Origin of the sequence: Cupriavidus sp. AU9028 (genome assembly GCF_019795295.1) — a bacterium.
In the GTDB taxonomy this organism is placed as follows: Bacteria; Pseudomonadota; Gammaproteobacteria; order Burkholderiales; family Burkholderiaceae; genus Cupriavidus.
Map to the genome: position 1 here is coordinate 1 of NZ_JAIMCG010000012.1, position 164,915 is coordinate 164,915.

148 protein-coding genes, 2 tRNA genes and 1 riboswitch are annotated in these 164,915 nt (G+C 68.5%); of the genes, 72 read left to right on the plus strand and 78 right to left on the minus strand.

What is annotated here, in order from left to right:
• Positions 1-189: 189 nt before the first annotated feature.
• A complete protein-coding gene (ppc, locus tag K6V06_RS13905) occupies positions 190-3,156 on the minus strand; it encodes a phosphoenolpyruvate carboxylase (protein WP_222244328.1) in 2,967 nt (988 codons plus the stop codon).
• A 152-nt stretch (positions 3,157-3,308) separates the two neighbouring features.
• On the opposite strand from ppc, the gene hemC reads away from it, so the two are divergent.
• The 3 genes from hemC to K6V06_RS13920 are packed head-to-tail and all read left to right on the plus strand — an operon-like array spanning position 3,309 to position 7,672.
• Complete coding sequence (hemC, locus tag K6V06_RS13910) at positions 3,309-4,349, plus strand: hydroxymethylbilane synthase (RefSeq protein WP_222244329.1); 1,041 nt, start codon at positions 3,309-3,311, stop codon at positions 4,347-4,349.
• Positions 4,350-4,357: 8 nt separating this feature from the next.
• Entirely contained in the window at positions 4,358-6,472 is a 2,115-nt protein-coding gene (gene hemDX, locus K6V06_RS13915; protein WP_222244330.1) for a fused uroporphyrinogen-III synthase HemD/membrane protein HemX, read from the plus strand.
• Positions 6,473-6,475: 3 nt separating this feature from the next.
• The gene (locus tag K6V06_RS13920; protein WP_222244331.1) at positions 6,476-7,672 is read left to right on the plus strand and encodes a heme biosynthesis HemY N-terminal domain-containing protein; all 1,197 of its coding nucleotides are present in this window, start codon (positions 6,476-6,478) and stop codon (positions 7,670-7,672) included.
• A 21-nt stretch (positions 7,673-7,693) separates the two neighbouring features.
• On the opposite strand, the gene K6V06_RS13925 is transcribed toward K6V06_RS13920, so the two are convergent.
• Positions 7,694-9,283, minus strand: a complete 1,590-nt coding sequence (locus K6V06_RS13925; RefSeq protein ID WP_222244332.1) for a deoxyribodipyrimidine photo-lyase — start codon at positions 9,281-9,283, stop codon at positions 7,694-7,696.
• Between the two features lie 123 nt (positions 9,284-9,406).
• Here K6V06_RS13925 and K6V06_RS13930 point away from each other — a divergent pair, with 123 nt between their 5' ends.
• From K6V06_RS13930 to K6V06_RS13960, 7 genes are all read left to right on the plus strand, one after another.
• Positions 9,407-10,129 (plus strand): pseudouridine synthase, encoded by a 723-nt coding sequence (locus tag K6V06_RS13930; protein WP_222244333.1) that lies wholly within the window; start codon positions 9,407-9,409, stop codon positions 10,127-10,129.
• Positions 10,130-10,275: 146 nt separating this feature from the next.
• The gene (locus K6V06_RS13935; RefSeq protein WP_222244334.1) at positions 10,276-10,848 is read left to right on the plus strand and encodes a YqgE/AlgH family protein; all 573 of its coding nucleotides are present in this window, start codon (positions 10,276-10,278) and stop codon (positions 10,846-10,848) included.
• Positions 10,841-11,293 (plus strand): Holliday junction resolvase RuvX, encoded by a 453-nt coding sequence (gene ruvX, locus K6V06_RS13940; protein WP_222244335.1) that lies wholly within the window; start codon positions 10,841-10,843, stop codon positions 11,291-11,293. Before K6V06_RS13935 ends, ruvX begins: the two co-directional genes overlap by 8 nt.
• Positions 11,290-11,841: a bifunctional pyr operon transcriptional regulator/uracil phosphoribosyltransferase PyrR gene (gene pyrR, locus K6V06_RS13945; RefSeq protein ID WP_222244336.1), complete on the plus strand. Its 552-nt coding sequence runs from the start codon at positions 11,290-11,292 to the stop codon at positions 11,839-11,841. Before ruvX ends, pyrR begins: the two co-directional genes overlap by 4 nt.
• Positions 11,842-11,961: 120 nt before the next feature.
• Positions 11,962-12,933, plus strand: coding sequence for an aspartate carbamoyltransferase catalytic subunit (locus K6V06_RS13950; RefSeq protein WP_222244338.1), 972 nt, complete (start codon positions 11,962-11,964; stop codon positions 12,931-12,933).
• 58 nt (positions 12,934-12,991) lie between these two features.
• A complete protein-coding gene (locus K6V06_RS13955; protein ID WP_222244339.1) occupies positions 12,992-14,266 on the plus strand; it encodes a dihydroorotase in 1,275 nt (424 codons plus the stop codon).
• A 50-nt stretch (positions 14,267-14,316) separates the two neighbouring features.
• The gene (locus K6V06_RS13960; protein ID WP_222244340.1) at positions 14,317-15,168 is read left to right on the plus strand and encodes a 1-acyl-sn-glycerol-3-phosphate acyltransferase; all 852 of its coding nucleotides are present in this window, start codon (positions 14,317-14,319) and stop codon (positions 15,166-15,168) included.
• 15 nt (positions 15,169-15,183) lie between these two features.
• On the opposite strand, the gene K6V06_RS13965 is transcribed toward K6V06_RS13960, so the two are convergent.
• Positions 15,184-16,029 carry a symmetrical bis(5'-nucleosyl)-tetraphosphatase gene (locus tag K6V06_RS13965; protein ID WP_222244341.1) on the minus strand — a complete coding sequence of 282 codons (846 nt, stop codon included), beginning with the start codon at positions 16,027-16,029 and terminating at the stop codon, positions 15,184-15,186.
• A 231-nt stretch (positions 16,030-16,260) separates the two neighbouring features.
• Between K6V06_RS13965 and rfbB the strand changes: the two genes are divergently transcribed.
• The 20 genes from rfbB to K6V06_RS14065 all read left to right on the plus strand — a co-directional run bounded on the left by rfbB (position 16,261) and on the right by K6V06_RS14065 (position 39,157).
• On the plus strand, positions 16,261-17,325 hold the full coding sequence (gene rfbB, locus K6V06_RS13970) for a dTDP-glucose 4,6-dehydratase (RefSeq protein ID WP_222244342.1): 1,065 nt from the start codon (positions 16,261-16,263) through the stop codon (positions 17,323-17,325).
• Complete coding sequence (gene rfbD / locus K6V06_RS13975; RefSeq protein ID WP_222244343.1) at positions 17,315-18,256, plus strand: dTDP-4-dehydrorhamnose reductase; 942 nt, start codon at positions 17,315-17,317, stop codon at positions 18,254-18,256. The genes rfbB and rfbD overlap by 11 nt, the downstream gene beginning before the upstream one ends.
• Positions 18,241-19,119: a glucose-1-phosphate thymidylyltransferase RfbA gene (gene rfbA / locus K6V06_RS13980; protein ID WP_222244344.1), complete on the plus strand. Its 879-nt coding sequence runs from the start codon at positions 18,241-18,243 to the stop codon at positions 19,117-19,119. The genes rfbD and rfbA overlap by 16 nt, the downstream gene beginning before the upstream one ends.
• Before the next feature lie 5 nt (positions 19,120-19,124).
• Positions 19,125-19,697 carry a dTDP-4-dehydrorhamnose 3,5-epimerase gene (gene rfbC, locus K6V06_RS13985; protein ID WP_222244554.1) on the plus strand — a complete coding sequence of 191 codons (573 nt, stop codon included), beginning with the start codon at positions 19,125-19,127 and terminating at the stop codon, positions 19,695-19,697.
• Positions 19,694-20,500 (plus strand): glycosyltransferase, encoded by an 807-nt coding sequence (locus K6V06_RS13990; protein WP_255581853.1) that lies wholly within the window; start codon positions 19,694-19,696, stop codon positions 20,498-20,500. The genes rfbC and K6V06_RS13990 overlap by 4 nt, the downstream gene beginning before the upstream one ends.
• Before the next feature lie 2 nt (positions 20,501-20,502).
• Positions 20,503-21,597 carry an MraY family glycosyltransferase gene (locus K6V06_RS13995; RefSeq protein WP_370637470.1) on the plus strand — a complete coding sequence of 365 codons (1,095 nt, stop codon included), beginning with the start codon at positions 20,503-20,505 and terminating at the stop codon, positions 21,595-21,597.
• A 115-nt stretch (positions 21,598-21,712) separates the two neighbouring features.
• Complete coding sequence (locus K6V06_RS14000; protein WP_222244560.1) at positions 21,713-22,465, plus strand: ABC transporter permease; 753 nt, start codon at positions 21,713-21,715, stop codon at positions 22,463-22,465.
• Positions 22,455-23,819, plus strand: coding sequence for an ABC transporter ATP-binding protein (locus K6V06_RS14005; protein ID WP_222244345.1), 1,365 nt, complete (start codon positions 22,455-22,457; stop codon positions 23,817-23,819). Before K6V06_RS14000 ends, K6V06_RS14005 begins: the two co-directional genes overlap by 11 nt.
• Positions 23,812-25,026, plus strand: a complete 1,215-nt coding sequence (locus K6V06_RS14010; RefSeq protein ID WP_222244346.1) for a bifunctional 2-polyprenyl-6-hydroxyphenol methylase/3-demethylubiquinol 3-O-methyltransferase UbiG — start codon at positions 23,812-23,814, stop codon at positions 25,024-25,026. Before K6V06_RS14005 ends, K6V06_RS14010 begins: the two co-directional genes overlap by 8 nt.
• Positions 25,023-26,984 (plus strand): glycosyltransferase, encoded by a 1,962-nt coding sequence (locus tag K6V06_RS14015; RefSeq protein ID WP_222244348.1) that lies wholly within the window; start codon positions 25,023-25,025, stop codon positions 26,982-26,984. The genes K6V06_RS14010 and K6V06_RS14015 overlap by 4 nt, the downstream gene beginning before the upstream one ends.
• Positions 26,981-27,484, plus strand: a complete 504-nt coding sequence (locus K6V06_RS14020; RefSeq protein ID WP_222244350.1) for a GtrA family protein — start codon at positions 26,981-26,983, stop codon at positions 27,482-27,484. The genes K6V06_RS14015 and K6V06_RS14020 overlap by 4 nt, the downstream gene beginning before the upstream one ends.
• A 20-nt stretch (positions 27,485-27,504) precedes the next feature.
• Positions 27,505-28,308 carry a glycosyltransferase family 2 protein gene (locus tag K6V06_RS14025; RefSeq protein WP_222244352.1) on the plus strand — a complete coding sequence of 268 codons (804 nt, stop codon included), beginning with the start codon at positions 27,505-27,507 and terminating at the stop codon, positions 28,306-28,308.
• Complete coding sequence (locus tag K6V06_RS14030; protein ID WP_255581860.1) at positions 28,308-29,333, plus strand: lysylphosphatidylglycerol synthase domain-containing protein; 1,026 nt, start codon at positions 28,308-28,310, stop codon at positions 29,331-29,333. The genes K6V06_RS14025 and K6V06_RS14030 overlap by 1 nt, the downstream gene beginning before the upstream one ends.
• On the plus strand, positions 29,330-30,793 hold the full coding sequence (locus K6V06_RS14035) for a capsular biosynthesis protein (protein ID WP_222244355.1): 1,464 nt from the start codon (positions 29,330-29,332) through the stop codon (positions 30,791-30,793). The genes K6V06_RS14030 and K6V06_RS14035 overlap by 4 nt, the downstream gene beginning before the upstream one ends.
• A 23-nt stretch (positions 30,794-30,816) precedes the next feature.
• Positions 30,817-31,218: a capsular biosynthesis protein gene (locus K6V06_RS14040; RefSeq protein ID WP_222244356.1), complete on the plus strand. Its 402-nt coding sequence runs from the start codon at positions 30,817-30,819 to the stop codon at positions 31,216-31,218.
• 23 nt (positions 31,219-31,241) lie between these two features.
• Positions 31,242-32,003, plus strand: a complete 762-nt coding sequence (locus tag K6V06_RS14045; protein WP_222244357.1) for a glycosyltransferase family 2 protein — start codon at positions 31,242-31,244, stop codon at positions 32,001-32,003.
• Positions 32,004-32,057: 54 nt separating this feature from the next.
• Entirely contained in the window at positions 32,058-34,964 is a 2,907-nt protein-coding gene (locus K6V06_RS14050; protein WP_222244358.1) for a hypothetical protein, read from the plus strand.
• Positions 34,965-34,976: 12 nt separating this feature from the next.
• The gene (locus tag K6V06_RS14055) at positions 34,977-36,998 is read left to right on the plus strand and encodes a hypothetical protein (protein WP_222244359.1); all 2,022 of its coding nucleotides are present in this window, start codon (positions 34,977-34,979) and stop codon (positions 36,996-36,998) included.
• Between the two features lie 33 nt (positions 36,999-37,031).
• Positions 37,032-38,240, plus strand: coding sequence for a glycosyltransferase (locus K6V06_RS14060; protein ID WP_222244360.1), 1,209 nt, complete (start codon positions 37,032-37,034; stop codon positions 38,238-38,240).
• Complete coding sequence (locus K6V06_RS14065) at positions 38,237-39,157, plus strand: glycosyltransferase family 2 protein (protein WP_222244361.1); 921 nt, start codon at positions 38,237-38,239, stop codon at positions 39,155-39,157. Before K6V06_RS14060 ends, K6V06_RS14065 begins: the two co-directional genes overlap by 4 nt.
• On the opposite strand, the gene K6V06_RS14070 is transcribed toward K6V06_RS14065, so the two are convergent.
• The 5 genes from K6V06_RS14070 to K6V06_RS14090 are packed head-to-tail and all read right to left on the minus strand — an operon-like array spanning position 39,139 to position 45,276.
• Positions 39,139-40,278 carry a glycosyltransferase family 4 protein gene (locus tag K6V06_RS14070; RefSeq protein WP_222244362.1) on the minus strand — a complete coding sequence of 380 codons (1,140 nt, stop codon included), beginning with the start codon at positions 40,276-40,278 and terminating at the stop codon, positions 39,139-39,141. The two genes, K6V06_RS14065 and K6V06_RS14070, sit on opposite strands and share 19 nt — an antisense overlap.
• 10 nt (positions 40,279-40,288) lie before the next feature.
• Entirely contained in the window at positions 40,289-41,551 is a 1,263-nt protein-coding gene (locus K6V06_RS14075) for a lipopolysaccharide biosynthesis protein (protein WP_222244364.1), read from the minus strand.
• Positions 41,551-42,750: a glycosyltransferase gene (locus tag K6V06_RS14080; RefSeq protein WP_370637471.1), complete on the minus strand. Its 1,200-nt coding sequence runs from the start codon at positions 42,748-42,750 to the stop codon at positions 41,551-41,553. Before K6V06_RS14080 ends, K6V06_RS14075 begins: the two co-directional genes overlap by 1 nt.
• A complete protein-coding gene (locus K6V06_RS14085) occupies positions 42,747-44,093 on the minus strand; it encodes an exopolysaccharide biosynthesis polyprenyl glycosylphosphotransferase (RefSeq protein ID WP_222244366.1) in 1,347 nt (448 codons plus the stop codon). The genes K6V06_RS14080 and K6V06_RS14085 overlap by 4 nt, the downstream gene beginning before the upstream one ends.
• Before the next feature lie 16 nt (positions 44,094-44,109).
• Positions 44,110-45,276: a glycosyltransferase family 4 protein gene (locus K6V06_RS14090; protein WP_222244368.1), complete on the minus strand. Its 1,167-nt coding sequence runs from the start codon at positions 45,274-45,276 to the stop codon at positions 44,110-44,112.
• Between the two features lie 349 nt (positions 45,277-45,625).
• On the opposite strand from K6V06_RS14090, the gene K6V06_RS14095 reads away from it, so the two are divergent.
• From K6V06_RS14095 to K6V06_RS14110, 4 genes are all read left to right on the plus strand, one after another.
• Complete coding sequence (locus tag K6V06_RS14095) at positions 45,626-47,011, plus strand: phosphomannomutase/phosphoglucomutase (RefSeq protein WP_222244370.1); 1,386 nt, start codon at positions 45,626-45,628, stop codon at positions 47,009-47,011.
• A 79-nt stretch (positions 47,012-47,090) separates the two neighbouring features.
• Positions 47,091-48,107 carry a lipopolysaccharide heptosyltransferase I gene (gene waaC / locus K6V06_RS14100; RefSeq protein WP_222244564.1) on the plus strand — a complete coding sequence of 339 codons (1,017 nt, stop codon included), beginning with the start codon at positions 47,091-47,093 and terminating at the stop codon, positions 48,105-48,107.
• A gap of 59 nt (positions 48,108-48,166) precedes the next feature.
• Positions 48,167-49,540 carry a lipid IV(A) 3-deoxy-D-manno-octulosonic acid transferase gene (gene waaA / locus K6V06_RS14105; protein WP_222244566.1) on the plus strand — a complete coding sequence of 458 codons (1,374 nt, stop codon included), beginning with the start codon at positions 48,167-48,169 and terminating at the stop codon, positions 49,538-49,540.
• A 90-nt stretch (positions 49,541-49,630) separates the two neighbouring features.
• On the plus strand, positions 49,631-50,506 hold the full coding sequence (locus K6V06_RS14110; protein ID WP_222244372.1) for an META domain-containing protein: 876 nt from the start codon (positions 49,631-49,633) through the stop codon (positions 50,504-50,506).
• A gap of 1 nt (position 50,507) precedes the next feature.
• Here the strand turns inward: K6V06_RS14110 and K6V06_RS14115 are convergent, their stop codons facing one another.
• From K6V06_RS14115 to K6V06_RS14145, 7 genes are all read right to left on the minus strand, one after another.
• A complete protein-coding gene (locus K6V06_RS14115) occupies positions 50,508-51,677 on the minus strand; it encodes an AAA family ATPase (RefSeq protein ID WP_222244374.1) in 1,170 nt (389 codons plus the stop codon).
• An 84-nt stretch (positions 51,678-51,761) separates the two neighbouring features.
• Entirely contained in the window at positions 51,762-53,207 is a 1,446-nt protein-coding gene (locus K6V06_RS14120) for a TolC family outer membrane protein (protein WP_222244376.1), read from the minus strand.
• A gap of 57 nt (positions 53,208-53,264) precedes the next feature.
• Positions 53,265-53,606: a rhodanese-like domain-containing protein gene (locus tag K6V06_RS14125; RefSeq protein WP_222244378.1), complete on the minus strand. Its 342-nt coding sequence runs from the start codon at positions 53,604-53,606 to the stop codon at positions 53,265-53,267.
• A gap of 12 nt (positions 53,607-53,618) precedes the next feature.
• Complete coding sequence (locus K6V06_RS14130; protein ID WP_222244380.1) at positions 53,619-54,272, minus strand: protein-L-isoaspartate O-methyltransferase; 654 nt, start codon at positions 54,270-54,272, stop codon at positions 53,619-53,621.
• 464 nt (positions 54,273-54,736) lie between these two features.
• Entirely contained in the window at positions 54,737-57,952 is a 3,216-nt protein-coding gene (locus K6V06_RS14135; RefSeq protein ID WP_222244383.1) for an efflux RND transporter permease subunit, read from the minus strand.
• 16 nt (positions 57,953-57,968) lie between these two features.
• Complete coding sequence (locus K6V06_RS14140; protein ID WP_255581854.1) at positions 57,969-59,108, minus strand: efflux RND transporter periplasmic adaptor subunit; 1,140 nt, start codon at positions 59,106-59,108, stop codon at positions 57,969-57,971.
• Positions 59,105-59,947 carry a TetR/AcrR family transcriptional regulator gene (locus K6V06_RS14145; RefSeq protein ID WP_222244570.1) on the minus strand — a complete coding sequence of 281 codons (843 nt, stop codon included), beginning with the start codon at positions 59,945-59,947 and terminating at the stop codon, positions 59,105-59,107. The genes K6V06_RS14140 and K6V06_RS14145 overlap by 4 nt, the downstream gene beginning before the upstream one ends.
• Before the next feature lie 435 nt (positions 59,948-60,382).
• Between K6V06_RS14145 and K6V06_RS14150 the strand changes: the two genes are divergently transcribed.
• From K6V06_RS14150 to K6V06_RS14160, 3 genes are all read left to right on the plus strand, one after another.
• Entirely contained in the window at positions 60,383-60,661 is a 279-nt protein-coding gene (locus tag K6V06_RS14150) for a YkgJ family cysteine cluster protein (protein ID WP_222244385.1), read from the plus strand.
• Between the two features lie 58 nt (positions 60,662-60,719).
• The gene (locus K6V06_RS14155) at positions 60,720-61,292 is read left to right on the plus strand and encodes a DUF1439 domain-containing protein (protein WP_222244387.1); all 573 of its coding nucleotides are present in this window, start codon (positions 60,720-60,722) and stop codon (positions 61,290-61,292) included.
• A gap of 163 nt (positions 61,293-61,455) precedes the next feature.
• Entirely contained in the window at positions 61,456-62,337 is an 882-nt protein-coding gene (locus K6V06_RS14160; RefSeq protein ID WP_222244389.1) for an undecaprenyl-diphosphate phosphatase, read from the plus strand.
• A gap of 163 nt (positions 62,338-62,500) precedes the next feature.
• Here the strand turns inward: K6V06_RS14160 and trmB are convergent, their stop codons facing one another.
• The 3 genes from trmB to K6V06_RS14175 form a co-directional block, all read right to left on the minus strand.
• Positions 62,501-63,295 (minus strand): tRNA (guanosine(46)-N7)-methyltransferase TrmB, encoded by a 795-nt coding sequence (gene trmB / locus K6V06_RS14165; protein WP_222244391.1) that lies wholly within the window; start codon positions 63,293-63,295, stop codon positions 62,501-62,503.
• A 237-nt stretch (positions 63,296-63,532) separates the two neighbouring features.
• Positions 63,533-63,979 carry an SRPBCC family protein gene (locus K6V06_RS14170; RefSeq protein WP_222244393.1) on the minus strand — a complete coding sequence of 149 codons (447 nt, stop codon included), beginning with the start codon at positions 63,977-63,979 and terminating at the stop codon, positions 63,533-63,535.
• A 10-nt stretch (positions 63,980-63,989) separates the two neighbouring features.
• On the minus strand, positions 63,990-64,424 hold the full coding sequence (locus tag K6V06_RS14175) for a VOC family protein (RefSeq protein ID WP_222244395.1): 435 nt from the start codon (positions 64,422-64,424) through the stop codon (positions 63,990-63,992).
• A gap of 209 nt (positions 64,425-64,633) precedes the next feature.
• Here K6V06_RS14175 and K6V06_RS14180 point away from each other — a divergent pair, with 209 nt between their 5' ends.
• Positions 64,634-65,272 carry a LysE family translocator gene (locus K6V06_RS14180; protein ID WP_370637472.1) on the plus strand — a complete coding sequence of 213 codons (639 nt, stop codon included), beginning with the start codon at positions 64,634-64,636 and terminating at the stop codon, positions 65,270-65,272.
• Positions 65,273-65,299: 27 nt separating this feature from the next.
• Here the strand turns inward: K6V06_RS14180 and K6V06_RS14185 are convergent.
• The 5 genes from K6V06_RS14185 to ubiD form a co-directional block, all read right to left on the minus strand.
• Positions 65,300-65,374 (minus strand) — tRNA-Gly (locus tag K6V06_RS14185).
• Positions 65,375-65,432: 58 nt separating this feature from the next.
• Complete coding sequence (locus tag K6V06_RS14190; protein ID WP_222244399.1) at positions 65,433-66,389, minus strand: aldose epimerase; 957 nt, start codon at positions 66,387-66,389, stop codon at positions 65,433-65,435.
• A 176-nt stretch (positions 66,390-66,565) separates the two neighbouring features.
• The gene (locus K6V06_RS14195) at positions 66,566-68,590 is read right to left on the minus strand and encodes an acetoacetate--CoA ligase (protein ID WP_222244401.1); all 2,025 of its coding nucleotides are present in this window, start codon (positions 68,588-68,590) and stop codon (positions 66,566-66,568) included.
• Between the two features lie 87 nt (positions 68,591-68,677).
• Entirely contained in the window at positions 68,678-70,159 is a 1,482-nt protein-coding gene (locus K6V06_RS14200) for an NAD-dependent succinate-semialdehyde dehydrogenase (RefSeq protein ID WP_222244403.1), read from the minus strand.
• Positions 70,160-70,283: 124 nt separating this feature from the next.
• Positions 70,284-71,813: a 4-hydroxy-3-polyprenylbenzoate decarboxylase gene (gene ubiD, locus K6V06_RS14205; RefSeq protein WP_222244405.1), complete on the minus strand. Its 1,530-nt coding sequence runs from the start codon at positions 71,811-71,813 to the stop codon at positions 70,284-70,286.
• 638 nt (positions 71,814-72,451) lie between these two features.
• Between ubiD and K6V06_RS14210 the strand changes: the two genes are divergently transcribed.
• On the plus strand, positions 72,452-73,594 hold the full coding sequence (locus tag K6V06_RS14210) for a lytic transglycosylase domain-containing protein (protein ID WP_222244407.1): 1,143 nt from the start codon (positions 72,452-72,454) through the stop codon (positions 73,592-73,594).
• An 85-nt stretch (positions 73,595-73,679) separates the two neighbouring features.
• On the opposite strand, the gene K6V06_RS14215 is transcribed toward K6V06_RS14210, so the two are convergent.
• The 13 genes from K6V06_RS14215 to glyA all read right to left on the minus strand — a co-directional run bounded on the left by K6V06_RS14215 (position 73,680) and on the right by glyA (position 84,542).
• The gene (locus tag K6V06_RS14215; protein ID WP_222244409.1) at positions 73,680-74,864 is read right to left on the minus strand and encodes a pyridoxal phosphate-dependent aminotransferase; all 1,185 of its coding nucleotides are present in this window, start codon (positions 74,862-74,864) and stop codon (positions 73,680-73,682) included.
• 124 nt (positions 74,865-74,988) lie between these two features.
• Positions 74,989-75,486 (minus strand): transcription antitermination factor NusB, encoded by a 498-nt coding sequence (gene nusB, locus K6V06_RS14220; RefSeq protein WP_222244411.1) that lies wholly within the window; start codon positions 75,484-75,486, stop codon positions 74,989-74,991.
• Positions 75,479-75,982 (minus strand): 6,7-dimethyl-8-ribityllumazine synthase, encoded by a 504-nt coding sequence (gene ribH, locus K6V06_RS14225; protein WP_222244413.1) that lies wholly within the window; start codon positions 75,980-75,982, stop codon positions 75,479-75,481. Before ribH ends, nusB begins: the two co-directional genes overlap by 8 nt.
• Positions 75,983-76,144: 162 nt before the next feature.
• Positions 76,145-77,254: a bifunctional 3,4-dihydroxy-2-butanone-4-phosphate synthase/GTP cyclohydrolase II gene (gene ribBA, locus K6V06_RS14230; RefSeq protein WP_222244415.1), complete on the minus strand. Its 1,110-nt coding sequence runs from the start codon at positions 77,252-77,254 to the stop codon at positions 76,145-76,147.
• A gap of 224 nt (positions 77,255-77,478) precedes the next feature.
• Positions 77,479-78,111: a riboflavin synthase gene (locus K6V06_RS14235; RefSeq protein WP_222244418.1), complete on the minus strand. Its 633-nt coding sequence runs from the start codon at positions 78,109-78,111 to the stop codon at positions 77,479-77,481.
• A 79-nt stretch (positions 78,112-78,190) separates the two neighbouring features.
• Positions 78,191-79,327 (minus strand): bifunctional diaminohydroxyphosphoribosylaminopyrimidine deaminase/5-amino-6-(5-phosphoribosylamino)uracil reductase RibD, encoded by a 1,137-nt coding sequence (ribD, locus tag K6V06_RS14240; protein WP_222244420.1) that lies wholly within the window; start codon positions 79,325-79,327, stop codon positions 78,191-78,193.
• Between the two features lie 50 nt (positions 79,328-79,377).
• A complete protein-coding gene (locus K6V06_RS14245) occupies positions 79,378-79,926 on the minus strand; it encodes a Tfp pilus assembly protein FimT/FimU (protein WP_222244422.1) in 549 nt (182 codons plus the stop codon).
• Positions 79,920-80,396 carry a type IV pilin protein gene (locus K6V06_RS14250; protein ID WP_222244425.1) on the minus strand — a complete coding sequence of 159 codons (477 nt, stop codon included), beginning with the start codon at positions 80,394-80,396 and terminating at the stop codon, positions 79,920-79,922. The genes K6V06_RS14245 and K6V06_RS14250 overlap by 7 nt, the downstream gene beginning before the upstream one ends.
• On the minus strand, positions 80,393-81,034 hold the full coding sequence (locus tag K6V06_RS14255; protein WP_222244427.1) for a pilus assembly protein: 642 nt from the start codon (positions 81,032-81,034) through the stop codon (positions 80,393-80,395). The genes K6V06_RS14250 and K6V06_RS14255 overlap by 4 nt, the downstream gene beginning before the upstream one ends.
• A gap of 71 nt (positions 81,035-81,105) precedes the next feature.
• Positions 81,106-82,023 (minus strand): PilW family protein, encoded by a 918-nt coding sequence (locus K6V06_RS14260; RefSeq protein ID WP_222244429.1) that lies wholly within the window; start codon positions 82,021-82,023, stop codon positions 81,106-81,108.
• Positions 82,020-82,553: a hypothetical protein gene (locus tag K6V06_RS14265; RefSeq protein ID WP_222244431.1), complete on the minus strand. Its 534-nt coding sequence runs from the start codon at positions 82,551-82,553 to the stop codon at positions 82,020-82,022. The genes K6V06_RS14260 and K6V06_RS14265 overlap by 4 nt, the downstream gene beginning before the upstream one ends.
• A gap of 138 nt (positions 82,554-82,691) precedes the next feature.
• Positions 82,692-83,156: a transcriptional regulator NrdR gene (gene nrdR / locus K6V06_RS14270; protein WP_222244433.1), complete on the minus strand. Its 465-nt coding sequence runs from the start codon at positions 83,154-83,156 to the stop codon at positions 82,692-82,694.
• A 138-nt stretch (positions 83,157-83,294) separates the two neighbouring features.
• Entirely contained in the window at positions 83,295-84,542 is a 1,248-nt protein-coding gene (glyA, locus tag K6V06_RS14275; protein ID WP_222244435.1) for a serine hydroxymethyltransferase, read from the minus strand.
• A 164-nt stretch (positions 84,543-84,706) separates the two neighbouring features.
• A riboswitch (ZMP/ZTP riboswitch) is annotated at positions 84,707-84,851 on the minus strand.
• Positions 84,852-85,012: 161 nt separating this feature from the next.
• Between glyA and ybgC the strand changes: the two genes are divergently transcribed.
• The 10 genes from ybgC (at position 85,013) to K6V06_RS14325 (ending at position 92,607) form a co-directional block, all read left to right on the plus strand.
• Positions 85,013-85,417, plus strand: a complete 405-nt coding sequence (gene ybgC / locus K6V06_RS14280) for a tol-pal system-associated acyl-CoA thioesterase (RefSeq protein ID WP_222244437.1) — start codon at positions 85,013-85,015, stop codon at positions 85,415-85,417.
• Entirely contained in the window at positions 85,414-86,097 is a 684-nt protein-coding gene (tolQ, locus tag K6V06_RS14285; RefSeq protein ID WP_222244439.1) for a protein TolQ, read from the plus strand. The genes ybgC and tolQ overlap by 4 nt, the downstream gene beginning before the upstream one ends.
• Positions 86,098-86,124: 27 nt before the next feature.
• Positions 86,125-86,562 (plus strand): protein TolR, encoded by a 438-nt coding sequence (gene tolR, locus K6V06_RS14290; protein ID WP_222244441.1) that lies wholly within the window; start codon positions 86,125-86,127, stop codon positions 86,560-86,562.
• Positions 86,563-86,593: 31 nt separating this feature from the next.
• On the plus strand, positions 86,594-87,640 hold the full coding sequence (gene tolA, locus K6V06_RS14295; protein ID WP_255581856.1) for a cell envelope integrity protein TolA: 1,047 nt from the start codon (positions 86,594-86,596) through the stop codon (positions 87,638-87,640).
• A 193-nt stretch (positions 87,641-87,833) separates the two neighbouring features.
• Entirely contained in the window at positions 87,834-89,168 is a 1,335-nt protein-coding gene (gene tolB / locus K6V06_RS14300) for a Tol-Pal system beta propeller repeat protein TolB (RefSeq protein ID WP_222244443.1), read from the plus strand.
• A 21-nt stretch (positions 89,169-89,189) separates the two neighbouring features.
• Entirely contained in the window at positions 89,190-89,708 is a 519-nt protein-coding gene (gene pal, locus K6V06_RS14305) for a peptidoglycan-associated lipoprotein Pal (protein ID WP_222244445.1), read from the plus strand.
• A 21-nt stretch (positions 89,709-89,729) separates the two neighbouring features.
• Entirely contained in the window at positions 89,730-90,488 is a 759-nt protein-coding gene (gene ybgF, locus K6V06_RS14310; RefSeq protein WP_222244447.1) for a tol-pal system protein YbgF, read from the plus strand.
• A 135-nt stretch (positions 90,489-90,623) separates the two neighbouring features.
• Positions 90,624-91,301, plus strand: a complete 678-nt coding sequence (gene queC / locus K6V06_RS14315; protein WP_222244449.1) for a 7-cyano-7-deazaguanine synthase QueC — start codon at positions 90,624-90,626, stop codon at positions 91,299-91,301.
• Positions 91,302-91,356: 55 nt separating this feature from the next.
• Positions 91,357-92,472, plus strand: coding sequence for a YeeE/YedE family protein (locus K6V06_RS14320; RefSeq protein ID WP_222244451.1), 1,116 nt, complete (start codon positions 91,357-91,359; stop codon positions 92,470-92,472).
• A 59-nt stretch (positions 92,473-92,531) separates the two neighbouring features.
• Positions 92,532-92,607 (plus strand) — tRNA-Lys (locus tag K6V06_RS14325).
• A 68-nt stretch (positions 92,608-92,675) separates the two neighbouring features.
• Here the strand turns inward: K6V06_RS14325 and K6V06_RS14330 are convergent.
• The 4 genes from K6V06_RS14330 to K6V06_RS14345 form a co-directional block, all read right to left on the minus strand.
• Positions 92,676-93,722 carry an AI-2E family transporter gene (locus K6V06_RS14330; protein WP_222244453.1) on the minus strand — a complete coding sequence of 349 codons (1,047 nt, stop codon included), beginning with the start codon at positions 93,720-93,722 and terminating at the stop codon, positions 92,676-92,678.
• A 145-nt stretch (positions 93,723-93,867) separates the two neighbouring features.
• Entirely contained in the window at positions 93,868-94,452 is a 585-nt protein-coding gene (locus tag K6V06_RS14335) for a DUF3318 domain-containing protein (protein ID WP_222244454.1), read from the minus strand.
• On the minus strand, positions 94,449-94,829 hold the full coding sequence (locus K6V06_RS14340) for a phage holin family protein (RefSeq protein ID WP_222244455.1): 381 nt from the start codon (positions 94,827-94,829) through the stop codon (positions 94,449-94,451). The genes K6V06_RS14335 and K6V06_RS14340 overlap by 4 nt, the downstream gene beginning before the upstream one ends.
• A gap of 233 nt (positions 94,830-95,062) precedes the next feature.
• A complete protein-coding gene (locus tag K6V06_RS14345) occupies positions 95,063-95,380 on the minus strand; it encodes a YqjD family protein (protein ID WP_370637473.1) in 318 nt (105 codons plus the stop codon).
• Positions 95,381-95,734: 354 nt separating this feature from the next.
• Here K6V06_RS14345 and K6V06_RS14350 point away from each other — a divergent pair, with 354 nt between their 5' ends.
• Positions 95,735-96,373 (plus strand): peroxiredoxin, encoded by a 639-nt coding sequence (locus K6V06_RS14350; RefSeq protein ID WP_222244456.1) that lies wholly within the window; start codon positions 95,735-95,737, stop codon positions 96,371-96,373.
• Between the two features lie 97 nt (positions 96,374-96,470).
• Here K6V06_RS14350 and K6V06_RS14355 read toward each other — a convergent pair whose 3' ends face one another.
• Positions 96,471-97,664, minus strand: coding sequence for an acyl-CoA dehydrogenase (locus tag K6V06_RS14355; protein ID WP_222244457.1), 1,194 nt, complete (start codon positions 97,662-97,664; stop codon positions 96,471-96,473).
• A 235-nt stretch (positions 97,665-97,899) separates the two neighbouring features.
• On the opposite strand from K6V06_RS14355, the gene K6V06_RS14360 reads away from it, so the two are divergent.
• Positions 97,900-98,694: an IclR family transcriptional regulator gene (locus K6V06_RS14360; RefSeq protein ID WP_222244458.1), complete on the plus strand. Its 795-nt coding sequence runs from the start codon at positions 97,900-97,902 to the stop codon at positions 98,692-98,694.
• 23 nt (positions 98,695-98,717) lie between these two features.
• On the opposite strand, the gene kynA is transcribed toward K6V06_RS14360, so the two are convergent.
• Genes kynA through kynB form a run of 3 tightly spaced genes read right to left on the minus strand, consistent with a single transcriptional unit; the run spans position 98,718 to position 101,643 of the window.
• Positions 98,718-99,614 carry a tryptophan 2,3-dioxygenase gene (gene kynA, locus K6V06_RS14365; RefSeq protein ID WP_222244459.1) on the minus strand — a complete coding sequence of 299 codons (897 nt, stop codon included), beginning with the start codon at positions 99,612-99,614 and terminating at the stop codon, positions 98,718-98,720.
• A 52-nt stretch (positions 99,615-99,666) separates the two neighbouring features.
• Positions 99,667-100,923 (minus strand): kynureninase, encoded by a 1,257-nt coding sequence (kynU, locus tag K6V06_RS14370; RefSeq protein WP_222244460.1) that lies wholly within the window; start codon positions 100,921-100,923, stop codon positions 99,667-99,669.
• A 48-nt stretch (positions 100,924-100,971) separates the two neighbouring features.
• Entirely contained in the window at positions 100,972-101,643 is a 672-nt protein-coding gene (kynB, locus tag K6V06_RS14375) for an arylformamidase (protein WP_222244462.1), read from the minus strand.
• Positions 101,644-101,786: 143 nt separating this feature from the next.
• On the opposite strand from kynB, the gene K6V06_RS14380 reads away from it, so the two are divergent.
• Positions 101,787-102,284 (plus strand): Lrp/AsnC family transcriptional regulator, encoded by a 498-nt coding sequence (locus K6V06_RS14380; RefSeq protein ID WP_222244464.1) that lies wholly within the window; start codon positions 101,787-101,789, stop codon positions 102,282-102,284.
• 24 nt (positions 102,285-102,308) lie between these two features.
• Here the strand turns inward: K6V06_RS14380 and K6V06_RS14385 are convergent, their stop codons facing one another.
• Both K6V06_RS14385 and K6V06_RS14390 read right to left on the minus strand, forming a co-directional pair.
• Positions 102,309-102,746 (minus strand): MarR family winged helix-turn-helix transcriptional regulator, encoded by a 438-nt coding sequence (locus K6V06_RS14385; RefSeq protein WP_222244466.1) that lies wholly within the window; start codon positions 102,744-102,746, stop codon positions 102,309-102,311.
• A gap of 40 nt (positions 102,747-102,786) precedes the next feature.
• Positions 102,787-103,341, minus strand: a complete 555-nt coding sequence (locus K6V06_RS14390; RefSeq protein ID WP_222244576.1) for a flavin reductase family protein — start codon at positions 103,339-103,341, stop codon at positions 102,787-102,789.
• A 180-nt stretch (positions 103,342-103,521) separates the two neighbouring features.
• Between K6V06_RS14390 and K6V06_RS14395 the strand changes: the two genes are divergently transcribed.
• From K6V06_RS14395 to msrA, 5 genes are all read left to right on the plus strand, one after another.
• Complete coding sequence (locus K6V06_RS14395) at positions 103,522-104,598, plus strand: peptidase M29 (RefSeq protein WP_222244468.1); 1,077 nt, start codon at positions 103,522-103,524, stop codon at positions 104,596-104,598.
• A gap of 37 nt (positions 104,599-104,635) precedes the next feature.
• Positions 104,636-105,472: an alpha/beta fold hydrolase gene (locus tag K6V06_RS14400; protein WP_222244470.1), complete on the plus strand. Its 837-nt coding sequence runs from the start codon at positions 104,636-104,638 to the stop codon at positions 105,470-105,472.
• A gap of 60 nt (positions 105,473-105,532) precedes the next feature.
• The gene (locus K6V06_RS14405; protein ID WP_222244472.1) at positions 105,533-106,777 is read left to right on the plus strand and encodes an acyl-CoA dehydrogenase family protein; all 1,245 of its coding nucleotides are present in this window, start codon (positions 105,533-105,535) and stop codon (positions 106,775-106,777) included.
• A 2-nt stretch (positions 106,778-106,779) separates the two neighbouring features.
• Entirely contained in the window at positions 106,780-108,474 is a 1,695-nt protein-coding gene (locus K6V06_RS14410; RefSeq protein WP_222244474.1) for a class I adenylate-forming enzyme family protein, read from the plus strand.
• 87 nt (positions 108,475-108,561) lie between these two features.
• The gene (msrA, locus tag K6V06_RS14415) at positions 108,562-109,134 is read left to right on the plus strand and encodes a peptide-methionine (S)-S-oxide reductase MsrA (protein WP_222244476.1); all 573 of its coding nucleotides are present in this window, start codon (positions 108,562-108,564) and stop codon (positions 109,132-109,134) included.
• A 16-nt stretch (positions 109,135-109,150) separates the two neighbouring features.
• On the opposite strand, the gene K6V06_RS14420 is transcribed toward msrA, so the two are convergent.
• From K6V06_RS14420 to K6V06_RS14440, 5 genes are all read right to left on the minus strand, one after another.
• A complete protein-coding gene (locus K6V06_RS14420; RefSeq protein WP_255581858.1) occupies positions 109,151-110,191 on the minus strand; it encodes a DUF72 domain-containing protein in 1,041 nt (346 codons plus the stop codon).
• A 22-nt stretch (positions 110,192-110,213) separates the two neighbouring features.
• Entirely contained in the window at positions 110,214-111,446 is a 1,233-nt protein-coding gene (locus K6V06_RS14425; RefSeq protein ID WP_222244478.1) for a cyclopropane-fatty-acyl-phospholipid synthase family protein, read from the minus strand.
• Between the two features lie 160 nt (positions 111,447-111,606).
• On the minus strand, positions 111,607-112,245 hold the full coding sequence (pdxH, locus tag K6V06_RS14430) for a pyridoxamine 5'-phosphate oxidase (protein ID WP_222244480.1): 639 nt from the start codon (positions 112,243-112,245) through the stop codon (positions 111,607-111,609).
• Positions 112,246-112,379: 134 nt separating this feature from the next.
• Positions 112,380-113,570, minus strand: coding sequence for an MFS transporter (locus K6V06_RS14435; RefSeq protein ID WP_222244481.1), 1,191 nt, complete (start codon positions 113,568-113,570; stop codon positions 112,380-112,382).
• Positions 113,571-113,827: 257 nt separating this feature from the next.
• Positions 113,828-116,128, minus strand: coding sequence for an AsmA family protein (locus tag K6V06_RS14440; protein WP_222244580.1), 2,301 nt, complete (start codon positions 116,126-116,128; stop codon positions 113,828-113,830).
• A gap of 269 nt (positions 116,129-116,397) precedes the next feature.
• On the opposite strand from K6V06_RS14440, the gene K6V06_RS14445 reads away from it, so the two are divergent.
• Together K6V06_RS14445 and K6V06_RS14450 are read left to right on the plus strand one after the other, a co-directional pair.
• The gene (locus tag K6V06_RS14445; RefSeq protein ID WP_222244582.1) at positions 116,398-117,240 is read left to right on the plus strand and encodes a ThiF family adenylyltransferase; all 843 of its coding nucleotides are present in this window, start codon (positions 116,398-116,400) and stop codon (positions 117,238-117,240) included.
• A gap of 8 nt (positions 117,241-117,248) precedes the next feature.
• Positions 117,249-117,716: a hemerythrin domain-containing protein gene (locus K6V06_RS14450; protein ID WP_222244483.1), complete on the plus strand. Its 468-nt coding sequence runs from the start codon at positions 117,249-117,251 to the stop codon at positions 117,714-117,716.
• Between the two features lie 42 nt (positions 117,717-117,758).
• Here the strand turns inward: K6V06_RS14450 and trxA are convergent, their stop codons facing one another.
• The gene (gene trxA / locus K6V06_RS14455; protein WP_222244485.1) at positions 117,759-118,601 is read right to left on the minus strand and encodes a thioredoxin; all 843 of its coding nucleotides are present in this window, start codon (positions 118,599-118,601) and stop codon (positions 117,759-117,761) included.
• Between the two features lie 267 nt (positions 118,602-118,868).
• On the opposite strand from trxA, the gene K6V06_RS14460 reads away from it, so the two are divergent.
• A complete protein-coding gene (locus tag K6V06_RS14460; RefSeq protein WP_222244487.1) occupies positions 118,869-120,566 on the plus strand; it encodes a long-chain fatty acid--CoA ligase in 1,698 nt (565 codons plus the stop codon).
• A 32-nt stretch (positions 120,567-120,598) separates the two neighbouring features.
• Here K6V06_RS14460 and K6V06_RS14465 read toward each other — a convergent pair whose 3' ends face one another.
• Positions 120,599-121,402, minus strand: a complete 804-nt coding sequence (locus K6V06_RS14465) for an ankyrin repeat domain-containing protein (RefSeq protein WP_222244489.1) — start codon at positions 121,400-121,402, stop codon at positions 120,599-120,601.
• A gap of 14 nt (positions 121,403-121,416) precedes the next feature.
• Positions 121,417-122,223 carry a gamma-glutamylcyclotransferase gene (locus tag K6V06_RS14470; protein WP_222244491.1) on the minus strand — a complete coding sequence of 269 codons (807 nt, stop codon included), beginning with the start codon at positions 122,221-122,223 and terminating at the stop codon, positions 121,417-121,419.
• A 176-nt stretch (positions 122,224-122,399) separates the two neighbouring features.
• Here K6V06_RS14470 and K6V06_RS14475 point away from each other — a divergent pair, with 176 nt between their 5' ends.
• Positions 122,400-122,720, plus strand: a complete 321-nt coding sequence (locus tag K6V06_RS14475) for a hypothetical protein (protein WP_222244492.1) — start codon at positions 122,400-122,402, stop codon at positions 122,718-122,720.
• A gap of 11 nt (positions 122,721-122,731) precedes the next feature.
• On the opposite strand, the gene K6V06_RS14480 is transcribed toward K6V06_RS14475, so the two are convergent.
• The 6 genes from K6V06_RS14480 to K6V06_RS14505 form a co-directional block, all read right to left on the minus strand.
• A complete protein-coding gene (locus tag K6V06_RS14480) occupies positions 122,732-123,079 on the minus strand; it encodes an FKBP-type peptidyl-prolyl cis-trans isomerase (protein ID WP_222244494.1) in 348 nt (115 codons plus the stop codon).
• 118 nt (positions 123,080-123,197) lie between these two features.
• On the minus strand, positions 123,198-123,743 hold the full coding sequence (locus K6V06_RS14485) for a YaeQ family protein (RefSeq protein ID WP_222244496.1): 546 nt from the start codon (positions 123,741-123,743) through the stop codon (positions 123,198-123,200).
• 127 nt (positions 123,744-123,870) lie between these two features.
• Entirely contained in the window at positions 123,871-124,194 is a 324-nt protein-coding gene (locus K6V06_RS14490; protein ID WP_222244497.1) for a hypothetical protein, read from the minus strand.
• Between the two features lie 139 nt (positions 124,195-124,333).
• Positions 124,334-124,720 (minus strand): MAPEG family protein, encoded by a 387-nt coding sequence (locus tag K6V06_RS14495; protein ID WP_222244499.1) that lies wholly within the window; start codon positions 124,718-124,720, stop codon positions 124,334-124,336.
• Between the two features lie 54 nt (positions 124,721-124,774).
• Positions 124,775-124,993, minus strand: a complete 219-nt coding sequence (locus K6V06_RS14500) for an RNA-binding S4 domain-containing protein (RefSeq protein WP_222244501.1) — start codon at positions 124,991-124,993, stop codon at positions 124,775-124,777.
• Positions 124,994-125,061: 68 nt separating this feature from the next.
• On the minus strand, positions 125,062-126,819 hold the full coding sequence (locus K6V06_RS14505) for a glutamine--tRNA ligase/YqeY domain fusion protein (protein WP_222244503.1): 1,758 nt from the start codon (positions 126,817-126,819) through the stop codon (positions 125,062-125,064).
• Positions 126,820-126,968: 149 nt separating this feature from the next.
• Between K6V06_RS14505 and K6V06_RS14510 the strand changes: the two genes are divergently transcribed.
• A complete protein-coding gene (locus K6V06_RS14510; protein ID WP_222244505.1) occupies positions 126,969-128,381 on the plus strand; it encodes a CoA transferase in 1,413 nt (470 codons plus the stop codon).
• Between the two features lies 1 nt (position 128,382).
• Here K6V06_RS14510 and K6V06_RS14515 read toward each other — a convergent pair whose 3' ends face one another.
• From K6V06_RS14515 to K6V06_RS14530, 4 genes are all read right to left on the minus strand, one after another.
• Entirely contained in the window at positions 128,383-129,000 is a 618-nt protein-coding gene (locus tag K6V06_RS14515; protein ID WP_222244507.1) for a pyridoxamine 5'-phosphate oxidase family protein, read from the minus strand.
• Between the two features lie 113 nt (positions 129,001-129,113).
• On the minus strand, positions 129,114-129,974 hold the full coding sequence (locus tag K6V06_RS14520) for a PhzF family phenazine biosynthesis protein (RefSeq protein WP_222244509.1): 861 nt from the start codon (positions 129,972-129,974) through the stop codon (positions 129,114-129,116).
• A gap of 190 nt (positions 129,975-130,164) precedes the next feature.
• Entirely contained in the window at positions 130,165-131,790 is a 1,626-nt protein-coding gene (ggt, locus tag K6V06_RS14525) for a gamma-glutamyltransferase (protein ID WP_222244512.1), read from the minus strand.
• Between the two features lie 56 nt (positions 131,791-131,846).
• Positions 131,847-132,824, minus strand: a complete 978-nt coding sequence (locus K6V06_RS14530; RefSeq protein ID WP_222244514.1) for a tripartite tricarboxylate transporter substrate binding protein — start codon at positions 132,822-132,824, stop codon at positions 131,847-131,849.
• A 155-nt stretch (positions 132,825-132,979) separates the two neighbouring features.
• Between K6V06_RS14530 and K6V06_RS14535 the strand changes: the two genes are divergently transcribed.
• A complete protein-coding gene (locus K6V06_RS14535) occupies positions 132,980-133,885 on the plus strand; it encodes a LysR substrate-binding domain-containing protein (RefSeq protein ID WP_222244516.1) in 906 nt (301 codons plus the stop codon).
• A 114-nt stretch (positions 133,886-133,999) separates the two neighbouring features.
• Here the strand turns inward: K6V06_RS14535 and K6V06_RS14540 are convergent, their stop codons facing one another.
• Both K6V06_RS14540 and K6V06_RS14545 read right to left on the minus strand, forming a co-directional pair.
• Positions 134,000-135,502: a tripartite tricarboxylate transporter permease gene (locus tag K6V06_RS14540; protein WP_222244518.1), complete on the minus strand. Its 1,503-nt coding sequence runs from the start codon at positions 135,500-135,502 to the stop codon at positions 134,000-134,002.
• A gap of 10 nt (positions 135,503-135,512) precedes the next feature.
• Positions 135,513-135,974, minus strand: a complete 462-nt coding sequence (locus K6V06_RS14545) for a tripartite tricarboxylate transporter TctB family protein (RefSeq protein ID WP_222244520.1) — start codon at positions 135,972-135,974, stop codon at positions 135,513-135,515.
• A gap of 387 nt (positions 135,975-136,361) precedes the next feature.
• On the opposite strand from K6V06_RS14545, the gene K6V06_RS14550 reads away from it, so the two are divergent.
• On the plus strand, positions 136,362-138,098 hold the full coding sequence (locus tag K6V06_RS14550; protein WP_222244522.1) for a potassium/proton antiporter: 1,737 nt from the start codon (positions 136,362-136,364) through the stop codon (positions 138,096-138,098).
• A 21-nt stretch (positions 138,099-138,119) separates the two neighbouring features.
• Here K6V06_RS14550 and K6V06_RS14555 read toward each other — a convergent pair whose 3' ends face one another.
• The 4 genes from K6V06_RS14555 to K6V06_RS14570 form a co-directional block, all read right to left on the minus strand.
• Positions 138,120-140,819: a hypothetical protein gene (locus tag K6V06_RS14555; protein WP_222244524.1), complete on the minus strand. Its 2,700-nt coding sequence runs from the start codon at positions 140,817-140,819 to the stop codon at positions 138,120-138,122.
• 205 nt (positions 140,820-141,024) lie between these two features.
• Positions 141,025-142,041: a tripartite tricarboxylate transporter substrate binding protein gene (locus K6V06_RS14560; protein ID WP_222244526.1), complete on the minus strand. Its 1,017-nt coding sequence runs from the start codon at positions 142,039-142,041 to the stop codon at positions 141,025-141,027.
• Positions 142,042-142,149: 108 nt separating this feature from the next.
• Complete coding sequence (locus K6V06_RS14565) at positions 142,150-142,608, minus strand: DUF2214 family protein (protein ID WP_222244528.1); 459 nt, start codon at positions 142,606-142,608, stop codon at positions 142,150-142,152.
• Between the two features lie 99 nt (positions 142,609-142,707).
• Positions 142,708-143,928, minus strand: a complete 1,221-nt coding sequence (locus K6V06_RS14570) for a CaiB/BaiF CoA-transferase family protein (protein WP_222244530.1) — start codon at positions 143,926-143,928, stop codon at positions 142,708-142,710.
• A gap of 208 nt (positions 143,929-144,136) precedes the next feature.
• Between K6V06_RS14570 and alaS the strand changes: the two genes are divergently transcribed.
• Positions 144,137-146,761 (plus strand): alanine--tRNA ligase, encoded by a 2,625-nt coding sequence (alaS, locus tag K6V06_RS14575; RefSeq protein WP_222244532.1) that lies wholly within the window; start codon positions 144,137-144,139, stop codon positions 146,759-146,761.
• Between the two features lie 93 nt (positions 146,762-146,854).
• On the opposite strand, the gene K6V06_RS14580 is transcribed toward alaS, so the two are convergent.
• The 3 genes from K6V06_RS14580 to K6V06_RS14590 all read right to left on the minus strand — a co-directional run bounded on the left by K6V06_RS14580 (position 146,855) and on the right by K6V06_RS14590 (position 150,845).
• The gene (locus K6V06_RS14580; RefSeq protein WP_222244534.1) at positions 146,855-148,375 is read right to left on the minus strand and encodes an ankyrin repeat domain-containing protein; all 1,521 of its coding nucleotides are present in this window, start codon (positions 148,373-148,375) and stop codon (positions 146,855-146,857) included.
• A 197-nt stretch (positions 148,376-148,572) separates the two neighbouring features.
• Positions 148,573-149,409, minus strand: a complete 837-nt coding sequence (locus K6V06_RS14585) for a slipin family protein (protein ID WP_222244536.1) — start codon at positions 149,407-149,409, stop codon at positions 148,573-148,575.
• The gene (locus tag K6V06_RS14590; protein ID WP_222244538.1) at positions 149,406-150,845 is read right to left on the minus strand and encodes a nodulation protein NfeD; all 1,440 of its coding nucleotides are present in this window, start codon (positions 150,843-150,845) and stop codon (positions 149,406-149,408) included. The genes K6V06_RS14585 and K6V06_RS14590 overlap by 4 nt, the downstream gene beginning before the upstream one ends.
• Before the next feature lie 261 nt (positions 150,846-151,106).
• On the opposite strand from K6V06_RS14590, the gene K6V06_RS14595 reads away from it, so the two are divergent.
• The 5 genes from K6V06_RS14595 (at position 151,107) to K6V06_RS14615 (ending at position 154,581) form a co-directional block, all read left to right on the plus strand.
• Positions 151,107-152,309, plus strand: a complete 1,203-nt coding sequence (locus K6V06_RS14595) for a YbfB/YjiJ family MFS transporter (protein ID WP_222244584.1) — start codon at positions 151,107-151,109, stop codon at positions 152,307-152,309.
• 114 nt (positions 152,310-152,423) lie between these two features.
• Positions 152,424-152,612, plus strand: coding sequence for a 4-oxalocrotonate tautomerase (locus tag K6V06_RS14600; RefSeq protein WP_222244540.1), 189 nt, complete (start codon positions 152,424-152,426; stop codon positions 152,610-152,612).
• Between the two features lie 8 nt (positions 152,613-152,620).
• Positions 152,621-153,652 (plus strand): low specificity L-threonine aldolase, encoded by a 1,032-nt coding sequence (locus K6V06_RS14605; protein ID WP_222244542.1) that lies wholly within the window; start codon positions 152,621-152,623, stop codon positions 153,650-153,652.
• Between the two features lie 52 nt (positions 153,653-153,704).
• Entirely contained in the window at positions 153,705-154,280 is a 576-nt protein-coding gene (locus K6V06_RS14610; RefSeq protein WP_222244543.1) for an NUDIX domain-containing protein, read from the plus strand.
• A gap of 73 nt (positions 154,281-154,353) precedes the next feature.
• The gene (locus K6V06_RS14615; protein ID WP_222244544.1) at positions 154,354-154,581 is read left to right on the plus strand and encodes a sulfurtransferase TusA family protein; all 228 of its coding nucleotides are present in this window, start codon (positions 154,354-154,356) and stop codon (positions 154,579-154,581) included.
• Positions 154,582-154,818: 237 nt separating this feature from the next.
• Here K6V06_RS14615 and galU read toward each other — a convergent pair whose 3' ends face one another.
• Both galU and K6V06_RS14625 read right to left on the minus strand, forming a co-directional pair.
• Positions 154,819-155,691, minus strand: coding sequence for a UTP--glucose-1-phosphate uridylyltransferase GalU (gene galU, locus K6V06_RS14620; RefSeq protein WP_222244545.1), 873 nt, complete (start codon positions 155,689-155,691; stop codon positions 154,819-154,821).
• 141 nt (positions 155,692-155,832) lie between these two features.
• Positions 155,833-158,709 carry a valine--tRNA ligase gene (locus tag K6V06_RS14625; protein ID WP_222244546.1) on the minus strand — a complete coding sequence of 959 codons (2,877 nt, stop codon included), beginning with the start codon at positions 158,707-158,709 and terminating at the stop codon, positions 155,833-155,835.
• Positions 158,710-159,150: 441 nt separating this feature from the next.
• Between K6V06_RS14625 and K6V06_RS14630 the strand changes: the two genes are divergently transcribed.
• Positions 159,151-159,864, plus strand: a complete 714-nt coding sequence (locus K6V06_RS14630) for a TetR/AcrR family transcriptional regulator (RefSeq protein WP_222244547.1) — start codon at positions 159,151-159,153, stop codon at positions 159,862-159,864.
• A 102-nt stretch (positions 159,865-159,966) separates the two neighbouring features.
• Positions 159,967-162,321: a UvrD-helicase domain-containing protein gene (locus K6V06_RS14635; protein WP_222244548.1), complete on the plus strand. Its 2,355-nt coding sequence runs from the start codon at positions 159,967-159,969 to the stop codon at positions 162,319-162,321.
• A gap of 23 nt (positions 162,322-162,344) precedes the next feature.
• Here the strand turns inward: K6V06_RS14635 and K6V06_RS14640 are convergent, their stop codons facing one another.
• From K6V06_RS14640 to K6V06_RS14650, 3 genes are all read right to left on the minus strand, one after another.
• Positions 162,345-163,154: a BPSS1780 family membrane protein gene (locus tag K6V06_RS14640; RefSeq protein WP_222244549.1), complete on the minus strand. Its 810-nt coding sequence runs from the start codon at positions 163,152-163,154 to the stop codon at positions 162,345-162,347.
• Between the two features lie 5 nt (positions 163,155-163,159).
• A complete protein-coding gene (locus K6V06_RS14645; RefSeq protein WP_222244550.1) occupies positions 163,160-164,143 on the minus strand; it encodes a homoserine kinase in 984 nt (327 codons plus the stop codon).
• A 151-nt stretch (positions 164,144-164,294) separates the two neighbouring features.
• On the minus strand, positions 164,295-164,771 hold the full coding sequence (locus tag K6V06_RS14650; RefSeq protein WP_222244552.1) for a hypothetical protein: 477 nt from the start codon (positions 164,769-164,771) through the stop codon (positions 164,295-164,297).
• Positions 164,772-164,915 lie beyond the last annotated feature (144 nt).

The following is a 164,915-nucleotide window of genomic DNA, read 5'->3' on the forward strand; positions in this document are numbered from 1 at the left end:
TACATCGTTGGCTTCTATAACCCGGTACGGCTGCACTCCACACTGGACTACCAGTCACCACAGCACTACGAGGACAAGTTCCACCAGACCACCTAAACACCTGTCTGAAAAAACTTGACCACTACAGCTCCCTCTCCCGCCCTGCGGGAGAGGGGCCGGGGGAGAGGGCAATGCACCACCCCCTTCAAATCACCCCGTATTGCGCAACCCCGCCGCAATCCCGTTGATGGTCAGATGGATCCCCCGCCGTACCCGCACGTCGTCTCCCTCCTTGCCTGCCCGGTAGCGCTTGAGCAGTTCCACCTGCAGGTGATTGAGCGGATCGAGATAGGCAAAGCGGTTCTTGATGGAGCGCGCCAGCAGCGGGTTGTCGGCGAGCCGCTCCTGCTTGCCGCTGACCAGCGCCAGCATGTCGCAGGTCAGGTGCCATTCGGCGCTGATGCGGGCGAACACCGTGCGGCGCAGCGTGGCGTCCTCGCACAGCTGCGCATAGCGCGAGGCCACCGCCAGATCGGTCTTGGCCAGCACCATGTCCATGTTGGACAGCAGCGTGGAGAAGAATGGCCAGGTCTTGACCATGCGCCGCAGCGTGGCGACCAGCGCCTTGCGCGCCTTGTCGTCGCCGGCCTCGTCCAGCAGCGCGCGCACCGCGCTGCCGAAGCCGAACCAGCCGGGCAGCAACAGGCGGCATTGTCCCCACGAGAAGCCCCATGGAATCGCCCGCAGATCCTCGATGCGCCGCTGCGACTTGTCCATCAGCTTGCGCGAGGCCGGGCGGGAACCGATGTTCAGGTCGGCGATCTCGGTGATCGGCGTGGTGGCGAAGAAGTAATCGGCAAAGCCGGGCGTCTCGTAGACCAGATCGCGATAGGCGCGCAGCGCATGGTTGGACAGCCGGGTCATGATCGCCTCGAACGCCTCCAGGTCTCTGGGCGCGTTCTGCGTCGGCAGCAGCGAGGCTTCCAGCGTGGCGGCGATCACCGTCTCCAGATTGCGGCGGCCGATCTCGGCATTGCCGAACTTGCTGTTGATGATCTCGCCCTGCTCGGTCAGGCGGATCTGTCCGTTGACGGTGCCCGGCGGCTGGGACAGGATGGCCTGGTAGGTGGGCCCGCCCCCGCGCCCGACCGTGCCGCCCCGGCCATGGAACAGGCGCAGCCGCACGCGGCGGCGCTCGAACAGCCGTACCAGGGCCAGCTCGGCGTTGTACAGCTCCCAGTTCGAGGTCAGGAAGCCGCCGTCCTTGTTGGAGTCGGAATAGCCGAGCATCACTTCCTGCTCGCCGCCATGGTGCGCCAGTACCGCATCGAAGCCGGGCAGGTCCAGCAGCGCTTCCATGATGCCGGCGGCATTGCGCAAGTCCTCGATGGTCTCGAACAGCGGAATCACCATCAGCTCCATCCGCGCCGGATTGCGCGGATCGCCCAGCGCGCCGCGCAGCAGGCCCGCCTCCTTTTGCAGCAGCATCACCTCGACCAGATCCGACAGCGTCTCGGTATGCGAGATGATGTAGTTGCGCGTGACGCGATGGCCCAGGCGCGCGCGCAGCTCGCGCGCCGCGGCGAGGATGCGCAGCTCGCCCCGGGTCTGCTCGGAATACTCGTGGAAGGGCAGCGTCAGCAGACGCGGCTGGCGCAGTTCGTTCAGCAGCAGTTCCAGCTTGCCTTGCTCGGGCAGCGCCGCATAGTCGGCCTCGACCCCTGCGGCGGCGAACAGCTCGGCGATCACGGCCTCGTGGACATCCGACACCTGGCGCATGTCGATCGACGCGAGGTGAAAGCCGAAGATCTCGATGGCGCGGCGCAGCCCGTCGACGCGCGCCTGTGCCAGCGCTTCGCCGTGATGGGCGCGCAGCGAATCGACCACGACGCGGATGTCGGCGCCGAAGGATTCGGCATCCGGATACGGCGGCGCGTCCGCCACCGCGTGGCGCGTGGCGGCCTGACCCGTCAGCGCCTTGCAGGTGGCGGCGAGCCGCGCATAGACGCCGATCAGCGCGCGACGGTAGGGCTCGTCCTCGCGATGCTCGGATTTGTCGGGCGACCGCTCGGCCAGCGCCAGCAGCTCGGGGCTGGCCTGCACCATCAGCGAGGACATCGACAGCTCGGCCCCCAGCGCATGGACCTCGTCCAGATACCACTCCAGGATCAGCCGGGCCTGGCTGCAGGCGGCGTAATCCAGCGTCTGCGCGGTGACGTTGGGGTTGCCATCGCGGTCGCCGCCGATCCAGGTGCCCATCTGGAAGAACGGCGGCAGCGGCGCCCGCGTGGCGGTGCCGCGCCGGCCGGCGGGGAACACCGCCGCGATGTCCTCTTCCAGTTCGCGCATCAGCCGGGGAATGCCCTGCAGGAACGTGGTGCGATAGTAGGACAGCGCGTTCTCGATCTCGTCGACGACCATCAGCCGCTTGTTGCGCAGCATGCGGGTCTGCCACAGCGTGGTGACGCGGGCGCGCAGCTGCGCGGTGTTGTGCTCGCGCTCGCGCGGGGTCATCGGCTGGTCGCGCTCGGCGAGCAGCCGCGCGATCTCGCGCTGCGCATCGAGGATGCTCTTGCGCTGGACTTCGGTGGGGTGCGCCGTCAGCACCGGCATGATCAGTGCCTCGTCGAGGAACTTGCGCAGCGCCTTGCCGGTGACGCCGGCCGCGTCGATCGCTTCCAGCGCGCGCGCCAGGCTGCCCGGCTGCGGCGGCGAGCCGGCCAGCGCGTGGATGCGCCGGCGGCGGTTGTGATGCTGGTCCTCGGCGATATTGGCCAGATGCGAGAAGTAGCTGAACGCCCGCACCACCTGATTGGTCTGGTCGCGCGACAGGCGCTTGAGCAGCCGGTCCAGCTCGGCGGCCGCGGCGCGGTCGTTCTCGCGCCGGAAGCGCACCGCGGTCTGCCGGATCGTCTCGACCAGGTCGAACGCCGCCTGCCCTTCCTGCTCGCGCAGCACGTCGCCCAGCAGGCGGCCGAGGAAGCGGATGTCCTCGCGCAGCGGCAGGTCCTTGTCGGCGGCGCCACGCCGCGGCGGCTGGGCGGGCACCACTTCCAGATGGGAAGCGCGCCGCCGCTTGCCGGCGGTCGGCTCGGGGGCGGCCCCGGCGGTGGTGGCATCGTCCTTGGCGGCGGCGCGAGAGCGTCGGGCGCCGGAGGGGGCGTCGGGCGGGTTCATCGGTGCTCCTCTCTTTCTATGGTTCCAGTAATTCGATTGAATCTGGCTATTGCAGCCTCTGGGGGCGAACCGTGGCACTGCTGCTGTGCGCAAGGGCGGGCGGCCAGGCCTGGCAGCCGGGACGGACAGGGCTGCGTGCTACCATTCGCCGCATGCAAGCTTCCGTTTCGACCGCATCCCGGCTCGACGCCGGGTCGCCTTCCTCGCCGCAGGCGCCCCACCGTCTGGTGATCGCCTCCCGCGAAAGCCGGCTCGCTCTGTGGCAAGCCGAACATGTCCGTGCTGCGTTGCAACAGTACTACCCCGAATGCGATGTGTCCATTCTGGGAATGACCACCCGCGGCGACCAGATCCTGGACCGGACGCTGTCCAAGGTCGGCGGCAAGGGGCTCTTCGTCAAGGAGCTGGAAGTCGCGATGGAAGAGGGTCGGGCGGACCTCGCGGTGCATTCGCTCAAGGACGTGCCGATGGAGCTGCCGCCCGGCTTTGCGCTCACTGCGGTGATGGAGCGCGAGGACCCGCGCGACGCGCTGGTTTCCAATACCTTCGATTCGCTGGACGCCATGCCGCCAGGCACGGTGGTCGGCACCTCCAGCCTGCGGCGCGAGGCGGCGCTGCGCGCGCGCTATCCGCACCTGATCGTGCGCCCCCTGCGCGGCAATCTCGATACCCGTCTGGCCAAGCTGGATCGCGGCGAATACGGCGCGATCATTCTCGCTGCCGCCGGTCTGAAGCGACTGGGCCTGGGCGCACGCATCCGCGCCTTGCTCGATGTCGGCATTTCGCTGCCCGCCGCGGGGCAGGGCGCGCTGGGCATCGAGATCCGCAGCGCCCGTCCCGAGCTGGAAGCGTGGCTGGCGCCACTGAACCATGGCCCGACCCGCCTTGCCGTCAGCGCCGAGCGCGCGGTGTCGCGCCAGCTGGCCGGCTCCTGCCAGGTCCCGCTGGCCGCGCACGCACGCTGGGACGGCGCGACGCTGCGCCTGGAGGCCTTCGTCGCGCTGCCTGACGGCTCGCGCGCCGTGTACGGCGCCGCCGCTGCCGAGGTGACCGGCATTGCCCAGGCCGAGGCGCTGGGCCGGGCCGTGGCCACCCAGTTGCTCGACCAGGGCGCGGGCGAGGTGCTGGCCGCGCTGGCCGACGCGCAGGCCGTACCCGGCGCGGACGCCGAGGCAGCCCCGGGCGCCGGCTGAGGCACGCCATGCTGCGCCCGACCGTCGTTGTCACACGACCTGCCGGGCAGTCCCGGCAACTGATCGACGCCCTGCAGGCCGCCGGTCTGGACGTGCTCAGCTTTCCGCTGCTGGCAATCGGCCCGGCCACCGATGACGGGCCGCTGCGCGCCGCGCTCGGCGAGCTCGAGCGTTTCGCGCTGGTGGTCTTCGTCAGTCCCAACGCCATCGCCTATGCGCTGGACGCGCTCGCTTCCCAACAGGGCGTGCTCGATCCAGCCTGGCCCATCTCGGTGCCCGTCGCCGTGGTCGGACCGGCCAGCGTCGCCGCGCTCGCAGCGCGCGGCATTGCCGCGCCGACCCACCGGGTGATATCGCCGCTCGATCCCGCCGCCGCGCCCGCCGCCAATGACGTCGACCCTCGCTTCGATTCGGAGGCGCTCTGGGCCCGGCTCGATCCCGCCGAGCTGCGCGGCCGTTCGGTGCTGATCGTGCGCGGCAATGGCGGGCGCGACTGGCTGGCCGAGCGGTTGCGGGAGGCCGGCGCGACCGTGGTGGCGGTGCAGGCGTATCGCCGCGACCTGCCGGAACCTGGCGCCATGCAGTGGCAGGCCGTGCGCGAAAGCCTCGCCGACGGCGCGGCGCCGCATGCCTGGCTGCTGACCAGTTCCGAAGCGGTACGCAATCTCGACACGTTGGCCGGGCAACATCTTTCCCCGGACGAGGTGCAGCGGCTGCGGCAGGTGCAGTGCATCGCCGCCCATGCGAGAATCGCCGAGCAGGCCGACGCGCTCGGCTTCCGGCGCATTGGCGCGGCGTCGCCGGGCGACGACGGCCTGCTGCAGGCGTGCCTTGCGTGGGCGCGCGAACGAGGCTGGCAGCCTGCGGCGCCAACGCCTGCGGAGCCGGCGGCGCCCGCTGCCGCCGCGCAGGCGTCCCCGCCCGATCCATCCCATTCATCCACGTCAACGAAGGCCGATCGCGTGACGCAACAGAACTCCAATTCCACCGCCCCGCCGAACACCGCGCAAACCGATGCCCGCGCCCGGACCAATGGCGCTGCAACACCCGCTACCGCCACCGCGGGCAAGGGTCGCGGCGCGATCGCCTGGCTGCTGCTGGTCATCGTGTTGCTGGCGGGGGGCGCCGCATTCTGGTGGCTGCAGCAGCGGGTGGACCGGTTGACCGAGGAACTCGCCCGGCGCCAGCAGAGCAACGACTCGCTGGTGCAGGAGTCGCGCGTGCTGACGCGCGAGGCGCAGTCGACCATCAAGGAGATGCAGGCCAAGGTGGGCGCGCTGGAAGCGCGCATCGACGACACTCGCGACAAGCAGGCCACGCTGGAGCAGGTCTACCAGGACCTGATGCGCAACCGCGACGACTGGGAACTGGCCGAGATCCAGCAGCTGCTGACCAACGCCGGCCAGCAGCTGCAGCTGACGGGCAACGTACAGGTCGCGCTGTCTGCGCTGCAGAGCGCCGACGTGCGCCTGGCCCGCTCCGACAAGCCGGAGACCAACGAACTGCGCCGCGCCATCGCCCGCGATATCGCCAGCATGAAGGCCGTGCCCGAAATGGATCTGACCGGCGCGGCCATCAAGCTGGACGAAGCGATCAACCAGATCGATGCGCTGCCGCTGCTGTCCGGCGAACGGATGCTGGAGCGCGGCGATGCCGCAGCGCCGGCTTCGGCGGCCGCCGCTCCGGATGCCGCGGCGGCATCGGCGCCAGAGGCGGCACCGGGCGGCGGCTCGCGGATCGCGGCCGCCGGCGAGCGGCTGGCTCGCTGGGCAGAGGGGCTGTGGGCGACCGTGCGTGACGAGCTGGCGCAGGTGATCCGCGTGCGCCGCGTCGACAATACCGACGCGCTGCTGATGAGCGGCGACCAGGGCTGGTTCCTGCGCGAGAACATCAAGCTGCGCCTGCTCAATGCCCGCCTCGCGCTGCTTTCGCGTAACGAGACGGTGTTCCGCAACGATCTTGCCGGGGCGCAGGACATGATCGCCCGCTACTTCGACGGCAATTCGCGCCGCGTGCAGACCGTGCAGACGTTGCTGAAGCAGGCGCAGGCCGGTGCGGTGTCGGTCCAGCTGCCGACCATGGCCGAAAGCCTCGGTGCCTTGCGTGCCCTGAAGAAGGAGTAGGGCATGCGATTCCTGTTCTGGGTAGTGGTGCTGTGCGCCGGCGCCGTGGGGCTGGCGCTGTTTACGCAGTTCAATCAGAGCAACGTGGTGCTGTTCTATCCGCCGTACCGCGTGGAGCTATCGCTCAATCTGGCGCTGGCGCTGCTGTTGCTGCTGTTCTTCGTCGCCTGGACCGTGCTGTCCGCGATCCGCCATCTGTCGGAGATGCCCGGGCGTGCCGCCGCCTATCGCGAGCGCAACCGCATGCTGAAGGCCCAGGCCGCGCTGCGCGAATCGATCGAGAACCTGTTCGCCGGCCGCTTTGCCCGCGCCGAGCGCGCCGCCCGCGAAGCCCAGGCGTGGCGCGAGCAGGCGCAGACCGCGGCGCTGATCGGCGCGCGCGCCGCCGACCAGATGCAGGAGGCCGAACGGCGCGACGCGTGGCTTGCCCAGGTCGACGCACCGGAGCGCGAGCAGGCGCGGCTGGTGTCGCTGGCCGAAATGCAGGTCGATGCGCGCGATGCCGAAGGGGCGCTGGCCACCATCGCCCAGCTGCAATCGCAGGGCGCGCGCCAGATCCACGTGCAGCGCATCGCGCTGCGGGCCCAGCAGCATCTGAAGAACTGGAACGAAGTGCTGCGGCTGGCCCGCTCGCTCGAAAAGCGCAACGCGCTGCATCCTGTGCTGGCGCTGCGGCTCAAGCAGATGGCCTGCGAGGCGCTGCTGGAAGAGCGCCGCCACGATCCCGAGGCGCTGCAGGACTTCTGGCGCTCGTTGTCCGCCGATGAGCGCCGTGCCGCCCGCATCGCCGAACCGGCGGCGCGCTACTTCTCCCAGCTGGGCCGCCAGCAGGAGGCGCGCCGCATCGTCGAGGACGCGCTCAAGTCCAACTGGGACAGCCGGCTGGTGCTGCGCTATGCCGACTGCGCCGAGCCTGGGCGCGCGCTGCCGCAGATCCAGCAGGCCGAGCAATGGCTGGCGCAGCATCCGAACGACGCCGAGCTGCATTTCACGCTGGGCTCGCTGTGCCTGGGCGAACAGCTGTGGGGCAAGGCGCAGGCCAACTTCGAGCGCGCGCTCAAGTACGCCGATGGCGACGAAGCCGAGCAGCGCCGGCTGCGCGTGCGGGCGCATCTGGCGCTGGCCCGCCTCTACGAGCATACCGACCGCCCGCAGGATGCACAGCGCCACTACCGGGAGAGCGCGCTGCTGGCGGCGTAAGCGCGGGCGCGGGCCGGCGCGTCAGTCCGCCGGCTCGTCGTCAGGTCCGTCCTGCTCGTCCTGTCCGTCCCGCGCCTGCAGCGCGCGCAGCGCATTGCGGCTGTCGCGCACCGCCGCGTAGCGCGACAGCGTTTCCTGCCGCGCCACGTCGTGCTGTACCAGCGGCACTGGGTAGTCCCGTCCCAGCGCGATGCCCGCCTTCGCCAGCACGGCGGCCGGCGCGGTCCAGGGCGCGTGGATGTATTTGTCCGGCAGTCCCTGCAGCGCAGGCAGGTAGCGCCGGATGAAGCCGCCCTCGGCATCGAAGCGCTTCGACTGGGTGACCGGGTTGAAGATGCGGAACCATGGCTGCGCATCGCATCCGGTCGAGGCCGCCCACTGCCAGTTGCCATTGTTGGCGGCCAGGTCGTAGTCGTTGAGCCGGTCGGCGAACCATTGCTCGCCCCAGCGCCAGTCGACGCCCAGGTCCTTGACCAGGAAGCTGGCGCTGACCATGCGCAGCCGGTTGTGCATATAGCCGCTGGTGCGCAGCTGGATCATCGCGGCGTCGACCAGCGGGTAGCCGGTGCGCCCCTCGCACCAGGCATCGAAGTAGGCGCGTGCGGGTTCGCCCTGGAGAAAGCGCAGGCCGTCGAACGCGGGCTGCCAGGCATGCCCCTGCGCCGCGCGCGGATGGTGGTGCAGCACCATGAAGAAGAAATCGCGCCAGATCAGCTCGCCCAGCCAGGTTGCGGCCCCTTGCGCGCCAGTGCCGCCGGCCAGCATCGCCGCGTGCGCCGCGCGCGCCAGGGTGCGGACCGAGACGGTGCCGAAGCGCAGATGAACCGACAGATAGCTCGGGCCGCGCGCCGCCGGGAAGTCGCGCAGCCGTGCATAGTCGGGCAGGCGTTCAAGGAAATCGTCCAGCAGCGCCTGCCCGCCGTCGCTGCCGGTGGGCAAGGGCAGCGTCGGCAGATCGGTCGCGGCGAAGCCGAGCGCGTCCAGCGTCGGCAGGGGGCGTTGCCGCTCGGGCGGTATCGCCGCCAGGGCACCGAGGTAGGGCTGCACCGGGTAGGGCCGCAGATCGAAGGGCTCCAGCGTGCGCAGCCAGGCGGCCTTGTACGGCGAGAACACCGCGAAGGGCTTGCCCTGGCCGTTGAGGATCTCGTCGCGCTCGAAAATCACCTGGTCCTTGAAGCTGAGCCATAGCCGTGCATCGCCGGCCAGGGCCTGGGCGACCGCATCGTCGCGGGCAACCGCGGCCGGCTCGTAGTCATGATTGGCGAATACCGCTTCGACATCGAGCTCGCGCGCCAGCGCCGGCACCGCCTCGACCGCGCGGCCCTGCAGGACGATCAGGCCGCCGCCGGCGGCGCGCAACGCCGCATCGAGCGAGGCCAGCGAGCGCAGGATGAACTCGACTCGCCGGTCCGCGCGCAGTCCGCGCGCCAGCAGCGGATCGAGGATGTCCCGGTCGAATACGAACACGCACCAGACCTGCTCGCCGTGGCGCAGGGCATAATGCAGCGCCGCGTGATCGTCCAGGCGAAGATCACGGCGGAACCAGACCAGCGCCCTCGAAAAACGGCGGCCGATCCGATAGGGTTTGCGGAAGGACGGGGATGAAGGCATCGATGGCGCCGAAAGGACAAGGCATGGGCGGCGCGCCCGGCTGAGCCAGAAACGCCGCTACCGTACCATACGGTCCGCCGCCCGATCCCGGTCCGGCAGACCCCTCGCATCACAGCAATCGACATGAAAAGCAAGCTCCCCACCCTGCAACGCATCCTGCAAGCCGAAGGCTTCGGCACGCGCCGCTACTGCGGCGATCTCGTCGAGGCCGGCCTGGTCGAGGTGGAGGGCCAGCCGTGCGACGATCCGGATGCGACCTTCGTCCACCAGGGCCTGCGGCTGACCGTCGACGGCGAGCCGTGGGTCTGTCACGAGAAGGTCTATCTGATGCTGCACAAGCCGGTCGGCTACGAGTGCTCGCAGCGGCCGCTCCACCACCAGAGCGTGTATTCGTTGCTGCCGCACCAGTTGCGCGAGCGCGGCGTGCAGGCGGTCGGGCGGCTGGACCAGGACACCACCGGACTGCTGCTGCTGTCCGACGACGGGCAGTTCATCCATGCCCAGACCTCGCCACGGCGCAAGGTGCCGAAGATCTATGAGGTCACCACGGCAGACCCCGTCACCGAAGCGCAGGCGCAGGCGCTGCGCACCGGCGTGCAGCTGGATGACGAGCCGGCCCCGCTGGCCGCGGTCGCCTGCGAGATCACCGGCGAACGGGCCCTGCTGCTGACACTGGCCGAGGGGAAATACCATCAGGTCAAGCGGATGGTGGCGGCGGCCGGCAATCATGTCGCGGCCCTGCACCGCAGCCGCATCGGTGGGCTGCCGCTCGATCCCGAACTGGAACCGGGGGAGTGGAAGTGGCTGGAGGCACACGATCTGGAGGCGTTGAAGTCAGCCGCGTGAGGATCGCGCGCTGAATCGCACTCTCTCGCCTCGCAGACGCCCTTGATCGGCATATTGCGCGATCCATTCAACATCATGTATCGCTTCGTTCACTTTCTGCTGAATCTTTTCCGGAAAGCCCGGGCCGATTTGATAAAATGCAGCGCATGGCGACGCCCGCAGCTTCCATCAATCTGACGAATCAGTTCCTGATCGCCATGCCGGGCATGGCGGATCCGACCTTTGCGGGGGCGGTCGTCTATATCTGCGAGCACAACGAGCGCGGCGCGCTCGGGCTGGTGATCAACCGCCCGATCGATATCGACATGGCCACGCTGTTCGACAAGATCGATCTGAAGCTCGAAATCCAGCCCGTGGCCCAGCAGCCGGTGTACTTCGGCGGCCCGGTGCAGACCGAGCGCGGCTTCGTGCTGCACGATCCGGTCGGCGTCTATGTGTCGTCGCTGGCGGTGCCGGGCGGTCTGGAAATGACCACGTCCAAGGATGTGCTCGAGGCGGTCGCCAATGGCAGCGGGCCGCACCGCTTCCTGCTCACGCTCGGCTATGCCGGCTGGGGTGCGGGCCAGCTGGAGGAAGAGCTCAGCCGCAACGGCTGGCTCAATGTCCAGGCCGATCCCGAAATCGTCTTCAGCGTACCCCCGGAGGGGCGCTTCGCCGCGGCCGTCGGGCTGCTGGGCATCGACGTCGCCATGCTGTCCGGCGAGGCCGGACATGCCTGATCCTGGCGCGGCTTCGCCGCGCGAGCAGGGCCCGGCGACGGCAGCGCCCACCGACGGCACCGTGCTGGCCTTCGACTATGGCGAGCGCAAGATCGGCGTCGCGCTGGGCAACTTCGTCACCCGGCAGGCCCGGCCGCTGACCATCCTTCCCAATGTCACCGTGGACGGTCGCTTTCGCGACGTCGGCGCATTGATCGCCGAGTGGGCGCCGGTGCACCTGGTCGTCGGCCTGCCGCTGGACAAGGAGGGCGGTGAGCAGCCGGTCACCAGACTGGCGCGCCGCTTCAGCAATCAGCTCAACGGCCGCTTCGGCCTGCCCGTCACGCTGGTGGACGAGCGCTACAGTTCGCGCCTGGCGCAGATGGCCGGCGGCAAGCCCGGGCAACTCGATGACGAGGCCGCCCGCATCATCCTGCAACAGTTCTTCGACCAACTTCCGCTATGACCGTGACCGACCTTCCCGACGCCGAGGCGCTGTACGCCGCCCTGCGCCAGCATGTGCAACGGATGCTGCCCGCCCAGGGCGATCCGGCACGCGCGCAATGGTCGATCGCCGGCATCCATTCCGGCGGCGCCTGGATCGCCGAGCGCCTCGCCGCCGACCTGGGACTGCCCGAGCACGGCGTGGTCAATGTGGCGTTCCATCGCGACGACTATGCGAAAAAGGGTCTGCACAGCCAGGCCCAACCCACCACGCTGCCGTTTTCCGTGCAGGATCGCTGCGTGCTGCTGATCGACGACGTGCTGGCCACCGGGCGCACCATCCGCGCCGCGGTCAACGAACTGTTCGATTACGGCCGTCCGGCCCGTATCGCGCTGGCCACCCTGGTCGACCGCGGCGGCCGCGAACTGCCGGTGGCCGCCGATTTCGCCGCCGCCACCCTCGCGCTGCCGGCGGGCACCACGCTGGTGCTGTCGCGAGAGGGGGAGGGCGCGGCGACGCGCTTTGCCTTTTCGACCGAAGCCACGGCGATGCCGGCCACGACGCGCTGAGCGGGCATGGGCGCAGAAGGAATCCCCCCGGGGATGCCCGCGCCTCGTGCCTGCCCGCGAGCCAGTTACCAGACCAGACACTCCACGCAAACCCGCCTGACCGCCAAGCCGTACCCGCCCATGACCAAGACGTTCCGCAACCCGCAGCTCACCAGGAACGGCGAGCTCAAGCACCTGCTGTCGATCGAAGGCCTGTCGCGCGACATGATCACGCACATCCTCGATACCGCCAGCCAGTTCGTCTCGCTGTCCGATTCGGACCGCGACGTGAAGAAGGTGCCGCTGCTGCGCGGCAAGAGCGTGTTCAACCTGTTCTTCGAGAATTCCACGCGCACCCGCACGACCTTCGAGATCGCGGCCAAGCGGCTGTCGGCGGACGTGCTGAACCTGAACATCAACGCGTCGTCGACCAGCAAGGGCGAGTCGCTGCTGGACACCATCAACAACCTGTCGGCCATGTCGGCCGACATGTTCGTGGTGCGTCATGCCAGCTCGGGCGCGCCGTACCTGATCGCCGAGCACGTCGCGCCGCACGTGCACGTGATCAACGCCGGCGACGGCCGTCATGCCCACCCGACCCAGGGTCTGCTGGACATGTACACCATCCGGCATTTCAAGCGCGATTTCACCCAGCTGACGGTGGCCATCGTCGGCGACATCCTGCATTCGCGGGTGGCGCGCTCGGATATTCACGCGCTGACCACGCTCGGCGTGCCGGAGCTGCGCGCGATCGGCCCGCGCACGCTGCTGCCTTCGGGGCTCGAGCAGATGGGTGTCCGCGTCTTCCACAACATGGAAGAGGGCCTGAAGGGCGTGGACGTCATCATCATGCTGCGGTTGCAGAACGAGCGGATGAGCGGGGCGCTGCTGCCCTCGGCGCAGGAGTACTTCAAGGCGTTCGGCCTGACCCCGGAGCGCCTGGCGCTGGCCGCGCCAGACGCCATCGTGATGCACCCGGGGCCGATGAACCGTGGCGTCGAGATCGACTCCGCGGTCGCCGACGGCCCCCAGTCGGTGATCCTGAACCAGGTCACCTTCGGCATTGCGGTGCGCATGGCGGTGATGGGCATCGTCGCCGGCAACAACGACTGAGCATCGACCCAGCGCCGAGCCCACGAACACCAGGCGCACGAACACCAAGCGACACGATATGAAATTGCACATCCAGGGTGGCCGCCTGATCGATCCGGCCGCCAATCTCGACGCGACTCGTGACCTCTTCATCGCCGACGGCAAGGTGGCCGCGATCGGCGATGCCCCGGCCGGTTTCCAGGCCGACAAGGTCATCGACGCCAACGGGCTGGTGGTCTGCCCGGGCCTGGTCGAGCTGTCCGCGCGCCTGCGGGAGCCGGGCTACGAATACAAGGCGACGCTGGAGTCGGAACTGGCTGCCGCCAGCGCGGGCGGCGTCACCAGCCTGGCCTGTCCGCCGGACACCGACCCGGTGCTCGACGAGCCGGGGCTGGTCGAGATGCTGAAGTACCGCGCCCAGACGCTGAACCAGGCGCATGTCTATCCACTGGGCGCGTTGACGCTGGGCCTGAAGGGCGAGGTGCTGACCGAGATGTCGCAGCTGACCGAAGCCGGCTGCGTCGGCTTCTCCCAGGCGGAGCAGCCGATACGCGACACCAAGGTGCTGCTGCGCGCGATGCAATATGCGCAGACCTTCGGCTTCACCGTCTACCTGCGTCCCGAGGACCCGTTCCTGGGCGGCGGCGTCGCGGCCAGCGGCGCGGTGGCGTCGCGGCTGGGGCTGTCGGGCGTGTCGGTGATCGCCGAGACGGTGCGGCTGCACACCATCTTCGAATTGATTCGCTCCACCGGCGCGCGCGTGCATCTGTGCCGGCTCTCGTCCGCCGCGGGCATCGAACTGGTGCGGCAGGCGCGGCGCGAAGGGCTGCCGGTGACCTGTGACGTCAATATCCACCACGTCGCGCTGACCGACATGGACATCGGCTACTTCAACTCGCAGATGCGTTTCACGCCGCCGCTGCGCAGCGGACGCGACCGGGATGCCATCGTCGCCGGCCTGGCCGATGGCACCATCGACGCGCTGTGTTCGGACCATACCCCGGTGGACGAGGACGAGAAGCTGCTGCCGTTCGCGGAGGCGACCCCGGGCGCCACCGGGCTGGAGCTGCTGCTGCCGCTGACGCTGCGCTGGGCCACCGAACACAAGGTGCCGCTGGTCAAGGCGCTGGCGCGAATCACCAGCGAGCCGGCCCGCGTGCTCGGCCGCCCCGCGGGCACGCTGGCGGTCGGCGCGGCCGCCGACGTTTGCGTGTTCGATCCGTCGCAGGCGTGGAAGGTCGAGCCACGCACCCTCAAGAGCCAGGGCAAGAACTCGCCGTGGCTCGGCTACGAGATGCAGGGCAAGGTGCGCGCCACGCTGGTCGGCGGCAACCTGGTCTACCAGGCGCAGTGAACGCCGGCCCTGCATCCGGAGTGGCGCCGGCACGGCCACGCGGCACCGCCATGCTGCGGTGGCGCAAGCTGCTGCTCGTGCTGCACCTGTTGCGCGGCGTGCTCACCTGCGCCTTGCTCTTCCCGTGGCTCGGCGTTCCCGCCCGCAACACGCATATCCGGCGCTGGTCGCGCCGGCTTCTGCGGCTATGCGGCGTCGAGGTGCAGTGCATCGGCGAGCCGCCGGCGCAAGGGCAGGGGGTGATGCTGGTGGCCAACCACATCTCGTGGCTGGATATCTTCGTCATCCACAGCTGCCAGCCGGCCCGCTTCGTCGCCAAGTCCGAGATCCGGCGCTGGCCGGTGGTCGGCTGGCTGTGCGAGAAGACCGGCACGCTGTTCATCGAGCGCGGCCGCAAGCGCGACGCCCACCGGGTGCTGCACGACCTGGTCGCCTGCATGCGGCACGGCGACCAGGTCTGCGTGTTTCCCGAGGGCACCACCAGCGACGGCCTGACCGTGCTGCCGTTCCACGCCAACCTGATGCAGGCGCCGGTCGCCGGCGATCTGCCGGTGCTGCCGCTCGGCCTGCGGTATCGCGATGCCGCCAGCGGCGCAGTCACGGTTGCGCCGGCCTACATCGGCGAGATGAGCCTGCTCGACAGCCTGGACGTGATTCTCAAGGCGCCGCCGATTCGCGCGGAACTGGCCTTCGGGCCGCGCATCGATACGCGCGGTTTCGGTCGTCGGTCCCTGGCCGAGCTGGCGCGTGACACCGTGGTCTGCCTGTGCGAGGGCCGCGGCGACGAGGCCCGTCAGCTGGTCAACGACGCGCAGGCGCGCCAGCGCAGCGAACCGGTGGCCGAAGCGGCCGCAGCGGCCCCTGCCACGCCTTCCTCGCCGTCCAGCGTCGCCCCGGCCTGACGGGCCCACGCCAGGTCAGGCCGAGGGGTCCCGCCAGGCGGGGCACTCGACCTGGATCACCTCCCGCTCCGACAGCTGCGGCGCCAGCCGCGCGGCCGTCAGTTTGCCGCCCCAGACGCAGCCGGTATCGAGCGCCATCAGGTCCGGCCGCATCACCAGCCCCAGGGTCGACCAGTGCCCGCACACCACCGTGGTATCGGCGGTGCGCCGGCCGGGAACGTTGAACCATGGCATGAAGCCGGCCGGCGCGCTGCCCGCGCCCTCCTTGGTCTTGAAGTCCATCACTCCCTCGGCGGTGCAGAAGCGCAGCCGGGTCAGGGCGTTGACCACGACCCGGTGCCGCTCGATGCCGCGCAGTCCGTCGTGCCAGCGGTCGGCCTTGTTGCCGAAGACGTCGGCCAGGAACCCCTTCCATCCCGGTCCGCGCAGTTCTCGCTCCACTTCCGCGGCCAGTTCGAGGGTCTGGTCGACATCCCACTGCGGCAGCACCCCGGCATGGACGATCAGGAAGCCGTTCTCGACCAGCGCCAGCGGACGGTGCCTTAACCAATCGAGCAGATCGTCGCAATCAGCCGAATGGAGCAACGCATCGAGCGTGTCAGACTGGCCCGGATAGCGCACTTTGGCGGCAACGGCTAATAAATGAATATCGTGATTTCCAAGCACGGATTCGGCGCGCGCGCCCATTTCGCGGACGCGCCGCAGCGTCTGCGCGGAGGCCGGCCCGCGGTTAACCAGGTCGCCGACAAAGCGCAGACCGGCTGACGCCGGGATTTTGGCCGCGAGCTGCTCCAGGGAGGCGGCGCAGCCCTGGAGATCGCCAATTGCATAGGGGAGATGAGGAGTGACGGGTGCGCTCATGAATGGCGAGGCGTGCACGAAAAGGGGGCTTTGAAGTTTTTTAATAACTATTTTTACGCCGGTTACAACACGCTACAAAAAGTTCAAAGCCGGCCGTAGTGACGTGTACCGGGTCGGATAGAATACGGCCACTCCAACCTTTTGGAAACGTTCGCCCATGATCGGGAATCGACTGGGCCGGTAGAGTATTGTCCCGCACTTCAGGGCGAATAAGAGCAGGGGGAAGCTGATTTGTCGCAAATTATAGTTACCGGGGGCGCGGGTTTTATCGGCGCCAATTTCGTCATGGAATGGCTTAGCGACCCCAATGCCGATCCGGTAGTAAATGTCGACAAACTGACCTACGCGGGCAATCTGCGCAGCCTTGCCCCCTTGCAGGACGATCCGCGGCACCGCTTCGTGCGCGCCGACATTGCTGACGGCCAGGCCATGGCCGAGCTGCTCGCCCGGCACCGGCCGCGCGCCGTGGTGCACTTTGCCGCCGAAAGCCATGTCGACCGCTCGATCGACGGACCCGCCGCCTTCGTCCAGACCAACATCGTCGGCACGTTTGCGCTGCTCGAGGCGGTGCGGGCCTACTGGTCGGCGCTGGAGGGCGAGGCGCGCCAGGCCTTTCGCTTCCTGCATGTCTCTACCGACGAGGTGTACGGCACCCTCGGGCCGCAGGATCCCAAGTTCAGTGAAACCACGCCTTATGCACCCAACAGTCCGTATGCCGCCTCAAAGGCCGCCTCGGACCACCTGGTGCGTGCGTGGCACCACACCTACGGCCTGCCCACAGTCACGACCAACTGCTCGAACAACTACGGGCCCTGCCAGTTCCCCGAGAAGCTGATCCCGCTGATGATCCTGCGGGCGCTGGCAGGCGAGCCGCTGCCAGTCTACGGCGATGGCCTGAATGTGAGGGACTGGCTTTTCGTCCACGATCATTGTGCCGCCGTTCGCGAGGTGCTGGCCCGAGGCCGTATCGGCGAGACGTACAACGTCGGCGGCTGCAACGAGATGCGCAACATCGATGTGGTTCACGCCATCTGCGACCTGCTGGACGAGCTGCGTCCCCGGGCGCAGGGTTCGTATCGCGAGCAGATCCGCTTCGTCACCGACCGTCCCGGCCACGACCGGCGCTATGCCATCGACGCCGGCAAGATGGCCGGCGAACTGGGCTGGCAGCCCGCCGAGACCTTCGCCACCGGACTGCGCAAGACCGTGCGATGGTATCTGGACAACGCGGAATGGGTGCGCGAGGTGACCTCGGGGGAATATCGCAACTGGGTGAGCCGCCACTATGCCAGCTGATGCCGGCCTGACTCCCTCGATCCTGATTACCGGCGCCCGCGGACAGGTGGGCTTCGAGCTATGCCGCAGCCTGGCGCCGCTGGGCCGCGTCGTTGCGGTCGACCGGTCCCGCTGCGATCTGGCCCGGCCCGAGCAGGTCCGCCAGCTGGTGCGGGAGGTGCGTCCCGACGTCATTGTCAATGCGGCCGCCTATACGGCGGTGGATCGTGCGGAGGACGATGCGACGCTCGCCTTCGCCGTCAATCGGGACGGTCCGGCGCTGCTCGCGGAGGAAGCGGCCCGCGCCGGCATCCTGCTGGTGCACTATTCGACCGACTATGTGTTCGACGGCGCCAAGGACTCGCCTTATGTGGAGGAGGACCGGCCGGCGCCGCTGTCCGTCTACGGCCACAGCAAGCTGGCCGGCGAGCAGGCGGTGCTGGGCAGTGCCGCTTCGGCCCTGGTCCTGCGCACCAGCTGGGTTGCCGGCAGCCATGGCGGCAATTTCGCACGGACCATGCTGGCCCTGGCGCGGCAACGCGACACGCTGCGCGTGGTGGCGGACCAGATCGGCGCGCCGACCATGGCCGCGTTGCTGGCCGATGTCACCGCGCAGATCGTCGCGCGCCACTGGCTGCACGGCGACCGCGCGGCATTCGCCGGCGGCCTGTATCACGTGACCGCGGCGGGCGAAACCAGCTGGCACGGCTACGCCTGCGAGGTGCTGCGCCTGGCGGCGCAGCGCGGCGTGGCGCTGCAGGCCATGCCGGAGGCGGTCGAACCGATCCCGACATCGGCCTATCCGCGGCCCGCACGGCGGCCGGCGAATTCCCGGCTCGATACCGCGAAGCTGCGCCGGACCTTCGGCATCCACCTGCCCGACTGGCGCAGCGGTGTTGCGCAGTTGCTCGACCAGATTCTCGACGGGGAGCCGGCATGCGCAAAGGCATAATCCTGGCCGGCGGCTCCGGCACCCGGCTCTACCCGATCACGCGCTCGGTCTCGAAGCAGCTGCTGCCGGTCTACGACAAGCCGATGATCTATTACCCGCTGTCCACGCTGATGCTGGCGGGCATGCGGGACATCCTGATCATCTCGACGCCGCAGGACACCCCGCGCTTCGCCGAGATGCTGGGCGATGGCAGCCAGTGGGGCGTCAACCTGCAATACGCGGTACAGCCCTCGCCGGACGGGCTGGCGCAGGCGTTCATCATCGGGCGCGACTTCGTCGGCGGGCAGCCCAGCGCGCTGATTCTGGGCGACAACATCTTCCACGGCCACGATCTGGTCGGCATGCTCGAGCGGGCCAACGCCACCGAGAACTGCGCCACCGTGTTCGCCTATCACGTGCAGGATCCGGAGCGTTATGGCGTGGTCGAATTCGGCGACGACGGCCGTGCCGTGTCGCTGGAGGAGAAGCCGGCGCGCCCGCGGTCCAGCTATGCGGTGACCGGGCTCTATTTCTACGACCGTCAGGTCTGCGACATCGCGGCGCAAATGCGGCCGTCGCCTCGGGGCGAGCTGGAAATCACCGATGTCAACAACCGCTATCTGCAGCAGAAACAGCTGCGGGTCGAAGTGATGGGCCGCGGTTACGCGTGGCTCGATACCGGCACGCACGACTCCCTGCTCGAAGCGTCCAGCTTCATCGCCACGCTGCAGAAGCGGCAAGGGCTGATGGTGGCATGTCCGGAGGAGGTCGCCTTCCGCAACGGCTGGATCGACGCCCAGCAGGTCGAGGCGCTGGCGGCAGCCCTGCCGAACAACGGCTATGGGCGCTATCTGCATCGAATCCTGACCGAGGCCGTGCTATGACGAAGGTGCGTCTGCAGGTCACCCCCACCCGCCTGCCCGAGGTGCTGGTGCTGGAGCCCGCGGTGCATGAGGATGCGCGCGGGTTCTTCTTCGAGAGCTTCAACGCGCGCGACTTCGCCGAAGCGATCGGGCGGGACGTAACGTTCGTGCAGGACAACCACTCTCGCTCGATGCCCAATGTGCTGCGCGGCCTGCACTATCAGCTGCGGCATCCGCAGGGCAAGCTGGTGCGCGCCATTGCCGGAGAGATCTTCGACGTCGCGGTGGATCTGCGCCGCGCTTCGCCTCGCTTCGGCCAGTGGGCAGGCGTCCGACTGTCGGCGCAGAACCACCGGCAGTTGTGGGTGCCGGAAGGCTTCGCCCACGGCTTCCTGGTGGTGGGACAGCAGCCGGCGGAAGTCCTCTACAAGACCACCGACTTCTGGGTCGCGGGCGACGAGCGCGCCGTGGTCTGGGACGATGCGGATATCGGCGTGGCATGGCCGCTGGCCGGTCCCCCCTTGCTGTCCGACAAGGATGCCCGGGCGGTGGCGCTGCGCGACGCCCAGGTGTACGACGCGCCGACGGGAGGACGATGATGCAGATCCTGTCCGGTACCGCTGCGGCCTCGGCCGGCGAGCGCGACGCCATCACCGTGTCGATCGTCAGCCATGGACAGATGGCGCTGATGACGCCGCTGCTTGCGCAGCTGCAGCGCCTGTCGGCACGCATCCCGCTCCATCTGGTGGTGACGCTGAACCTGCCCGAAGCGGTGCCGGCGATCGAGCAGACACCGCGCTTCCGGCTGACCTGGTTGCGCAACGATCGACCGCTGGGCTTTGGCGCCAATCACAACCGTGCGTTTGCGCACTGTCGTACCGCCTGTTTCTGTGTGCTAAATCCCGACGTGAGGCTGGAGGCAGGCAGCCTGGCGATCCTCGCCGACGTGGTCGCCCGGCGCCCCGGCGTGGCGGGTCCGCGGGTCGTGTCGCCGCGCGGCACCGTGGAGGACAGCGCGCGTCATGTGCCGTCGGTGTGGCGCCTGCTGCGGCGATGGGCGAGTGGGCGTTTCGAGGCGGAATACCCGACCGACCAGTCCGAGCAGCAGGTGGACTGGATCGCCGGCATGTGCATGGTCTTCGACAGCGCAAGCTTTGCTCGCGTCGGCGGGTTCGACGAGACCTTCTGGTTGTATTGCGAGGATGTCGATCTCTGCCTGCGCATGCATCTGGCCGGCCTGCGGGTCACCTGGGTGCAGGACGCCGTCGTGGTACACGATGCCCAGCGCGCCAGCCGTCGCCGCTGGCGCTATCTGGCATGGCATGTGGAAAGCCTCATCAGGCTGCTTTGTTCGCCGACCTACTGGCGCTTCCGCATGAAGACAAGACAGGCGTGCCAGTAACCGTGCCCCCTCCCATGTTCGAGTATTTCTGGGTTCCTTCCCTCGCCTTCCTGCTCTGCCTGCTCGCGATCCTGGTATTGCGGCCGGTAGCGGAGGCGGCCGGCCTCGTCGATCGCCCCAACGCGCGCAAGCGGCACGACGGCGAGGTGCCGCTGGTCGGCGGCATCGCGGTGCTGTTCTCGGTCGCCATCACCGGGCTGCTGTTCGTCTATCTGCCCGGTACCTTCACGCCGCTGCTGGCAGGCCTCACGCTGCTGGCAACCATCGGCGTGATGGACGACATGGTGGACGTGTCGCCGATGACCAAGCTGGTGCTGCAGATCTTCGCCGCGATCCTGATGACCTCCTGGGGCGGCAACTACCTGACCACCCTGGGCGACCTGTTCGGGCATCGCGAGATCCTGCTGGCGAACTGGGGCATTCCGATCACGCTGTTCGCGGTCGTCGCGGTGGTCAACGCGATGAACATGTGCGACGGCATGGACGGCCTGGCCGGCGGGCTGGCGCTGGTCATCTTCGGCTGGTTCGCCTACGCCGCCAGCCTGATCGGCGACGTGCCGACGCAGCGGGTCTGCATGATCTTCTGCGGTGCCATCGCCGCCTTCCTGCTGTTCAACATGCGCAACCCGCTGCGAGGATGCAAGCGGGTGTTCCTCGGCGACGCCGGCAGCCTGATGCTCGGCTATGCCATCGTCTGGTTCGCCGTCGAGTTGACCCAGCCAGCACCGGGCCGTACCGAGCAGGTGCCGCCGGTGGTGATGCTGTGGGTGCTGGGCTTCGTGCTGATCGACCTGCTGGCAGTCGTGGTACGGCGCATGGCCAAGGGGAAGAATCCCTTTTCGGCCGACCGCACGCATCTGCACCACATCCTGCTGCGCCTGGACCTGAAGGCGGATGCGATCGTCTGGATCCTGCTGGCCAGCAACTTCGCCATGGGTCTGGTCGGCATTGCCGCGTGGCAGGCGGGCTTGTCGGAACAGACGCTGTTCCTGCTGTTCCTGGCGATTTCGCTGGCGCATGTGATGGCGACCCGCAATGCCTGGCGCTTTATTCGCTTCGGGCGCCGGCTGTTGAGCCGGCGGCAACCGAAGGCATGAACCGGTCCGGGCTGCCAGGCCCGGACGCATATCGATATTCGAGAGGCTTGTTGTCTTGACTGCAATTGCAACTGCGCTGTGGGGGTTGAAACGAAACCGCGGCCTGATCCTGCAGATGGTGAAACGGGAGGTACTGGGACGCTACCGCGGCTCCGTCATGGGGCTCGCCTGGTCGTTCTTCAATCCGTTGCTGCTGCTGGTCGTCTATACCTTCGTTTTCTCGGTGGTGTTCAAGGCCCGCTGGGGTACCGGCGATGGTCAGGCCAGCCATTCCGAATTTGCCGTGATCCTGTTCGTCGGCATGATGGTGCATGGGCTGTTCGCCGAGTGCGTCAACCGCGCGCCGACGCTGATCCTGAACAACGTCACCTACGTGAAGAAGGTGGTGTTTCCGCTCGAGGTGCTGCCGGTGGTGGCGCTGGGCTCTGCGCTGTTTCATCTCGCTGTCAGTTTCATCGTGCTGCTGCTGGCCGAGTACGTGATCATGGGCCGCATTCCCTGGACCATCGTCTATGTGCCGGTGGTGTTCCTGCCGCTGGTGCTGGCGACCATCGGCGTGGCCTGGTTCCTCGCCGCGCTGGGCGTCTACGTGCGCGACATCGCCCAGGCCACTGGCTTGTTCACCACCATCCTCGCGTTCGTGTCGCCGATCTTCTATCCGATGTCGGCGCTGCCCGAGCGCTTCCAGATCTGGATGAAACTCAATCCGCTTACCTATGTCATCGAGGAGGCCCGAAACACCGTGGTGTTCGGTCGCCATCCCAACTGGCAGGAGTGGGGGCTGTACTGCGCCGGCGGGCTGGTGATCGCGCTGCTCGGCCTGATGTGGTTCCAGAAGACGCGCAAGGGGTTTGCCGATGTCCTCTGACGACCTGGCCATCCACGTCGAGAATCTGGGCAAGTGCTACCAGATCTACGACCGCCCCCACGACCGGCTGAAGCAGTCCATCGTCCCGCGCCTGCGCCGCATGGTCGGGGCCACGCCGCGCAGCTACGCGCGCGAATTCTGGGCGCTGCGCGACGTCAGCTTCGATGTGCGGCGCGGCGAGACGGTCGGCATCATCGGCCGCAACGGCTCCGGCAAATCGACCCTGCTGCAGATGATCTGCGGCACGGTCACGCCGACCACGGGCGCCATCCGCACCAACGGGCGGGTGGCCGCGCTGCTCGAACTGGGCGCCGGCTTCAACCCCGAGTTCACCGGGCGGGAGAACGTCTACCTGAACGCCGCGCTGCTGGGCCTGACGCAGGACGAGGTGGAACAGCGCTTCGACCGCATCGCCGCCTTCGCCGACATCGGCAGCTTCATCGAATCGCCGGTGAAACAGTATTCGAGCGGGATGTTCGCCCGGCTGGCGTTCTCGGTGGCCATCCACGTCGATCCCGAGATCCTGATCGTCGACGAGATCCTGGCGGTCGGCGATGCGGCGTTCCAGCGCCGGTGCATGGCGAAGTTCTATGAAGTTCGCGAGCGGGGCTGTACCATCCTGTTCGTTTCGCACGACCAGTACCAGGTGAAGTCGATCTGCCAGCGGGCCTTGTATCTGGACAGCGGCCGCCAGGTCGCCTTCGGACCGGCCGGCCGGACCATCGATCTGTACATGATCGATATGGAAAAGTCCTTCGCCACATCTGAGGAGGCGAAGGCGCTGCCCGCGCCCGCGGCACAGGCCGATGGCGCGGAGCAGGCGCAGCCGGTTTCCGGAGAGGGGACCGGCGACGCCACGGCCGCCGAGCAGCCGCAGCCCGCGATCGCGGCGGTCGGCACGCTGGCGCAGCCGTTCGTGATTTCCAGGGTCGCGCTGCTCGATGCCGACGGAGGCGAGATCGAGGAAATCCAGTCGGGCGAGGAAGCGGTGATCGAGATGGACTTTCGCGCCATCGACCGCGGCTTCGCCGGCGGCATCAGCTTTGTCTTCAACCTGTACCGGCATGACGGCCTGTACATCTGCGGGTCCACCACCATCATGGATGGCCTGCAGCCTTACCCGTCCGGGCAGGGCGGCACCGTCAGGGTGCGCTTTCCCGATCTGCCGCTGCTGAGCGGCCGCTACAAGTGGCGGGTTGCCATCAATGACCACGGCGGTTTCTCCGTTCTGGCCGAGGCCAAGGACGTGTGTCAATTCACGGTCGTGGACAACTTCGATTCGGTCGGCCTCGTCAATCTGCAGAGAGAATGGCAGGTGAACATAGAACAGTGCGGAGTGAAAAATAATGATTGAGCGGTTGCATTTCGGGTCGGACGCTCCTTACAGCGGTCTGGAAGCGTCCATCCATCTGGCCCGCTACCAGCTTGCGCGCGACTATGCGCGCGGACGCCGGGTGCTCGACATCGCCTGCGGCGAAGGCTATGGCTCGGCATGGCTGCGCCAATGGGGCGCCACCGAAGTCGACGGCGTCGACGTGTCGGTCGATGCCGTGGAGCTGGCCAAGGCCAATTTCGGCATCGACGGCGTGCGCTTTCATGCCTATGATGCGCAGCGGGCGGTGGAGCTGTTCCCCGATCGCAAGTTCGATCTGATCGTCTCGCTGGAAACCATCGAGCACCTGCCCGATCCGAAGCGCTACCTGCTGAACCTGAAATCGCTGCTGGCCGAAGGCGGGATCCTGATCATCAGCTGCCCCAACGACTGGTGGTACTACCCGAGCGAGCAGGAGAGCAACCCTTACCACCTGCGCAAGTACCATTTCGACGAGTTCCGCGCGATGGCCTCCGAAGTGCTGGGCGAGGCGGACCGCTGGGGCATCGGTACCGCGCTGGCCGGGTTCGTCAATTTCGATCACCAGACCATCCCCAGGGCCAGCGGCAAGGACGACCAGCGGCTGATGATGGCATCGCAGCCCTGCGAGAACGCGTATATCGTTCCGGTAACGGCGGCGGACATGACGCGCCCGGAGAACAGCAGCTATTTCTTCGGCGTCTGGGGCACCTCGGACGTGACGGCAAGCGCCGCGGTGCTGCCGGTGCCGATGGACGTCTTCCGTAACGGCCTCTACGGCAGCCAGCCGGACGGCGAGCAGCTCGAGCAGGCGATGCGGGCCGTCAATGCGGCGGCGCTGGAGCGCGAGCGGGGCGATCACGACGCCTACGAGGCGCATCTGCGCGAAGCCCGCCTGCGCATGGCGGCGCTGGTGGCCGAGAACAAGGTGCTCAAGGCGAACATGGAGAAAGTCCGTTTCGCCGGACGAGAGGCGGAAAGTGCAGTGGGCTACTGGCGCTCCGAGTGGGACCAGTTGCTGGAAAAACACGAAGCGCTCCGGCGGGAAGCCGAGAGCGCCAACGAGTACTGGCGCTCCGAATGGAACCAGCTGCTCGAAAAATACGAGGCGCTTCGGCGCCAACAGGAAGCCGCGACACAGCGGTCGGTACGGGTCAACTTGGGTAGGGCAGCGACCAAACTAAGACAAGTACTGAAACGAGTTCGATGACCTTAGAGTTCAGCGCAACCGACATACAAACTCTCTACCTGACGGGCGACGGCAGCCCGGGACGAGTTCTCACCCTGCTCGATCCCGGCATGCCGGACGTTGGCTCGCCGATATGCCGGGCCCGAAACCTGTGCATCGTCATCAGCCAGCCGGTCGACATGACTGGATTGGATGGCGTGCTTGCGCGGGTGCAGGCCAGCATCCCGCGCTTTGCCGGCGAGTTCTGGTTCCGACCCTCTTCGCGCCAGGCCGTCGAAGCGATGATGGCGCGTGTGCGCGAGCTGCTGCCCGGCACCACCGTCAGGCCGCTGTCGGCGAGCACGCGCCCGCTGGGAGCGAACGAGAAGAACCACGTGCTCGCCGCGACGGCGGCGGACTGGCTGTTCTTCATCGATCCCGACCTGATGTTCACGCGGGACCTGTTCGTGACGGCGCTGAACGACCTGTGCGGCACCGGTGCGCACTTCCTCGTGCTGCCGGTGCGCAACCAGCATCAGAAGGCGGGCTGGTGGGAGGGCGTGGTCGGTACCGACGACAATGGCGACATCGTGCTGCAGGCGCGCCGGCTCTGGCGCGACAACACCTGGGAATGGTCGCCCAGCCATGATCTCGCGATCCTGGAGGACAGCGGCTTTCTGGCTCGCCGCACCAGCCTGGTCGCGGCCGGCGGTTTCCACGATGGGGACGATGGCGTCGCCATCAACGCCAACCTGTCCGCCCGCATCTTCGCCTCGGGTTACAAGGTGGCGGTGTCGTCGTACACCTTGCGAGGCGACGTGCCCGCCGAGATCCCGCCGCGGATGGAAATCGGCACCGTGCTGCACCGGTGCGAGGACCGCATGGAGGACTGGCTCAAGCCCTACGGCCTCGAACGGCTGGTGACGCCGCCCGGCGGGGACGCCAACAGCACGCTGCTCAGTGGCGAGCGCATCAAGGTGGCGCTGGTGATCGACGTCGATTTCTGGGCGTTCGGCAATATCGCCCGGCAGGTCAGCCGCTATCTGGCGGACGAGTTCGAGTTCGTGGTGATTCCGGTCGGCGTGGTCTCCAACATCAACCAGGTGCTGATGCTGACGCAGGGTTGCCGCATCGTGCATTTCTTCTGGCGCGAGGTGCCGCGGCAGATCGGCAGCGAGTACTACTACTCCTACGCGGAGAGCCTGGGCTTCACGGGCGAGGAGTTCGACCAGCTCTATCTGCACGACAAGCTGATCACGACCTCGGTCTACGATCACCTGCTGCTCGAGCCGGAGGAGGTCGAGTTGCGTGCGCCGATGTACCGGGACCTGATCGCGGGCTACACGGTGTCGTCGCAGCGGCTGCACGGCATCTACTCGGCGCTGCCGGGCTATCCGGCGCCCACCGAGGTGACCGAGGATGGGGTGGACCTTGGCCTGTTCCGGCCGCAGAACCTGTCGCGCTTCGACAACGTGGCGGCGCGTCCGCTGCGCGTGGGCTGGGTCGGCAACAGCAAGTGGGAGGCCCGCACCGAGGACTTCAAGGGCCTGCACACGCTGCTCAAGCCCGCGCTGGAGGAGCTCGCGGCGGAGGGGTGGAACATCATGCCGCTCTATGCCGACCGGCAGGACGGCTTCATCCCGCACCACCTGATGCCCGACTACTACGCGCAGATCGACGTCTACGTCTGCCCGTCGAAGATCGAGGGAACGCCGAACCCGGTGCTGGAGGCGATGGCCTGTGGCGTGCCGGTGATTTCCACCGACGTCGGCATCGTGCCGCAGGCGTTCGGGCCGTTGCAGAAGGAATTCATGCTGCCCGAGCGCAGCAAGGAGGCGCTGAAGGTGCAGTTGCGCAAGCTGCTGGCCGATCCGTCCTGCCTGCGCCGCCTCTCGGACGAGAACCTGCAGTCCATCCAGGACTGGTCGTGGGAGATCAAGGCGCAGAAATTCCGCCACTTCTTCCATGCGGTGCTGAACCGGACGGTGACGGCTGCATGACGGCGCCGGATCCGCGCCGCGAGGCGAGCGGGCGCGAGCCGCGCGAGGGGGACGCGCCCGCTGCCGCCGAGGGCCATCACGACGAGCAGGTGCTGGCGCGCCTGCTGCGCCAGTTCCTCGCCTTCGCCGGGATCTCCGGTGCGTGCTGGGTGCTGGACTTCGTGCTGCTGCTGATCCTTACGCTGGGGTTCGGCATGTCGGCGCTGGCCGGCAACCTGATCAGCTCGACGATCGCGGCGGGTACCGCCTTCACGATCTCGGCCCGCTACGTCTTCAAGCGTGGGGGCGGCATGCTGGCGGGCAAGCTGGCCTTCTACCTGACGTACAACGCGCTGATGATCCTCGCCGCCTCGTGGGTGATGGGGCAACTGGTGCCGTGGCTGATGGCGTGGATGGGGCGGCCCCATGCGGTGGTGCTCGCCAAGATCCTGATCACGCCGGTGCTGATGCTGAGCAATTTTGCCGTCGGCAAGCTGACTGCCGAGCGGCTGAAAATCTAGACTGAATTGCAGGAACGACAATGACCGACACGACGAAAGTCTTGCTGTTTATCCCGATGTACAACTGCGAGCGGCAGATCGGCCGCGTGCTCGGGCAGCTGGACGCACGCGCGCGCAAGGTGATCGACGCCGTCATCGTGGTCGACAATCGCAGCCCCGACGGCAGCCAGGCGGCGGCGCGCCGTGCGATGGAAACCGTGCCGGACGTGCCGGTGCGCCTGCTGGAGAACGTGGGCAACTACGGGCTGGGCGGCTCGCACAAGGTTGCCTTCGACTATGCCCGCGCGCATGGGTACAGCCACGTGATCGTGCTGCACGGCGATGACCAGGGCGATATCCACGACCTCGTGCCGTTGCTGGAGCAGGGGCGCCATCTCGGCGTCGACTGCCTGCTGGGCGCGCGCTTCATGCGCGGGGCCCGGCTGCAGAACTACTCGCGCTTTCGCACCTTCGGCAACGAGGTGTTCAACTGGATCTTCTCCATCGCCGCGGGCAAGCGCCTGTACGACCTTGGCTCCGGGCTGAACCTGTACTCGGTGCAGGCACTCGGCCGCATTCCCTATCACCGCTACGCCAACGATCTGACGTTCAACTACTACATGATCCTGGGCACCGTCGCCGCGGGGTGGCGCATCGAGTTTTTCCCGATCTCGTGGCGCGAGGACGACCAGATCTCCAACGTCAAGCTGTTCAAGCAGGCGCGCAAGACGCTCGGGCTGGTGGCCTCGTTCTTCTTCCGCCGCCGCTGGTTCCTGGAAACCGACCATAGCGGCGCGCCCGGGCAGCAGTATCAGTCCACCGTCGTCGCGGAGTCGGCGCCGTGATGGCCCCGGGCCGGTTGTCTTCGAGGCAGGACGCGGCTTCCGCGTGGAGCGCGCGCGTCGGCCTGGCCGGGCGCATCCTGTTCGCGCTGGCGATGCTCGCGCTGCTGGTGCACACCGTGATGTCGCTGCCGTACTTCACGCAGGTACTGTCGCGGCTGTCCGATGGCGGCGCGCTCGCCATGGTCGGCATCCTTGCCTATCTGGGCGCGCACCTGCTGCGGGCGCTGCGGCTGGCGATCATCGCCGGCGGTCATGAAGTCAGCTTGCGCCGGCTGACCTCGGTCCACTTCGCCACCGCCGGGGTATCGCTGCTGCTGCCGTTCAAGCTGGGCGAGCTGTACCGCATCTTCGAGATCAGCCTGGTCGCCGGCGGCCTGCGCCGCGCGGTGCAGACGGTCTGGATGGAGCGCGCCTTCGATGTCGCGGCACTGGTGGTGATGATGCTGGTGGTGGCGGTGGCGCCGGCCGGTGCGGCGGCGGTGTTCGCGCCGCTGTCGGCGGCGGCGGCGCTGTTCATCGCGCTGACCGTCATCACCTTCGTGGTCTTGCCGGGCAACCTGCGCACGCTGTCGCTGTTCGTGATCCGCCGCTATCGCTCGGAACGGGCGGTGACGGCGCTGCGCGCGCTGGACAGCGTGCTGCGCTTCGTCGAGAGCGGCCGCCAGCTGCTGCGCAACAAGCAGGGCGTGGTCGGGGCGGTGTCGGCCTTCATCTGGGCGCTCGAAGTGGCGTCGTTCGGGCTGATCGTCGCCGCCATCGGTCCGGCCGCCGAGCCGCTGCTCGAATCGTTCCTGGCCTACGTCTCCACCGCTTCGTTCGGCGCCGCCGAATGGTATCCGGTGTACGGAACCGGCGCGGAATCGCTGCTGGCGTTCCCGGTCAAGGTGTTCGTCTACGGGGTGCTGACGCGCCTGCCGCTGTTCGTCTGCGCCCTGGCGTTCGGCGCGCTGTACGCGCCGGCGCGCCTGTCCGGCGGGCTGTCGCTCAAGAGCCCCTTCTCCCTCAAGAATGGAAATCAACAGTGAGCCTTTATCTGATCGTCGACGACACCGTACGCGTCTCGGATGAAATCGCCGGCCTGACTGGGGTATCGAGCTTCGGCAGGCTGCTGTACCGGCGCCGCACGCTGGTGCAGCACCTGGAGGACGCGGCCGCCGAGGCGGGCTTGCCGGCGCCGGTGGTGCTGCCGTCGCGCGCCGCCGCGGCGGAACTGGAGCACCGGCTGGCCCACGAGGACTGGCAGGCGTCGTTCCTTGTGATCCCCACCAATATCGTCGCGATGGCCCCGCGCGCGGAGCTGGTCACGCTGTTGCGGCAGCTACGCTACGTCGCGCAGAACATCCAGCTGCCGGTCGCCCGCGGTGCCGACTGGTCGGGGCTGCTGCGGCTGGATACGCCGCTCGCCCGACGCTATCTGCGGCTGGTGGCCGAAGGGGCGGGGCCGGCCGATTTCGTCGCCCGCCACGGCAACGAGATCGCGCCGATCGACAACTGCATCAACTTCACCGATCTGCGCGACCAGGCCCAGTTCCTGATCTTCCTGACCAGCAACTTCGACGTTCGCCATTTCAATGCCATCGTCAACGAGAACTTCACCATCGTGAAGCGCTCGACCGATGTGGCGAAGCTGCGTCGCGAGTTCAACTACTACGGCCTGCTGCCGCCGGAAGTGCAGATGTTCTTCGTGCAGCCGTTCGACTTCCAGCAGATGCCGGACCACGCCAGCTACCGGATGGAGCGGCTGTTCCTGCCCGACATGGCGATCCAGTGGGTGCATGGGGCAATCCGTCCCGACGAGTTCCAGCGCTTTCTCGACCGCGTCTTCCACTTCGTCTCGGTGCGCCCGCGCCGGCCGGTGGACCGGGCCACGGCGCTGGCCGAGATGGACCGGCTCTATTGGGAGAAGGTCGCCGAGCGGATCGACAAGCTCAAGCAGCTGCCCGAGTACGCGCGCCTCGGTCCGCTGATCGACCAGGCGGTGGGCGGCATCGATGCGCTGCTGGAACGCTATCGCCAGCTGTACTTCGCCGCGCGCGATCGCTTCCCCTGCGACCACCTGGCGATCGGCCACGGCGACCTGTGCTTCTCGAACGTGCTGTACAGCAAGTCGACGCAGCTGCTGCGCTTCATCGATCCGCGCGGCGCCGACCACGCCGACGAGCTCTACACCGATCCCTACTACGACATCGCCAAGCTGTCGCATTCGATCCAGGGCGCCTACGACTTCATCAACGGCGGCCGCTTCAGCATCGACTTCGGCGCCGGGCTGGAGATGACGCTGGTGACCGACGAGGGGGACCGCTCCTGGGCGCGCGCGCAGTTCCGCCAGATGCTCGAGCGGCACGGCTACGATGCCCGGCTCGTGCGGCTGTGCGAGGCCTCGCTGTTCATCAGCATGCTGCCGCTGCATATCGACCTGCCGAGGAAGGTGCTTGCCTTCGTGCTGAACGCCGCCGCCATTCTTGACGACATTTCGGCCGGCTGAAGCGCCGGCGCCAAGAGGAACCCATGATTCACAAGGACAGATGCCTGGTGCTCGATATCGACGGCACCATCGTGCCGACCCGCCGGGCGAGCGAAAGCTACGACGACCTGCAGCCGTATCCGGAGATGGTGCAGCGCATTCGCGAGTATCGCGAGATGGGCTTCTACATCATTCTCTATTCGTCGAGGAACATGAAGACCTACGACGGCAATCTGGGGCTGATCAATGCCAATACGGCCAAGGTGCTGCTGAACTGGCTGGAGAAACACCAGATTCCGCACGACGAATTGCACCTGGGCAAGCCGTGGGTGGGGCGCGGCGGCTTCTACGTCGACGACAAGGCGATCCGGCCCGACGAGTTCCTGCGCCACAGCTATGACGAAGTGCTGAAGATCATCTCGCCCGAGGACGAGAGCGGCCAGTGACGGGACCAATACCGGGAGAACATATGACGACGACCATCATCATCACCATGGCCGGCATGGGCAAGCGCTTCCTCGACGCCGGCTACGACCGTCCCAAGTACAAGGTGCAGGCGCACGGCCGCACGCTGTTCGCCTGGTCCCTGCTGAGCCTGGCCGATTTCCTCGCGCGCGGGGCGCGCTGCATCTTTGTCGTGCGGGCGGAAGACAAGGCCACCGACTTCATCGGCGAGCAGTGCCGCGAACTGGGTATCGCCTCCTACGACGTGGTCGAACTGGATGCGCTGACCGACGGCCAGGCCACCAGCGCGCTGCTGGCAAAGCCAAAGGTCACCGCGCCCGACCAGCCGATGCTGGTCTACAACATCGACACCTATGTCGATCCGCGTACGCTGCCCGCGGATGCGGTGCGCGGCGACGGCTGGGTTCCCTGCTTCCCGGGCGCCGGTGCGGCCTGGAGCTTCGCCCGGGCCGACGGCGATGGCCGCATTGCCGAGCTGCGCGAGAAGGAGCGCATCTCGGACGATGCCACCGTGGGGCTCTACTGGTTCTCCTCGTTCACGCTGTACGAGGCCGTCTACCACCGCTTCTTCGCCGACCCGTCCAACCTCGCCAAGGGCGAGCGCTATATCGCGCCGATGTACAACGACATGATCGCGCACGGGCACCCGGTCTACCTGCATCGAGTGCCGCTGGACGGCGTGATTCCGCTCGGCACGCCGGCGGACGTGGAGGCCTTCCTTGCGCGGCAGGCGCCGGTGCTGCCCGCCGCCGTGGCCCAGTCCTGAGGGGCCCCTGGCGTGGCTGAAAGCACACCAACGCGCAGCAGACCGCGCAGGCCGATGCCGTTCGCGCGGCGCCGGGCGGCGCTGCCGCGGCGCCAGCGCTGGCATCCGCTTCTCGTCCTTGCCGCACTCGCGCTAGCGACGGCGGGGTTCTTCATTGCGCGCGACTTCTGCAAGGTCCATGACATCGCCGTGCCCCGCCTGGCGATCGCGCTGTTCGCATTGCTGGTGGGCGCCGGTTGCGTGGCCGCGGTGCGCGCCTGCCGCAACTGGCAGCACGGCACCGTGCTGGTGGTGCTGGGCCTGTGCGGCGCCGCCATCGGCGGGCTGCTGCCGCCGGCTCCCGGCGGCGCGCAGCGGGTGGAACTCACGGCGACAGGGGAGCGCAATCCCGAAGCGAAGGGCAGCGAGGTATGGGCGCTCGACGTGGTGCCCGGCCGGGTCCATATGGAAGGACCTGGCTGGGAGCACCGCGATGGGCGAGTCTCGGTGTCCTGGCAGTCGCAACCGTCCACCGCGGTGCTCAAGGGGCCGTGGCGGCAAGGCGATGTGCTGCGCCTGGTTACCCATGCGTATTCGGGCATCGTCGAACTGAAGGCGGACGGGCGGACCGAGCGGATCGATCTGTATAGCGCGGAGCAGGGCGCCATCATGGTGACGCTGCCCGCGCCGCGAGCCAATCTCGCGCGCACGGTGCTGCACGGCACGCTGCCGGTGCTGCTGCTGTTGGCGCTGGCCGCGCTGCTGTTGTATCTGCCGCGCCCCTGGGCCGCGCTGCTGCTGACGGGGGCGGTGCTGGGCACGGCGACGCTGTGGCATCTGCAAGCGCGCTCCTATCCGGGCGCGCTGGAGCTGCTGGCCTACGGGGATGCGGAACTGGCCCGTCTCGAGGGCGATATCGGCAACGGCAGTTTCGAGATCCCGGCCGGCAACACGGCCGGCGCTCGCGCGGTCTCCGCAAGTTTCGCGCACCCCGGCGCGGATTCGCTGCATCTGCGCGCGGCCAGCGGCACGCTGGAGCCGGTGCCCGACGTGTCGGAGACCGGCATGCGGGTCGCCCGCAGCGGCGCCGAAGGCGAGCCATTGTGCGAACAGGCCGAGCCGATCCAGCTATTCCGCTGGCTGGGCGACCGCTCGCGTCCGTTGCTGCTCGATGGCGCCGGCAATCGCACCGCGTTGTGGACGACCGCGGGTCTCGGAGACGCCGGTCAGCCCGGCTATGTCGTCGTGGTCTGCGACGGCGCCTCGGTGCGCATCTCGGCAACCACCGCGTATATCCGCATCGATCCGTGGGCGCAGCCGTGGTGGCAGCTGCGCGAGGTGCGTGCCGAAGACGCGGCCGGACAGCCCATGCCACTGCTGCAGCTGTCGGCGGAACGCCCCGCTGGCTTCGTCGGCCTGGCGGCGGCCAGCAACGGCGCCTATGCCCCGGTGCTGTTCGACCGTCCCGACACGCGGGCGATCGCCATCGAGAAGCTCGTGGCGGCGATCGTGGTGGCGCTGCTGCCGGCAATGCTGTGGCTGGCGCTGACGAATTTCGCAGTGTTGCGCCGGCACTGGGTGCCGGGCACGCGCCTGCTCGCGCTGCTGTGCTTCACGCTGCCGCCGCTGTGGATCGGCGCGACCATGATGGTGCTGTGGCCAGGGACCATCGGCTGGGACGCCTATTCGCCCTACATCCAGATGCATGCGGGTACGGTCACGCTGTGGTACGGGATCGGCTACCCGCTGTTGATCGGCGGACTCGCCTTGCTGATGGCGCCGGCGCTGATCGGCGTGGCGCAATGCATCGTGATGGCGCTGGTCGTGCAGGCAGTGACGGTACGCTGCCTCGATGCCCGCCCGGGACTGCGCTGGGTGGGGCTGGCGACCTGCCTGGCGCTGCCGCTCACCATCGTCGCCTGGGGCGCCACGGTGCATCTGCGCGATGCGATGAACGGCACCCTGATGGCGCTGTTCGGCATCGGCTGGTTCTATACCGTGGTCGACGGCCAGCGCTGGCGGCGCGGGCGCCGGGGGCTGGCGCTCGGCCTGCTGGCGGCGCTGGCGCTCGGCCTGGTGCTGCTGCGGATCGACAATATCGTCTTCGTCGGCGTTGCCCTGATGGCGCTCCCGCTGCTGGTGCGCGGCGTGCGCCGCCGCCTGCTGGCATTCGCCGTGGCCATGGTGGTGCTGTGCCTGGGCATCAATCCGGCCATGGAACAGGCGGTGTTCGGCTCCCGCGAAGGGCTGGTCGCGGAGAAGAACTTCTACCGGCAGACCGCCTTCATCAGTCCTCTGGTCGGGTATCTGGCCGATCCCGACAGCAGGCTGTCCGCGCAGCAGAAGGAAGCGCTGGCGCGCGACCTGGCGCCGCTGTTCGACCTGAAGGCGGCGGTGAGCCACTGGAAGCCGCATCACGTCATCTGGTGGCACGAAGCGGTCGAAGGCAAGCCCGCGCCGACTGCCGAGCAGATCGCGTCGCTGCAGCGGCACTACATTCGCACCGCGCTGCAGGATCCGCTGCGGTTCCTGCGGATGCGCGCCGCGATGTTCCTGTCCACGCTGGGGCACAAGTGGATCGCGGTGCCGCCGGTGCCGGCGGCGCCCGGCGCGCAGGTGCTGCTGGACCGCCTCACCATGCCGCACGACGCGCAGGCGGGCGCTACCGCCCGGCTGATCGGCTTCGACCCGGCGCTGCGGCCCTGGCCGGCACTGGCGGAGCGGCTGTTCCGGTTTGCCGATGCCGTTGCCACCACGCTGCCGCAGCTGGTGATTTGCATCGTCATGCTGTTCTGCGTGCGCTGGACGCCGGTCGCCGCAGTGCTCGCGCTGGCCCTGCTGGGGCGCGCGGCGGTGTTCTTTTTCTTTGCGCCGGCGGACGCCCTTCTCTATCTGTTCGACCTGCATGTGCTCGGCTTCCTGCTGCCCGGCATGGCGGTGTACGAACTGAGCAGGCGCCGCCCGCGCGTTTCGATTGCATAAGGAGGGGGAATCGTGGACGCATTGTCTGACGCCCTACGCGAGATCCCTGAGCAGGTCAGCCTGATCTGCACCGACTATTTCGACACCCTGGTGTCGCGCACCGTCCATCCCGAGGACGTCAAGCGGCTGTGGGCCGAGCGCATCGTCCATGCGCTCGATCTGAAGCTGGACGAAGGGCAGATGTACGCCCGGCGCGCGCAGGTGGAGCGCACGCTGTGCCAGGCCAACGCCTCGTGTGGCAAGGACCCCGAGTTCGATGTCCACGCGTGCTACGACGCGCTGTGGGAAGGGCTGCCGGCAAGCCGGCCCTCGCGCGAGGTGTTTCGCAAGCTGGCGCTGGAGCTCGAAGTGTCGATCGAGTGTTCGGTGCAGCGGCTCGACGAAGCGCTGGTGGCCTGGCTGCGGCAGCAGCGCGCGGGCGGGCGGCGCGTCGTGCTGGTCAGCGATTTCTATCTGCATTCCAGCGCGTTCTGCCGGATGCTGCGCTTCCATGGCATCGAGGACCTGTTCGAGGCAGTGTTCGTCTCGGCGGACACGCTCACCACCAAACGCTCGGGCCGCGCGTTTCCCGACATCCTGCGCTGGGCCGGCGTGCAACCGGCGCAGGCGCTGATGATCGGCGACAACCCGGAAGCGGACGTCAACCAGCCGCGCAAGCAGGGCATGCACGCGGTGCTGCTCGATCGCAGCGAGCGCCACGCGGAATACCAGCGGCTGGCGGCCGTCTGCGCGGACCGCGGCGGCTGCGAGCGGACCCTGACGGAGATCATTTCGCACGACGACGGCCCGTTCGCCGAGCTGGCGCTGACGCTGTTCACCTTCACCGAGCGGCTGTACTGGCATCTGCTGGGCAAGGGCGTGCGGGACGTGTTCTTCCTCGCGCGCGAGGGGCAGCTGCTGATGGCGATGTTCGACCGCTACCAGCGCACGCGCGTGCCCACGCCGGAAGTGGCCATCCGCGCGCACTATCTGGAAGTGTCGCGCCGCTCCACATTCCTGCCCTCGCTCGGTCCGCTGGACGAGGAGGACTTCGACACGCTGTTCCGCCAGTACCGCCGCATCTCGGTGGAGGAATTCCTGCTCAACCTCGGGCTGGAGGGCCTGCTGCCGGCGCTGCAGGCCGAACTGGCGCAGGGCAGCGAGGCGATCGACCTGCGCCAGCGCGAGGACGACCTGCCGACCAGCGACATCTACCGCCGGCTGCTTGCCAGCCAGACCTTCCGCGACGCCTACGAACGCGCGCGCAGCGAAGGGCGGCGCGCGCTGCTGGCCTATCTGGACGGCTTCCCGCTGCAGCAGCCGGCCCAGACGCTGGCGCTGGTCGATGTCGGCTGGAAGGGCACCATCCAGGACAATCTCTACCGCCTGCTGCGCCATGCGCATGCCGAACTGGACCGCCCGCTGCTCGATATCGACGGCTACTACCTCGGCCTGGTCGCGCATGGCAACGCCGGGCCGCACAACCGCAAGCACGGCCTGCTGTTCTCGGTGCAGGACGGCGCCACGCCGCGCTATCGGATCTTCAACGAGAACCGCGCGCTGTTCGAGGTGATGCTCGGCGCCGACCACGGCTCCGCACGGGGCTATCGACTGCGTCCGGACGGCGGCGGCGAGCCGGTGCGCGGCGAGTTCAGCGAGCAGAGCCTGTTCGAATCGCAGGTGCGCCCGGCACAGCAGCGCATGATGGCGACCTTCGGGCGGATCGACGCGCTGCTGGCCCACCGCTACTACGGCGCGGACTGGCTGGCCGACTTTGCCGCGCGGCTGCACGCACGCATGGTGTTCGCGCCGGCGCCCAGCGAGATCGACTGGTTCACGGGCGTCTACCACGTGGAGAATTTCGGCGTGTTCGAGCGCTCCGAGTTCCGCTGCCGGCAGCAGGAACGCGCGCGCCTGCTGGACCAGATGCGCTTTGCCTGGGGCCTGTTCCGCCTGCGCGGGCGCATGGACCTGGGCTTCTGGCCCTGGCTCAGTTGCCGCCAGCGGGGCGGGCAGCTGGTGGCCGCGGCCTATCGGCTGTACCGCCTGCGCTGAACGCGCGGCGTCCTTCAATCCATACCCTGAAGCATGAAGATTGCCTTTTTCCTCGGCTCGGTCGATATCAGCGGCGGCTCCTACGTCATCTACCAGCATGCGCTGTACGCGCACGCGCGGGGGCACGACGTCACCATCGTCGCGCAGTACCGCTTCCAGCCCAGCCAGCTGGCCTGGCATCCGGCCACCAGCGTGCTGCGCATCGTCCATGTCGACGATCTGGACGCGGACGCGACGTTCGACCTGGCCATTGCCACCTGGTGGAAGACCGCGACCGAGCTGCACCGGCTGCGCGCGGCGCAGTATGCGTACTTCGTGCAGTCGATCGAATCGCGCTTCTACCCGGAAGGGGAAGGCCCGCTGCGGGAACTGGTGGACAGCACCTATCGGTTGCCGCTGCCCGGCGTGACCGAGGCCACCTGGATTCGCGAGCATCTGTCCACGCACTACGGCCACGCCTACCATCTGGCGCGCAACGGCATCCGCAAGGATCTCTATTCGGAACAGGGCGAAGCGGCGGCGCCGCGCCTGCCGCGCGGCGAATTGCGCGTGCTGGTCGAAGGGCCGTTCGGCGTTTTCTTCAAGAACGTGGGCCGCTCGCTGAAGCTGATGCGCAAGGCCGCCCCCGCGCAGACCTGGCTGCTGACCTCGTCCGAGGTGTCGTGGTATCCCGGCGTCGACCGGCTGTTCTCGCGCGTGCCCATCCAGTCGGTGCCGCAGATCTATCGCGCGTGCGATGTCATCGTCAAGCTCAGCTATGTCGAAGGCATGTTCGGGCCGCCGCTGGAGATGTTCCACTGCGGCGGCACCGCGGTCGTCTATGACGTGACCGGGCACGACGAGTACATCGTCGATGGCCGCAACGCCATGGTGGTGGCGCGCGACGACGAGCAGGGCGTGATCGACGCGGTGCGCCGGCTGCAGCGCGAGCCGGACCTGCTGGCGTCGCTCAAGCAGGGCGCGCGCGACACCGCGGCGGCGTGGCCGGACTGGGACGAGGCTTCGCGCGTGTTCCTGCTGGCGCTGGAGTCGTTCATGGATGCGCCGCGCGTCGCGCGCGAGCAGATCGAGCAGATGAACCGGCAGGCGATGGAGGTCTATGCCGCCGCCGAGCAGACGCGGCTGGCGCAGCGGCCTTCGACCAAGTGGCGCTACCGGATGGACGCGATGCTCGACCGGGTGCCGGCGACCGTCGCGCGCAACCTGCGCCTGGGCCGCTACGTGCTGGAGAGCCTGCGGTGACCGTGACGCCCGTGGTCTGGGCGGTGGTGGTCTGCTATCGCCCCGACCTGGCGCAGCTGGCCCGCCTGCTCGATGCGCTGGCCCCGCAGGTGGCAGGCATCGTCGTGGTCGACAACGGTCCCGACGAGCGCCTGCGCGCCGCGCTGGCATCCCGCGCCGACAGCGGGGTGCGCCATCTGCCGATGGCCGGCAATGTGGGCGTGGCCAGCGGCCACAACGCCGGCATTGACGCGGTGCGGGCCCAGGGCGCCAGTCATGCGATCCTGTTCGACCAGGACAGCCTGCCGGCGACGGACATGGTCCAGCGGCTGCTGGCCGCGGTGCAGCAGGCGCAGGCACGCGGGCTGCGCGTGGCAAGCGCGGGGCCGCGCTTTCACGATCCGCGCGACGGCACCGTCTATCCGTTCATCCGTCTCGACGGCTGGAAGATCGCGCAGGTGCGCCAGCCGGATGCCGGGCAATACTGCCTTGCCGACTACCTGATCACCTCCGGCTGCCTGATTCCGCTGGCCGCGCTCGACGAGATCGGCGGCATGGAGGACGGGCTCTTCATCGATTACATCGACATCGAATGGGGGCTGCGGGCGCGCGCGCACGGGTTCGTCAATCTCGGCGTATTCGATGCCGGGATGGAGCACGACCTGGGCGATCCGCCGCGCCGCTATTTCGGCGGAAGGCTGCGCGTGCCGATGCACTCGCCGCTGCGGCACTACTATCACTTCCGCAATGCGCTGCAACTGTACCGGCGCGGTTATATTCCGCTGCGCTGGCGCCTGAACGACGGCTACCGGCTGCTGCTCAAGGGCGTGTTCTATTCGGTGATGGTGGAGAATCGCGGCGAACAGCGCCGCATGATCCTGCGCGGCTGCCGGGACGGCCTCGCCGGCGTCGCCGGGCCCTACTCGGGCGCCGGATAGCGTGCGGATTGCCGCGCGCGCGGGAGCCCGGCCAGCAGCCGCTCCCATTGCGCGGCGATGGCCGGCACCGCAAAACGAGCGGCGTCGGCGCGGGCCGTCCCGGCGAGCCGGTCCATGCGGAGCTCGTCCTGCGCCAGTTCCCGCAATCCGTTTGCCAGCGCCCGCACATCCGCGGGCGGCACCAGCGCCGCGTTGGCGCCGTCGCTAAGCAGCGCCACCGGACCGGTCTCGCAGGCGGTGGCAACGATCGGCAGGCCGAACGACATCGCCTCGATCAGCACGAGGCCGAAGCCTTCGTAGCGCGAGCTGAGGCAGAACAGCGCCGCGTGCCGGTACAGCGATTGCACATCGCTGCGGGCCGGCTCGATGCTGGCGGACTGCGCCAGCCCAAGCTCGTCGCGCAGCCGCAGCAGCGCGTCGCGTTGCTCGCCGTCGCCGACGATGCGCAGCCGCCATTGCGGCAACGCCGGCGCGGCCAGCGCCCATGCCCGCAGCAGCAAATCGAACCCCTTGGCCTCGGTCAGCCGGCCGACCGCAAGGACGGTGCGCACGGTGTCGTCGCCGCGATTGCGCGCGGCGGCCCGATCGGGCCAGGGGAAGGGCAGCGCATTGGGAATCGCCACGATGCGTCCGGCGGCAGGGCGCAGCCGGTCCTGCCAACGTTGCCGGTCGCGCTCGGTCAGCACCACCACCCGCTCGCAGGTGCGCACCGCAAGCCGCCGCGCGACGCGCCGCGCGCGCCTGCCCAGGTCCTGTTCCAGATCGCAGTGTTCCCAGGCCACCCGCCGCACGTCCAGCCCAATGCAGGCCGGCAGCGTGAACAGCGTCAGCATGGTGTCCACCTCGATCAGCACCTGCACGCCATGCCGGCACAGATAGGCGCGGATGCCGGCAACGGTGGCAGCATAGTGCCGCTTGAAGGAGGGCCGCGCCTCGAACAGCGCGTCGTGCCGCACCGCGGGATCGAGAGGGAAGCAGCTGGCGCGGTCCCACAGGCTCAGCACATGGACGCGATGGCCGCTTCCTGCCAGCGCATTGGCGATCACGGCCGTCATCCGCTCGGCGCCGGCGAAGGCGTTCAGCGTGCCGGTCAGGAAACACAGGGTCAGCGGTGCGGGCATGGTGGCTCCCTCATGCCGCGTAGCGGCGCGTGGCGACGCCGGCGCGCCACCACAGCACGATGCCGGTCAGCACCGCAAAGCCGTTGGAGACCGCGTAGCCGGCCACCGCGCCCCAGGCGCCGAAGCGCGGCACCGCGATCAGGTCGAACAGCACCACCACCAGCAGCGTGCCCGCCCATTTGGCGGCAACCCACTGCGGCTTGCGCAGGTAGACCGGCACCAGCGTCAGGCCGACGTCGACGAATACCAGCGCGCTGGCGAAGGCCGCCACGCGCAGCAGGCTGGCGGCGGCCTCGAAGCGCTCGCCGTACAGCAGCGCGATGATCCAGTCCGCCATGCCGGCAATCAGCGCGGCGCCGGCAAGCCCCGTGGCGCCGAGCGCCAGCGCCAGCCGCGCGGTATTGCGCCGCGCCACGGCGGCGCTGGTCTGCCGGTAGACGTAGAGGGGCGCGACGCCAGCGGCGATGATGGTGGCGGCCATCGCATAGTTGTCCAGGATCTGCATCGTTGCCGCGTAGGCGCTGAACTGGGCCAGCGGCACCGCGGGCTGCAGGATCAGCTGATCGACCCGGCGCGCGGCCATCATCAGCATGAAGCTGATCCAGAACAGCGTGCCGGCGCCGATCAGCTCACGCGCCAGAGGCGGCTCGGGTGCCACGCGCCGGCACGGCACGCGCATCAGGTACCAGCCGCCCAGCAGCGCGGCGAGCAGCACGGCTTCGAGGGCGAAGGTGCCGGCATAGCCCAGGCCGGCCGCATGGCCAGTGGCAAACAGGGCCGCCACCAGCACCAGCTTGACCGACAGCGAGATCATGCTGATCAGCATGCCGGGCCGATTGTTGGTATGGGCCTGCATCCATGCCGTGACGACGCCCGCGGGCTCGCGCAGCAGGATGGCGAGCCCGAGCGTCAGCGCAATCGGCCACACCTCACGGTCGGCGCCCGCCACCCACAGGTAGCCGCATACCAGCGCATAGCCCAGCACGCCACCGCCCAGCCGCAGCACGAAGGCGTGCGCGAGCAGCCGGTGCTGCGCGGCGGCACCGGTCAACGCCACCAGCCGCGGCACCACCACCTCGCCGCTGCAGACGAGAGCCACCGACGCGGCGATGGTGACGACCGCCTGTGCGTACTGGAAATGGGCGAAGCCGTCGGGCCCGAGCGCGCGCGCCAGCATGGCGACGATGGCGAAGCCGCAGCCGACCTGCATCGCGCGTTCGGCAAGCATCCACGCCAGGTTGCCGGCGATCCGGTCGGCGAAGGTGCGCCGCATCAGGCCGGCTCCACGCCGGCCTCGCCGGCCCCCAGGGCGTACTGGCGGTACAGCGCGAGCCACTGCCCGGCGATCCCGTCCAGCCCGAGCGTCGTGGCGACATGGCGATGCCGCGCCGCCTGGGCCGCCTCGTCGCCGCGGCCGGCGGGCAGCATCTGCGCGATGGCGGCCGCCAGCGCCGCGGTGTCGCCGCGTGGCACGATGCGGGCATGCGCGCCGGCGATCGCCGCCACTCCCGCCGCATCGGTCGATACGACCGGACAGCCGCAGGCCAGCGCTTCGCCGATTACAAGCGGCATGCCTTCGATATCGGAGGACAGCACGAACAGGTCGGCGGCATTGAGCAACGCCGGAATATCGCCGCGCGGGCCGAGCAGCAGCGCGCGCTCGCGCAGCCCCGCGGCGTCGATGCGGCGTTGCAGCGCGTCGCGCAGCGGCCCGCCGCCCGCGATCAGCAGCCGCATGCCGTCGCCGGGGCAGGCAAGCGCAAACGCATCGATCAGCCGGGCCTGCGCCTTCTCGGCGACCAGCCGCCCCACATGCATTACGAGCCGCTCGCCGTCGGCAAGGCCCAGCGCCTGGCGAGCAGCGCGCCGCGCCGCGGGGTCGGGCTGGAAACGCATGGTATCGATGCCGTTGGGGACGACGACGATCCGGTCGGCGGGTGCGGCGCGTAGCGCCACCATCCGGTCCCGGCCTTCCGCTCCGACGTGGGTGGTCAGCCGGCTCCACCGGTCCGACAGCCGGTAGGCCAGCATGCTGGCCGCGCCGCCTTCGCGATAGCTGTGCGCGGTGCAGATCGGCAGCGGCATGCCGCCGACCGAAGCCAGCGCGCGCGCCAGCAGATTGGCGTGGATCATGTGGCTGTGCACGACGTCGGGGCGCCAGGCGCGCACCAGCCGGCGCAGCCGCCACAGCGCGGCGGCGAACGACCAGGGCGTCTTGCGCATTGCCAGGCTGGCAAGTTCCACGCCGGCTCCGGGCGCGACTTCGACGCCGTCGGTCAGGCTCACCACCCGCACCGCGTGACCGAGCTCGGCATAGCGCTGTGCCAGTGCCATTACCTGCCGTTCGGCCCCGCCAAGCCGCAGCCCGGTGGCCAGCAACAGGATGCGCAGCGGTCGCGTGCCGGCGGAGGCGGCCAGGGGCAGGCCCGGCGGCAGCGCTGTCGACGCGGCACAGTCCAGCGTCCGCATCATCGCGCCCCGTAGCCGGTCAGCAGGATCCGCACGGTCTTGATGGCGACCAGCAGGTCCAGCGCAAAGCTGCAGTGCTTGACGTAATAGAGGTCGTAGCTAAGCTTGGTCACGGTTTCGGCGTGCGAGCCCGCATAGCCTTGCTGCACCTGTGCCCACCCCGACAGGCCCGGCCGTACCAGGTGCCGGTAGGGGTAGTAGGGGATGGTGTCGGCGAAACGCTCCACCATCGGCGCCTGCTCGGGGCGCGGGCCGATCAGGCTCATCTCTCCGGTCAGCACGTTCCATAGCTGGGGAATTTCGTCGAGCCGGTACTTGCGGATGACCCGTCCGACGCGGGTCACGCGCGGATCGGCGTGCGTGGCAAAGCGCGCGTCCGCACCGGCGGGTGCCGCTTCCATGCTGCGGAACTTGAGCATGGTGAAGGGCCGGCCATGCAGGCCCACGCGCACCTGCCGGAACAGCGCCGGCCCGCGCGAGTCGAGCCGGATGGCGAGCGCCACCAGCAGCCCGACCGGCAGCGCCAGCGGCGCAAGGACGAGCGCCGCGCCGACATCGACCAGCCGTTTCACATAGCCATACAGGTAGTGCGCGGCATGGTCGTCGAGAAAATGCTCGTCGATATGATCCAGGCCGACGCGGCCGGTGAGCATTTCCGCAACCCGCTCGACGGAGTAGATGCGCACGTGGCTGAGCTTGTAGCGCGCCAGCAGGCGGGTGCGGTCCGGATCCGCGGCGGCATTGCGATCGAGCATCAGGCCGTCGCAGTGCACCGCTTCCTGCAGCGTATGGATCGGCTCGAAACGGGTCGGTGCGGGCGGCGCCGCGCCGGGCATGGACAATACCTGCCGCAGTTGCGTCAGCGCGGCGGCGTCGGTGTAGCCGAACACCGGCACATAGTTGCGCACGTGCCGGCGGTAACCGAGCCAGATCCACGCCAGCGTGGTCAGCCAGGCCAGCAGCAGTGCACCGCGCGAATATTCCACGTGCAGCACCGCGAAGCCGAACAGCAGGGCGGCAAAGGGCAGCGTTGCCGCCAGGCCCACCAGGCTGTTGCCCTCCATCGCCGGCAGATGCAGCGAGCGGTGCAACAGCATGAAGGCCAGCATGTAGGGCACCACGCCCCACAGCAGCGTGCGTGGAAAGACATGGGTGACATGGCCGGCCTGCATTGCCAGCTCGGCCAGCACGGCGCACAGGCTGAAGGGCAGCAGGCCGACCAGCGCCCAGGCCAGCATGCGGCTGGCCCGGCGCACCGTTTCGGAGCGGGTGGCATGGGGCGCGAGCGCGGGCCTTGGCACAGGGGCAGCGCGCGGGGCGGGGGTGGTTCCGGGAGCCTTGTCCATGGTGGTCGGCCGGTGATCAGACCGGATCGCGCGCGGCGATGCCGGCGTCCTCGCCTGGCGTCGGCAGCGCCTGCCGGTAGACCGCCAGCGTCGCCTCGGCCATTGCCGCGTCGCCGTGGTGGCCGAGCCAGTGGGCCCGCGCCGCCTCGCCCAGGCGCCGGCGTAGCGCGGCGTCGCCCGCCAGCCGGCGCAGCGCGCCGGTCAGCGCGGTCACGTCGCCAGCGGGGCACAACAGGCCGCAGCGTCCGTCATCGAGCTGTTCGCGGATGCCGGGCAGGTCCGAGGCAATTACCGGCAGGCCGGCCCGCATTGCTTCGAGCACGGACAGCGGCATGCCCTCGTGGTCGGAGGCCAGCACGAACGCCTGCGAGGACGCCAGCAGCGCCGGGATATCGCCGACATTGCCGGCCAGCACGATGCGGGCCGGCGCCAGCGAGCCGGCTAGCGCCCGCAGCGCCGGCATCTGCGGGCCGTCGCCAGCGATCACCAGTTCGCACTCGGCCAGCCCGGCCGCAGCGAAGGCCTGCATCAGCAGATCCGGCCGCTTCGGGCGCGCCAGCCGCGCCACCATGGCAATCCGTCGCAGCGGCTGCGCCGCGCGGGCGAGCTGGGCGGTATCGGCAATGCCGTTGGGAATCACGCTGATCCGCGCGGAGGAAATCGGCAGGCCGCGCGCCAGTTCGCGCTCGGCCGCCGCCACGCAGACCAGCCGGTCCGTCAGCGGGGCGAGGCACCATTCGGCCACGCGCGCGGCCAGCCGCTGCGGCAGCGGCGCGGCCGGCTTGAAGCCGAAGCCGTGCACGGTATAGATCGCCGGAATGCCAAGCCAGCACGCCGCCAGCCGGCCCAGCGCGCCGGCCTTGGCGCTGTGCAGGTGCACCGCATCCGCGCGGACCCGGCGCAGCGCCCCGACCAGCTCGCGCAGCGCGCCAACGGCACGCCACGGCGCCAGGCTGTTGTCCAGCCGTTCCAGCCGGACCGTGTCGATGCCCAGCGCGCGGGCGGCATCGAACAGCGGCCCGTCGCCACCGGCCAGCAGCACCGCATCGATGCGCCCGGACAGGGCGCGCAGCAGCGTGGCGACATGCGCCTGCGCGCCGCCCGTCTCCGAATGCGTGATGACGAAGGCGATGCGGGGACGGCCCGCTGCCCCGGGCCGGGACGGCCGACGCAGCAGTGACATGAGCGGGCGCGTCAGGAGCGGCATGGCTGGCAGGAGGGCGAGAAGAGGGCGAGAAGGGGAGCGGGAGAGGGCGTAGAAGGACGTAGACGGGCGCAGAAAGGGCGGCGTGCAGGATGCGTGCAAGGACTGGGCGAGGCGGTGCGCCGGGCGTGCGTTCGGGCACCGAAATTCAGGGTCGCAGCGATTATAACTGCCGTGCCTCGCGCAATCCGGCAAAATACGGGATTGGGCGCGCCGTCCCGTCCACATCGCGAGGGCGCGCAACACGCATACGCAAGGCAGACCCATCCCGCCAGGCAACCGGCGGGAGCGAGGACGGACCCAACTCCCTTTACACCCAGGAAGCTGCATGCAAATCGATCCCTCCATCTTCAAGGCCTACGACATCCGGGGCATCGTCGGCAAGACGCTGACGCGCGAGGTCGCCCATGCCATCGGCCTGTCCTTCGGCTCGGCGGCTGCCGAGGCGGGCGAGACCGCGGTCGTGGTCGGCCGCGACGGTCGCCTGTCCGGTCCGGAACTGTGCGAAGGGCTGGTCGAAGGACTGCGCGCGGCTGGCATGGACGTGATCGACCTCGGCATGGTCGCCACGCCGATGGTCTACTTCGCCACCAATATCGAACTGAACGGTCGCCGGGCCAACTCCGGCATCATGGTCACCGGCAGCCACAACCCGCCCGACTACAACGGCTTCAAGATGGTGCTGGCCGGCAAGGCCATCTATGGCGAGCAGATCCAGGCCCTGCGCCAGCGCATCGCCGACCAGGCCTTTACCCGTGGCGGCGGCAGCTACCAGCAGATCGACGTGCGCCGGCAGTACATCGAGCGCATCGTTGGCGACGTCAAGCTGGCGCGACCGATGAAGATCGCCCTGGATGCCGGCAACGGCGTCGCGGGCGCCTTCGTCGGCGAGCTGTTCCGCGGGCTGGGCTGCGAAGTGACCGAGCTGTTCTGCGACGTCGATGGCAATTTCCCCAACCACCATCCGGATCCGGCCCACGTCGAGAACCTGCAGGACCTGATGCGCTGCCTGCGCGAAACCGACAACGAGCTGGGCCTGGCCTTCGACGGCGACGGCGACCGGCTGGGCGTGGTGACCAAGGACGGTCAGGTCATTTTCCCGGACCGCCAGCTGATGCTGTTCGCCGAGGAAATCCTGTCGCGCAACCCGGGCCAGCAGATCATCTACGACGTCAAGTGCACCGGCAAGCTGGCACCGTGGATCCGCCAGCATGGCGGCGAGCCGCTGATGTGGAAGACCGGCCATTCGCTGGTCAAGGCCAAGTTGAAGGAAACCGGCGCGCCCATCGCCGGCGAGATGAGCGGCCACGTCTTCTTCAAGGACCGCTGGTACGGCTTCGACGACGGCCTGTACACCGGCGCGCGCCTGCTGGAAATCCTGTCGCGCCATGACGACCCCAGCGCCGTGCTCAACGCGCTGCCCAATGCGAACAACACGCCCGAGCTGCAACTGAAGTGCGCCGAGGGGGAACCGTTCGAGCTGCTCGACCGCATCCGCGCCAACGCGAAGTTCGAAGGCGCGCGCGAAGTCATCACCATCGATGGCGTGCGGGTCGAATACGCGGACGGGTTTGGCCTGGCGCGGCCGTCCAACACCACGCCAGTAGTGGTGATGCGCTTCGAGGCGGACAACGACGCTGCGCTCGCGCGCATCCAGGCGGAGTTCAAGCGCGTGATCCTGGCCGAGAAGCCGGATGCAAAGCTGCCGTTCTGAGCGGATCGGCGCGCCGGCCGAGACGGTTGGCGGCGCGCCGGATGCCGGGACGGGGAAGGTATCGCCGCTTGCCGCGGCGATGCCCGACCGTCCCCGGGTGCTGATCGTCAAGGTGTCCTCGCTCGGGGACGTGGTGCACAACATGCCGCTGGTGCACGACCTGCGGGCGCGCTGGCCGCATTGCGAGATCGACTGGGTGGTCGAGGAGGGCTACGCGGATCTGGTGCGGCTGCTGCCGCAGGTGCGCCGCGTGGTTCCCTTCGCGCTGCGGCGCTGGCGCAAGGGACTGTTCAACGGCCAGGTGTGGCGCGAGCTGGGCGAGTTTCGCCAGGCGCTGCGCGAGGACGCCTACGACGCCATCGTCGAGACCCAGGGCCTGCTGAAGACGGCGGTGGTGTCCCGCATCGCCCGGCGCCGCCACGGCGCACCGGTGATCGGGCTGGCCAATGCCACCGAGGGGTCGGGCTATGAGCCGGCCGCCCGGCTGTTCTACACCGCGCCGGTGGGCGTCGGCGTGCATACGCACTCGGTGCAGCGCTCGCGCCTGCTCGGCGCGGCGTTGACCGGCCGCGCGCCAGTCGATCCGCCGCGCTTCTTCGGCGAGGAAGCGCTTGCGCTGCATGTCAACGACCCGCTGTGGTCGGACCTGCCCGCGCGCTATGCCGTGGGCTTTCACGCCACGGCCGGCGCCAGCAAGCGCTGGCCGTTGCAGAACTGGCATGACCTGGGCAGACGGCTGTTTGCCGAGGGACTGGCGCTGATGCTGCCGTGGGGCAACGATGCCGAGCGGCACATGGCCGAGCGCATCGCCCTGGGCGTGCCCGGCGCGCGCGTGCTGCCGCGCTTCTCGGTGATGCAGGGGTTTGGCCTGATCAATCGCGCCGAGCTGGTGGTCGGCGTGGACACCGGCCTGGTCCATATCGCCGCGGCGCTGTGCCGGCCGACGGTGGAAATCTACACCGCCACCTGGCGCTGGAAGACCGAGGGCTACTGGTCGGACCGCATCGCCAATGTCGGCGACGACGGCGCTTCGCCCGGCGTGGACGAGGTCCATGCCGCCACCCGCCGCGTGCGCGGCCTGGAACCGGAAGGCTGAAGGCGCCGGTCCCCACGCTGTTCCCGCTGTTCCTTTCGCTGTCTCCGATGCTGTCGATTCTGCTTCGCCTTGCCTACAACCTGCTCTGGCTCCTGCTGCTGCCTGCCGCGCTGTTGCGCCTGGTGTGGCGCTCGCGCAGGGAACCGGGGTACCTGCACCATGTGGGCGAGCGCCTGGGCGTCTACGGCGATCTGCCGTCCGCCGGCCCGTGGATCTGGGTCCACGCGGTATCGGTGGGCGAAACCCGCGCCGCGCAGCCGCTGGTCGCGTCGCTGCTGCAGCGCTATCCCGGCCATCGCATCCTGCTGACGCATATGACGCCGACCGGGCGCGCCACCGGCGCGCAGCTGTTTGGCGGCGACGCCCGCGTGCAGCAGTGCTACCTGCCCTATGACATCCCCGTGCTGGTCGACCGGTTCCTGGCGCATTTCCGCCCGCAGGCGGGCATGCTGATGGAGACCGAGGTGTGGCCGAACCTGCTGCGCGGCGCGCGCAAGGCGGGCGTGCCGCTGTACCTCGTCAACGGCCGGCTGTCGCCGCGCAGCTTCCGGCGCACGGCCCGCTTCGGGCAGGCCGCGGCGCAGATGTACCGGGATTTCACCACGGTGCTGGCGCAGACCGAGGGCGACGCGGCGCGCTACCGGGCGCTTGGCGTGCGGTCGGTACGCGTCACCGGCAACCTGAAGTTCGACCTGCGCGCGCCCGAGGCGCAGCTGCAAGCCGGCGAGCGCCTCAAGCGCGCCTTCGGCGGTCGGCCGGTGCTGGTCGCCGCCAGCACCCGCGAGGGCGAGGAGGCGATGCTGCTCGACGCGCTGACGCGCTGGCGGCGCCTGTGCGGCGACACCTGGGGCGATCGTCCGTTGCCGGCGCTGCTGCTGGTGCCCCGGCATCCGCAGCGCTTCGACGCGGTGGCGGCGATGGTCGAGCAGACCGGCTTCCGGCTGCAGCGGCGCAGCACCCTGGGGCAGACGGGCACGGACACCGCGTTCGGCACGCCGGTGCACGCCGACGTGCTGCTGGGCGATTCGATGGGCGAGATGACGATGTACTTCCGCGCCGGCGACCTGGCTTTCATCGGCGGCAGCCTGCTGCCGCTGGGCGGGCAGAACCTGATCGAATCGTGCGCGGCCGGCACGCCAGTGCTGATCGGCCCGCATACCTTCAACTTCGCCCAGGCGACCGAGGACGCCATCGCCGCTGGCGCGTGCCTGCGCGTGAACAATGCGGAACACCTGATGCAGTGTGCCGCGGCGCTGCTGGCCGACCCCGCGCGCCTGGCCCGCATGCGCGAGCAGGCAGGCGAGTTCGCCGGCCACCATCGCGGCGCCACGGCCAGGACACTGGAGGCGCTGGTGGCTGCGCTGCCTGCGCCCGCCGCCGCCGACGTGTCGGACGACGCCGACAGTGGCCCTGCCTCGCCCGGCAAGATGTGAACCTGTGACGCTGGCGGCGGTCAGTCGGAGATCGGCGCAATGGCCAGGGCCCCCTTGCCGGCCTGCGTCCCTCCTTCAGGAGTTCCTCCGATGCTTCTGCCCATCCGAAAGCCTTGCCGGCACCGCGCCGGACCCCGCACCGCCGCGCCGCTTGCCGCGCTCGCGTTGTCCGCGCTGCTTGGCGCCTGCGCCGGGATGCCCGCGCCCAACTCGCCTTCGGCCAGCCCCAGCCTCACCGAGACCCGCCCGAGCGGCCCCAGCCGCTGGGAGCTGGTGCGCTGGCAGCAGGCTGACGGCAGCAACCGGCCGCTGCCGCAGGCCGACGGCGGCGAACCGGTCGTGCTCGAATTCAATGCCGGCATCGATGCCGAGCAGGGCACCGTATCGGGCAACACCGGCTGCAACCGCTTGCGCGGCAGCTATGGCAAGACCGCCAGCGGCATGCGCTTCGATGGCCTGGCCTCGACCCGGATGGCCTGCCCGCCGCCGCGCATGGCGATCGAGAGCGCGCTGCTGCAGGCCTTCCGCGAGCCGCTGACCACCGTCGCGTCGCAACCGTCCTCGGGCAGCGGCGGCCGCCAGATCATCTGGAAGACAGCCAGCGGCGACCTGCTGCACTTCGCCGAGCGCGAGGGCGTGGGCCGGCGCGCCGACAAGCTCGACGACAATCTCGACGACAGGCAGGGGAAGCCGCCCGCCAACGCCTTGCCTCCCGGCGAGAAGCGCGTCCATGTCGATGGCCAGCGGGTCGCCTGTGCCGACGCACCGCAGCAGATCTGCCACCGGGTGCGCTACGACGGCAGCGACGAATGGCAGTTGTGGCGCGGTCCGATCGAAGGGCTGGATTTCGAGCAGGGCGTGGCCTACACCCTGCGGGTGCGCGAAAGCCGGGCAGTGGGGCAGGGCGGCGGCGATACCATCCGCTGGGAAGTGCTCGAAGTCGAGCGCCGCTCGCCGGTACGCTGAGCTAGCGCGCCATCCAGTTCCAGGGGGGGCGGTCCAGCGGGTCCAGTCCGAGAATCTGCGTCTGCCCCAGCTGTTTTTCCAGTACCAGCGACTGACTGTCCGGCTGCTGCTCGAGTGCGGCCAGCAGCCGGGCGGCATGCGACACCACCACGATCTGCGAGTGCCGGGTGGCATTGCCGATCATCCGCGCCAGCGCCGGCAGCAGGTCGGCATGCAGGCTGGTTTCCGGTTCATTGAGCACCAGCAGGGTCGGCGGACGCGGGCTCAGCAAGGCGGCGGCCAGCAGCAGATAGCGCAGCGTTCCGTCAGAGAGTTCCGCCGCGCGCAGCGGCCGCAGCATGCCGGGCTGCCGCAGCAGCAGCGAAAACCGCCCGTCCTGATTGGCGATGTCCAGCCGCGAGCCGGGGAAGGCGTCGTCGACGCAGCGTTCCAGTTCGGCGGCATCGCCGATCTCGCGGATGGTCTGCAGCGCCGCCGCCAGATCGCGCCCGTCGTCGGACAGCACCGGCGTATGCGTGCCCACCCGCGGCTCGCGCACTGGCGAGTCGTGATCGGTGCGGAAATGGTCATAGAAGCGCCAGGAGCGGATGCGCTGGCGGATCGCCATCATTTCCGGCGCCGCCTGCCGGTCCGCATATTCGGTCAGCATGCTCTCGAACGGCCGCAGCGGCTGCGGCAGGGCCTGCCAGCGCCCCTTCTCGTCGCGGGCGCGCACCGCCGCGCCGTTGCGATCGACCAGCACGGCGCCGCCGCGCGGCGAGCCGCCGTGCCAGATGACCTCGCGCTTGATCTCCGGGTCCAGCCCGAACATCGTGCGGCTCTGCGGCGTCGGCAGGCCCAGGTCGATCGCATAGCCCAGGTCGTCGGCGCGAAAGCCCAGCCGCAAGGCGACCGGCCCTTGCCGCACCGCGCCCTGCACCGGCTGCTCGCCCCGCAGCATCGCGCGCGAAATCGTCTCGGGACCGGCCCACAGGATCGACGGCATGCCGCCTTCCCGCGCCAGCGCTGCGACGATGCCATCCTGCACGGTCGCCGCCAGCAGGCGCAGCGCACGATAGAGGTTCGATTTGCCGGCGCCGTTGGGGCCGCTGATCACCGTGAGCGGCCCCAGCGGCAGCACCATGTCTCGCAGCGAGCGGTAGTTGGAGATGGCAAGCGTGGCGATCGTCATGGCGCTCCCGGCAAGAAAGGGGAGGAGGGCCGGGGCCGGCCTTGCCCCTGGCTGCGTGGTCGGGCCGGTTGGCGTGGTCAGCCGCTAGCCGCGGCGCCCGCCCTGCTCCCGCGGCGAGGACGGCGCGCGCGCCGGCGCGGCGGCCTTCGCCGGCCCCTGCACCTGCGACACGGCCTCGGGTGGCGACGTCAGCAGCGTATTGATCTGGACCAGATCGTCCTCGGTCAGCGTGCCGGTGAAGGCCTTGAGCCGCAGGCCGTTCATGATGGTGTCGTAGCGGGCGCGCAACAGATCGCGCCGCGTCGAAAACAACTGCGCCTCGGCGTTCAGCACATCGATATTGATGCGCACGCCGACCTCGTAGCCGAGCCGGTTGGACTCGACCGCCGATTGCGCGGAGCGCTCGGCTGCCTCCAGTGCACGAACCTGCGCGAGGCCGTTGGAGACGCCGGAGAAGGTCTGGCGCGCGTTCTGCGCGGCGGTACGGCGGGCGAAGTCCAGCTCGCTGGCGGCGCGATCGGCGAGTGCCAGGGTCTCGCGTGCACGGCTCTGGATCTGCCCCCCGCTGTAGATCGGCACCGTCATCTGCACGCCGATCTGCGCGCTGTTGTAGCGGCTTGCGACGTTGACCTGCTGCTGGATCACCCCTGACGAGTTGACGAAGCCATAGGAGGCAACGAGGTCCACCGAGGGCAGATGGCCGGCGCGCGCCTTGTTGTATTCGCGCTGGGCAGTTTCAAGGTTATAGCGGGCCAGCCCCACCTGGGGGTTGTTGTTCTCCGCCTGCTCCGTCCAGACGTTGACGTCGGCAGGCTGCGGACCCGGGATGTCGGCATTCGGGCGCAGGCCCATCAGCTCATCCACCGGCCGGCCCGTGATCTGCTGCAGTACGGCACGGCGCACCTCCAGCTCGTTGCGCGCCGCGATCTCGGTGGACGTTGCCAGATCGAACCGGGCCTGGGCGTCGTTGGTATCCGTAATCGTGGCGGTGCCGACCTCGAAGTTGCGCTTGGCCTGTTCCAGCTGTTCGCCGATGGCGCGCTTCTGGGCCCCAGCCAGATACACCGCGTCTTGCGCGCCCAGCACTTCGAAGTACGCCTGCGCCGTGCGCGTCATCAGGTCCAGCTGGGCCTGCACGAAGGTCACTTCGCCCGCCAGCACGGCGAGTTCGCCCTGCTTGTAGGTCTCCCAGCGGTCCCAGCGGAACAGCGGCTGGGTCAGCTGCAGCGTCCAGTTGTTGTTGTCCAGCGAGCGGTTGCCCTGGATCGGCGAGCTCTGGTCCACCTGCGTGCGCGTTACGCCGACCGAGCCGGCGAGATTCGGCAGCAGGCCGGCGCGCGCCTGCGGCAGCCGTTCCTGCGTCGCCAGCAGCTGGGCGCGGGCGCTGGCGAACTGCGCGTCATTGGCCTGCGCTTCGCGATAGACCTGCAACAGGTCCGCCGCCGAGGCCGGCAGCGGCAGCAGGGCGGCCAGGGCCAGGGCCAGGGCGAGCGGCGCGCTACGCCGCGCGGGACACTGCGCAAACCTCATGACGTCTCCAGCTGGACGGGCGCGTGCGCACCCGCTTGGGTTAGCGTACCAACGAGATCAATACTTCGGCATCGAGGGGTCGACCTGCTCGGCCCAGCCGTGCACGCCGCCGCTCAGGTTGTAGACACGGGCAAAGCCGTGCTGGCGTTCCAGGAACGATGCGACCTGCATGCTGCGTCCGCCGTGGTGGCAGATGCAGACGATCTCGGCGTCCGGGTCCAGTTCGGCCGCGCGCGCCACGATCTGGCCCATCGGGATGTGGGTGATGCCGGGCAGCGCGCAGGTCTGGACTTCCCAGTCCTCGCGCACGTCCAGCAGGACGGGCCTGGCGCGGCCGCTGCCGTCGTCAGCGCTGTTGCCGAGCCATTGCGCAAGCTCGGTGGGCGTGATCTGCTGCATGGAGGGCTCCGTTCAGAACTGGAAGCGCGTGGCGGCCTTGACGCCGTCCAGCGGGACCACGGCCGTCTCGAACAGGTTGACGGTCTGGTATTCGGTCTCGGACATGCGCGTGATCAGCTGCGCCTCCATCACCGGCAGCGTGCCGACGAAGGCCGAGATGCGGCCGCCGACCTTGACCTGCGACAGGATCGACGAAGGCAGCACCGGCATCGAGCCGGAGATGCAGATCACGTCGTAGGGCGCACCGGCGGGCCAGCCCTCGGCGGCATTGCCTTCGGCCACTTCCACGTTGGTAATGCCGGCACGGGCGAGATTCTCGCGGGCCAGCGCAGCCAGTTCCGGGCGGATGTCCACCGTGGTCACCTGGCGGGCGCGCGCGCCCAGCAGCGCGGCCATATACCCCGAGCCGGCGCCGATTTCGAGCACGGTCTCGTGCTTGCGCACATTCAGTTCCTGCAGCACGCGCGCTTCGACACGGGGCGCCAGCATCAACTGGCCGCCCGGCAGCGGAATCTCGGTGTCGACGAACGCCAGGCTGGCGTAGGCCTTCGGCACGAACTGCTCGCGCTTGACCACCGCGAGCAGGTCGAGGATTTCCTGATCCAGCACGTCCCAGGGCCGGATCTGCTGTTCGATCATGTTGAAACGGGCTTTTTCGAGGTCCATCTTGCCTATCCTTGCTAATGCCAACCGCTATCCGTGTCATCCGGCCGGGCGGTGCGCACGGCCGGGGAAATTCGTCAAACCCGCCATTTTACCCGGCAGACGTGATGCGCGGGCATCCGGCTGGGGCGGGGTGCTGCCGTCGCACAACGGTTCGCGAGCGCTTTGCCCTCTCCCCCGCCCCTCTCCCGCAAGCGGGCGAGGGGAGCGAAACGGCGGCGCTGCGCGCCGAAGGCTCGGATGGCCCTCTCCCCCGGCCCCTCTCCCGCAAGCGGGCGAGGGGAGCGAAACGGCGGCGCTGCGCGCCGAAGGCTCGGATGGCCCTCTCCCCCGGCCCCTCTCCCGCAAGCGGGCGAGGGGAGCGAACCTCCAGCGCTTCCACTGCCATCGGTGTGCTCCCCTCTCCCACTTGTGGGAGAGGGGCGGGGGAGAGGGCATCGGGCGCTCGCCATCCCACCCAGCGACATTCACTCCGCCCCCGCCCCCCGGCTGCCCCACTCCTGCGCGCCCACTTCGTCCGCCGCGGCGGGCTGCGCAGCCCGCCCGGCCGCCTTCCCCGCCCACTTGCGCCGCAGCCAGGCCGCGAAGTCGTCCAGGTAGGTGTAGATCACCGGCACCACCACCAGCGTCAGTACCGACGAGGTGATGATGCCCCCGATCACCGTCTGTCCCATCGGCGCGCGCTGCTCCGCGCCCTCGCCGAGGCTGAAGGCCAGCGGCACCATGCCGAAGATCATCGCCAGCGTGGTCATCAGGATCGGCCGCAGCCGCACCCGGGCCGCCTCGACCAGCGCCGCCTCGCGCGCCATCGGCGCCTTGCCGTGCGCGCCGCGCCGGGCCTGGTTGGCGAAGTCCACCAGCAGGATCGCGTTCTTGGTCACAAGCCCCATCAGCATGATGAAGCCGATGATCGAGAACATGTTCAGCGTCGAGCCGAACAGCAGCAGGGCCGCGAACACGCCGATCAGGGTCAGCGGCAGCGAGGTCATGATCGCGACGGGCTGGAAGAAGCTGGCGAACTGCGAGGCCAGGATCATGTAGATGAAGATCACGGCCAGCGCCAGCGCCGACACCGCATAGCCGAACGACTCGTTCATCGACTTGGTCGAGCCGCCGAAGCGGTAGTGGTAGCCGGCCGGCCATGTCATGCCATCGAGCGCCCGCATGATGTCGCGCGCCACCTCGCCCTGCGAGCGGCCCGACGTGTTGGCGGTCAGCTCGACCTCGCGGTTCAGGTCGCGCCGGCTGATCTGGTTCGCGCCGGTGGTCGGCACCAGTTCCGCGATCTGCCGCAGCGGCACCATCTTCGGCGAGCCGTCGGCGTTGGTCTGCGTGCTGGCGATCATCAGCCCGTTCAGGTCGGCCATGCCGGTGCGCGCATCCTTGGGCAGGCGCACGCGCACGTCGTAATTCTCGTCGTCGGGCGCGCGCCAGCTGCTGATCGCGTCGCCAGCCAGCAACGGCCGCAGCGCATTGCCGATCTGCACGATGCCCACGCCCAGGTCCGAGGCCAGTTCGCGGCGGATCCGCACTTCGACGGTGGGGCGATCGTCCTTCATGCTGGTATCCAGGTCGACCAGCCCGGGAATCGCCCGCATCCGGCGCGCGGCTTCTTCGGAGAGCCGCTTGAGTTCGCCCAGGTCGTCGCCCTGCACCGACACCTGGATGGCCTTCTGCCCGCCCGCGCCGTCGGGCATGCCGACCATCGTCAGGGTAATGCCGGCAATGCGCGCGACGCGCTCGCGGATCAGCGGATTGAGCTGCGCCGTGGTGCGCTCGCGCTCGCGCCGATCCACCAGCCGCACCGACACCAGCGCGTTGTTGCGGCCCGAGGTATTGCCCGCGTTGATCGTCGCGTAGGTGTACGCGACCTCGGGGAATTCCTTCAGCGCTGCCTCCACCTGGCGCACCTTCGACTCGGTCACTTCCAGCGCGGTGCCCACCGGCGTATGGAAGCCGACCTGCGTCTCGCCCAGGTCTGCATTCGGCACGAACTCCGTGCCGATCAGCGGCACCAGCGCAAAGCTGCCGAAGAAGGTCGCCACGGCGATGATGGCCGTCGCCAGACGGTGCTTCAGCGCCCAGCCCAGCATCGAGCCGTAGCCGTGGCCCAGCGCATCCATTCGCGCGGAGAACCAGTCCAGCAGCCGCCCCACGGTGCGTCCGTACCAGCTGCGCTTGTTGCCCGTGCCGTGCAGGTCCGGGTCGTGCCAGACCGACGAGAGCATCGGGTCCAGCGTGAAGGACACGAACATCGAGATCAGCACCGCGGCCACCACGGTCACGCCGAACTGATGGAAGAAGCGGCCGATGATGCCGCCCATGAAGCCGACGGGCAGGAACACCGCGACGATCGAGAAGGTGGTGGCGAGCACCGCCAGCCCGATCTCCTCGGTGCCATCCAGCGCGGCACGGCGGTGATCCTTGCCCATCAGGTTGTGGCGCACGATGTTCTCGCGCACCACGATGGCATCGTCGATCAGCAGGCCGACGCACAACGACAGCGCCATCAGCGTGATCATGTTCAGTGTGAAGCCGAACAGGTACATCACGCCGAAGGTGCCGATCAGCGCGATCGGCAGCGTGAGGCCGGTGATCACCGTGCTGCGCCAGGAGCCGAGGAACAGGAAGACGATCGCCACGGTAAGGAAGGCGCCTTCCAGCAGGGTCGAGCGCACCTCGTCCACGCTGCGCCGGATGCCGCGCGCGTTGTCGTTGATGACGGTCAGCTGCACGCCGTCGGGCACCAGCTTGCGCACCTCGTCGGTCATGCGCACCAGCCCGTCGACGGTATCGACGGTGTTCTGGCCCTGTTCCTTGACCACCGACAGGAACAGCGCGCGCTCGCCATTGAGCAGCGCCAGGCTCTCCTGCTCCTGCTCGCCGTCCAGCACCTCGGCGACCTGGTCCAGCGTGACTGGCTGGCCGCCGCGGCGCGCCACGATGATCTGGCGGAACGCCGCGGCATCGCGCACCCGGCCCTTGATCTGCACCACCGTATCGGTGGCGGTGGAGCGCAGCTCGCCCGCCGGCAGTTCCTGGTTCTCGGCGCGGATTGCGTCCATCACCTGCTGCACGCCGATGCCCAGCGCCTCCAGTTGCGCGGGTCGGATGCGCACTTCGATCTCGCGCTTGGTGCCGCCGACGATGGTGATGGCACCCACGCCGCGCACCGTCTCCAGCCGCTTGCGCACGATCTGGTCCGCGATGGTGGTCAGTTCGCGCTGGCTGCGCGCCGAACCCGGTGCGTTGGATACCGACAGGTGGAAGATCGGCGCCTCGGAGGGGTCGTAGCGCAGCACACGCGGCTCTTCGACCTCGTCGCGAAACTGCGGCCGGATCAGCGCGATCTTGTCGCGCACGTCCTGCGCGGCGCGGCCCACGTCGACCGTCAGGTCGAACTGCACCACCACCACCGAGGAGCCCTGGTACGAGTGCGAGAAGATCTCGTCGATGCCCGAGATCGTATTGACGATCTCCTCGACCTTGCGCGTGACGTCGGACTCGACCGATTCCGGCGGGGCGCCGGGATACTCGGTCTGCACCACCACGATGGGAAAGGTGATGTCGGGGAACTGGTCCACCGACAGCCGGTTGTACGAGAACAGCCCGATGACGACGAAGGCCATCATCATCATGGTGGCCAGCACCGGGTTGTGGATCGACAGTCGGGTGAACCACATGGCAGCCGCTCCTCGTTCAGGCCTTGACCAGCCGCACCTGGCTGCCCACGCGCAAGGTGCCCAGGTTGGTTCGCACCACCTGCGCGCCGGCCGGCAGGCCACCGGCGATCTCGACCCAGCCCGCCGACTCGTCGCGCACGCCGACGGTGACTTCGCGCTGCTTCAGCACGCCATCCTCGATGCTGTAGACGAAGGCGCGCTCGCCTTCGTAGCGCACCGCCGTGACAGGGACCGCCAGCGCGCCGTTGCGTTGGCCCAGCACCAGCCCGCCGCGGGCGAACATGCCGGCGCGCAGCCGCCCCTCGGGGTTGTCGATGCGGACATAGACCATGATGCTGCGCGTACCCTCGGTCACCGCCGGGTTGATGCGCACCAGCTTGCCCTCGAACTGCCCGGCGCCCTCGACTTCCAGCTGCACAGACTGGCCAATCGTCACGCGGCCGACATCGCCCATCGGCACCGGCGCCTCCAGTTCGAGCGTGCGCAGATCGACCACCTGCAGCAGCGGCGAGTCCGGCGACACCTTCTCGCCGGGCTGGACCGAGCGCACCGCCACCATGCCGTCCAGCGGCGACTTCACCACCGTATCGGCGAGCGACTTGCGCACGACCGCGAGGCCGGCTTCCGCGGCGTCCAGGTTGGCCTTGGCCACGTCCAGCTCCGACTGGAACTTGTCGAAGGCGGTGCCGGAGATGAAGCCGCGTTCCACCAGGCTGCGGTTGCGCTCGAACGTCTGCCGCGCGTTCTCGTACTGGCCCCGTGCGGCCAGCATCTGCCCGCGGGCCTGCGCCGCGCGGGCTTCGTATTCCGTCGCCTCGATGCGGACCACCACCTGGCCCGCGCGCACCGCCTCGCCCTCGCGCACCAGCACCTCGCGCACCTCGCCGGCCACCTTGGCGCCAATGGCGGCCTGGTTCAGCGCGCGCAGGCCGCCGGAGAGCGGCAGCAGCACCTGCAGATCGCGCGGCGCCGCGGCGACGACTTCGGATTGCAGCAGTTCGATCAGCGTGGCTTGCGCCGGCTGGTTTGCCGCGCTCGCGGCGGAAGCGCTCGCGGGTTGCTTCGCGCCGCCGCCGCGCACGGCCAGCATCGCGCCGGCCAGCACCAGCAGCGCCAGCAAGGAGAGGAAAAGGGTACGCTTGCGCGGAATCTTCATGATCGCGAAGGAGAGGCGGAAGGGGAGGCCGCAGCGGAGGCCGAAGCGGAGGCGCTTGTGGACTCGCAGCCGTCCGCGGATTGCTGCATCGACTGCTGCTGCATCTCGTCGCGGATCTGCTCCCAGATCCATGGCCCGGACTGCGGCGGCAGCGGAACGTCGCGCGCGCCGCCGGTCGTCAGGCCGAACAGCAGCACCTGCAGCAGATTGTCCAGGAACGCTTCGGGGTCGATGTCGTCATAGGCAAAGGCGCCGAAAGCGCGCTGCCACAGCATCAGGAAGACCAGCGGCGCGCAGATCAGCGTGGTGGTCGGGTTGGCCGGCAGCGCACGGAACTCGCCGCGCGCCACGCCGCGCTGCAGCACGCGGGCAAACAGCTCGTCGCCGGGAATCATCACCTCCTCGTTGTAGAAGCGGGCGATCTCCGGAAAATTGGCCGACTCGGCCATGATGAGCTTGGTCAGCCCCGCCACCGGCGTGGCACCGATCAATCCCCACCATCCGCGCAGCAGTTCGCGCAGCAGCTCCGGGGTCGAGCCCTCGTAGCTGTCCACCAGATCGGTGCCGCGCTTGAGCGCCGGCACCAGGTTCTCGCGCACCACCGACTGGAACAGTTCCTTCTTGTTGGCGAAGTAGAGATAGACCGTGCCCTTGGATACCCCGGCGGCAGCGGCGACATCCTCCAGCCGCGTCGCGGCATAGCCGCGCTCGACGAACAGTTCCAGCGCCGCGGCCACCAGCTCCTGGGGCCGTGCCGACTTGCGGCGCGACCAGCGGCGCCCGGCGCTACCGTTGGCGGCGTCGCCGTCTTCGTGGGCGGGGGCGGAATCGTCGGCGATATCATGCCGACCAGCGGAGGAGGGACTCACGGCGGGCAAAGCGGGAACTCGGTTCGACAACGGCGGCCGGGGAACGGGTTGGGGGAAAGGGAAAAGCGGTCCGGGATCGGCCCGGACGCTCGCTGCGGACCGATCGAGGCACGCGGCGGGGGAATGGCGAGCGCAGCGGATGCGATGCTGGTCTGCCGTCCGCGCCGGCGATTCCCCTTGGTCGGTAAAATCAGGCGGTAAAATAAATAACCGATCGGTCAGTAATGTAGTAGAGCGGCAAATACCGGTCAAGCCGGGGGCGATTCGATATGGCAGGTGATTCTAATGCCATATTTATGCCGATTTCGCGTCACGGTTGCGGTCACCTTCCTTTCAATGTGTAACTTCCCTTCGCGCCACTGCGCGCGGCACCGACACTGCGGCGTGCCGTGGTGAACCAAGCTGATGCCCTGCCAATCTGACGTAACTTGCCGCCCGGGGTGCGGCGCCTGCTGTATCGCGCCGTCGATCACCTCGCCGCTGCCCGGCATGCCCGAGGGCAAGCCCGCTGGCGTGCCGTGTGCGCAGCTGCTGCCCGATATGCGCTGTGCCGTGTTCGGACGGCCCGAGCGGCCGGCCTTCTGCGGCGGACTGCGGCCCTCGGCCGAGATGTGCGGCGGCTCGCGCGAAGCGGCGATCCACTGGCTGGCTCGGCTGGAGGCCGCTACCGCGCCGCAGGCCTGACGACCGAACGGGGCGGGGCAATGCAGCAGATGGAATCAAACCGGAGATCCGAATCACCATGGCGACGATGAACCGTCGACGCTGGCTGGCCGCGTGCGGCAAGGCCACCGTCGCAGCCGCGCTGGCGGCCACGCTGGCCAGCTGCGGGCTGGTCGGCAACGAATACACCTTCTCGCAGAGCCAGCTGCAGGCGGCGCTCGAGCGCAAGTTTCCGTTCAGCCAGCGCTACATGCAGCTGTTCGACGTCCAGCTGACCAATCCGCAGCTGGTGCTCGATTCCCAGCGCAATCGCGTCAGCATCAGCTTCGACGCCCGGCTGGACAACCAGCTTTTCTTCAGCCAGCCGATGACCGGCCGCTTCGCGCTGGACAGCGGACTGCGCTATGACTCGCCGAGCCGCTCGCTGGTGCTGCAGGACCCGGAAGTGCGCCAGTTCGATGTGGCGGGCATGCCGGCGCAGTTCTCGCGCCAGCTCAACGCGCTGGGCGGCATCCTTGCCGAACAGCTGCTGCAGGACTATCCGCTCTATACCTTCAAGCCCGACGAGCTGCGGCTCGGCGGCCGACAGGTCGAGCCCGGTACAATCACGGTCCTGCCGGACGGCATCAACGTCAAGATCAACCGGCCCTGATGGCCCCAGCGGCCCTGGCGGCGCCGGACTCCGGCGCGCGCGTCATTGGCCGAAGGCGCCGCGGCGCGCGTTGCCGCGCCAGCGCCGCGCCCGTCGTCTTTCCCGGCCGGCCGTGTTCCGGCCGTTGTTTCTTCCTGACCCCAACTCGCCATTCCTTCAACGCATGGATATCGCCATTGCCTTCAAAGCCTTGATCCTCGGCATCGTCGAGGGGCTGACCGAATTTCTGCCGATCTCCAGCACCGGGCACCTGATCCTCGCCGGCGAACTGCTGGATTTCAACGACAACAAGGGCAAGGTGTTCGAGATCGTCATCCAGTTCGGGGCGATCCTCGCAGTCTGCTGGGAGTTCCGCCGCCGCATCACCGATGTCGTCGGCGGCCTCGCCACCGAGCCGCGCGCGCAGCGCTTTGCGCTCAATGTCATCGTCGCCACCGCCCCCGCCATCGTGCTGGCGTTCCTGCTCGGCGGCTATATCAAGGCCCACCTGTTCAACCCGATCACCGTCGCCACCGCGTTCATCGTCGGCGGGCTGGTGATCCTGCTGGCCGAATGGAAGGAAAGCCGGCGCGGGCAGGTCTCGCATCCGCAGGGCAACGCCTTGCTGGAAGCGGCCAAGGCGGCCGCCCCGCGCATCGAATCGGTCGACGACATGACCTGGCGCGACGCGCTGAAGGTCGGCGTGGCGCAGTGTTTCGCGCTGGTGCCAGGCACCTCCCGCTCTGGCGCCACCATCATCGGCGGCATGCTGTTCGGCCTGTCGCGGCAGGTCGCCACCGAGTTCTCGTTCTTCCTGGCAATCCCGGTGATCTTCGGCGCCAGCGTCTACGAGCTGTACAAGGCGCGCTCGGTGCTATCCGCCGACGACATCGGCGTGTTCGCGATCGGCTTCCTTTTCGCTTTCCTGTCGGCGTTCCTGTGCGTGCGCTGGCTGCTGCGTTTCGTCGCCACGCACGATTTCCGGCCGTTCGCCTGGTACCGGATCGTGTTCGGGGTGCTGGTGCTGGCCACCGCGCAGATGGGGCTGGTGGCCTGGCACGCGTAAGGGGCGCTAGCGCGGGGCTGCTTGCCCTCTCCCCCGGCCCCTCTCCCGCAAGCGGGCGAGGGGAGCACACCGGCAGGGCGTCGATCGCCAATGGTTTGCTCCCCTCTCCCGCCCAGCGGGAGAGGGGCCGGGGGAGGGCAGCCCTGGCAGCCCGGAAAGCCCGTCAGCCCCCCGCTCCCTCCCGCTTGCGAAACACCACATCCCACACCCCATGCCCGAGCCGCAGTCCGCGGCGCTCGAACTTGGTGACCGGGCGATAGTCCGGCCGCGGCGCAAAGCCGCCGTCCGCCGCGCTGCCCGTGTTGACCAGCGCCGGCTCGCCCGACAGCACCTCGACCATCTGGTGCGCATACTCTTCCCAGTCGGTGGCGCAATGGAAATAGCCGCCGGGTTTGAGCCGGCTCGCCAGCAGCTTGACCAGCGGCGGCTGCACCAGCCGGCGCTTGTTGTGGCGCTTCTTGTGCCAGGGGTCCGGGAAGAAGATATGGACGCCGTCCAGGCAGTCCTCGGTCAGCATGTGCGCGATGACCTCGACCGCATCGTGCTGCAGGATGCGGATATTGCCGATGTCGCGCTCGCCGATCAGCTTGAGCAGCGCGCCCACGCCCGGCTCGTGCACCTCGCAGCCCAGGAAGTTGTCGTGCGGGCGCAGCTGCGCGATATGCGCGGTGGTCTCGCCCATGCCGAAGCCGATCTCGAGGATCGTCGGCGCCTCGCGGCCGAAGGCCGCCGCCAGGTCCAGCGGCTGCGGCGTGTAGGGCAGCACGAAGCGTGGTCCCAGTTCGTCGATCGCGCGCTGCTGCCCGGTGGAGGTGCGGCCGGCGCGGCGCACGAAGGAACGGATGCGGCGCGGATGGGCGACGTCGTCCGGCGCCGCGGAATTTTCGGAGGCGGGGGAATCGGCGGAAATGGCGGAATCCACCGGCGGGATCGGGGAGATCGGTTCGTCAGGAAGCATGGCAACAAAAAAGCCGCCGAGGCAGACCACCGGTGGGTGGTGGCTGGGCGGCTAACGGATCGGCTAGCGGATCAGTATCGGATCCAATATCGAATATCGAATCGAGGATCGGATCGCGGATTGGATCGGGCAGGCCGGATGGCTTGCCCGCCTGCGCAGCGAATTCTACCCCAATGGTGGCAGTTGCCCGTTGCAGGCGCCCGCCGCCGGCGAGCCATGGAAGAACCGCCTTGCGGTTCACCCCGCGGGAATCTCCGGCTCGACCACCCTCGCCAGCAGCTCCAGCGACTGCTGCCAGCCCAGCCGGCATGCATCGGGCGGAATGGCATCCGGCAGCCCGGTCTGCTCGACGTGCAGTTCGGTGCCGCTCGAGACCGCCCGCAGCTCGAAGGTCGTCAGCATTTCCCCGGGAAGATTGGCATCGTCGAAGCGGTCCGTGACGACGATCCGTTCGTTGGGCACCAGTTCGCGATACTCGCCGCCGAAGCTGTGCGTCTGGCCGCCGGAGAAGTTGGTGAACGACATCCGGTAGCGGCCGCCCACGCGCGCGTCCAGCTCGTGGACGGTGGCCGTGAAGCCGTCCGGCGCGTTCCATTTGGCGATGGCGGCCGGGTCCAGCAGGGCGCGATAGACCCGCTCCGCGGGCGCGCGAAAAACCCGGACCAGGGTGAGGTTGTAGGGCATGGGAACTCCTTCAAGCCTGCGCCGCCGGTTCGGGCGACACCATCACCATCCACTGCACGCCAAAGCGGTCGAACAGCTGCCCATAACAGGGCGAAAAGAAGGTCGCGCCCGGTGGCATCACCACGCGCCCGCCATCGGCAAGCTTGTCGAACACGCTGCGGACCTGCTCCTCCGACTCGTATTGCAGCGTCAAACTGAAGCCACTGAAGCCGCTGCGCTGGCCCGGCACGTCGTCGCTGAGCATCACGCGCTGGCCGTCCAGCAGGAAGCTGGCATGCATCAGCTTCTGCGGTCCGCCCGGCGGGATGTACTCGGCAGGCACCGGCTCGGGACTGTCCGAATAGCGCATCCGCGACTCGACCTGCGCGCCCAGCGCCTGTTGATAGAAGTCCAGGGCCTCCTCGGCCCGTCCGTCGAAGAACAGCAGATAGGGTTCGATCTTCATTGATGTCTCCTGTGCCTGGGTTGTCACTGCGGCGACGCGGGCGGGCAGACGCGCCGATGCGCCAGACGCTACTCTAGGACGGATCGGCGGGCTTGCGCAGGGCGGGGGAGGGACACCCATCACAAGTGGGATGGGCCGTTGCGGCACTGGACCGACTGCACCCGGTGAAGTAGATTGGAATGCACTTGCCAGAAAACAGGAGAAGGGCCGTGGTTCCGTTCGACGATTGGTTGCTTTTTGCTGGCGCAGCGTTGCTGATGGTCCTGACCCCCGGCCCGAACATGGTCTACCTGATCTCGCGCTCGATCTGCCAGGGCAAGCGGGCCGGCGTGGTGTCGCTGCTTGGCGTCATTGCCGGCTTCCTCGTGCACATGTTCGCCGCCGCCGCCGGCCTGACCGCGCTGTTCCTGGCCATCCCGTTCGCATACCTGGTGCTCAAGTGGGCCGGGGCGGCCTACCTGCTGTATCTGGCATGGCAGGCGGTCAAGCCCGGGGCGCGCTCGCCCTTCGAGGCGCGCGCCTTGCCTGTCGATCCGCCGGGACGCCTGTTTCTGATGGGCTTCGTCACCAATCTGCTGAACCCGAAGATCGCCGTCTTCTATCTGTCGATCTTTCCCCAGTTCGTCACGCCGGAACATGGCTCGGTGTTCGCGCAGAGCATCCAGCTGGGCATCACGCAGATCGTGGTCAGTTTCTCCGTCAATCTGGCGATCGCGCTGTCGGCCGGCACGCTGGCCGCATGGTTTGCGCGCAGCCCGCGCTGGCTGGCCGCGCAGCGGTATCTGATGGGAACGGTGCTGGCTGCGCTGGCCGTGAAGATGGCACTGGAGCCGAGACGGGCTGCCTGAGCAGCGAGGGAGGGGACTACGGAAGACTGGAGCGGGCGATGGGAATCGAACCCACGTCTTTAGCTTGGGAAGCTAAGGTAATAGCCATTATACGACGCCCGCGGATGCCGGATTCTATGCGCGAACCGCCGCGCAAGGCAAGCGCGGCGCCTCGGAACGGTCAGTCGATGCGAACGCCGATCCGGCACGCCGCCCGCACGCTGTTCCCGGGCGCCACTCGCAACGCTTCTCCCCGATGCACCCCGTCCGGCAGCCCCAGCCACGGCTCGACGCAATAGTGGTCGGCCTGCTCGTGTTCTGCCCAGGTCGTCATCGCATGCCAGGCCAGCGCGTCCGGGGTCTTCGGCGCCAGGTCGAACGCCAGCGTCAGGGCAGGGCGAGCGCCGGCCGCCGGGATGGAAAGCGCAGGCCCGCGGCCATTGCCCGCAAGCCGGTGGAAGGTGTCCTGCAGGCGCGGATCGTCCAGTGCATACACGGACTCGCCCGCTTCCGCTTCGGTCAGTCCGCCATCCGCGCGCTGGCGTAGCCGCTCGGCGGGCGGCATGGCGAGGCGGCACTGGCTGCGCAACGCCGCCGGCACGGCAAAGTAGAAATGATGGCCGGCCTGGAAGGGCAGGGGTGTGTCGCCCAGGTTGTGCACCTCGAACACCGCCTCCAGCCCGTCTGGCAGCAACCGATAGCCGACCTCGAAGCGAAAGGCGAAGGGGTAGGCCTCCCGCGTTGCAGCGCTGTCCGCCAGCGACATCGTGATGCTCCCCGTGGGGTCGAGCGTGGCGACCTCGAACGGCAGGTCGCGGGCAAAGCCGTGCTGCGGCATGGCGTGCACCTTGCCGAGCGGATCGCGCCAGCGGCCGGCTTCGCCGTCGACGAAATGACGGCCGATCAGCGGGAACAGCAGGGGATTGCCGCCACGGATCTTCGCCGGGCGCGTCCAGTCGGCCGGATCGGGCCAGTGCAGCAGATCGATGCCCCGATGGACCCAACGTACCAGCCGGCCGCCGGCCTGCGGCGCCAGCAGCAGCATGTTGCGCTCGTCGCCGAGGCGCACGAGTGGCTGCTGCTGGAAGCGGACCGTGGCACGGTGCAGGTCGTCGGCACTGGGGCGGGGGGCGGACATGGGCGGGCTCCGTATGGCAAGGCAAGCTGCATCTTACCCAGTCCGTCGCACGCGCTGCGCGTGGCAGCCCACAGAAGGACGGGCGGTTCCGCCACCGCCGCGTCGGATCGCAAGCGAAACAGGCCGAGGGACGATGCCGCTTCGGCACTGCCGCCCTCCGGCCCCGCTCCCACGCCTCAGGCCGCGTCGGCGCTGGCCCGCTCGCCGAGATACTGGCGCGCGTAGGCGAAGTACCAGGCCAGCGTCTCCGGATTGGCCATCGCATCCGGATTGGCGATGCGCTCGGGGTCGTGCCCGAGCAGCAATTTCTTGATGGGCACTTCCATCTTCTTGCCCGACAGCGTGCGCGGCACGCCGGGCACCTGCAGGATCGCGTCGGGCACGTGCCGGGGCGAGAGCGCCTCCCGTATCCGCGCCCGCATCGTGTCGATCAACGCGGGCGACAGCTCGGTGCCGTCGCGCAGCACCACGAACAGGGCCATGTACGATGGCCGGCCCAGGTATTCCAGGTCGACGACGAGGCTGTCGAGCACCTCGGGCAGGTCCTCGACCACCCGATACAGTTCGCTGGTGCCCATCCGCACGCCCTGCCGATTGATGGTCGCGTCGGAGCGTCCGTAGATCACCGCGCCGCCGCGCGGGGTGATGCGGATCCAGTCGCCGTGCCGCCAGACGCCCGGATAGACGTCGAAATAGCTGTCGCGGTAGCGCTTGCCGTCCTCGTCGCCCCACAGGTAGAGCGGCATCGACGGCATCGGTTCGGTGCAGACGAGTTCGCCGACCTGATCGATCAGCGGCTGCCCCGCCTCGTCGAACGCCTCGACCCTGGCGCCGAGGCAGCGGCACTGCATCTCGCCCGCATGCACCGGCAGCAGCGGGCAGCCGGCGACGAACGAACCGGCGAAATCGGTGCCGCCCGACATCGGCGCCAGCCAGATATCCTCGCGCACCGTGCGATAGACCCAGTCGTAGGCTTCGGGCGGCAGCGGCGAACCGGTCGACCCCAGGGCCCGCAGCCGGCTCAGGTCGGCCTCGCGCGCGGGCACGATGCCGGCCTTGATCGCGGCCGAGAAGAAGGCCGCGCCGGCGCCGAACACGGTCACGCCGGCATCCTGCACGAAGCGCCACAGCACGCCCGCATCGGGCCAGCCCGGATTGCCGTCGTACAGCGCGATGGTGCTGCCCAGCAGCAGCCCGGCAACCTGCGCGTTCCACATGATCCAGCCGCTGCTGCTGTACCAGTGGAAGACATCGTCGGGCCCCAGGTCGTTGTGAAAGCCCATCAGCTTGAGCTGTTCGATGACGATGCCGCCGTGGCCGTGCACGATGGGTTTGGGCATGCCGGTGGTGCCCGACGAGTAGACGATCCACAGCGGATGGTCGAAGGGCACGCTGTCGATCGACAGCGGCGCCGGCCGGGCCAGCAGCGCGTCCCAGCGGTGGACCCGCAGCTTGCGGGCCGGGTCGTTACCCGTGTCGATCGCCGCGCCCAGCCGCGGCAGGATCACCAGGTCGGTCAGCGACGGCAGCGCCGCGGCCAGTTGGGCCACCACGCCGGAGCGGTCGTGCGCCTTGCCGCCGTAGCGATACCCGTCCACCACGATCAGCACCTTCGGCGCGATCTGCCGGAAGCGGTCCGCCACCGCGACCTGGCCCATGTCGGGCGCGCAGCCGGACCAGATCGCGCCGACCGCCGCGGTTGCGAGAAACGCCACCACGGTCTGCGGGATGTTGGGCAGGTAGCCGGCCACCCGGTCGCCGCGCTGCACGCCCATGCCGCGCAAGGCCTCTGCCAGCGCGCCGACCTGCTGCTCCAGTTCGTCCCAGCCGATCTGCGCCAGCGGCTGGTCCTCGCCGGCGTAGCGGATGGCGGCGCGCCGGCGCTGCTCGCCGGTGCCGGCGTGGCGGAACACCTGCTGCACATAGTTCAGCGTGGCGCCCTCGAACCAGCGCGCGCCGGGCATGGCGCGCGCGCCGAGCACGCGCTGCGCCGGCGTGTCGAAGCGCAGGTCGAAGTACTCGCGCACCGCGTCCCAGAACGCTTCGATGTCGCGGACCGACCAGTGCCACAGCGCGTCGTAGTCGGCAAAGTCCAGTCCGCGCGCATCGCGCAGCCATTGCATGAAGCCGGTCAGCCGCGCGCGTTCGCGTACCGCTTGCGGCGGGCTCCAGACCAGCTTGCCTTCCTCGATGGTGCTCATGTCTCCTCCTGCCCTCGTTCCGGGGCGTGATGGTGCAGCGCTATCGTGGTGGCCCGCGCCGCGCGGTGGCGGACGCGGATCGGGGGACTACATGCCGCCCAGGCACAGGTACTTCAGTTCCAGGTATTCATCGATGCCGTAGCGCGAGCCTTCGCGGCCCAGGCCGGACTGCTTGACCCCGCCGAAGGGGGCGACTTCATTGGAGATCAGCCCGGTGTTGATGCCGACCATGCCGTATTCGAGCTGCTCGGCCACGCGCCAGATGCGGCCGATGTCGCGGCTGTAGAAGTATGACGCCAGGCCGAACTCGGTGGCATTGGCCAGGTCCACGACTTCCTGCTCGTCGCGGAAACGGAACACGGCTGCCACGGGTCCGAAGGTCTCCTCGCGCGCAATCAGCATGTCCGGGGTGGCGTCGGCCAGCACGGTCGGGGCGACGAAGCGGTCCGAGCCGAGGCCGGGCACCAGTTCGCCGCCGGTCAGCACGCGCGCGCCGCGCGAGGTGGCATCGTCGATATGCTGGCGCACCTTGCGAACCGCGTCGTCGTCGATCAGCGGCCCCTGTGCCACCCCCGTCTCGAAGCCGTTGCCAACGCGCAGGGTCTTCGCCTGCTCGGCCAGCCTGGCGACGAAGGCGTCGTAGATCGACTCGTGTACGTAAAAGCGGTTGGTGCAGACGCAGGTCTGGCCGGCATTGCGATACTTCGACGCAATCGCGCCTTCGACCGCGGCGTCCAGGTCGGCGTCCTCGAACACGATGAAGGGGGCGTGGCCACCCAGTTCCAGCGCCACCTTCTTGACCGTCGGCGCGCACTGTTCCATCAGGATCCGGCCCACCGGGGTCGAACCGGTGAACGACAGATGGCGGACCACCGGCGAGGCGCACAGGGTCTTGCCGATCGCCACCGACTGGCCGGCATCGCCGGTAACGATGTTGAGCACGCCCGGCGGAATGCCGGCGCGCTGAGCCAGTTCGGCCATCGCCAGCGCGCTCAGCGGCGTCTGCTCGGCGGGCTTGATCACGATGGTGCAGCCGGCGGCCAGCGCGGGGGCGCACTTGCGCGTGATCATCGCGATCGGGAAGTTCCAGGGCGTGATCGACGCGCAGACGCCGATCGGCTGCTTGAGCACCACCATCCGCTTGTCGGACCAGGTGGAGGAGGGCACGTCGCCGCTGACGCGCTTGGCTTCCTCCGCGAACCACTCGATGAAGGAGGCGCCGTACACCACCTCGCCCCGGGCCTCGGCCAGCGGCTTGCCCTGCTCGGCGGTCATCAGCGCGGCCAGATCGTCGGCATGCTGCATCAGCAGGTCATACCAGCGGCGCATCAGGTTGGCGCGATCCTTGGCGGTACGGGCACGCCAGGCCGGCCAGGCGCGCTCGGCGGCGGCGATCGCGCGCTCGGTTTCCTCGGCGCCGAGGTTGGCCACCTGCACCAGCGTCTCCCCGGTGGCGGGATCGGTCACCGGGAAGCGGCCACCGCTGTCCGCGTCCACCCAGTTGCCATCGATATAGGACTGCTGGCGGATCAGGCCGCGGTCCTGAATCCGTTCAAGCGCTTGCGCCATGGTGATCTCCGGTCTGTGCTGAAATCCGATGACCAATGATAGCCGCTAGCGGCGGGGCGTGTCCGGCACCTCAGAGGTGGGGCGCAATCAGGAATGGGGGCGGCGTGCGGCCCTCTCGCCCAGCTCACCCCTTCCGCTCGAACAGCGTTTCCCACATCTGGTCGACCCGCGACTTGATGCCCGCCTCCATCTCGATCGGTCGCCCCCACTCGCGCGTGGTTTCGCCCGGCCACTTGTCGGTGGCGTCGATCCCCATCTTCGATCCCAGCCCGGACACCGGCGAGGCAAAGTCGAGGTAGTCGATGGGCGTGTTGTCGACCATCACGGTGTCACGGGTCGGATCGACCCGGGTGGTGATCGCCCAGATCACCTCCTTCCAGTCCCGCACGTCGACGTCGTCGTCCACCACCACGATGAACTTGGTGTACATGAACTGGCGCAGGAAGCTCCAGACGCCGAACATCACGCGCTTGGCATGGCCGGCGTACTGCTTCTTCATCCGCACCAGTGCCATCCGGTAGCTGCATCCTTCGGGCGGCAGATAGAAGTCGGTGATCTCCGGAAACTGCTTCTGCAGCAGCGGCACGAACACCTCGTTCAGCGCCACGCCGAGCACGGCCGGCTCATCGGGCGGCTTGCCGGTATAGGTGGAGTGATAGATCGGGTCGCGCCGCATGGTGATGCGGTCGATGGTGAAGACCGGGAACCAGTCCTGCTCGTTGTAATAGCCGGTATGGTCGCCGAACGGGCCTTCCAGCGCATGCTCGTAGCCGCTCGGGTGGTTCGGGTCGGGCTGGATATGGCCTTCGAGCACGATCTCCGCCGACGCCGGCACGCTCAGTTCCGCCAGCGTGGGCGTAATGCAGCTGGCCAGCGCCGTGCGGCTGCCGCGCAACAGGCCGGCGAACTGGTATTCGGAGAGCGTGTCGGGCACCGGCGTCACCGCCCCCAGCATCGTTGCCGGGTCGGCGCCCAGCGCCACGGCGATGGGGAAGGGCTTGCCCGGGTTGGCCAGCGCGTGCTCGCGGAAATCCAGCGCGCCGCCGCGATGGGCCAGCCAGCGCATGATCACCCGATTGTGGCCGATCACCTGCTGCCGGTAGATCCCCAGGTTCTGCCGCTTCTTGTGCGGGCCGCGCGTGACCACCAGCCCCCAGGTAATCAGCGGCGCCGCATCGCCGGGCCAGCACCACTGGATCGGCAACCGCGACAGATCGACGTCATTGCCTTCCCACACCACCTCCTGGCAGGCCGGCGCCGAGACGCGCCTGGGCGCCATGTCCCACACCGACTTGGCCAGCGTGAACAGCTTGCCCGCCTCGCGCAGCCCGCGCGGTGGCTCCGGCTCCTTCAGGACCGACAACACCCGGCCGATGTCGCGCAGGTCCGCCAGTGTTTCCGCGCCCATGCCCAGCGCGACCCTGCGTGGTGTCCCGAACAGATTGGCGAGGACCGGAATATCGAAAATCGCTTCAGCTCCTTGAACGCTTTCACGGGCGGGCCGCTCGAACAGCACTGCGGGGCCCTCGGCGCGCAGCAGGCGGTCGCAGATCTCGGTCATTTCGAGCCTGGGCGAGACGGGTTGCGCGACGCGCCTCAGTTCGCCCTGCCGTTCGAGTTGGCCGATGAAGTCGCGCAAGTCGTTGTATTTCATGTCAGATAGGCCCGGAAGCCACGGTGCAGCATGGCGCCTTCCCGTGGTTTGAGTGATTTTATGTGCTCTTTGACGGCAAGAAGCCGAAAAAAATTGCGCGCAAAGGTATCGCCAAATTGTAAGTATTTTTGGTGATCCGAAGGAGTCTTGCGGCGCAAGCATCCTCGACGCGGCGCGGGTTTCCGAGGAGATCGGGGACCGTGCGCCACCGGATACAACCGTGTTACATATTCCTTTTAGTTATTATCTCGCCAAACGTTATTCTTGACTAGGTATAAACCGCTTCATACAATCGCGTCTGCTCAAGGAAGTGCTGCATCGCAACAACGAAAACTTGACCTTGTCAAGCGCGAACATCGCGGCAGCTTCACCAGATCCATTCTCGGACCTCCTGTACGAAACGGTCCATCGGATCGCCACCGGCGCAGCCGGTGCGTCACGTTGAGTCTTCGCTGCAGAGCGAACTCCCCCAAGGGTTCCCTCTGTTAAATCGCTGGGCGCATGGGGAGCGCTCACCAACAACCGATGCCGGTCGCCTCTGCAAGGGCGGTGCGGTGTCCTTACTTAATACGTTGTCTGCGGACGGACGCGCCCGGGTTTTGCCCTGGCCGGCGTGGCGACAGCGGATGGAGGTAAGCATGAGTGGTTGGAAAACCCTTCATCTTCCCGGTGTCGGGCGGGCATTGCAGGTTCGCTTCCGTCAACCGGTCCCGGGTGTCCGGCGTGCGCTGCAAGTTCGCCTGGCCCACCCGGTCGCAGGCCGCGCCTTGCGCAGCGGCCGCGCCACGCTGAAGTTCGCGCTGAACAGTGCCGGTGTGCTGGCCATGGTCGCGGGCGTTTCGTTGACGGTCAGCCAGGAATGGCGGACGGCGTTCGCCGGCATGCTGGCGGGCGACGAGGCCCCGGCGGTGCTGCTCGAGGCCGCCACGGCGTCCGGTAGCGCCCTTGCATCGGCCGATACGGTACACGCCAGTGTCGACCCCGCTGCCAGCGGTCCGATCCCGGTCGCGGCCGGCGCCGTGCAGGCCGCCGCCCAGCCGGCCCGGCTCGGCACGGCGGGCCTGCCCAGCGTCTCCGGTGTCGACGAGTGGGCGCATACCAGCACCCAGACCAAGGTGCCGTCGGTCGCCCACCTCGCCGCCCGTATCCCGGCGCAGCGGGTTGCCCTTGAGGCGCGCTACAGCAACTCGCTGGACAGCGCCCGCGAGCAGGCCGTCGTCGCCGACTACATCGCCCGCAAGTACCGCGTGGCGGCGCAGGCGACCTCGCAACTGGTCAAGGCCGCCTATCTGACCGGCCGCGAGGTCGGCATCGATCCGCTGCTGATCCTGGGCGTGATCGCGATCGAGTCCAGCTTCAATCCGTTCGCGGAAAGCGGCATGGGCGCCCAGGGCCTGATGCAGGTGATGACCAAGGTCCACCAGGACAAGTACGAGCACGTCGGCGGCGTCGCCGCGGCGCTCAATCCGTACGCCAACATCAAGATCGGTGCGCTGGTGCTGAAGGACTGCATCGCCCGCGCCGGTTCGATCGAAGGCGGCCTGAAGTACTACGTCGGCGCGACCACCGCTACCGATGGCGGCTACGGCGCCAAGGTGCTGGCCGAGCGCTCGCGGCTGCGTCGCGTGCTGGGGCTGGGCGATGCGCCGGCCGCCGCGCCCGGCACGGCCCCCGAGCCGCTGCCGGGTCCGTCGTCGACCAAGACCCAGGCCGAGCACACGCCCGAAGCGGATGGCGTGGTCGATGTCGAGGCCGTGCCGCAGGTGCCGCGCAAGGCCTGACCGTTCGCTGTTGGCCCGAGCAGGCAAGAAAACACCGTCCCTCGGGACGGTGTTTTTCGTTGTGCCGCAGTTCGGCGGCTGCAGTTCAGCGGCCGAACAGCTTGGCGAGCCTGCCGATGGCGTCTTCGATATGCGCCATCGAGGTCGCGTACGAGATGCGAATGTGGCTGCTGGCGGTATGGGGGCCGAAATCCATGCCCGGCACCAGCACCACCCCCGCCTCCTGCAGGATCGCCTGCGTCAGCCGGTCGGCATCCCCGGCGGCAGGGTGGTTGACCTGCCGGCAGTCGGCATAGACGTAGAAGGCGCCGTCCGGTCTGACCGGCACCTGCAGCCCGACCGACTCCAGCGCCGGCACGATCCTGTCGCGGCGCTCGCGGAACTGCGCCTTGCGCTCGTCGTAGATGGACAGCGCCTCCGGCGTGAAGCAGGCCAGCGCGGCATGCTGCGCGACCGCCGAGGCGCAGATGAACAGGTTCTGCGCGACCTTCTCGAAGGCCGGCACCAGCGCGTCCGGCACCACCAGCCAGCCCAGGCGCCAGCCGGTCATGTTGAAGTACTTCGAGAAGCTGTTGACCGTGACGACATTGTCGTCGAGGCTGAGCGCGGACACCGGCGCGCCGTCATACGAGAGGCCCTGGTAGATCTCGTCGACGATGGCAAAGCCGTCGCGCTGCCGCACCTCGGCAAGAATCTGCCGCAGCTCCTCGGGCAGGATCGAGGTGCCGGTGGGGTTCGACGGGGAGGCCAGCAGCACGCCACGGGTCGCGTCGCCCCAATGCTCGCGGACCTGCGCGGCGCTCAGCTGGAAGCGCTGCTGCGGACCGCTCGGGATCATCTTCGCGTGGCCGTCGAAGGCGGCCACGAAATGCCGGTTGCAGGGATAGCTGGGATCGGGCATCAGCACTTCCGCGCCAATCTCGACCAGTACCGCGCACGCCAGCAGCAGCGCGCCCGAAGCCCCGGCGGTCACGATGACGCGCCGGGCCGGCACGTCGATGCCATACGCCGTGCGGTAATAGCCGGCGATCGCCTCCCGCAGCGGCTCGATGCCGAGCGCGCCGGTGTATTGCGTGACGCCCCGGCGCATCGCTTCGGCGGCGGCTCGCACCACCGGTTCGGCGGCGGTGAAGTCCGGCTCCCCGATGCCCATATGGATGATGCTGCGGCCCGCGCGCTCCAGTTCGGCGGCCTGCTTGGCCAGTTCCATCACGTGGAAGGGGCGGATGTTGGCGAGACGGGAGGCGGTGGCGAGTTGTTGCGGGTCCATGGTCGGTGCGAAAGGAGAAGCTGCGGCGGATGGCGAGTCCGGCCGCGGAAAAGCGAGCGCGGGAATGAAAACACCCGCCCTGGGCGGGTGTCCGGAATCGGCCGGGGGAAGACCCGTCCGACTCCTAGCGGCGGGCCGCCACTTCGGTGGCGCGCACTTGTGCCGCCACCTTGTCCAGCACGCCGTTGACGTACTTGTAACCTTCGACGCCGCCGAAGGTCTTGGTCAGCTCGACGGCCTCGTTGATGACGACCTTGTACGGGATGTCGAGGCAGTGGACCAGCTCGTAGCTGCCCACCAGCAGCGCAGCGCGCTCGATCGGCGACAGTTCCTCGACCGGACGGTCGAGGAATGGCGAGAAGGCGGCGGTCAACCGCTCCTCTTCGCGCACCGCGCCGCCCAGCAGCGCGTCGAAGTGCTCGCGGTCCGCCTTGTTGAAGCCCTGCGCGTCATGCAGGTGGGCCTGGATCGCGCCGATATCGGTGCGGTTCAGCAGCCATTGATACAGCCCCTGCAGCGCCAGCTCGCGCGAGCGGCGGCGCGCGCTCTTGGGCGGCGCCTTGGCGTCAGTGCGGGCCGCCGGCCGTGCGCCGGGCTTGCCGCCCTGGGGTGCGTCACTCATCGTCGTCCTCGTCTTCGTCGTCCTGGGCGCCGCGCAGCGAATCCAGCGCGGCCACCAGGTTTGCCATTTCCACGGCGGCACGGGCGCAGTCGCGGCCCTTCTCGCGCGTGCGCGCGTGCGCCTGCTCGTCGGTGTCGACGGTCAGCACGCCATTGGCGATCGGCACGTTGAAGTCCAGGCCCACGCGCGTGATGCCCGCGCCCGACTCATTGGCCACCAGCTCGAAGTGATAGGTCTCGCCGCGTACCACCGCGCCGAGCGCGATCAGTGCATCGAACTGGCCGCTCTCGGCCATCTTCTGCAGCGCCAGCGGGATTTCCAGCGCGCCGGGCACCGTGACGAGCAGCGTGTCCTCGCCCTCGATGCCGAGCGATTCGAGCTCGGCCACGCAGGCTTCGCGCAGTTCGTCGCAGATCGCCTCGTTGAAGCGGGCCTGCACGATGCCGATGCGAAGGCCTTCGCCATCCATATTGCTCGGGTAGAAACCGTGTTCCATTGTTGTTCTCCTGTGCGGAAGCGGACGCCAGGCGGTGTCCGCGGAATTTCGGGGAGGGCGGGCGTCGGCCCGCGGCGCTTGCGGCTGCCGCTGCTGCGGCCGAGGGTGCGGCAGCGGGTGCGGCGAATCGTGGGGCAGAAAAATGTCCCCGCCCATGGTCCGTCAGTCCGCCTCGCCGTGCATCGGCTGATAGCCCGTTACTTCAAGGTTATAACCGGTCATGCTCGGCATCCGCAGCGGAGACGACAGCACGCGCATGCGGCCCACGCCGACATCGCGCAGGATCTGCGCGCCGATGCCATAGGTGCGCAGGTCGGGCTTGCGCGGTGTGCGGGACTTCGGCTCGTCCAGCGCGGTGAACTGTTCGACCAGTTGCTGGGCGCTGTCGCCGCAGTTCAGCAGCACCATCACGCCGCTGTCGGCCGCGCCGATCGCTTCCAGCGCCGCCGGCATGGTCCACGAGTGCGTGGTGGCGGACACTTCCAGCAGGTCCAGCACCGACAGCGGCTCATGCACGCGCACCAGCGTTTCGCGGTCGGCGCGCGGCTCGCCCTTGATCAGCGCCAGATGGACGCGGCCGCTCGGTTTGTCCCGGTAGGCGATGCTGCGGAAGGTGCCGTAGGGGGTGCGCATGTCACGCTCGCCCACCCGCTCGACGATGCACTCGTGGCGGCTGCGGTAATGGATCAGGTCGGCGATGGTGCCGATCTTCAGACCGTGCTGCTGCGCGAATTCGATCAGGTCGGGCAGGCGCGCCATGCTGCCGTCGTCCTTCATGATCTCGCAGATCACCGCGGCGGGCGTCACGCCGGCCAGGGCCGCCAGATCGCAACCGGCCTCGGTATGGCCCGCGCGCATCAGCACGCCGCCCGGCTGCGCCGTCAGCGGAAAGATGTGGCCGGGCTGCACCAGGTCGGACGGCCTGGCGTCGCGCGCCACGGCGGCCTGCACGGTGCGGGCCCGGTCCGCCGCGGAGATGCCGGTGGTCACGCCTTCAGCTGCCTCGATCGACACCGTGAACGCGGTGCCGTAGGACGTGCCGTTGCGGCTGACCATCGGCTGCAGTTCCAGCTGGCGGCAGCGTTCGGCCGTCAGCGTCAGGCAGATCAGACCGCGGCCGTACTTCGCCATGAAATTGATCGCTTCCGGCGTGACGAAGTCGGCAGCAAGGACCAGGTCGCCTTCATTCTCCCGGTCTTCCTCGTCCACGAGGATAACCATGCGGCCGGCGCGAATCTCGGCAATGATGTCTTCGGTGGGGGAGATCGTCATGGGATAGCGGGCGAAATCGGAGCGCAGCGTGCGGCAGAAGTGAAGCGAAAGCCCACGACAGACGGCGCGCACGGCGGCGCGCGAATGGCGGGGCAAGGCAAGGGCGGTGCGCAGGCAGGGATGCCGGGCGCGGGCGCCTGGCTGCCGCTGACCGCGGCCCAGCCCGACATTGTACGCGATGCCGGGCGCGGGCAAGCGCCGCAGGCCGCCGCCCGGGGTGGGAATCAGCGGGCCGCCTGGGGCAGCCGTTCTGCCTGCAGCATCCGCTCGACATAGCGCGCGATCAGGTCGATCTCCAGATTGACCTGGACCCCGGGGCGCAGCGCGTGCAGCGTGGTCACTTCGAGCGTGTGGGGAATCAGGTTGATCGAGAAGAGGCAGCCTTGCGCGTCGTCCTCGACCCGGTTGACGGTCAGCGACACGCCATTGACCACGATCGAGCCCTTGTAGGCCAGGTAACGGCCCAGGTCATGCGATGCCCGCACCCGCAGCTCGTGCGACTCGCCCACCGGCGCGAAGTGCACCACCTCGCCCAGGCCGTCGACATGGCCCGATACCAGGTGCCCGCCGAGCCGGTCGGCCAGCCGCAGGGCCTTTTCCAGATTGACGGGGCCGGGCTGGTCCAGCCCGCGGGTCTTGTCCAGCGATTCGCGCGACACGTCGACATCGAAATGGCCGGCCTCCAGCGCGACCACGGTCATGCAGGCGCCCTGGATGGCGATGCTGTCCCCGATGGCGACATCGGACAGGTCCAGGGCACCCGCGTCGACCCGCAGCCTGACACCGGCATCCTCGTTGCTGCCCAGCGGCGTGACCGATTCGATGCGGCCAACGGCCGCGACAATGCCTGTAAACATGGTGAGCACCAGAAACGCAATGGGAAAAGCCGCATGCTAGCAGCAGTGCGTCCCGGCTGCCTCGATGGGCGGCCGGCGCTCAGGCGAGCGCCTTGCCGGCAATTGGGGTCGCCTTGCGCGCGATCAGCCGCACATCGTCGCCGATGGTGCGCACGTCATGCCACTGGTAGGCGGGCGCATCGGCCAGCCGCGCCAGCGGCGGCAGGTTGAACATGCCGCGCGCGTCGCCGAGCAGCTTCGGCGCCAGGTAGACCAGCAGTTCGTCGACGCAGCCGGCACGGATCAGCGAGCCATTCAGCTTGAAGCCGGCTTCGACGTGCAGCTCGTTGATGCCACGCTGGCCAAGCTCGGCGACCATGGCCGCCAGGTCGACCTTGCCGCGCGCGTCCGGCAGGCAGAACACCTGCGCGTTGCGCGCTTCCAGTTGTGCACGCCGCTCGGGGTCGTCGACCGCGCAGAAGATCAGAACCGGCCGGGCGAACTCGCCGCTGTCCGGTGCCAGTACGCGGGCATCGAGCGGCAGTTCGAGGCGGGAGTCCACCACCACCCGCTGCGGCTGGCGGGGCGTATCGACGGCACGGACCGTCAGTTGCGGATCGTCGTCGCGAACCGTGCCGATGCCCGTCAGGATGGCGCAGGCGCGTGCCCGCCACAGGTGGCCGTCGTCGCGCGCGGCCGGACCGGTAATCCACTGGCTGGTGCCATCGTGCAGCGCCGTGCCGCCGTCGAGCGAGGCGGCGACTTTCATCCGCACCCACGGCTGTCCGCGCGTCATCCTTGAAACAAAGCCGATATTCAGCTCGCGTGCCTCGCGCTCCAGCAGTCCGCAGCGCACGTCGATGCCGGCGTCGCGCAGGCGCTGCAGCCCACGGCCGGACACGCTCGGATTGGGATCCTCCATCGCCGCGACGACACGGGCGATACCCGCGCGCACCAGCGCGTCCGCGCACGGCGGCGTTCGGCCGACATGGCTGCACGGTTCCAGCGTGACGTAGGCGGTCGCGCCGGCGACGTCGAAACCGCGCGCCTTCGCGTTCTTCATCGCCTGGATCTCGGCGTGATCCTGCCCGGCCGGCTGCGTGAATCCCTCGCCGATGACTTTGCCGTCGCGGATCAGCACGCAGCCGACGCGCGGATTGGGCGTCGTGATGTACATGCCTCGTTCGGCCAGCGCCAGGGCACGTTGCATCGCGGTGTGATCGGCTTCGGAGAACATTCGCGGTCCGGTTCGGGGTGGATGAGGGAGGGCTGGGCCGGGGCGCGTCGTCAGCGTGCTGCCGCGAGCGTGGCCTCGTTGCAATCGCGGTCCTTGCCCGGCACGCAGATGCGGATCGCGCCGTGCGCGCCCAGCCGCACCTGCCGGCGGGCCTTGCCGCAACGCACGGTAAAGGTGACAGCCACGAAGCCGCCCCGTCGTGAGCGAGAGTATCCCACAGGCGCGAGGCGCAGGGCCGGGCCATCCGCTGCGGCATGCGTTCCCATCGCGATGCGGACGCACCGGTGCGGTGACCGTACCGCCTGCAGCACCGTGGCGTCCCGGCCGGAGCCGGCAACGATCTGCCAGCCGGCGGCAGGGGCCGGCGGCTGTGCCGGCGCGGAGGCGGGAACCAGCATGATCTCGGCACGCCAGGCGCTCGCCATCGCCGCCGCAGTGCGGATCGACGCGGCGAGCAGGTCGGCGGCTTGCTGCGCACGCTGGTGGTCCAGCCAGTGCACGAGTTGCGGCGTGGCGGTCGCCGCCAGCAGCGCGATGACGGTCGCCGTGGTCATCAGTTCGACGAGGACGCCGCCGCGCGCCGGCCCGGTTCTCAGCACGGTTGGCCCCCTGGCAGTGGGGCCGCCCTGTCCCTGGGGATGCGCAGCCACTCCCCGGTGCTGCGCAGGACCATCGCCTCGCAGTCGCTGGCGTCGTTGCCATCGTCACGCAGGGGCCGCGCCTTCAGCTCGACGCAGGCATCGAGGCCGACGTCCGGGCAGGCCCGGGCATCGATCCGATAGCGGGGCGAGGCCGGCGGCTCGGGCACGAGCCGCGGCCAGTTGCCGGCCGGACGGCCCGTGCCGGGTTCCGCATGGGTGCCGGCCGCAAGGGCATGGCGCTGCAGGGTCAGCATGGCGTCGATCATCGCGGCCCGTGCCTGCACGTGCCAGCCTCGCTGCAGATGGCGCTGCCAGTTGGCGATGGCAAAGGCCGCGAGCAGCGACAGGATGGCAAGCGTGGCGATCGCTTCGGGCAGCGTGAAGCCGCGGCGCGTGGCGGCGCGGGGTCGGACCTGGCTTCGGGTCATGGTGCCGGCTCCGGGATCAGTTCACGCCAGGCGATGCGCCGGCTGGTACGGTCCAGCGTCGCGCCCGGCGCCTGGGGTATCGACCCGATCCATTCGCTTTGCAGCACCACGCGGGCGACCGGTGCCACGGTCCGTCCTGGCGAGCGGCCGAAGCCCAGCGCGGTGATGCGATACCGCTGTGCGCCCGCGGGATAGGGCGCCGGCGCGTCGCCCAGGTGCTCGATCAGATAGCGCGGTGGCACCAGTGGCCCGCCCATGTCCGGTGCAATGGTCGGAACGACGGCGCCGGTGACCGCGCCGAAGGCGGTACCGATGCCCGCGGCGAGCGCCACGGTCCCGCCGGTCGGTGTCATCCATGGCGCCCATGCAGCGGGCCGGCCTGGCGCCGGGGTGCAGTGGTGCCTGCGGGCGCCCGCGCCGCACGCACCGGGTGCCGGCCACTGTCGCCCGGCCTCGTGGTTCTTGCCGGACGCCAGCGCCAGCAGCTCGGCCTGCCCATCGAGCAGCGCCGCCTCGGCCGCCCGGAATGCCACCTCCCGGTCCAGTTGCAGGCCGACGCTCCGATAGCCCTGTTGCAGCAGCGACAGCGCGGACGCGGCTGCGCCCGCAGCGATCGCCAGCAAGCCGACGACGCTCATCAGTGTCGCGGCGCCGTGGGCGCAGCCCCGCGCCCGCTGTCCGCAGCCAGTGAGGGGGCGGGAGCGAAGCGTTAGCATCGCTGCCCCGGACATGGCGGCGTCGGGTTGCGCAACTGCACGGTGGTGGCAAAGACGCGCCGCAAGCGTGCCGGCTGCATGGGCGGCCGGAACACGGTATCGGCATTCTCTTCCCCGGGCAGCAGCGGCGGCATCAACGCGATGGCAGTCGATGACCGGTCCGCGGTGCGATTGCCATTCGCCGCCCGCAGCACCAGGGCGACGCGTACCGCAAGCACCTGGCGCCAGCCCGCTTCGTCGGCGATCGCGTCGGCCCGGACGAAGGCATCGACCATCCCGTCGCCGTCGCGATCGACCCCGAAGCGAAACTGCAGGGTTTCGACGCCGCGCGCCAGCACCGCGGTCGCCCAGCCCGCCGTTGCGCCGGCCTGCGACGCCCCAGGCGCGCCCTCCGGGCGGCCAGGGTAGCGGCACAGCAGTTGCGGCTCGCCGTCGAGTCCCGCGCCGAGATACAGCAGATTGGCCACCGCGTAGTCGGCAATCGCGCCCGGCTGAACCGGAAAGCCGCTGCAATCGGTCAGGTAGCGGTCCGGCAGGGCTTGCGCCGCAGCGGAGGCGGGACCGCCGAAGCGCACCAGCAGCGCGTCGCTTGCACCGAGGCCGGGACCGGCGCAATGCAACCCCCCGGTGCTGGATGGCCGGGCGCAATCGTCGCGGCCTTGCAGCGGGACCGGGACCGCTTGCGCGTGCGGCCACGCGCCGATGCCGCCCGGCCGCCAGCCGGCGTGTCGCACCAGGTGCGCGATCGCGTCGAGCGCGGCCCGGCCCTGCTGGTCCAGCTGGACGTCCGCGACGGCATGGCGATACGCCGCGAGGACCGCGCGCAAGGCGACCGTGGCGCCGGTCGCGACGATCGCGCCGAGCGCCATGCCGACCAGCAGCTCGACCAGCGTCGCGCCGCGCTGGGTCATTGGCGTCCGGTCCATAGCGCGACGGCCTTCAAGGCGGCGGTTGGCACTGCCGTCGGTTTCAACGTTGCCGCCATCGCCACCATGACGATCTGCGGACCGGGCGGGCAGGCAAGGCTGCCTTGCTGCACGGCGGCGCACCAGCGCGGCGCGGGTAGACGAGGCCGTGCGGGGAAGGGCGAGGGCGGAAAAGCGGACTGGGGCGGCGCCGAGGTAACGGCATCGCCCAGCGCGGGTTGCAGCGCCGGCCATTGCGCGGGCGGGGTCGGGCCGTGGGCGCAGCGAGGCCAGCACAGGGCCATCAGCTCGGCCGCCTCGGCGGCGTTGCCCGTTGCCGCGGCCACGCCGGCAAGCTCCTGCCACCGGGCGAGGGCGCGCGGGGCAAGCGCCGCGAGCGGCAACAGTCCGGTACCGAGCAGCGACAGCGCGACCAGGGCTTCCGTCAGCAGAAATCCGCCATGGCGGCGTGCCGCGCCGCTTCCCTTGGGCGCCGGACACCGTGTTGCCGGCTGCGTTTGCACGCTCCGTTCCATCGCTTCGCTCCTTCAGGCAAGAGCCTGGAGGGTACGGCCGGGGCTGCCGGCACGACGTGTCGGACGGTGGGAAATGGATTGAAAGTCGTTACCGCCACCGAAGCGGGGCGCTTCGGATTCGAGATGAGCGCGGACGGCTCAGCGCTTCGCGTTGCCCGAGGTCACTTCCGCCAGCACGTCGGAGAACTCCGAGACATCCTCGAAGCTGCGGTACACCGAGGCAAAGCGGATATAGGCAATCTTGTCCAGCCGGCGCAGTTCGCGCATGACCAGCTCGCCGACCTGGCTGCTTGGAATTTCCTTCTGCCCCAGCGCCAGCAGTTTCTCTTCGATGCGGGAAATCGCCTCGTCGATGGCTTCGGCCGACACCGGCCGCTTGCGCAGTGCCAGCCGCATCGAGTCCTTCAGCTTGGCGCGGGTGTAATCGACCCGGCTGCCGTTCTTCTTGACGATGGCAGGGAAGAACAGCTCGATCCGCTCATAGGTGGTGAAGCGGCGATCGCAGGTTTCGCACCGCCGGCGGCGCCGTACGGTGTCGCCTTCCTCGGACATGCGGGTGTCGAGCACCTGCGTATTCGAGTGGCCGCAGAACGGGCATTTCATGTCGGACCCCCAGGCAGGCGTGCGCCGCGGCACGCGGGTATTGTCATTGTATGGGCAGCGGGGCGGCCGTCATCGGCAAGGCGGTCGCAGCCGGCGGCGGCGCGCAGGGCGCGCGGTCCGCCGCCGGCCGCGCTGGCGTCAGCCGTAGACCGGGTACCGGCGGGTCAGCGCCGAGACCTGCTCGCGCACGCGGGCGATATTGGCCTCGTCATGCGGATTGTCGAGGACGTCGGCGATCAGGTTGGCGACCTGGCGCGCTTCCTCTTCCTTGAAGCCGCGCGTGGTCATCGCCGGCGAACCGAGGCGGATGCCCGAGGTGACGAACGGCTTTTCCGGATCGTTCGGAATCGCGTTCTTGTTGACGGTGATATGCGCATCGCCGAGGATCTTCTCGGCTTCCTTGCCGGTGATCTTCTTGGCGCGCAGGTCGACCAGCATCACGTGGCTCTCGGTACGGCCCGAGACGATGCGCAGGCCGCGCTCGATCAGCGTGTCGGCCAGCACCTTGGCATTCTTGACCACCTGTTCCTGGTAGGCCTTGAACTCGGGCGACAGCGCTTCCTTGAACGCCACCGCCTTGCCGGCGATCACGTGCATCAGCGGACCGCCCTGGATGCCGGGGAAGATCGCCGAGTTGATGGCCTTCTCGTGCTCGGCCTTCATCAGGATCACGCCGCCGCGCGGGCCGCGCAGGCTCTTGTGCGTGGTGGTGGTGACGAAGTCGGCGTGCGGCACCGGGTTCGGATAGACACCCGCGGCGATCAGGCCGGCGTAGTGCGCCATGTCGACCATGAAATATGCGCCAACCGCCTTGGCCACGCGCGCGATCCGCTCGAAGTCGATGCGCAGCGCGAACGCCGAGGCGCCGGCGATGATCATCTTCGGCTTCTTCTCCTGCGCGAGCTTCTCGAGGGCGTCGTAGTCGATGTCCTCCTGCTCGTTCAGGCCGTAGCTGACCACGTTGAACCACTTGCCGCTCATGTTCAGCGCCATGCCATGGGTCAGGTGGCCGCCCTCTGCCAGGCTCATGCCCATGATGGTGTCGCCCGGCTTGAGCATGGCGAAGAACACGCCCTGGTTGGCCTGCGAGCCGGAGTTCGGCTGCACGTTGGCGGCATCCGCGCCGAACAGTTGCTTGACGCGGTCGATCGCCAGCTGCTCGACGATGTCGACGTATTCGCAGCCGCCGTAATAGCGCTTGCCGGGGTAGCCCTCGGCGTACTTGTTGGTCAGCTGCGAGCCCTGCGCGGCCATCACGGCCGGCGAGGTGTAGTTCTCGGAAGCGATCAGCTCGATATGGTCTTCCTGGCGCTGATTCTCTTTCTCGATGGCGGCGAAGAGCTCGGGGTCGATCTGGTCGATCGTATAGCGGCTGCGTTCGAACATGGCGGAACTCGTGTGAAAAGAAGGCTGGATCGGAATGCCGGGGCCGGTCTGCCACGGCGCGATGGTTCGATGGGATCGAAGGGCGCGCTGGGGAGAGCCGAGCGCACCGCGCCGGCTGCACCGGATCGACCGGAGCGCACGGCGCAGGGCGCACCCTGCTTCCCATTCGCTGCCCAGGCGAGCGGCAGGCGCGGCGGCTGCGGGAACGGCCCCGGTTGTGCTTTCGGGGCCTGCGCCGCAACGTGGCGCCAGAGAACTTGCGCTTCCTCGTGGTAGTACCCACTGACTTCGCCAGTCGCGCAAGGTGGAATGGTTGGGCGGGAGTTTACGCGAGCGCCGGGGCCGCCGCAAGCGACCGCCCCCGCGGTGCAGGCTCACCTGGCGCTCCAAGTCTGTCGGACGATACGGCGTTGCAATGTCGGACACCTCTTGACACCGATCCAGGCGTGCTCTCCGCTACAATCGCGGCCATGACGAATTTCGTGTGGCCGTTACGCGTCTATTGGGAAGATACCGACGCGGGCGGCGTGGTGTTCTACGCCAACTATCTGAAGTTTTTCGAACGCGCGCGTACCGAGTGGCTGCGCGCACTCGGCATCGGCCAGCAGGCCCTCGCCGACGAAGCCGGCGTGGTTTTCGTCGTGCGCAGCACGGCGGTGGAATACAATGCGCCCGCCCGGCTGGACGACCTGCTCGAGATCCGCACCCGAATTGAACGGGTAGGACCCGCCTCGGTCCAATTCGCCCAGGAAGCGTGGCGCGACGAGCACATGCTCGCCGCCGGCAACATCCGGGTCGGGTGCGTGGACCGCCAGACCTTCCGCCCGGCCCCGATTCCCGCATCCGTTCTCGCAACCATCAAGACCGCTCGATGAATCCTGTGACCGTCACGCAAGACATGTCGATCATTTCGCTGGTGATGCAGGCCAGCATCCTGGTGCAGGCCGTGATGGCCCTGCTGGTCGCCTTGTCCTTGTTCTCCTGGACCTATATTTTCCGCAAGCACATGGCGCTGCGCGCGGCTCGCACGCAAACCGAAGGGTTCGAGCGGGACTTCTGGGCCGGCGGCGACCTGCAGGCGCTGTACCAGAGCGCGGCCAACAACCGCCACAGCACTGGCGCGCTGGAGCGCATCTTCGAGTCCGGCATGGGCGAATACCTGAAGACGCGCGAACGCAGCACGGATGCCGGCGCGCTGCTCGACGCCGCGCGCCGCGCGATGCGGGCGGCCTACCAGCGCGAGATGGACGTGCTCGAATCCCATCTGCCCTTCCTCGCCTCGGTCGGTTCGGTCAGCCCGTACATCGGTCTGTTCGGCACGGTCTGGGGGATCATGAACGCGTTCCGTGGCCTGTCCAACGTGCAGCAGGCCACGCTGGCCGCCGTCGCCCCCGGCATCGCCGAAGCGCTGGTGGCCACCGCGATCGGCCTGTTCGCGGCGATTCCCGCGGTGATCGCCTACAACCGCTATGCCACCGAGATCGACCGGCTGGCGATCCGCTTCGAGAGCTTCATGGAGGAGTTCCTCAACATCCTGCAGCGGCAGACCCGCTGACGGCAACCGGACGAGGAGAGCGAAGCAATGGCAGCGATCCAGCGCCGCGGCGGTTCCCGCCGCCGGGCCAGCGCCGAAATCAACGTCGTGCCGTACATCGACGTGATGCTCGTGCTGCTGGTCATCTTCATGGTGGCCGCACCGCTGGTCAGCCCCGCGGTGGTCGATCTGCCGACCGTGGCCGATGCCACCCCGCAGCAGAAGACCCCGCCGATCGTCGTCACCGTGCACGAGGACGGCAAGCTGACCGCGGCCGGCAAGGACGCCGAGGGCAAGTCGTTCGAGCGCAAGCTGGACAACCAGGGGCTGCTCGACTTCGTGCACCAGCGCCAGAACGAGAATCCCGACCAGCCGGTGGTGATCGCCGCCGCGCGCTCGGTCAAGTACGAAGCCGTGCTGGACGTGATGTCCGTGCTCAAGGCCGATGGCGTCAAGCGCGTCGGCCTGATGGTCAAGTCGAAATAACGCGGGCGGACAGCGCCCGGATCACGACAGGATGGTTCGCCCGTTTTCGATGAAGAACGCCGACTACCCGTATCAGCCGGTCAAGGAGCGCGGAACGCTGCGCGCCTTCCTGCTGGCGCTCTTCATGCATCTGCTGCTGGGCCTGGCGCTGTACTACGGCATCAACTGGCAGATCAGCACGCCGGCCGGCGTCGAGGCCGAGCTGTGGGAAGAGATTCCAGACGTACCGACGCCGCCCGAGACGCCGCGTCCCCCGCCGGTCGCGCCGCCGGCTCCGCCCCGGCCCGTGGTCCAGCCACGCGCCGAGGAGGACGCCGACATCGCGCTGGAGCGCCAGAAGCGCCGTGAAGCCGAGCAGCGCGAGGCCGCTCGCCTGAAAGAAGAACAGGCGCGCAAGGAACGGCAGGAGCGCGAGGAGCGCGAGGCCGCGCAGCGCAAGGAAGAACAGCGCAAGGAAGAACAGCGCAAAGAGGCCCAGCGCAAGGAAGCCCAGCAGAAGGAAGCGCAACGCAAGGAAGAGCAGCGGAAAGAGGCCCAGCGCAAGGAAGAGCAGCGCAAGGAAGAGCAGCGCAAGCTCGCCGAGGAACAGAAGAAGCGCGACCAGGCCCGGGAGCAGGCCGAAGCGAAGGCGAAGTCCGAGGCCGCCGCCAAGGCGAAGGCTGCCAAGGCCAAGGCGGACGCGGAAGCGAAGGCGCGCCAGGAAGCGGCCAATGCGCAGCGCCAGAGCGAACTGGCACGCCTGAAGGCGCTGGCCGGGGGCGGCGCGGGTGGCGGCACCAGCGGCGACAACGTCGGCTCGGGCGGGCGCGCCTCGCCCGGCTATGCCGACCGCGTGCGGCGCCGCGTCAAGCCGAATATCGTCTTCACCGAAGATGTGCCGGGCAATCCGACCGCGGTGGTGACCGTGTCGCTGGCGCCGGACGGGTCGTTGCTGTCGGCGCGGCTGTCCAAGTCCAGCGGCAATTCCGCCTGGGACAATGCCGTGCTGCGCGCCGTCGAGCGGTCCGATCCGCTGCCGCGCGACGAGAACGGCAAGGCCCCGGCGAACTTCACGATCACTTTCCGGCCGAAGGACTAGGGCCGCTGCGGCCATGATTTGCAACATTGTGCAACCGCGATCCTGCCGGGCGAAGCCGATGGCTACCATCGGCGGTCGCCCCAAGCGGCACGGACGCCGCGTGTCGGGGCAAGACCGGCCGTCCGGGGCCCGAGAAGGGATCCCCGCGGCGATGTCGAAACAACTTGTTTGACGATCTCGAGTGAGGAGCAGTATGCGATCGCTTTGGGCCTTCCTGCATGGCACTGTCCGCCATCGCCGATCCGCCCGTCACGCCATCCTGGCGTGGCTGACCATGGCCATGGCCATGACCCTGATGTCCGGCGCCGCCCGGGCGCAACTGAACGTGGAGATCACCGGAGTCGGCTCGAGCCAGTTCCCGGTGGCCGTCGCCAACTTCCAGGGTGAAAGCGCGGCGCCGACCAACCTGACCGCGATCATCCGCGCCGACCTGCAGCGCAGCGGGCGCTTTCGCAATGTCGATGTCGCCGGTGCCACCGTGGCCGAGACCGCCAATGTCGACCTGGCCTCGTGGAAGACGCGCGGTGCCGACGCCTTCGTCGCCGGCAGCGTGACGCCGGCGGCCGGCGGGCGCTACGAAGTGCGCTTCCGCCTTTACGACACGGTCAAGGGCGCCAGCCTCGGCGGCCTGGCCTTCACCGTCGGCCAGGACCAGCTGCGCGTCACCGCGCACAAGATCGCCGACTATATCTACGAGAAGCTGCTCGGCGAGCGCGGCGTGTTTGCCACCCGCCTGTCCTACGTGTCCCGCGTGGGCAACCGCTTCCAGCTGCTGATCTCCGACTCGGATGGCCAGAACGCCCGCGTGGCGCTGACCAGCAACGAGCCGATCATCTCGCCGTCGTGGTCGCCGGACGGCGCCAAGGTCGCCTACGTCTCGTTCGAAGCCAAGAAGCCCGTGGTCTACGTGCACGACCTGGCGACCGGCAAGCGCACGCTGGTGTCGAACCAGAAGGGCAACAACAGCGCGCCGTCGTGGTCGCCGGACGGCCGCAAGCTGGCGCTGGCGCTGTCGCGCGACGGCAATACCCAGATCTACCTGGTCAACGCCGACGGCTCCGGCCTGCGCCGCCTGACCCGCAGCAGCGCCATCGACACCGAGCCGCAGTTCTCGCCCGATGGCCGCAGCATCTACTTCACCAGCGATCGCGGCGGCGCGCCGCAGATCTACCGGATGTCCGCCGAGGGCGAGGAAGCCGGCGGGGCGCAGCGCGTGACCTTCAAGGGCAGCTACAACGTCAGTCCGCGCATTTCCCCGGACGGCAAGCAACTGGCGTACATTACGCGCGGAGGCGGTTTCAAGCTGCAGCTGATGGACCTGGCGACGGGCGATGTCACTTCGCTGACCGACACCTCGAATGACGAAGCGCCGAGCTTCGCCGCCAACGGCAAGTACATTCTGTATGCCACGCGCTCGGGTGGGCGCTCGGTACTGGCCGCGGTGTCTACCGATGGACGGTCCAAACAGGTTTTGTCCCTCCAGTCCGGCGAGGTTCGCGAGCCGTCCTGGGGACCGTTTATGCAATAACACCAACAGGAGCGTCTCACCATGTCGAAAATGATGACCAAGTCCCTTGCCCTCGCCGCGCTGCTGGCGCTGGGCGCCTGTAGCTCCGGCGTCAAGCTGGACGACACGGCCAACGCTGGCGCCGGTGCCGGCGCGGGCGCAGCCGGCACGGACCCGCGCGCGGTCGCGCCGGTGGACGTCTCGCGCGATCCGCTGAACGACCCGAACAGCCCGCTGGCCAAGCGCAGCGTCTACTTCGACTTCGACAGCTATGCCGTCAAGCCGGAGTACCAGGGCATGCTGTCCGAGCACTCCAAGTACCTGCAGGGCAACCGCAGCCGTCGCATCCTGATCCAGGGCAACACCGACGAACGCGGCACCAGCGAGTACAACCTGGCGCTGGGCCAGAAGCGTGCGGAAGCGGTGCGCCGTTCGCTGTCGACCATGGGCGTGCCCGAAAGCCAGATGGAAGCGGTCAGCCTGGGCAAGGAAAAGCCCAAGGCCACCGGCCACGACGAAGCATCGTGGGCTGAAAACCGCCGCGCCGATATCGTCTACTAATCCCGCCGGAAGCTCGATCACATGAAAGCACGCGTCTCTTCCTTGTCTTGGCTTGTCGCCGCGGTCTGCTCCGGCCTGTTGCCGGTCTGCCAGGCGCAGGCAGGTGTCTTCGACGATGACGAGGCGCGTCGCGCCATCATCACGCTGCGTGACCAGTTCAACGGCTTCCAGGCCACGGCCACGCAGCGGATCGAGCAGAACAGCCGCGCCCAGATCGAGATGCAGAACCAGCTCGAAGGCATGCGGCAGGAAGTCGCGCGCCTGCGCGGCCAGAATGAAGTGCTGCAGAACGAATTGACGACGCTGCAGCGCAACCAGAAGGACTTCTATGCCGATCTGGACGGCCGGCTGAAGAAGTTCGAGCCGCAGCAGGTCAACGTCGAAGGGCAGGAGGGCCTGTCCCAGCCCGGCGAGAAGGCCGAATATGATGCGGCGCTCAAGCAGTTCCAGACCGGCGACTTCAAGGGTTCCGGTACCACGTTCTCGAACTTCATCAAGAAGTATCCGCAGAGCCCCTATGTGCCGCTGGCGCAGTACTGGCTCGGCAACTCGTTGTACGCCCAGCGCGACTACAAGGGATCGATCACCGTGCTGCAGAACATGGTGTCCGCGTATCCGACCCACGCCAAGGTGCCCGACGCGATGATCGCCATCGCCAACAACCAGCTGGAATCGAACCAGAAGGTGGCGGCGCGCAAGACGCTGGAACAGGTCGTGGCCAAGTACCCCGGCACGGAAGGCGCCCAGGCGGCAAGCAACCGGCTCAAGACGCTGAAGTAGGCCGGCTGCGCACCTTCTTCTGCGCACGCAGGGGAGAACCAGAGGGGCCCGCGACCAGCGGGCCTTTTGCCGTGGCGCTACAATATCGGGTTACCCATTTTCATAGCGGCCGAGGCATTGGCGGCCGTCCCGATCATGACGCCACGCGCAATCGTCCTGTTGTCCGGCGGACTCGACTCCGCCACCGTGCTCGCCATGGCCCGCGCCCAGGGCTTCGAAACCTATGCGCTGTCGATGCGCTATGGCCAGCGGCACAGCTCGGAACTGGACGCCGCCCGGCGCGTTGCCGCGGCGCTGGGCGCGAAGCGCCATGAAATCGTCGATCTGGATCTGCGCCGCTTCGGCGGTTCCGCGCTGACCGACGACGCGCTCGACGTGCCGACCGACGGCGCCAGCGAAGGCATTCCCATTACCTACGTGCCCGCGCGCAATACCATCATGCTGTCGCTGGCCCTCGGCTGGGCCGAGGCAGTGGGCGGGCGCGACCTGTTCTTCGGTGCCAACGCCGTGGACTATTCCGGCTACCCGGATTGCCGCCCCGAGTACGTGCGAGCCTACGAGGCGCTGGCCAACCTGGCGACCAAGGCCGGCGTCGAAGGCGAGCGGATTCGCGTCCATGCGCCGATCATCGACATGACCAAGGCAGAGATCATCCGGGAAGGCGTCCGGCTGGGGGTCGACTACAGCATGACGGTGTCGTGCTACCAGGCCGACGACGACGGCCGGGCCTGCGGCCTCTGCGATTCCTGCCGTATCCGCCGCGCCGGCTTCGACGCGGCCGGCGTGGCAGACCCCACGCGCTATCAGGGCTGAAGCTTCCGCTGACTCCTCCAACTCAAGCACATCACCGCCCCGGTGGCCACTCGTTATGCCTGACATCGACGTCCCCGCACTGAGCCGCCTCGTGCTGCTGAGCACCTTCGGCCTGACCTTCCTGTTCGGGGCGGTCCTGCAACGGACCCACTTCTGCACCATGGGCGCCGTCTCCGACATCGTCAACATGGGCGACTGGACCCGGATGCGAATGTGGGTGCTCGCCATTGGCGTGGCCATGATCGGCACCGGCCTGCTGGCCTGGGGCGGCCTGATCGACCCCGCCCGCACCATCTACGCGGCCAGCCAGCTCAACTGGCTGTCGGCGCTGGTCGGCGGCCTGCTGTTCGGCTTCGGCATGGTGCTGGCCTCCGGTTGCGGCAGCAAGACGCTGGTGCGCATCGGTGCCGGCAACCTCAAGTCGCTGGTGGTGTTCGTCTTCCTGGGCTTGTCTGCCTATATGACGTTGCGCGGCCTGTTCGGCGTCATCCGGGTCAACACGGTGGATGGCGTGGCCGTCGCGCTGCCCACCTCGCAGGACCTGCCGTCCCTGCTGGCGCAGGGCGGCGGCATGGCGCGCAACACGCTGCAACTGGTGCTGGGGCTCGTGCTCGGCGGCGTGCTGTCGTTGTGGGCGCTGGCCGGCAAGGGCTTTCGCACCTTCGACAATCTGCTGGGCGGCATCGCCGTCGGCCTGATCATCGTGGCGATGTGGTACGTCTCCGGCCATGTCGGCTTCGTGCCGGAGGACCCGGACACGCTGGAAGAGGTCTTCGTCGCCACCAACAGCGGCCGCATGGAGAGCCTGAGCTTCGTCGCCCCTTACGCCTACACGCTGGACTGGCTGATGATGTTCAGCGACAAGAGCAAGGTGCTGACCATTGGGATCGTCAGCGTGATCGGCGTGATCGCCGGCGCGGCGGCCTATGCGCTGGCCACGCGCACCTTCCGCTGGGAAGGCTTCGGCAACGCCGAGGACGTCGCCAACCATATCGTTGGCGGCATCCTGATGGGAGCGGGCGGCGTCACCGCGCTGGGTTGCACCATCGGACAGGGCCTGTCCGGTGTGTCGACGCTCGCGATCGGCTCCTTCATCGCGCTGGCCGGCATTCTCGCCGGCGCGGTGCTGGCGTTCCGCTATCAGATGTGGCGCCTGGAGCGGATGGTCTGAGCCCGCCTGTCGTTGACAGCATAAAAGCTATCTGTCTATAATCGCGGCTTCTGTTTTTTGGGTCGTTAGCTCAGCCGGTAGAGCAGCGGACTTTTAATCCGTTGGTCGCAGGTTCGAATCCTGCACGACCCACCAGCATTGCAAAGGGCCTGTGACGCAAGTCACAGGCCCTTTTTGTTTGCGCGGGCAAGCGGGACGCTGGCCTACAGCCCCTTGTCGTGGTCCCGCATCGACGCGAACAGGTCCCAGCTGGCGATGAACAGCGCGGCGATCAGCGGCCCGATCACGAAGCCATTGATACCGAACAGCGACAGTCCGCCCAGCGTGGAGATCAGGATCACCCAGTCCGGCATCTTGGTGTCCTTGCCGACCAGGATCGGGCGCAGCACGTTGTCCACCGAGCCGATGACCACCGCGCCGAAGGCGATGACGATCACGCCCTTGACGATCGCGCCGGTCAGCAGGAAGTAGATCGCCACCGGCGCCCAGATCAGGCCCGCCCCGATGGCGGGCAGCAGCGATAGCGCTGCCATCACGACCCCCCACAGGATCGGGCCCTGGATGCCCAGGCCCCAGAACAGCAGGCCGCCGAGCAGACCCTGCAGCAGCGCCACGGCGATATTGCCCTTGATGGTGGCGCGGATGACCCCGGTGAACTTCTGCAGCAGCAGCAGCTTGTGCTGGTCGTCCAGCGGCAGCGCCATGCGGATGCGCCGGCTGATGCGGGCACCGTCGCGCAGCAGGAAGAACAGCAGGTACAGCATGATGCCGAAGCTGATGACGAACTGGGCGGTGTTCTGCCCGATGCTCAGGGCCTGGGTTGCGATGTACTGGCTGGCCTGCCCGGCGGCATTGGCCAGCTTTTCCTGCACGCTGGCGAAGTCGGTCAGTTCCAGGCGCGTCAGTTGCGCGCTGATCGGAGCGGGCAGGGCCCGCATGGCCTGTTCGAAATACGCGCCGAAGTTGATCTGGCCGGAGCGGATCTGCTGTACGACGTACGTGCCTTCGCTGATCAGCGAAGCGCCGACCAGGAACATCGGCACCACCACCACCACGAGGCAGAGCAGCAGGGTCACCAGCGAAGCCGTATTCGCGCGGCCGTTCATCCGGCGCGTCATCCAGTTGTTGACCGGCGTGAAGATGATGGCGAGGATCACGCCCCAGAAGACCGCGCTGAAGAACGGCAGCAGCACCCAGAAAAAGGCGACGGTGACGATCGCCAGCAGGATATAGAACGCCTTCTGTTGCATGGATTCAGGTTGCTACCGGGAGGGGCGCTACCGCAGCGCGTGCGCCGGACATGGATGCCGAACGACCCGGACGCGCGGCGGTGCGCCCGGCAGGGATGAAAGCTGCGGCATGGCCGCGCGTCGCCAACGCGCGCACGGCATCCTCTCAGCGTACCAGCGGATCGTGAAAGCCAGTGGCATCGCGCCCGCCAGCGGCGAGCGCCGGATCGGCAGTCACGGTGGCAGCGTCGCCTTGCTGGCGCTGGCGCCGCCTGGCGCGCGCCGGGCGCTCCGGCCGTTCGCCGGGGCTTTGCGCCCTGGCCTGCTGCCAGGTCTGGTACAGCCAGTAGGCGGCGCCGCCCAGCGCGCCCCATTTCGACGCCTTGACGCCCCAGCGCAGCACCGGTACGCGCCGCAGCAGCGGCAGCGCCAGCGATACCGCCGTGCCGAGCACCGGGTATTTCTGCGCCAGGCCGAACATCTTCCACATCGACTGCGGCCGCGCCATACGCGGCACCCAGGCACCGAAGCGCAGCAGCGAACGCGCGCTGTTGCGCACGTCGTGCAGCGCATGCACGCAGTCGTAGCGCTCCAGTGCTGCCCGCGTGATCAGCAGTTCCTTGCGTACCTCGAGGGGCAGGTTGATTTCGCGGGTCATCCGCGTCGGGCGATGCGGGTCCGCGGCCGGCGGGACGGACGTTTCGACCGTGGTAGGCGGAATCGGCGCTTCCGGGATTCGGTTGGCTGTCATTGGCGCAGGCTCTCCCGGTCCTTGTCGATCTCGGCCAGCGTGGCCTCGAACAGGGGCGGCGAGTCGCGCAGGACCTTGCGCGCAGCGAGCAGGCAGCCGCCGCCCAGCAGAAGGTAGATCACGAGCAGCGCGCTGAGCGCCTGGACGCGGTATTCGTCCCAGAACATCAGCACGATCAGGCCGGTCAACGCGAACAGCGCCAGCGCAAAGAACACCAGGCCGACCAGCGCCAGCAGTGCCATGCGCAACAGGCGGCTTTTCTCTTCGGAGAGTTCGACGCTGGCCAGTTCGAGCCGGGTCAGCACCATTGCGACGATGGAACTGCCCAGCGTCCGCAGGGACTCGAACAGCTTGGGAGGAGAGGTGTCGTCGGTCATGCGGATGCGCGGTTAGGTGGGAAGGACGCCGCCGGCCAGCATGCTGGCGGTGCGCCATCATGCCGGGCGCGGCACGACTGCAACACGCGGGCGCGAGGGCCGGCGATCGGGGAGGGGGGTGCCACGGAGGCCGCGGCACGCCCGCCACGCCGGGGTCGGGCAGGAGCGACGGCGCAGACGGAATCTGCGCGAGCCGCGCCGGCGCCAGACCGCCGGCACATGCCTGCCGACGCTTACTTGCGGTTCAGCAGCAGGCCGATCAGCAGACCGGCGCCGGCAGCAATGCCGACAGCGCGCCACGGATGATCGTGGACATAATCGTCAGTGGCGCGGGCGGCAGCCTTGCCGCGCGTCACAACGGCGTCCTGCAGGTCCTGCGCCTTCTCCTTGGCCTGTTTCAGCAGGCCCATGCCGCGCTCGCGCAGCTCGGCGGCCTTCTCGCCGGTGGTCGAGGCGGCTTGCTTGAGCAGCTCCTCGGCATCGGACAGGACGGTCTTGACATCGCTCATCAGTTTCTCCTGGTTGCGGGCGGTCGTTTCGGGTATTTGCATTTTTCCTTCCTCGCTCGTCGAAGTGGGTCTTCTCGCCGTGCTGCATGCTAAGTTCTTCCTAGGATATGCGGCAGGCTCCAAAGGTTTCAAGACAACGAGTCCTACAAGGCATGTAGGACATCGGCGCAGCGGAGCGAAAGTTGACGGTTGGAAGGCCGAAACCGGTAGAAAACCGTGCAGGAGGATTCCCGCTGCCATCGGCGGACCTTGGGGCGCCTTCCGATCTGGACCGCTGCACCGGCGGCGCGAGGCACCTAATGACTTCAGGTGATGTTGTAGTGACTTTATATTTGTTTGTGTCTGTTCGCAATCGGAATAGACTGAATCCCACCCGATCGAGAAAGGAGGCTCACCATGGCACTACGACTTGGCGATATCGCGCCGGATTTCGAGCAGGACTCCAGTGAAGGCACCATCCGCTTCCACGAGTGGCTGGGCAACAGCTGGGGCGTGCTGTTCTCTCACCCGGCCGACTTCACTCCAGTCTGCACCACCGAACTCGGTCTGACGGCCAAGCTCAAGGAAGAGTTTGCCAGGCGCAACGTCAAGGCGATCGCGCTATCGGTGGACCCGGCCGATTCGCATCGCCGCTGGATCGAGGACATCAACGAGACCCAGTCCACCCAGGTCAACTTCCCGATCCTGGCCGACAGCGACCGCAAGGTGTCCGAGCTGTACGACATGATCCATCCGAACGCCAACGAGACCCTGACCGTCCGTTCGCTGTTCGTGATCGATCCGAACAAGAAGGTCCGCCTGATCATCACCTATCCGGCCAGCACCGGGCGCAACTTCAACGAGATCCTGCGCGTCATCGATTCGCTGCAGTTGACCGACAGCCACAGCGTGGCGACCCCGGGCAACTGGCAGCAGGGCGACGATGTGGTGATCGTGCCGTCGCTGAAGGACGAAGAGGTGATCAAGCAGAAATTCCCGAAGGGCTACAAGGCGCTGCGGCCCTATCTGCGGATGACGCCCCAGCCCGACAAGTGACAATGAAAAAGCGCCGCGCGGCAATGCCGGCGGCGCTCGATGATGCTTCGGACAGTCTTCGGGCCCGGCCTCTCGCCGGGCCTTTTTCATTGGCCGATCAGAAGAAGGCCTGCAGACCGGTCTGCGCGCGGCCCAGGATCAGCGCGTGGATGTCGTGCGTGCCCTCGTAGGTGTTGACCACCTCCAGGTTGACGACGTGCCGGATCACGCCGAACTCGTCCGAGATGCCGTTGCCGCCCAGCATGTCGCGGGCGACGCGGGCGATGTCCAGGGACTTGCCGCAGGAGTTGCGCTTCATGATCGAGGTGATTTCGACCGCGGCGGTGCCTTCGTCCTTCATCCGACCGAGGCGCAGGCAGCCCTGCAGGCCCAGCGTGATCTCGGTCTGCATGTCGGCCAGCTTCTTCTGCACCAGCTGCGTGGCGGCCAGCGGGCGGCCGAACTGCTTGCGGTCCAGCGTGTACTGGCGCGCGGTATGCCAGCAGAACTCGGCGGCGCCCAGCGCGCCCCAGGCGATGCCGTAGCGGGCCGAGTTCAGGCAGGTAAACGGACCCTTCAGGCCGCTGACGTTCGGCAGCAGGTTCTCCTCCGGCACGAACACCTGGTCCATGACGATTTCACCGGTGATCGAGGTGCGCAGGCCCACCTTGCCGTGGATGGCCGGTGCGCTCAGGCCCTTCCAGCCCTTCTCGAGGATGAAGCCGCGAATCGCGTCCTTGCCATCGTCGCCGGCCAGCTTGGCCCAGACCACGAACACGTCGGCGATCGGCGAGTTGGTGATCCACATCTTGGCGCCGCTCAGCTCATAGCCGCCGTCGACCTTCTTCGCACGGGTGACCATCGAGCCCGGGTCCGAGCCGTGGTTCGGTTCGGTCAGGCCGAAGCAGCCGATCCACTCGCCGGTGGCCAGCTTGGGCAGGTACTTCTGCTTCTGCGCTTCGCTGCCGAATTCGTTGATCGGCACCATCACCAGCGACGACTGCACGCTCATCATCGAGCGGTAGCCCGAATCGACGCGCTCCACTTCACGGGCGATCAGGCCGTAGCTGACGTAGTTCAGGCCCGGGCCGCCGTACTGCTCGGGAATGGTGGGGCCGAGCAGGCCCAGTTCGCCCATCTCGCGGAAGATCTCGATGTCGGTCTTTTCGTGGCGGAACGATTCCAGCACGCGCGGCATCAGCTTGTCCTGGCAGTACGCCTGGGCCGCGTCGCGGATCATGCGTTCGTCGTCGCTCAGCTGCTGGTCCAGCAGCAGCGGGTCGGCCCAGTGGAATTCGGCATTGGCTGCCATGGAGGTCTCCTTCGGTTCAGGCGATGGCGTTACGGCGGGAGTCGGCGCAAGGCTGCTGCTCCCGGCACTCAAGGATAATCGGATCGGGACGGTCGGTACTGCAAGTTCCGCATTGCGGAACAGTGTTCCGATAGGCTAGTATAGCGCAAAGGCTGTCGGCGGATGCAAGCACCTGGGGCGATCCTCCCTTGCCGTCTCGCCGGTCCGCCTCCTGTCCATTGGAGTGCACTTGACGATGTCCACCCAGCCTCTGCCGTCCGCGCCAGCCGCCGCCCGCGAAAGCGACCCCAACTTCGTTACCGCGCTGGCGCGCGGGCTGGAGCTGCTGCGGTGCTTTCGTACCGGCGAGACCATGCTCGGCAACCAGGACTTCGTGCGCCGCACCGGCTATCCGAAGGCGACCGTGAGCCGGCTGGCCGGGACGCTGGTGCAGCTGGGCTATCTGCGTTACGACGACAGCCTGGGCAAGTACGCACTCGATGCCGGGGTGCTCGCGCTCGGCTTCGCCTATCTGGCCAGTTCGGACGTGGTGGCGCTGGCGCGCCCGCATATGCTGGCGTTCGCGCAGACGCACGGCGTGTCGGTGTCGCTGGGAAGGCGCGAGCGGCTGGAAGTGGTCTATCTGGAGTCGATCCGCAACGATGCGGGCGCGATGCTGGGCCTGGGCGTCGGTTCGCGGCTATCGCTGCTGTCCAGCTCGATGGGACGGGCCTATCTGGCCGCGCTGCCCACGGGGCGGCGGGAGAAGCTGCTGGGCGAACTGGCGGCGGCCTATCCGGAGCAGTGGCGCAGCCAGGAGGCGCCGATGCGCGCCGCGCTGGAGCGGGCGCAGCAGCTGGGCTACGCCTCGTCGTTCCGCGACTGGCACCCGGCGATCCACGCGTGCGCGGTGGCATTCAAGCCCGTGGGGGAGAAGGAGCTGCATATGCTCAGCTGCAGCGCCTCCTACGTGGCGGTCGACGAGGCAGCCTTCCATGACAGGCTGGCGCCGGCGCTGATGGAGCTGGCGCAGCGGCTGTCGGGTGCCTGAACGAGGCAGGCGACGGCAGCGGATTACAGGTCGGTGCGCAGCTTCCACAGCTCGGGGAACAGCACCACGTCGAGCATCTTGCGCAGATAGCTGACGCCAGCGGTGCCGCCGGTGCCGCGCTTGAAGCCGATCACCCGTTCGACCGTGGTGACATGCCGGAAGCGCCATTGGCGGAAGGCGTCCTCCAGGTCGACGAATTTCTCGCCCAGTTCGTACAGTTGCCAGTGCGCCTCGGGTTTGCGGTAGATCTCCAGCCAGGCGGCTTCGACCGACGCGTTCTCACCGGCCGGCTGGGTCCAGTCGCGCTCGACGCATTGGGGGTCGATGGCGAAGCCGCGGCGCGCCATCAGGCGGATGGCCTCGTCGTACAGCGATGGCGTGCGCAGCGCCTCCTCGACCAGCGCGTGATGCTCGGCGCGATGGGCATGCGGGCGCAGCATCGCGGCGTTCTTGTTGCCGAGGATGAACTCGATCTCCCGGTACTGGAAGGACTGGAAGCCGGACGACATGCCCAGGTACGGCCGCATCGCCGAGTACTCGGGCGGCGTCATCGTGGCGAGCACATTCCACGCCTGCACCAGCTGGTCCATGATGCGCGAAACTCGGGTCAGCATCTTGAAGGCCGGCGGCAGATCGTCGCGCTTGACCGCCTCGCGCGCCGCGCGCAGCTCGTGCAGCATCAGCTTCATCCACAGTTCGGTGGTCTGGTGCTGGACGATGAACAGCATCTCGTTGTGATCGGGCGAGAGCGGATGCTGCGCGTTCAGGATCTGGTCCAGCGCCAGGTAGTCGCCGTAGCTCATCTGCTGCTCGAAGGACATCTGGGCGCCGTGCCACTGGGCGTCCTTCGATGCGTCCCCGTGGAAGGGGCAGCCGCCTGCGGGGCTGGCCGGTGCGTCGTTGCTGTTGCCGGATTGCATTTGTGGGTCCTGCATGGTTGTTGCGTGGTGGCGAGGGCAGCCGTGCGGCCAGTTACGTTACCGCCCCGCGTTCCTGGAACGCCGGGTCGCGCCACTGCTCGCCGTCGAGCACGTCCCGCAGCGCCTCGACTGCATCCCAGACATCGGCAAAGCCGGTGTACAGCGGCGTGAAGCCGAAGCGCATGATGTTCGGTTCACGATAGTCGCCAATCACGCCGCGCGCGATCAGGGCCTGCACCACGGCGTAGCCTTCGGGATGGGCGAAGCTGACCTGGCTGCCGCGGCAGGCGTGCGCGCGTGGCGTGACCAGCGTCAACGGATGCCGCCCGCAGCGCGATTCCACCAGTTCGATGAACAGGTCGGTCAGCTGCAGCGACTTGGCCCGCAGCGCCTGCATGTCGGTGCGCGCGAAGATCTCCAGCCCACACTCCACCATGGCGAGCGACGTGATCGGCTGGGTGCCGCAGAGGAATCGCGCGATGCCCGGGCGCGGGCGGTAATGCGGCTCCATCGCGAACGGCTGCGCATGACCCCACCAGCCGGACAGGGGTTGCCAGAAGGCGTCGCGCAGCGCCGGGGCGACCCACAGGAAGGCCGGCGCGCCGGGGCCGCCGTTCAGGTACTTGTAGGTGCAGCCGACCGCGTAGTCGGCGCCGCAGCCGTTCAGCGACACCGGCACGGCGCCGGCCGAATGCGCCAGGTCCCACACCGTCAGTGCGCCCCGCGCGTGCGCCAGCTCGGTCAGCGCCGCCATGTCGAGCATCTCGCCGCTGCGGTAGTTGACGTGGGTCAGCATCAGCACCGCGACGTCCTCGCGCACCGCGGCGTCGATGGCGTCCGGAGAATCGACCAGGCGCAGGCTGTAGCCCTGCTGCAGCAGGTCGGCCAGCCCCTGCGCGATATAGAGATCGGTGGGGAAGTTGCTGCGCTCGGACACGATCACCTTGCGCGCGGGATCGCGCTGTCCCTGCACGCGCAGCGCGGCGGCCAGTACCTTGAACAGGTTGGCCGAGGTGGTGTCGGTCACCACCACTTCGTCCGGACCGGCGCCGATCAGCGGCGCCAGCAGGTTGCCCAGCCGCTGCGGCAGCGCGAACCAGCCGGCGGTATTCCAGCTGCGGATCAGGCCCTCGCCCCATTCCTGCTCCACCACCAGGGCGGCACGGGCAGCGGCCGCGCGCGGGCGCGCGCCCAGCGAATTGCCGTCGAGGTAGATCACGCCCTCGGGCAGCGCGAAGGCCGTGCGCAGGGGGGCCAGAGGATCTTGCCGGTCCAGTGCCAGGCATTGCTCGCGGGTTTGGATCGTCATGGTGTCCGGTTCGATTTGCAGTGGAAGGGCGGGGAAATTGGCCGCGGTTCAGCGCAGGCTGCGCAGCACGGCGCGCACGGGGCTGGCGTCCAGGGTGGCGAAGCGCAGCGGCAAGGCGATCAGCTCGTAGTCGCCGGGCGGGACCGCATCGAGCACCAGTCCTTCGAGAATCGCCATGCGGTGCCGGTGCACGGTGTGATGCGCGTCCATGGTTTTCGACTGCTGCGGGTCGAGCGACGGCGTGTCGATGCCGACCAGCCGCACGCCATGCGCGGCCAGCCGATCGAGCGTGGCCGGGGCGACCGCGCAGAAGTTGGCGTCCCAGCTCGCCAGCGGTGCGTTGGCGTAGGTCCGCAGCAACACGCGCGGCGGCACGCCATCGAGCTGGCCCTCCAGGTGCGCCGGCTCGACCAGCGGCGACGCGCCGATGCAATGGATGACACGGCAAGGGCCGAGGTAGGCGGTCAGGTCGACTTCGCCGATCGGTACGCCGGCGGCGTCGTAATGCAGCGGGGCGTCGGCGTGCGCGCCGGTGTGCGGCGACAGCGTGATGCGTCCGACGTTGACGGGGCAATGCTGGTCAAGCTGCCAGGCGACCTCCTGCCGGAAGGGCGTGTCGCCCGGCCAGACCGGCGTGGCCGGCGACAGCGGCGGACTGATGTCCCACAGCCGGCGCTGTTCCGAGTGGTGCAAGGCTTCCGAGGCGATGGCGTGGTCCATGGTCAGGCGCGCGCGGCGGCGACGGTCGGGATGGGGGCATGATAGTCAATCTCGCCTCGAATGAGCTTGCTATCTGGTGGGGCGAAACGCGGAATAGTCGAATATCATGCGAGGAATTCAAGAAATCAGGCAAGAATTTTCGAATGAACCTCGACGCCACCGACCTGCGCATCCTCGAGTGCCTGCAAAGGAATGGGCGCATCAGCAACCAGGAACTGGCCGAGCGCGTGGCGCTGTCGCCATCGGCTTGCCTGCGGCGCGTTCGCCTGCTGGAAGAGAGCGGCATCATTGGCGGCTATCACGCCTGGTTCGACGCCGAGCGGCTGGGGCTGGAGCTGGAAGCCATCGTGCAGGTGTCGATGCGGCATGACGTGGAGGGCTGGCACGACACCTTCAACGCCGCGGTGCAGGGCTGGCCGGAGGTGCTGTCCGCCTATGTGATCACCGGCGATAGCAATTACATCCTGCGCGTGCAGGCGCGCAATCTGAAGCACTACTCGGACTTCATCGTGAACCGGCTGTATCGGACGCCGGGCGTGATGGATATCCGCTCCAACATCGTGCTGCAGCGGATCAAGACCGGGGGATCGCCGCTGGCGCTGCTGCAGCCCGGCGCCCCCCGCGACACGGTGCCGGGCTGATGGCGGGATGCGGCGGGGAGGGAGCTAGCGCGTGGTGCCGGCGTGCAGTGCGATCAGCCGCCGCAGCGTCTGCTTGAGCCGTTCGCTGTCGCTGCCGCCGAAGGCGGCCAGCACCTGGGCTTCGTGCGCCGCCGCCTGCTGCAGCAGCGGCTGCGCGCGCTGGCGGCCACTGTCGGTGATCGACACCAGCGCATGGCGGCGATCCGGCGCGCTCCCGCGATGACGCACCACCAGCCCGTCCGCCTGCATGCGGTCGATCAGCTTGGTCAGCGTCGGCTGCTTGGTCAGCGTGATGTCGGCCAGCGTGCCCACCGTGCAGGCCTCGCGGTCGGCCAGCGTGGCCAGTACCCGCCATTCCGGCACGCTCAGGCCCGCCGCCTCCACCTTGCGATGGAATTCGCCGGAGATCAGGTGGCTGGCTCGCGCAAGCAGATAGGGCAGGTAGCCGTCGACGAAGGTCATGGTCGGTCCGTGCCCGCCCGCCGCTGTGCTGTCGCGCCGCTCAGTCGCGCAGCGGACAGATGGTGGAAAACTCGCCGCTCTGGAAGATCAGCGGCAGCCCGCCGCCTTCGCGAATGCCGCAGCGCTCGACTTCGCCGACGAAGATCACGTGATCGCCTTCGTCATAGCGGCTGCGGTTGTGGCATTCGAACCAGGCCAGCGCATTGCCCAGGATCGGCAGGCCGGTCTCGGACAGCCGGTAGTCGACGCCGGCGAAGCGGTCTCCCTTGAGCGTCGCGAAGCGCTGGCACAGGTCCAGCTGCGTGGCGGCCAGCACGTTGACGATGTAGTGCGAACCGCCGCGGAACATCGGCAGGCTGTTGGCGCTGGTGGCCATGCTCCACAGCACCAGTGGCGGGTCCAGCGAGACCGAGTTGAACGAGCTGGCGGTGACGCCAACGAACGGCGGGTCGCCGGCCGTTTGCCGGATCCCGCGTGTGGTGATCACGGTTACGCCGGTGGCGAACTGCGACAGCGCGCGGCGGAAGTGCCGGGCATCGAAGTCGGGCGCGGCGGCCTGACCCTGGCGGGACGGGTTGGTGTCAGGCAATCCCATAGCTGAGGCACCACTGAATTTCATGAAATTTCATATATTATTGGCGCCAGACGGGGGAATCACAAGCGCCGCGGCCATTGCGCTGGCGGCGGCGTCGGGCGCGCCGTTCTCTCTCGACTGCCCGAAACCCGCAACAGTCATGCCCGGTGTCCGGCGGGCCGCGCCGTCAGGAGGAGAGACATGCTGCTCGAGCAGATCGAACATCGCTGGCTGGCGGCCTTTCGCCGCACGCTGGAGCTTTGCGCGCTGGCGCCCGGCGATGTGGTAGGGATTGTAACGGAGTCGCAATCCCGACAAGTCCTTGTGGAGTTGGCCGACCTGGCGGTGCAGGCGATGGGAGCGACGCCCGTTCGCCTGCGCGTGCCGACGCCCGCGCTCGACGTGCCGGCGCCGGTGCGCTCGACCGGGGCCAGCGACGCGCTGCAGCAGCTGGAGCCGGTGATCGCGGCGCTGTCGCGCTGCCAGCTGGTACTCGACTGCACGGTGGAGGGCCTGCTGCATGCGCCAGAGCTGCCGCGCATTCTGGCGGGCGCCGACGGCGTGGTGCCCCGCCTGCTGATGATCAGCAACGAACATCCGGAAATCCTCGAACGCTGCCTGCCCGATGCCCAGCTGGAAAGCACGGTCCGGGCGGCAATGCGGCGGCTGCGCGGTGCGCGCCAGATGCAGGTGAGCTCCGCCGCCGGCACGTCGCTGCAGATCGGCCTGGACGGCGCCCGCGTCGGCGGGGTCTGGGGCTACTGCAACAAGCCAGGCCAGGTCGCCCACTGGCCGGGCGGCCTATGCCTGGCCTTCCCCGGCGCCGGTCAGGTCAGCGGCACGCTGGTGCTGGCGCCGGGCGACGTCAACCTGACCTTCAAGACCTATCTGCGCGACCGCATCGTCTGCCAGATCGAGAACGACCATATCGTCGCCATCGAGGGCAGCGGCGTCGATGCGGAGATGATGCGCGGGTACTACGCGGCGTGGGCGGATCGCGAGGGCAGCCAGGCCGCCTATGCGGTGTCGCATGTCGGCTGGGGGCTGAACCGGCGCGCGCGCTGGGATGCGCTGGCCTTCTACGACAAGCGCGACTGCAACGGCACCGAGCTGCGCGCCTTCGCCGGCAACTTCCTCTATTCGACCGGCGCCAACGAGGTGGCGGGCCGGCACACGCTGGGCCACTTCGACCTGCCGCTGCGCAACTGCACGGTCGCGCTCGATGGCGTGAACGAGGTCGATCAGGGCCAGCTGGTGGAGCCGGGCGCCCAGGGGTAACGTCAACGCCTTCCCTTCCGTCACGAGACACGCTTCCATGCCAACCGATCCGGACGCCTTGCCCTCTCCCCAACTGCAGCGCCATGCCAACGGCATCGCCACCCTGACCGCCGGCACCGGGCCGGTGGCGCTCGTGCTGCTGCACGGGATCGGCGGCGGCAAGGCGGCCTGGCCCGGACAGCTCGCCGCACTGGCCGCGTGCGGCTACCGGGCGGTGGCGTGGGACATGCCCGGGTACGGCGACTCGCCGCTGATCGACCCCTACGACTTCGCCGCACTGGCGGCGGCGCTGGTGCCCGTGCTGGATGCCGAGCGGCAGCAGGGCCGCCGCGTGGTGCTGCTCGGGCACAGCATGGGCGGCATGGTGGCGCAGGAAGCCTGCGCGGCCACGCCGGAGCGGATCGACGGCATGGTGCTGTCGGGCACGTCGGCCGCCTTCGGCAAGCCGGATGGCGACTGGCAGCAGGAGTTCGTCGCCGCCCGCACCGCGCCGCTGGATGCGGGGCAGAGCATGGCGTCGCTGGCCGCCAGCCTGGTGCGCGGCATGGTGGCGCCCGATGCGCCGGCCGAGGGAGTGGCGCTGGCCACCTCGGTGATGGCGGCCGTGCCGCCGCAGACCTATCGCGCCGCGCTCGGTGCGCTGGTGCGTTTCGACCGGCGCGAGGCGCTTGGCCGCATTGCCGTGCCGGTGCTGCTGCTGGCGGGCGAGCACGACCGCAATGCCGCGCCGGCGGTGATGGAGCGGATGGCGCCGCGCATCGCCGATGCCGAATACCGGTGCCTGCCAGGCGTCGGCCACCTGGCCAACATGGAACGGCCGGACCTGTTCAATGCCGCGCTGCTGGACTTCCTGCAGCGCCGCTTTCCGCTGTGATGACCACGCCGGCCTGACCGAACGCTCCGATCGGCACAGCCGCCCTTGCGAGGAACCCCGATGCAGCTCGACTTCATTCCGGCCGTTGGCGAGGCCGATTTCACCGAGGCGCAGGCGCGCCTGCTGTCGTTGGCCAACCGGCTGGGCCGCGAGCGCTTCGCGCCGCGGGCGGCGCAGTGGGACCGCGAGGCCAGCTTCCCCTTCGCCAACTACGACGACCTGCGCGAGGCCGGCCTGCTGGCGCTGTGCGTGCCGCGCGAATTCGGCGGGCAGGGCGCGGATTTCGCCACCTATTGCATGATCGGCGCGGAGATCGGCCGCTTCTGCGGCGCCACCGCGCTGACTTACAACATGCACATCTGCTCGACGATGTGGACAGGCGTGCTGGCCGACGGCATCCCGATGACGCCCGAGCAGCGCAAAGAGCATGCATCGCGCCGCGGCCTGCATTTCGAGCGGGTGGTGCGCGACGGCGCGGTCTACGCGCAGCCGTTTTCCGAAGGATCGGCCGCGGCCGCCGGCAAGGCGCCCTTCGGTACCGCGGCGCGCAAGGTCGAGGGCGGCTGGGTGCTCAATGGCCGCAAGATCTTCGCCTCGCTGTCGGGCGCGGCCGATTACTACGGCATCCTTTGCACCGAGGACCGCGGCGACCAGCATCCCGACATGCGCGACACGCTCTATATCGCGGTGCCCGCCAGCGCCGAGGGCGTGACGGTGACGGGCGACTGGGACCCGATGGGCATGCGCGGCACGGTGTCGCGCACGCTGCTGCTCAAGGACGTGTTCGTCGCCGACCACGAGCAGCTGATGCCGCGCGGGGTCTACTACAAGGCCGCGCAGACGTGGCCGGCGATGTTCTTCACGCTGTCGCCGACCTACCTGGGCATCGCGCAGGCCGCATACGATTTCACGGTGCAGTACCTGCGCGGCGAGGTGCCGGGCCAGCCGCCAGTCAAGCGGCGGATGTACCCGACCAAGCAGATCGCGGTGGCGCAGATGCGCATCCAGCTCGAATCGATGCGCTCGCTGTTCTGGCGGGCGATCCATGAAGCCGGCCCCAATCCGTCGCGCGACCAGCGTCTGCGCCTGTACGCCGCCCACTACAGCGTGATGGAGGGCGCCAACGATATCGCCCGGCTGGCGATCCGCACCTGTGGCGGCCAGTCGATGCTCAAGGACCTGCCGCTGGAACGGCTGTATCGCGATTCGCGTTGCGGCGCGCTGATGCTGCCGTGGACGGCCGAGCTGATCCTCGACCGGATGGGGCGGGAAACGCTGTACGAGCCGGGCGAGCGCGACGAATGACGATGGCAGATCGACCCTCCGGCGATGCAGCGGGGCCGGCGCGCAAGCAGCGGGGCCGCGGCGCCGGGGGGCCGCCCCACATCGGAGCGGACCGTCTCGGCGCGCTGCTCAAGCCGCTGCATGCGCTGGCACTGGCCGAGCCGTTGCGCCCGGCGCTGGACTTCCAGGGCAGCACCATCGGCTACGGCAAGCTGTGGAGCCGCATCGAACGCGTCACTGCCCACCTTGCTGCGTCCTGGGACGTCGGCAAGGGCGACCGCGTGGCGACGCTATGCTTCAACCACGACCTGCAGCTGGCGATGCTGTTCGCCTGCGCTCGCCTCGGGGCGATCTTCCTGCCGCTGAACTACCGGCTCGCCGTGCCCGAACTGGCCACGATCGCCGCGCATGCTGGCGTGCGGGCGATCTTCCACGACGACGCGCACGCCGGGCTGGCCGATGCGGTATGCATGCAACTGGGCGAGGCCGCCGCCGCCGGCGCCGCGCAGATCCTCGCCGATCCGATCGCCGGCACGATGGTGCCGGCCGCATTGCCGCAGGCACCGGCGCACGCGCATATCGACCGGCTGATCGACCGCGCCGCGCCAGCCGACCCGGACCCCGGGCCGATGCCGGACGATACACCGGTGCTGCTGGTGTACACCTCCGGCACCACCGGGCAGCCGAAGGGGGCGCTGCATACGCAGGCGGCGCTGCTGGCCAATGCCCGCGCCAGCTGGTGGGCGCACGGGATGACGGGCGACGACCATGTCCTGAGCACGTTGCCGCTATTCCATGTCGGGGGCCTGTGCATCCAGACGCTGCCCGCGCTGCTGGCCGGCGCCCGCGTCACGCTGCACGAACGCTTTGCGCCGGCCGACTGGCTGGACGCGGTGGCGCACGCCAGGCCGACGCTGTCGCTGATGGTGCCCGCTACGCTGCGGGCGGTGCTGGAGCACCCGGCGTGGCCGGGCACCGACCTGTCCTCGCTGCGCGGGGTGATGGCCGGCTCGTCGACCATACCGCTCGCCTATATCGACGCCTTTCATGCGCGCGGGGTGCCGCTGGGCCAGATCTATGGCGCCACCGAGACCGGTCCGGTGTCCGTGGTGCTGCGCCTCGATCAGGCGATGGCGCGGCCGGGGTATGCCGGCTGGCCGCAACCGGAGGCGCAGGTACGCCTGACCGCCGAGAACGGCAGCGAAGTGGCCGACGGCGAGGTCGGCGAGATCTGGCTGCGCGCGCCCAACCTGATGCGCGGGTACTGGCGCGACCCGGCGCATCCGGCCTTCGTGGACGGGTGGTTCCGTTCCGGTGACCTGGCGCACCGCGACGTCGATGGCTGCATCGAGGTGGTGGGGCGCAGCAAGGACATGATCATCTCCGGTGGCGAGAACATCTATCCGGCGGAGATCGAGAACGAACTGGTGGTGCTGCCCGAGGTCGGTGAATGCGCCGTGGTCGGGCTGCCGGATCCGCGCTGGGGCGAAGTGCCCGTCGCCGCGATCGTGCCGGCGAGCGGAGCCGATCCGGCGCGGCTGCAGCCCGAGGCGATACGCGAGGCGCTGTCGGCACGGATCGCCCGCTTCAAGCTGCCGCGCGAGGTGGTGCTGGTCGATGCGCTGCCCAAGAGTGCGCTGGGCAAGGTGGTCAAGCCGCGCCTGCGAGCCATGCTGGAGGCGGCGCGGCGCGACGGCGGTCCGGCGCCCGCTCCCTGACCCCGGGCCCTGCAAGGCGTCGGACGGGCGGGTATCATCGGTCGTCAGGCCGCCAGCCCGGCGGCATTCAGGCTTTCAGGAGCGGCGATGACCGACGCAAGCGACAACAGGGCAGCACAAAGCGAGATCGCCACCCTCGGCGGCGGATGTTTCTGGTGCCTCGAAGCGGTGTACCAGCAGGTCGAGGGCGTGCTGGCGGTCGAATCCGGCTACACCGGCGGACATGTGGACGACCCGAGCTACGAACAGGTCTGCAGCGGCGAGACCGGCCATGCGGAAGTGGTGCGGCTGCGCTTCGATCCCGCGGCGATCTCCTACCGCGAGATCCTGGAGATCTTCTTCGCGATCCACGATCCGACCACGCTGAACCGTCAGGGCAACGATGTCGGCACGCAGTACCGCTCGGTGATCTACACCCATTCGGACGCGCAGCGCCAGACCGCCGAGGCGGTGATGGCCGATATCGCCGCGCAGCAACTGTACGACGGACCGCTGGTGACACGAATCGAGCCCGAGCAGCCCTACTGGGCCGCCGAGCCTTATCACCAGAACTACTGGCGCACCCACCCCGGACAGGGCTACTGCGCGTTCGTCATCACGCCCAAGGTGTCGAAGTTCCGCCAGCGTTTCGCTCACCGGCTGCGCGCCGAGGCGAGCTGACCGCGACGCGCGCGAGCTACAGCCGCTGCGCGATGGCCTGGGCCAGCCGCGCCAGTGTCAGCGGCGCGCAGCCCTCGGCGTTGTTGCTGACGATGACGTAGGCCGGCTGCTCGTTGCGCAGGGTGGCCGCGACGAGCTCGGCCGCTGCCTGCACGGTTTCGTCGTCCGGGGCCCGCAGCTTGTCGAAAGGCTGGAAGGCCAGCTCGGCCTGTTCGTAGCCATAGCCCTCGCGCAGCAGCCAGCGCAGCACCAGCGGACCGGGTGCGCCCTCGTCCAGCAGCGCCTGCGCCGACGCCTGGCGCGCCACCGGTGGCATCCGCTCCCGTACGCCGCAACCGAAGCGCACGCCGCGCGCCTTCAGCAGCTTGATGAAGCGCGGCGTCAGCAGCGCGGCATCGCGCAGCTCGACGGTATAGCAGGCGTGCGGATTGCGCTGCGGATCGAGCGGCGGCAACGCCGACAGGAAGGCGTCGAGCCGCGCCAGGAAGGCTCCGGCATCGGCAGCCATGGCGCCAAGCGGCGACAGCTGGAACAGCAGCGGCCCGCATTTGGCGCCGAGCCCCGCGGTGGCCGGCTCGATGAAGTCGCGCACGGCGATGGCCACGTCGAGGAAGGCCGCATTGGGCAGTCGCCCGGCGCCGTTCGACGCGCGCAGCCAGGCATCGCAGACGCTGGCCGGCGCCTTGACGACGAAGCGAAAGTCGCTGGGAACCTGCGCCCCGTAGGACAGGTAATCGGCCAGCGGAATCGGCGCGTAGAAGCCCCGGTCGATTCCTGCTGCCCGCAGCAGCGGGTGGCGCGAGTAGGCGGCCAGTCCCTTGCGCGACAACGTGCTTTCGCTGTGATCGCCGGCCCAGACCATGCCCTTCCAGCCGGGATAGGACCAGGTCGAGGTCCCGAGATACAGATGCCGCGGCAGACGCGCCGCCAGGGCCATCAGCGCCGGATCGGGCGGGGCCGGCATCACCGCGCCGGTGCGGCCCTTGCCGCCTGCGTCTGCCTGTTGCCTGTCCGGCTGCTGGTCAGCCGGCACGTCTGCGAACAAATCCTCGGTCAATGTCCTCGTCCAGGTATCGATGTCAGTCCAGCGTCGTCTCGTAGATATAGCGGCGCGACCACGGCAAGGTGCTGGCGCGGCGGCTGGCCTTGTGGCAGACGACCTGATAGATCGACATTTTCTCGCCTTCGAAGGCCTGCGCACAACCGGCCAGGTAGACGCGCCAGATGCGGTACTTGCGCTCGCCGATCATCTCGCGGATGGTGTCGCCCCTGGCCTCGAAGTTGTCGGCCCAATGCCGCAACGTCGTCGCGTAGTGCCGGCGCAGCAGCTCGACATCGAAGGCCTCCAGCCCGCCCTTGCTGAGCGTATCGAGCACCAGGCCGATATGCGGCAGCTCCCCTTGCGGGAACACATAGCGATTCATGAACTCCGCGCCGTCCATCGGCTCCTTGCCGTTGTCGGCATCCGGGGTGGTGATGCCATGGTTCATGGCCACCCCGTCGTCGGCCAGCAGCTCGCACATCCGGGAGAAATAGCGGACCAGATTGTCCTTGCCGACATGCTCGAACATGCCGACGCTGGTGATGCGGTCGAAGGTGCCGCCAACGTCGCGATAGTCCTGCAGGCGGATCTCGATGCGGTCCGACAGGCCCGCCTCCCGCACGCGTTCGGTCGCCAGGGCGAACTGGTTTTCCGACAGCGTGATGCCGACACAGCGCGCGCCGAATTTCTGCGCGGCGCGCAGCACCAGTGCACCCCAGCCGCAGCCGATATCGAGCAGGGTCTGGCCCGGCTGCAGGCGGATCTTGGTCAGGATATGGTCGATCTTCTTCAGCTGGGCGGTGGCCAGGTCTTCGTTGCCGTGCTCGAAGTAGGCGCACGAATAGACCATGTTTGGGTCCAGCCACAGCCGGTAGAAGTCGTTCGAGACGTCGTAGTGGTACTCGATGGACTTCTTGTCTTCCTGCCGGGTGTGCGAGAAGTGCCTTGCCACGCGGGCGATGGCGCTGCCGGCCAGCTTGCTGGTCGCGCTGGACAGGCCGTAGGCCACCTCGATGATGTCCGAGAGCCTGCCGTCGACGTCGATCTTTTCCTGGACATACGCCTCGCCCAGGTTGTCCAGGGTCGGGCTGAGCAGCAGCGGCAGCGCGGCCGCTTCGCGCACGGTCAGCGTGACCGCCGGCTGGGTGCTGCGCGCCAGCGAATACTCGTGCCCATCCCACAGACGCAGCTTGACCGGCAGGTCGGCCTGCTCGCGCATGCCCGCGATCCAGCGGTCCAGTTGCGTGTCCAGTGCTTGCTTGAAAAACATGCGGCTTCCTCCCGATGAATGGCGGCATACTTCTCGAAACAACGACTTGAACTGCTTTCGCGCCCCGTTGGTGCTTTATACGCCAAAGCGGTCGGCGATGCTGTGGCCTGTGCCGGGCAAACGACAGCCACCACTGCAATTGTGGCCGGCGGGCGACTCCTTACGGCGACAGACGCGCGATCCGCCACGCGCCATTGGGCTCGCGCAGATAGACGATGCGGTCGTGCAGCCGCGACGGCCGGCCCTGCCAGAACTCGACGCGGGTCGGCACCAGCAGGTAGCCGCCCCAGTGCGGTGGGCGCGGCGGATCGTCGCCGAAGCGCTCGCGAAAGGCCGCCTCCCGTTGCTCCAGGAAGGCGCGATCCGGCACCTCCGCGCTCTGCTCCGACGCCCATGCACCGAGCCGCGAGCCCAGCGGGCGCGACAGAAAGTAAGCGTCGCTTTCCGCGTCGCTGACCTTCTGTACCCGGCCTTCGATGCGCACCTGGCGCTCCAGCTGCACCCAATGGAACAGCAGGGCCGCCAGCGGATTGGCGTCCAGGTCGAGGCCCTTGCGGCTCTGGTAGTTGGTGAAGAAGGTAAAGCCGCGGGCATCGAGACCCTTGAGCAGCACGATGCGCGCGGAGGGCTGGCCGTCGGCATTGACGGTTGCCAGCGTCATCGCGTTCGGCTCGGGCAACTTGGCGTTCAGCGCTTCGTCGAACCAGCGCTGGAATTGGTCGATCGGATCGGCGGCGACGTCGTTCTCCGTCAGGGAACCGAGAACATAGGAACGGCGCAGGTCGGCGAGTTGGGTCATGGCACGGCGTGAGGGAGTCGTTCGGATTGGCTGGCGTCCACGCTGGCGGCGTTGTGCGCGGCACTGCCTTCGAGTATAGCGAACGCGATGCCGCTTTCCCTTGCGCTGGCGCAGTCGCGCCGCTTGCAGGTCGCTCAGCCCGGCGGCTGCAGCTTGCGCGCCTGGTGCCGGGAGTAGTAGCCCGCCATGCCCATCGCGCCGGCCATCGACAGGAAGATCGGCAGCATGCCGAGCGCCGTGCCCACCACGCCGAAGGTCAGCGGCCACACCACCTGGCTGGTGTTCAACACCGCCGAGCGCAAGCCGAGGGCTTCGCCCGCGCGACCCGAGGGGGAGGCGCTATGCAGGATGTTCATCACGTTCGGCTGCGCGCTGCCCAGCGCGAGGCCGAGCAGGAACGCCAGGCAGCACATCAGCCAGAACTGGGAAACGAAGGGGTAGAGCAAGTAGGCGAAGCCGCCGACCATCAGCGCGGCGCGGATGATCTTCCATTCCGACAGCCGCCGCGCGATCAGCGGCATGGCGATGCGGATCGCCAGCGTGGCGATGGCAAACGACCCCAGCACCCAGCCGATCGAGGAGGGCGACAGGCCGACGCGCGTGCCCTGGATCGGAATCAGGAAGGCATGCAGGTCCCAGGCGGCCGACAGCACGGCACTGGCGACGAATACCGCGCGCAGTTCCGGGTAGAAGAGCAGATCCAGCGCCGAGCGACGGCTGCCGTCCTCGGCGGCGCGCTGCGCCGCGCGGGCCCCGCTGGCCGGCAGCCGGTCGTGCACGAGCCGCAGCCCCACCTGGCCGATCAGCGCCACCGCCACCAGCACCAGGAACGCAGGCCGGAATCCGGCGTGCTCGATGACATAGCCGACCACCACCGGACCGAGCGTGCCGGACACCGACAGGCCCAGCGCGTGCCAGGTGTAATTGCGCAAGCGGGTCTGGTCGGTGGAGATCTGCCCGATCAGCAGTTGCATCGCGACCTGGACCAGCATGAAGCCGACGCCGATCAGCGCGCACGACAGGTATAGCGCGCTGACGCTCTGCCACAGGGCCGGCAGCAGCGTGCCACCCACCACCATCAGCGAACCGGCGGTCATCGGCCGCCGCGGGCCGATTTCGTCGATGCGGCGGCCGGCGTGGATGGCCAGCACCATCGGCAACAGGGCGTACAGCGACATCAACAGGCCCAGCGTCAGCGGGGAGGCCTTCAGGGACAGCGCGAACAGCGAGACGACGACCCGGCTGGCGTTGAACGCAACGTGGTTGCACACCGTCAGCGCGATCAGCACGCTGATCGGCAGGGCGGCGGCGGGTGTCGGCGTCATGCGCGGGTTCGGATTCGGAGGAGGGGCAAGAGGCCGGTTCGAGGGGGCGGGAACCGGGCAAGCGTCACATCGAGCGGCGCCTTCCGGTGCCGGCTTCAATGTAAATGGCCGTTTAATTATGAAACCGTTGTGAACATTGCACAACGGTCCAGGGCAAAGGCGGCGCAAAGTTGGTGCAGCGGCGCACCAAGTGTTGCGTTGCCGCACCAGACGCGCCGGCCACCGTCGGAAGGGAGGGCCGGTGTTGCGCGGGAGCCTCAACCGCCGCCGAACATGGAGTTGCGGTCCGAGGTGCGTCCTTGCCCGCCTGCGGGCGCATTGTCGGGCACGGGGGCGGTCTTCCCGGCCGTGCCCTGCTGCCCTTGCCCGCCCTGAGCTCCCGGCTCGGTCTTGCCCGCCGCGGCCGGCGCGCTGGCGTCGGCGGGGCGGCCGCGATAGGTCTTGCCCGGCGGCGGCGCGGTGGGACGCTTGCGCAGCTCTGCCAGCAGCTTGCTGCACTGGCTGTCTTCCTCCGGCGTCAGGTCGATCAGCGGCACGACGGTGGCCACCGGTGCAAGCAGCGCCAGCGCGACCGCGCCGCCGGCCCGCAGGGCCAGCACGCCGATATCGGGACTGACGCGCGGGTTCTTCAGCGTGCCGCCCACGTACAGCGGCGAGCGCAGCGAGAACAGCCGCAGGCCCTTGGAGTCCGGGTTGATGGTCAGGCCCAGTTGCTCGTTGGCAAGGTTGACCACCCCGGTGGCATTGATCACCGCGTCCTGCGTGTCCACGACGAAGGTACGGGCGCGCGCCATGCCGTCGGTGAAGGTGAAATCGGCCACGCCGCAGTTGATCTGCACCGGCTTGTCGCCGAACAGCTTGGCGATGATGACGCTGCCTACGTTCAGCCCCATCGCTTCGAGCAGGAACTTGCTGATGGTGCCGTTCTCGATCAGCAGCCGTCCCTCGCCATTGGACGAGCCGAGCAGCGCGGCCACCGAATTGCCGGTCGCGGACAGCTTGGCCGCGCCGTTGACCTCGCCGACGCTGGCCTGCATCGACTCCAGGTCCGGGAACAGCTGCTTGAGCTTCAGGCGCCGCGCGGTCATGTCGATGGTCGCGGCCATCGGCTCCCGCTTGCCGTTCAGTTGCAGCGTCGATACCAGGTTGCCGCCCGCCACGCCAAAGTTGAGCGGGTCCAGCCGCAGCACGCCGTCCTGCAGCTTGATATGGGTGCGCAGGTCGGTGATCGGCAGGTCCTCGTCGCGCACGATGCGCTGGCCGGTGAAGCGCACGTCGGCGTCGATGCTGTCCCACCGGTCGGTGCGGAACGGCGCCACCGGCAGCGCCTTGTTGGCCGGCTGCTTGACCACCGGGGAGGAGGGATCGGCGCGGTCGCGCTTGGACTCCGTGCCGACCACCGGCGCGAGGTCGGCGAACCGCAGCTGCCTGGACACCAGTTCTCCGGACAGCAGCGGCCTCGGCTCGCGCTGGGTATAGCCGAGCGTGCCCGACAGATCGCTGCTGCCGACGCGGCCGGTGAACTTCTCGTAGCGGAAGACGGACGCGCCTTTCTCCAGATTGGCCACCAGCCGGCCTTCCGTACGGTAGGGCGGGGTTTCCGGCAGCACGATGCCGGTCAGCGCATACAGGTGAGACATGCTTTCGCCCGACAGTTGCAGCCGCAGGTCCAGCGCGGCCAGCCGTGCGGGGTCGGTCAGCGTCCCCTCGATCTGCGCGCGCGTGGTGCCGACCCGCACGTCCGCCTGCAGGGGGAAGGGGCGGCTGGCATCGCGCAGGCTCAGCACCGCGCCGGCCTTGCCGCTGGCGTTGATGGTGGCCTGGTTGTAGCGGCCGGTGGCGCGCCAGCGAATGCCGTACGGCGCGTCGCCGCCGGCCTTGCCGGTGGCGCCTGGCGTGCTGGCGGCATCGGCTGCCGGCGGCGGTGCGCTCGCGGCGGCCGGGGCGCTGCTGCTGCCGGTCAGCGGGCCGTCACGCTCGCGGTCGTACAGCGCGGCGTGGTCGATGGTGTCGATGCTGGCGCGCAGCTGGATCTTGCTGGCGGCATCGTCGAGCGACAGGTTGCCGCGCGTCAGCACGATCTCGCCCAGGTCCAGTTGCCAGCGCGATGGCTCTTCGTCTTCCTTCTTCGGGAAGGTCCAGTTGTTGCGCTTGTCGGCCAGCCGTTCCAGCCAGACGGCCGGCCCGTCGACAGTGACGGATGGCAGCGAAATCGTGCGGGTGATCAGGGGAAGGGGCCGCAGCACGAAGATCAGTTCGCGCGCTGTCGCCATGTTGGGCTGCTCGGCCCATTCCGGGTTGCCCACGGTGATGTCCCGCGCCGACAGTCGGGGCCAGGGCACCCAGCTGCGCCAGCCGGCCTCGTTCTCGGGCCGGCGGAATGTGAGCACCAGGTCGCCGTTGACCGCGAAGGGGCGGCCAATGGCATCGCTGACTTTCTGGTTCAGCCACGGCTTGAGCCGGTTCCAGTCGAAGACGAGGATAAAGATCACCACTGCCGCAATCAGCACGACGGGTGTCAGTGCGCTGATGAGCAGTACCTTGCGGCGCAGGGACATGCGCAGGGACATGAATTGGAACTCCTGGTCGCCGCGCTGACCTGCTGGTGCCGGCAGCCAGGCGACATGCGGACCATCGTGAGGCTATTGTATATTTGGCACCTCCGGGCCTCCTGTCCGCCACTGGCTGACATCGATGCCAGCCGATTCTTCAATTCCCCACGCTGCGGCCATCCCCTTGCGGGCCGGCCGCTGTCCCGAGTACCCGCTGCATGGCGCAAGACGACTTCCGCAACGATCGCCCCGGCGACGTTGCCGCTTTCTCCGCAATGACGCCGGCCGAACCGCTGCCGGCGCCGCCGACCCCAGTCGATGACGACTACGACCGCCGCTTCGGTGGCGTGGCGCGGTTGTATGGCGCCGCGGGCCTGGCGCGGCTGGAGGCGGCCAACATCTGCGTGGTCGGCATCGGCGGGGTCGGCAGCTGGGCCGCCGAGGCGCTGGCGCGGAATGCGGTGGGGCGGGTCACGCTGATCGACCTGGACCACATCGCCGCCTCGAACACCAACCGGCAGATTCATGCGCTCGGGGACCAGTACGGCCGCGCCAAGGTCGAGGCGATGGCCGAGCGGATGATGCAGATCAATCCCCGTATTCGCGTGCGCACCATCGACGATTTCGTCACAGCGGAGAATGTCGAAGCCTTGCTGGCCGGGCACGACTACGTGATCGACGCGATCGACTCGGTACGCGTGAAGATCGGGATGCTCGGTTGGGCCCGCCGGCAGGCAGCGCGCATCATCACCTGCGGCGGCGCCGGCGGTCAGCTCGATCCCACCCGCGTGCGGATTGCCGACCTGTCGCGCACGGTACAGGACCCGCTGCTGGCCAAGGTGCGCTCCGGCCTGCGCAAGCACTGGGGCTGGCCGCGCGATCCGAAAAAGCCGTTCGGCGTGCCGGCCGTGTATTCCGACGAGCCGTTGCGTTACCCCGAGCCGGAGCAGCAGGCCTGCGGCCTCGACGAGGCGCCCTTCACCGATGCCGCGCACCCGCCACGCAGCGGGCCCCAGGGGCTGGCGTGCGCGGGGTTTGGCTCCTCGGTCGGCGTGACGGCGGTGTTTGGCTTTGTTGCCGCTTCGGCGGCGTTGACCGCGATCGCGGCATCCCGATGAGCGAGTTCATGCGCGAACCCTGCAACCCGCCTGCTGGCGATCCCGACCTCGATTGCAGTGCCCTGCCGCCGGCACTGCGGCTGGGCGAGCCGGTCACCGACCATCTGCACGCCGAATTCCTGCTACTGCTCGAACAGGCGGCGCAGGCGCCCGATGGGGCGCTGCTCGCCGCGCTGGACGAGTGGCTGGACCATACCCGCTACCACTTCGGCCAGGAGGAGGCGTGGATGGAAGCGATGGGCTACGGCCCGCGCGACTGCCATCGCACCGAGCACGAGCAGATGCTGGCGATTGCCGCGCGGGCGCGCGGCTGCGTCGAGCAGGGGGATGCCGAAACCGGACGCCGCCTGATCGCGGAACTGCCGGGCTGGCTGGCCCAGCACATTGGCCAGCGCGATGCGCCGATGGTCGCGCATATGCGCGAGAACGGCTTCACGCTGGTGGAAGGGCCGGTGCAAGGGCAGGCCGCGCCGTAACGCCGGGCCTGCCTGGCGCCTTTGACTGCGGCCGCCCCGCCGTCAGTTCAGCACGGCGCTCAACTGGCGTCGCCAGCTGGCGACGCTCTGCGGGTCGGGCATCATGCCGAACACCGACAGCATGGTCTTGCGGCCGATATCGTCGCCGAAGGCGCGGTTCTGCCGCACGATCTCCAGCAGTTGTGCCAGCGCGGGCTCGTACTGGCGCCGCGCGATCAGCAGCTGGGCGAGATCCAGCCGGGCCTGCAGATCGCTCGGGTCCGCCTGCACGCGGCCGGCCAGCGTGGCCTCGTCGGGCAGGCCGGCCAGGCCGCGCAATGCCTCCAGCCGCGTGACCAGCGCCGCATGGCCTTCCTCCTGGGCGGCGCGCTCGGTCAGCATGCCGAACTCGGTCTCGGCCGCCTGCATCGCGTTCTCGTCCAGCAGGAAGCCGATGTACTCGATGCGGGCCTCGTCGAAGCCGGGATCGAACGCCACCGCGGCCTGGAACGCGGCGCGGGCCGCTTCCCGGTCGCCCTGCGCCAGCGCTGCGCGGGCCTGCCGCAGCGACACCTGGCCGGGGTTCGGGGTCACCCGCTCGATGAACTGGCGCAGCCCCGATTCGGGCAGCACGCCGACAAACTGGTCCACTGGCCGGCCGTCGACGAAGGCGATCACGTGCGGAATGCTGCGGACGGCGAAATGCGCCGCCAGCGGCTGATTTTCGTCGACGTTGACCTTCGCCAGCTTCCAGCGCCCGCCGGCCTCGCGCTCCAGCTTCTCCAGCAACGGGCCCAGGGTCTGGCAGGGACCGCACCAGGGGGCCCAGAAGTCGACCAGCACCGGCACGCGGCGCGACAGCTCGACCACGTCGTTTTCGAAGTTCTGCAGGGTTACGTCGCTCATCGGTTGCCTCGATAGTTCGCTGTCCGGCACATTCCGGACACTCGGTTCCGTGGAACAGGTAAGGTCGGACCGCAGCGAATCAAGCATGTTCAGTGCAGCCCGCCGCGCGGACATCGCAAGCCGTCCGGGCGGGCCTTGGGGATTGTCCCCCATTGGAAATAGAACGATCGTTCAGTTATATTGACTGACGATCCGAAAACCGGCACGTCGCCCGCGCCCGCCAGTGCCTGGCGACAGCCAAGACGGCCAAGACAGCCAGGAGACACCATGCCCGACCAGCAGCCTCGCCCTCATTTCCAGTTCTGGCCCAAGCGCCTTCCCACGGCGATCGTGCTGCCCGAAACCTCGCTCTGGTACAACCTGGAGGTGTCCGCACGGCGCTACGCCGACAAGGCGGCGATCCGCTATTTTGGCAAGGCGATCACCTTCCGGGAACTGGAGGAGCAGGCCACGGCGCTGGCCGGCTGGCTGCAGCAGAAGGCCGGCGTTGCCAAGGGCGACCGCGTGCTGCTGTACATGCAGAACTGCCCGCAGTTCATCCTGTCCTACTACGCCATCCTGCGCGCCGATGCGGTGGTGGTGCCGGTCAACCCGATGAACCGGGCCGAGGAGTTCAAGCACTATGTGACCGACGCCGGCGCCACCGTGGCGATCTGCAGCGCCGACCTGGCCGGCGGTGTCGCCGCCGCCAACGCCGAACTGCCGGCGGAGCAGCAGCTGCAACATTTGCTGGTCACCCACTATGCCGACGCGCTGCCGTCGTCCCATGTCCATCCCGAGGACGAGCCGCCGGCCTGGCTCACCGCCGAGCATCCGCTGCCGGAAGGAGCGACGCCATGGACCGAGGCGATGCAGGCGGGGCTGCAGCCCGGTCCGCATACCGCCGGGCCGGACGACATGGCGGTGATGCCGTACACCTCGGGCACCACCGGCTTTCCCAAGGGCTGCATCCATACGCACCGCTCGGTGATGCACAACGTCGTCGGCGGCGCGACCTGGTCCGGCGGGGGCGCGGAGTCGGTGATCCTGTCGGTGCTGCCGCTGTTCCATGTCACCGGCATGCAGTACGGCATGAACGGGCCGATCTACAGCGGTGCCACGGTGGTGATGCTGCCGCGCTGGGACCGGGAGGTGGCCGGGCGGCTGATCTCGCGGTATCAGGTCACGCACTGGACCAATATCCCGACCATGGTGATCGATTTCCTCGCCAGCCCGAACCTGGAGAGCTTCGACCTGTCGAGCCTGCGCTATATCGGCGGGGGCGGCGCGGCGATGCCGCAGGCCGTCGCCGAGCGGCTGCGCGAACAGTTCGGGCTGAACTATCTGGAGGGCTACGGCCTGTCGGAAACGATGGCGCCGACCCACAGCAATCCCTACGACCGTCCCAAGCTGCAGTGCCTGGGCGTGCCGACCTTCAACACCGATGCGCGCGTGGTCGATCCCGCCACGCTGCAGGAGCTGCCGCCGGGCGAGGTGGGCGAGATCATCGTGTCGGGCCCGCAGGTATTCAAGGGCTACTGGGGCAAGCCCGACGCGACGCGCGAGGCCTTCATCGAGTTCGAGGGCAAGACCTTCTTCCGCACCGGCGATCTGGGGCGGATGGACGAGGACGGGTATTACTTCATCACCGACCGGCTCAAGCGGATGATCAACGCGTCGGGTTTCAAGGTCTGGCCCGCCGAGGTGGAAAACCTGCTGTATCGCCATCCGGACGTGCAGGAGGCCTGCATCATCGGCACGCGCGATCCGTATCGCGGCGAGACCGTCAAGGCGGTGGTCGTGCTGAAGGCCCACGCCCGCGGCAAGACCACGCCGGAGCAGATCATCGACTGGGCCAAGGAGAACATGGCGGCCTACAAGTACCCGCGAGTGGTCGAGTTCGTCGATGCGCTGCCCAAGTCGGGTACCGGCAAGGTGATGTGGCGGCAGTTGCAGGAGGCGGAGAACGCGGCCCGGCGCGGCTGATCCTGTGCCGGGGCGGGGGCGGCGCGCGGGTCTCAGTGGCCTCGCGCCCGCATCAGCATCTTCACCATGGTCTTGTAGCCGCGCTGGCGGGCATGGCGCGTCGGCGTGTTGCCGTCCCGATCGGCCAGGTTGGCGTCGGCGCCCGCATCGAGCAGCAGCTGCACCACCTGTTCATAGCGCGCACTGCCGTCGCCAAGCACGATTGCTTCCAGCAGGGCGGTCCAGCCCAGCCCGTTCACGTGGTCGACCTGCACGCCCGCCTGCAGCAGCAGCCGGACCACCTCCGGGTTGCCGCGTTGCGCGGCCACCGTCAACGCCGTGCCCCGGTAGCGGTCCATCGCGTTGGGGTCGCCGCCGTGCGCCAGCGCCAGCCGCACCAGCTCGACCTGGTTGGTCGCCGCCGCCAGCAGGATGGCGCTGTTCGATTCCCGGTCCTGATGGTTGACGTCCGCCCCCGCCTGCATCAGCGCCCGCGCAATGCGGGCGTGCCGCAGGTTGACGGCGACCAGCAGCGCGGTGCGGCCGCGCTCGTCCTGTGCATGGGCCGAGGCGCCGGCCGCGATCAACCGTTGCACCAGTTCCAGGTCTCCGGCGGCAGCGGCGACCAGCAGGTTGCGGTCCAGCGCGGTAACGCCGCCGGTGCGGCGCGCGGTCGAGCCCTGTGGCGGGGAAGGGCGCGGCTTGGCAGGCCCTGGCGAGGTGGCGATCGATGCGGGCCGCATGCCGGGCGGCATCGCGCCTGCGCTGGCCAGCAGGGCGCCTCCCAGCAGCAGCGTTCCCAGTCCCAGTGCCTCGGCGGCCTTCAGGCGGCGGGGATGGGCAGTGGGCGTGGACATGGTCGGGTGTGCCGTCAGGCGGCGGCGCGGCGCGGGCCGGGGGCGGGATCGGCGGCAGGTTCGGTCACCGGGTCGCTGGGCGCCGGCCTTGCCGGGTCGGCGCTCCTCGCCTGCGCGGCCAGCGCATCCGCGGCCTGGATCTGCCGCCACAGCCGGCTCAGGTAGGGATCGTCCAGGCCGTGCGTGGCCAGTCCCAGCACGGTCTGGTGCAGGTAGTCCCGCGCCGGGCCGTACAGACCGCAGGCGTGTTGCAGGCATCCGACGATCTGCTCGTCCGGCAGCCGGCCGGCATAGGCTTCATGGGAGCGGTTCATCACGAAAGCGAGCGCTCGCTGGGGGGTCGGCTCGCCCGCCAGTTTCACGCGCAGCCAGCGGGGGTGATAGGCCCCCGTCATCATCTCGCGGCGCCACAGTACGCGAAATTCCTGCTCAAGAACCGCCTCCGGTATCCGAAAGACCATGCCATGGCAGGAGCCGCCGCGGTCCAGCCCGAGCACGAGTCCGGGACGGTCCCAGGTGCCGCGATTGATGCGGGAATACAGATAGAAGCCGCGATGGTAGCCGTGCACGGTCGCCAGGCGCCGCTCGGTGTGCACCACCATCGGGTTCCAGATCAGCGAGCCGTAGCCGAACAGCCAGACATCGCCGCCGTGCCTGTCATCGGCGCCTGCGCCGGCGGTGGCGATCCGGGGGCGGCTCTGCAGGGCGGCGCGCACGGACCGATCGAGTGCTTCGTCGGAAAGCAGCGTCGAGGCGACCGGGGTGCTGTTCAGGGATGCCCGCAGCCGGTCCGCCTCGAGATCTTGTCGGGTGATGGCCATGAGTGCAAGGATAATGCAAAGGCCGGCAGCACAGTCGCATGGCCGTCGACCGCAAGGGGATGGACGCCGGTATGTCGGTTGACGGCAACGTCCGCCGGAAGGCCGGTGCGGCTGCTGTGGCGCATGCGCCGCCGGCAGTCGAATCTACGACGCATCACTGCAAGGAGAGAGGGGCAATGGCGAGAACGCTTACGGTGGCCTTCGGCACCGGCCGGGAGTTCGAATACACGATTGGCGACAGCGAACTGGCGGGCATCAGCGACGATGCCGGCTGGGCGTGGTTCGACCGCGAATATGCCGAGCTGGACTGCAAGGCGTCGAGTCCGGTCGGCAAGGTGCTGGTGATCGACAAGATCCTGAGCGTGGCGCGCTTCTCGGGCGAGCAGCGCTTTGCCAACGACACGGATTGGGCGCGCGATTATGCGCGGCACGCGGCGCATCTGCTGGGACGCGACCGCGTGCGGGTGGACGTGGGGAACGCCTCGATCGGCTTCTGACAGCCGGCCGGTCAGACCGACAGCAGTTCGACTTCGAACAGCAGCGTGGCGTTGGGCGGAATCACGCCGCCGGCGCCGCGCGCGCCGTAGCCCAGGTCCGCCGGAATGACGAGGCGACGGGTACCGCCCACCTTCATGCCCTGCACGCCTTCATCCCAGCCGCGGATCACATGGCCGGCGCCGAGGGGGAAGACGAAGGGGTCGTTGCGGTCCTTGCTCGAATCGAACTTGCGGCCCGGTTGGCCGTTCTCGTAGAGCCAGCCGGTGTAATGGACCGTGACGTGCTTGCCGGCGGTCGCTTCGGCGCCATTGCCGGGGACGGTGTCTTCGTATTGCAGGCCGGAGGGGGTGGTGATCATGCCGTTTCCTTTCGTGACGGGCGGGAAAAAAACGGCGGGCGATGAGAGCCATCGCCCGCCCCGGATGCGCCAGTGTAGCGGTTTTGGCAGCGCCGGTGCGCGCGGCGCCGGCTGCCGTTCAGCCGGCCTGCTGCCAGGTGTCCAGCCGCAACTGCACGCTGCGCTCGTCATCGCTGACCCAGATCTCGCCGTCCTGGATCGTCACGGTCAGCCGCATCGCCCGGCGGGCCAGTTGCGCCAGCTCCTCGACCGCTTCGCCGGGAATGCTCCGCACGGTCAGGTTGCGCAGCTTGCCGGCCTTGCCGGAGACGGATTTCCACCATTCCCGCGCGCTGGCCGGCTGGTAGACGAAGACGGTGACCCGGTCGGCGCGCGAGGCGGCGCGCTTGAGACGGGCCTCGTCCGGCTGGCCGAGGTCGATCCAGTGGGCGATGTCGCCGGTCAGCGTCTTTTCCCAGAGATCCGGCTCGTCCGGCTCGTCCAGGCCGCGCGTCAGCGCCAGGTCCTCGCTCGCCTCGCAGGCGAAGGCGAGCAGGCGCACCATCATGCGCGCATCGTTCTCGGACGGGTGCTGGGCGATGGTCAGGGTGTGGCTGCCGTAGTACTGCCGGTCCATATCGGAGATCGACAGCTCGGCCTTGCAGATGGTCGACTTCAGTGCCATGCGGCGAGGGATCAGGGGTCAGGGGATGCGGTCACGAGGACCGGGACGCCTTGCGGGGCGAACGGAATGGGGCGCGGCCGACAGCGGCGCGCCCCACGGCTGAAGCCGACGACGCGGCGCGTCGGCTTCAGCGGGACTTGCGGTAATCGCTGAGGTAGAAGCGCAGCAGCGCGGCGGCGGCGACCAGTGCCAGGAAGGCAGCGGCGATCACCATCGCCTGGCCGGCGGCACTGTCGATCTGGCCGTTGACGCCCAGTGCGATCAGGCGGCCGATCACCAGCACGGTCAGGATCGGGGTGACCAGGGAGCGCTTGCCATAGGTGCGCAGCACCCATGCCGGGAAGTTGCGCAGGAAATGCGCGAGAAAATCGCGCGGAATACTGCAGACAAGACAGGCCCCTGCGGCAGCCAGTGACGCAGCCACCACATCCCCTACTCCAATGCCGAACATGCTATGCCCCGTTCCTCATGCCCCGGCTCTGCGGCAGGGGCCAAAATCAGCAAAGCGCTGATTCTACAGAAGATTCAAATGTGGTAGGGCGATGTGCCACACCTTCCGCTGCGGAAATTTCGGCGGTGAGGCACCGGCGTCACTGAGGCACCAGAACGGGCAACAGAAACAGCCCGACGATGCACAAAAACCCCAGCGTCCAGCACAGCGAGCGCAACGTGGCGCGGTCGGCGAGATAGCAGACCGTGTAAAGCACCCGCAGCACGATGAAAGCGATGGCCAGCTCGTCGATGCGCGCCTGCGGTGCCTGCAGATGGCTTGCGCACAGCACCGCGGCGGCGAACAGCGGGAACGCCTCGAAGTGGTTGCGATGGGCGAGGTCGGCGCGGCGGGCGCGGCCGGACTGGCGCTCCAGCCAGGCGCGTGGATCGTGATTGTCGAAACCGGGCGCTCCCCATTTGGCAATGCCCACCGTCGCGATGGGCAGGATACCGGCAATCAGCACGCACCAGAAAGCGATTGGCATGGCGGTCCCGGAGGGTTGGGTCGGTTGAGGGGAGGCGTTGGAGCGGGCGCTGGCTCAGGCGGCGACGACGCGAATCGTCACGCCGGGCAGCCGGACGACCTGGCCGGCGCGGATCTTGGCCGTCTTGCGCGCCTCGGGCACGCCGTCGACGGTGACGTCGCCGGCGGCGACCAGCGCCTTGCCGGCGCCACCGCTATCGGCCACGCCGGTCAGCTTCAGCAGGTCGTTCAGCGCGATGAACTCGCGGTCCAGCGTAAAGGTAATGGTCTGCATGGAAAGGTTCGGTGCGGCAGGAAGCGGACGATGCTCGTCCGCTTCCCGCCATTGGGCTGGCTGGCGGCTTATTTGCCCCAGCTGTCCTTCAGCCCGACGATGCGGTTGAAGACCGGTCGGCCCGGCTGGCTGTCCACGCGGTCGGCGACGAAGTAGCCGTGCCGCTCGAACTGGAAGCGGTCCTCCGCGGCCGCGTCGCGCAGGCCCGGCTCCAGATAGGCGGTGATCACCCGCTTGGAGTCCTCGTTCAGCGCCTCGAGGAAGTTCTTGCCGCCCGAATCCGGATGCGGGTCCTTGAACAGCCGGTCGTACAGGCGCACTTCCGCTTCATAGGCATGCGCCGCGCTGACCCAGTGGATATTGCCCTTGACCTTGACGCTGTCGGCGCCCGGCGTGCCGCTCTTGGTGTCCGGCAGGTAGTTCGCATGGACCGCGATGACGTTGCCCTCGGCGTCCTTGTCCACGCCCGTGCATTCGATTACATAGCCATAGCGCAGCCGGACCTTGTTGCCCGGGAACAGGCGGAAGTAGCCCTTCGGAGGATTCTCGTTGAAGTCCTCGCGCTCGATCCACAGTTCGCGCGACAGCGGGAACACGCGGCGGCCCAGTTCGGGACGCTTCGGGTGCACCGGCGCCGAGCATTCCTCTTCCTGCCCCTCGGGGTAGTTGTCCAGGATCAGCTTGAGCGGGTCCAGCACTGCCACGCCGCGGGCGGCGCGGCCATCGAGATCGTCGCGGACCGCGCCTTCCAGCGTGCTCATGTCGATCCAGCTGTCGGACTTGGCCACGCCGACGCGATCGCAGAATAGCTGGATCGATTCCGGCGTGAAGCCGCGGCGCCGGATCCCGACGATGGTCGGCATGCGCGGGTCGTCCCAGCCGTCCACGCGGCCCTCGGTCACCAGCTGCAGCAGCTTGCGCTTGCTGGTGATGGCGTAGGTCAGGTTGAGCCGGGCGAACTCGTACTGGTGCGGCAGCGGTTCGGTGAACACGCCGCTATCGCGCAGCTGGGCCAGCACCCAGTCGTACAGCGGACGGTTGTTCTCGAACTCCAGCGTGCACAGCGAGTGGGAGATGTTCTCCAGCGCATCCGAGATGCAATGCGTGAAGTCGTACATCGGGTAGATGCACCACTTGTCGCCGGTGCGGTGGTGATGCGCGTGGCGGATGCGGTACAGCACCGGATCCCGCATCACGATGTTGGGCGCTGCCATGTCGATCTTCGCGCGCAGTACGTGCTGGCCGTCGGCGTACTTGCCGTCGCGCATGTCGCGGAACAGCTGCAGGTTCTCCTCGGCGCTGCGGTCGCGGTACGGCGAGGGCGTGCCCGGTTCGGAGAAGTTGCCGCGCGAGGCGGCGATCTGCTCCGCGCTCTGGCTGTCGACATAGGCCACGCCGCGCTGGATCAGCGTTTCCGCGAAGGCGTACAGCTGGTCGAAGTAGTCGCTGGCGTAGTACAGGTGGCTCTGGCCGTCGCTGCCTTCGCTGGCGTCGTCCCAGCTGAAGCCTAGCCAGCGGACCGCGTCGATGATCGAGTCGACGTACTCGGTGTCTTCCTTGACCGGGTTGGTGTCGTCGAAGCGCAGGTGGCAGCGGCCGCCATAGTCGCGGGCCAGCCCGAAGTTCAGGCAGATGCTCTTGGCATGGCCAATATGCAGGTAGCCGTTGGGCTCCGGCGGGAAGCGCGTGATGACCGGGGGAAGCGGGCGGCCCTGCTTGTCCTTGCGGCCGCTATAGGTGCCGGCGGCGAGGTCCTGGTCGATAATGCTCCGCAGGAAGTTCGATGCCGCGGGCGTGCTGTCTTGGGTATTGAGATCTTGGCTCATGGCTGGGCCGTGGTGGGCCGGATGGTTGGGCCGAACGTTCGGGGCGGCCGATGGTGCTGCGCGGGCGACGAACTTGCCGCCTGCGCCGGCTTTGGCCGGAACCGGGCATTTTACCGTGTGCCGGCACTTCCGGCTGACAGGAGAAGGCAATGTCATCGTTGAAGGACCCCATCGATGCCGTCCGGGCGTTGTGGCGCCACTGCGCGCTGCCCGACGAGGCGCTCGCCCATCTGCGCTTGAGCGGGGCGGAGCCGGCGCTGCCATCGTCGTTCCCCATCGGCACCGCGGCGCAGGCGAGCCTGTCAGCCGCGGCGCTGGCCGCTGCGGCGCTCTGGCATCAACGCAGCGGACGCTGGCAGCAGGTGTCGGTCGAGATGGCGCATGCCGCCGCCGAGTTTCGCAGCGAGCGTTATCTGCGCGTGGACGGCGGGCCGGCACCGGAGCTGTGGGACGCCATCGCCGGCGCCTACCGCTGCGGCGACGGCCGCTGGGTCCGGCTGCATACCAACTTTCCCCATCACCGTGACGGCGTGCTGCGGCTGCTTGGCTGCGGGCACGATCGCCCGTCGGTGCAGGCCGCCTTGCAGAAATGGGAGGGGCTGGCGTTCGAGACGGCAGCGTCGGACGCCAACCTGGTGGTGGCCGCGATGCGCACCTTCGAGGAATGGGACCAGCATCCGCAGGCACTGGCCCTGCGCGAATTGCCGGTGCTGACGATCGAGCGCATCGGCGACGCGCCGCCCCGTCCGCTGCCGGCGCTGCCGCGGGTCGACGCCCGGCCGCTTTCCGGCGTACGTGTGCTGGACTTCACGCGGATCATCGCCGGGCCGGTGGCCGGCCGGACGCTGGCGGCGCACGGGGCCGAGGTGCTGCTGGTCACCGCGCCGCATCTGCCGTCGGTGGCGCCGCTGGTGATCGACACCGGCCGCGGCAAGCGTTCCTGCCAGCTGGACCTGCGCGATGCCGACGACAAGCGCTGTCTGCACAAGCTGCTGCACCGCGCCGACGTGCTGGTGCAGGGCTACCGTCCCGGCGGGCTGGCCGATCTTGGCATCGGCCCGCAGGAGGTGGCGCGAGCGCGGCCAGGCATCGTCTATGCCTCGCTGTCGGCGTACGGCCACCTCGGGCCGTGGGCCGGCAAGCGGGGTTTCGATTCGCTGGTGCAGACCGCCACCGGCTTCAACCATGCCGAGGCCCAGGCGGCGGGCAAGGACACGCCGCAGCCTTTGCCCGCACAGGTGCTGGACCACGCCGCCGGCTATCTGCTGGCACTGGGCACCATGGCGGCGCTGCACCGGCGTGCCAGCGAGGGCGGCAGCTGGCTGGTGCGCGTCTCGCTGGCCCAGACCGCCCAGTGGCTGCGCACGCTGGGACGGATCGATGACGGCTTCGGTGTGCCGGACCAGCGCATCGAGGACATCAGCGATCTGCTCGAAGCGGTGCCATCGGGCTTCGGCATGCTGACCACGGTGCGCCACGCCGCCCACCTGTCCGAGACGCCGGCCCACTGGGACGCGCCCTCGGTGCCGCTGGGCCACGACGAGCCCGCGTGGCAGAGCTGATTCAGTAGAGGGTTTGCCGGATCCGCTGCGGCAGGTCGGCGTCGTAGGCCCGGCCGTCGATGCCGTCCTGGGTCAGCGCGGCGAGGATGGCGCCTGGAGTCGGTAGCGCCTTGCGCTCGACCTGCGCCTGTGGATCCCACAGGCGCGAGCGCACCAGCGCGCGGGCGCACTGGAAGAACACCGAGCGCACCGCGATCACCAGTACCGTGGCGGGCGCCTTGCCGTCGACGGTGCACCGGGCGATCAGCGCCGGATCGGTGGACACGATGGCGGTGCCGGCCACGCGCAGCGTCTCCTCCACCCCGGGAACCAGGAACAGCAGCCCGACCCGGGGGTCCTCGACGATATTGCGCAGGCTGTCGATGCGGTTGTTGCCGCGCCGGTCGGGCAGCAGCAGGGTCCGCTCGTCCAGCACCTTGACGAAGCCCGGTGCATCGCCGCGCGGCGAGCATTCGGCCATGCCTTCGGCCACGGTGGACAGCAGGCAGAACGGCGAGGCTTCGACGAAGGCGCGGTACAGCGGGTGCAGGTAATCGACCTCCTTGGCAAGCGACGCCTGGCCAGGCTCGCTGTAGCGGGCTTCGAGTTCGGCAACGGTGCGGATGGCGTGGTCGGTCATGGGGATGTCCTGGAAAACCGTTGGTTTGCTCCCCTCGCCCGCTTGCGGGAGAGGGGCCGGGGAGAGGGCATCGTGCACCAGCAACCCCGGCAACGTTCAAAGCACTCCCATCATCATAGCGTCAACGTCCCCCGTCCGATCTCCACCACCCGCCCGCCGACCTGGATCGCGCCGTCTTCGCTTACCTGCAGCCGCAGCCGGCAGGGCCGGTCCACCGCTTCGCCCTGGTCGACCTCGAAGCGCGCCGGCAACGCGTGCCCGGTCGCCAGCAGCCAGCCGCCCAGATTGGCGCAGGCCGAGCCGGTGCCCGGGTCTTCGGCCACGCCGCCGCCCTGCTTGGTGAAGAAGTAGCGCGACAGCACGCGGCCGGGGTTCTGCGGGTCGAAGGCGAACACGTAGGCGGTCTTGCGGCCCAGACTGCTTTGCGGCCACTCGTGCAGCCGAGCGCTGTCGGGGCTCGCGCGCCGCACGGCATCCGGGCTGGCCAGCGGCACCAGCAGCTGGTCGGCGCCGGTGTCTACCCAGATCGGTGAGCCCGCCAGGTCCGCGGCGTCCAGGCCGAGCAGCGCGGCGATCTCGGCATCGGCAAGACCCGAGGGGGCCGTCTTCGGCTGACCGCGATGGGGCGCGGTGAAGGTCCAGACGTTGCCCTGCGCGGACACCGGCACGACGCCAGCGGTGAACTCCAGTTGCAACCGGTCGCCGCTGCCGCGCAACGCCCGCACGACCTGCGCGGTGCCGAGGGTCGGGTGCCCGGCGAAGGGCATCTCGTAGCCGGTGGTGAAGATCCGCACGCGCGCATCGGCACGCTCGGAGGGCAGGATGAAGGTGGTCTCGGAGAGGTTGAACTGTAGCGCGATGGCCTGCATCGTCGCGCTGTCCAGCCCGCGTCCGTCCTCGAAGACGCACAGCGGATTGCCGCCGAAGGTCGATTCGGCGAAGACGTTGAGCAGGCGGAAGGCGTACTGGGTCATGGCGATGGCGATGGCGCGGCGTTGGGAAGATATCGTCAGTGTAGGGAGCCGCGCCGGCCGCGCCATAGACAGTTGTGGCACCCGCGATCGGGCCAGTTGACCACGGCCCGGTCCACCGCATGGTGCGGAAAACGAAAACGGCCCGCCGAGGGGCGGGCCGTGCAGCACAGGAGCGAACCGTCGCGCGGCGTCAGAAGCCGACGGCCTGGCCGTCGCGGCGGCTGTCGCTCGCCGCCACATAGCCGTGCTCGGGATCTTCCGACAGACGCCAGATGAACTGGCCGGAGCCAAAGTCCATATACGGGTCCTGCACCGACTTCAACTGATGGCCGCGCGCCTTCAGGCCCTCGACGGTGGCGGCATTCATGGTGCCCTCGATGTCGAGCGTGAAGTCGCGGTTGACCTTCCAGCGCGGCGCGCAGCAGGCCGCCTGCGGCTGCTGCTTGTAGTCCAGCATGCGCACCACCGTCTGCAGGTGGCCCTGCGGCTGCATGTCGCCGCCCATCACGCCGAAGCTCATCACCGGCTGGCCGCCCTTGGTCAGGAAGCCCGGAATGATGGTGTGGAAGGGGCGCTTGCCGCCGCCGACCACATTGGGCGACTTCGGATCCATCGAGAAGCCGACGCCGCGGTTCTGCAGGCTGATGCCGGTTTCCGGCACGACCACGCCGGAGCCGAAGCCCATGTAGTTCGACTGGATGAACGACACCATCATGCCGCTTTCGTCGGCGGCGGTCAGATAGATCGTGCCGCCCGACTTCGGCATGCCGAACTTGAACTGGGTGGCGCGGCTCATGTCGATCAGTTTGGCGCGCGATTCCAGATAGGCGTCGTCGAGCATCTGCTCGGGCGTGACTTCCATCGTGCGCGGGTCGGCGACGTAGCGGTACAGATCGGCGAAAGCCAGCTTCATCGCTTCGATCTGCAGATGCTGCGAATCGACCGAATCGACCGGCATGCTGGCGACGTCGAACTTGTCCAGGATGCCCAGCGCGATCAGCGCCGCGATGCCCTGGCCGTTCGGCGGGATCTCGTGCAGCTCGAAGCCGCGGTACGACTTGCTGATCGGCTTGACCCATTCCGGGCGGAAGTTGCGCAGGTCCTCCAGCGTCATCGCGCCGCCGCACTGCTGGCTGAACGCGGCGATGCGTTCGGCGATCTGGCCCTCGTAATAGTCGCGGCCCTTGCTTTCGGCGATGCGGCGCAGCGTCTGCGCGGCGGCCTTCATCACGAAGCGCTCGCCCGTGGCCGGTGCGCGGCCATTGGGCATGAAGGTGTCGGCGTAGCCGGGCTGGTCCTTCAGATCCGGCACCGCGGCGGCCCACTTGTGGGCGACCACCGGCGGCACGGCGTAGCCGCGCTCGGCGATTTCGATCGCCGGTTCCATCAGGTCGGCGAAAGGCAGCTTGCCGAAGCGCTCGTGCATCGTCGCCCAGCCAGCGATCACGCCCGGCACGGTGACGGAATCCCAGCCGCGGGTGGGCCGCTTGGCGATGCCATTGGCGTCCTCGCCGTAGCGCGAGCGGAAGTATTCAGGGTTCCAGGCGGCCGGCGCCACGCCGGAGGAATTCAGGCCGTGCAGCTGCTTGCCGTCCCACAGGATGGCAAACGCGTCGCTGCCCAGGCCGCAGGAAACCGGCTCGACGATGGTGATGGCGGCCGCTGCGGCGATGGCCGCGTCGACGGCATTGCCACCCTTGAGCAGCATGCGCAGGCCGGCCTGCGCGGCCAGCGGGTGCGACGTCGATACCACGTTGCGCGCGAACAGCGGAATGCGCACCGAGGGATAGGGATTGGTCCAGTCGAAGGTCTGCATGGTCGGTCTCTCTGGTTCTGTCGCCGCGGGGCCTATGGCCTCGCGGTCCGTCGCATTCAATCCGCGGTGATGTTGCGGTCCTTGATCAGTTTGCCCCAGCGGGCGCTTTCCTTGCTGGCGATGGCGGCCAGCTGCGCCGGCGTGCCGCCCACCGGCTCGGCGCCCAGGCGGGCCAGTCGCTCGCGCACTTCCGGCGCCTGGATCGCCTTGTTGAACTCGGCGTTCAGACGCTTGACGATATCGTCAGGCAGCTGGCGCGGGCCATAGATGCCGAACCAGGTTTCGCTGACGTAGCCGGGCAGGCCGGTCTCGCTGACCGTCGGCACGTCCGGTACCAGCGGCGAGCGCTTCGGGCTGGTCACCGCCAGCGCCTTCAGCTTGCCGTCCTTGACGTGCGGCAGGGCGGTCACGATGCTGTCGAACAGCACGTGGACCTTGCCGGAGATCAGGTCCGGTACCGCTAGCGCGGTGCCCTTGTAAGGGATGTGCGTCATCGTGATGCCGGCTTGCGTGTTGAACGCCTCGGTCATCAGGTGCACCACCGTCCCGTTGCCGCTGGAGGCGTAGTTCAGCTCGCCGGGGTGCTTCTTCGCGTAGTCGATCAGGTCCTTGGCGCTGCGCACCGGCAGCGAGTTGGACACCACCAGCAGGTTGGTGGCGGTGGCAACCTGCCCGACCGGGGTGAAGTCCTTCTCGGCGTCGTAGGGCAGCTTGCGGTGGATATGCGGCCCGATCGAGTGCGTGCTGCTGGTGGCGATCAGCAGCGTGTAGCCGTCGGCCGGCGCCTTGGCGGCGATGTCCGAGCCGATCGCGCCGCCGGCGCCTGGTCGGTTGTCCACGACGATCTGCTGGCCGATGTTCTCGCCGACCTTCTGTGCGATGGCGCGAGCCAGCAGGTCGGTGGCGCCGCTGGCCGGGAAGGGCACCACCAGCCGGATCGGCTTGTTCGGATAGCCTTGCGCGAAGGCGGGGGTGGCGGCCAGCGCGAAGCTCGCGGCCAGGCTTGTGCCGACACGGCGCAGCCAGGGGGTCATCTCGGTCTCCAGTGAAACAAGTGCACGGACGCGGGTCCACCGGGAATTATTGACCCCAGGCGCGCATAATAAAAGCTAATATTTCTTTCCGATTGCATAAGACCCGCTTGCGTATGGGCCGCCCCTTCCCGGTGCGGCCCGCCAGCGTCGCCTCCATGAGTACCATCCGATTTCTCCGAACCTTCGTAGCCGTGGCTGACCACGGCTCGTTCGCCGCGGCCGCCGGGCATGTCGCGCTGACACAGGCAGCGGTCAGCCTGCAAATGCGCGCGCTGGAGGATGAACTGCGCCGCGAGCTGTTCGACCGGTCGGGCCGCATGGTGGCGCTGAACGCCGAGGGGCGCGAGCTGCTGCCGCGCGCGCGCCGCCTGCTGGCACTGTACGACGAAATGCGCGCCTCGCCCGAGCGTCCCGAGGCGATGTCCGGCTCGGTCGCGCTGGGCGCGGTGGTGTCGGTGATGGGCGGGCTGTCGCATGTGGTCGCCGGCATGAAGCGCACCTACCCGGCGCTGGACGTGCGGCTGGTCGGCGCGAAGTCGATCGACCTTGCCGCCCAGGTGGAGGCAGGGCAGCTGGACGCGGCCTTGCTGGTCGAGGGCCCGGGCCGGCTGCCGGGCACGCTGCGCTGGAGCGTGCTGTATCAGGAGCCGCTGGTCGCCATCGTCGCCGCCGGCAGCGACGGCGCCGATGCCGCCGATGCACGCACGGCGCTGGCGCGCCAGCCCTTCCTGCGTTTCGATCGCGCGCAGCGCACCGGCATGCTGGTCGAGCGGGCGCTGCGCCGGGCGCATCTGCCGGTGCGGGAATTTCTCGAACTCAATTCCATCGAGGCGCTGGTGGAGCTGGTCCGGCAGCGAGTCGGCGTGACAGTCGTGCCGCAGCTGAACCGCGCGCGCTGGCATGAGGAGGAGGGCTTGCGGGTGCTGCCGCTGGACACCGGCGGACGCCCGCTGATGCGCACCGTCGGCATGCTGGAGCGGCGCGACCACGCGCGCCGCCATATCACCGAGGCGATCCGCACTGCTTGCGCGGAGCTGTTCGGTGCGCCGGGCCACGGCTGACGCCAGGTCCTCGGACGCGCAGACGAAAAAAAGGGGTGCCGAGCGGCACCCCTTTGTTCTTTCCGCTGCCGCCCGCCGCATGCACGGCAGCGGCGGCAGGGATCGATACCACGCTTACTCTTCCTGGAACGCTTCCTCGCGCTTGGCCTTGATCGACGGCAGGGCGACGATCATCACCAGGATCGCGGCGGCGATCAGCAGGCTCAGCGACAGCGGGCGGGTGACGAACACCGTGAACTCGCCGCGCGACAGCAGCAGGGTACGGCGGAAGTTCTCTTCCATCATCGGTCCCAGCACGAAGCCCAGCAGCAGCGGCGCCGGTTCGCACTTGAGCTTGAGGAACAGATAACCCACCACGCCGAAGGCCGCGGTCTGGAACACGTCGAACGTGGTGTTCTGGACCGAGTAGACGCCGATACAGCAGAACGTCAGGATGGCCGGGTACAGGAAGCGGTAGGGCACCTTCAGCAGCTTCACCCAGATACCGATCAGCGGCAGGTTCAGCACGATCAGCATCAGGTTGCCGATCCACATCGAGGCGATCAGGCCCCAGAACAGCGTCGGGTTGCTGGTCATCACCTGCGGACCCGGCTGGATGTTGTGGATGGTCATCGCACCGACCATCAGCGCCATCACCGCGTTGGGCGGAATGCCCAGCGTCAGCAGCGGGATGAAGGAGGTCTGCGAAGCGGCGTTGTTGGCCGATTCCGGACCCGCCACGCCTTCGATGGCGCCCTTGCCGAATTCCTGCGGGTACTTGGACGACTTCTTTTCCAGCGTGTAGGCGGCGAACGAAGCCAGCGAGGCGCCGCCGCCCGGCAGGATACCCAGCGCCGAACCCAGCGCCGTGCCACGCAGCACGGCCGGGATCATCCGCTTGAAGTCTTCCTTGGTCGGGAACAGGTTGGTGATGTGGTCGGTGAAGGTCTCGCGCTTTTCGCGCTGCTCCAGGTTCGCGATGATTTCCGCGAAGCCGAAGATACCCATTGCCACCGCGACGAAGTTCAGGCCGTCGGTCAGTTCAGGCACGTCGAACGAATAACGCGCGACACCCGAGTTGACGTCGGTGCCGACCAGGCCCAGCAGCAGGCCCAGCACGATCATGCCGATCGCCTTGACCAGCGAGCCGGACGCCAGCACCACGGCGCCGATCAGGCCCAGCACCATCAGCGAGAAGTACTCGGCGGGGCCGAACTTGAACGCCAGTTCCGACAGCGGCGCGGCAAAGCCGGCCAGGATCAGGGTAGCCACGCAGCCGGCGAAGAACGAGCCCAGGCCGGCGGTTGCCAGCGCGACACCGGCGCGTCCGCGACGAGCCATTTGGTAGCCGTCGATGGTGGTCACCACCGAGGACGACTCGCCTGGCAGGTTCACCAGAATCGCGGTGGTCGAGCCGCCGTACTGCGCGCCGTAGTAGATCCCGGCCAGCATGATCAGCGCGGCCACCGGCGGCAGCGTGTAGGTGATCGGCAGCAGCATGGCGATGGTCGCCAGCGGGCCGAGGCCCGGCAGCACGCCGATCAGCGTGCCGAGCAGGCAGCCGAGGAAGGCGTAGGCCAGGTTCTGGAAGGTCAGGGCCGTGGCAAAGCCAAGGCCCAGGTTCTCGATCAATTCCATGGGGCGCTCCTTAGCCGGTGATGAAGGCCGGCCACACCGGCATCTGCAGATTGATGCCGTAGACGAACGCGCCCATGCTGATGATCACCAGCACGATCGTGTTCAGGATGGCACCGCGCCAGGTGAATTCGTGGCTCGCCATCGACGACACCAGTACCAGCACGATCACCGACAGCACCATGCCCAGCGGCTTGAGCAGCAGCCCGAACAGCACCACCGAACCGAGGATCCACAGCAACAGCTTGATGTCCCAGCGGGCGAGCTTGTCGTCTTCGCCTTTGCTGGAAAGGGAGCCGACCAGCACCAGCGCGCCCAGCAGGGCGAGCACCATGCCCAGCCAGAACGGGAAATACCCGGGGCCCATCTTCGCGGCGGTTCCCATCGAATAGCCGCGCGCGACCCAGGAAAAGCCCAAGCCGACCAGAATGAACATCAGGCCGGAGGCAAAGTCCTTTTGGCTTCGTATGCGCAAAATGATTCTCCTCGATTTGACAAAACGGTACGGCAGTACTGCCATGCCGCGGCGCTGCCGCCAACGCCCTCCGATTCCGTTCCCGTCAGGCCATGATGGCGTGCGCGGCGACAGTTCCCGGATGGTGCAAGGCGACGGTTCGGAGCGTTGTGCAGTGCAGCGAAAATGCGCCCCTCACCCTCCCCGTCCGCAGGCAGGGGGAAGTTAAGGGCGGCACCTTTCAGCCACCTTTCAGATGTCTGCAAACTTGACCAATGTGAGGGTATCTCCCTAGCTTCGGTTTGCCCCCCGGTCAGGGGCGCAGCGCGCGGTCATATATCATCGGCCGCCTTGGCGTATTGCCCGGGCGCCGCAATGCCGCAGAAGCCGGGCTGCAAGGGAGATTTCTTGGAAAGCATCGATCATGTCATCCTGATCGGCGCCGCGGTGATGTCGCTCGGCATTGTCTTCGGCGCCATCTCGGCGCGCCTTGGCGTGCCGTTCCTGCTGGTGTTCCTGCTGGTCGGCATGCTGGCCGGCGTGGACGGCCCCGGCGGCATCCGCTTCGCCAATACCTGGCTGAGCTTCCTGGTCGGCAATGTGGCGCTGGCGGTCATCCTGCTGGACGGCGGCCTGCGCACCCGGCTGGCGACCTTCCGCGTCGCGCTGCGGCCGTCGCTGTCGCTGGCCACCGTCGGGGTGCTGATCACGACGGTGCTGGTCGGCCTGTTCGCCGCCTGGGTGTTGCAGATCGACTGGAAGCTGGGGCTGCTGCTGGGCGCCATCGTCGGCTCGACCGATGCCGCCGCGGTGTTCTCGCTGCTCAACAGCAGCGGGGTGCGGCTCAAGGAACGGGTGGCCAGCGTGCTGGAGATCGAGTCCGGCATCAACGATCCGATGGCGATCTTCCTGACCCTGACGCTGATCGAATGGATCAACGCGCCGCATGGGCTGAGCGCCGGGGCCCTGGCCACGCGCCTGCTGGTGCAGTTCGGCGTGGGCGGCGCGCTCGGTCTGGCGCTGGGTTACGTGCTGGCGCGGGTGCTCGAGCGCGTCCGCGTCGCCGAGGGGTTGCAGGCGATCCTGCTCTGTTCGGGCGGGGCGATGGTGTTCGCCATCGTGCAGACTGCCGGCGGCAGCGGCTTCCTGGCGGTGTACCTGACCGGCATGCTGATCGGCAACCGGGAGCGCGCCGTCGGGGCCGACGCCATGCGGGCGATGGATGGCATGGCGTGGCTGGCCCAGTCGGTCATGTTCCTGCTGCTCGGGCTGCTGGTCACCCCCCACCGGATCTGGGAGGTGGCCTTGCCGGCGATGGCGGTCGCGCTGTTCCTGATGCTGGTGGCGCGCCCCATTGCCGTCTGGCTGGCCTTGCTGCCGTTTCGCTTCAATCTTCGCGAGAAGGGGTTCATCGGCTGGATGGGATTGCGCGGCGCGGTGCCGATCGTGCTGGCGCTGTTCCCGATGCTGCAAGGCATGCCGGACTCGAGTCTGTTGTTCCGCGTCGCCTTCGCCGTCGTGCTGGCCAGCCTGCTGTTGCAGGGCATGACGGTGCCGCTGGCCGCCCGCATTGCCCGGGTGCAGCGCCCGTCCTACCCGGAGCCGCTATCCAGGACGCGCATGCAGGGCACCCGCGAACCCGCGTTCGACCTGATGCAGTTCGAAGTCGAGCCCGAGTCCCCGGCGGCGGGCGAGCGGGTGGACCGGATCGAACTGCCGCCGCGCTGCCGCATCGTCACCATTGCCCGCAACGAACGGCTGCTGCCCGCGGAAGGCGCCGCGCTGGCCGCCGGCGACATGGTGTCGGTGCTGGGTCCGGCCAGCAGCGCGCCCGCGCTGGGGCAGCTGTTCCACCGGCCCAGCCGGCCTACCGCCTGGGCCGAGGTGCCGCACGACTTCGTGCTGGCTGGCGAGGCAATGCTGCGCGACGTGGCGGGCCTGTACGGCGTACGGCCATTGACGCCGGACGAGCAGCCGATGACGCTGGAGGACGCCATGCTGGCGGCGTTTCCCACGCCGCCGGTCGAGGGCGACAGTATCGAGCTGGCGGGACTGACGTTGACAGCCGCGAGAATGGACCGCGGCCGCATCGTGCAGGTCGGGTTGCGGTTGCCTCGGCAGGGGCAGGGGCAGGGGCAGGGCTAGGCGCGCCTGGGCGCCCGAGCATCATCGATAGGTTGAGGGGCCGGCGTTCCAGATTGTCGCCCGGCGTGTCCTCCCCCACTCGCGGAACCGACGCCGCAGCACCTCGATCGATTCGTTCACCCAGTTGGCCACCCGCTCGGGGAGCGGCGGGCGGCCGTCGCCGATCCTGGGGGGGCACCAGCCCTCGGGGGGAGCGGCCCAGCGTGGCCCAGCGGCGGCACCGTGCCGCGTCGCGCGCTCGTGCTGCAGGTGCGGGCTGATGCGAAGCACCGCTTCGATCCGTTTCAGCGCGGCAGCGAGGGCATCAATCCCGTCGCAGGCGATCCGCTGGTTGCCCTGGATCTCGCGCAAATCGGTCCCGACGACCGACGCCAGGGGTATCCGCCCCGTGACGTCGTCTTTCAGGCGACCGAGCGCCCCCGCCAGGTCCCTTGCCTGCTCGATCAGCGCCTGGGCTTCGCCCCGTTCGCGGTGGCTGGAGAAGACGACTTCGCCGATGTCATCGCGACGCGCGCTCCAGGATGGCCACAGCTCGGTAAAGGTTCCGATCGTGCTGCAGGCGAGGCCGAGCAGGCCGTCGCGGGTGCCGACGCCGTTCAACTGATCCAGAATGCCGTTGCGCAACCGCTCTCGCCGCCGGGCCTGCTCGCGGTCATCTTCGGGCAGGGCCAGCAGCGCCGCCATCGACCATCCCTGCGGCCCCAACGCGGCCGGCTCGCCCTGGCGGTCCATGCACAGGTCGGCAATCCGCAGCAGCGGGGCCGTGATCCGCGCGCCGGCAATGTCGAACAGGTTCCCGGCGACCGGACCTTCTTCGGTGCCGCCATGCCAGCTTGCCAGCGAAGGGAACAGCTTGCGATAGCGTGTCATGCGCCGGTCCGCCTCGCGGCGCTCGTCGTTCAACTCGCGCATCGACATGTGGCGAGCCTCCAGATAGGGCCGCGTTGCCTCGAATACCAGTGGCGCAAGGTCCGCCGGCCGCAATTCACGCGTGCGGACGATATCGCGCAGGCCTTCCTTGCACGCTTGCCAGCGGTCCTCCAGCGCAGCGGTCTTGTCCGCGCGCAGCGCGCGCCAGCGTTCGCGCGTTTCGACGATGCGGTCGATGGCCTCCGCCACCCTGTCGCAAACCTCGTCCACCGTCCATTGGCGCGCCGCATCGCCGAAAAATCGGCCGCGCGCGCCGCTGCGCAACGCCAGGGCGCCCAGCGCGGAGACGGTATGGTCCCGCCGGCCGAGCTGGTCCGCCAGCCAGAACAGATCGTCGTTGCACACGTCCCCACGTTGATTCGATGGCACGGCGTCCGCGCAAGCGCGCACCGCCATCGCGATTTCGTATTGGCGACCCGGGCCTCGCGCGATCTGCGCCAGATATTCCAGGTTGCGCGCGGCAAGGAACTGACCGAGGTAGCGGCGCTCGCGCAGCAGTTCATCGGCCATCTCCAGCAGCAGCGGCGCGTCGATCCTGGCGCCCTGCATCAGCCGTTCACTGGCCAGTGTGCGCAGCATCCGGCAAAGCTTGAGGAGCTGTTCCAGCCGCACCGCATCGCGCACCCGCTCCGCCGGCACGGCCCCGCTGCGCAAGCACGTCTGCAACTCGCTGCGCCGTCGCCGTATCGCTTCAAGCTGGGGGCCTGCCTCCAGTCGCAGCATTTCCACTTCGCCATGCCAGAGGCCCTCGAACCGCAGTCTCCTGTGGAGTTCGTCCAGCAGCGGGGCGCGAATGCTCAGCAAGTGCGCAAGCTGCGGGGATTCCTCCGCGCGTGCAACCAGTTCGCATTGCGCCTCCAGGTCGTGCAGCATCGTACCTGGCCCGTTCCCCGGTCGGGCATGCAACAACGGGGAATCGGGCAGCGTCAGTTCGGCCGCCATCAGCGCGTCGATTTCCTGCTGGTTGCGCATCAGGGCGGTCAGCAGCTCGGCGCGCCGCCACGCGGACAGCGCCAGACCGACGGACGCCAGCTGGCGGACCGCCCGCTGGCCCGCCGGATGAAGGCCGGGCCCCGGCATCGCGCCGTTCAGCGCACGGACTTCCAGCTTCTGCAGCAGCTGCTTGCGCAGCGCCGGCGACTCCAGCTGGACAGGGTCGAGTCCTTCCCGGACGAGTGCGGCCCGGGCCTCGTCCAGCGCAGGGCCGGCTGGCCATGCCGACGGCGGTCGTAGCGCCAGCATCAGCTGGTTGGCGACGTAACGACGGGTGTCCGGCAGCTCGCCTGCCGCGGCGACGGGGGGCTCGTTGGCGATGCGGGAAAAGAGCGCTTCAAGCGGGCATGGTGCCGTCCCTTCCTGTCCGCGGGACAGCAATGCGGCCCGTGCCTGTTCGCAGTCGCGCTCGAGCCCGCACGCAATACAGAACGCCTCGGCCACTTGCGTAAGCGCCCTGGGACCGATGTAGCTGCCGCGCTGCAGGCGATCGGCAAGGCTCAGTCCGGCGGCGGCATCGCCCGCGAGCCGTATTTCCATCCGGCACAGCCGCTGCCGCACCGTTGCCCCGCCGAGCCGCTCGATCGCGTCGAGCAGCGCTTGCCACGAGGCGCGGTTGACCGCGGTATCGGCGCGCGTCTTGCCGATGCCGAACACTCGGTGCAGGGCGCTGCGCCAGGCCATCCCAGGGGAGGGGCGGATCGCCAGCGAGCCGTCCGGCCCGGCGGACAGCACTGCGGCGAGGGGAAGAGAGGCGGGCAGAGGAATGCGAGGTGCTGCGACGGAGGAAATCGTCATGGTCGGTTGCCCAGGGTAGCCGCGGCATCGCGGACGGTCTAGCCAACGGTAGGGACTGGCGTCAGCCGGGACTTGCGCAAATCTGGCAAACGACACGCGCCGGCCCGCCGGTGCGCCCTTGTCTCACGTCGAAACCAGGCACAGGGACGGCAGCGGCGAAAAAAAGCCCGCGACGAACGCGGGCTGACGAGACGCAGGGGGCGGCTCAGTCCACCTTCGCCCCCGACGCCTTGACGATCTGCGCGTACTTCTTCAGTTCGCGCTGCACCAGCGCACCGAACTGCTCCGGCGTGGTGGGGGCCGGCTGCGCACCGATCCGGGCCATGCGCGCCTTCATGTCCTCGGTCTTGAGCACCGCGACGATCTCGCGGTTGAGCCGCTCGACGATCTCGCGCGGCGTGTTGGCCGGCGCAAATACGCCGAACCAGGTCGAGATGTCGAAGCTCTCCAGCCCCAGGCCCTTGCCGGCCTCGGCGATCGTCGGCAGCTCGGGCAGCGCGGCGGCGCGCGCCGGCGTGGTCACGGCGAAGGCTTTGAGCTTGCCGGCCTTGATGTTGGGGCTGGCGGAGGCCAGGTTGTCGAAGATCAGGTCGGTCTGTCCCGACAGCACCGACAGCTGGGCCGGCGCTGCGCCGTTGTAGGGGATATGGACCATGCTGACCTTGGCCAGGCTCTTGAACAGTTCGCCCGACAGATGGCCGGCGCTGCCGTTGCCGCCCGAGGCGTAGTCGAGCCGTCCCGGGTTCTTGCGCGCGTATTCGACCAGGTCGCGCAGGTTGTGGATGTTCAGTTCGGCGGCCTTGCCTGGGTGCATCACCAGCACGTTGGGCACGTCGGCCACCAGCGTGATCGGCGCGAAGTCGCGGATCGGGTCATACGGCATGCGGGCGAACAGCGTCGGGTTGATCGCGTGCGTGGCCACCGCGCCCATCACGATGGTGTAGCCGTCGGCCGGTTGCCGGGCCACATAGTCGGCGCCCAGGTTGCCGCCGGCGCCGGGCCGGTTCTCGACGATCACCGGCTGGCCCAGGCTGTCCTTGAGCTTGTCGCCGATGGCGCGGGCCACCGTGTCCAGCGGGCCGCCGGCCGGGTAGGGCACGACGAAGCGCACCGGCTTCTGCGGCCAGGAGCCGTGGGTTTCCGCGGCGGCGGCAGGGCCGGCCGCGAGCGCGGCGGCGAAGGAGGCGGCGGACAGTGCCGCGGCTACGAGCGTCTTGAACATGGGGTGGCAGAGGAAGGTTGGGAATCGGTGGGCGCGCCTCGTGGTGCGCGCCTCTTCATTCGATAGTCGGTTGTTGATGGCCGGTCCGCGCAGCTCGTCCATGAGCGCTCAACCGCGGATGCCGATGCCGCGCGCCATCAGCACGGCGCACAGCGGCAGCAGCACGATCAGGTGCGCCTGCAGCATGACCCAGCGGCGCGCCGACTTCAGCTCCGCGTCGGCCGGCACGAAGTCCGCGCGGCTGGCAAGCTGCCTGCGCCAGCGTCGGAAGCGGAAGGTCGGCGGCAGCGAGCACAGCGCGATCACGACGAACACCGTCATCTTGGCGTGGAACCACGGGTTCGGGGTATAGAACCCGGCGCCCTTGGCGCCGAGGAACAGGCGCAGCAGGCCGCTGGCGAGCGCCGCCATGGCCGACAGAAAGTAAAGCAGGTCGTAGATGCCCACCCGGCGCACTGTCGCCGGGGTGATGCCCGGGCGCAACACCACCGCCTCGGCGGTCAGGAACGTGATCAGCAGGAAGATCGCCAGGAAATGCAGGAAGGCCAGTGTCGCGTCGAGCAGCATGGTGTCTCCGGGCTAGGAAGGGGTGGTGGGTGTTCCTGTCGTGTCACTGCGTGTGTGCAACCAGCCGGTAGCGGCCCGGCCGGCCAGGCGGCCTGCGAATCAGATGATGCCCTTGTCGCGCAGCGCCTGGATCTCGTCTGCCGAATACCCGAGCATGTCGCCGAGCACGTCCTCGGTGTGTTCGCCCAGCAGCGGCGGGTGCCGCAGCGCCTGTGGCGGCGTTGCGCTCATCCGGATCGGGCTGCCCACCAGCTTGACTTCGCCAGCGCTGGGGTGCGGCAGGTCCACGCGCAGGCCGCGCGCCTTGACCTGCTCGTCCTCGAACACGTCGTCCAGCGTATTGATCGGCCCGCACGGCACGCCCGCCTTTTCCAGATCGGCGATCCATTGCGCGCGGGTGCGCGGGCGCACCATCTCGGCCAGGATCGGCACCAGGACATCGCGGTTGGCCACCCGCTGCGGATTGGTGGCAAAGCGCGGGTCGGCCGACAGCTCTGGGCGGCCGCCGGCATCGACGAACTTGCGGAACTGGCCGTCGTTGCCCACCGCGACGATGATCCAGCCGTCCGAGGCCTGGAAGGTCTGGTACGGCACGATGTTGGGATGGGCGTTGCCCCAGCGCCTGGGCGCGATGCCGCTGGCCAGGTAGTTGGTATTCATGTTGGCCAGCATGGCCACCTGCACATCCAGCAGCGCCATGTCGATGTACTGGCCTTCGCCGGTGCGGTCGCGGTGGGCCAGCGCGGCCAGCACCGCGATGGTCGCGTACTGGCCGGTCATCAGGTCCGAGATGGCGACGCCGGCTTTCTGCGGTCCGCCGCCGGGCAGGTCGTCGCGCTCGCCGGTCAGGCTCATGAAGCCGCCCATGCCCTGGATGATGAAGTCGTAGCCGGGGCGGGCCGCATACGGCCCGGTCTGGCCGAAGCCGGTGACCGAGCAGTAGATCAGGTCGGGCTTGACTGCCTTGAGCGACTCGTAGTCCAGCCCGTACTTCTTCAGCTGGCCGACCTTGTAGTTCTCCAGCACCACGTCGCTCTGCGCGGCGAGCTCGCGCACCAGGCGCTGGCCTTCGGGGGTACTGATGTCGCAGGTGACCGAGCGCTTGTTGCGGTTGGCGGCAAGATAGTAGGCGGCTTCCGCGGTGTCGCGGCCTTGCTCGTCGCGCAGCCAGGGCGGGCCCCAGGTCCGGGTATCGTCGCCCGCGCCGGGGCGTTCGATCTTGATGACGTCCGCGCCGAAGTCGGCGAGATTCTGTGCGCACCACGGCCCGGCGAGCACGCGGGTCAGGTCGAGGACGCGGAGGTGGCTGAGAGCTCCCATGCGGCGGTATAGAAGGCTGGCGCCGGGCCGGTCCCGTGCGCGACAGGCTGAACTGTACCACCTGCGGGAAGCGCGACGCACTTGGGACTATCACCGCAAGCCGACGCCGACCGCGACGTGGCGGGATTGTTCCCCGTATAATCAACCGTTTGCATAATCCAATCTGTCCGCGTCCGGCAAGCCCCGCGCGGGACGCCTTGCCCTGAACATGAAAGTCTCCGACATCCGCAGCAAGTTCCTGCAATTCTTCGAATCGAAGGGTCACACCGTGGTCCGTTCGTCCAGCCTGGTGCCGGCGAACGACCCCACGCTGCTGTTCACCAACTCCGGCATGGTGCAGTTCAAGGACGTCTTCCTTGGCGCGGACAAGCGGCCCTACAGCCGGGCGACGTCCTCCCAGCGCTCGGTGCGGGCAGGGGGCAAGCACAACGATCTGGAAAACGTCGGCTATACCGCCCGCCATCACACCTTCTTCGAGATGCTGGGCAACTTCTCCTTCGGCGATTACTTCAAGCGCGAGGCGATCCAGTACGCGTGGGAGCTGCTGACGAAGGTCTATCAGCTGCCGGCCGAGAAGCTGTGGGTGACCGTCTATGCCGAGGACGACGAGGCCTACGACATCTGGGCGAAGGAAGTCGGCGTGCCGCTCGAGCGTATCGTCCGGATCGGCGACAACAAGGGCGCGCGCTACGCCTCCGACAACTTCTGGCAGATGGCCGACACCGGCCCCTGCGGTCCGTGCTCCGAGATCTTCTACGACCACGGGCCGGACGTCTGGGGCGGCCCGCCGGGATCGCCGGAAGAAGACGGCGACCGCTACATCGAGATCTGGAACCTGGTGTTCATGCAGTTCAACCGGGACGAGCAGGGCAACATGACGCCCCTGCCCAAGCCCTGCGTCGATACCGGCATGGGCCTGGAGCGCATCGCCGCGGTACTGCAGCATGTGCACAGCAACTACGAGATCGACCTGTTCCAGGCGCTGATCCGCGCCGCCGGCCGCGAGACTGGCGTCGAGGACCTGTCGAACAATTCGCTGAAGGTCATCGCCGACCATATCCGCGCCTGTTCCTTCCTGATCGTCGACGGCGTCATTCCGGGCAACGAGGGCCGTGGCTACGTGCTGCGCCGGATCGTGCGCCGGGCGATCCGCCATGGCTACAAGCTCGGCCGCAAGGCACCGTTCTTCCACAAGCTGGTGCCCGACCTGGTCGCGCAGATGGGCGAGGCGTACCCGGAGCTGGCCGAGGCGCAGAACCGCGTGGTCGAAGTGCTGAAGGCGGAAGAGGAACGCTTCTTCGAGACCATCGAGAACGGCATGAGCATTCTCGATGCCGCGCTGACCGAGCTGAAGGGCCGCGGCGGCAAGGTGCTGGACGGCGAGCTGGCGTTCAAGCTGCACGACACCTACGGCTTCCCGCTGGATCTGACCCAGGACGTCTGCCGCGAGCAGGAGGTGTCGGTGGATGAAGCCGCCTTCGACGCGGCGATGACGCGCCAGCGCGAGCAGGCCCGCGCCGCCGGCAAGTTCAAGATGGCGGCCGGCCTCGAATACGCCGGCGCCAAGACCACCTTCCACGGCTACGAGAAGCTGCTGGTCGAGGATTCGCACGTCACCGCGATCTACGTCGACGGGGCGGCAGTGGAGGCGATCGAAGCCGGCCAGACCGGCGTGATCGTGCTGGACCACACGCCGTTCTACGCCGAATCGGGTGGCCAGGCCGGCGACCAGGGCGAAATCCGCGCCGGTGCTGCGGTGTTCGCCGTCAATGACACGACGAAGGTGCAGGCCGACGTCTACGGCCACCATGGCACGCTGGCGGCCGGCACGCTGCGCGTGGGCGACGCCGTGGTCGCGCAGGTCGATGCGGAGCGCCGCGCCCGAACCATGCGCAATCACTCCGCGACCCACCTGATGCACAAGGCCCTGCGCGAGGTGCTGGGCAGCCATGTGCAACAGAAGGGCTCGCTGGTCGATGCCGACAAGACCCGCTTCGACTTCTCGCACAACGCGCCGCTGACCGATGCGCAGATCCGCGAGATCGAGGCGCGCGTCAATGCCGAAATCCTGCGCAACGAAGCCACCGGCGCGGAACTGATGGGCTTCGACGACGCGGTCAAGAGCGGCGCGATGGCGCTGTTCGGCGAAAAGTATGGCGACGAAGTGCGCGTGCTGTCGATCGGCAGCTCCAAGGAACTGTGTGGCGGTACGCACGTCACCCGTACCGGCGACATCGGCCTGTTCAAGATCGTGATGGAAGGCGGCGTGGCGGCCGGGATTCGCCGCGTGGAAGCGATCACCGGCGACAACGCGCTGCGCTATCTGCAATCGCTGGACGCACGGCTGAACGAAGCGGCCGCGGCGCTGCGGGCGCAGCCGGGCGAACTGGTGTCGCGCATTGGCCAGGTCCAGGAGCAGGTCCGTTCGCTGGAGAAGGAACTGGAGCGGCTCAAGAGCAAGCTGGCGGCTTCCCAGGGCGACGAACTGGCCGGACAGGCGATCGACGTCAAGGGCCTGAAGGTGCTGGCCGCGCAGCTCGAAGGCGCCGACGTCAAGACGCTGCGCGAAACGATGGACAAGCTCAAGGACAAGCTCAAGAGCGCGGCCATCGTGCTCGGCGCGGTGCAGGACGGCAAGGTCAGCCTGATCGCCGGCGTGACCGCCGATGCGACCGCCAGGGTCAAGGCCGGCGACCTGGTCAACTTCGTTGCCCAGCAGGTCGGCGGCAAGGGCGGTGGCCGCCCTGACATGGCGCAGGCCGGCGGTACCGAACCGGCCCGCCTGCCCGCCGCGCTGGCTGGCGTGCAGGAGTGGGTCGCCGCCAAGGTCTGAGGACCGGGCTGGCCTCTTCCCTCTCCCCTTGAAAGGGAGAGGGCGGACACCGCGCCCCGGAAGCCCGGCGTCTCCGGCCTCGCCGCTACGGCTTCACCGCCACCGTTCCGCCACCCAGCGGCGCAGCGAAATCACCGGCCCCGCGGCGCTGCGGGGCTCGGCAATCCGTTCCACCATCCGTACCATCGCCGGCCCGCCTTGCGGCGCGGTTTGCGCGATCGCGTCGGTGACGGCGGGCGGCAGCGGCGTGAGCGGCTGCGGCAGGGGCGCCGGCGTGAGCCGCGCCATCATTGCCGCGAGCGGCACCGCGCAGGCATTGCGCACGACAGCCGAGCCGAGCATGCCGCGGCGGTCCATCTCCTCCAGTTCGGCCTGCGTCAGCCAGTGCCCGGCGTCCAGGAACGCCTGCACGCCGTCGGGCTTGCCCGACAGGCACGCTTCGACGATCGGCCGCTCCCCGGCCGCATTGCGGGCATCGGCATCCGCGCCGTTCGCAAGCATCCAGCGGATCAGGTGGCCGTGCCCGCCCGCCGCGGCCACATGCAGCGGGGTCCGCGCATGGCAGTCGCGCTCGTCCAGGCGCAGCCCGCGGCCGACCAGCCATTCCACCGCGATCTGATTGCCGAAGTAACAGGCTTCGTTCAACGCGCTGCGCCCGCTCGGGTCGCATGCGCCCACTTCGGCGCCCGACGCTTCCAGCCAGGCGAGAAAGGTCCGCGCGCGTTCCGGTCTGCCGTGATGCGCGCGGGCGGCGATATGGATGGGCAACCGTCCCATGTCGTTTGCCGCCGTCAGGCTCGCTCCCGCTTGCAGCAGCTCTGCCGCGATCGCGATGTCGTGGCTCTGGCAGGCGATATGCAGCGCATTCATCCCGTTCGGTCCGAGGCGGTCGATGAACTCGTGCAGCGCGTCGCGCCTGCCCAGGTGCCGCAGCACGTCCCACATCTGCGCGATATCCCCGCGCTCGCACGCGGCCAGCCAGCTCTGGTGAAACGCCGCGTCGCGCAGCGCATCGCGGCGCTCCTGGTGCAGCTGGCGCATCTGCTCGGCGATGCGGGCACCGGTTTCCACCAGGGGAAGGTTGATCGCGTTCTGCTTCTCCTTGATCTCCTCCCGCACCTGCTCCATCTGCTCCAGTTCGAGATGCCGGTCGGCTCGCATCGCCTGCCATCCCGAGGCCGGCCCGAAGGTGAAGTTGCCATGGACCTGCATCTCCTCGTCCAGCCGTTCACCGAAGCGCTGCACCCGCCGTTCCATTTCGGCGCGGTCGAGCAGCACGAAACTGCCGCCGTCCTCGGCGATGATGTAGCTTGGCTTGTCCGGCAAGATGCGCGCCTGCATGGTTTCCCGAAAGCTGGTGCGCAGATCCTGGTTTAGCCGACTCAGGCCGTCGCGATAGGCGCGCTGCAGCTGCGCCGGGGTGACCGAGCCGAGCAGCCCCTGGTTCAGCAGCGACACCTGCAATTCCAGCACCTGCACGCGGCGGCAGATCCAGCGCTCGAGGTCTTCCAGAGGCGCGGCGCGGGGGTGATGCTCCAGCGCGCTGTTCGACAGATTGTGGTGAAGCGCACCGGCGCGCGCGGAAAACGCGTTGTGATTGGCGATGGACAACATGCGGGCTCCTTGGCTGGATGGCGTGCGCGAGCGGGCGGCACGCCGTTCGTTGCGGTGACGGGTATCGGCCGTGACGGCCATCGGAGTACTGTAGGAGGAGGCCCGGCGGCGGCTGTTGGAATGCCGACCGGGTTATCGCAATCCGTGCTCGCCTGTAACTTGCGGCGAGAAGGCCTTGTCGCGCCGAGTCCCTGCGGTCAGCTGGCCGGGTCGTCGGGCCATGGCTCTGCGGCGGGCTCGCGCGCGTGCGAGGCTGCGGGCGCCGCGGCCGCGCCAGGACGGGATGCCGCATAGCCTTTGACCGCTTCCAGGATCTCCATCGGGACCGGGAACACGATGGTCGAGCTGCGGTCGCCCGCGACCTGGGTCAGCGTCTGCAGATAGCGCAGCTGCATCGCTTGCGGCTGCCGCGCGAGCATCTGCGCCGCCTCCAGCAGTTTCTCCGAGGCCTGCAGTTCGCCTTCGGCGTGGATGACCTTGGCGCGCCGCTCGCGCTCCGCTTCGGCCTGTCGCGCGATCGCCCGCACCATCGATTCGTTCAGGTCGACATGCTTGATCTCGACATTGGAGACCTTGATGCCCCAGGCGTCGGTCTGCGCGTCCAGCACCTTCTGGATATCGAGGTTCAGCTTTTCCCGCTCGGACAGCATTTCATCGAGGTCGTGCTTGCCCAGCACCGCCCGCAGCGTGGTCTGCGCCAGCTGGCTGGTCGCCTCGAGGAAATTGGCCACCTGGATGATGGCGTTCTCGGGATCGACGACGCGGAAGTAGACCACGGCATTGACCTTGACCGAGACGTTGTCGCGCGAAATCACGTCCTGCGACGGCACGTCCATGACGATGGTACGCAGGTCCACCCGCACCATCTGCTGGATGACCGGGATGACCAGGATCAGCCCGGGTCCCTTGACCCGCCAGAACCGCCCCAGCATGAACACCACGCCGCGTTCGTACTCGCGCAGCACCCGGATCGCGGAGACGATCAGGATGACGAGCAGCAGGATCAGCGTACCCGCGCCGAAGCTGAAGATCATGGTCGGTCTCTCCTTGTTGACGGTGTCGTTTCCAGCGGTTCGACCAGCAGCACCAGTCCCTGCCTTCCCGTGACATGGACCGGCTGCCCCGCAGCCAGCGGCGTACTGGCGTGCACCCGCCAGCGTTCGCCCTGGAACTCGCCCCACTCGCCGTCCAGCATGGTGCCGGCCGCGCCCGTCAGCCGGGTGTCGTCGATCACCGCCGGGCGCTTGCGCGCCGTCAGCGCGGCCAGGGAAATGCCGAAACTGAGCGCGGCGGCGCAGACCGCGAGCGTGCCGACCAACCACAGGGGCACGCCATAGCCAGGCAGGTCCGTGTCGATCAGCATCACTGCCCCGAGCGCGAAGGCGGCAACCCCGCCCAGCCCCAGCACGCCGAAGCTGGGTAGCCACGCCTCCGCCACCATGCAGCCGATCCCCAGCGCGATCAGCGCCAGGCCCGCATAGTTGATCGGCAGCATTTGCAGCGCAAACAGGCCGAGCAGCAGGCAGATGGCGCCCACCACGCCGGGCACCACCATGCCGGGTGTCGAGAATTCGAACAGCAGGCCGTAGATGCCGATCATCATCAGGATCAGCGCCACGCTCGGCTCGGTCAGCACCGCCAGCAGACGGATGCGCCAGTCCGGTTCGAGCTCCACCACCGCGGCGCCGGCCGTGCGCAGCGTGCGCCGGGCGTCGGCCACCTGCACGCTGCGCCCGTCGGCCGCCTTGAGTAGCGCCGGCACGTCGGCGGCCACCAGGTCGATCACGCGTAGCGCTTCCGCTTCGGTCGCCGACAGGCTCACCGACTCGCGTACCGCGCGTTCGGCCCAGTCGGCGTTGCGCCCGCGCAGCTGCGCCAGGCCGCGCAGGTAGGCCGCCGCGTCGTGCATCTGCTTGCGCGCCATGGTGTCACCCGACGGCGCGGGCGATCCTTCGGCCCGGCTGGCGTCGCCGCTGCCACTGCCCCCTTCGCGGCCGCGCTCCGGCTGCGAACCGCCAATGCCGACCGCCACGGGCGTCGCGGCCCCAAGGTTGGTGCCCGGCGCCATCGCGGCCAGGTGACTGGCGTAGAGGATGTAGGTACCGGCGCTGGCCGCCCTTGCCCCACCCGGATACACGTAGGCGGCGACCGGCACCGCACTGGTGATGATCGCCCGCACGATGTCGCGCATGGCGGTGTCCAGCCCGCCCGGCGTGTCCAGCGTCAGCACGATCAGCTGGGCGCCGGCCTCCTGCCCGCGCTCCAGTCCGCGTTGCACGAAGGCGGCGGTGGCCGGGCCGATGGCGCCGCGCACCGGTATCACGTGCACAGGCGCGGCGGCCGCGGGCTGCGCGGCGCTGCCGACATCGGCCACTGCGCCGCTCGTGCTGCCCAGGGCAGCAAGCAGCAGCGCAACGACGATCGTCAGGATGGCCAGCGGCCATCGGAAGGGCGTAGCGGCAGTCGGCATGGCGGAGGACGTCGCCGGGATGCCCGGGCGCGTCAGGCGGGACGAGGCGCAGACGGCGCCAGCATGACCATCGGTTCCATCCAGTGTAGGCGACGTGCCGGCGGTGGGCCAGGCTCCGATCAGCGAAGTGCGGCGAGGTTGGGTACGATAGCGCGACTGCCCGGAGGTGCTGCGCCGCCGCTACCGGGCGCCCGGACGGGCCAGTGCAGGCCGCCAAGCACAGCAGGGGAGCGCACCGTGCCGTATCGACAACTGCATACCATGGAAGCCGGCGCCGGACCCGCGGCCGGCCGTGCGATGGGGGCCTGGGCTGTTGCACTGGCCGGACTGGTCGCGCTGGCGGTGGCGATGGGCATTGGCCGCTTCGCCTTCACGCCGCTGTTGCCGCTGATGCTGCATGACGGCGCGGTGGATCTGCATCAGGGCGGCTGGCTGGCGACCTGGAACTACATCGGCTACTTTGCCGGGGCGGTCGCCTGCCTGTGGATGCGCCCGGACCCCGCGCGCATGGTCCGGCTCGGGCTTGCCGCCACGGTGCTGCTGACGCTTGCGATGGCACTGCCGCTGGGCATGGCGGCGTGGGCGCTGTGGCGCACGGCAGCGGGGGTGGCCAGCGCGGTGGTGCTTGTCTACACCACCGCCTGGTGCATGCAGAGGCTGGCCGAGCTGGGCCGTCCCGCGCTCAGCGGCATGATCTTCTGCGGCCCCGGACTCGGTATCGCCGCCACCGGCCTGTCCGCCTTCGGCATGGTCGGGCTGCAATGGCGCGCCGCCTCCGGATGGATCGCGTTCGGCCTGCTGGCTCTGCTGCTGGTGGCGGTGGTCTGGCGGATCTTCGGGGCGCGCGCGGCGCCGGCGGCCGGCGCCCCTTCTTCCGCGCCGCCCGCGAGGGCGCATGGCCGGCTGTCCGCGCAGGAATGGATCCTGACGGCCGCCTATGGCCTCGCGGGATTCGGCTACATCATTACCGCGACCTTCCTGCCGGTGATCGCCCGCGAGGCAATGCCCGGCTCGCTGTGGGCGGACCTGTTCTGGCCGCTGTTCGGGCTTGCGGTGGCTGCGGGAGCGCTGCTGGCGATCCGGCTGGGCGTCGAGCACGACAACCGCATCCTGCTGGCAGCGGCATACACCATGCAGGCCGTTGGGGTCGGCATCGCGGCGCTATGGCCGACGATGGCCGGATTTGCGCTGAGCAGCCTGCTGGCCGGCCTGCCGTTCACCGCGCTGGTGCTGTTTGCCATGCACGAGGCCAGGCGCCTGGCCGGCGCCGACGCGCCGCGGCTGATCGGGCTGATGACCTCGGCCTACGCGCTCGGACAGATCGCCGGACCGCCGTTCGCCACCGCCCTGGTGACGCGCACGGGCGGCTTTGCCGCCTCGCTGGCCGGCGCGGCGCTGGCGCTGCTGATGGGCGCCGGTCTGTATCTGATGCTGCGCCGGCTGGCGCCGATGCGGCAGGCCTGACGCGGCCCCGAATCCCGCAACCGCAGCGACGCCGGCCCGCGCTTCCGCTACAGTATCGGCTTCACCGCCGGCACGCGCCGGCGCCATGCCAATCAGGACACCAGGGAGCTACAGATGCCGACATTCCACGTGGAGATGTTCGAGGGGCGCACTGCCGAGCAGAAGCGCAAGTTCGTCGAGGAAATCACCCGCGTCACCTGCGAGACACTGGGCTGCTCGGCTGGCGCCGTCGATATCATCATCACCGACGTCAAGCGCGAGAACTGGGCTACCGGCGGCGTACTGTGGTCCGACAAGCAATAGGGCATTCCATGCAGCATTTCGCTTCCGACAACTATGCCGGGTTCTGCCCCGAGTCCCTGAAGTACTTCCTGGAAGCCAACGGCAGCGGCCACGAGCAGGCCTACGGCGACGACTCGTGGACCCAGCGCGTCTGCGATCGCATCCGCGACCTGTTCCAGACCGACTGCGAGGTGTTCTTCGTCTTCAACGGCACCGCGGCCAATTCGCTGGCGTTGTCGGCCCTGTGCCAGTCCTACCATTCGGTGATCTGCCACGAGCTGGCGCATATCGAGACCGACGAGTGCGGCGGCCCCGAATTCTTCTCGAACGGCTCCAAGCTGCTGACCGCCCCGGGCGCGAACGGCAAGCTGACGCCCGACGCGGTGGAGGCACTGGTCACGCGCCGCAACGACATCCACTACCCCAAGCCCAAGGTCGTGTCGCTGACGCAGTCGACCGAGGTCGGCACCGTCTACACCGTCGAGGAAGTGCGCGCGATTTCCGCCATCGCCAAGCGCCGCCAGCTGCGGGTGCATATGGACGGCGCCCGCTTCGCCAACGCGGTGGCCTCGCTCGGCGTCCACCCGTCGGAGATCACCTGGCGCGCGGGCGTCGACGTGCTGTGCTTCGGCGGCACCAAGAACGGCCTGCCGGTCGGGGAAGCCGTGGTGTTCTTCGACCGCAAGCTGGCCGAGGACTTCGCCTACCGCGTCAAGCAGGCCGGGCAACTGGCTTCGAAGATGCGCTTCATCTCCGCGCCCTGGCTGGGCCTGCTGGAGAACGACGTGTGGCTGTCCAACGCCCGCCACGCCAATGCGATGGCCCAGCTGCTGCACGAGCGCATCTCGACGATCCCGCAGGTACGCATCATGTTCCCGACCCAGGCCAACGCGGTCTTCGCCGAGCTGCCGCTGCAGGCCATCGAAGCGCTGCGGGCGAAGGGCTGGCGCTTCTATACCTTCATCGGCGCGGGCGGCTGCCGCTTCATGTGCTCGTGGGATCTGCAACCCGAGACGGTGGAGGCGCTGGCGGCCGACATGCGCGAGGTCTGCGCGCGCTGACTGACCGCCACCGGCTGCCCCGGGCGGGGCAACACCATCACCAGGAGACACCATGCCGACCTATCGCTTCTGCCCGCAGTGCGGCGACGAGCTGATGACCCTGCCGCTGTCGGGCCGGGAGCGCCTGGCCTGTGCGGGGCACGACTGCGGCTTCGTGCACTGGGACAATCCGCTGCCGGTGCTCGCCGCCGTCGTGGAATACCAGGACAAGCTGCTGCTGGCCCGCAACGCTGCCTGGCGGGAAGGGATGTTCGCGCTGGTCACCGGCTTTCTCGAACGTGACGAAACACCGGAGGCGGGTGTCGCGCGCGAGCTGAAGGAGGAGACCAATCTGGATGCGGAATCGGTCGCGCTGATCGGGGTCTACGAGTTCATGCGCAAGAACGAGCTGATCATCGCGTATCACGTGAAAGCCAGTGGCACCATCGCGCTGTCGGATGAGCTGGCCGAGTACCGGCTGGTGGCGCCCGAGAAGATGCGCATCTGGAACGCGGGAACCGGCTTCGCCGTCGCCGACTGGCTTGCGGCCCGCGGCTACCCGGTGCGTTTCTTCGATCGGCAGACCGGCGCCGACATCCCTGATCCGCGTGCGGCACGGGCGGAAGCGGACGCCACGACGCTACAATGACGGCCTCGCACTGCACGGACGCGGCTTGAGTCAGCGGCCGGCGGCAACACGAGGCAACATCAGGGAAGACAAGATGGAATTTCAGAAGGAAGTGGATGCGCGGGGCCTGAACTGCCCGCTGCCGATCCTGCGCACCAAGAAGGCACTGGCCGACATGGCCAGCGGCGACGTGCTGAAGGTGCTGGCCACCGACCCGGGCGCGACGCGCGATTTCCAGGCGTTCGCCAAGCAGACCGGCAACGAGCTGCTGTCGCACGAGGAAGTGGACAAGGTGTTCGTGTTTTATATGAAGCGGCGGTAGGCTGGGCGGGCGAGTTCGCCTGTTCGTGCGCCCGTTTCCCTCTCCCCCGGCCCCTCTCCCGCACGGCGGGAGAGGGGAGCACACCACGGGCCATCGGTACGTTGGCGGTTTGCTCCCCTCGCCCGCTTGCGGGAGAGGGGCAGGGGGAGAGGGCAACAAGCCACCCACACCCCAGAATGAAAAAAAGCCGCCCAACGGGCGGCTTTGTTCATTGCAAGGAGCCTGACTGACGACGGCTTACAACAGACGCTCGTGCAGATAGCTGCCGAACTCGTCCTTGACTTCCGGGTGCTTCAGCGCGAATTCGACGGTGGCCTTCAGATAGCCCAGCTTGCTGCCGCAGTCGTAGCGCACGCCCTGGTAGCGGTAGGCCAGCACCTGCTCGTTGCCCAGCAGCGACTGGATCGCGTCGGTCAGCTGCAGTTCGCCGCCCGCGCCTGGCTTCAGGTTGCGGATATGCTCGAAGATCCGCGGCGTCAGGATATAGCGGCCGACCACGCCCAGGTTCGACGGGGCGTTTTCCGGCGACGGCTTCTCGACGATGCCCGAGACCTTGATGACGTTCTCGTCCCACTCTCGGCCGTCGACCACGCCGTAAGATTTGCTCTGCTCCGGTGAAATTTCTTCCACGCCCAGGATGGAGTTATGGTAATGGTTATAAAGCTCGACCATCTGCTTCATCACGGGCGGCTCGCCGTCGAGCAGGTCATCGGCGAGCATCACGGCGAACGGGCTGTCGCCGACCAGCTTCTCGGCGCACAGCACGGCGTGGCCCAGGCCCAGGGCCTCGGGCTGACGCACATAGAAGCATTCGACGTGCGACGGCTTGATCGAGCGCACCACTTCCAGCAGCGCCTGCTTGTTCTTCGCTTCCAGTTCGACTTCCAGCTCATAGGCCTTGTCGAAGTGATCCTCGATCGCGCGCTTGGAACGCCCGGTGACGAAAATCATCTCGCTAATGCCGGCGGCCATCGCCTCTTCGACCGCATACTGGATCAGCGGCTTGTCCACCACGGGCAGCATCTCCTTGGGGCTCGCCTTGGTGGCAGGCAGGAAACGGGTGCCGAGCCCTGCGACGGGGAATACGGCCTTGGTGACGCGGGTTTCCATATTGAGAGGCTCCTTCTCAGTGTTATGTCGTAAGCCTTGCCGTAAAGCAAGGCCCATGCCCTTGGTCCACCTTGGCGCGTGGCCTCGGTGGGCGACCGCACGAAGGCGCCCGTCGGCGCCTGCGTGCGTGTTGCCGGCCGGTCAGGCCGGCAGTCGCTGCAACTGTTCCTGCAGCTTGGCAAGCGTCTGTTCGAAGTCAGCCAGGCGCTGGGTTTCCTGCTGGACCACGGCCGGCGGCGCCTTGGCGACGAAGCTCTCGTTCGACAGCTTGCCGCGGCACTTGCCGATCTCGCCGCCGATGCGCTCGATCTCCTTGGACAGGCGCGCCCGTTCGGCGGCCACGTCGATCTCGATCTTCAGCAGCAGGCGGTTGCCGCCGACGATCGCGACCGGGGCCCCCGCGCCTTCGTGCATCAGCGCCTGCTCGTCCTCGAACACCTTCACTTCCGACAGCTTGGCCAGCGCCTGCACATAGGGTGCCGCAGCGCCGAGCAGCGCACTGTCGCCGTGCGCATAGAGCGGAACCCGCTGCGCCGGAGAAATGTTCATTTCCCCACGCAGGTTGCGGCAGGCGTCCACCATGGCCTTGAGCTGCGCCATCCATGCCTCGGCGCTTTCGTCGATCTTGGCGGCGGCGGGCAGCGGGTAGGCTTGCAGGGCGAGCGTTTCGCTGCCGTCGCCCTTGGCGCGGCCTGCCAGCGGCGCGACCTTCTGCCACAGCTCTTCGGTGATGAAGGGAATGATCGGGTGCGCCAGCCGCAGCACCGTCTCCAGCACGCGCAGCAGCGTGCGGCGGGTGGCGCGCTGCTGCGCCGGCGTGCCGTTCTGGATCTGCACCTTGGCCAGTTCCAGATACCAGTCGCAGTACTCGTCCCAGACGAACTTGTAGATGGCGTTGGCGATATTGTCGAAGCGGTACTCGGCAAAGCCCTTGTCGACCTCGGCCTCGACCCGCTGCAACAGCGAGACGATCCAGCGGTCGGCCTGCGAGAAGTCGAGGTGGCCGTCCGGACCGCAATCGTCCTGGCACGGACCCATGCCGCAATCGTGCCCTTCGGTGTTCATCAGCACGAAGCGGGTCGCGTTCCACAGCTTGTTGCAGAAGTTGCGGTAGCCCTCGCAGCGGCCGGTATCGAAGTTGATGTTGCGGCCCAGCGTCGCCAGCGAGGCGAAGGTGAAGCGCAGCGCGTCCGCGCCGAAAGCGGGAATGCCCTCGGGGAATTCCTTCCGGGTCTTCTTCTCGATCTTGGGCGCGTCCTGGGGGCGGCGCAGGCCGGTGGTGCGCTTCTTCAGCAGCGGGTCCAGCTCGATGCCGTCGATCAGGTCCACCGGGTCCAGCGTATTGCCCTCGGACTTGCTCATCTTCTTGCCTTCCGAGTCGCGCACCAGGCCGTGCACGTAGACGTCGCGGAACGGCACCTGTCCGGTGAAGTGCTTGGTCATCATGACCATGCGCGCCACCCAGAAGAAAATGATGTCGTAGCCGGTCACCAGCACCGAGGAAGGCAGGAAGTGCTTCAGTTCCGGCGTCTGCTCCGGCCATCCCAGCGAGGAGAAGGGCACCAGCGCCGACGAGAACCAGGTGTCCAGCACGTCCTCGTCCCGGCGCAGCGGGCCCTTGTCCTCGCTCCAGCCCGCTGCGCGCGCCTTGTCGCGCGCCTCGTCCTCGGTGCGGGCGACGTAGACGTTGCCGTCGGCGTCGTACCAGGCCGGAATCTGGTGGCCCCACCACAGCTGACGGGAGATGCACCAGTCCTGGATGTTGGCCAGCCACTGGTTGTAGGTGCTGATCCAGTTTTCCGGGACCAGCCGGATCTCGCCGCTCTGTACCGCGTCCAGCGCGACCTCGGCGATCGAGCGGCCCGGATTGAAGGTGCCTTCCGGCGCCGGCTTGGTCATGGCGACGAACCACTGGTCCGTCAGCATCGGTTCGATCACGCTGCCGGTGCGCTCGCTCTTGGGCGTCATCAGCTTGTGCTTGCGCGTCTCGGCCAGCAGGCCCTGGGCGTCCAGGTCCGCCACGATGCGGCGGCGGGCCTCGTAGCGGTCCAGTCCCACGTACTGGACCGGCGCGCCGGCCGCGATCTTCGCGTCCAGCGTCAGCACCGACAGCTGCGGCAGGCCATGGCGCTGGCCGACCGCGTAGTCGTTGAAATCGTGGCCCGGGGTCACCTTGACCACGCCGGTGCCGAACTCGCGGTCGACATAGTCGTCGGCGATCACCGGGATGGTGCGGTCGGTCAGCGGCAGCTGCACCGACTTGCCGATCAGGTGGGCATAGCGCTCGTCTTCCGGATGCACCATCACGGCGACGTCGCCGAGCATGGTTTCCGGCCGCGTGGTGGCCACCGTCAGATGCGTCATCCCGGTCTTCGCGTCGGCTTCGACCAGCGGATAGCGGATGTGCCAGAGCGAGCCCTCTTCCTCGACGCTGTCCACCTCCAGGTCCGACACCGCCGTGCCCAGCACCGGGTCCCAGTTGACCAGCCGCTTGCCGCGGTAGATCAGCCCCTGCTCATGCAGCCGCACGAAGACCTCGGTCACGATGCGCGACATCTTCGGATCCATCGTGAAGTACTCGCGGCTCCAGTCGATCGATGCGCCCATGCGGCGAATCTGCCGGGTGATGGTCGAGCCCGATTCTTCCTTCCACTCCCACACCTTGTCGATGAAGGCCGCACGTCCGAGGTCGTGGCGGGAGACACCCTTGGCGTCAAGCTGCCGCTCCACCACGATCTGCGTGGCGATGCCGGCATGGTCGGTACCGGGCACCCATAGCGTATTGGCGCCTGCCATGCGCGCGTGGCGCGCCAGGCCGTCCATGATGGTCTGGTTGAACGCATGCCCCATGTGCAGCGTGCCGGTGACGTTCGGCGGCGGCAACTGGATGGCGAAGTCGGGTCGATCGGGATCGAAGGAAGGCTTCGCGATGCCGCGCTTCTCCCACTCGGGGCCCCACTTCGCCTCGATGGCGGCGGGTTCGAAGCTTTTGGCAAGGGACTGGTCTTGAGCGCTCATGCTTGGGGTTGGATCGATGCTGGTCTTCGAGCGCCGGGGAAAGGCGGAAAGGCCTGTTCGGCCGCGTTGCCGGCCGCTTCCACGGGTTTCGCACGGGTTGGCATTCGTTTCCGCCCGTTCGTCCAGGGCTGCGCCCGAGAACGAGGAAAACGAAAGTAAGCCCCAAATTATAGGGGAGCCGCCTGCCTGCCGCCCAGTTTTCGCCGGAACCGGCATCCGCGCCCCTGGCCGGGAACCGCTCGTCCGCCGCTCGCGCCGACCGCGAGTATCGCGCGCCCTGGCGCGCCGGATTCGTTCGCTAGGGCACGGTCGGGTGACGGCGCCGGCCCTATCGTTGCAATCGATCCACTGGGAAAAAACCGGTGGACACCAGGAACGGGACAAGGAGCGCCGCCGCGCGATCGGCGGAATAACAGCACCAGGGAGCGCGAATTGCAGGATATGAGCCATGACGAATCGCATCCGCACGGGGACCTGCCGCGCGAGCAGGGCGCGGCCGATGGACAGCCGCGCGAGAACGTACAGGGGATGGCACCGTTGCTGCTGCGGCTGCGGCGGGCGCCGGTGCGCGCCCGCGGCCGCATCACCTTCGAGCGGATTCTCGACACCACGGCCGCGCTGCTGGACGAGGTCGGCGTCGAGCGCCTGTCGACCAACCTGATCGCCAGCCGCGCCGGGGTCAATATCGCCACGGTCTACAAGTACTTCCCGAACAAGCTGTCGGTGGTCTGCGCGCTGTTCGACCACCAGATGCGCAAGCGGGCGGGCGACGCGCTGGCCATGCTGGCCGCGCCGGAGGTGGCGGCGGACTGGCGCGCGGTAGCGGATGCGCTGGTCGATGCGCTCTATGCCGCCCGCGGCGAGCAGCCGGGCAACACGGCACTGCGCCGGGCGATGCTGTCCTCGCCCGAGCTGCGGCGCATCCACGAGGACATGAGCCGCGATGCGGCGCAACTGGTGGCCCGCTGGATCGCCGCCCGCCAGCACGTCACCGGACAGGACGCCGAGGTCGTCGCGCGCTGCGCGATCGAGCTGCTGTCGGCGCTGCTGGACCTGGCGGAGAGCGAGTCGGTGCCGCAGCGGCCGCGCTATCGGGACGAGGCCCGGCGCGCGCTGAAGGCGTACCTGGAGCCGTGCTTCGAGCCGGCCGGCTGACGCCCCGGCACCCGCCCGCCAGGGCGCGGCAGGCCGGCAGGATGCAGGGGCCGCGGGGAAGCGGGCCGTTATAATGGCCGGCAATCCTCAAGGCCCCTCCCGATGTCCGATCTGCTTGCCAATCTGAATGCCGAACAACTCGCCGCCGTCACGCTGCCCGACGAACCGGCGCTGATTCTGGCTGGCGCCGGCAGCGGCAAGACCCGGGTGCTGACCACCCGTATCGCCTGGCTGATCCAGAACGCGCGGGTCTCGCCCGCGGGCATCCTGGCGGTGACCTTCACCAACAAGGCGGCCAAGGAAATGCAGACCCGGCTGTCGTCGATGCTGCCGATCAACACGCGCGGCATGTGGATCGGCACCTTCCACGGGCTGTGCAACCGCATGCTGCGCGCGCATTTCCGCGACGCCGGCCTGCCGCAGACCTTCTCCATCCTCGACTCGCAGGACCAGCTGTCGGCACTGAAACGATTGCTCAAGGCGCTGAACGTCGACGACGAGAAATACCCGGCGAAGAACCTGCAGTACTTCATCAACAACGCCAAGGAGCAGGGGCTGCGGCCGGCCGACGTCGAGGCCAACGACGACTTCAACCGCCGCTTCGTCGACCTGTACGCGGCCTATGACGAGCAGTGCCAGCGGGAGGGCGTGGTCGACTTCGCCGAGCTGCTGCTGCGCTGCTACGAGCTGCTGCGCTACAACGACGCGATCCGCCAGCATTACCAGCACCGCTTCCGCCATGTGCTGGTCGACGAGTTCCAGGACACCAACGTGCTGCAGTACCAGTGGCTGAAGCTGCTGGCCGGCCATGGCACGCCCAATCCCGCCGCGGTGTTCGCGGTCGGCGACGACGACCAGAGCATCTATGCGTTCCGCGGCGCCAACGTCGGCAATATGCGCGACTTCGAGCACGAATTCCGCGTGCGCCATCTGATCAAGCTGGAGCAGAACTACCGCTCGCACGGCAACATTCTCGACTCGGCCAATCATCTGATCGCCCACAATGCCCGGCGCCTGGGCAAGAACCTGCGCACCGACGCCGGGCACGGCGAGCCGGTGCGGGTCTACCAGGCCGGCTCCGACGGTCAGGAAGCGGCGTGGATGGTGGAGGAGATCCGCGACCAGATCGCGCAGGGCGCGAGCCGCTCCGAGATCGCCATCCTCTACCGGAGCAACGCCCAGTCGCGCGTGATCGAGCATGCGTTGTTCTCGTCGGGCATCCCGTACCGCGTCTACGGCGGGCTGCGCTTCTTCGAGCGCGCCGAAGTGAAGCACGCGCTGGCCTACCTGCAGCTGCTGGAGAATCCGCGCAACGACGCCGCCTTCGGCCGCGTGGTCAACTTCCCGACCCGCGGCATCGGCGCTCGCTCGCTGGAGGCGCTGCAGGATGCGGCGCGCCAGTACGACTGCGCGCTATCCGAAGCCGTGGCGTATGTCGCCGGCACCGCGGGCAGCAAGCTGGCCGCCTTCGTGCGCCTGATCGACCAGATGCGCTTCGAGACCCGGCAGCTGTCGCTGCCCGAGACCGTTGAGTACGTCATCAATACCAGCGGCCTGATCACGCACTACCAGTCGGAGAAGGAAGGCCAGGACCGCATCGAGAACCTGCGCGAACTGGTCACCGCCGCGCAGGCCTTCGTCGTCGAGGAGGGCTACGGGCTGGACGCACTGGCCAGCGCCATCCCGGTGCCGCGCGGGCTGGACCGGCCGCTGCCGGCACTGGCCGAAGGCGACCAGTCCCAGCAGCTGCTGGACCCGGAGCAGACGCCCGAGGTGATGACGCCGCTGGTCGCCTTCCTGACCCACGCGTCGCTGGAGGCGGGCGACAACCAGGCGCAGGCGGGCCAGGACGCGGTGCAGATGATGACCGTGCATGCGGCCAAGGGGCTGGAGTTCAACGTGGTGTTCATCACCGGGCTGGAGGAAGGGCTGTTCCCGCACGAGAACTCGATGCTCGATGCCGATGGCCTGGAAGAAGAGCGCCGGCTGATGTATGTCGCCATCACGCGCGCCCGTGAACGGCTCTATCTGTCCTTCGCGCAAAGCCGGGTGCTGCACGGCCAGGTGCGCTATCACATCCGCTCGCGCTTCTTCGACGAGTTGCCCGAGGGGGCGCTCAAGTGGCTGACGCCGGCCTCGATGAGCTATGGTGCGCAGCGCCGGCAGTCATCGGAAAGCGCCTGGGGCCGCGACTGGTTCAAGCGCGCCGAGGACGTGCCGTACTCCGGCACCCGCCCGACCGGCGGCATGGACACCGGCAATGGCTATGCCGACGAGAAGCGGCAGGCCGCCTCCGGCTGGCGCATCGGCCAGCAGGTGTTTCACAACAAGTTCGGGGAAGGCGTGATCGCGGCGCTGGAAGGCGACGGCGCGGATGCCCGCGCCAATATCAAGTTCAAGCGCCACGGTGCCAAGTGGCTGGCGCTGTCGGTGGCCAAGCTGGACCCGATCGACTGAGCGCCGGCGGGTCCGCTTCACGATCACGGCGCGCCGTTTTCCGGCGCGGACGAGGCGGCCGCCGCCGGCGGCGCGATGTTGAAGCAACCGCGGTAGGTCGCGTAGAACGAGCAGTAGAGAATCGCCAGCATCAGCAGCGAGTAGGGCGTCACCAGGAACGACAGGATGCCCTCGGCGCCGAGCGCGGTGAACAGGGCTTCGAGGAAGAACGGCACCGCCACCAGCAGCAGGGCGAACAGCAGCGCATAGGTGAAGAACGCACCCCGGTTGCGCCAGCAGGCGGTCCAGCTGAAGAACAGTGCCTTGACCGGCGGTACCTCGTGCCAGGCGGCCAGCAGCGGCGCGAACCAGAACATCATCGCAATCGGCGTGTACAGCGCCGCGCCCACCAGCAGCGCGTAATACAGCTGCCGGATCGCCTCTTCCGTCGGCGCCTCCTCCTTCAGCAGCACGGGCAGCAGCGCGCGCATGTCGATCAGGCTGCCGGCGATCAGGCTCAGCACGAACACCAGGCCCGCATAGATGGCGCCGAGGATCAGCAGGTTGCGCGCGGCCTGCTTGCCGTTGTTGCGGAACCCGGCAAGCAGCACGGTCGGCATTACCCTGCGGTTCTGGATCACCTCCCGGCAGGCAGTCATGATGCCGACCGACAGGCCGGGTGTGAGCACCAGCAGCGCGATGATGCCCAGCAGCGGGATGAAGATCGCGATCTGCGCGGCGATCAGGTAGATGAACAGCAGCATCAGGAAGGTCAGCGGGTTCTTGCGGAACAGCCAGATGCCCTGGCGGAACCAGACGTAGCCTTCCTTGGCGGGGACTTCCAGTAATTGCATGACGATCAGGTCCAGGGAAGCGCCGTCGCGTCGATGCGCCGGCGCAGGATGCGCTCGAAGTGAGTGGGATCGTGCGGCTGCAGCATGTCGGCCTCGCGCGGCAGATGGTAGTCCCACAGCCGGGACACCCAGAAGCGCAGCGCGCCGGCACGCAGCATGTCCTGCCAGTGGCGCGCCTCGACGTCGCCAAGTGGCCGCACCGCATGATAGGCGCGCAGCATGGCGCGTGCCCGCTCGTCGTCGAGCGCGCCGCTATCCAGGTCGATGCACCAGTCGTTGACGGTCACCGCCAGATCGAACAGCCACTTGTCGTTGCCGGCGAAATAGAAGTCGAAGAAGCCGCCCAGCCGCGATCGGCCCTCGCCATCGTCCTCGAACAGCACGTTGTCGCGGAACAGGTCGCAATGGCAGGGGCCGCCCGGCAGCGCCGCGTAGTCGGCGCTGTCGAAGAACGCGCTCTGGTGCGCGAGCTCCGCGGCCAGCAGCTCGCGTTGTTCGGCGGCGAGGAACGGCCGGATCTCCGGCTCGGTCTGCCGCCACCACGGCAGGCTGCGCAGGTTCGGCTGCTGGCGGTCGTAGTCCTGGCCGGCCAGATGCATCCGCGCCAGCATGTCGCCCACTTCCGCGCAGTGCGCCGTGCCCGGTTGCAGCTGCGATCTGCCGGGCAGGCGCGTGACCAGCGTGGCCGGCTTGTCCTTGATGGCACGCAGGATTTCGCCGTTGCGCGCGGGGATCGGCGCGGGGACGCGAATGCCGCGCGCGGACAGGTGGGCCATCATGTGCAGGTAGTACGGCAGCTGGTCGAAGCGCAGCCGCTCGAAAATCGTCAGCACATATTCGGCCGCGCGTCCGTCGCGCTCCACGGTGACGAAGAAGTTGCTGTTCTCGATGCCGGTCGGGATGCCGCGCAGGTCCCGCAGCGTACCGATGTCATAGTCAAGCAGCCATTGCGCGATCTCGTCCTGCGAGACCGTGGTGAAAACAGCCATACGGAGTCAGTTGAATGGCGCCGGCACAGGCCGGCAGGACGGACGCTGGCGCTTTCGCGGCTGGCGTCCGGCGCGCTCCCGGCAGCGCCGGGAGCAGGGATGCGGGTGGTCGCGGCGCAGCCGCGCGTACGCACCGAGGTGCGGTGCTCGCTTAGAACTGCAGCACCCGCACCGACGGTACCCGGTTGACCTCGCGATCGCGGATACGGGGCGAGCTGTCTTCGGGTCGGCTCATCTGGTATTGCGTACCGGCGCCGGAGCGGACCTCGATATCGGCCTCCTGGCCGCGGCGGTCGCGATACTCGCGCACCTGCGTGCCATCCGCCTCGTTCAGCTGGAAGGTCGGCTGGCGCGGGGTGTTGATCTGGGTGCGCTGCGACGGGGCGATCGGCTGGTTGTTGATCTCGTTCAGCTCCTGCTGCGACAGCGCGCCGTTGTCCGGGCTCGCTTGCGCGTTAGTTTGCGCGTCAGTTTGCGCGTGCGCCAGCGGCGCTGCGCACGCCAGCGTCAGGGCGAACAGCGGCAGCGCGCGCCGCAATGCGAGCGGCAGCGGCTGGAACGGTGCGCGGCCAGCGGTCAGCGGCTCCGGCTCGTCCGCGCCGGCGGCCGGGAGGGAAGGGGCGATCATGTTCGGCTCCTGTGAGGCGCGCGGCCAGCAGCGGCGCACCCGGATGGCGCCCCAGTTTATTGTTATACAGATATACGAGCCCACGAGACAGGCAGCTCTATGTCGGATTGCCGGGTGTGCGTTTAAAAAAAAAAGGGGGGGGGG

Bases quoted from the DNA above. Each gene is read 5' to 3' on its own strand.
- ppc (WP_222244328.1), bottom strand. From the start codon at position 3,156: ATGAACCCGCCCGACGCCCCCTCCGGCGCCCGACGCTCTCGCGCCGCC.
- hemC (WP_222244329.1), top strand. From the start codon at position 3,309: ATGCAAGCTTCCGTTTCGACCGCATCCCGGCTCGACGCCGGGTCGCCT.
- hemDX (WP_222244330.1), top strand. From the start codon at position 4,358: ATGCTGCGCCCGACCGTCGTTGTCACACGACCTGCCGGGCAGTCCCGG.
- K6V06_RS13920 (WP_222244331.1), top strand. From the start codon at position 6,476: ATGCGATTCCTGTTCTGGGTAGTGGTGCTGTGCGCCGGCGCCGTGGGG.
- K6V06_RS13925 (WP_222244332.1), bottom strand. From the start codon at position 9,283: ATGCCTTCATCCCCGTCCTTCCGCAAACCCTATCGGATCGGCCGCCGT.
- K6V06_RS13930 (WP_222244333.1), top strand. From the start codon at position 9,407: ATGAAAAGCAAGCTCCCCACCCTGCAACGCATCCTGCAAGCCGAAGGC.
- K6V06_RS13935 (WP_222244334.1), top strand. From the start codon at position 10,276: ATGGCGACGCCCGCAGCTTCCATCAATCTGACGAATCAGTTCCTGATC.
- ruvX (WP_222244335.1), top strand. From the start codon at position 10,841: ATGCCTGATCCTGGCGCGGCTTCGCCGCGCGAGCAGGGCCCGGCGACG.
- pyrR (WP_222244336.1), top strand. From the start codon at position 11,290: ATGACCGTGACCGACCTTCCCGACGCCGAGGCGCTGTACGCCGCCCTG.
- K6V06_RS13950 (WP_222244338.1), top strand. From the start codon at position 11,962: ATGACCAAGACGTTCCGCAACCCGCAGCTCACCAGGAACGGCGAGCTC.
- K6V06_RS13955 (WP_222244339.1), top strand. From the start codon at position 12,992: ATGAAATTGCACATCCAGGGTGGCCGCCTGATCGATCCGGCCGCCAAT.
- K6V06_RS13960 (WP_222244340.1), top strand. From the start codon at position 14,317: ATGCTGCGGTGGCGCAAGCTGCTGCTCGTGCTGCACCTGTTGCGCGGC.
- K6V06_RS13965 (WP_222244341.1), bottom strand. From the start codon at position 16,029: ATGAGCGCACCCGTCACTCCTCATCTCCCCTATGCAATTGGCGATCTC.
- rfbD (WP_222244343.1), top strand. From the start codon at position 17,315: ATGCCAGCTGATGCCGGCCTGACTCCCTCGATCCTGATTACCGGCGCC.
- rfbA (WP_222244344.1), top strand. From the start codon at position 18,241: ATGCGCAAAGGCATAATCCTGGCCGGCGGCTCCGGCACCCGGCTCTAC.
- K6V06_RS13990 (WP_255581853.1), top strand. From the start codon at position 19,694: ATGATGCAGATCCTGTCCGGTACCGCTGCGGCCTCGGCCGGCGAGCGC.
- K6V06_RS14000 (WP_222244560.1), top strand. From the start codon at position 21,713: ATGGTGAAACGGGAGGTACTGGGACGCTACCGCGGCTCCGTCATGGGG.
- K6V06_RS14005 (WP_222244345.1), top strand. From the start codon at position 22,455: ATGTCCTCTGACGACCTGGCCATCCACGTCGAGAATCTGGGCAAGTGC.
- K6V06_RS14010 (WP_222244346.1), top strand. From the start codon at position 23,812: ATGATTGAGCGGTTGCATTTCGGGTCGGACGCTCCTTACAGCGGTCTG.
- K6V06_RS14015 (WP_222244348.1), top strand. From the start codon at position 25,023: ATGACCTTAGAGTTCAGCGCAACCGACATACAAACTCTCTACCTGACG.
- K6V06_RS14020 (WP_222244350.1), top strand. From the start codon at position 26,981: ATGACGGCGCCGGATCCGCGCCGCGAGGCGAGCGGGCGCGAGCCGCGC.
- K6V06_RS14025 (WP_222244352.1), top strand. From the start codon at position 27,505: ATGACCGACACGACGAAAGTCTTGCTGTTTATCCCGATGTACAACTGC.
- K6V06_RS14030 (WP_255581860.1), top strand. From the start codon at position 28,308: ATGGCCCCGGGCCGGTTGTCTTCGAGGCAGGACGCGGCTTCCGCGTGG.
- K6V06_RS14040 (WP_222244356.1), top strand. From the start codon at position 30,817: ATGATTCACAAGGACAGATGCCTGGTGCTCGATATCGACGGCACCATC.
- K6V06_RS14045 (WP_222244357.1), top strand. From the start codon at position 31,242: ATGACGACGACCATCATCATCACCATGGCCGGCATGGGCAAGCGCTTC.
- K6V06_RS14050 (WP_222244358.1), top strand. From the start codon at position 32,058: ATGCCGTTCGCGCGGCGCCGGGCGGCGCTGCCGCGGCGCCAGCGCTGG.
- K6V06_RS14060 (WP_222244360.1), top strand. From the start codon at position 37,032: ATGAAGATTGCCTTTTTCCTCGGCTCGGTCGATATCAGCGGCGGCTCC.
- K6V06_RS14070 (WP_222244362.1), bottom strand. From the start codon at position 40,278: ATGCCCGCACCGCTGACCCTGTGTTTCCTGACCGGCACGCTGAACGCC.
- K6V06_RS14075 (WP_222244364.1), bottom strand. From the start codon at position 41,551: ATGCGGCGCACCTTCGCCGACCGGATCGCCGGCAACCTGGCGTGGATG.
- K6V06_RS14080 (WP_370637471.1), bottom strand. From the start codon at position 42,750: ATGATGCGGACGCTGGACTGTGCCGCGTCGACAGCGCTGCCGCCGGGC.
- K6V06_RS14085 (WP_222244366.1), bottom strand. From the start codon at position 44,093: ATGGACAAGGCTCCCGGAACCACCCCCGCCCCGCGCGCTGCCCCTGTG.
- K6V06_RS14090 (WP_222244368.1), bottom strand. From the start codon at position 45,276: ATGTCACTGCTGCGTCGGCCGTCCCGGCCCGGGGCAGCGGGCCGTCCC.
- K6V06_RS14095 (WP_222244370.1), top strand. From the start codon at position 45,626: ATGCAAATCGATCCCTCCATCTTCAAGGCCTACGACATCCGGGGCATC.
- waaC (WP_222244564.1), top strand. From the start codon at position 47,091: ATGCCCGACCGTCCCCGGGTGCTGATCGTCAAGGTGTCCTCGCTCGGG.
- K6V06_RS14110 (WP_222244372.1), top strand. From the start codon at position 49,631: ATGCTTCTGCCCATCCGAAAGCCTTGCCGGCACCGCGCCGGACCCCGC.
- K6V06_RS14115 (WP_222244374.1), bottom strand. From the start codon at position 51,677: ATGACGATCGCCACGCTTGCCATCTCCAACTACCGCTCGCTGCGAGAC.
- K6V06_RS14120 (WP_222244376.1), bottom strand. From the start codon at position 53,207: ATGAGGTTTGCGCAGTGTCCCGCGCGGCGTAGCGCGCCGCTCGCCCTG.
- K6V06_RS14125 (WP_222244378.1), bottom strand. From the start codon at position 53,606: ATGCAGCAGATCACGCCCACCGAGCTTGCGCAATGGCTCGGCAACAGC.
- K6V06_RS14130 (WP_222244380.1), bottom strand. From the start codon at position 54,272: ATGGACCTCGAAAAAGCCCGTTTCAACATGATCGAACAGCAGATCCGG.
- K6V06_RS14135 (WP_222244383.1), bottom strand. From the start codon at position 57,952: ATGTGGTTCACCCGACTGTCGATCCACAACCCGGTGCTGGCCACCATG.
- K6V06_RS14140 (WP_255581854.1), bottom strand. From the start codon at position 59,108: ATGAAGATTCCGCGCAAGCGTACCCTTTTCCTCTCCTTGCTGGCGCTG.
- K6V06_RS14150 (WP_222244385.1), top strand. From the start codon at position 60,383: ATGCCCTGCCAATCTGACGTAACTTGCCGCCCGGGGTGCGGCGCCTGC.
- K6V06_RS14155 (WP_222244387.1), top strand. From the start codon at position 60,720: ATGGCGACGATGAACCGTCGACGCTGGCTGGCCGCGTGCGGCAAGGCC.
- K6V06_RS14160 (WP_222244389.1), top strand. From the start codon at position 61,456: ATGGATATCGCCATTGCCTTCAAAGCCTTGATCCTCGGCATCGTCGAG.
- trmB (WP_222244391.1), bottom strand. From the start codon at position 63,295: ATGCTTCCTGACGAACCGATCTCCCCGATCCCGCCGGTGGATTCCGCC.
- K6V06_RS14170 (WP_222244393.1), bottom strand. From the start codon at position 63,979: ATGCCCTACAACCTCACCCTGGTCCGGGTTTTTCGCGCGCCCGCGGAG.
- K6V06_RS14175 (WP_222244395.1), bottom strand. From the start codon at position 64,424: ATGAAGATCGAACCCTATCTGCTGTTCTTCGACGGACGGGCCGAGGAG.
- K6V06_RS14190 (WP_222244399.1), bottom strand. From the start codon at position 66,389: ATGTCCGCCCCCCGCCCCAGTGCCGACGACCTGCACCGTGCCACGGTC.
- K6V06_RS14195 (WP_222244401.1), bottom strand. From the start codon at position 68,590: ATGAGCACCATCGAGGAAGGCAAGCTGGTCTGGAGCCCGCCGCAAGCG.
- K6V06_RS14200 (WP_222244403.1), bottom strand. From the start codon at position 70,159: ATGGCGCAAGCGCTTGAACGGATTCAGGACCGCGGCCTGATCCGCCAG.
- ubiD (WP_222244405.1), bottom strand. From the start codon at position 71,813: ATGAAATACAACGACTTGCGCGACTTCATCGGCCAACTCGAACGGCAG.
- K6V06_RS14210 (WP_222244407.1), top strand. From the start codon at position 72,452: ATGAGTGGTTGGAAAACCCTTCATCTTCCCGGTGTCGGGCGGGCATTG.
- K6V06_RS14215 (WP_222244409.1), bottom strand. From the start codon at position 74,864: ATGGACCCGCAACAACTCGCCACCGCCTCCCGTCTCGCCAACATCCGC.
- nusB (WP_222244411.1), bottom strand. From the start codon at position 75,486: ATGAGTGACGCACCCCAGGGCGGCAAGCCCGGCGCACGGCCGGCGGCC.
- ribH (WP_222244413.1), bottom strand. From the start codon at position 75,982: ATGGAACACGGTTTCTACCCGAGCAATATGGATGGCGAAGGCCTTCGC.
- ribBA (WP_222244415.1), bottom strand. From the start codon at position 77,254: ATGACGATCTCCCCCACCGAAGACATCATTGCCGAGATTCGCGCCGGC.
- K6V06_RS14235 (WP_222244418.1), bottom strand. From the start codon at position 78,111: ATGTTTACAGGCATTGTCGCGGCCGTTGGCCGCATCGAATCGGTCACG.
- ribD (WP_222244420.1), bottom strand. From the start codon at position 79,327: ATGTTCTCCGAAGCCGATCACACCGCGATGCAACGTGCCCTGGCGCTG.
- K6V06_RS14250 (WP_222244425.1), bottom strand. From the start codon at position 80,396: ATGACCCGAAGCCAGGTCCGACCCCGCGCCGCCACGCGCCGCGGCTTC.
- K6V06_RS14255 (WP_222244427.1), bottom strand. From the start codon at position 81,034: ATGAGCGTCGTCGGCTTGCTGGCGATCGCTGCGGGCGCAGCCGCGTCC.
- K6V06_RS14260 (WP_222244429.1), bottom strand. From the start codon at position 82,023: ATGACCCAGCGCGGCGCGACGCTGGTCGAGCTGCTGGTCGGCATGGCG.
- K6V06_RS14265 (WP_222244431.1), bottom strand. From the start codon at position 82,553: ATGGAACGGAGCGTGCAAACGCAGCCGGCAACACGGTGTCCGGCGCCC.
- nrdR (WP_222244433.1), bottom strand. From the start codon at position 83,156: ATGAAATGCCCGTTCTGCGGCCACTCGAATACGCAGGTGCTCGACACC.
- glyA (WP_222244435.1), bottom strand. From the start codon at position 84,542: ATGTTCGAACGCAGCCGCTATACGATCGACCAGATCGACCCCGAGCTC.
- ybgC (WP_222244437.1), top strand. From the start codon at position 85,013: ATGACGAATTTCGTGTGGCCGTTACGCGTCTATTGGGAAGATACCGAC.
- tolQ (WP_222244439.1), top strand. From the start codon at position 85,414: ATGAATCCTGTGACCGTCACGCAAGACATGTCGATCATTTCGCTGGTG.
- tolR (WP_222244441.1), top strand. From the start codon at position 86,125: ATGGCAGCGATCCAGCGCCGCGGCGGTTCCCGCCGCCGGGCCAGCGCC.
- tolA (WP_255581856.1), top strand. From the start codon at position 86,594: ATGGTTCGCCCGTTTTCGATGAAGAACGCCGACTACCCGTATCAGCCG.
- tolB (WP_222244443.1), top strand. From the start codon at position 87,834: ATGCGATCGCTTTGGGCCTTCCTGCATGGCACTGTCCGCCATCGCCGA.
- pal (WP_222244445.1), top strand. From the start codon at position 89,190: ATGTCGAAAATGATGACCAAGTCCCTTGCCCTCGCCGCGCTGCTGGCG.
- ybgF (WP_222244447.1), top strand. From the start codon at position 89,730: ATGAAAGCACGCGTCTCTTCCTTGTCTTGGCTTGTCGCCGCGGTCTGC.
- queC (WP_222244449.1), top strand. From the start codon at position 90,624: ATGACGCCACGCGCAATCGTCCTGTTGTCCGGCGGACTCGACTCCGCC.
- K6V06_RS14320 (WP_222244451.1), top strand. From the start codon at position 91,357: ATGCCTGACATCGACGTCCCCGCACTGAGCCGCCTCGTGCTGCTGAGC.
- K6V06_RS14330 (WP_222244453.1), bottom strand. From the start codon at position 93,722: ATGCAACAGAAGGCGTTCTATATCCTGCTGGCGATCGTCACCGTCGCC.
- K6V06_RS14335 (WP_222244454.1), bottom strand. From the start codon at position 94,452: ATGACAGCCAACCGAATCCCGGAAGCGCCGATTCCGCCTACCACGGTC.
- K6V06_RS14340 (WP_222244455.1), bottom strand. From the start codon at position 94,829: ATGACCGACGACACCTCTCCTCCCAAGCTGTTCGAGTCCCTGCGGACG.
- K6V06_RS14345 (WP_370637473.1), bottom strand. From the start codon at position 95,380: ATGCAAATACCCGAAACGACCGCCCGCAACCAGGAGAAACTGATGAGC.
- K6V06_RS14350 (WP_222244456.1), top strand. From the start codon at position 95,735: ATGGCACTACGACTTGGCGATATCGCGCCGGATTTCGAGCAGGACTCC.
- K6V06_RS14355 (WP_222244457.1), bottom strand. From the start codon at position 97,664: ATGGCAGCCAATGCCGAATTCCACTGGGCCGACCCGCTGCTGCTGGAC.
- K6V06_RS14360 (WP_222244458.1), top strand. From the start codon at position 97,900: ATGTCCACCCAGCCTCTGCCGTCCGCGCCAGCCGCCGCCCGCGAAAGC.
- kynA (WP_222244459.1), bottom strand. From the start codon at position 99,614: ATGCAATCCGGCAACAGCAACGACGCACCGGCCAGCCCCGCAGGCGGC.
- kynU (WP_222244460.1), bottom strand. From the start codon at position 100,923: ATGACGATCCAAACCCGCGAGCAATGCCTGGCACTGGACCGGCAAGAT.
- kynB (WP_222244462.1), bottom strand. From the start codon at position 101,643: ATGGACCACGCCATCGCCTCGGAAGCCTTGCACCACTCGGAACAGCGC.
- K6V06_RS14380 (WP_222244464.1), top strand. From the start codon at position 101,787: ATGAACCTCGACGCCACCGACCTGCGCATCCTCGAGTGCCTGCAAAGG.
- K6V06_RS14385 (WP_222244466.1), bottom strand. From the start codon at position 102,746: ATGACCTTCGTCGACGGCTACCTGCCCTATCTGCTTGCGCGAGCCAGC.
- K6V06_RS14390 (WP_222244576.1), bottom strand. From the start codon at position 103,341: ATGGGATTGCCTGACACCAACCCGTCCCGCCAGGGTCAGGCCGCCGCG.
- K6V06_RS14395 (WP_222244468.1), top strand. From the start codon at position 103,522: ATGCTGCTCGAGCAGATCGAACATCGCTGGCTGGCGGCCTTTCGCCGC.
- K6V06_RS14400 (WP_222244470.1), top strand. From the start codon at position 104,636: ATGCCAACCGATCCGGACGCCTTGCCCTCTCCCCAACTGCAGCGCCAT.
- K6V06_RS14405 (WP_222244472.1), top strand. From the start codon at position 105,533: ATGCAGCTCGACTTCATTCCGGCCGTTGGCGAGGCCGATTTCACCGAG.
- K6V06_RS14410 (WP_222244474.1), top strand. From the start codon at position 106,780: ATGGCAGATCGACCCTCCGGCGATGCAGCGGGGCCGGCGCGCAAGCAG.
- msrA (WP_222244476.1), top strand. From the start codon at position 108,562: ATGACCGACGCAAGCGACAACAGGGCAGCACAAAGCGAGATCGCCACC.
- K6V06_RS14425 (WP_222244478.1), bottom strand. From the start codon at position 111,446: ATGTTTTTCAAGCAAGCACTGGACACGCAACTGGACCGCTGGATCGCG.
- pdxH (WP_222244480.1), bottom strand. From the start codon at position 112,245: ATGACCCAACTCGCCGACCTGCGCCGTTCCTATGTTCTCGGTTCCCTG.
- K6V06_RS14435 (WP_222244481.1), bottom strand. From the start codon at position 113,570: ATGACGCCGACACCCGCCGCCGCCCTGCCGATCAGCGTGCTGATCGCG.
- K6V06_RS14440 (WP_222244580.1), bottom strand. From the start codon at position 116,128: ATGTCCCTGCGCCGCAAGGTACTGCTCATCAGCGCACTGACACCCGTC.
- K6V06_RS14445 (WP_222244582.1), top strand. From the start codon at position 116,398: ATGACGCCGGCCGAACCGCTGCCGGCGCCGCCGACCCCAGTCGATGAC.
- K6V06_RS14450 (WP_222244483.1), top strand. From the start codon at position 117,249: ATGCGCGAACCCTGCAACCCGCCTGCTGGCGATCCCGACCTCGATTGC.
- trxA (WP_222244485.1), bottom strand. From the start codon at position 118,601: ATGAGCGACGTAACCCTGCAGAACTTCGAAAACGACGTGGTCGAGCTG.
- K6V06_RS14460 (WP_222244487.1), top strand. From the start codon at position 118,869: ATGCCCGACCAGCAGCCTCGCCCTCATTTCCAGTTCTGGCCCAAGCGC.
- K6V06_RS14465 (WP_222244489.1), bottom strand. From the start codon at position 121,402: ATGTCCACGCCCACTGCCCATCCCCGCCGCCTGAAGGCCGCCGAGGCA.
- K6V06_RS14470 (WP_222244491.1), bottom strand. From the start codon at position 122,223: ATGGCCATCACCCGACAAGATCTCGAGGCGGACCGGCTGCGGGCATCC.
- K6V06_RS14475 (WP_222244492.1), top strand. From the start codon at position 122,400: ATGGCGAGAACGCTTACGGTGGCCTTCGGCACCGGCCGGGAGTTCGAA.
- K6V06_RS14480 (WP_222244494.1), bottom strand. From the start codon at position 123,079: ATGATCACCACCCCCTCCGGCCTGCAATACGAAGACACCGTCCCCGGC.
- K6V06_RS14485 (WP_222244496.1), bottom strand. From the start codon at position 123,743: ATGGCACTGAAGTCGACCATCTGCAAGGCCGAGCTGTCGATCTCCGAT.
- K6V06_RS14490 (WP_222244497.1), bottom strand. From the start codon at position 124,194: ATGTTCGGCATTGGAGTAGGGGATGTGGTGGCTGCGTCACTGGCTGCC.
- K6V06_RS14495 (WP_222244499.1), bottom strand. From the start codon at position 124,720: ATGCCAATCGCTTTCTGGTGCGTGCTGATTGCCGGTATCCTGCCCATC.
- K6V06_RS14500 (WP_222244501.1), bottom strand. From the start codon at position 124,993: ATGCAGACCATTACCTTTACGCTGGACCGCGAGTTCATCGCGCTGAAC.
- K6V06_RS14505 (WP_222244503.1), bottom strand. From the start codon at position 126,819: ATGAGCCAAGATCTCAATACCCAAGACAGCACGCCCGCGGCATCGAAC.
- K6V06_RS14510 (WP_222244505.1), top strand. From the start codon at position 126,969: ATGTCATCGTTGAAGGACCCCATCGATGCCGTCCGGGCGTTGTGGCGC.
- K6V06_RS14515 (WP_222244507.1), bottom strand. From the start codon at position 129,000: ATGACCGACCACGCCATCCGCACCGTTGCCGAACTCGAAGCCCGCTAC.
- K6V06_RS14520 (WP_222244509.1), bottom strand. From the start codon at position 129,974: ATGACCCAGTACGCCTTCCGCCTGCTCAACGTCTTCGCCGAATCGACC.
- ggt (WP_222244512.1), bottom strand. From the start codon at position 131,790: ATGCAGACCTTCGACTGGACCAATCCCTATCCCTCGGTGCGCATTCCG.
- K6V06_RS14530 (WP_222244514.1), bottom strand. From the start codon at position 132,824: ATGACCCCCTGGCTGCGCCGTGTCGGCACAAGCCTGGCCGCGAGCTTC.
- K6V06_RS14535 (WP_222244516.1), top strand. From the start codon at position 132,980: ATGAGTACCATCCGATTTCTCCGAACCTTCGTAGCCGTGGCTGACCAC.
- K6V06_RS14540 (WP_222244518.1), bottom strand. From the start codon at position 135,502: ATGGAATTGATCGAGAACCTGGGCCTTGGCTTTGCCACGGCCCTGACC.
- K6V06_RS14555 (WP_222244524.1), bottom strand. From the start codon at position 140,819: ATGACGATTTCCTCCGTCGCAGCACCTCGCATTCCTCTGCCCGCCTCT.
- K6V06_RS14560 (WP_222244526.1), bottom strand. From the start codon at position 142,041: ATGTTCAAGACGCTCGTAGCCGCGGCACTGTCCGCCGCCTCCTTCGCC.
- K6V06_RS14565 (WP_222244528.1), bottom strand. From the start codon at position 142,608: ATGCTGCTCGACGCGACACTGGCCTTCCTGCATTTCCTGGCGATCTTC.
- K6V06_RS14570 (WP_222244530.1), bottom strand. From the start codon at position 143,928: ATGGGAGCTCTCAGCCACCTCCGCGTCCTCGACCTGACCCGCGTGCTC.
- alaS (WP_222244532.1), top strand. From the start codon at position 144,137: ATGAAAGTCTCCGACATCCGCAGCAAGTTCCTGCAATTCTTCGAATCG.
- K6V06_RS14580 (WP_222244534.1), bottom strand. From the start codon at position 148,375: ATGTTGTCCATCGCCAATCACAACGCGTTTTCCGCGCGCGCCGGTGCG.
- K6V06_RS14585 (WP_222244536.1), bottom strand. From the start codon at position 149,409: ATGATCTTCAGCTTCGGCGCGGGTACGCTGATCCTGCTGCTCGTCATC.
- K6V06_RS14590 (WP_222244538.1), bottom strand. From the start codon at position 150,845: ATGCCGACTGCCGCTACGCCCTTCCGATGGCCGCTGGCCATCCTGACG.
- K6V06_RS14595 (WP_222244584.1), top strand. From the start codon at position 151,107: ATGGAAGCCGGCGCCGGACCCGCGGCCGGCCGTGCGATGGGGGCCTGG.
- K6V06_RS14600 (WP_222244540.1), top strand. From the start codon at position 152,424: ATGCCGACATTCCACGTGGAGATGTTCGAGGGGCGCACTGCCGAGCAG.
- K6V06_RS14605 (WP_222244542.1), top strand. From the start codon at position 152,621: ATGCAGCATTTCGCTTCCGACAACTATGCCGGGTTCTGCCCCGAGTCC.
- K6V06_RS14610 (WP_222244543.1), top strand. From the start codon at position 153,705: ATGCCGACCTATCGCTTCTGCCCGCAGTGCGGCGACGAGCTGATGACC.
- K6V06_RS14615 (WP_222244544.1), top strand. From the start codon at position 154,354: ATGGAATTTCAGAAGGAAGTGGATGCGCGGGGCCTGAACTGCCCGCTG.
- galU (WP_222244545.1), bottom strand. From the start codon at position 155,691: ATGGAAACCCGCGTCACCAAGGCCGTATTCCCCGTCGCAGGGCTCGGC.
- K6V06_RS14625 (WP_222244546.1), bottom strand. From the start codon at position 158,709: ATGAGCGCTCAAGACCAGTCCCTTGCCAAAAGCTTCGAACCCGCCGCC.
- K6V06_RS14630 (WP_222244547.1), top strand. From the start codon at position 159,151: ATGAGCCATGACGAATCGCATCCGCACGGGGACCTGCCGCGCGAGCAG.
- K6V06_RS14635 (WP_222244548.1), top strand. From the start codon at position 159,967: ATGTCCGATCTGCTTGCCAATCTGAATGCCGAACAACTCGCCGCCGTC.
- K6V06_RS14640 (WP_222244549.1), bottom strand. From the start codon at position 163,154: ATGCAATTACTGGAAGTCCCCGCCAAGGAAGGCTACGTCTGGTTCCGC.
- K6V06_RS14645 (WP_222244550.1), bottom strand. From the start codon at position 164,143: ATGGCTGTTTTCACCACGGTCTCGCAGGACGAGATCGCGCAATGGCTG.
- K6V06_RS14650 (WP_222244552.1), bottom strand. From the start codon at position 164,771: ATGATCGCCCCTTCCCTCCCGGCCGCCGGCGCGGACGAGCCGGAGCCG.